This is a genomic window from Rhodococcus sp. IEGM 1305 (genome assembly GCF_030058635.1).
GTDB classification, from domain to species: Bacteria; Actinomycetota; Actinomycetes; order Mycobacteriales; family Mycobacteriaceae; genus Rhodococcus_F; species Rhodococcus_F opacus_D.
In genome coordinates, this window is record NZ_JASHKX010000005.1 from 1 (window position 1) to 229,979 (window position 229,979).

216 protein-coding genes and 4 pseudogenes (1 of these 220 running past the window's edge) are annotated in these 229,979 nt (G+C 67.8%); 84 read left to right on the forward strand and 136 right to left on the reverse strand.

What is annotated here, in order from left to right:
- The first annotated feature begins 44 nt into the window (after positions 1–44).
- The gene (locus tag QM693_RS11170) at positions 45–3,821 is read left to right on the forward strand and encodes a multifunctional oxoglutarate decarboxylase/oxoglutarate dehydrogenase thiamine pyrophosphate-binding subunit/dihydrolipoyllysine-residue succinyltransferase subunit (RefSeq protein WP_280783523.1); all 3,777 of its coding nucleotides are present in this window, start codon (positions 45–47) and stop codon (positions 3,819–3,821) included.
- 4 nt (positions 3,822–3,825) lie between these two features.
- Positions 3,826–4,542, forward strand: coding sequence for an AAA family ATPase (locus QM693_RS11175; protein ID WP_283352367.1), 717 nt, complete (start codon positions 3,826–3,828; stop codon positions 4,540–4,542).
- Between the two features lie 12 nt (positions 4,543–4,554).
- Here the strand turns inward: QM693_RS11175 and QM693_RS11180 are convergent, their stop codons facing one another.
- Together QM693_RS11180 and QM693_RS11185 are read right to left on the reverse strand one after the other, a co-directional pair.
- A complete protein-coding gene (locus QM693_RS11180) occupies positions 4,555–5,508 on the reverse strand; it encodes a hypothetical protein (RefSeq protein ID WP_283352368.1) in 954 nt (317 codons plus the stop codon).
- Positions 5,509–5,610: 102 nt separating this feature from the next.
- Positions 5,611–6,249: a TetR/AcrR family transcriptional regulator gene (locus QM693_RS11185; protein WP_283352369.1), complete on the reverse strand. Its 639-nt coding sequence runs from the start codon at positions 6,247–6,249 to the stop codon at positions 5,611–5,613.
- A 70-nt stretch (positions 6,250–6,319) separates the two neighbouring features.
- On the opposite strand from QM693_RS11185, the gene QM693_RS11190 reads away from it, so the two are divergent.
- The 3 genes from QM693_RS11190 to QM693_RS11200 are packed head-to-tail and all read left to right on the forward strand — an operon-like array spanning position 6,320 to position 9,676.
- Positions 6,320–7,921 (forward strand): flavin-containing monooxygenase, encoded by a 1,602-nt coding sequence (locus QM693_RS11190; RefSeq protein ID WP_280783519.1) that lies wholly within the window; start codon positions 6,320–6,322, stop codon positions 7,919–7,921.
- A complete protein-coding gene (locus QM693_RS11195; RefSeq protein ID WP_280783518.1) occupies positions 7,918–8,748 on the forward strand; it encodes an SDR family NAD(P)-dependent oxidoreductase in 831 nt (276 codons plus the stop codon). The genes QM693_RS11190 and QM693_RS11195 overlap by 4 nt, the downstream gene beginning before the upstream one ends.
- Before the next feature lie 7 nt (positions 8,749–8,755).
- Positions 8,756–9,676: an alpha/beta hydrolase gene (locus QM693_RS11200; protein ID WP_280783517.1), complete on the forward strand. Its 921-nt coding sequence runs from the start codon at positions 8,756–8,758 to the stop codon at positions 9,674–9,676.
- Here the strand turns inward: QM693_RS11200 and QM693_RS11205 are convergent.
- The gene (locus tag QM693_RS11205; protein ID WP_283352370.1) at positions 9,635–10,576 is read right to left on the reverse strand and encodes an ABC transporter substrate-binding protein; all 942 of its coding nucleotides are present in this window, start codon (positions 10,574–10,576) and stop codon (positions 9,635–9,637) included. The genes QM693_RS11200 and QM693_RS11205 overlap by 42 nt on opposite strands.
- Positions 10,577–10,719: 143 nt before the next feature.
- On the opposite strand from QM693_RS11205, the gene QM693_RS11210 reads away from it, so the two are divergent.
- From QM693_RS11210 to QM693_RS11225, 4 genes are read left to right on the forward strand one after another with little or no spacing between them, the layout of a single operon-like run.
- A complete protein-coding gene (locus QM693_RS11210; protein ID WP_283332899.1) occupies positions 10,720–11,694 on the forward strand; it encodes an ABC transporter substrate-binding protein in 975 nt (324 codons plus the stop codon).
- 10 nt (positions 11,695–11,704) lie between these two features.
- Positions 11,705–12,862: an ABC transporter ATP-binding protein gene (locus QM693_RS11215; RefSeq protein ID WP_283332898.1), complete on the forward strand. Its 1,158-nt coding sequence runs from the start codon at positions 11,705–11,707 to the stop codon at positions 12,860–12,862.
- A gap of 4 nt (positions 12,863–12,866) precedes the next feature.
- A complete protein-coding gene (locus tag QM693_RS11220; protein ID WP_005239327.1) occupies positions 12,867–13,565 on the forward strand; it encodes an ABC transporter permease in 699 nt (232 codons plus the stop codon).
- Positions 13,562–14,263, forward strand: a complete 702-nt coding sequence (locus tag QM693_RS11225; RefSeq protein ID WP_283332897.1) for an ABC transporter permease — start codon at positions 13,562–13,564, stop codon at positions 14,261–14,263. Before QM693_RS11220 ends, QM693_RS11225 begins: the two co-directional genes overlap by 4 nt.
- An 85-nt stretch (positions 14,264–14,348) precedes the next feature.
- On the opposite strand, the gene QM693_RS11230 is transcribed toward QM693_RS11225, so the two are convergent.
- The 3 genes from QM693_RS11230 to QM693_RS11240 form a co-directional block, all read right to left on the reverse strand.
- Entirely contained in the window at positions 14,349–15,542 is a 1,194-nt protein-coding gene (locus QM693_RS11230; RefSeq protein WP_283352371.1) for an NAD(P)-dependent malic enzyme, read from the reverse strand.
- Between the two features lie 376 nt (positions 15,543–15,918).
- Positions 15,919–16,278 (reverse strand): hypothetical protein, encoded by a 360-nt coding sequence (locus tag QM693_RS11235; RefSeq protein WP_283332895.1) that lies wholly within the window; start codon positions 16,276–16,278, stop codon positions 15,919–15,921.
- Positions 16,275–17,129 carry a PHP domain-containing protein gene (locus QM693_RS11240; RefSeq protein ID WP_105412761.1) on the reverse strand — a complete coding sequence of 285 codons (855 nt, stop codon included), beginning with the start codon at positions 17,127–17,129 and terminating at the stop codon, positions 16,275–16,277. Before QM693_RS11240 ends, QM693_RS11235 begins: the two co-directional genes overlap by 4 nt.
- A 147-nt stretch (positions 17,130–17,276) precedes the next feature.
- Between QM693_RS11240 and corA the strand changes: the two genes are divergently transcribed.
- A complete protein-coding gene (corA, locus tag QM693_RS11245; protein ID WP_280783512.1) occupies positions 17,277–18,368 on the forward strand; it encodes a magnesium/cobalt transporter CorA in 1,092 nt (363 codons plus the stop codon).
- Here the strand turns inward: corA and QM693_RS11250 are convergent.
- Positions 18,365–18,952 carry a suppressor of fused domain protein gene (locus tag QM693_RS11250; protein WP_283332894.1) on the reverse strand — a complete coding sequence of 196 codons (588 nt, stop codon included), beginning with the start codon at positions 18,950–18,952 and terminating at the stop codon, positions 18,365–18,367. The genes corA and QM693_RS11250 overlap by 4 nt on opposite strands.
- 65 nt (positions 18,953–19,017) lie before the next feature.
- Between QM693_RS11250 and QM693_RS11255 the strand changes: the two genes are divergently transcribed.
- Together QM693_RS11255 and QM693_RS11260 are read left to right on the forward strand one after the other, a co-directional pair.
- Complete coding sequence (locus QM693_RS11255; RefSeq protein ID WP_005264659.1) at positions 19,018–19,713, forward strand: metallophosphoesterase family protein; 696 nt, start codon at positions 19,018–19,020, stop codon at positions 19,711–19,713.
- Positions 19,703–20,569 (forward strand): hypothetical protein, encoded by an 867-nt coding sequence (locus tag QM693_RS11260; RefSeq protein WP_005264657.1) that lies wholly within the window; start codon positions 19,703–19,705, stop codon positions 20,567–20,569. Before QM693_RS11255 ends, QM693_RS11260 begins: the two co-directional genes overlap by 11 nt.
- On the opposite strand, the gene QM693_RS11265 is transcribed toward QM693_RS11260, so the two are convergent.
- Positions 20,559–21,665: a winged helix DNA-binding domain-containing protein gene (locus QM693_RS11265; protein ID WP_280783510.1), complete on the reverse strand. Its 1,107-nt coding sequence runs from the start codon at positions 21,663–21,665 to the stop codon at positions 20,559–20,561. The two genes, QM693_RS11260 and QM693_RS11265, sit on opposite strands and share 11 nt — an antisense overlap.
- Before the next feature lie 74 nt (positions 21,666–21,739).
- Between QM693_RS11265 and QM693_RS11270 the strand changes: the two genes are divergently transcribed.
- Positions 21,740–23,275 carry an MFS transporter gene (locus tag QM693_RS11270; protein WP_283332893.1) on the forward strand — a complete coding sequence of 512 codons (1,536 nt, stop codon included), beginning with the start codon at positions 21,740–21,742 and terminating at the stop codon, positions 23,273–23,275.
- Here QM693_RS11270 and QM693_RS11275 read toward each other — a convergent pair.
- The 6 genes from QM693_RS11275 to QM693_RS11300 form a co-directional block, all read right to left on the reverse strand.
- Positions 23,245–24,414: an ABC transporter ATP-binding protein gene (locus QM693_RS11275; protein ID WP_280783508.1), complete on the reverse strand. Its 1,170-nt coding sequence runs from the start codon at positions 24,412–24,414 to the stop codon at positions 23,245–23,247. The two genes, QM693_RS11270 and QM693_RS11275, sit on opposite strands and share 31 nt — an antisense overlap.
- A 37-nt stretch (positions 24,415–24,451) precedes the next feature.
- A complete protein-coding gene (locus QM693_RS11280; RefSeq protein ID WP_005239292.1) occupies positions 24,452–25,288 on the reverse strand; it encodes a carbohydrate ABC transporter permease in 837 nt (278 codons plus the stop codon).
- A 2-nt stretch (positions 25,289–25,290) separates the two neighbouring features.
- Positions 25,291–26,238: a carbohydrate ABC transporter permease gene (locus tag QM693_RS11285; protein WP_005573473.1), complete on the reverse strand. Its 948-nt coding sequence runs from the start codon at positions 26,236–26,238 to the stop codon at positions 25,291–25,293.
- Positions 26,235–27,599 (reverse strand): ABC transporter substrate-binding protein, encoded by a 1,365-nt coding sequence (locus QM693_RS11290; RefSeq protein ID WP_283352372.1) that lies wholly within the window; start codon positions 27,597–27,599, stop codon positions 26,235–26,237. The genes QM693_RS11285 and QM693_RS11290 overlap by 4 nt, the downstream gene beginning before the upstream one ends.
- 250 nt (positions 27,600–27,849) lie before the next feature.
- Entirely contained in the window at positions 27,850–28,341 is a 492-nt protein-coding gene (locus QM693_RS11295) for a general stress protein (protein WP_005239275.1), read from the reverse strand.
- A gap of 67 nt (positions 28,342–28,408) precedes the next feature.
- A complete protein-coding gene (locus QM693_RS11300) occupies positions 28,409–29,371 on the reverse strand; it encodes an HpcH/HpaI aldolase/citrate lyase family protein (protein WP_283332892.1) in 963 nt (320 codons plus the stop codon).
- 71 nt (positions 29,372–29,442) lie between these two features.
- Here QM693_RS11300 and QM693_RS11305 point away from each other — a divergent pair, with 71 nt between their 5' ends.
- From QM693_RS11305 to QM693_RS11325, 5 genes are all read left to right on the forward strand, one after another.
- On the forward strand, positions 29,443–30,714 hold the full coding sequence (locus tag QM693_RS11305) for a magnesium transporter MgtE N-terminal domain-containing protein (protein ID WP_105412769.1): 1,272 nt from the start codon (positions 29,443–29,445) through the stop codon (positions 30,712–30,714).
- Positions 30,711–31,232 carry a DUF1003 domain-containing protein gene (locus QM693_RS11310; protein ID WP_280783506.1) on the forward strand — a complete coding sequence of 174 codons (522 nt, stop codon included), beginning with the start codon at positions 30,711–30,713 and terminating at the stop codon, positions 31,230–31,232. Before QM693_RS11305 ends, QM693_RS11310 begins: the two co-directional genes overlap by 4 nt.
- Positions 31,233–31,348: 116 nt before the next feature.
- Entirely contained in the window at positions 31,349–32,518 is a 1,170-nt protein-coding gene (locus QM693_RS11315) for a lytic transglycosylase domain-containing protein (RefSeq protein ID WP_283332891.1), read from the forward strand.
- 292 nt (positions 32,519–32,810) lie between these two features.
- Complete coding sequence (locus QM693_RS11320; RefSeq protein WP_283332890.1) at positions 32,811–33,689, forward strand: lytic transglycosylase domain-containing protein; 879 nt, start codon at positions 32,811–32,813, stop codon at positions 33,687–33,689.
- A 23-nt stretch (positions 33,690–33,712) separates the two neighbouring features.
- Entirely contained in the window at positions 33,713–34,849 is a 1,137-nt protein-coding gene (locus QM693_RS11325) for an Mrp/NBP35 family ATP-binding protein (RefSeq protein ID WP_105412772.1), read from the forward strand.
- A gap of 66 nt (positions 34,850–34,915) precedes the next feature.
- On the opposite strand, the gene tatB is transcribed toward QM693_RS11325, so the two are convergent.
- The 4 genes from tatB to sigE form a co-directional block, all read right to left on the reverse strand.
- On the reverse strand, positions 34,916–35,341 hold the full coding sequence (gene tatB, locus QM693_RS11330; RefSeq protein ID WP_283352373.1) for a Sec-independent protein translocase protein TatB: 426 nt from the start codon (positions 35,339–35,341) through the stop codon (positions 34,916–34,918).
- Between the two features lie 69 nt (positions 35,342–35,410).
- Positions 35,411–36,934, reverse strand: a complete 1,524-nt coding sequence (locus QM693_RS11335; protein WP_105412773.1) for a S1C family serine protease — start codon at positions 36,932–36,934, stop codon at positions 35,411–35,413.
- Positions 36,935–37,028: 94 nt separating this feature from the next.
- Positions 37,029–37,391 (reverse strand): RNA polymerase subunit sigma-70, encoded by a 363-nt coding sequence (locus QM693_RS11340; RefSeq protein WP_283332888.1) that lies wholly within the window; start codon positions 37,389–37,391, stop codon positions 37,029–37,031.
- 16 nt (positions 37,392–37,407) lie between these two features.
- Complete coding sequence (sigE, locus tag QM693_RS11345; protein ID WP_005239257.1) at positions 37,408–38,040, reverse strand: RNA polymerase sigma factor SigE; 633 nt, start codon at positions 38,038–38,040, stop codon at positions 37,408–37,410.
- A gap of 283 nt (positions 38,041–38,323) precedes the next feature.
- Here sigE and QM693_RS11350 point away from each other — a divergent pair, with 283 nt between their 5' ends.
- A complete protein-coding gene (locus tag QM693_RS11350) occupies positions 38,324–38,962 on the forward strand; it encodes an O-methyltransferase (RefSeq protein WP_283352374.1) in 639 nt (212 codons plus the stop codon).
- A 28-nt stretch (positions 38,963–38,990) separates the two neighbouring features.
- On the opposite strand, the gene glgC is transcribed toward QM693_RS11350, so the two are convergent.
- Positions 38,991–40,205: a glucose-1-phosphate adenylyltransferase gene (glgC, locus tag QM693_RS11355; RefSeq protein ID WP_283332887.1), complete on the reverse strand. Its 1,215-nt coding sequence runs from the start codon at positions 40,203–40,205 to the stop codon at positions 38,991–38,993.
- Positions 40,206–40,326: 121 nt separating this feature from the next.
- On the opposite strand from glgC, the gene glgA reads away from it, so the two are divergent.
- A complete protein-coding gene (glgA, locus tag QM693_RS11360; RefSeq protein WP_283332886.1) occupies positions 40,327–41,496 on the forward strand; it encodes a glycogen synthase in 1,170 nt (389 codons plus the stop codon).
- Positions 41,497–41,505: 9 nt separating this feature from the next.
- On the opposite strand, the gene QM693_RS11365 is transcribed toward glgA, so the two are convergent.
- The 11 genes from QM693_RS11365 to QM693_RS11415 all read right to left on the reverse strand — a co-directional run bounded on the left by QM693_RS11365 (position 41,506) and on the right by QM693_RS11415 (position 50,969).
- Positions 41,506–42,348, reverse strand: coding sequence for a putative RNA methyltransferase (locus QM693_RS11365; RefSeq protein ID WP_283352375.1), 843 nt, complete (start codon positions 42,346–42,348; stop codon positions 41,506–41,508).
- 90 nt (positions 42,349–42,438) lie between these two features.
- Entirely contained in the window at positions 42,439–42,606 is a 168-nt protein-coding gene (locus QM693_RS11370) for a DUF3117 domain-containing protein (RefSeq protein ID WP_003936084.1), read from the reverse strand.
- Positions 42,607–42,756: 150 nt separating this feature from the next.
- Positions 42,757–43,332, reverse strand: coding sequence for a DNA-3-methyladenine glycosylase I (locus QM693_RS11375; RefSeq protein WP_283352376.1), 576 nt, complete (start codon positions 43,330–43,332; stop codon positions 42,757–42,759).
- Positions 43,329–43,640, reverse strand: coding sequence for a DivIVA domain-containing protein (locus tag QM693_RS11380; RefSeq protein ID WP_005239244.1), 312 nt, complete (start codon positions 43,638–43,640; stop codon positions 43,329–43,331). The genes QM693_RS11375 and QM693_RS11380 overlap by 4 nt, the downstream gene beginning before the upstream one ends.
- A gap of 51 nt (positions 43,641–43,691) precedes the next feature.
- The gene (locus QM693_RS11385) at positions 43,692–44,651 is read right to left on the reverse strand and encodes a glucosyl-3-phosphoglycerate synthase (protein ID WP_011598038.1); all 960 of its coding nucleotides are present in this window, start codon (positions 44,649–44,651) and stop codon (positions 43,692–43,694) included.
- Positions 44,648–45,547, reverse strand: a complete 900-nt coding sequence (gene folP, locus QM693_RS11390) for a dihydropteroate synthase (RefSeq protein ID WP_283352377.1) — start codon at positions 45,545–45,547, stop codon at positions 44,648–44,650. Before folP ends, QM693_RS11385 begins: the two co-directional genes overlap by 4 nt.
- A 93-nt stretch (positions 45,548–45,640) precedes the next feature.
- Positions 45,641–47,416, reverse strand: coding sequence for a long-chain-acyl-CoA synthetase (locus tag QM693_RS11395; protein WP_283332882.1), 1,776 nt, complete (start codon positions 47,414–47,416; stop codon positions 45,641–45,643).
- An 84-nt stretch (positions 47,417–47,500) separates the two neighbouring features.
- Positions 47,501–48,058 carry a cytokinin riboside 5'-monophosphate phosphoribohydrolase gene (log, locus tag QM693_RS11400; protein ID WP_283352378.1) on the reverse strand — a complete coding sequence of 186 codons (558 nt, stop codon included), beginning with the start codon at positions 48,056–48,058 and terminating at the stop codon, positions 47,501–47,503.
- Positions 48,058–48,858, reverse strand: a complete 801-nt coding sequence (locus tag QM693_RS11405) for an LOG family protein (protein ID WP_095867262.1) — start codon at positions 48,856–48,858, stop codon at positions 48,058–48,060. The genes log and QM693_RS11405 overlap by 1 nt, the downstream gene beginning before the upstream one ends.
- A 42-nt stretch (positions 48,859–48,900) precedes the next feature.
- The gene (gene dapE / locus QM693_RS11410; RefSeq protein ID WP_005239228.1) at positions 48,901–49,974 is read right to left on the reverse strand and encodes a succinyl-diaminopimelate desuccinylase; all 1,074 of its coding nucleotides are present in this window, start codon (positions 49,972–49,974) and stop codon (positions 48,901–48,903) included.
- Between the two features lie 41 nt (positions 49,975–50,015).
- Entirely contained in the window at positions 50,016–50,969 is a 954-nt protein-coding gene (locus QM693_RS11415) for an SMP-30/gluconolactonase/LRE family protein (protein WP_283352379.1), read from the reverse strand.
- Positions 50,970–51,110: 141 nt separating this feature from the next.
- Here QM693_RS11415 and dapD point away from each other — a divergent pair, with 141 nt between their 5' ends.
- Entirely contained in the window at positions 51,111–52,064 is a 954-nt protein-coding gene (gene dapD / locus QM693_RS11420) for a 2,3,4,5-tetrahydropyridine-2,6-dicarboxylate N-succinyltransferase (protein ID WP_283331737.1), read from the forward strand.
- 31 nt (positions 52,065–52,095) lie between these two features.
- Positions 52,096–53,460, forward strand: a complete 1,365-nt coding sequence (locus tag QM693_RS11425) for an amino acid permease (protein WP_280785119.1) — start codon at positions 52,096–52,098, stop codon at positions 53,458–53,460.
- 18 nt (positions 53,461–53,478) lie between these two features.
- On the opposite strand, the gene QM693_RS11430 is transcribed toward QM693_RS11425, so the two are convergent.
- From QM693_RS11430 to pruA, 10 genes are all read right to left on the reverse strand, one after another.
- Positions 53,479–53,892: a DUF1622 domain-containing protein gene (locus QM693_RS11430; protein ID WP_011598031.1), complete on the reverse strand. Its 414-nt coding sequence runs from the start codon at positions 53,890–53,892 to the stop codon at positions 53,479–53,481.
- Positions 53,893–54,001: 109 nt separating this feature from the next.
- Entirely contained in the window at positions 54,002–54,931 is a 930-nt protein-coding gene (locus QM693_RS11435; protein WP_283352380.1) for an HAD family hydrolase, read from the reverse strand.
- Between the two features lie 11 nt (positions 54,932–54,942).
- Complete coding sequence (locus QM693_RS11440; RefSeq protein WP_283352381.1) at positions 54,943–57,303, reverse strand: arylsulfatase; 2,361 nt, start codon at positions 57,301–57,303, stop codon at positions 54,943–54,945.
- Between the two features lie 87 nt (positions 57,304–57,390).
- Positions 57,391–59,043, reverse strand: coding sequence for a substrate-binding and VWA domain-containing protein (locus tag QM693_RS11445; RefSeq protein ID WP_283352382.1), 1,653 nt, complete (start codon positions 59,041–59,043; stop codon positions 57,391–57,393).
- Between the two features lie 134 nt (positions 59,044–59,177).
- Positions 59,178–60,416 carry a PucR family transcriptional regulator gene (locus QM693_RS11450; protein ID WP_283352383.1) on the reverse strand — a complete coding sequence of 413 codons (1,239 nt, stop codon included), beginning with the start codon at positions 60,414–60,416 and terminating at the stop codon, positions 59,178–59,180.
- A gap of 129 nt (positions 60,417–60,545) precedes the next feature.
- The gene (gene curA, locus QM693_RS11455) at positions 60,546–61,586 is read right to left on the reverse strand and encodes an NADPH-dependent curcumin/dihydrocurcumin reductase (RefSeq protein ID WP_283352384.1); all 1,041 of its coding nucleotides are present in this window, start codon (positions 61,584–61,586) and stop codon (positions 60,546–60,548) included.
- Between the two features lie 52 nt (positions 61,587–61,638).
- On the reverse strand, positions 61,639–63,039 hold the full coding sequence (locus QM693_RS11460) for an acyl-CoA synthetase (RefSeq protein ID WP_283352385.1): 1,401 nt from the start codon (positions 63,037–63,039) through the stop codon (positions 61,639–61,641).
- 12 nt (positions 63,040–63,051) lie between these two features.
- Positions 63,052–63,711: a rhomboid family intramembrane serine protease gene (locus tag QM693_RS11465; RefSeq protein WP_283352386.1), complete on the reverse strand. Its 660-nt coding sequence runs from the start codon at positions 63,709–63,711 to the stop codon at positions 63,052–63,054.
- A gap of 54 nt (positions 63,712–63,765) precedes the next feature.
- Positions 63,766–64,743, reverse strand: coding sequence for a proline dehydrogenase family protein (locus QM693_RS11470; RefSeq protein ID WP_283352387.1), 978 nt, complete (start codon positions 64,741–64,743; stop codon positions 63,766–63,768).
- Positions 64,740–66,380: an L-glutamate gamma-semialdehyde dehydrogenase gene (gene pruA / locus QM693_RS11475; RefSeq protein ID WP_283332876.1), complete on the reverse strand. Its 1,641-nt coding sequence runs from the start codon at positions 66,378–66,380 to the stop codon at positions 64,740–64,742. The genes QM693_RS11470 and pruA overlap by 4 nt, the downstream gene beginning before the upstream one ends.
- Positions 66,381–66,536: 156 nt before the next feature.
- Between pruA and QM693_RS11480 the strand changes: the two genes are divergently transcribed.
- Positions 66,537–67,127 carry a hypothetical protein gene (locus tag QM693_RS11480; RefSeq protein WP_283332875.1) on the forward strand — a complete coding sequence of 197 codons (591 nt, stop codon included), beginning with the start codon at positions 66,537–66,539 and terminating at the stop codon, positions 67,125–67,127.
- A gap of 433 nt (positions 67,128–67,560) precedes the next feature.
- On the opposite strand, the gene QM693_RS11485 is transcribed toward QM693_RS11480, so the two are convergent.
- Together QM693_RS11485 and QM693_RS11490 are read right to left on the reverse strand one after the other, a co-directional pair.
- A complete protein-coding gene (locus QM693_RS11485; RefSeq protein WP_283332874.1) occupies positions 67,561–68,688 on the reverse strand; it encodes a flavin-containing monooxygenase in 1,128 nt (375 codons plus the stop codon).
- Between the two features lie 27 nt (positions 68,689–68,715).
- A complete protein-coding gene (locus tag QM693_RS11490) occupies positions 68,716–69,735 on the reverse strand; it encodes a methyltransferase (protein ID WP_283352388.1) in 1,020 nt (339 codons plus the stop codon).
- 107 nt (positions 69,736–69,842) lie between these two features.
- Here QM693_RS11490 and QM693_RS11495 point away from each other — a divergent pair, with 107 nt between their 5' ends.
- Positions 69,843–70,967, forward strand: a complete 1,125-nt coding sequence (locus tag QM693_RS11495) for a helix-turn-helix transcriptional regulator (RefSeq protein WP_283352389.1) — start codon at positions 69,843–69,845, stop codon at positions 70,965–70,967.
- Positions 70,968–71,578: 611 nt separating this feature from the next.
- Positions 71,579–71,983: a WhiB family transcriptional regulator gene (locus QM693_RS11500; RefSeq protein WP_349307498.1), complete on the forward strand. Its 405-nt coding sequence runs from the start codon at positions 71,579–71,581 to the stop codon at positions 71,981–71,983.
- Positions 71,984–72,022: 39 nt separating this feature from the next.
- Here the strand turns inward: QM693_RS11500 and phoU are convergent.
- The 6 genes and pseudogenes from phoU to QM693_RS11530 form a co-directional block, all read right to left on the reverse strand.
- Positions 72,023–72,669, reverse strand: a pseudogene (gene phoU / locus QM693_RS11505) (phosphate signaling complex protein PhoU).
- Between the two features lie 106 nt (positions 72,670–72,775).
- Positions 72,776–73,246: a DUF7144 family membrane protein gene (locus QM693_RS11510; protein WP_502942630.1), complete on the reverse strand. Its 471-nt coding sequence runs from the start codon at positions 73,244–73,246 to the stop codon at positions 72,776–72,778.
- Positions 73,247–73,614: 368 nt separating this feature from the next.
- Entirely contained in the window at positions 73,615–73,956 is a 342-nt protein-coding gene (locus QM693_RS11515; RefSeq protein ID WP_283352390.1) for a three-helix bundle dimerization domain-containing protein, read from the reverse strand.
- 241 nt (positions 73,957–74,197) lie between these two features.
- A complete protein-coding gene (locus tag QM693_RS11520) occupies positions 74,198–74,686 on the reverse strand; it encodes a hypothetical protein (RefSeq protein WP_283352391.1) in 489 nt (162 codons plus the stop codon).
- Positions 74,687–74,858: 172 nt separating this feature from the next.
- Positions 74,859–75,263 carry a DUF7144 family membrane protein gene (locus QM693_RS11525; protein ID WP_283332867.1) on the reverse strand — a complete coding sequence of 135 codons (405 nt, stop codon included), beginning with the start codon at positions 75,261–75,263 and terminating at the stop codon, positions 74,859–74,861.
- 365 nt (positions 75,264–75,628) lie between these two features.
- A complete protein-coding gene (locus QM693_RS11530) occupies positions 75,629–77,119 on the reverse strand; it encodes a CYTH and CHAD domain-containing protein (protein ID WP_283352392.1) in 1,491 nt (496 codons plus the stop codon).
- Positions 77,120–77,563: 444 nt separating this feature from the next.
- Here QM693_RS11530 and QM693_RS37840 point away from each other — a divergent pair, with 444 nt between their 5' ends.
- The 4 genes from QM693_RS37840 to QM693_RS11550 all read left to right on the forward strand — a co-directional run bounded on the left by QM693_RS37840 (position 77,564) and on the right by QM693_RS11550 (position 80,917).
- Positions 77,564–77,944, forward strand: coding sequence for a YtxH domain-containing protein (locus QM693_RS37840; RefSeq protein WP_502942631.1), 381 nt, complete (start codon positions 77,564–77,566; stop codon positions 77,942–77,944).
- Between the two features lie 607 nt (positions 77,945–78,551).
- A complete protein-coding gene (locus QM693_RS11540) occupies positions 78,552–78,980 on the forward strand; it encodes a DUF7144 family membrane protein (protein ID WP_283352393.1) in 429 nt (142 codons plus the stop codon).
- A 115-nt stretch (positions 78,981–79,095) separates the two neighbouring features.
- A complete protein-coding gene (locus QM693_RS11545) occupies positions 79,096–80,346 on the forward strand; it encodes a cation:proton antiporter (RefSeq protein ID WP_283352394.1) in 1,251 nt (416 codons plus the stop codon).
- Between the two features lie 172 nt (positions 80,347–80,518).
- Complete coding sequence (locus tag QM693_RS11550) at positions 80,519–80,917, forward strand: DUF7144 family membrane protein (RefSeq protein ID WP_283352395.1); 399 nt, start codon at positions 80,519–80,521, stop codon at positions 80,915–80,917.
- Between the two features lie 312 nt (positions 80,918–81,229).
- Here the strand turns inward: QM693_RS11550 and QM693_RS11555 are convergent, their stop codons facing one another.
- The 4 genes from QM693_RS11555 to QM693_RS11570 form a co-directional block, all read right to left on the reverse strand.
- On the reverse strand, positions 81,230–81,619 hold the full coding sequence (locus QM693_RS11555) for an SHOCT domain-containing protein (protein WP_005249450.1): 390 nt from the start codon (positions 81,617–81,619) through the stop codon (positions 81,230–81,232).
- A gap of 31 nt (positions 81,620–81,650) precedes the next feature.
- Positions 81,651–81,938: an SHOCT domain-containing protein gene (locus QM693_RS11560; protein ID WP_283352396.1), complete on the reverse strand. Its 288-nt coding sequence runs from the start codon at positions 81,936–81,938 to the stop codon at positions 81,651–81,653.
- A 15-nt stretch (positions 81,939–81,953) separates the two neighbouring features.
- A complete protein-coding gene (locus QM693_RS11565) occupies positions 81,954–82,406 on the reverse strand; it encodes a DUF6325 family protein (protein WP_283352397.1) in 453 nt (150 codons plus the stop codon).
- Between the two features lie 539 nt (positions 82,407–82,945).
- Positions 82,946–83,149 carry a cold-shock protein gene (locus QM693_RS11570; protein WP_283332860.1) on the reverse strand — a complete coding sequence of 68 codons (204 nt, stop codon included), beginning with the start codon at positions 83,147–83,149 and terminating at the stop codon, positions 82,946–82,948.
- Between the two features lie 1,151 nt (positions 83,150–84,300).
- Here QM693_RS11570 and QM693_RS11575 point away from each other — a divergent pair.
- A complete protein-coding gene (locus tag QM693_RS11575; RefSeq protein WP_283352398.1) occupies positions 84,301–85,842 on the forward strand; it encodes an alpha/beta hydrolase in 1,542 nt (513 codons plus the stop codon).
- Positions 85,842–87,317, forward strand: a pseudogene (locus QM693_RS11580) (serine hydrolase domain-containing protein); the annotation flags it as partial. The gene QM693_RS11575 and the pseudogene QM693_RS11580, both read left to right, overlap by 1 nt.
- A gap of 430 nt (positions 87,318–87,747) precedes the next feature.
- Here the strand turns inward: QM693_RS11580 and QM693_RS11585 are convergent.
- Positions 87,748–88,140 carry a hypothetical protein gene (locus QM693_RS11585; RefSeq protein WP_283352400.1) on the reverse strand — a complete coding sequence of 131 codons (393 nt, stop codon included), beginning with the start codon at positions 88,138–88,140 and terminating at the stop codon, positions 87,748–87,750.
- A 106-nt stretch (positions 88,141–88,246) separates the two neighbouring features.
- Between QM693_RS11585 and QM693_RS11590 the strand changes: the two are divergent.
- Positions 88,247–88,569: pseudogene (locus QM693_RS11590) on the forward strand (histone-like nucleoid-structuring protein Lsr2).
- Positions 88,570–88,834: 265 nt separating this feature from the next.
- On the opposite strand, the gene QM693_RS11595 reads toward QM693_RS11590, so the two are convergent.
- Complete coding sequence (locus QM693_RS11595; RefSeq protein WP_283352401.1) at positions 88,835–89,932, reverse strand: tartrate dehydrogenase; 1,098 nt, start codon at positions 89,930–89,932, stop codon at positions 88,835–88,837.
- A gap of 108 nt (positions 89,933–90,040) precedes the next feature.
- Positions 90,041–90,742, reverse strand: a complete 702-nt coding sequence (locus QM693_RS11600; RefSeq protein ID WP_283352402.1) for a GntR family transcriptional regulator — start codon at positions 90,740–90,742, stop codon at positions 90,041–90,043.
- 147 nt (positions 90,743–90,889) lie between these two features.
- On the opposite strand from QM693_RS11600, the gene QM693_RS11605 reads away from it, so the two are divergent.
- From QM693_RS11605 to QM693_RS11625, 5 genes are all read left to right on the forward strand, one after another.
- Positions 90,890–92,056 (forward strand): mandelate racemase/muconate lactonizing enzyme family protein, encoded by a 1,167-nt coding sequence (locus tag QM693_RS11605; RefSeq protein ID WP_283352403.1) that lies wholly within the window; start codon positions 90,890–90,892, stop codon positions 92,054–92,056.
- A gap of 70 nt (positions 92,057–92,126) precedes the next feature.
- Complete coding sequence (locus QM693_RS11610; protein ID WP_283352404.1) at positions 92,127–93,446, forward strand: cation:dicarboxylate symporter family transporter; 1,320 nt, start codon at positions 92,127–92,129, stop codon at positions 93,444–93,446.
- Between the two features lie 104 nt (positions 93,447–93,550).
- Complete coding sequence (locus tag QM693_RS11615; RefSeq protein ID WP_283352405.1) at positions 93,551–94,501, forward strand: phosphoglycerate dehydrogenase; 951 nt, start codon at positions 93,551–93,553, stop codon at positions 94,499–94,501.
- A 2-nt stretch (positions 94,502–94,503) separates the two neighbouring features.
- Positions 94,504–95,349, forward strand: a complete 846-nt coding sequence (locus tag QM693_RS11620; RefSeq protein ID WP_283352406.1) for an HpcH/HpaI aldolase/citrate lyase family protein — start codon at positions 94,504–94,506, stop codon at positions 95,347–95,349.
- A gap of 188 nt (positions 95,350–95,537) precedes the next feature.
- Positions 95,538–95,822 (forward strand): YciI family protein, encoded by a 285-nt coding sequence (locus tag QM693_RS11625; protein ID WP_283352407.1) that lies wholly within the window; start codon positions 95,538–95,540, stop codon positions 95,820–95,822.
- A 1,816-nt stretch (positions 95,823–97,638) separates the two neighbouring features.
- Here QM693_RS11625 and QM693_RS11635 read toward each other — a convergent pair.
- From QM693_RS11635 to QM693_RS11665, 7 genes are all read right to left on the reverse strand, one after another.
- Positions 97,639–98,052 (reverse strand): PPOX class F420-dependent oxidoreductase, encoded by a 414-nt coding sequence (locus tag QM693_RS11635; RefSeq protein ID WP_283352408.1) that lies wholly within the window; start codon positions 98,050–98,052, stop codon positions 97,639–97,641.
- A 53-nt stretch (positions 98,053–98,105) separates the two neighbouring features.
- Entirely contained in the window at positions 98,106–98,999 is an 894-nt protein-coding gene (locus QM693_RS11640; RefSeq protein ID WP_283352409.1) for a hypothetical protein, read from the reverse strand.
- 45 nt (positions 99,000–99,044) lie between these two features.
- On the reverse strand, positions 99,045–100,145 hold the full coding sequence (gene dapC / locus QM693_RS11645; RefSeq protein WP_280785103.1) for a succinyldiaminopimelate transaminase: 1,101 nt from the start codon (positions 100,143–100,145) through the stop codon (positions 99,045–99,047).
- 2 nt (positions 100,146–100,147) lie between these two features.
- Positions 100,148–100,471, reverse strand: a complete 324-nt coding sequence (gene fdxA / locus QM693_RS11650) for a ferredoxin (protein WP_005263360.1) — start codon at positions 100,469–100,471, stop codon at positions 100,148–100,150.
- 108 nt (positions 100,472–100,579) lie between these two features.
- Entirely contained in the window at positions 100,580–101,341 is a 762-nt protein-coding gene (locus tag QM693_RS11655) for a hypothetical protein (protein ID WP_283352410.1), read from the reverse strand.
- On the reverse strand, positions 101,338–103,965 hold the full coding sequence (locus QM693_RS11660) for a bifunctional FO biosynthesis protein CofGH (protein ID WP_502942632.1): 2,628 nt from the start codon (positions 103,963–103,965) through the stop codon (positions 101,338–101,340). The genes QM693_RS11655 and QM693_RS11660 overlap by 4 nt, the downstream gene beginning before the upstream one ends.
- Before the next feature lie 46 nt (positions 103,966–104,011).
- Entirely contained in the window at positions 104,012–104,197 is a 186-nt protein-coding gene (locus tag QM693_RS11665; RefSeq protein WP_005566848.1) for an Rv3202a family protein, read from the reverse strand.
- Between the two features lie 83 nt (positions 104,198–104,280).
- Here QM693_RS11665 and QM693_RS11670 point away from each other — a divergent pair, with 83 nt between their 5' ends.
- The 3 genes from QM693_RS11670 to QM693_RS11680 are packed head-to-tail and all read left to right on the forward strand — an operon-like array spanning position 104,281 to position 107,017.
- Positions 104,281–104,781, forward strand: coding sequence for a PH domain-containing protein (locus QM693_RS11670; protein WP_280781606.1), 501 nt, complete (start codon positions 104,281–104,283; stop codon positions 104,779–104,781).
- The gene (locus QM693_RS11675) at positions 104,778–106,319 is read left to right on the forward strand and encodes a PH domain-containing protein (RefSeq protein ID WP_283352411.1); all 1,542 of its coding nucleotides are present in this window, start codon (positions 104,778–104,780) and stop codon (positions 106,317–106,319) included. The genes QM693_RS11670 and QM693_RS11675 overlap by 4 nt, the downstream gene beginning before the upstream one ends.
- Entirely contained in the window at positions 106,304–107,017 is a 714-nt protein-coding gene (locus tag QM693_RS11680) for a uracil-DNA glycosylase (protein ID WP_283331314.1), read from the forward strand. The genes QM693_RS11675 and QM693_RS11680 overlap by 16 nt, the downstream gene beginning before the upstream one ends.
- Before the next feature lie 66 nt (positions 107,018–107,083).
- Here the strand turns inward: QM693_RS11680 and QM693_RS11685 are convergent, their stop codons facing one another.
- A complete protein-coding gene (locus tag QM693_RS11685) occupies positions 107,084–107,917 on the reverse strand; it encodes a uroporphyrinogen-III synthase (RefSeq protein WP_283331315.1) in 834 nt (277 codons plus the stop codon).
- 39 nt (positions 107,918–107,956) lie between these two features.
- Here QM693_RS11685 and QM693_RS11690 point away from each other — a divergent pair, with 39 nt between their 5' ends.
- Positions 107,957–108,331, forward strand: coding sequence for a VOC family protein (locus QM693_RS11690; RefSeq protein WP_283352412.1), 375 nt, complete (start codon positions 107,957–107,959; stop codon positions 108,329–108,331).
- Here QM693_RS11690 and QM693_RS11695 read toward each other — a convergent pair.
- From QM693_RS11695 to typA, 6 genes are all read right to left on the reverse strand, one after another.
- Complete coding sequence (locus QM693_RS11695) at positions 108,328–109,845, reverse strand: catalase (protein WP_280781601.1); 1,518 nt, start codon at positions 109,843–109,845, stop codon at positions 108,328–108,330. The genes QM693_RS11690 and QM693_RS11695 overlap by 4 nt on opposite strands.
- A 30-nt stretch (positions 109,846–109,875) precedes the next feature.
- Positions 109,876–110,304: a hypothetical protein gene (locus QM693_RS11700; RefSeq protein WP_283331316.1), complete on the reverse strand. Its 429-nt coding sequence runs from the start codon at positions 110,302–110,304 to the stop codon at positions 109,876–109,878.
- Positions 110,305–110,318: 14 nt separating this feature from the next.
- Positions 110,319–110,477: a hypothetical protein gene (locus tag QM693_RS11705; RefSeq protein WP_005239161.1), complete on the reverse strand. Its 159-nt coding sequence runs from the start codon at positions 110,475–110,477 to the stop codon at positions 110,319–110,321.
- Positions 110,478–110,576: 99 nt separating this feature from the next.
- On the reverse strand, positions 110,577–111,455 hold the full coding sequence (mshB, locus tag QM693_RS11710; protein WP_283331317.1) for an N-acetyl-1-D-myo-inositol-2-amino-2-deoxy-alpha-D-glucopyranoside deacetylase: 879 nt from the start codon (positions 111,453–111,455) through the stop codon (positions 110,577–110,579).
- The gene (locus tag QM693_RS11715) at positions 111,452–113,272 is read right to left on the reverse strand and encodes an ABC transporter family substrate-binding protein (protein WP_283331318.1); all 1,821 of its coding nucleotides are present in this window, start codon (positions 113,270–113,272) and stop codon (positions 111,452–111,454) included. The genes mshB and QM693_RS11715 overlap by 4 nt, the downstream gene beginning before the upstream one ends.
- Before the next feature lie 122 nt (positions 113,273–113,394).
- Positions 113,395–115,302, reverse strand: coding sequence for a translational GTPase TypA (gene typA / locus QM693_RS11720; protein WP_009479182.1), 1,908 nt, complete (start codon positions 115,300–115,302; stop codon positions 113,395–113,397).
- 342 nt (positions 115,303–115,644) lie between these two features.
- Here typA and QM693_RS11725 point away from each other — a divergent pair, with 342 nt between their 5' ends.
- Complete coding sequence (locus QM693_RS11725) at positions 115,645–115,812, forward strand: hypothetical protein (protein ID WP_162130660.1); 168 nt, start codon at positions 115,645–115,647, stop codon at positions 115,810–115,812.
- A gap of 2 nt (positions 115,813–115,814) precedes the next feature.
- Here QM693_RS11725 and QM693_RS11730 read toward each other — a convergent pair whose 3' ends face one another.
- Positions 115,815–116,195: a (deoxy)nucleoside triphosphate pyrophosphohydrolase gene (locus QM693_RS11730; protein WP_280781620.1), complete on the reverse strand. Its 381-nt coding sequence runs from the start codon at positions 116,193–116,195 to the stop codon at positions 115,815–115,817.
- Between the two features lie 58 nt (positions 116,196–116,253).
- On the opposite strand from QM693_RS11730, the gene QM693_RS11735 reads away from it, so the two are divergent.
- Positions 116,254–116,538, forward strand: a complete 285-nt coding sequence (locus QM693_RS11735) for a 4a-hydroxytetrahydrobiopterin dehydratase (protein ID WP_005239148.1) — start codon at positions 116,254–116,256, stop codon at positions 116,536–116,538.
- Here the strand turns inward: QM693_RS11735 and QM693_RS11740 are convergent.
- On the reverse strand, positions 116,486–117,817 hold the full coding sequence (locus QM693_RS11740; protein WP_280781597.1) for a mannosyltransferase: 1,332 nt from the start codon (positions 117,815–117,817) through the stop codon (positions 116,486–116,488). The genes QM693_RS11735 and QM693_RS11740 overlap by 53 nt on opposite strands.
- A 318-nt stretch (positions 117,818–118,135) precedes the next feature.
- Here QM693_RS11740 and QM693_RS11745 point away from each other — a divergent pair, with 318 nt between their 5' ends.
- Positions 118,136–118,918 carry an Rv1157c family protein gene (locus QM693_RS11745; RefSeq protein ID WP_198602241.1) on the forward strand — a complete coding sequence of 261 codons (783 nt, stop codon included), beginning with the start codon at positions 118,136–118,138 and terminating at the stop codon, positions 118,916–118,918.
- A gap of 110 nt (positions 118,919–119,028) precedes the next feature.
- Positions 119,029–119,379, forward strand: a complete 351-nt coding sequence (locus QM693_RS11750) for a hypothetical protein (RefSeq protein WP_283352413.1) — start codon at positions 119,029–119,031, stop codon at positions 119,377–119,379.
- Positions 119,380–119,389: 10 nt separating this feature from the next.
- Here QM693_RS11750 and QM693_RS11755 read toward each other — a convergent pair whose 3' ends face one another.
- A complete protein-coding gene (locus QM693_RS11755; protein ID WP_280781595.1) occupies positions 119,390–119,860 on the reverse strand; it encodes a MarR family winged helix-turn-helix transcriptional regulator in 471 nt (156 codons plus the stop codon).
- Positions 119,861–120,185: 325 nt separating this feature from the next.
- Here QM693_RS11755 and QM693_RS11760 point away from each other — a divergent pair, with 325 nt between their 5' ends.
- Positions 120,186–120,689 (forward strand): nuclear transport factor 2 family protein, encoded by a 504-nt coding sequence (locus QM693_RS11760; RefSeq protein ID WP_283331319.1) that lies wholly within the window; start codon positions 120,186–120,188, stop codon positions 120,687–120,689.
- 3 nt (positions 120,690–120,692) lie between these two features.
- On the opposite strand, the gene QM693_RS11765 is transcribed toward QM693_RS11760, so the two are convergent.
- From QM693_RS11765 to QM693_RS11860, 20 genes are all read right to left on the reverse strand, one after another.
- Positions 120,693–121,427, reverse strand: coding sequence for a DUF1906 domain-containing protein (locus tag QM693_RS11765; RefSeq protein WP_280781593.1), 735 nt, complete (start codon positions 121,425–121,427; stop codon positions 120,693–120,695).
- A 165-nt stretch (positions 121,428–121,592) separates the two neighbouring features.
- Positions 121,593–123,215 carry an NADH-quinone oxidoreductase subunit NuoN gene (gene nuoN, locus QM693_RS11770; RefSeq protein WP_283331320.1) on the reverse strand — a complete coding sequence of 541 codons (1,623 nt, stop codon included), beginning with the start codon at positions 123,213–123,215 and terminating at the stop codon, positions 121,593–121,595.
- The gene (locus tag QM693_RS11775; protein ID WP_280781591.1) at positions 123,212–124,783 is read right to left on the reverse strand and encodes an NADH-quinone oxidoreductase subunit M; all 1,572 of its coding nucleotides are present in this window, start codon (positions 124,781–124,783) and stop codon (positions 123,212–123,214) included. Before QM693_RS11775 ends, nuoN begins: the two co-directional genes overlap by 4 nt.
- On the reverse strand, positions 124,780–126,702 hold the full coding sequence (gene nuoL / locus QM693_RS11780) for an NADH-quinone oxidoreductase subunit L (RefSeq protein ID WP_283352414.1): 1,923 nt from the start codon (positions 126,700–126,702) through the stop codon (positions 124,780–124,782). The genes QM693_RS11775 and nuoL overlap by 4 nt, the downstream gene beginning before the upstream one ends.
- A 72-nt stretch (positions 126,703–126,774) precedes the next feature.
- On the reverse strand, positions 126,775–127,074 hold the full coding sequence (gene nuoK / locus QM693_RS11785) for an NADH-quinone oxidoreductase subunit NuoK (RefSeq protein WP_005239116.1): 300 nt from the start codon (positions 127,072–127,074) through the stop codon (positions 126,775–126,777).
- On the reverse strand, positions 127,071–127,880 hold the full coding sequence (locus QM693_RS11790; RefSeq protein WP_198602243.1) for an NADH-quinone oxidoreductase subunit J: 810 nt from the start codon (positions 127,878–127,880) through the stop codon (positions 127,071–127,073). Before QM693_RS11790 ends, nuoK begins: the two co-directional genes overlap by 4 nt.
- Positions 127,881–127,911: 31 nt before the next feature.
- A complete protein-coding gene (gene nuoI / locus QM693_RS11795) occupies positions 127,912–128,478 on the reverse strand; it encodes an NADH-quinone oxidoreductase subunit NuoI (RefSeq protein ID WP_283352415.1) in 567 nt (188 codons plus the stop codon).
- Positions 128,471–129,823, reverse strand: a complete 1,353-nt coding sequence (gene nuoH / locus QM693_RS11800) for an NADH-quinone oxidoreductase subunit NuoH (RefSeq protein WP_164061113.1) — start codon at positions 129,821–129,823, stop codon at positions 128,471–128,473. Before nuoH ends, nuoI begins: the two co-directional genes overlap by 8 nt.
- Complete coding sequence (locus QM693_RS11805) at positions 129,820–132,297, reverse strand: NADH-quinone oxidoreductase subunit G (RefSeq protein ID WP_283352416.1); 2,478 nt, start codon at positions 132,295–132,297, stop codon at positions 129,820–129,822. The genes nuoH and QM693_RS11805 overlap by 4 nt, the downstream gene beginning before the upstream one ends.
- 76 nt (positions 132,298–132,373) lie before the next feature.
- The gene (nuoF, locus tag QM693_RS11810) at positions 132,374–133,672 is read right to left on the reverse strand and encodes an NADH-quinone oxidoreductase subunit NuoF (protein WP_283352417.1); all 1,299 of its coding nucleotides are present in this window, start codon (positions 133,670–133,672) and stop codon (positions 132,374–132,376) included.
- Position 133,673: 1 nt separating this feature from the next.
- The gene (gene nuoE, locus QM693_RS11815; RefSeq protein ID WP_418342157.1) at positions 133,674–134,633 is read right to left on the reverse strand and encodes an NADH-quinone oxidoreductase subunit NuoE; all 960 of its coding nucleotides are present in this window, start codon (positions 134,631–134,633) and stop codon (positions 133,674–133,676) included.
- Positions 134,634–134,700: 67 nt separating this feature from the next.
- Complete coding sequence (nuoD, locus tag QM693_RS11820) at positions 134,701–136,017, reverse strand: NADH dehydrogenase (quinone) subunit D (protein WP_283352418.1); 1,317 nt, start codon at positions 136,015–136,017, stop codon at positions 134,701–134,703.
- Entirely contained in the window at positions 136,017–136,739 is a 723-nt protein-coding gene (locus QM693_RS11825; protein ID WP_411194572.1) for an NADH-quinone oxidoreductase subunit C, read from the reverse strand. Before QM693_RS11825 ends, nuoD begins: the two co-directional genes overlap by 1 nt.
- A 132-nt stretch (positions 136,740–136,871) precedes the next feature.
- Entirely contained in the window at positions 136,872–137,426 is a 555-nt protein-coding gene (locus tag QM693_RS11830; RefSeq protein WP_005239105.1) for a NuoB/complex I 20 kDa subunit family protein, read from the reverse strand.
- A gap of 49 nt (positions 137,427–137,475) precedes the next feature.
- Entirely contained in the window at positions 137,476–137,835 is a 360-nt protein-coding gene (locus QM693_RS11835) for an NADH-quinone oxidoreductase subunit A (protein WP_005239104.1), read from the reverse strand.
- A gap of 218 nt (positions 137,836–138,053) precedes the next feature.
- The gene (locus QM693_RS11840) at positions 138,054–138,476 is read right to left on the reverse strand and encodes an Rv3143 family two-component system response regulator (RefSeq protein ID WP_283352419.1); all 423 of its coding nucleotides are present in this window, start codon (positions 138,474–138,476) and stop codon (positions 138,054–138,056) included.
- A 106-nt stretch (positions 138,477–138,582) separates the two neighbouring features.
- Positions 138,583–139,791: a serine hydrolase domain-containing protein gene (locus QM693_RS11845; RefSeq protein ID WP_280781583.1), complete on the reverse strand. Its 1,209-nt coding sequence runs from the start codon at positions 139,789–139,791 to the stop codon at positions 138,583–138,585.
- 166 nt (positions 139,792–139,957) lie between these two features.
- Positions 139,958–140,857, reverse strand: coding sequence for a restriction endonuclease (locus QM693_RS11850; protein ID WP_005253670.1), 900 nt, complete (start codon positions 140,855–140,857; stop codon positions 139,958–139,960).
- 42 nt (positions 140,858–140,899) lie between these two features.
- Complete coding sequence (locus QM693_RS11855) at positions 140,900–142,303, reverse strand: chloride channel protein (RefSeq protein WP_283352420.1); 1,404 nt, start codon at positions 142,301–142,303, stop codon at positions 140,900–140,902.
- The gene (locus tag QM693_RS11860; RefSeq protein ID WP_283352421.1) at positions 142,300–143,931 is read right to left on the reverse strand and encodes an amidohydrolase; all 1,632 of its coding nucleotides are present in this window, start codon (positions 143,929–143,931) and stop codon (positions 142,300–142,302) included. The genes QM693_RS11855 and QM693_RS11860 overlap by 4 nt, the downstream gene beginning before the upstream one ends.
- Before the next feature lie 138 nt (positions 143,932–144,069).
- Between QM693_RS11860 and QM693_RS11865 the strand changes: the two genes are divergently transcribed.
- Positions 144,070–145,200 carry an NADH:flavin oxidoreductase gene (locus QM693_RS11865; RefSeq protein WP_283352422.1) on the forward strand — a complete coding sequence of 377 codons (1,131 nt, stop codon included), beginning with the start codon at positions 144,070–144,072 and terminating at the stop codon, positions 145,198–145,200.
- Positions 145,201–145,209: 9 nt separating this feature from the next.
- On the opposite strand, the gene QM693_RS11870 is transcribed toward QM693_RS11865, so the two are convergent.
- Positions 145,210–145,728 carry an OmpA family protein gene (locus QM693_RS11870; RefSeq protein WP_280781579.1) on the reverse strand — a complete coding sequence of 173 codons (519 nt, stop codon included), beginning with the start codon at positions 145,726–145,728 and terminating at the stop codon, positions 145,210–145,212.
- A gap of 304 nt (positions 145,729–146,032) precedes the next feature.
- On the opposite strand from QM693_RS11870, the gene QM693_RS11875 reads away from it, so the two are divergent.
- Positions 146,033–146,170 carry a hypothetical protein gene (locus QM693_RS11875; RefSeq protein ID WP_280781578.1) on the forward strand — a complete coding sequence of 46 codons (138 nt, stop codon included), beginning with the start codon at positions 146,033–146,035 and terminating at the stop codon, positions 146,168–146,170.
- Positions 146,171–146,494: 324 nt separating this feature from the next.
- Positions 146,495–147,739 (forward strand): esterase/lipase family protein, encoded by a 1,245-nt coding sequence (locus QM693_RS11880; RefSeq protein WP_283352423.1) that lies wholly within the window; start codon positions 146,495–146,497, stop codon positions 147,737–147,739.
- Positions 147,740–147,748: 9 nt separating this feature from the next.
- Here QM693_RS11880 and QM693_RS11885 read toward each other — a convergent pair whose 3' ends face one another.
- Positions 147,749–148,519, reverse strand: coding sequence for a CPBP family intramembrane glutamic endopeptidase (locus QM693_RS11885; protein ID WP_283331326.1), 771 nt, complete (start codon positions 148,517–148,519; stop codon positions 147,749–147,751).
- A 177-nt stretch (positions 148,520–148,696) separates the two neighbouring features.
- Between QM693_RS11885 and QM693_RS11890 the strand changes: the two genes are divergently transcribed.
- Positions 148,697–150,394: a fumarate hydratase gene (locus tag QM693_RS11890; protein ID WP_005239073.1), complete on the forward strand. Its 1,698-nt coding sequence runs from the start codon at positions 148,697–148,699 to the stop codon at positions 150,392–150,394.
- A 60-nt stretch (positions 150,395–150,454) separates the two neighbouring features.
- Here the strand turns inward: QM693_RS11890 and QM693_RS11895 are convergent, their stop codons facing one another.
- Entirely contained in the window at positions 150,455–151,123 is a 669-nt protein-coding gene (locus tag QM693_RS11895) for a L,D-transpeptidase family protein (RefSeq protein ID WP_283352424.1), read from the reverse strand.
- A 53-nt stretch (positions 151,124–151,176) separates the two neighbouring features.
- A complete protein-coding gene (locus tag QM693_RS11900; RefSeq protein ID WP_283352425.1) occupies positions 151,177–151,986 on the reverse strand; it encodes a class I SAM-dependent methyltransferase in 810 nt (269 codons plus the stop codon).
- A 131-nt stretch (positions 151,987–152,117) separates the two neighbouring features.
- Here QM693_RS11900 and QM693_RS11905 point away from each other — a divergent pair, with 131 nt between their 5' ends.
- Positions 152,118–153,512 (forward strand): acyl-CoA dehydrogenase family protein, encoded by a 1,395-nt coding sequence (locus tag QM693_RS11905; protein WP_280781572.1) that lies wholly within the window; start codon positions 152,118–152,120, stop codon positions 153,510–153,512.
- A 13-nt stretch (positions 153,513–153,525) separates the two neighbouring features.
- On the opposite strand, the gene QM693_RS11910 is transcribed toward QM693_RS11905, so the two are convergent.
- From QM693_RS11910 to QM693_RS11940, 7 genes are all read right to left on the reverse strand, one after another.
- Positions 153,526–153,876: a hypothetical protein gene (locus tag QM693_RS11910; protein ID WP_283352426.1), complete on the reverse strand. Its 351-nt coding sequence runs from the start codon at positions 153,874–153,876 to the stop codon at positions 153,526–153,528.
- Between the two features lie 25 nt (positions 153,877–153,901).
- On the reverse strand, positions 153,902–154,471 hold the full coding sequence (locus tag QM693_RS11915; protein ID WP_280781570.1) for a mismatch-specific DNA-glycosylase: 570 nt from the start codon (positions 154,469–154,471) through the stop codon (positions 153,902–153,904).
- Positions 154,468–155,457 (reverse strand): SDR family NAD(P)-dependent oxidoreductase, encoded by a 990-nt coding sequence (locus tag QM693_RS11920; protein WP_283352427.1) that lies wholly within the window; start codon positions 155,455–155,457, stop codon positions 154,468–154,470. The genes QM693_RS11915 and QM693_RS11920 overlap by 4 nt, the downstream gene beginning before the upstream one ends.
- A 6-nt stretch (positions 155,458–155,463) precedes the next feature.
- Positions 155,464–157,392 carry a molecular chaperone HtpG gene (htpG, locus tag QM693_RS11925; protein ID WP_283331331.1) on the reverse strand — a complete coding sequence of 643 codons (1,929 nt, stop codon included), beginning with the start codon at positions 157,390–157,392 and terminating at the stop codon, positions 155,464–155,466.
- A 151-nt stretch (positions 157,393–157,543) separates the two neighbouring features.
- Positions 157,544–157,756, reverse strand: coding sequence for a DUF4287 domain-containing protein (locus tag QM693_RS11930; protein ID WP_283352428.1), 213 nt, complete (start codon positions 157,754–157,756; stop codon positions 157,544–157,546).
- Positions 157,757–157,822: 66 nt separating this feature from the next.
- Entirely contained in the window at positions 157,823–158,197 is a 375-nt protein-coding gene (locus QM693_RS11935) for a type II toxin-antitoxin system death-on-curing family toxin (RefSeq protein WP_283331332.1), read from the reverse strand.
- Positions 158,194–158,397 carry a CopG family transcriptional regulator gene (locus QM693_RS11940; RefSeq protein WP_095867225.1) on the reverse strand — a complete coding sequence of 68 codons (204 nt, stop codon included), beginning with the start codon at positions 158,395–158,397 and terminating at the stop codon, positions 158,194–158,196. Before QM693_RS11940 ends, QM693_RS11935 begins: the two co-directional genes overlap by 4 nt.
- 174 nt (positions 158,398–158,571) lie before the next feature.
- Here QM693_RS11940 and QM693_RS11945 point away from each other — a divergent pair, with 174 nt between their 5' ends.
- Complete coding sequence (locus tag QM693_RS11945) at positions 158,572–160,227, forward strand: alkaline phosphatase D family protein (protein WP_283352429.1); 1,656 nt, start codon at positions 158,572–158,574, stop codon at positions 160,225–160,227.
- Here the strand turns inward: QM693_RS11945 and QM693_RS11950 are convergent.
- A complete protein-coding gene (locus tag QM693_RS11950) occupies positions 160,221–160,691 on the reverse strand; it encodes an SRPBCC family protein (protein WP_280781565.1) in 471 nt (156 codons plus the stop codon). The two genes, QM693_RS11945 and QM693_RS11950, sit on opposite strands and share 7 nt — an antisense overlap.
- Positions 160,692–160,829: 138 nt before the next feature.
- On the opposite strand from QM693_RS11950, the gene QM693_RS11955 reads away from it, so the two are divergent.
- Positions 160,830–162,857, forward strand: a complete 2,028-nt coding sequence (locus QM693_RS11955; protein ID WP_283352430.1) for an elongation factor G — start codon at positions 160,830–160,832, stop codon at positions 162,855–162,857.
- Positions 162,858–162,894: 37 nt separating this feature from the next.
- On the opposite strand, the gene QM693_RS11960 is transcribed toward QM693_RS11955, so the two are convergent.
- A complete protein-coding gene (locus QM693_RS11960) occupies positions 162,895–163,938 on the reverse strand; it encodes a helix-turn-helix transcriptional regulator (RefSeq protein WP_283331335.1) in 1,044 nt (347 codons plus the stop codon).
- An 86-nt stretch (positions 163,939–164,024) separates the two neighbouring features.
- Here QM693_RS11960 and QM693_RS11965 point away from each other — a divergent pair, with 86 nt between their 5' ends.
- The 3 genes from QM693_RS11965 (at position 164,025) to QM693_RS11975 (ending at position 165,831) form a co-directional block, all read left to right on the forward strand.
- Positions 164,025–164,492 carry a cupin domain-containing protein gene (locus QM693_RS11965; RefSeq protein ID WP_283331336.1) on the forward strand — a complete coding sequence of 156 codons (468 nt, stop codon included), beginning with the start codon at positions 164,025–164,027 and terminating at the stop codon, positions 164,490–164,492.
- Complete coding sequence (locus QM693_RS11970) at positions 164,489–164,893, forward strand: DUF1304 domain-containing protein (RefSeq protein WP_283352431.1); 405 nt, start codon at positions 164,489–164,491, stop codon at positions 164,891–164,893. Before QM693_RS11965 ends, QM693_RS11970 begins: the two co-directional genes overlap by 4 nt.
- A 68-nt stretch (positions 164,894–164,961) precedes the next feature.
- Complete coding sequence (locus tag QM693_RS11975; RefSeq protein WP_280781560.1) at positions 164,962–165,831, forward strand: cutinase family protein; 870 nt, start codon at positions 164,962–164,964, stop codon at positions 165,829–165,831.
- Positions 165,832–165,843: 12 nt separating this feature from the next.
- On the opposite strand, the gene QM693_RS11980 is transcribed toward QM693_RS11975, so the two are convergent.
- Positions 165,844–166,380 carry a winged helix-turn-helix transcriptional regulator gene (locus QM693_RS11980; RefSeq protein ID WP_283331338.1) on the reverse strand — a complete coding sequence of 179 codons (537 nt, stop codon included), beginning with the start codon at positions 166,378–166,380 and terminating at the stop codon, positions 165,844–165,846.
- 55 nt (positions 166,381–166,435) lie between these two features.
- On the opposite strand from QM693_RS11980, the gene QM693_RS11985 reads away from it, so the two are divergent.
- A complete protein-coding gene (locus QM693_RS11985) occupies positions 166,436–167,836 on the forward strand; it encodes an MFS transporter (RefSeq protein WP_283331339.1) in 1,401 nt (466 codons plus the stop codon).
- Positions 167,837–168,478: 642 nt separating this feature from the next.
- Here the strand turns inward: QM693_RS11985 and QM693_RS11990 are convergent.
- Together QM693_RS11990 and QM693_RS11995 are read right to left on the reverse strand one after the other, a co-directional pair.
- On the reverse strand, positions 168,479–168,820 hold the full coding sequence (locus QM693_RS11990) for a hypothetical protein (RefSeq protein ID WP_283352432.1): 342 nt from the start codon (positions 168,818–168,820) through the stop codon (positions 168,479–168,481).
- Positions 168,821–169,063: 243 nt separating this feature from the next.
- On the reverse strand, positions 169,064–169,699 hold the full coding sequence (locus QM693_RS11995) for an aggregation-promoting factor C-terminal-like domain-containing protein (RefSeq protein WP_283352433.1): 636 nt from the start codon (positions 169,697–169,699) through the stop codon (positions 169,064–169,066).
- A gap of 5 nt (positions 169,700–169,704) precedes the next feature.
- On the opposite strand from QM693_RS11995, the gene QM693_RS12000 reads away from it, so the two are divergent.
- On the forward strand, positions 169,705–170,451 hold the full coding sequence (locus QM693_RS12000) for a tyrosine-type recombinase/integrase (RefSeq protein ID WP_283352434.1): 747 nt from the start codon (positions 169,705–169,707) through the stop codon (positions 170,449–170,451).
- On the opposite strand, the gene ychF is transcribed toward QM693_RS12000, so the two are convergent.
- Together ychF and QM693_RS12010 are read right to left on the reverse strand one after the other, a co-directional pair.
- On the reverse strand, positions 170,448–171,527 hold the full coding sequence (gene ychF / locus QM693_RS12005) for a redox-regulated ATPase YchF (RefSeq protein ID WP_105421424.1): 1,080 nt from the start codon (positions 171,525–171,527) through the stop codon (positions 170,448–170,450). The genes QM693_RS12000 and ychF overlap by 4 nt on opposite strands.
- Before the next feature lie 47 nt (positions 171,528–171,574).
- Positions 171,575–171,985, reverse strand: a complete 411-nt coding sequence (locus QM693_RS12010) for a CD225/dispanin family protein (RefSeq protein WP_280781556.1) — start codon at positions 171,983–171,985, stop codon at positions 171,575–171,577.
- Positions 171,986–172,104: 119 nt separating this feature from the next.
- Here QM693_RS12010 and QM693_RS12015 point away from each other — a divergent pair, with 119 nt between their 5' ends.
- From QM693_RS12015 to QM693_RS12030, 4 genes are all read left to right on the forward strand, one after another.
- A complete protein-coding gene (locus QM693_RS12015; protein WP_283352435.1) occupies positions 172,105–173,682 on the forward strand; it encodes an FMN-binding glutamate synthase family protein in 1,578 nt (525 codons plus the stop codon).
- A 126-nt stretch (positions 173,683–173,808) separates the two neighbouring features.
- On the forward strand, positions 173,809–176,112 hold the full coding sequence (locus QM693_RS12020) for a carbon starvation CstA family protein (protein WP_283352436.1): 2,304 nt from the start codon (positions 173,809–173,811) through the stop codon (positions 176,110–176,112).
- Positions 176,105–176,296: a YbdD/YjiX family protein gene (locus QM693_RS12025; protein WP_005239019.1), complete on the forward strand. Its 192-nt coding sequence runs from the start codon at positions 176,105–176,107 to the stop codon at positions 176,294–176,296. The genes QM693_RS12020 and QM693_RS12025 overlap by 8 nt, the downstream gene beginning before the upstream one ends.
- Before the next feature lie 77 nt (positions 176,297–176,373).
- Positions 176,374–177,585: an AI-2E family transporter gene (locus QM693_RS12030; RefSeq protein ID WP_009479123.1), complete on the forward strand. Its 1,212-nt coding sequence runs from the start codon at positions 176,374–176,376 to the stop codon at positions 177,583–177,585.
- 7 nt (positions 177,586–177,592) lie between these two features.
- Here QM693_RS12030 and QM693_RS12035 read toward each other — a convergent pair whose 3' ends face one another.
- On the reverse strand, positions 177,593–180,574 hold the full coding sequence (locus QM693_RS12035; RefSeq protein WP_283352437.1) for an AAA family ATPase: 2,982 nt from the start codon (positions 180,572–180,574) through the stop codon (positions 177,593–177,595).
- A complete protein-coding gene (locus QM693_RS12040) occupies positions 180,571–181,755 on the reverse strand; it encodes an exonuclease SbcCD subunit D (protein WP_283331347.1) in 1,185 nt (394 codons plus the stop codon). The genes QM693_RS12035 and QM693_RS12040 overlap by 4 nt, the downstream gene beginning before the upstream one ends.
- 101 nt (positions 181,756–181,856) lie before the next feature.
- On the opposite strand from QM693_RS12040, the gene QM693_RS12045 reads away from it, so the two are divergent.
- Both QM693_RS12045 and QM693_RS12050 read left to right on the forward strand, forming a co-directional pair.
- Positions 181,857–183,020, forward strand: coding sequence for a DNA recombination protein RmuC (locus tag QM693_RS12045; protein WP_283352438.1), 1,164 nt, complete (start codon positions 181,857–181,859; stop codon positions 183,018–183,020).
- Positions 183,021–183,043: 23 nt separating this feature from the next.
- Entirely contained in the window at positions 183,044–183,886 is an 843-nt protein-coding gene (locus QM693_RS12050; RefSeq protein ID WP_283331350.1) for a DUF6542 domain-containing protein, read from the forward strand.
- A 28-nt stretch (positions 183,887–183,914) separates the two neighbouring features.
- Here QM693_RS12050 and QM693_RS12055 read toward each other — a convergent pair whose 3' ends face one another.
- Entirely contained in the window at positions 183,915–184,925 is a 1,011-nt protein-coding gene (locus tag QM693_RS12055; protein WP_280781549.1) for a 4-hydroxy-3-methylbut-2-enyl diphosphate reductase, read from the reverse strand.
- Between the two features lie 142 nt (positions 184,926–185,067).
- Between QM693_RS12055 and QM693_RS12060 the strand changes: the two genes are divergently transcribed.
- From QM693_RS12060 to QM693_RS12070, 3 genes are read left to right on the forward strand one after another with little or no spacing between them, the layout of a single operon-like run.
- Positions 185,068–185,703, forward strand: a complete 636-nt coding sequence (locus QM693_RS12060) for a lipid droplet-associated protein (protein ID WP_280781548.1) — start codon at positions 185,068–185,070, stop codon at positions 185,701–185,703.
- On the forward strand, positions 185,700–186,956 hold the full coding sequence (gene xseA, locus QM693_RS12065) for an exodeoxyribonuclease VII large subunit (RefSeq protein ID WP_283331352.1): 1,257 nt from the start codon (positions 185,700–185,702) through the stop codon (positions 186,954–186,956). Before QM693_RS12060 ends, xseA begins: the two co-directional genes overlap by 4 nt.
- A gap of 3 nt (positions 186,957–186,959) precedes the next feature.
- Positions 186,960–187,190 (forward strand): exodeoxyribonuclease VII small subunit, encoded by a 231-nt coding sequence (locus QM693_RS12070; protein ID WP_280781546.1) that lies wholly within the window; start codon positions 186,960–186,962, stop codon positions 187,188–187,190.
- A gap of 14 nt (positions 187,191–187,204) precedes the next feature.
- Here the strand turns inward: QM693_RS12070 and QM693_RS12075 are convergent, their stop codons facing one another.
- Entirely contained in the window at positions 187,205–187,774 is a 570-nt protein-coding gene (locus QM693_RS12075) for a DUF4245 domain-containing protein (protein WP_283352439.1), read from the reverse strand.
- A gap of 190 nt (positions 187,775–187,964) precedes the next feature.
- Here QM693_RS12075 and glpX point away from each other — a divergent pair, with 190 nt between their 5' ends.
- Both glpX and QM693_RS12085 read left to right on the forward strand, forming a co-directional pair.
- A complete protein-coding gene (gene glpX, locus QM693_RS12080; RefSeq protein ID WP_280781545.1) occupies positions 187,965–189,005 on the forward strand; it encodes a class II fructose-bisphosphatase in 1,041 nt (346 codons plus the stop codon).
- 98 nt (positions 189,006–189,103) lie between these two features.
- The gene (locus QM693_RS12085) at positions 189,104–190,507 is read left to right on the forward strand and encodes a class II fumarate hydratase (RefSeq protein ID WP_283352440.1); all 1,404 of its coding nucleotides are present in this window, start codon (positions 189,104–189,106) and stop codon (positions 190,505–190,507) included.
- A 58-nt stretch (positions 190,508–190,565) separates the two neighbouring features.
- On the opposite strand, the gene QM693_RS12090 is transcribed toward QM693_RS12085, so the two are convergent.
- Positions 190,566–191,423, reverse strand: coding sequence for an acyl-ACP desaturase (locus QM693_RS12090; RefSeq protein ID WP_011597957.1), 858 nt, complete (start codon positions 191,421–191,423; stop codon positions 190,566–190,568).
- 156 nt (positions 191,424–191,579) lie between these two features.
- On the opposite strand from QM693_RS12090, the gene QM693_RS12095 reads away from it, so the two are divergent.
- Together QM693_RS12095 and QM693_RS12100 are read left to right on the forward strand one after the other, a co-directional pair.
- Positions 191,580–193,187 (forward strand): serine hydrolase, encoded by a 1,608-nt coding sequence (locus QM693_RS12095; RefSeq protein WP_283352441.1) that lies wholly within the window; start codon positions 191,580–191,582, stop codon positions 193,185–193,187.
- Positions 193,188–193,213: 26 nt separating this feature from the next.
- Entirely contained in the window at positions 193,214–193,645 is a 432-nt protein-coding gene (locus tag QM693_RS12100; protein WP_283352442.1) for a limonene-1,2-epoxide hydrolase family protein, read from the forward strand.
- Positions 193,646–193,708: 63 nt separating this feature from the next.
- On the opposite strand, the gene phoH2 is transcribed toward QM693_RS12100, so the two are convergent.
- The 3 genes from phoH2 to QM693_RS12115 all read right to left on the reverse strand — a co-directional run bounded on the left by phoH2 (position 193,709) and on the right by QM693_RS12115 (position 197,967).
- Complete coding sequence (gene phoH2 / locus QM693_RS12105; protein WP_283352443.1) at positions 193,709–195,076, reverse strand: RNA 5'-3' helicase PhoH2; 1,368 nt, start codon at positions 195,074–195,076, stop codon at positions 193,709–193,711.
- A 308-nt stretch (positions 195,077–195,384) separates the two neighbouring features.
- Positions 195,385–196,680, reverse strand: coding sequence for a serine hydroxymethyltransferase (gene glyA / locus QM693_RS12110; protein WP_005253714.1), 1,296 nt, complete (start codon positions 196,678–196,680; stop codon positions 195,385–195,387).
- A gap of 66 nt (positions 196,681–196,746) precedes the next feature.
- Positions 196,747–197,967, reverse strand: coding sequence for a DUF885 domain-containing protein (locus QM693_RS12115; RefSeq protein ID WP_280781539.1), 1,221 nt, complete (start codon positions 197,965–197,967; stop codon positions 196,747–196,749).
- A 169-nt stretch (positions 197,968–198,136) separates the two neighbouring features.
- Between QM693_RS12115 and coaA the strand changes: the two genes are divergently transcribed.
- Positions 198,137–199,069, forward strand: coding sequence for a type I pantothenate kinase (coaA, locus tag QM693_RS12120; protein ID WP_009479106.1), 933 nt, complete (start codon positions 198,137–198,139; stop codon positions 199,067–199,069).
- 41 nt (positions 199,070–199,110) lie between these two features.
- On the opposite strand, the gene QM693_RS12125 is transcribed toward coaA, so the two are convergent.
- Complete coding sequence (locus tag QM693_RS12125; RefSeq protein ID WP_247252984.1) at positions 199,111–199,878, reverse strand: isoprenyl transferase; 768 nt, start codon at positions 199,876–199,878, stop codon at positions 199,111–199,113.
- Positions 199,879–200,039: 161 nt separating this feature from the next.
- On the opposite strand from QM693_RS12125, the gene trhA reads away from it, so the two are divergent.
- On the forward strand, positions 200,040–200,708 hold the full coding sequence (trhA, locus tag QM693_RS12130; RefSeq protein ID WP_283331357.1) for a PAQR family membrane homeostasis protein TrhA: 669 nt from the start codon (positions 200,040–200,042) through the stop codon (positions 200,706–200,708).
- Positions 200,709–200,714: 6 nt separating this feature from the next.
- On the opposite strand, the gene QM693_RS12135 is transcribed toward trhA, so the two are convergent.
- From QM693_RS12135 to mca, 3 genes are read right to left on the reverse strand one after another with little or no spacing between them, the layout of a single operon-like run.
- The gene (locus QM693_RS12135) at positions 200,715–202,730 is read right to left on the reverse strand and encodes a thioredoxin domain-containing protein (protein ID WP_283352444.1); all 2,016 of its coding nucleotides are present in this window, start codon (positions 202,728–202,730) and stop codon (positions 200,715–200,717) included.
- A 17-nt stretch (positions 202,731–202,747) separates the two neighbouring features.
- Complete coding sequence (locus tag QM693_RS12140; RefSeq protein WP_009479102.1) at positions 202,748–203,068, reverse strand: hypothetical protein; 321 nt, start codon at positions 203,066–203,068, stop codon at positions 202,748–202,750.
- Entirely contained in the window at positions 203,065–203,943 is an 879-nt protein-coding gene (gene mca / locus QM693_RS12145; RefSeq protein WP_011597950.1) for a mycothiol conjugate amidase Mca, read from the reverse strand. Before mca ends, QM693_RS12140 begins: the two co-directional genes overlap by 4 nt.
- A 191-nt stretch (positions 203,944–204,134) precedes the next feature.
- Between mca and QM693_RS12150 the strand changes: the two genes are divergently transcribed.
- Together QM693_RS12150 and greA are read left to right on the forward strand one after the other, a co-directional pair.
- Positions 204,135–204,560, forward strand: coding sequence for a DUF4307 domain-containing protein (locus tag QM693_RS12150; RefSeq protein WP_283352445.1), 426 nt, complete (start codon positions 204,135–204,137; stop codon positions 204,558–204,560).
- A gap of 227 nt (positions 204,561–204,787) precedes the next feature.
- The gene (gene greA, locus QM693_RS12155; protein ID WP_005238978.1) at positions 204,788–205,282 is read left to right on the forward strand and encodes a transcription elongation factor GreA; all 495 of its coding nucleotides are present in this window, start codon (positions 204,788–204,790) and stop codon (positions 205,280–205,282) included.
- Positions 205,283–205,362: 80 nt separating this feature from the next.
- Here the strand turns inward: greA and QM693_RS12160 are convergent, their stop codons facing one another.
- The 3 genes and pseudogenes from QM693_RS12160 to QM693_RS37845 all read right to left on the reverse strand — a co-directional run.
- Entirely contained in the window at positions 205,363–206,712 is a 1,350-nt protein-coding gene (locus tag QM693_RS12160) for a C40 family peptidase (RefSeq protein WP_283352446.1), read from the reverse strand.
- A gap of 146 nt (positions 206,713–206,858) precedes the next feature.
- A complete protein-coding gene (locus QM693_RS12165) occupies positions 206,859–207,419 on the reverse strand; it encodes a hypothetical protein (RefSeq protein WP_283352447.1) in 561 nt (186 codons plus the stop codon).
- Between the two features lie 42 nt (positions 207,420–207,461).
- A pseudogene (locus tag QM693_RS37845) lies at positions 207,462–207,764 on the reverse strand (hypothetical protein); the annotation flags it as partial.
- A 294-nt stretch (positions 207,765–208,058) separates the two neighbouring features.
- Between QM693_RS37845 and QM693_RS12170 the strand changes: the two are divergent.
- Both QM693_RS12170 and QM693_RS12175 read left to right on the forward strand, forming a co-directional pair.
- A complete protein-coding gene (locus QM693_RS12170) occupies positions 208,059–208,250 on the forward strand; it encodes a hypothetical protein (RefSeq protein ID WP_164059019.1) in 192 nt (63 codons plus the stop codon).
- Between the two features lie 25 nt (positions 208,251–208,275).
- Positions 208,276–209,046, forward strand: coding sequence for an FAD:protein FMN transferase (locus QM693_RS12175; protein WP_280781532.1), 771 nt, complete (start codon positions 208,276–208,278; stop codon positions 209,044–209,046).
- A 6-nt stretch (positions 209,047–209,052) separates the two neighbouring features.
- Here the strand turns inward: QM693_RS12175 and ilvA are convergent, their stop codons facing one another.
- The 4 genes from ilvA to QM693_RS12195 all read right to left on the reverse strand — a co-directional run bounded on the left by ilvA (position 209,053) and on the right by QM693_RS12195 (position 213,542).
- Complete coding sequence (gene ilvA, locus QM693_RS12180; RefSeq protein ID WP_280781531.1) at positions 209,053–210,285, reverse strand: threonine ammonia-lyase; 1,233 nt, start codon at positions 210,283–210,285, stop codon at positions 209,053–209,055.
- Between the two features lie 72 nt (positions 210,286–210,357).
- The gene (locus tag QM693_RS12185) at positions 210,358–211,530 is read right to left on the reverse strand and encodes a cystathionine gamma-synthase (RefSeq protein WP_283352448.1); all 1,173 of its coding nucleotides are present in this window, start codon (positions 211,528–211,530) and stop codon (positions 210,358–210,360) included.
- A 21-nt stretch (positions 211,531–211,551) separates the two neighbouring features.
- Entirely contained in the window at positions 211,552–212,076 is a 525-nt protein-coding gene (locus tag QM693_RS12190) for a hypothetical protein (protein ID WP_283352449.1), read from the reverse strand.
- Between the two features lie 80 nt (positions 212,077–212,156).
- Positions 212,157–213,542: a cystathionine beta-synthase gene (locus QM693_RS12195; protein ID WP_280781528.1), complete on the reverse strand. Its 1,386-nt coding sequence runs from the start codon at positions 213,540–213,542 to the stop codon at positions 212,157–212,159.
- 136 nt (positions 213,543–213,678) lie between these two features.
- Here QM693_RS12195 and QM693_RS12200 point away from each other — a divergent pair, with 136 nt between their 5' ends.
- Together QM693_RS12200 and QM693_RS12205 are read left to right on the forward strand one after the other, a co-directional pair.
- Entirely contained in the window at positions 213,679–214,701 is a 1,023-nt protein-coding gene (locus tag QM693_RS12200) for an SGNH/GDSL hydrolase family protein (RefSeq protein ID WP_502942635.1), read from the forward strand.
- Positions 214,702–214,808: 107 nt separating this feature from the next.
- Entirely contained in the window at positions 214,809–216,026 is a 1,218-nt protein-coding gene (locus QM693_RS12205; RefSeq protein WP_283352450.1) for an acetyl-CoA C-acetyltransferase, read from the forward strand.
- A gap of 66 nt (positions 216,027–216,092) precedes the next feature.
- Here QM693_RS12205 and QM693_RS12210 read toward each other — a convergent pair whose 3' ends face one another.
- From QM693_RS12210 to QM693_RS12225, 4 genes are all read right to left on the reverse strand, one after another.
- Positions 216,093–216,413, reverse strand: coding sequence for a DUF1330 domain-containing protein (locus QM693_RS12210; RefSeq protein ID WP_280781525.1), 321 nt, complete (start codon positions 216,411–216,413; stop codon positions 216,093–216,095).
- A gap of 149 nt (positions 216,414–216,562) precedes the next feature.
- Entirely contained in the window at positions 216,563–217,417 is an 855-nt protein-coding gene (locus QM693_RS12215; protein WP_280781524.1) for a Bax inhibitor-1/YccA family protein, read from the reverse strand.
- 165 nt (positions 217,418–217,582) lie between these two features.
- Positions 217,583–218,725, reverse strand: coding sequence for a class I SAM-dependent methyltransferase (locus QM693_RS12220; RefSeq protein WP_283352451.1), 1,143 nt, complete (start codon positions 218,723–218,725; stop codon positions 217,583–217,585).
- Between the two features lies 1 nt (position 218,726).
- On the reverse strand, positions 218,727–219,434 hold the full coding sequence (locus QM693_RS12225; RefSeq protein WP_283352452.1) for a nitroreductase: 708 nt from the start codon (positions 219,432–219,434) through the stop codon (positions 218,727–218,729).
- Positions 219,435–219,537: 103 nt separating this feature from the next.
- Between QM693_RS12225 and QM693_RS12230 the strand changes: the two genes are divergently transcribed.
- The 4 genes from QM693_RS12230 (at position 219,538) to QM693_RS12245 (ending at position 226,438) form a co-directional block, all read left to right on the forward strand.
- On the forward strand, positions 219,538–223,035 hold the full coding sequence (locus tag QM693_RS12230; protein WP_283352499.1) for a serine/threonine-protein kinase: 3,498 nt from the start codon (positions 219,538–219,540) through the stop codon (positions 223,033–223,035).
- Positions 223,036–223,233: 198 nt separating this feature from the next.
- Positions 223,234–224,697 (forward strand): catalase, encoded by a 1,464-nt coding sequence (locus QM693_RS12235; RefSeq protein ID WP_283352453.1) that lies wholly within the window; start codon positions 223,234–223,236, stop codon positions 224,695–224,697.
- 115 nt (positions 224,698–224,812) lie between these two features.
- Positions 224,813–225,544, forward strand: coding sequence for a flavodoxin family protein (locus tag QM693_RS12240; RefSeq protein WP_283352454.1), 732 nt, complete (start codon positions 224,813–224,815; stop codon positions 225,542–225,544).
- Between the two features lie 24 nt (positions 225,545–225,568).
- Positions 225,569–226,438 carry a class II glutamine amidotransferase gene (locus QM693_RS12245; protein ID WP_280781519.1) on the forward strand — a complete coding sequence of 290 codons (870 nt, stop codon included), beginning with the start codon at positions 225,569–225,571 and terminating at the stop codon, positions 226,436–226,438.
- A 12-nt stretch (positions 226,439–226,450) separates the two neighbouring features.
- On the opposite strand, the gene QM693_RS12250 is transcribed toward QM693_RS12245, so the two are convergent.
- The gene (locus QM693_RS12250; RefSeq protein ID WP_283352455.1) at positions 226,451–227,503 is read right to left on the reverse strand and encodes a ferredoxin--NADP reductase; all 1,053 of its coding nucleotides are present in this window, start codon (positions 227,501–227,503) and stop codon (positions 226,451–226,453) included.
- 131 nt (positions 227,504–227,634) lie between these two features.
- Positions 227,635–228,396 carry an SDR family NAD(P)-dependent oxidoreductase gene (locus QM693_RS12255; RefSeq protein ID WP_283352456.1) on the reverse strand — a complete coding sequence of 254 codons (762 nt, stop codon included), beginning with the start codon at positions 228,394–228,396 and terminating at the stop codon, positions 227,635–227,637.
- A 120-nt stretch (positions 228,397–228,516) separates the two neighbouring features.
- On the opposite strand from QM693_RS12255, the gene QM693_RS12260 reads away from it, so the two are divergent.
- Entirely contained in the window at positions 228,517–229,290 is a 774-nt protein-coding gene (locus tag QM693_RS12260) for an SDR family oxidoreductase (RefSeq protein WP_283331368.1), read from the forward strand.
- A gap of 77 nt (positions 229,291–229,367) precedes the next feature.
- On the opposite strand, the gene QM693_RS12265 is transcribed toward QM693_RS12260, so the two are convergent.
- Positions 229,368–229,979, reverse strand: partial view of a MaoC/PaaZ C-terminal domain-containing protein gene (locus tag QM693_RS12265; protein ID WP_280781515.1) — the 3' portion only. It continues 201 nt past the right edge of the window; 612 of the gene's 813 nt are visible here — the last part of the coding sequence; its start codon lies off the right edge, out of view — the gene reads right to left on this strand; the stop codon is at positions 229,368–229,370.

Consider the following 229,979-nt stretch of genomic DNA (forward strand, 5'->3'; position numbering starts at 1 on the left):
CGCTCTGATCGGGTACCGAAATAGAAACGAGGCGAACACCTGCCGTGAGCAGCAGCTCTACATCCCAGTTCGGACAGAACCAGTGGTTGGTTGACGAGATGTACCAGCGTTTCCAGGACGATCCGTCGTCCGTGGACGCGAGTTGGCACGAATTCCTGACGGATTACTCTCCCGACGCCGCCGCCAAGGCAGGCGCAGCCAACGGACACGGCACGAACGGCACCACCACCGCCGCACCTGCTGCCGCTCCCTCCGCCAAGGCGTCGACTCCCCCGGTTCCCGAGTCCGAGACCGCACCCAAGCCTCAGACCAAGACGGCCAACGGCGCCGCGCCCAAGACTGCACCCAACGGTGCAGCTCCGAAGGCTGCTGCCCCGAAGACCGAGGCCCCCAAGAAGGCCGCACCCGCGAAGGAGACCGCGGCGAAGGACGCGAAGGCGTCCGCTCCCGCTCCTGCGGTAGAAGAGTCGAAGGTTCTCCGCGGCGCAGCTGCTGCCGTCGCCAAGAACATGTCGGCCTCGCTGGCCATTCCGACCGCCACCAGCGTTCGCGCCATCCCTGCGAAGCTGATGTTCGACAACCGGATCGTCATCAACAACCACCTCGCCCGTACCCGCGGCGGCAAGATCTCGTTCACGCACCTGCTGGGTTACGCGATCGTGCAGGCGGTCAAGGCGTTCCCGAACATGAACCGGCACTTCGCCGAGATCGACGGCAAGCCCAACGCGGTCACCCCCGCACACACCAACCTCGGTCTGGCCATCGACCTGCCGGGCAAGGACGGCAGCCGGTCCCTCGTCGTCGCCGCGATCAAGAACACCGACACCCACAACTTCACGCAGTTCTACAGCGCCTACGAGGACATCGTCCGGCGCGCGCGTGACGGCAAGCTCACCGCCGAGGACTTCTCGGGTGTCACGATCTCGCTGACCAACCCCGGCGGCATCGGCACCGTGCACTCCGTGCCGCGTCTGATGAACGGCCAGGGCGCCATCATCGGTGCCGGCGCGATGGAATACCCCGCCGAGTTCCAGGGCGCGAGCGACGAGCGTCTGGCCGAGATCGGCGTCGGCAAGCTCATGACGCTGACCTCGACGTACGACCACCGCATCATCCAGGGTGCCGAGTCCGGCGACTTCCTCCGGACCATCCACAACCTGCTGATCAGCGACGAGTTCTACGACGAGATCTTCCACGCGCTGCACATCCCGTACGAGCCGGTCCGCTGGCGCAAGGACGTGCCCGAAGGCGCCGTCGACAAGAACACCCGTGTTCTCGAGCTGATCGCCGCGTACCGCAACCGTGGCCACCTGATGGCCGATACGGATCCGCTGCAGTTCGTCAAGGACAAGTTCCGCAGCCACCCGGACCTGGACGTCCGCACGCACGACCTGACCCTCTGGGATCTCGACCGCGAGTTCAAGGTCGGCGGCTTCCACGGCCAGGAGAAGATGAAGCTGCGCGACGTGCTCAGCGTGCTGCGCGACGCGTACTGCCGCCACGTCGGTGTCGAGTACACGCACATCCTGGAGCCGGAGCAGCAGCAGTGGCTGCAGGACCGGGTCGAGGCGCACCACGTCAAGCCCACGGTCGCTCAGCAGAAGTACATCCTGAGCAAGCTCAACGCCGCCGAGGCGTTCGAGACGTTCCTGCAGACCAAGTACGTCGGGCAGAAGCGCTTCTCCCTCGAGGGCGCCGAGTCCGTCATCCCCATGATGGACGCCGTCATCGACCAGGCCGCCGAGCACCAGCTCGACGAGGTCGTCATCGGCATGCCGCACCGTGGTCGCCTCAACGTTCTCGCGAACATCGTCGGCAAGCCGTACTCGAAGATCTTCACGGAGTTCGAGGGCAACATGAACCCGGCGGCCGCGCACGGCTCCGGCGACGTGAAGTACCACCTCGGCGCCGAGGGCACGTACATCCAGATGTTCGGCGACAACGACATCACGGTGTCGCTGACGGCCAACCCGTCGCACCTCGAGGCGGTCGACCCGGTCCTCGAGGGCCTGGTCCGCGCGAAGCAGGACATCCTCGACAAGGGTGAGGACGGCTTCACCGTCCTGCCGCTCATGTTGCACGGCGACGCCGCGTTCGCCGGTCAGGGTGTCGTGGCCGAGACGTTGAACCTGGCACTGCTGCGCGGGTACCGCACCGGCGGCACCGTGCACATCGTGGTCAACAACCAGGTCGGTTTCACCACCGCCCCGGAGTACTCGCGTTCGTCCGAGTACTGCACCGATGTCGCGAAGATGATCGGCGCGCCGATCTTCCACGTGAACGGCGACGACCCCGAGGCCTGCGTCTGGGTCGCTCAGCTCGCTGTCGACTTCCGGGAGAAGTTCCAGAAGGACGTCGTCATCGACATGATCTGCTACCGCCGTCGCGGTCACAACGAGGGCGACGACCCGTCGATGACGCAGCCGGCGATGTACGACGTGATCGACACCAAGCGCAGCGTGCGTAAGAGCTACACCGAATCCCTGATCGGCCGCGGCGACATCTCGCTGAAGGAAGCCGAAGACGCACTCCGCGACTACCAGGGCCAGCTGGAACGGGTGTTCAACGAGGTTCGCGAACTCGAGAAGTACACGCCGGAGCCCAGTGAGTCGGTCGAGCTCGACCAGGTGCTGCCCACGAAGTTGAAGACGTCCGTCGACGAGTCGGTGCTCGAGCGGATCGGCGACGCGTTCGTCAACGTGCCCGAGGGCTTCACCGTGCACCCGCGCGTCAAGCCGGTCATCGAGAAGCGCCGCGAAATGTCCCGCGAGGGCAAGATCGACTGGGCGTTCGCCGAGCTGCTCGCATTCGGTTCGCTGGTCGACCAGGGCAAGATGGTTCGCCTGTCCGGCCAGGATTCCAAGCGCGGCACGTTCACGCAGCGTCACTCGGTCCTCATCGACCGCAAGACGGGCGCCGAGTACACCCCGCTGCAGAACCTGGGCAGCGAGAACCCCGGCAAGTTCCTCGTCTACGACTCCGCACTCAGCGAGTTCGCCGCCGTCGGCTTCGAGTACGGCTACTCCGTGGGCAACCCGGACGCGCTGGTGCTGTGGGAGGCGCAGTTCGGTGACTTCGTCAACGGCGCGCAGTCCATCATCGACGAGTTCATCTCGTCCGGTGAGGCCAAGTGGGGTCAGCTGTCCGACGTCGTGCTGCTGCTGCCGCACGGCCACGAAGGTCAGGGTCCCGACCACACGTCCGGTCGTATCGAGCGCTTCCTGCAGTTGTGCGCCGAGGGTTCGATGACCGTGGCGGTGCCGTCCACCCCGGCCAGCTACTTCCACCTGCTGCGTCGTCACTCGCTCGACGGAATCCGCCGCCCGCTGGTCGTCTTCACACCGAAGTCGATGCTGCGGAACAAGGCCGCGGTCTCCGACGTCGAGGACTTCACCACCGGCAAGTTCCGCTCGGTGTTCGAGGAGCCCACGTACGAGACGGGCGACGCCGAACGCGACAAGGTGCGTCGTGTCCTCCTCGTCAGCGGCAAGCTGTACTGGGAGCTGCTGGCGAAGAAGCAGAAGGACAACCGCGAGGACATCGCGATCGTCCGCATCGAGCAGCTGTACCCGGTTCCGAGTCGTCGTCTCCGCGAGACGCTGGACCGCTACCCGAACGCCACCGAGTTCCGGTGGGTTCAGGAGGAGCCGGCCAACCAGGGTGCGTGGCCGTTCTTCGGTCTCGCTCTGCCCGAGTTGCTGCCCGACAAGCTGTCCGGGATCAAGCGCATCTCGCGTCGTTCGATGTCGGCACCGTCCTCGGGTTCGAGCAAGGTGCACGCTGTGGAACAGCAGGAGATCATCGACGAAGCGTTCAGCTGAGCGTTTGACTGATCTGCCATTGAGCCGGGTCGAGTTCACTCCACGGAGCGGATTCGACCCGGCTTCGTGGTATCTGGACCTGCCCTCGGTGGCGGAACTGTGCGACAACGGGCTGGCATTCGAGCGGCCGGTCACGGTGATCGTGGGTGAGAACGGTGTCGGAAAGTCGACGTTGGTCGAGTCGATCGCCGCGGCCTGGCAGGGTGGGTTCCGCGGGGCGCAGGACCGGTTGTGGTCGGCGGGTTCCAGCCCCGAGGACGCGGATCTCGGCACTCACCTCACGTGTGTCGGCGCCCGGCCGCAGCCGTACGGCGGGTGTTTCCTGCGTGCCGAGTCGATGCATTCGCTGTTCGGTGCGGCCGACGAGTCACGTCCCCGCGAGGACGATCCGTCGTTCAATCAGCTCTCGCACGGTCAGTCGTTCCTGCGGTACGTCGCCGACCGTCCGATCGGGGTGGGCCTGTGGATTCTGGACGAGCCGGAGGCCGCGCTGTCGTTCCAGTCCTGCCTGGCGCTGCTCGGGGTCATCTCGGATCTCGCCGAGGAGGGCTCGCAGGTGATCATGGCGACGCACTCTCCCCTCCTCGCCGCCGCGCCCGGCGCCGAGGTCTGGGAACTCACCGACGAGGGCATCGACTACCCCGAGTGGAATCAGCTCGACCTCGTCCGCAACTGGCGGTCGTTCCTCGACGGACCCGACCGCTTCCTGCGGCATCTCTAGCCCGGCCGACCACTACCGCCCCGCCTCCGCCCGCGACCTCACGACCTGGACCGCGAGGGCGGTGGCGGCGAGGAGTCCGCCGAGGGCGGCGAGGGTGAGCGCGTCGGGGTGGATCAGCGGCTGACCGCGGAACGCCTGCCACGTGAGCAGGGCTAGTAGCCCGGCGTAGGCGAGCGCCAGCACGGCCGTCAGGGAGGCTCGGGTTCTCTCGCTGCGGAGCCACGGTATCCGCGACGCGAGGACGCTCAGGACGAGGGCGCCGAGCAGCATCGCCTGCAGGCCGTGCAGTCCGACGAAGTGCGGGATGCGGAGGTCGCCGCCGGACGTGCTCCAGTTGGTGACCGGCAGTCCCGGATTCTCGTCGGTGACGCCGACGCTGTGCCGTGCGGCGAGTTCGACGACGCGGCCGTTCGCGTCGGTCGTGGTCTGCCGGCCCTGAAATCCCATGAGGTACCCGAGTGCCATGCCGGCCACCGCCAGGAACAGGCCCGCATGGATGGCGCGGGTCAGGGGACGATCCCCCACGCGCTGGAACAGCAGTATCAGGGCGATCACGAGGTTCGCGACGAACAGTCCGGGGACACCGGTCATGAACACGTACTGGCCGATCGTGTTGACGGCGTCGTCGGACGTGTTGAAGTGGCTGAACGTTCCGCGCGCGGCCTGCACGGCGATGAATCCGACGTCGATGATGCCGGTCACGGCGAACACCGTCGCCATGGCCCGCGTCCATCGGCTGCCTCGGTGCGGGAGGGTCAGCATCCACGCCAGGGTGGCCCCGTAGAGCGCGAAGGAGACCGCGAACTTCAGCGGTTTGAGCCACACGGACACCCCGAGCACGGTCCGGTCGTCGACGAGGAGTCCGACGGCGCAGACGAGTGCGAGGGCGGTCATCGCGGCGACCATCACCGCCAGCGGCACCTGGCGGGACTCGACGATGCGGGAGCGGAGATCGAGGGTGGTCATGACGAGAACGCTAGGAACGTCGCATGCGTCGCCACGTCACGCCGGGGAATGAAACCGGTGTCACCCGCGGGTATTACGGGTGTACCCCGAGTACTAGGGGTGTCAGGTGGTGGTGGCCGACACCAGCGCGGCGGCGATCTCGGGTGCGGCGGCGATGGCGAGCGCGGGGAGGGCCTGGACGTTGAGTTCGATCAGTTCGTCGCGGGTCAGGTGTGGGTCGCGCAGCCAGGTGATCGTGACTTCCTCGACGTAGGCGATCCAGCCGCGGACGGCGAGTTCGACCGCCCGGGTGGGCTCGACACCGATCGCGGGCAGTTGTTCGAGGGTCCGTGCGGACATCACGGCCCGGGTCTCCTCGAAGACGGCGCGCATGTCCGGGTCGCCACTCGCCGTTCCCCGCAGGAGCGACACGTACGTGCCACGGTTCTCGCTGACGTAGTCGACGTACGACGCGAGCACCGAGCGCAGGATTTGCATCGGATCCCGCACTTCCCCGACGTACGGGTCGGGGGCGGTGCGGGCGAGCATCTCGCTGCTGGTGTGCCGGACGATCTCGAGGTGGAAGTCGTGCTTGGACGCGAAGTAGTGAAACAGGAGGCCGCGGGAGACACCCGCCTGATCGGCGATGTCCTCGACGGAGATCTGCTCGAGCGGGCGCTGCGCCAGCATCTTCGCACCGAGATCGATCAGTTGCGCGCGCCGTTGTTCGGGGCTGAGACGGGTCCGCTTCACGACGTCCATGAGACAAGACTACTGAATGAAGGTCAATAGGCTATTGACTGCCCCTCAATAGCGCCCTATGGTTTCTTACATGAGTCTCCCCGTCACAGATACTTCCGCCACCACCGCAGGTGTCCGGCACATCGACACGCTGATCATCGGCAGCGGGTTCGCCGGCCTCGGCGCGGCGATCAAGCTGACCCAGGCAGGCAAGACCGACTTCCTCGTGCTCGAACGCGGCACCGACGTCGGTGGTACCTGGCGAGACAACACGTACCCGGGTGCGGCGTGCGATGTTCCCTCACATCTGTACTCCTACTCGTTCGCGCTGAACCCGGAGTGGACCCGGTCGTTCTCGACGCAGCCCGAGATCCAGAAGTACATCCAGTCGGTGGCCGACAAGTACAAGGTGCGCGACAAGCACCTCTTCGGCTGTGACGTGCAGTCCGCCCACTGGAACGAGTCGACCACCCGCTGGGAGGTCACCACCACGAAGGGGAACTTCGTCGCGAAGGTCCTCGTCTCCGCGGTCGGCGCACTGTGCGAGCCGTCCCTCCCCGACATCAAGGGCATCGAAGGCTTCCAGGGCGAGATCTTCCACTCCGCCCGCTGGAACCACGACGCCGATCTGACGGGCAAGCGCGTCGCCGTCATCGGCACCGGCGCCTCGGCGATCCAGATCGTGCCCGCCATCGGCAAGAAGGTGTCGCACCTCGACGTGTACCAGCGCACGGCGCCGTGGATCCTGCCCCGCGCGGACCGCGAGTACACGAAGCTCGAGCACGCCGCGTTCAAGTACCTCCCCGGCTTCCAGAAGCTGTGCCGCACCGGTATCTACTGGATGCGCGAGAGCCAGGTCGTCGGACTCGCGAAGGCCCCGGTCTTCATGAAGCCGCTGCAGCTCGCGGCCGAGCGCCACCTGCGCCGCCAGATCAAGGACAAGGATCTGCGCAAGAAGGTCACGCCGAACTTTCAGATCGGCTGCAAGCGCATGCTGATCTCGAACAACTACTACCCCACCCTCGCGCAGGACAACGTCGACCTGGTGACCGACGGCATCGCCGAGGTCACGGCCGACTCGGTGGTCTCGAAGGACGGCACCGTCCGCGAAGTCGATGCCATCGTCGTCGCCACCGGCTTCCACGTCACCGACTCCCCCACGTTCGAGGGCATCTTCGGCAAGGACGGCCGCTCGCTCGCCGACGTCTTCGACGAGGGCGGCCAGCAGGGCTACAAGGGCGCGGCGATCGCGAACTTCCCCAACATGTTCTTCCTGGTGGGCCCGAACACGGGTCTGGGCCACACCTCGATGGTCTTCATGATCGAGTCGCAGCTCAACTACCTCGTCGACGCCCTTCAGACGCTCGACAAGTACGGCATCGGCAAGATCGAGGTCCGTCAGGACGCCCAGGACCGGTACAACGCCGAACTCCAGGAGAAGCTGTCGCACAGCGTCTGGAACAACGGTGGGTGCGCGAGCTGGTACCTCGACAAGCACGGCAACAACACCACGCTGTGGCCGGGCTTCACGTTCCAGTTCCGGAACGAGACGAAGCGCTTCGACCTCACCGCGTACGACAGCGTGGCCACCGCCGATCTGCCTGCACCCGTGCACGTGAACGGCAAGACCCCCGGCCCCGCCGCCATCCCCGCACAGATCGCCCTCGACGACGACAAGGTGACAGCACAGTGAGCGAGTTCGCAGGCAAGGTAATCGTGATCACCGGAGCCGGTTCCGGTATCGGCAGGGCGCTCGCCCTCAACCTGGCACGCCGGGGTGCCAGGTTGGCGATCTCGGACATGGACACGGTCGGGCTCGCCGAGACGGCACGCCAGGCCGAGGCGCTGGGCGCCGAGGTCAAGGCCGATCACCTGGACGTCACCCAGCGCGAAGCGGTGCTCGCGTACGCCGACGAGGTGCGGGCGCACTTCGGCAAGATCAACCAGGTGTACAACAACGCCGGCATCGCCTACCACGGTGAGTTCGAGAAGTCCGAGTTCAAGGACATCGAGAAGATCATGGACGTGGACTTCTGGGGAGTCGTCAACGGCACCAAGGCCTTCCTGCCGCATCTCATCGCGTCGGGCGACGGCCACGTCGTGAACGTCTCCAGCCTCTTCGGTCTGCTGTCCATGCCGGGTCAGAGCGCGTACAACTCGGCGAAGTTCGCGGTGCGCGGTTTCACCGAGTCGCTGCGCCAGGAGATGCTGATCGCCAAGCACCCCGTAAAGGTGACGTGTGTGCACCCCGGTGGCATCAAGACGGCCATTGCCCGCAACGCCACCGCGGGACCGGGTGAGGACCTCGACACGTTCGCGAAGTTCTTCGACCAGAAGCTTGCCCGCACCACGCCGGAGGCGGCTGCCGAGACCATCGTGAACGGAGTTCGCAAGAGCAAGCCGCGCGTCCTGATCGGCGCCGACGCCAAGTTCCTCGACGCCTGGGTGCGGCTCGTCGGACCGAGTTACCAGCGTGTGGTTGCCCTCGTCGCCGGACGAGTCCTCCCGAAGTCGAACTGAGGTACCGATGAGCTTCCACCTGCCGCTGCCGGTCGTCGCGACGGCCCTCCGGCCGTTCTACCGACTCAGCCTCAACGCCCGGCTTCCGTACACCGTGCAGCGGGCGCTCCTCGACCTCGGCGCTCCGTTGCAGCAGGTGCCCGCAGGTGCCGTCGTCCGCCCGACCTCGCTGGCCGGGCGGCCGGCGGAGCGAATCACGGTGGGACCCACCGAACGCCGGGGCGCGGTGCTCTACCTGCACGGCGGGGCGTACACGATCGGTTCGCTCGCCACGCACCGTTCGCTGGCCGCTCACATCGCCAGGGAATCAGGCAGCGTCGTCTACACCCTCGACTACCGGCTGGCCCCGGAGCATCCGTTCCCGGCCGGGCTCGAGGACGCGGTCGCGGCGTACATGGAGCTGAACACCGAACACGGTTACGAGACAGAGCAACTCGCCATCGCGGGCGATTCGGCGGGCGGTGGCCTCACGGTCGCCACGGCGCGCCGCCTGATCGACCGGCACGGTGTGACTCCGGCCGCGTTGGCGCTGATCGCTCCGTGGGTCGATCCCGGCAGGCGTGACACGTCCCGGGACCGGGATCTCGTGGTCAACACGGCGTGGTCGTTCGACGCCGCCGAGAAGTACCTGGGCAACGGGGACGCACACGATCCGGGTTACGCACCGCTGCACGGAAATCTGGCGGGACTGCCGCCGACGCTGATCCATGTCGGGGTGGACGAGGTGCTCTACCCGCAGATCATGGAATTCGTCGACAAGCTGAACGAGTCGGATGTGGACGTCACGCTCACCGAGTACGCCCGGCTGTGGCACGTCGCCCACCTACAGGCGTCCCTGGTCCGCGAGGCCGCGGATGCGGTCGCCGAACTCGGGGCGTTCCTGGGTTCACAGATGAGCGTCGAGCCACACCCGCGCCACGTCGGCTGAATCGGCACCACCGCGGACCTGGCCGATCATGTCGGCCAGGTCCGCGGTCGTCAGCTCACCCGCCACGACGTTCAGTGCCTTCAGCTGGGCTTCGGTGAGAGTTCCGATCCGGAACAGCGGCACCACGTTCTGTGCGGTGAACACGTGATCGTCGTCCGCCAGCAGCACCAGATCGGCGTCCGAGACGTCCGGTGACGCGGTGGTCACCCCGGCCACCCGCACGGCTCCGTCCGACGGTGCCGGAGCGGCGAGTTCGCCGACGGCGGCCGCGTCGTCGGCCACTGTCCGGGTCTGCGCGAACGTGCAGCCGGTGAGGTCGGGAAGCGCGTCGGCCTCGAACGCCGGGGCCAGCACGGCTGTACTGGTGGTGCACGAGGGAACGAGTTCGTCCAGGCTGGTGAGATCCAGCTGCCCGGACGTCTGCGAGGTCACGGCCAGCGCCGACCTGTCCTCGGCGGCCGCGAAGTCGGAGATCGAAAGCCCCTGTGGCAGAGCCTTGCTCAACGCCTCGAATACCTCGTCCTGTTCCGTCTGCGTCGATTCGGGGTCGTAGTAGCGCAGCAACCGGCCCGTGAACTCCGGCACCAGGTTGACGTTTCCGGCATCGAGCTGTCCGAGGTACGCGGTCCGGTCGCCGAGTCCCCCGTCGGTGATGACCGACGCCCCGGTCGAACGCAGGGCACCGGCATAGATTTCGGCCAGGATCCGGCTCTCCGCGCCGTCCCCCGCTCCCACCACGATCTCGCCCTGCCCTTGCCCCGCGGAACCGTCGAGGGTCGTGTCACCGCCTGCGCATCCCGACGCCACCCCCGCGACCAGCAGCAGCGCGGACCCGGCGATCAGGGCCCGGGACCATGCCGCCGGGCGCTCGGCCGATCCGTCTGTCCGTGTGTGTGCCACGTCGCGCCTTTCGTTTACCTCGAGCTGGTCGAAAACCGTGCTCTGTCCGCCCCTATCGTTACACTGGCCAACCGATGGCGCGGACACGCGTCCACCGGCTTCCGTCGGCAGGTCCGGCGCCGGTGACAACGGGAAGGACGCTCATGCGCACCTCACGAATTCTGTCGGGCTTCGCCCGCCGCTCCGTTGGCAGTATCGCTCTCGCGACGGTCGCCGTCGTGTCGCTCGCGGCGTGCGGTGGCGGCGGATCCGACCCCCTGTCCGCCGGCGGCGACGGATCGGGTGACGACCCCAACACGATCATCGTGGGATCCGCGAACTTCCCCGAATCGGAGACGGTCGCGAACATCTACACCGAGGTCCTCCGCGCCAACGGGTTCGACGTGACGACGAAGTTCAACATCGGCAGCCGTGAGGCCTACATCCCTGCGCTCGAGGACGGGTCGATCGACGTCATCCCCGACTACACGGGCAACCTGCTGCAGTATCTCGACCCCGATTCGACGGCCACGAGCGCCGCCGACGTGGACGCCGCGCTGCCTGCCGCGCTGGGTTCGGAACTGACGATCACCACACCGGCCCCGGCCGAGGACAAGGACGCCGTCGTCGTCACGAAGGAGACGGCGCAGCGCTGGAACCTCACCTCCATCGCGGATCTCGCGGCGCACTCGAACGAGGTGAAGTTCGGTGCTCCCGCCGAATTCCAGGAACGTCCCGGTGGCCTGCCCGGCCTGAAGGCCAAGTACGGCCTCGACATCACAGCAGACAACTTCGTCCCGATCGCCGACGGCGGCGGTCCCGCCACGGTGGACGCCCTCGCGGCGGGACAGATCACGGCCGCCGACATCTTCACGACGTCCCCGGCGATCGCGCAGAACGGTTTCGTGGTGCTCGCGGATCCGCAGAACAACTTCGCGGCGCAGAACGTCGTGCCGGTGGTACGCGCCACCAAGTCCTCGGACAAGCTGACCCGGGCGCTCGACGCACTGTCGGCGAAGCTGACCACCGAAGAGCTTGTCGCGCTCAACGATTCCGTGTCGGGTGACGCGAAAACCGAGCCGGCGGCGGCCGCGAAGCAGTGGGTGACGGACCAGGGGCTCGACAAGCCGGTCTCGTGAGGAGCCTGCCGTGATCACATTCTCGGGAGTCACCAAGCAGTACCCGGACGGCACGACGGCGGTCGACAACCTCGACCTCGAGATCGACGCCGAATCGTTCACGGTCTTCGTCGGGCCCTCCGGCTGCGGCAAGACCACGTCGATGCGGATGATCAACCGGATGATCACCCCGACCGCGGGAACGATCACGGTCGACGGCCGCGACATCGCCCAAACCGACGCGGTGAAGCTCCGACTCGGCATCGGCTACGTCATCCAGAGCGCGGGACTGCTGCCGCACCGCACGGTGGTCGACAACGTCGCGACCGTGCCGGTGCTGCGCGGCGACTCACGACGCAACGCCCGCAAGGCCGCGTTGGCGGTGCTCGAACGCGTCGGACTCGATCCGGCGCTGGCATCCCGCTATCCCGGGCAGCTGTCCGGCGGGCAGCAGCAACGCGTCGGGGTCGCGCGGGCGCTGGCCGCCGACCCGCCGATCCTGCTGATGGACGAGCCGTTCAGCGCCGTCGATCCCGTTGTCCGCGAAGACCTGCAGGCCGAGATGCAGCGCCTGCAGGCCGAGATGCGCAAGACGATCGTGTTCGTCACCCACGACATCGACGAGGCCGTCAAGCTCGGCGACCGGGTGGCCGTCTTCGGGCCGGGTGGCCGGTTGCAGCAGTACGACGCGCCCGACACGGTGCTGTCCGCGCCGGCCACCGATTTCGTCGCCTCGTTCGTCGGACGCGACCGCGGGTACCGCGGGCTGTCGTTCCGGACGGCAGATCAGGTTCCGCTGCACACCATCCGGACGGCGACCGAGAAGGAGTTGCCCGGGCTCCGGCTCGAACAAGGTGAATGGGTCCTGGTCGTCACGGATGCGGGCGTTCCGCGGGGCTGGATCGACGTCACCGGCGTCGAGGGGGCGCGGGCCGGACGGCCCGTCTCCGAATGCACTGCGGCGGGCGGATCCCTCTTCTCCCCCGGTGCCGACCTGCGGCAGGCCCTGGACGCGGCCATCTCCTCGCCGTCGGGCATCGGAGTGGCCGTCGACGCCGACGGCACGGTCACCGGCGGCATCCTCGGCTCCGAGGTGATCGCGAAGCTGGCCGAGCAGCGGGCAGCCGAGGATCGCGCGCGGGGTGAGCACTACTTCACTGCCCCACCGGCGACCCCGGACGGGCCGTGATCCCATGCGATGGCTCATCGACAACTTCTCGGTCGTCGTCGACCTGACGAAGACCCATCTCTATCTCGCACTGGTTCCACTGCTGATCGGGTTACTCATCGCGGTCCCGGTCGGGACCGCGATCCGGGGTGCGTCCTGGCTGCGGAAGATCACGCTGATCGTCGCGGGCATCGCGTTCACGATCCCGTCGCTGGCGTTGTTCGTGACGATCCCCTCCGTCGTCGGACTGCAGATCCTGGACCCGCTCAATGTGGTGATCGCGCTGACGATCTACTCCACCGCTTTGCTCATCCGTGCCGTGCCCGAGGCCCTCGACTCCGTTCCCGCCGACGTCGTCGACTCCGCCACCGCGATGGGTTTCACCCGGCTCCGCCGGGCCCTGACCGTCGAATTGCCCCTCGCGCTACCCGTTCTCGTCGCGAACGTGCGAGTGGTGGCGGTGACCAACATCTCTCTGGTGTCGGTGGGTTCGCTGATCGGGATCGGCGGTCTCGGCACGCTGTTCACCCAGGGCTACCAGCGAGACTATCCGGACCAGATCCTCGCCGGGATCATCGCGATCGTCGTTCTGGCCCTCGCGTTCGACCTGCTGCTGTTCCTGGTCGGGCGGGCACTGACACCGTGGACCCGGCAGCAGAAGGTCCGGCGCACGCCGCTGGTCGCGGGACAGTCGGCGGCCCCGGCCGCAGGGGAGGCTTCGTGAACATCTTCGGCGGCGCATGGGAGTACATCGTCGATCCGGGAAACTGGTCGGGCAGCACCGGAATCGGCGCCCGCATCCTCGAGCACCTCTGGTACAGCTTCCTGGCGGTCGCACTGTCCGCGGTGGTCGCGGTGCCGATCGGTCTGATCATCGGGCATCTGCGCAAGGGTGACGTGGTCGTGGTCGGTCTCGTCAACGCGCTCCGGTCGCTGCCGACACTGGGTCTGCTGACGTTTCTGGTGCTGCTGCTCGGACTGGGATTGATCCCGCCGATCCTCGCCCTGGTGATCCTCGGAATCCCGCCGGTGCTCGCGGGCACGTACGCGGGTGTTGCGAACGTCGACCGGACGGTCGTGGACGCCGCCCGCGCGATGGGGATGACCGAGTGGCAGGTCCTCACGCGTGTCGAGGCCCCGAATGCGCTGCCGCTCATGCTCGGCGGGCTGCGCAACGCCACCCTGCAGATCATCGCGACTGCTACGGTTGCTGCGTATGTCAATCTCGGCGGCCTGGGCCGCTACATCTTCGACGGATTGGCCCTGCGCCAGTACGACCGGGTGCTTGTCGGTGCGCTGCTCGTGACGATCCTCGCTCTGGTCGTGGACGGCCTGCTCGCGCTGGCGGTGTGGGCGTCCGTTCCCGGGACCGGCCGCCTGCGCCGCAACCCGAGCGCCCAACAGATCGCCGAACGCGCGTAATAGCGAACACGTCACCCAACGGCAAACACCCCGACACCGGAACCGTGGGTGCGGGTTCCGGATCGGGGTGCTCGACGGATTCTCGCTAGTCGGTGACGCCTTCTGCACGGGCAGCGGCGGCGACTGCCTCCGCGACAGCGGGGGCGACGCGAGGATCGAGCGGGCTGGGAACGATCTTGTCTACAGCCAGCTCGTCACCGACGACCGAGAGGATTGCCTCGGCGGCGGCGAGCTTCATACCTTCGGTGATCCGGCGGGCACCGGCATCGAGCGCACCCCGGAACACCCCGGGGAAGGCCAGCACATTGTTGATCTGGTTCGGGAAGTCACTGCGCCCGGTGGCCACGATCGCCGCATGCTTGCGGGCGATGTCCGGGTGGATCTCCGGGTCCGGGTTCGACAACGCGAACACGATCGAACCCTCCGCCATCGTCGCGATCAGCTCCTCCGGCACGGTGCCCGCGGACACCCCGAGGAACACATCCGCCCCGTCGAGGGCTTCGGCGGTGCCGCCGCGGCGGCCGGCCGGGTTGGTGCGCGCGGCCAGATCGACCTTGACCTCGTTCAGGTCCTTGCGGTCGGCGGAGACGATGCCCTTCGAATCGAGCACCGTGACATCGGCGATCCCGGCGGCGAGCAGGATGTTCGCGCAGGCGACACCGGCGGCGCCGGCACCGGAGATGACGACCCGCAGCTGGTGGATGTCGCGGTCCTGGACCTTGACCGCACCCTTGAGGGCGGCCAGGACGACGATGGCGGTGCCGTGCTGGTCGTCGTGCATGACCGGGCAGTCCAGGGCCTCGATGACGCGCTTTTCGATCTCGAAGCAGCGCGGTGCGGAGATGTCCTCCAGGTTGACGGCCCCGAAGCTCGGGCGCAGCCGGATCAGGGTTTCGACGATCTCGTCGGGGTCCTTGGTGTCGAGGACCAGCGGGATCGAGTTCAGGCCCGCGAAGTTCTTGAACAGGGCGGACTTGCCCTCCATCACGGGAAGCGAGGCCCGCGGGCCGATGTCCCCGAGGCCGAGTACCGCGGAGCCGTCGGAGACGACGACCACCAGGCGGCTGGTCCAGGTGTACCGGTCGGCGAGGGTTTCGTCGGCGGCGATGGCGCGGGAGACCTGCGCGACGCCGGGCGTGTAGGCGATGGACAGGGCGCGCTGCGTATCGAGGGCGGTCGTGGTCTCAACCGAGAGCTTCCCCCCGATGTGGCCGGCGAAGATCTCCTCGTCGGTCAGCTCGACCTTCTGCGGTGTGGTGGGTTCGGACACGATGGACACGATGACACTCCTGCTAAGTCCAGGCTCACTCGGGGCCGGGTTACTGAGAAGTAACCGTGAGGATCGGCGCTGATCCTCACAGTTGCTCCACGAACGACAACTGAGGGTGAAGCTTCCGGGGTGCGCGATCACGATGGCCGCAGAACGTCCGAAGCGTCATGGCACGGGCGGGTGAGCCCTGGCAACACTGCCATAAACCCCCGCCGAAGGGCGGTGGCGCCGACGTCGGAGTGGTGCTAAGTCTGGCACGAATATCGATGCACAATCAAATTGCCACGACAGTCAGATGTCTCACGTTTTCTGGCCTCTACCTGTGAGAACAAGTTACCGATGGGTCACTGTGAGAGCCGGTTTCACATAACGGGCCGAGCGTCCGTCAACCCCACCACTGGGTAGCCAGCAGAAGCGCCGCCGCCGCGAGGACGGCGACGGATGCGACCATGGCGACGAGACCGTCGCGGCGGTCCGCAATCCGCTGCGCCACGATCACGAACACGGACGCGACCACGTGCGCGGTGATGGAGATCGTCCCCGGGCCGGGAAAGCCCCGGCCGCCGCCCACGTAGGCGGAGCCGATCACGACGAGGCAGAGGATCACCACGCCGGCGGCGACGGCCCCGCTGAGGGCGCGCAGCGCGCGGACGACGAGAGGGCTGCGTCGCGGTTCGGTGGCCGTCACCGTCCTCGGAAGGGTGGGACCGTAGGGGTCGTACCGCTCGAACTCGTGCGTGTTCATGCCGAGACCACCTGTACGCCGGATGCTTTCGAGACGAGGGTGTCGAATTCGTCGGCGTCCGTCGTGAACTCGCCGAGCCGGATGGCCTTGTTCGTGCCGTGATAGTCGGAGGAGCCGGTGACGACCAGACCGAGCTCGTCGGCCAGTTCCTGCAGAACCCGAGTGTCGTCCGACGAGTGGTCGGGGTGGTGCACCTCGAGCCCGTGCAAACCGGCTCCCGCCAGGTCGCGGACGTGATCGAGCGACAGCAGCCGTCCCCTCGTGCGGGCCCGTCCGTGGGCGAGGACGCTCACTCCCCCGGCCTCCGCCACCAGTTGCACGGCGTCGTCGAGGGGGGTATCGGACTTGTCGACGAAGTACCGGCCGCGCGGGGCCAGCAGATCCACGAACGCCTCACCGACGCTGCCGACCACACCGGCGCGCATCAGAGCCCTGGCCAGGTGTGGGCGTCCCGCCGCGGGTCCCGCTTCCGCGAGCACCTCGTCGGCGTCGATGGGCAGACCGTCCTCCATCATCAACTCCGCCATCGCGCGGATTCGCACGATCCGCTCGTTCCGCAACCGTTCCCGCTCGCGTGCGAACGCCGCGTGCGCGGGATCGAACAGGTAGGCGAGGAGATGCACCGCAACCGGGCGTCCGTCCTCACCGCGGCCCTCGCAGGACATCTCCATGCCCCGCACCAGCGCGAGCCCCGCAGGCAACGCCGCGACCGCCTCGGCCCACCCCGCGGTCGTGTCGTGATCGGTGATCGCCACGATGTCGAGTCCTGCTGCCCCCGCGGCGCGCACCAGGTCCGCCGGGCTGTCGGTTCCGTCGGAGGCCGTCGAATGGGTGTGGAGATCGATGAGCACCAGACCAGTCTGTCAGGTGTCGCGGCACGGGGTCCGAGCGTGCGGCCCGGAAGCCTGGCGTGTCGTGCGACGCCGCCGGTCCGGAGCGGGTGCTGACGTACGATTCACCAGCAGCGTTTCCGACTCGCCGGTGAAAGGGAGGGCCCCGTGCCGTCTGTGCCCTCGCTCCCCAAGCGTGGCAGCGACAAGGATCAGCGCAGCGGTGACAAGGACCCGGGCCCCAGGATCCGCATCCCGACCGCGCGCGCCATCGTCGACTGCGGTGTGTACGTCGACGGCACGAGGCTCCCCGGAAAATACACGCACCAGGCCGCGATGGCCGAGGTCCGCAAGCGGGGCCGAGGGTTCGTGTGGGTCGGGTTGCTCGCCCCCGACGAGGGGCAGATGGAAAGCGTGGCCGAGACGTTCGGGCTGCACGAGTTGATGGTCGAGGACGCCGTCCACGCCCACCAGCGGCCGAAGCTGGAACGCTACGACGACGTGCTGTTCCTGGTGTTGCGGACGGTCAACTACGTGCCTCACGAGTCGGTGGCGACGGCCAGCGAGATCGTGGAGACCGGCGAGATCATGGTGTTCGTGGGCGCCGACTTCGTCATCACCGTCCGGCACGGCGACCATTCCCCGCTCGCGAACGTCCGCCACGCGCTGGAGGCGAACCAGGAGCGCCTCGCCCTGGGCCCGTACGCGGTGCTGCACGCGGTCGCGGACCACGTGGTGGACACCTACCTCGAAGTCACCCAGGCCATCGAAGAGGACGTCGACGGCATGGAGGAGGCGGTGTTCAGCCCGCGCAGCAGCGTCGCGGTCGAACACATCTACCTCCTCAAGCGCGAGATCGTCGAACTCCGCAAATCGGTGAACCCGCTGTCCAACCCGCTGCTGCGGCTGACGCGGGCACCGGGCAATCCGGTGCCGAAGGAGATTCGCCGCTACTTCCGCGACGTCCTCGACCACCACACCACCGTCGCCGAGCGGATCGCCGAATACGACGAGGTCCTCAGCTCACTCGTCGACGCCGCCCTCGCCAAGATCGCCGTGCAGCAGAACACCGACATGCGCAAGATCTCGGCGTGGGTGGCCATCGCGGCCGTGCCGACGATGATCGCGGGCATCTACGGCATGAACTTCGACAACATGCCCGAATTGCATTGGCAGTACGGCTATCACGGCGTGGTATTCGTGATCGCATCGGTGACGGTGGCCCTGTTCGTCACGTTCCGCCGGAACCACTGGCTCTAGAGGGACGCGGCACCGCGGTACGGATCGCGGACGTCGATGCCCGCCTCCGTCCAGGCGTCGCGCAGTGCCCCGGCGCCGCGCAGCCGGACCCACGCCGCTTCGGTGCCGGTGAGCGGCACGACAGCGAGGAACCGCACGGCCTCCGCGGGTTCGGGCAGCGGGAGGTCCGGGACGGTCGATTCACCGAGCAGCACGGCGGTGAACGGTGCGTCCTTCCACAGCGGCTCCCCCAGGTCGAGCAGCGCGTCCTCGACGAGAACCACCCCTTCCACCGACGGCGCCGCCGCCAGGACCGCGAGGGTCCGCGCAACTCCCGATGCCACCCCGGCCCCACCGCGCAGGGTGAGGATCAGTTCGGCGCGGGGGCCACGGAGCGGGTCGGCCACCAGTTCGCCGGGGTCGCCCATCGGGTGCCGGGAGCACCCCAGGGTCACGTAGCGCACCAGCCCCTCTTCGTCGGGTGCGAACCGCAGCACGTCCAGCGGCTCGACGCCCAGGAACGTCACCGATGCCGCAGTCGGCTCCGGTCCCCCGATCTGCCCCAGCAGGTGCGCGCGAACGGAGGCCACAACGCTGTCAGTCACCCCGCAATCAAACCACCGAAGCCGCTCACCCGTCCTCCGGCCTCGCGAGCCGGTAGCGTCGGAGCATGGTCTCGGTACTCGCAGTGTCCGACGAGACGATCGAGTCGCTGTGGAGTTCGCAGGTGCGTGCCATGGACGTCGACCTGATCCTCGGTGCGGGCGATCTCCCGTTCGACTACCTGGAATATCTGATCGATGCGCTCGACGCGCCGTGCGTCTTCGTGCCGGGCAACCACGACGCCGACCTGTCCGGCTACTCCGCGGGACGTGTCGGATGGATGCGGGCGGGTCTGCCCTCGGCGTGGCCGGGGCCCTGCGGCGCGGTCAACGCGGACGGCCGGATCGTGCGGATCGCGGGCCTGCGCATCGCCGGTCTGGGTGGATCGATCCGCTACAACGACGGCCCCAACCAGTGGACCGAGCGGCAGCAGCGGCGGCGGGCGCGCAACCTGGCGCTGACGAGTGCGTGGCACGCGCGCCGCTCGGGTGTGTCCGGCGTCGACGTGCTGCTCACGCACAGCCCGCCGCGCGGAGTGGGCGACCAGGAGGATCCACCGCACCGGGGTTTCGAGTGCTTCGAGACCCTGGCGGGCAGGTTGCAGGCCCGCGTCATGATCCACGGGCACGTCCACCCGTACGGCCGGGCGGCCGAGGACCGCACACTCGGCGCGACGACGGTGATCAACACCGTGGGATTCACCCTGATGGAGTTGGCCCCGGGCGCCGACCCCACCATCGTCAGGCGCCGGCATGGCACGTGACACCGGATTCCCCGCCGCCGACGCGGAAAACGACTTCACCCGCCAGCGCCGCCGCGCCGAGTTGTCGCGGCTGGTCAGCTGGCTGCGCCGCGAACCGGACGACGTCAACGAGATCCTGCCGTTCGACGAGGTGGTCGCTGCCGTCGGCCGGGTCGGGGAACGGTCGCTCGGCCTGCAGGTGATCCCGGTCAACTCCATCGTCGGGAGCGTCGACCGAACCCGCGACTTCGACCGGTTCTTCCGGCCCACGTCCACCCGGGTGCGCGAGCGCTGGCAACGGCTGGCGGCCGCGCAGCGCCGGGGGGAGTCGGTGCCGCCGATCCAGGTGTATCGGATCGGGTCCATGCACTTCGTCAGCGACGGCCACCACCGCGTCTCCATCGCGTACGCGATGCACTGGAGCACGATCGACGCCTACGTCACCGAGATCCAGACCAAGATCTCCCCCGACGGGATCGCGCAGCGCGGCGACCTGGTCATCAAGGACCACCGCCGCCTGTTCCTCACCCGGGTGCCGCTCAGCGGGCCCCAGCGGGCGGCCGTGGTCGTCACCGATCCCTGGGAGTACGCCGAGATCAGCCAGAGCGTCGAGGCCTGGGGTTTCCGGCTCATGCAGGAGGTGGGCGAATTCCTCAGCCGTGAAACCGTGGCCCGGCGCTGGTTCGGTGAGGAGTTCCTGCCGGTGGTCCGGATGCTGCGGGCCGCGGAGATGCTGCCCGACCACACCGACGCCGAGGCCTACCTGTGGGTGGCGCGGGAGCGGTACCGCCTTGTGCGCCAGCATGTCTGGAACGACGAGATCATCGCCGAGCTCAGCCACCTCGCACCGCGCAGGCACAAACCGGCTAGCCCGTGAACCGCACGACACGCTCGGGCGCCTCGGGGTGCGCGAACTTCAACAGTCGCCTGCCCTCCGCCTCGATCGCGGTGCGATGTGTCTTCGCGATGGTCGCCAACGGCTCCACGTCGAGTACCGCACGGGACTTCTCGACCACCGTCGTGGTGAACGCCGCGACCCTGCCGTTCACCAGGACGGCAGGTTTGATGATGCCGTTCTGGGTGAAGACCTTCTTCCGCACGTCGTCGTCGAGGAGGCGTCCGCGGTCCGCGTGCGAGAGCAGCACGTTGTCGAACGGCGCGAGGATGCGGACGGGGGCGGGGGTGCCCGGGTCCGGCCGGGGTGCGTCGGGAAGGTCGAAGAGTTCCGGTCCCGCTTCGCCCTGGAACACCCGGAGTTCCGGCCGCAGCCGGTCGAAGACCTCCCCGAGCCGGGTCAGCCCCGACCAGGCCTGGGCGTCCCGCGCGCTCGCCGGGCCGAACGCGGCGAGGTAGCGCAACAGCATCGTGTCGATGGACGGCGCGGCGGACAGTGGACGACCCACCCACGACTCCAGCGTCGACAGCGCCGGTTGCCCGGACCTGCCCCAGAGCCCGCGCGGTGGAACCTGGACCATCGGGACCAGTCCCCGCACCCCGTGGGCGAGCGCGGCCCCGTCACGGCCGGGGAACCGCTCCTCGAGCAGGGGCCGCATCTGCGACTGCGTGCGGGGTTCGTCGCGCACCAATTCACGTCCCGCGGCGGCGAGGGCGCCGAGGTCGATCCCGTCGAGACCGGACCGGTGCTGCGTGTTGGTGTGTAGGTCGCGGTCGAGCAGCGGTTGCGTGAGCGGACGGAACGAGAGCGCGTCCGTGGCCGACAGGGCGAAGACCGTGCCGCGCATCGCGACAATCCGCACCACCGCGCGGTTCTCGATGAGGTCCGACAGCGACTCGGCGCGGAATCGTGTCAACCGCGTCCACAGTGCGAAATACGGCGGGGCCGGAGCCTGGGCTTGCAGTCCGCAGAGGTGCTCGATCATGTCGAGGGCGGACGCGTCCGAACGGCTCAGCAGCGATTGCCGGGCCAGTGTGGCCCGGCCCAACGCTCGATTCGACATGCGTTGAGACCCCACCGTGAACCCCTTCGTTAGTTAGCCCCAGTACCGTATTTGATTACGCCGTTCACCGACCCCTACAGGAGGACCCCATGGCCGCCGGATCGACAACCGCAGCCAGGGCTCTCCTGCCCGTCATGTGCTTCGTCGTGATGATTGTCGCCGTTCTGCAAACGTTGGTGGTGCCGATCGTCGGGACCATCGGCTCGCAACTCGACGTCGGCCCCACCGCCGTCGGCTGGCTCCTCACCGCGAACCTCCTCGCGGCCGCCACCGCGACGCCCGTCCTCGGCCGCCTGGCCGATCTCCGCGGCAAACGGCCCGTCCTGCTCGGGGTGCTCGTGGTCGTGCTGCTCGGTTCCCTCATCGGTGCGTTGTCGACGTCGGTAGGAGTGCTGATCTTCGCCCGCGTGCTCCAGGGCGTGTCGTTCGCGCTGTTCCCGATCGGCATCGCGGTCCTGCGTGACGAACTTCCCGCCGAGAAGCTGACCGGGGCGATGGGGATCTTCTCCGGCACCCTCGGATTCGGCGGATGCTTCGGCATCGTCCTCACCGGTGTGCTGGTCTCCGACGGCGCCGACTTCCACCGCATCTTCTGGCTGTCCTCGGCCATCACCGCCGCCGGACTCGTCCTCGCCTGGATCGCCATCCCCCGCCGCCCGCGCACCGGAACCGGATCCATCGACTGGATCGGCGCGGCCGCTCTGGCCGCCGGCCTGGTCCTCGTCCTGCTGCCGCTCGCCGAGGGCGGCACCTGGGGCTGGACGTCCCCCGTCACCATCGTCAGCGGAATCGCCGGAATCCTGGTCCTGATCGGCTGGTTCCTCTTCGAACGCAGGATCACCGACCCACTCGTCGCGCCCCGGCTGCTGACCAACCCGCCCGTCCTCGTCACCCACCTGTCCGCGCTCGTGGTCGGCATGTCGATGTTCGTGATGTTCCTGGGCAGCTCGTACTTCGTCCAGACCCCGCGCGCGGTGGCCGGATACGGCTTCGGGGCCACCGTCCTCGAGGCCAGCACCGTATACCTGCTGCCGGGCGCGATCAGCGGCGTCCTCGCCTCGATCCTCAGCGGAAAACTGATCCACCGCTTCGGATCCCGCGCCGTCCTCATTGCCGCGAGCGTCGTCGGCGTCAGCGGTTTCGTCGTGTTCGTCTTCGCCCACGACCGCACGTGGGAAGTCATCGCGGCCATCCTGCTGGTCAACACGTACATCAGCCTCGCGTACGCGTCGCTGCCGTCACTGCTCGTGGCCGAGGTCCGGCAGGACGAGACCGGCGTCGCGAACAGCATCAATTCCATCGCCCGGTCCGTGGGCAGTTCCGTCGCCAGCGCGCTGCTCGCGACCCTGCTCGCCGGCATCACCATCGACGGAACGGACGTCCCGACCGAATCGGCGTACGTGATCGCGTTCGTCGTCGGCGCGACCGCCGCCGCCCTCGCCGGGCTGCTGCCGTTCTTCGGGATCACGCGCACCACCCGCACCCCCTCCGACGAGGAGGAGGACGAGGTCCACGCGACCGCCCTCGCGGCCGAGTGGGGCACCGTCGGTGGCCTCGGCGGAGCGAACACCCGCGGTTCGGGTGAGCGCCCCGCTCAACGGGTGAGGTTCGCTCCCGAATCCTGATCGAACAGGGCGATCTTCGCCCGGTCGAACCACAGTTCCACCGGCCTGCCGTGCGCCGCGGACGATTCGGTCGACAACCGGGCGACCAGCTGCCCGCCGCCCGCGACCGCGGTACCCGAGTCTGCGGCGAGCTCCTCGAGTTCCCGGGAGGTCACCTGCGGCCCCTCCGCCGTGAAATAGGCGTACTTGTCCGAACCCATCGACTCGAGCACCTCGATGTTGGCCGTGAAGGTGCCACCGGCCGCTCTCTGCCCCTCGTCGACGAGCCCCACGTCCTCGAAGTGCTCGGGACGGATCCCGACGACGACGTCCTTCGCCGTGTTCGACGACCCGATCTTGTCGCGTGTCTCCGGGGGCAGCGTGAACTCGCCGAGCGGCGTCGACACCCCGTCGGCGGTGAGCTGCCCCGGGAAGAAGTTCATCGACGGCGAGCCGATGAACCCGGCGACGAACAGGTTGTTCGGGTGGTCGTACAGATCCTGCGGCGCCCCGATCTGCTGAACCACACCGCCCCGCAGCACCACCACCCGATCGCCGAGGGTCATCGCCTCGGTCTGGTCGTGCGTGACGTACACCGTGGTGGTGCCGAGTCGCTGTTGCAGCCGGGCGATCTCGGTGCGCATCTGGACGCGGAGTTTGGCGTCGAGGTTCGACAGCGGCTCGTCCATCAGGAACGCCTTGGGGCTGCGGACGATCGCCCGGCCCATCGCGACCCGCTGCCGCTGTCCGCCCGACAGATTGGCCGGTTTGCGATCGAGGTGCTGGGTGAGGTCGAGGATCTTGGCGGCGTTGTCCACCTTCGCCGCGATGTCCGACTTCGACATCTTCGCCAGGGTCAGCGGGAACGCGATGTTCTGCCGCACCGTCATGTGCGGGTACAGCGCGTACGACTGGAACACCATCGCGATGTCGCGGTCCTTCGGCGCCTTCTCGTTGACCCGCTCCCCCGCAATGCGCAGTTCACCGGACGAGATGTCCTCCAGGCCGGCGATCATGTTGAGAGTGGTCGACTTTCCGCACCCGGACGGTCCGACCAGAATGATGAATTCGCCGTCGGCGATCGTGATGTCGACGTCGCTCACCGCCTTGGCGCCGTCCGGGTACAGCTTCGTCACCTTGTCGAGCACGATTTCGGCCACAGAAACTCCTTCATAGTTTCGACCCTGCAAGCAGGTCTCAGCCCTTCACCGCGCCGGAGGTCAGACCGGCCACGATGCGTCGTTGGAAGAACAGCACGAAGATGATGATCGGGATCGTGATCACCATCGCGGCTGCGGCGATCGAGCCCGTCGGCTCCTCGAACTGGGAGGCGCCGGTGAAGTTCGCGATCGCGGCCGGCGCGGTGATGGACCGTTCCGTCGAGGTCAGCGAGATCGCGAACAGCAGGTCGTTCCAGCAGAAGATGAAGACCAGGATCGCGGCGGTGACGATGCCCGGCGCCGCCAGCGGGGCCACGACCTTCCGGAACGCCTGAGCCGGTGTGGCGCCGTCCATCTTGGCCGCCTTCTCGAGCTCCCAGGGGATCTCCTTGAAGAAGGCGGACAACGTGTAGATGGCCAGCGGCAGCGCGAACGTGATGTACGGGAGGATCAGACCCGCCCAGGTGTCGAACAGCCCGAGCCTGCGCTCGATGTCGAACAGCGGGCTCACGAGAGAGATCTGCGGGAACATCGCGATCAGCAGGGCTACGCCGACCAGCAGCTTCTTGCCCGGGAAGTCCAGCCGGGCAATGGCGTAGGCGGCCATGGTGCCGATGACGACGGCGATCACCGTGGAGATGAGCCCGATGCCGATGGAGTTGATCAGCGCACTGGTGAACGCGTTGGTCTGGAAGATTCCGCGGTAGTTGTCGAGTGTCCACTTCTGCGGAATGAACTTGCCGTCCTTGATCGTTCCCGCGGGCTTGAACGACAGGCTGGCGATCCACAGCACCGGGACCAGTGCGTAGAGCAGGACGAGCAGGTTGACCACGGACCAGCTGATCTTGCGGCGAGGTGTGTCGACGACGGCCATGGCTATCGGTTTCCTTCCGTGTCGGACCCGGGAGCCGAGGCGCCGAACAGCTTGATGAACACGAACGCGAGCAGCGCGACGCAGAGGAAGATGAGGACGCTGATCGCGGAGCCGATTCCGAGGTTGAATGCCTTGAACAGGTTGTCGTAGCCGAGGATCGACAGTGATCCGGTGTCGTTGGCGCCCTTGGTGAGGACGTAGATGTTGTCGAAGATCCGGAACGCGTCGAGCGTGCGGAACAGCAGCGCCACCAGGATTGCCGGTTTCATCAGCGGCAGGATGATCCGCACCAGCCGCGTCCACGCCCCGGCGCCGTCGACCTGAGCGGCCTTGAGGAGGTCGTCGGGGACGAGGGCCAGTCCGGCGAGCAGCAGCAGCGCCATGAACGGCGTCGTCTTCCACACCTCGGCGAGCACGATGATCGCCAGCGACGGAATCTGCTGCGTCAGCGGGGCGCTGCCGTCGGGCAGCAGGTTGGCGAGATACCCGGTGCCCGGCGTCCACGCGTAGTACCAGCTGTACGCGGCGGCCACGGTGACGATGCCGTACGGGATCAGCACCACCGTCCGCACGATGCCCTTCCCGACCAGCGTCCGGTGCATCACGAGCGCCAGGATCAGGCCCAGGACGAACTCGATCACCACCGACACGACCGTGATGCCCACCGTCACCGCGAAGGCCTGCCACCAGTACGCGTCCGACAGCACCGACACGTAGTTCGCGAGGCCCACGAATTTGCGGTCGTCGGGGAAGCGGAGGTCGTAGCGCTGCAGGCTCAGCCACACCGCGTAGACGACGGGGTAGGCCGTCACCGCGACCATGAGGATCGCGGCGGGAGCCACCAACCACAACCCCAGTCTGCGTTCGGCCTTCTTCCCTTCCGAGATCTGCTTCTTCGACGCGACTTTCGGCTCTTCGGCCCGGTCCGCCTGCACGGTTTCGGTCGTCACGGGATCAGCCCTTCCGAGTTGACCGCCTTGCGTACCTGTTCGGCGAGTTCGTCGACGGTGCGCGGCGGGTCGATGTCACCGACCGGATTCAGCGTGTCGGTGATCAGGGTCGAAATGCTCTGGTACGCCGGTGACACCGGGCGGACGGATGCCGTCTCGAGGCTCTCCCGCACCTCACGCCACGCCGGGTACGCCTCCTGGAACGCCGGGTCGTCGTACAGGCTCGCCAACGTCGGCGGCACACCACCGTTGACGGCGTTGTTGCGCTGGTTCTCCTCGTTCCGCAGGCACGACACCGCCTCGAACGCCAGGTCCGGATGCTGGCTGGTCTTCGCGACCGCGATGTTGAATCCGCCGATCGTCACCTCGGCCGGACGCCCGGGGATCACCGACGGGTACGGCGCCGGGAGGAAGTTCTGCTGACCGTCGACGGTGAGCACCGTGTTACCTGTGTCCACGGACGTCGGGTTGCCCTTCTCGTCGATGAACGGCAGGTCCCCCTTCTCCGCGTTCTCGATCATGCCCGGCAGCACGAACGGCCAATTGACCTCGAACGCAGCCTTTCCGCTCTCCATCCCCAGCCGGGACGACGCCTCGTCGCCCTGGGACACCGACGGGTCGGCACCCTCTGCGGTGGCCACCCGCTTCATGACCTCGAGCGCCTTCAGCGCGGCGTCACCGTCCGCGACCGTCACGGTGGTCCCGTCCTCGGCGACGACGGACCCGCCCGCGCTCGCGAGCAGGGTGTTGAACCACACCATCAGGCCCTCGTACTGCTTGCCCTGCACCCCGATCCAACTGGGCCGCCCCTCCGCGGCGAGGCCCTCCGCGATGTCGATCATCTGATCCCACGTCTGCGGCGGCTGCCCGTCCGGCATGAGGTCCTTGCGGTACCACAGCAACTGGGTGTTGGTGTTCAGCGGCGCGGCGTACAGCTGGTCCTGCCACTTCGCGGATTCGAGGGGGCCTTCGAGCGTGCCCTCGCTGACCTCCGCCGCGATGCCGGGCGGGAGCGGCACCGCCCAGCCGGCCTCGGCGAACTCGGCGGTCCACACCACGTCGAGTGTCATGATGTCGAGTGACGTGTCGTTTCCGGTGAGCCGGCGGGCCAACTGGAGCCGCTGATCGTCCGCGCCCTTCGGCAGCGTGCGCTGCTCCACGGTGTACCGGCCGCCGGCCGCCGCCGTGCAGTTGGCCGCGGCCTCCGCATACTGTTCGGCGCCGTCGGCAGCCGTGTAGAAGCTGAGGACGATGCCCTCTTCGGACGACCCGCACGCAGGCAGCAGGGGAACGGTGAGGACGGCGGCGGCACCGATCAGTCCCCACTTCAGCGAGCGTCCGGGCTTGGTGCGATACAGCACAGCCGCCTCCTCGAGCGGCCCCTCACGGATCCAGTCGCGGTACGGCTGGGCACGCGGGCCCGCACATTTGTTCCTGCCGGAACGCGCACTCCACCGACAGGTCACGGTTTCGGCGCGGGCCTGGGCCCACGCATTGCGCCGTAAACCTATCCGACATCGTCGGCGAACTGGGTGAAATCGCCGCGAACGTCGCGAATGGGACGCAATCCGTGACCCGACCGCAACCCGCAGGTCGAGGCGGGAGCGCCGATCAGAGCGCCAGTTTGGCCAGCATGTCCCGGGCCTTCTCCGCCGACTTCGGCTCGCACAGCACGTCGTACCGCCCGGCGACCAGCTGCATGGTCGACGCGAAGTCCCGGGTTCCCCGCGTCGCCGCGTACGGGATCGTCGTGGAGATCAGCCCGAAGATGATGCCGCCGACGATGCCGACGACGAGCGGCGCCAGGAAACCGCCCGTGACGATGCCCAGCAGCAACCCGAAGAACACGCCGAGCCAGGCCCCCGAAACAATGCCCCCGCCAATCACTTTCGCCCAGGTGAGGCGGCCCAGCACCCGCTCGACCTGCATGAGGTTGACACCCACGATGGTGACGTCCTCCACCGAGAATTCCTGATCGGAGAGGTAGTCGACGGCGCGCTGCGCCTCCGCGTACGTGGGATACGAACCGATGGGCCAGCCCGTGGGGGGTTCCGGCAGAGCCCCACGCCGCGCCCCATTGGACTGTCCGAGTGGATTCGTCATCGTCAGCTGGTCTCCTCGTGTGGTTCTCTCAGGATCGGTCCTGTGAGAACCATTCTGCCTGCTGAGGCTATTTCGCGTCGGGTCGCACGAACTCGGTGGTCCGTTTCATACCCGCGGCGCGACCCTTCGCGGAGATCACCAGCGCCATCTTGCGACTCGCCTCGTCGATCATCTCGTCGCCGAGCATGACGGCACCGCGACCGCCGCCGGCCGCGGAGGTGTGGAACTCGTAGGCGTCCAGGATCAGTTCGGCCCGGTCGTAATCGTCCTGACGGGGGCTGAACACATCGTTCGCCGCCTCGATCTGGGTGGGATGCAGCACCCATTTGCCGTCGAAGCCGAGCGCGGCCGTGCGCTGCGCCGACCGACGGAACGCCTCCACGTCGCGGATCTGGAGATAGGGACCGTCGATGGCCTGCACCCCGTGCGCGCGGGCGGCCATCAGGATGGTCATCAGGATGTGGTGGTAGGCGTCGCCACGGTCGTAGCCGTCCGGCTGCTCCCCGACGACCAGCGTGCGCATGTTGATGCTCGCCATGAAGTCGGCGGGACCGAACACCAGGGTCTGCACGCGGGGGCTGGCCGTCGCGATGGCGTCGATGTTGGTGAGCCCGATCGCATTCTCGATCTGCGGCTCGATACCGATCCGGCCCACCTCGAGCCCGTTGGCCTTCTCTATCTGGGTCAGCAGCAGGTCGAGGGCCTGAACATGACTGGCGTCCGGCACTTTCGGCAGCAGGATCGCGTCGAGGTGGGCGCCCGCGCGTCCCACGACCTCGACGACGTCGGCGTACGTCCACTCGGTGGTCCAGTCGTTGACCCGCACCACCTTGATCTGGTCGCCCCACCCGTCCTCGGCGAGCGCCTCGGCGATGGTGCCGCGCGCTTCCTGCTTGGCGAGCGGCGCCACCGCGTCCTCGAGGTCGAGGAAGATCTCGTCCGCGGGCAGCCCCTTCGCCTTGTCGATCATCTTGCGGCTGCTGCCCGGAACGGCGAGCACCGATCGCCGTGGCCTGTAGACGGAACTCATGACGGACGATCCTCCACTTTCGCAGGTGTTCGATTCCCTGTATTTCTGTACAAGGATCTAGCCTGGCAATCATGGCAGCTGCGAACAAGGTTTTTGCAGCCAGGCTGGCCGGCCTGGTGGTGCTCGGCCCCGACGGGGAGTCGATCGGCCGCGTCCGGGACGTGGTGATCACCGCGCGCGTCGGCCGGCAGCAGCCGCGCGTCCTCGGACTGGTCATCGAATTGTTCACGCGCAAACGCATCTTCGTCCCGATGCTCCGCGTCACCGCCATCGAACCGAGCTCGGTGACACTCACCACCGGCAACGTCAGTCTGCGCCGATTCCAGCAGCGGCCCGGCGAGGTGCTCGCCCTCGCCCAGGTGGCGGATTCCCACGTGCGCGTGGACGACCCGGAACTCGAGGAGCTGCGGGACGCCGACATCATCGTCGTCGATCTGGGAATCGAGCAGACCCGCACCCGGGACTGGGTGGTGTCGAAGGTCGCGGTGCGCGGGCACCGCGGCCGACTCGGTCGCCGCGCCGCCATGCACGTCGTCGAGTGGCAGCACGTCCAGGGCCTCACACAGACCGACCTGGCGATGCCCGGCCAGGGCGTCTCGGCACTGCTCACGCAGTTCGAGGGCATGCGCGCGGCCGACGTCGCGAACGCGATGCGGCTCCTGCCGGAGAAACGCCGCCACGAACTCGCCCTCGCACTCGACGACGAACGTCTCGCCGACGTCGTCCAGGAACTGCCCTCCGACGACCAGACGGACCTGCTCATGCACCTCGAGGTCGAGCGCGCCGCGGACGTCCTCGAGGCCATGGACCCCGACGACGCCGCCGACCTCCTCGGTGAACTTCCCGAGACCGAGGCCGAATCGCTGCTGCAGCTGATGGACCCCCAGGACTCCGAGCCGGTCCGCCGGCTGCTCGAGCACTCCCCCGACACCGCGGGTGGTCTGATGACTCCGGAGCCGGTGGTCCTCACCGCCTCGACGACGGTCGCCGAGGCGCTGGCCCGTGCCCGGATCTCGGACGTCACCCCCGCTCTCGCGAGCATGGTGTTCGTCGTCCGCCCACCGACCGCGACGCCGACGGGCCGCTACCTCGGTTGCGTGCACCTGCAGAAACTGCTGCGGGAACCGCCCGCGAGCCTGGTCGGCGGACTGCTCGACACCGACATGCCGCGGCTGGCACCCGAGGATTCCCTGACGTCTGTGACCCGCTACTTCGCCACTTACAACCTGGTGTGCGGGCCGGTGGTCGACGCCGAGGACCACCTGATCGGGGCGGTCACCGTCGACGATGTCCTGGACCACCTCCTCCCCGAGGACTGGCGTGAAGAGGAGATCGACGGATGAGCGAGAAGTCAGCCAGCGCGGCCGCCCGGAGCCTGTCCGACCGGCAGCGCCTCGACACCCCGCGGGGTACCCGCCGCTTCCGGGTCACGTACGACGTGGAGGCCGTCGGCCGGGCCAGCGAGAACTTCGCCCGGTTCCTCGGCACGGGCCGCTACCTGATGATCCAGACGGTGGTGGTGATCGTCTGGATCATCATCAACGTCTTCGCCGTCCGTTTGCAGTGGGACCCGTACCCGTTCATCCTGCTCAACCTGGCGTTCTCCACCCAGGCCGCGTACGCGGCTCCGCTGATCCTGCTGGCGCAGAACCGCCAGGAGAACCGCGACCGCGTCTCTCTCGAGGAGGACCGCTCGCGCGCCGAGCAGACGAAGGCGGACACCGAGTTCCTCGCCCGGGAACTGGCCGCGCTGCGCATCGCGATCGGCGAGGTCGCCACCCGCGACTACCTGCGGCGCGAGCTCGACGAGATCAAGTCGCTGCTGGGCGACGACGAAGACACCCGCACCCGGCGCAAATGAGGGTCGGCAAATCCCCGCAAACTCCGGCAGGGTCGATCACGTATATGTAACGTCAGTCACATCTTCTCGGATGTATGCGGTGTGCGAAAGCGAAGAGCACCGCAGGGGGTGATCGAGTGCGGATACGTGGACTGTTGACGGTGACTGCCCTGACAGTGGGCGCAGTTGCCACCCTCGGGTCCTCGACCGGCGGTTCTGCTGTGAGTGGAGCGTCCGTGGGCACTTCCGCGTTCGGTTCCACGACGGGAGCGACGACACTCACGGCGGCGTCGATCACGCCGGGAACCACGCCCCAGGCCGCGTACTTCCCGCCGTCGGGAATCGTGGCGCCGACACCGCGGGTCGCCCGGTCGCAGCGGGCCGCTCCCCCGCCGCCCGCGCCCGCACCGCTGCCCGCCGTGACAAATCCCACATCCCCGACGTCGCCGTCCGGCACCGGGCTCATCGCCGCACCGGTGATCCTGAGCGCTCTGGGCATCCCGGAGATCGTGCTCAACGCGTACCGATCCGCGGAACTCGAGATGATGGCGGAGTCCCCGAAGTGCGGTCTGCCGTGGCATCTGCTGGCCGGTATCGGCCGCATCGAATCGGGTCACGCCGGCGGCGGCCGGACCGACTCGGTCGGCACCACGATCACCCCGATCCTGGGTCCCGTTCTCGACGGCAGACTGGCCGGCAACGAGGTCATCCGAGACACCGACCGCGGCGCCACGGACGGCGACCCCGGGCACGATCGCGCCGTTGGACCGATGCAGTTCATTCCCTCCACGTGGGCCAAGTACGCCTCCGACGGCAACGCGGACGGTGTGGCCGATCCGAACAACGTGTTCGACGCGACGCTGGCGGCCGCCCGGTACCTCTGCTCGGGTGGTCTCGACCTCCGCGATCCGCTCCAGGAGACCCGCGCGGTCCTGCGGTACAACAACTCTGCCGCGTACGCCGCCAACGTCATCACCTGGTCGAACGCCTACCGGAACGGGGGAACTCCGACGCCGAGCCAGTTGTCGGAGTCGGCGTCGCCGTCGCCCGGACGTCTCGCCGACGCCGCCGCGGCCGAATCGGACCTTCCACGCGATCTCGCGACCACCCCGCAGCCGTCCACGGACGGCGCGGCCACTCCCGCGACGCCCGCTCCGGCCCCGCCGATTCCCGGACTCCCGCCGCTGCCGCAACTGCCCTGTCTGATCTTCTGCCCGCCCGCCGACCCCGGCGTCCCGGCATCCGTCACGCCCGGCCCGGTCGAGCCCGCCCCGGGCGCCCCTCCGGCCGACGTCGTTCCCCGGTAGTCACCTCCGCCTCCGCCGCGCGCTCTGCTTGCAGGGCGCGCGGCGGAGTGTTCCGGTGTCCGGATCGTGACGCACCGACCGGCCCGATCCGTGCCGGACCCCCGGCACCTCCACGTCCTGGCGTGACCTTGCCGTGTTCGTTACCCTCGCTCACATGCCTTCGGAGTAACGGAATCGTGCGATACAAGTCCGTTTGATCACGGTTGGATAACGGAAACGTATCGAATCAGGTAGCCTCGATCCGGTCAGTTGAACGGAACACCCCAAGACGGGGGTCGCAGGAGGCAATCGAGTGGGTCGGCACAACAAGAAGACGGACTCCCATATCCGCCGCAATTCGGTCATCGCGCTTACCGGACTCGTCCCCATCGGACTGATCACCGCAGCCAACACGGCCGGCGCCGCACCCAAGGTCCCTTTCCTCTCCACTAACTCCTCGTCGGAGGTCGCCGACGTCGCCCAGGAGGCGACCGACACCGCACCCGAGGCCGCGGAAGCCGTCACCCCCGTGGCCGAGACCGCCGCCGAGGCCGCACCGGCAGCCGAAGCGGCGCCCGCTGCGCCGGCACTCGCACCCGTCCAGGCCACCCCGCCCCTCCCGGCGAGCATCGCCCAGGGCGCGCTCGGCATCCCGGCCATCAGCGTCACGGCGTACCAGAACGCCGAGCGCATGCTCGCCGTCGAACAGCCGGGGTGCGGCATGTACTGGACGCTCATCGCCGGAATCGGCCGCGTCGAGTCCACCCACGCCTACGACGGCAAGGCGGATGACAAGGGCAACATGCTCAAGCCCGTCCTCGGCCCCGTCCTCGACGGCACCCTTGGCGGCAACGCGGTGATCCGCGACACCGACGGCGGCAAGCTGGACGGCGACGCCAACTACGACCGCGCAGTCGGCCCCACCCAGTTCCTCCCCGAGACGTGGAACCGCTACGCGGGCGACGGCAACGGCGACGGCGTCGCCGATCCGCAGAACCTCTTCGACTCCGCGCTGACCACCGGAAAGTACCTGTGCGACGGCGGATTGAACGTCAAGGATCCGATTCAGGCCGCCAAGGCCGTGCACCGTTACAACAACTCCGCCGCCTACGTAGCCAACGTGCTCGCCTGGTCCGCCGGCTACTCCAGCGGAATCATCCCGGCAGCCGCGGACCTGCCGCGCATCCACTGAGCGCACATCCTTACCATTGAGTCATGCCAGTCCTGAGCGAGTCCGCTGTACGTAGCGCCCTGGCGCGCGTCCAGGATCCCGAGATCCGGAAACCGATCACCGAACTCGGGATGGTCAAGAGCATCGACATCGCGTCCGACGACAGCGTCGACATCGCGATCTACCTGACCACCGCGGGCTGCCCGATGCGGACCGAGATCAGCGACCGTGTCACCAAGGCCGTGGCGGACGTCCCCGGTGTCGGTGCGATCCGCGTCGAACTCGACGTGATGAGCGACGAGCAGCGCACCGAACTCCGCAAGTCACTGCGCGGAGACTCGGCCGAGCCCGTCATCCCGTTCGCCCAGCCGGGTTCCCTGACCCGCGTCTACGCGGTCGCGTCCGGTAAGGGCGGCGTCGGCAAGTCCAGTGTCACCGTCAACCTGGCCGCCGCACTCGCCGCCCGCGGACTGTCGGTGGGCGTTCTCGACGCCGACATCTACGGACACTCCGTTCCCCGCATGCTCGGCACCGACGCCAAGCCCACGCAGGTGGAGCGCATGATCATGCCGCCCGTCGCGCACGACGTGAAGATGATCTCCATCGCCCAGTTCACCCAGGGCAACACCCCGGTCGTCTGGCGTGGACCGATGCTGCACCGCGCGCTGCAGCAGTTCCTCGCCGACGTCTTCTGGGGCGACCTGGACGTACTGCTGCTCGATCTGCCGCCCGGCACCGGCGACGTCGCCATCTCCGTCGCGCAGCTGATCCCCGGTGCGGAGATCCTCGTCGTCACCACTCCGCAGCAGGCTGCCGCCGAGGTGGCCGAGCGCGCGGGCGCCATCGCATTGCAGACCCGTCAGCGCATCGTCGGAGTCGTCGAGAACATGTCCTGGATGGACATGCCCGACGGCAGCCGGATGGACATCTTCGGGTCCGGCGGCGGACAGGCGGTCGCCGACCGTCTCACGAAGGCTGTGGGCGCGAAGGTGCCGCTGCTGGGACAGATCCCGCTCGAGCAGGCGGTCCGTGAAGGCGGCGACGGCGGCGTTCCCATCGTCCTCGGCCACCCGGATTCGCCGGCCGCGACGGCACTCCGCGACATCGCGGACAAGCTGGCCGTCCGCAAGCGGGGACTCGCCGGAATGTCGCTGGGGATCGACACCACCCGCCACCTCTAGGCGCTACGGGCCTGTGCGCCTTTCCGGTTGCCGGAGCAACCGGAAAGGCGCACGAGCCCGGAGGGCCTATGTTGCGTCGAGGTCGATCGGGGGGCGCTCGCCTGCCGCGAGGGGCTTGTTCTGCGGCGGAGTGGGCGTCGACGGATCGACGCTCACGGCCTTCGTCCCGGACTTGTCGAACGACACCGAACTCGGCTTGTCGAAGTTGCCGGTGAGAATCGAATCGTCACCGTCGAGCAGATGCTTGGTGATGACCGCGCGCGGTGTCATGCCGCGCAGCTGATTGAGGTCCGACAGCGGCTTGCGCAGATCCTCGAATTCCGGACCGAGCTCGTCCTTGAGCTGCTGGCTGGCGCCGCTCGCATACTCACGGACCTGCCTCAGTGATTTCGTTACCCAGCTGACCGCACCCGGAAGCCGCTCGGGTCCCAAAATGACCAGAGCTGCGACGAGGAGGACCATGAACTCGCCCCAACCAATGTTGCCGAACACGTGGTCAGCCTACTGTGCGGTGAGGGTGTGTGCCCAGGTGACGGAGCGATCTCACAGCAACCTCTCGAGTCAGTCGGAGGCCGGGGTCACGTCGACATCGACGAGTCGGCCCTCGCGAATCAGCTGAACCCGGACGGGTTCGCCGATCTTCTGCAGGTTGACGGCCACGACCAGTTCGTCGGCGCTGGTGACCGTGCGGTCACCGACCTTGACGATCACATCGTTCTCGACGACCCCTGCGCGCGCGGCCGGGCTGTCCGAACGGACATTGGCCACCTGGGCGCCGCTGGTGTTGTCGTTGACGACGGTGCGGGCATTGACGCCGATGTCCGGGTGGTGCATCTTGCCGTCCCGGATGAGGGTCTGAGCGACCGTCGTGACGTCGTCGATGGGAATTGCGAAGCCGAGACCCACCGAACCGCCGGACTCGCTGAGCATGGCGGTGTTGATGCCGATGACCCGGCCGGTGTCGTCGACGAGCGCGCCACCCGAGTTGCCGTGGTTGATGGCGGCGTCGGTCTGGACGGCGTCGATGACGGCGTTCGTGTCGGAGCCCTCGCCGGACAGTCGCATCGGACGATGCAGGGCGCTGACGATTCCGCGGGTGACGGTCTTGCTGAGCCCGAGGGGCGATCCGACGGCGACGACGTCCTCACCGACCTGCACGTCGCCGGACTTGCCGAGTTCCGCGACCGTCAGGTTGTCGGCGGACACCTTGAGCACGGCCAGGTCGGTCTTGATGTCGCGACCGACGATCTGGGCGTCGGCCTTGGTTCCGTCCGAGAAGATCACCTGGATCTTGCCGCCGTCGGGGGCGGTGGCCGCGGCGGAGATGACGTGATTGTTGGTGACGATGTAGCCGGCGCCGTCGATGACGACACCCGAACCGGTACTGCCCTGGTCGCCGACCGCCACCTGGATGGACACGACGGCGGGCAGCACGGCGTCCGCGACCTGCGCGACGGGCGACTGGCCGAGGTCGTCCTCGCCGCCGCCCTGGACGAGGGTGACGCTCTGGCTGGTGAGCGAGCTGCGATCGGCGGTGATCACGGCGGCCAGGAGGCCGCCGACCAGACCGATTGCGAGTGCGATTCCGCCGAGCGCGACGAGCGCCTTCGGCGCCACCTTGCCGCCGAACAGGACTTCGCGGGCGCTGAGCGCGGGGGCGGGCGGGCGGGAACGTTCTTCGGCGTGCAACGCCGGGGAGCCCAGCTCGACGCCCGCGTCGGGATCACGCCAGGGGTCGGCGGGCGGCGCCTCGGCTGCCGGGGTCGCGGGCTTCTCGTTGGGATCACGCTGAATGGTGTCGACCTCGCCGTCCGGCCGGCCGAACGCCTCCGCCAGCACGGGGTCGGGGGCACCGACCTTCACCGAGGGTTCGCTCTCACCCCGGGCGTCCGACGGGGCGAAGGAACCGGTGACGCCACCGGGCCGGCCGAATGCGCGGCTGGACGCTGCGTCGATCTGCGGCCGGTAGACGGGCCTCGGATCGAGCCGTGGGGCGTCCGCCGGGCGGAGCGTGCCCGACTCGTCCGCCACGGGACCGTCGGGTGCCGTCGTATCGGAACCCGGAGTCTTGTAATCCGCCGTCACGCTGTCGTGTCCCCCTCGTGTGCGTCAGTCACGCGCCCCAGTATCACCGATGCCTCGCTGAGCGCGGACACCGCCGTCGTCGGTCCGGATGCGCTCAACGGCGCCGACGCCGGGACCAGATCCGGCTCGTGATCGAGTACGCGCTCGTGAGCGGCGAATCCGGGGTGTGGGAGTCGAACGGGGTTTTGTCGGCGGGATCGCCCTGGTTGCAACTGGGGATCTGGCTCAGCAGACCGAGGAGGCCGGACGGCATGGCGACGTCGCCGCTGCGGCGCAGGGCACGCCTGGCCTGTTGCTGGGAGTCCACCTCGAACGCACACTCGGCGCAGATCGACAGGTGGTGGGCGGCGCGCAGATAGGCGGACATGCGGAGTTCACCGTCGACGAAGGCGGCGATCGCCTCACTCGCCAGGTGTTCGGTGGAGCCAAACTGGCGAGGTACACGCCCCTGCGTCATTCGTCCCTCCTGGTAACTACCCGACGCCGATCTGATCGGAGTCAACCTTTCCGTTCACAGCCAGATGCTCGCGCAGAGCCTGCCTGCCGCGGTGGATGCGGCTGCGCACGGTTCCGAGCTTGACACCCAGTGTGGCACCGATCTCCTCGTAGGACAGTCCTTCGATGTCACACAGCACGACCGCGGCGCGAAACTCCGGGGCCAACGAATCGAGCGCTGCCTGCAGATCCGCGTCCAGGCGGGCGTCGTGGTAGATCTCCTCGGGGTTCGGCCCGTCGGCCGGGACACGATCGTAGTCCTCCGGGAGCGCTTCCATGCGGATGCGGTTACGACGGCGGACCATATCGAGGAAGAGGTTGGTGGTGATGCGGTGCAGCCAGCCCTCGAACGTGCCGGGCTGGTAGTCGGACAGGGAACGGAACACGCGGATGAACGTGTCCTGAGTGAGGTCCTCGGCGTCCTGTGCGTCGCCCGACAGCCGGTAGGCCAGTCGGTAGACTCGGTCGCCGTGCTCGCGGACGAGTTCGTCCCAGGACGGCATGGCGGACTTCTCGCCTGTGGCATCGAACACAGCAGTGCCCGTCAGCTCGGCGTCCGACAGCTGCTCGTCGGTGTTTCTCTCGTCAGGAGCCATCGTGTGGTTGCTCATCGAGTTAAGTGGATCCTCCTACTCAGGACCGCAGATCACTGGACGTGGTATAGGCGTCAACTCCCGAGGGCCGGGATTTGTTCCCCGATTCTCGGACTTTCCTCCGTCGTCGTGATCTCCCCGCCGGGCGGTCTTCGGATCTGGCGTTGGACATACTCTTTCCCACCGCGATATGTGTGCGGTGTGAGCAAGCTGAGGTATTCCTGAGAATCGCGGCCGGGCAGGTCGCGGCATTGTTGTCGAGCGCGCCTCGCAGCGGCGATGACGAGACCCCGATAGCCTCATGAGCGTGCAGACAAACGCCGAACGGATACTCACCCACGCAGAAGGGGCTGTCCGTGAAGACGAGGCCCTCGGTGCGGCCAGGGAGCGGGCGGACGACCTCGGTGCCGGTCCGGTACCTCCCGCGGTCGGTGCTGCTCTAGCCCTGTTTGCCCGCATGCTGGACGCCAAGACGGTCGTCGAGGTCGGAACCGGCGCGGGTGTGAGCAGTTTGTGGCTGCTCCGGGGCATGCGCGAGGACGGCGTCCTCACCACGATCGACAGTGAACCCGAGCACCAGCGGGCCGCCAAGCTGTCGTTCCGCACCAACGACATCGCACCCGCCCGGACGCGGCTCATCAACGGCCGGGCGCTGGACGTTCTGCCGCGGCTCGCCGACGGGGCGTATGACCTGGTGTTCGTCGACAGCGCACCGGTCGATCACCCGCATTACGTCCGTGAAGGGGTTCGCCTGCTGCGTCCGGGCGGCGCGATCGTGCTGCACAACGCCCTGCACGGCGGGCGGGTCGTCGACCCGAGCCAGCGTGACGCGGCGACCGTCGCCGTCCGCGAGGCCGCGAAGGCGCTCGCGGAGGACGACCAGCTGATCCGCGTGTTCCTGCCGATCGGCGACGGTCTGCTCTGCGCGTCCAAGCTCTGAGAGCCCGGTTCGTTCCGGGGCCCTCCCGCTAGATCCAGACGCCCTTGCCGATGGCGACGACGCCGCCGTTGCTGACGGCGAAGCGTTGCTTGTCGCGCTCGAGGTCGACGCCGATGATCTCGCCGTCGCCGACGACCACGTTCTTGTCGAGGATCGCGCGGCGCACGACGGCCCCCTTGCCGATGCGCACACCGGGCATGAGGACGCTGCCCTCGACCGTCGCGCCGCTGTCGATCATCACGTTGGAGCTGAGCACGGAGTTGCGCACGGTGGCCGCGGACAGGATGCACCCGGCCCCGACCACGGACTCCTGCGCGAGGCCGCCCTGCACGAACTTGGCCGGCGCCAGGTTCTCCGTCTCACCGCGGATCGGCCACCGACGGTTGTAGAGGTTGAAGATCGGGTGGACCGACACGAGATCCATGTGGGCGTCGTAGAACGCGTCGAGCGTTCCCACGTCGCGCCAGTAACCCCGGTCGCGGTCGGTGGCGCCGGGAACGATGTTGTCCTTGAAGTCGTACACGGACGCCTCGCCCGCCTCGACCAGCGCGGGGATGATGTCGCCGCCCATGTCGTGGTCGGAGTCGGAGTTCTCGGAGTCGGCCCGGATGGCGTCGACGAGCACCTTGGTGGTGAACACGTAGTTACCCATCGACGCGAACGTCATGTTGGGGTCGTCCGGGGTTCCCGGCGGATGCGCCGGCTTCTCGAGGAACTGGACGATGCGGCCCGACTCGTCGCTGTCGATACAGCCGAACGCGAACGCCTCGCTGCGCGGCACCCGGATTCCGGCCACCGTCACTCCCGCACCCGACTCGATGTGGTGCTGCACCATCTGCTCCGGGTCCATCCGGTACACGTGGTCGGCACCGAACACCACGATGTACTCGGGATCCTCGTCGTAGACGAGGTTCAGCGACTGCAGGATCGCGTCCGCACTACCGGTGTACCAGCGCGGGCCCAGACGTTGCTGCGCGGGAACGGGAGTGATGTATTCACCCGCGAACCCGGACAGTCGCCACGTCTGAGAGATGTGGCGGTCCAACGAGTGCGACTTGTACTGCGTCAGAACACACAGGCGGAGGTATCCCGCATTGACCAAATTGCTGAGCACGAAATCGATCAACCGGTAGGCGCCTCCGAAAGGCACAGCGGGCTTCGCCCGATCCGCGGTGAGCGGATAGAGACGTTTGCCCTCGCCGCCGGCGAGCACGATTCCAAGCACATGTGGCTGGCTCCTCACCCTGTCAACCTATCGGGCGGCCACTCCCCCCGCCAGCGAAGCGCCGAGTCACGGTTTCTCCGATACCTGAATGTGTCCGAGAGCGGTGGCCCGAAGCGGCCCGGACGGTTACGTTAGGCCGGTGCGGGTGGCGATGATGACCAAGGAATACCCACCGGAGATCTATGGCGGTGCGGGTGTACACGTCACCGAACTGGTTGCTCAGTTGAAGCAGCTGTGTGAGGTGGACGTGCACTGTATGGGCGCTCCGCGCATCGGAGCGGTCGTACATACCCCCGATCCCGCCCTGGCCGGGGCCAATCCGGCACTCGCGACGCTGTCCGCCGAACTGCGCATGGCGGACGCCGCGACCGGTGCCGACGTCGTGCATTCCCACACCTGGTACACCGGCCTGGCGGGCCATCTGGCGTCCGCGTTGTACGACGTGCCCCACATCCTCACCGCCCATTCCCTCGAGCCGCGGAGGCCGTGGAAGGCGGAGCAGCTGGGCGGCGGCTACCGCATCTCCTCGTGGTCCGAGCGCAACGCCGTGGAGCACGCCGACGCGGTGATCGCCGTGAGCGCCGGGATGCGACTCGACGTCCTCGACGCGTATCCGTTCGTCGACCCGCACCGGGTCCACGTGGTGCGCAACGGGATCGACACGTCCGTCTGGCACGCGGGGCCCGCAGGTCCGAGAGACTCCGCCCTCGCGAAGATCGGCGTCGACCCGGACCAGCCGATGGTGGCGTTCGTCGGCCGCATCACCCGGCAGAAGGGCGTCGGTCACCTGATCGCCGCGGCACACCACTTCGCGCCAGAAATCCAGTTGGTGCTGTGCGCGGGAGCCCCCGACACCCCGGAGATCGCCGCCGAGACCGAGCAGGCCGTCGCCGCGCTCGCGGCACATCGGGGCAACGTGTTCTGGGTGCGGGAAATGCTCCCCACCGACCAGGTGCGGGAGATCCTGTCGGCCGCAACCGTCTTCGTGTGCCCGTCCGTGTACGAGCCGCTGGGGATCGTGAACCTCGAGGCCATGGCCTGCGAGACCGCGGTCGTCGCGTCCGATGTCGGCGGTATCCCCGAGGTGGTGGAGGACGGGGTCACCGGCCGTCTGGTGCACTACAACTCGTACGAGCCCGAGGCGTTCGAACAGGCGCTGGCCGAGGCGGTCAACACAATCGCGGCCGACGTCGGCACCGCCCAGGCGATGGGCAAGGCGGGACGGGCGCGGGCGATCGCCGAGTTCTCCTGGGCTGCCATCGCGCAGCAGACCCTCGACGTCTACCAGGACGCGCTGTCCCGGCGCTGAGCGACGAGCTCAGAGCCGGGTGTAGGTGGACACCGTCACCGACGCCGTCACCGGATAGTCCTGCGGCAGCGCCGCGATCGAGGACGCCAGCCGGTCGGCGGTGAGGTGCCGTGCCGACGGCCCCATCCCGACGAGCCGGGCCACGTCGAGGTGCGACAGAGACATCGGGTACTCCACGGCCACGTGGTCGGTGCGCTCGAATCGCCCGGACATCGCTGCCCCGAGACGTTCGACCTTCCGGTCGTCCACCCGGACCATGCCGAGCAGGTCCACGAGCTCCCCCAGGTGCCGCTCCGTGGGGGTGAGGACCACCAGAGACCCGCGCTCGGCGAGCACCCGGTGCGCCTCGTCGGCGTTGCGCGGCGCGAATACGCACAGGACGTGGCTGAGCACGTGGTCCCGCACCGGAAGGTGTTGCCACACGTCGGCAACCACTGCTCCGGCGCGTGGGTGTGCCTTGGCGATGCGCCGGGCCGCGTACTTGGATACGTCGAGGCCGATTCCCCGGCCGGTCGGGACGGCGTCGAGGACGCGCGCCAGGTAGTGGCCTGTGCCCGCGCCGATCTCGAGGATCCGGGGATCGTCGCCGGGTCCGGTGCCTGCCACCACGGCGTCGGCGACGGCATCCATCAGCGGGTCGAAGCTGCCGCCGCCGAGGAAGTCGGCACGTGCGGCGATCATTTCGGGGCTGTCGCCGTCGAACTTGCCGCCGGCCCCGGTCATCAGGCTCACGTAGCCCTGCCGCGCCACATCGAAGGCGTGCCCCTGGTCGCACAGGATCGTACCTTCGGCGAGTTCCACGCGAGACCGGCACTGCGGGCACGCCAGCAGGTCGGTCACATCGGCCAGCACGAACGTTCGCCTCCCGGTTCCGGACACGGAACAGGCCCCGCACCGAGAACGGCGACGGGGCCTGCCCTGTGAGGTTCTCTCCGCACTCGACTAACTGGTGACGCCCTTGAGCTCTTCACCGAGTGCGGCAGCTTCCTCCGGGGTGAGCTCGACAACCAGACGTCCACCACCCTCGAGCGGAACCCGCATGACGATTCCTCGTCCCTCTTTGGTTGCTTCGAGGGGACCGTCCCCGGTCCGGGGCTTCATGGCCGCCATCCTCTGCTCCCTCCAGATCTGCGCTGCCTGCTTGCGCCTCGACAAATTTTGGCACCCCGCCAACACTCGGCGAGGCTTGTGACATCCATTCTTCCCTATGGACACGAGTACCGGGAACCTGAGTCACGAATAGGCAGGTCCACCGGCAGTTCAGGCGGTGATCGGGACCCAGCAGGCGGCGACGTGGTCGTCCACCATCCCGGTGGCCTGCATGAGTGCATAAGCAGTGGTAGGGCCCACAAATTTGAACCCGCGGCGCTTCAATTCCTTCGCCATCGCGGTGGACTCCGGAGTGACCGCCGGGACGTCGTTCACGGTGGCCAGGCGGCTCGGGCGCGGCGGCGGGGCGAACGACCACAGCAGGGTGTCGAGGTCGGTGTCCGACAACTCCAGGAGGGCCCGCGCATTGCTCACCGACGCCTCGATCTTGGCCCGGTTCCGCACGATCGACGCGTCCTCGAGCAGGCGTGCCACGTCCCGTTCGGTGTAGCGGGCCACCGCCTCCGGATCGAACTCGGCGAACGCGGCCCGGAAGGCCTCGCGTTTACGGAGAATCGTGATCCACGACAATCCCGACTGGAACGCTTCGAGGCACAGCCTCTCGTACAACTCGTCGCGGCCGTGCAGCGGACGACCCCACTCGAGGTCGTGGTAGTCGCGGTACAGCCGGGACCCGTCCGTGTCGACCGCCCACGCGCACCGCACCCGGTCGTCGGGGGCTGTCACGAGGCATCACCCGGCCGTTCGGACGCGGCTTCGACCGCCGCCAACTGCTCACGCAGCGAATCGATTTCACGGCCCAGCCGGGACAGCGCCCAGTCGACCTCGCTGGCTTTGTACCCCCGCAACGTCTGCTGGAAACGCAACGCCTCCACGTCGGCACCCGTCACACCCTCGGCGGGCAGGGCCGTGAGTGTGGTGCCGGGCGGCAGGGGCGCGAGTTCCTCGGAACGGCCGAACACCGCACTGGCGGCGAGGAACAGCATCGCGCCGACGAACGCCATGACGAGCAGATAGAGCAGGGCTGTCACCATGCCCCGATCCTGTCACGGACGTCCGACAGCAACCTTCCTCAGGGCGCGCGGTCAGGGGCACACCGTGTTCATCGGCGGGCGATCGGCCAGCGCGACGTCCGTCGTCGTCGGGACGAAGGAGTCGCCGTCCACCAGGAACTGGGTCAGACCCGCCCCGGAGTCGGGCACCCCGCAGCGCCGCATCATCGTGCCGATGATCTGCCTGCTCATCACCCCGAGTTCGGACAGCGGGCGGTTACGGTGCTTGCGCACCCCCAGATTGACCTGGCCGATCGCCCCGAGTCCGAGACGGTCGTACGTGTCGAGCAGCAGGCCGATCTCGACGCCGTAGCCGGGGGCGAACGGGACCGCCGACAGCAACTCCCGGGTGCCCGCGTACTCGCCGCCCAGTGGCTGCAGCACGCACGTCAGCTCCGGCCGGAGCGAGGCCAGCATGGGGCGCGCCACCAGCTCGGTCACCCGGCCCCCTCCGTTGGCGTCCTCCGTGCCGCTCAGGCGGAGCGGCCGGCGGTAGTAGCCCTTCACGAGATGGATGCCGTCGGCCGTCAGCAGCGGTCCCAGCAGCTTCGGGACGAAGGCCGGATCCGGGTTGATGAGATCCGAGTCGACGAAGGCGATGAGGTCACCGGTGCTCGCGGCGACGGAACGCCACAGCACCTCGCCCTTGCCCGCCACGGGCGGGAACGCGGGCACCGCCTCCTCCCGGCTGATGACGGTGGCGCCCGCCGCGCGTGCGCGTTCCGCCGTGAGGTCCGTCGATCCGGAATCGAGCACGATCAACTCGTCCACCAGACCACCGAGCAACGGGTGGATCGTGTCCACCACCGCGGCGACGGTCTCCTCCTCGTTGAGCGCAGGCAGGACCACCGAGACGGTGCGCCCAGCCTTGGCCCGTTCGAGTTCGGCGATGCTCCACGACGGCTGGTCCCAGCTGTTCGCCTCGGCCCAGCTGCGAGGGGTTCGCTCCTCCGCCACCATCGTGCGGGCCGCCCGGGCCCCCACGGCACTCATGCCAGCCCCCGCACGGTGCGGGACGGTGCGCGCCGGCCTTGAATCGCGGCCACCATGTCCACCACTCGACGCGTGGGGGCAACTTCGTGGACACGGAAGACACGGGCGCCTCCTGCGGCGGCCATCGCTGTCGCTGCCAATGTTCCCTCCAACCGCTCGACGAGATCTACCCCTAGAGTCTCCCCGACGAAGTCCTTGTTGCTCAGCGCCATGAGCACTGGCCATCCCGTATTTACAAGATCTTCCACTCGCCGCAACAACTCGAGCCCGTGATAGGTGTTTTTCCCGAAATCGTGGGTCGGATCGATGAGGATCGAGTCGGCGGGCACACCCAGCCGGGCCGCGTTCTCGGCGGCCGACACCACTTCCCCCAGGACGTCGGCGACGACGTCGGCGTAGCGGACGCGGAACGGGCGGGTCCGAGGAACCGCTCCCCCGGTGTGCGAACAGACGATGCCCGCGCCCGTCTGCGCGGCCACCTCGACGAGTGCAGGGTCGGCGCCTGCCCACGTGTCGTTGATGAGATCGGCGCCCTCCGCGACGGCCAGCCGGGCCACGTCGCTGCGCCAGGTGTCGACGCTGATGAGCAACTCCGGGTAGCGCTCACGGATCGCGGCCACGAACGGCACCACCCGCCGGGTCTCCTCCGCCGCGTCGACGACGTCACCCGGTCCGGCCTTCACACCACCGATGTCGACGAGGTCGGCACCCTCGTCGACAGCCCGGTCGACCGCCGACATGGCGGCGGAATCGGTGAACGTGGCACCGCGGTCGTAGAACGAATCGGGTGTCCGGTTCACGATGGCCATCACGAGCGCACGATCGACCGCCACGGGGCGCCCGCACAGCGTGGGCGACGGGTGGTCGGGCGCGGGCGGTACGTCTGTCTCGGCCATGTCACCAATATTGCACGCAGCGAAATCGACACCACCCGTGAGTACTTGTTAACGGCGGGCGGTTAAGAAGTACTCACGGGCGGCGTAGCCGCATTACCCCTTGGGGAGCGAACCCTTCGCCACTTCGTCGACGTACCCGTCGTACGAGGGCTTGTACCCGTCGCTGCGCCCGGACAGCACGTGCAACGTGTCGGTGTCCTCGACGTCGTAGCCCTCCTTGCGGAGTTCCACCTTGCGGCTCTTGAACGTCGACGTCTGTTCCAACGAGTCGACGACGCGGACGAACAGCGGCACCGCGTACGACGGCAGCCGCTGGAACAGCAACTCCGCGACGTCGGAACCGTCGAACTTCTCGTTCTCGTGCAACGTCACCGCAGCCATCCCGGCGCGACCGTCGGTCCCGGGGATCTCGACGCCGTAGACGACGGCGTGCTCGACCGCGGGATGCGCGAGGAGCGCGCCTTCCACCTCGGTGGTCGCGACATTCTCCCCCTTCCACCGGAACGTGTCGCCGAGCCGGTCGACGAACGCGACGTGCGACCAGCCCTGCCGGCGCACCAGGTCGCCGGTGTCGAACCAGCAGTCGCCGTCGTCGAAGCCGTCGCGGACGAGCTTCTTGTCGGTGGCCTCCTCGTCGGTGTATCCGTCGAACGGCGCCCGGTCCGTCACCTTCGACAACAGCAGTCCGACGTCGCCGGTGCGTACCTTCCGCAGCCTGCCGTCGGAGTGCCGCCGGGGGGATCCGCTGTCCTCGTCGTACTCGACGACGGCGTGCGGCAGGGGGCAGATGCCTGCCGTCCGGTCGACGTTGAGGGCGTTGACGAACGCGATGTTGCACTCGCTGGCGCCGTAGAACTCGGCCACCCGGGAGATCCCGAACCGGGTGGTGAACTCGGACCAGATCTCCGGGCGGAGACCGTTCCCGACCATCAGCCGGATGGAGTTGTCGCGGTCGCCGGGCTTCTCGGGCTGGTTCAGCAGGTACCGGCACAGCTCACCGATGTAGGTGAACGCGGTGGCCCGGTTCAGTTCGACGTCGGCCCAGAACTTGGACGCCGAGAACTGCTTGCCCAGTGCGAGCGTCGCACCCGACCCGAGCACCGAGGACAGCGACACCGTCAGCGCGTTGTTGTGATAGAGCGGCAGGCAGCAGTACAGGACGTCGCTGCCGCGCAGCCGGACGCCCATGTTGCCGAGCCCGGACATGCTCTTGAGCCAGCGGAAGTGGCTCATCAGGCTGGCCTTCGGCAGTCCCGTGGTGCCGGAGGTGAAGATGTAGAAGGCCTTCTCCCGGGCCTGGATCTGCTCGCACACCTCGGGGTTGTCGTCTTCGGCCTTCTCGGCGAGCCGGTCGAGGTCGTCGAAGTAGAGCACCGAGGGCACGGCGGGCGGTTCGTCGAGCGAGTCCATGGCCTCGCCGCACGCCTCGGACACCACCAGGACCTGGCTGTCGAGCAGCGAGATGCTGTGGGCAAGTACATCTCCGCGCTGGTTGTGGTTCAGCATCCCGGCGGCGGCGCCGAGCTTGACCGCGGCGAGTGCGATGAGCAGCGTCTCGGGCGAGTTCTTGCCCAGGATCCCGACGACGTCCCCGCGTGCCACTCCGAGGTCGGCCAGCACGTGGGCGTAGCGGTTCACGCGGATGTTGGCGTTCCGGTAGCTCAGCGATTCGCCCTCGAACCGCAGGAACGTGCGGCGCGGGTGCGCGGCGGCGGCACGCTGGAAGACGAGGCCGATCGATTCCCTCGCGTCGGGGGTCCGGATCAGGCCGAGGACCCCCTTCGCCATGATCGGCAGCTCCGGAATCATGGCCGGCAGCCGCCTCGCGAGGTCGACCACCCCGATCGTCGAACGAGCTTCAGAACGCATGACATCCCCTCAGGCCTGCAGTATGAGTCAGGTCACCTTACTGCACAGTAACAACGTGCGCCACGACGCGGACCGGACGGCAGCTCAGGACACGCAGGCGTCCAGCGCCTCCCCGACATCGGCCCGGACGAGCAGCCTGTCGAGGGCGCGCTGCGCCACGAAACCGCCGCCCCGCAGCCCGTCGAGCCAGTCGAGCAGCCCCGTGTAGTGACCGTGCGGATCGAGCAGGACCACCGGTTTCTCGTGCATGCCGAGATAGCCCGCGGTCCACGTTTCGAACAGCTCCTCGAGCGTGCCGATACCGCCGGGCAGCGTGACGAACGCGTCGGCCCGGTCCTCCATGATCTGCTTGCGCTGGCGCATGGTGTCGGTGACCACCAGCTCGTCGGCGTCGACGTCGGCGACTTCCCTGTGCACCAGAGCTTTCGGGATGACACCGACGGTCGTGGCCCCGGCGGCGCGGGCGGCCTCGGCCACCGCGCCCATCATCGAGACGTTGCCGCCGCCGGACACGAGTTGCCAACCGCGCTTGCCGATTTCGGTGCCGACCCGGGCGGCGAGTTCCAGGAAATGGTCGTCGACGGGTCCGGACGCGCAGTAGACGCACACCGAGAACGGTTGCGTCGAAACAGTTTTCGGCATCACCACTGATCCTCCGTTCCGAGCAGGGCGGCTTCGTCGACACCCTGCTGCGACCGTATGACGATCTGCACCGCTTCCTCCACACTGTCCGTGACGTGCAAGAGATTGACGTCACCTTCCGAGATCTTGCCGCTGCGCTGGAGAGTTCCCCGTAACCAGTCCACGAGCCCGGACCAGTACTCGGTGCCGAACAGGACGATCGGGAACCTCGTGACCTTGCGCGTCTGCACCAGAGTCAGCGCCTCGAACAGCTCGTCGAGCGTCCCGAACCCGCCGGGCAGGCAGATGAACGCCTGCGAGTACTTCACGAACATCGTCTTGCGCGCGAAGAAGTAGCGGAAGTTGATGCCGAGGTCGACCCACTCGTTGAGGCCCTCCTCGAACGGTAGCTCGATACCGAGGCCGATGGAGTAACCACCCGATTCGCTGGCACCGCGGTTGGCCGCCTCCATGACGCCGGGGCCGCCGCCGGTCATGACGGCGTAACCCGCCTCGGCTAGGCGCGCACCCAGCGCCCGAGCCGCTTCGTACTCCGGGTGGCCGTCCGGTGTGCGTGCGGAACCGAAGACGGTGACCGCGCGCGGCACCTCGGCAAGGGCACCGAACCCCTCGATGAACTCGCTCTGGATCCGCAGTACCCGCCAGGGGTCGGTGTGCACCCAGTCGGTCGATCCCCGCTCGTCGAGCAACCGCTCGTCGGTGGTGGTGGTGTCGTCCTTGCGGGCGCGCCTCAACTGCACCGGACCCCGGTGCTTCACGGACGAGGACTTCCGGCCGTGAGTGTTCTTCTCGGGTGCCATGCGCCCCAGGCTAGCGGGTGGCCCGTTCGGGGCACCGGGCAGTCACGGGGCGCTCAGATAGGCGCGCAGCACCGTCGTCACGTCGGTGATCTGCTGCACGGGCACGTGCTCGTCCCGCTTGTGGGCGAAGTTCGGGTCGCCGGGGCCGTAGTTCACGGCCGGGATGCCGAGCGCGGAGAACCGCGAGACGTCGGTCCACCCGTACTTGGCGCGGAACTCGCCACCCGCCGCCTCGATCAGGGCCGCAGCCGCCGGGTCGCTCAACCCGGGCAGGGCTCCCGGCGACAGGTCGGTGACCTCGAAACCCAGCTCGATCCCGTCGAAGACCTCCCGCACGTGGTCGATCGCCTGCTCGGCGCTGCGGTCGGGGGCGAAGCGGAAGTTGACGTCCATCTCCGCCGCGTCGGGAACCACGTTGCCTGCGACGCCGCCTGCGATCCGCACGGCGGACAACCCCTCCCGGTACACGCAGCCGTCGATGTCCACCGACCGCGCGGTGTAGTCCGACAGCCGCTGCAGGACCGGGGCGAAGCGGTGGATCGCGTTGTCGCCCAGCCACGATCTCGCGGAGTGCGCGCGGGTGCCGCGGGTGGTCAGCGTCACCCGCAACGTGCCCTGACACCCCGCCTCGATGAGGCCTCCGGTCGGCTCGCCGAGGATCGCGACGTCCGCGCGCAGCCACTCGGGGATCTCGCGTTCGATCCGTCCGAGCCCGTTGTGGACGGCCGCGATCTCTTCGCAGTCGTAGAACACCAGGGTCAGATCGTGCGCGAGATTCTCGATCGTGGCAGCGAGGTGCAGGAACACCGCGTCGCCCGACTTCATGTCGACCGTTCCGCATCCGTGCAGGAGATCGCCCTCACGCCGCGAGGGCACGTTGTCCGCGATCGGCACCGTGTCCAGGTGACCGGCGAGCATCACCCGGCTCGGCAGTCCCCGATCGGTCCGGGCGAGCACGGCGTTGCCGTTGCGGATGATCTCGAAGCCGGTGGTCTGCTCCCGCAGCGCCGACTCGACGGCGGCGGCGATCGCCGACTCGTCGTGCGAGACGCTCGGGATGTCCACCAGGGCGGCGGTGAGGTCGATGGGATCGGCGTGGAGGTCGAGTGGGCTCACCCGTCCACCCTAAGCCGACCCGTCCGCCCGCTCGGGCGTTGCTACCCGTCGACGCCGCCCGGGATCTCGTAGATCGCACCGTCGAAACCGATGCGGAACAGCCGTCCCGCCGAGAAGCCGCCGGACCCCTGCCCGTAGACGACCATGCTCGACGTCGGCAGACCGGACGCCAGCACGCAGTACTGCCCCGGCGAGTCGAGGCGCCAGATCTCGCCGCGCACGTTGGCCGGGACCACCGGACGGCCTCGCGAGTCCAGGGCCAGGCCGTCGGGCGCGGCGAACGTGTCGAGACCGGACAGGTCGAGAATGCTCTCGGGCGCTCGCGGGTTCGCCAACGGGATCCGGCTCACACCCGGATTCACGAACGTCCGCGACACGTAGAGGTACCGATCGTCCGCGCCGAGCACCGCCCCGTTGGCGCTGGGCAGCGTCGCCCAGTTGGGTTCCACCCGCCCGTCGGGGAACACCCGCCCGATCTGGGTTCCGAAGTCGTTGGTGGCGTATGCCGTTCCGTCGGCGGCGACATCGAGTCCGTTGGCCGCGCTCAGTCCCGATACGAACGGGGTGAGCACGTTGGTCGCGGTGTTCAGCTTCGCGATCGCGCCCGGACGCAGGATGTCGCCGAGGAACACGCGGGCGTCCGCGCCGTATCCCACCAGCAGCGAGCCGTCCGACGCCCAGGCCAGCGCCCCGGCCCCGCCGTCCGGCACCGTCGCGACCGGGACCGCGGGGGCTCCCGGGGCGTCGAGGCGGAACACGCGCCCGCTCACGAGGTCCGTCGTGTAGAGGCGACCCCCGCCGTCCACGGCGACTCCCTCGAGCGCCGCACCCGGCACCCGCCCCACGAGAACCGGTGCCTGACCGGCGCCCGGGCACACCGGGGCGGCGGACGCGGTCTGCGGCGCCACCACCGACACGATGCCCGCGAGCAGTGCGCCCGCTGCCGCCGCCCGCAGGCCGCCTCCGACGAATCGACCCAACCTCGAAATGCGCATTGCCACGACCTTTCCCGGTGTGTCCCACGTGCCCCGTGCATACTCCCCCACCCGCCCGGAACCCGCTCGGTTTCGATTCGATCACGCCCCGATAACGACCGCTGGGAATGCCCGAGTAATGAGGCAGTAACCTCTACTGCCGTGAGCACACAGGGAGCATCAGCAGTAGGCATCGCCAACGTGACCGTCGGCGGCACGGTCCTCGACACCTGGTTCCCGGCGCCCGAGCTGGGAAACTTCGACAGCGCGGGCACCGTGCGGATCGAGGGTGGCGACATCCCCTCCGATCTGGCACTCCTCGCCGGACCCGACGAGGCGCGTGAGGTCGACCAGGTCGTGGTGCGCACCACCATCGCCGACCTGTCCGCGCCGCCGGCCGACGCGCACGACGCCTACCTGCGCCTTCACCTCCTCTCGCATCGCCTCGTGACCCCGCACGGCGTCAACCTCGACGGCCTGTTCGGCTTGCTGTCCAACGTGGTGTGGACCAACTTCGGCCCCTGCGCGGTCGAGGGCTTCGAGAAGGTGCGGTCGCGCCTGCGCATCCGCGGTGTGGTCACCGTGTTCGGTGTCGACAAGTTCCCGCGCATGGTCGACTACGTCGTCCCGTCCGGCGTCCGCATCGCCGACGCCGACCGCGTGCGCCTCGGCGCCCACCTGGCCAGCGGCACCACCGTGATGCACGAGGGCTTCGTCAACTTCAACGCCGGCACGCTCGGCAACTCCATGGTCGAAGGCCGTATCTCCGCGGGCGTGATCGTCGATGACGGATCCGACGTGGGCGGCGGCGCCTCGATCATGGGCACCCTGTCCGGTGGCGGCAAGGAGACCATCTCCGTCGGCAAGCGCTGCCTGCTCGGCGCGAACGCCGGTCTGGGCATCTCGCTCGGTGACGACTGCGTCCTCGAGGCCGGCCTGTACGTGACCGCGGGCACCAAGGTCACCGGGCCGGACGGCACCGTCGTGAAGGCCAAGGAACTCAACGGCCAGTCCAACCTGCTGTTCCGTCGCAACTCCGTGTCGGGAGCCGTCGAGGTCGTGCCGTGGAAGGGCACCGGCGTGGAACTGAACGCCGCTCTGCACGCAAACGACTGACCCGGTGAGCGGTTCGCGAACACCCGACACCATGACCGACTCGACCAGCACCCTGGGCCGGGGCCTGAAGGTCCGTCACCTCACGATGATGGGCCTCGGTTCCGCGATCGGTGCCGGACTGTTCCTCGGCACCGGTGTCGGTATCGCGACCGCCGGTCCCGCCGTCCTCGTCTCCTACCTGCTCGCCGGCATCATCGTCGTCTTCGTGATGCGCATGCTCGGCGAGATGGGAGCGGCGATCCCCGCCAGCGGATCCTTCTCGCACTACGCACGGATCGGCATCGGCGAATGGGCCGGATTCGTGATGGGCTGGCTCTACTGGTTCATGCTGATCATGGTGCTCGGCGCCGAGATCACCGGCGCCTCCGGCATCGTGAGCGGCTGGCTACCGGGTGTTCCGCAGTGGGTCGTCGCCCTCGTGTTCGTGATCTTCTTCGCGGCGGTCAACCTCGCGAAGGTCAGCAACTTCGGTGAGTTCGAGTTCTGGTTCGCGGCCATCAAGGTGACCGTCATCATCGCGTTCCTGGTGATCGGCGTGCTGCTGGTGTTCGGCCTGCTGCCGGACACCGAACCGGTGGGCACCACCAACCTCTTCGGCCACGGCGGCTTCATGCCCGAGGGCTTCGCCGGGGTCGCCGCGGGACTGCTGGTCGTGGCGTTCGCGTTCGGCGGCATCGAGATCGTGACCATCGCCGCCGCCGAATCCGAGGACCCCGAACGCTCCATCGCCGTGGCGGTGCGCAGCGTCGTCTGGCGTATCAGCGTCTTCTACCTCGGCTCGATCTCGATCATGGTCCTCGTCCTTCCCTGGGATTCCTCGGACCTCAAGAGCGGACCGTTCGTGGCCGTCCTCAACCAGGCGCACATCCCGTACGTGGCCGGGTTCATGGAACTGGTGGTCGTGGTCGCGTTGTTGTCGGCGTTCAATGCCAACATCTACGGCACGTCGCGGATGGCGTACTCACTGTCCCGGCGCGGCGACGGTCCCGCGTTCATGGCCCGGATCTCGAATTCCGGGGTGCCCCTCAACGCGGTGCTGCTGTCGGTGTTCTTCGGTTTCGTCAGCGTCCTGCTCAACTGGTGGCTGCCCGACGACCTCCTGGGACTTCTCCTGAACGCCGTCGGCTCGGCGCTCCTGGTCATCTGGATCTTCATCGTCGTCTCGCATCTGCGGCTGCGCCCGCGGCTCGAACGCGAGGGCAAGCTGACCGTGCGGATGTGGTTGTTCCCGTGGCTCAGCTACCTCACGCTCGCAATGCTCGGCGGTTTCGTCGTGCTCATGCTCTTCGACTCCGATGCCCGCACCCAGCTGATCTCGACGTGCGTCCTGTTCCTCGTCATCGCGGCGCTCGGTGTGCTCAACACCCGGCTGCGCAAGCGGTCGCAGACGGTGTGACCGGTTCGGGCCGGCGACTCACCGGCCCGAACTCGGCTCCTGTCCCGCGGACGAGCGCGCCGCATGGGCGAGCACCTGCGGTCCGGTCACGAACGCCTTCCGCCACGGTGCGACACCGTCGATTTCGATCTCGATGGACAGGCTCAGCACGGTGCGGATCAGCACGATCACTCCCAGGACGGCGGCGTCGGTCAGCGACGGTGTCGAGGTGACCGTCTTGACGATGTCTGCCGCGACGAGCAATTCCAGGCCGAGCAGGATCGCGCCTCCCAGCGACTCCCGCAGGGTCTTGAACGCCTGAGCACCGTCCCCGGTCCGCCTCCACGCGCGGACCGCGAGGAAGAAGGCGAAGAGGAACCCGACAACCATCGCGAGGACACCGAGCACTTCGAACACTTCCGTTGCGAGTTCGAAGAACCTGACAGTGTCCATGGGAGTGTTCCTCTTCGGGAGGGTGTTCGCAGTCGAGGCCCGGTCGTTCCATGCAACACGCTAGGCGCCGATTCCCCGATTCGCGGCGAACCGACGAGGATTCCTCGGACTATTCGAGTTGCGGCGGGAACACCGTTGCCCAGTCGTTTTCGATACTGACGACGGTCCAGTCGTGGGTGCCGGCCAGTTCGAGCGCCTCCTCGGCGCCCGTGACGTAGTCGAACTCGCGGGCGGCGTCGTCGTGGCGCAGCAGTAACCGCAGCGACGGCCGGTCCGGTGCCTCCGCGAATTGCAGCATCGGGATGTCGCCGTTGCTGTTTCCCGCCGCCAGCAGGGGTCGCCTGCCGATCCGGTTCCAGATCTGCACCGGCTTCTCGGGGCCGTCGTCGAGGACGTCCGCCTCGGCTCTGCGGACGATCGCGCCGCTGCTGCCGTCGTGCTGCCAGGCCAATGACACCCCGCTGCCGATGACCCGCTGCCGCGGAATGCCGTACACGTCTTGACTGATCGGCCGCATGAAATCGCGGCCACCGCCGGACACGATGTAGTTGCGGAACCCGTTGACGGCCAGGTAGTCGAGCAACTCCACCATCGGTGCGTAACTGCACGCCAGGTAGTTCCGGTCGAGGGTCGGATGCCGGGCGGTGCGCAGGAACTGGTCCGCCCCGGCCTCGAACTCCTCCACGGTCACGTCGGCGAAACCGGTCAGCACACCGGCGGCGAGTTCTCTCACGCCGCTGTCGTCGCCGTTGTAGTGCCGCGTGATGACGTCGTTCAACCAGCCGTAGTCCTGCGTGTAGGCGGCCTGCCAGGGCTGGCGGGTGCGAAGATCCTCATCGTGCTCGGCCATGACGACGAGACGGCGCAGGATGAAGTCGAGCTGAATGGGCATCGGCTTCTCACACCACAGTGTGCCGTCGTTGTCGAAGACCGCGATCCGATCCTCCACCGGGACGTCCTGCGCGGTCACCCGCCCGACGAATCCCAGGATCGCGGTCTTGCCGTCACCCTCACGCCAGCTCGGAAGAGGTTCTGTCACGGCGCTTCCGCTCACTCGCGAGAGAGCATGGCCGCGGCTTCGCGTTCGAGGTCGACGAACGGTTCGCCGCTGACGTCGATCGCGATTCGGTTCAACGTCCCACCGGTGAAGGCCCACGGCGACGAACCCGGGTAGTCGTCGGTGACGGGTTCGCCACTGTCCCGGCCGGCATTGAGACCCTCACCACCGCCGATGCTGAATTTGCCGGGCTGCGTTCGGATTCGGCCCTCGCCGACCTTGCGGTCGCCGTAGTACAGGCTCAGGACCCCGTGGGCGGTCCCGGGCGGGTCCTCACCGTCCTTCTCGAACGACGCGGCCAGGATGAGGTTCTCCCCGGTTGGCAAATCCTCCGTCGCATCGATCTTCTGCTGATCGCTGCCGAGGAAGTTGTACACGTAGTGCAGCCGGTTGTCCTTGACGTACAGCGCGTGCCCACCGAACCGGCCGCCGTGCGAGAACAGCACCCCCGTGGCACCGGGTTCGGGGAGGTCGACGAGTGCCCCGATCGAGTAGGAGCGGTTACGGAGGTTGACCGCCACCGCCTCCGGTACCTCCGCGCCGCCGGGCCGGTAGACGTAGCGGTTGCGCGGGGGCGCGAGCTGCGGGCGTGGGGTGGTGAGGAGTTCGACGGGCGAGCGATCGTCGAGCGGCAACGCCTGGTTCGCGCCGGCCTCGTGGAACCACAGCCCGACGAGCTCGGCGAGTCGGCCGGGTTCCTCGGCGGCGAGGTCGTGGAGTTCGGCGCGGTCCACCTGGGTGTGGTACAGCTCCCAGGTGTCCTCCGGGAAACGGCTCCACCCGCTCAGTGTCGGGTGGGTGGTGACGGCCTTCCAGCCGTCGTGCCAGATGCCCCGCCCGCCGAGCATCGAATAGAACTGGGTGTGCTTGGCGGTGGGGATGGTCGCGGCGTCGAAGCTGTAGCGCATACTCACGCCCTGGATCGGGTGCTGGGTGTACCCCTTCACCGTCTCGGGGAGTTCGACACCGAGGCAGTCGAGCAGAGTCGGCACGATGTCGATGGCGTGGTGGTACTGGTCGCGGGTCTCGCCGCGGGCCTCGATCCCGGCCGGCCACGACAAAATGCACGGATCGCTGGTGCCGCCGTTGAACGAGTAGCGTTTCCACATCTTGAACGGGGTGTTGAAGGCCATCGCCCACCCGTTCGGGTAGTGGTTGTAGGTCTCGGTGCCGCCGAGCTGGTCCAGCTTGGCCAGATTCTCGGCGAGATCGTCCGGCACGCTGTTGGCGATCTTGTTCTCGTTGACCGACCCGTTCGGGCCGCCCTCGCCGCTGGCACCGTTGTCCGAGACCACCACGATGATGGTGTTGTCGAGCTGCTCCATCTCCTCGAGGTAGGCCAGCAGCCGGCCGATCTGGTCATCGCAATGAGAGAGGAAACCGGCGTACACCTCCGCCATCCGCGCGAAAAGCCGTTTTTCGTCGTCGGACAGGGTGTCCCAGGGGCGGGTGAAGTCCAGCGGTGGGAACGGCTTGCCGTCGGGTCCGGTGCGGGTGTCGGGGGTGCCGATCGGGTTGAGCGGCGGCAATTCGGTGTCCGGAGGTACGAGGCCCATCTCCTTCTGCCGGGTCAGGGTCCGCTCGCGCATCGCTTCGTATCCGTCGTCGAACCTGCCGCGGTAGCGGTCGGCCCACTCCTGGGGCACGTGGTGCGGGGCATGCGCGCAGCCGGGTGCGTAGTACAGGAACACCGGCCGGTCCGGGGCAATCGCCTTGACATCGCCGAGGTAGTCGAGCGCGTGGTCGGTGATGTCGACGCTGAAGTGGTAGCCCTGCTCCGGGGTGGCGGGCTGCTCGACGGGATGGTTGTCGTGCACGAGATCCGGATACCACTGGTTCGTCTCCGCGCCGAGGAAGCCGTAGAACCGTTCGAAGCCGCGGCCGACCGGCCAGTTCCGTTTCGTCGACGCCAGGTTCATCTCGTCCTCGGCGCACAGGTGCCACTTGCCGACCATCGCGGTGGAAAAGCCCTGCTCGACCAGGATCTCGGCGAGGGTGGCGCACTCGGGAGGGATGTGCCCGTTCCCACCGGGGAATCCGACAGCACACTCACTGATGCAGGCCATCCCGTTGGTGGTGTGGTTACGCCCCGTCAGCAGGCAGGATCGCGTCGGGGAACACAGGGCGGTGGTGTGCCACTGCCCGTACCGCAGACCGTTTGCGGCGATCCGGTCGATGTTCGGGGTCTCGATCGGCCCGCCGTAGCAGCCCATCGCTCCGAAACCGACGTCGTCGAGCACGATGTAGAGGATGTTCGGCGAACCGGGCGGCGCCTTCGGCTGCTCGTAGGGACCCCAATCCGGGATCGAGTCCCGAATATCGAGATTGACGACACCTCTGAACGGCTTGGCCATGACGAGCTCCTCGAATGGGTCCGACTCCCCCCTTTCACCCAAGCACTGTCGACCGATGGATGGCTAGTGCGCCGAAACAGTATTCCGCTAGCTGCGACCGCGCGCCGCCAGCGCGTTGACGAACACGTTGGCGATGTCGGCGGGATCCTTCGCGACGTAGCTCGACCCTCCGGAGACCCGCGAGATCTCGGCGAGTGTGGCCGCATCGGCGTCGCCGGTGATGCCGATCGTCACGATGATGACGGGCCGGGCGGGATCCATCTCGCGCTGCAGGATGCTCAGAAGCTGTTCCTTCGTGATGGAGTCCGGATCCTCGTTGGCACCGTCGGTCAGGATGATCACACTGTTCACGGCGCGCGGGTCGTACGTCTCCTGCACCGTCCGGAACGCGGCGAGCGTCGTGTCGTACAGGCCGGTACCGCCGCCGATCAGCCCGTCGACCTTCCCCGCCTGCTGCGCCATCAGCTGGCGCTGTGTGAGGCCGTCGACCACCGTGTCGTAGCGGCGGATCGGGACCATCTCCTTGTAGTCCTGCGGTCCCCCACCGAGCCCCTGCGAGAACGCCCACAGGCCGGCGGACACGCTGTCCGGGAACATCGCATTGCCGGCGAGCGCCGCATCGACTGTGAGGTCCATGCGCGACCGGCTGCCTGCGGGTGTCTCCATCGACCCTGACACGTCGATCGCGACGAGTGTGCGGATGGGCAACGCCATCAACGCCCACCCGCCGAGGGCGTCCTGTAGCGCCGACTCGTCCTCGAGCCCGAGCTTGGTGATCCTCCCGACGCCGCGGCCGTCGGCCGGCGGGCTTCCGTCGGGTCCGCGGAATCCGTTCTCCGCGAGTACCGCACGGGCATCCTCACCGCCCAGAACAGCGGCGACGGCACGTGCGACCTGGGTGGCCCTGTAGTGCCGGTCGGGGGCGGGCGAGGTGACCACGAGCGGGAAGTTCATGAAATTGCTGCCCGTCGGGGGCACCGTCGCGGTGAGCGTGCGCGCGCCGTCGCCGTCGCCATCGGAGAATTCGAGCACGGACTGTTCGGTGGCCACGGCGACTCCGCCGTTGTCGACGACTCCCTGCAGCATCTCCTCGCCGATGGGCTCGTCCGCGGTACGTGCACTCTCCTCCTGCGCGAGCGGGACCAGCGCGGCCCGCACCGTCCCCGCGGACACGGGGTCGGCCTGACCCTCGGCGAGTGCCGCGTTGATCGGAGCCTGCGCGACCCCGGTCACGAGGGGGTTGCCCAGCTGGATGTCCTTGATCTGGAGGGCGGCGAGCCACGTCGGCGACGTGGGGACGTCCTCCTCGCGGGAGGCCAGGACAACGGGCGAGGATGCGATCGACCCCGTCATCACCTCGACCGGACCGGCCGCGGTGAGCGCCGCCTTGCCCACCCAGGCGCCGGTCTCGGGGATCCAGAGGTCCGGGGCGTCGGTTCCCTTGCCGAGTCGTCCCGCGACGTCGCCGGACGTCGCGGCGCTGACGGCGACGTTCGCGCAGCCCAGGTCGGTGTCCTTCGCTTCGCCGAGAATGCTGCTCAGGGCGGGCACGATGCTCGGGTCGGCGGCGAGGGTGTAGTCGGTGACCTGATCGCAGTCGTCGGCCCAGGAGCGCACCGCGTGAACGACGACGACCACGGAGGCCACGAGCCCGAGCACGACAGCGGCGCACACCGCGTAGAACCCGGGCGAGCGACCACCGCGTTCCTGCCCCGCGCTCGAATGACGCCCTCCGGCCATCGCCTGCCTCCCTAACATTTCGGTCACGAGACGACCACCGACACACCCGGACCGAATATGATCCGGCCCACATCGTAGCGAACGGTGCAGCGTACGACGCTGCGCCAGTGGCGGGCGGCCGAATCAGGGTGACGTCAGCGATCGGGTTGCGCGACCTCGAGCCGGCGGGCGACGAGCGCGGCCTGGATCTGCCGCAGCCCGGACGGGCGGGTCGGATCGCAGCCCGTCAGCTGCGCCACCCGCTTGAGACGGTAGTCCACCGTATTGGTGTGAAGGTGCATCTGTTTCGCGGTGCGCTGCCGGTTGAGATCGTGGCCGATGTGCACCTCGAGCGTCTCGATCAGTTCGGGTGAGCCCTGTAACGGTTCGAGAAGCCGCGCCAGGTGGGTCCGGCCGGGCCCGGGCCTGGTGAGCTGGTATTCGAGCGCCAGATCGTCCATCTCGTAGAGGCCCGGTTCCAGCGCCAGCTGGTGGGCGAGGTCGAGGAGTTCGTGGACCTGGTCCGCGGCGGCGGGGATACCGGCGGTGCGGACCCGCGTCGCTGTCGCGGTGAGGGGAACGCCGGCGGCGGCTCCGATGCGGTCGAGCAGCGACACCATCCAGGCCCGCTCGGGCGAGCCCGGCAGCAACAGTGTTCCGCCGTCCGGGCTCAGCGAACAGAGGGCGGCACCACCCGCAGCGTCCGCCAGCTCGATCTGCAACCGGCGGAGTTTCTGCCGGGCGACGACGGCTTTGCGCCGGTGGGTCACGGCCTCCGTGGGATGCGACGGAATCGACAGCCCCAGCACCACGTACTCGTCGGCCAGCTCCACACCCGCGTGCCGCGCGGCGGTCGCCGCCTTTCGGCCGCTGAGCAGCGCCGTGACGAGGTTGACCGCGGCACCGTCGCGTTCGCTGTTGACGGCTTCGAGTTCTTCCACGTAGCTGGTCGTCGCGGCGACGGTCACGCATTCGAGGAGCGTGAACATCACCTTCTGGATGACCAGGAGTTCGGGCAGGTCTTCCGTGCGGGCGTTCGAGGCGACGAGGTCGCCGGCCTCGTGGATGCCTTCGTGGAGGATCCGGAGCACGAGCTTCAACGGGAACCCCTCGCGGGCCCAGCGCGCGGAACTGTTGCGCACCTCCGCGAGGTCCTCGTCCGTCGGGCTGATGCCCTCGTCGAGCATCTGGATACCGAGACCGAGGCAGACGATCGTGAAATCCATGACGTCGCTCTGCAGTTGTTCGCCGGGCAGCGAACCGCAGGGGGTCACGTTGTCGGCGAAATGGCGGACCAGCTTCTGCGCGACCGTCAGCGTGTCGCGCAGCGGGGCGGAGGCGGGCCTGCCATCGACGAGGATTTGCGAACCGGCCCCCGAACTATGATTCGTCATAGATCTGATCACTCCCCTATGTGGATGACACCGAACTCCCGCACCATCGACATCACGCAAACATAACGAGGGTTCGCTTCTGTCACCGTTGTATCACGACAGCGCCCTGTCCAGGGCGAATACGGTCGGTCAATTCTCCTCGGCGACCCGGACCACCAGCTTGCCGAAGTTGCTGCCCCGGAGCAGACCGATGAACGCCGCGGGTGCATTCTCGAGCCCGTCGACGATGTCCTCGCGGTAGGCGAATCGGCCCTCCCGGATCCACCCGGACACATCACGCTGGAAGTCCGCGTACATCTCGGAGACGAACTCGCGCTGGATGAATCCGCGGATCGTGAGGCTCTTGACCAGAACCCGGGTGAAGAAGCCGGGCAGCCGATCCGGCCCCTCGGGCGTCTCGGTGTCGTTGTACTGCGCGATCAGGCCGCACACGGGAACTCGCGCATACAGGTTGAGCAGCGGCAGCACGGCTGCGGCCACCGCACCGCCGACGTTCTCGAAGTAGACGTCGATGCCGTCGGGGCATGAGGCGCGCAGTTCCTCGGCGAAGTTCGGGGACCGGTGGTCGACGGCGGCGTCGAATCCGAGTTCGTCCAGCAGGTAGGCACACTTCTCCGGTCCGCCCGCGATCCCGACGGCCCGGGCGCCCTTCAGTTTCGCGATCTGCCCCACCGCCGAGCCGACCGGACCGCTGGCCGCCGCGACGACTACCGTCTCGCCTGCCTTCGGTTGCCCGATCTTCAACAGGCCGGAGTACGCGGTGAAGCCGGGCATGCCGAGAACTCCGACGGCGGTCGACAACGGCGCAGCGTCGCGGTCGAGTGCGCGGAGTTGGTTGCCGTCGACCACGGCGTGCGACTGCCAGCCCGCGTATCCGAGAACGTAGTCACCGGTTGCGAAATCCGGGTGCCGGGAATCGACCACCTGCCCGACGGTGCCACCGACCATGACCTCGTCGATCTCGACCGGGTCGGCGTAGGACTCCGCCGCACTCATCCGGCCGCGCATGTACGGGTCGAGGGACAGGTAGATGACGCGGACCAGCACCTGACCGTCGGCGGGTTCGGGCAGGTTTACCGCCTCGAGCCGGAAGTTGTCGGCGGTCGGCGCACCGTCCGGCCGTGACGCGAGGACGATTCGGGTGCTCTGAACGATGCTCTCCACACTCACTGTGCGCCTGCCAATCCGTGTCGGGCCGGTATCGTTCGCCAGCCTACCGATTTCAGAACAGTTGCTTCTTCTGCACCTTCCCCATCGCGTTCCGCGGAAGCGACTCGACGACGCGGATCTCGCGGGGCCGCTTGTGCACCGACAGTTCGGTGGCCACATGCTCGATCAGCTCGGTTTCGGAGACGTCGTCCCCCACCACGAAGGCCACGAGCCGCTGGCCGAGGTCCGGGTCGGGAAGGCCGACCACCGCGGCTTCCCGCACACTCGGGTGGCCGAGGAGAGACGTCTCCACCTCCCCCGCCCCGACCCGGAATCCGCCCGACTTGATGAGGTCTGTGGATTCGCGGCCGACGATGCGGTGGAACCCGTCCGGGTCGATGACGGCGACGTCGCCGGTCTTGAAGAAGCCGTCGTCCGTGAAGGATTCGGCCGTCGCGTCGGGCTTACCGAGATAGCCGTCGAAGAGCATCGGGCCGCGCACCTGCAGTCCGCCGATGGATTCGCCGTCGTGGGGGACGTCGCCGCCGCGCTCGTCGCGCAGCCGGGTTTCGACGCCGCGGACCGGCACACCGACCCACCCCGGGCGACGCTCGCCGTCGGCCCTGGTGCTGAGCGTGAGCATCGTCTCGCTCATGCCGTACCGCTCGATCGGTGCGAGCCCGGTCAGCTCGTGCAACTTCTCGAACACCGGCACGGGCAGCGGGGCGCTGCCCGACACCAGCAGTCGCGCACCCGACAGCGCGCGCGCCGACTCCGGGTCGTCGGCGATGCGACCCCACACCGTGGGGACACCGAAATACATCGTTCCGTGTGCGGCGGCGTAGGCCGCCGGGGTGGGCTTGACCGTGTGGACGAGACGGCTGCCGATACGCAACGGTCCCAGCACACCGAGGATGAGACCGTGGACGTGGAACAGCGGAAGTCCCTGCACCAGTGTGTCGTTGCCGGTCCACTGCCAGGCGTCGGCGAGGGCGTCGAGGCCGGCGGCGATGGCCTTCCTGCTGATCAGGACTCCCTTGGGCGGTCCCGTGGTGCCGGACGTGTAGAGCACGAACGCGATGCCCGACTCGGGCGGTTCCGGGTAGCTGTGCCACGACCGGGCGTGGACGCGGACCGGAACGACGGGCAGCCCCGCCGTGTCCGCGGGCGCCTCGCCGAGCCACGCCTGCGCACCGGAATCGCGCAGGATGTGCTCGAGTTCGGCGGGGCCGGAATCGGGCGGCACCGGCACCGCGGTCACCCCGGCGATGAGGCAGCCCACGACCGCGAGGACGGTGGTGACGGTGGGGGTGGCGAGGATCGCGACCCGATCCGCGCGTGCCACACGCTCGGCCACGGACGTCGCCGCACCGAGCACGTCGCCGCGCGACAGGGTGGCGTCGCCGATCCGGATGGCGTCGGAAATGTCGTCGCCCTGGGCGACGGCCAGAGGATTCAGAGATCGCAGCAGCACATCGACAGCTTCTCACAGGGTCCGGACGTGGTCCGGTGGGTCTCCCGGTGGCGGACTGACGGTGGCCAGTGCCGCACCCAGCAGCGCCCCGGTGAGAACAGCCAGTCCGTGGGCGTCGTCGACGACCAGCAGCAGGACACCGGCGACGACGATGCCGCCGCTCGCGGCGAGTGCTCGCCACTCCTTGGACTGCATCACCACCAGACCGGCGAGGGACGCGGCCAGCGCGAGTGTGGCACCCGAGTTGCCCGCCCCGGGCGACGGGAACAGGAACGCGGTGAACAGGCCGAAGATGATCTGGCTCGCCACTAACAGCAGGACGGCCCGCACTCCTCCCCAGACCCGGACCGCGAGCGGGGCCACCCACGCGAGAACGAGCAGATTTACCGCGGTTCCGGCCAGTCCCCCGTCTTGCACCGCAACCGACGTGACGATCCGCCACCACTGGTGGTCCCGGATCTGGGTGGGGTCACGCTCGAGGGCGTCGAGGATGGCGGGGACGACGATCTGCAGCAGCGACGGCACGGCGATCAGCAACCACAGCACCACCGCGGTGCGCGGCGGACGGGTGAGTCGGACCTCGCCGATGCGCGTCGAACCGAGCAGCGTCGCGAGGACGAGAACGACGGCGAAGAGGACCGCGCTGGTCCATCCCCCGCCTGAAGTCGTCACCGCGAAACTCTACAACGACGCACCCCCACGGGAACCGATCCGCGACCGCGCCGGTCAGTCCCGGGTGACCACCGAGCGCAGGAAGAACCGCAGGTTCGAGGGACGCTCGGCCAGTCGCCGCATGAAGTACGCGTACCACTGACTTCCGTACGGCACGTACACCCGAACCTGCTTGTCCTCGTTCGCGAGCCGACGCTGCTCGACGTCCCGGATCCCGAACAGCATCTGATGCTCGTAGGCGTCCGCGGCGCGGCCGGTGCGCCCGACCAGCGGGGCGACCGCGTCGATGACGGCCGGATCGTGCGAGGCCACCATCGGGTACCCGGACCCGTCCATGAGGATCCCCAGGCAACGCAGATATGACGCGTCCACGGCAGCGCGGTCCTGGAAGGCCTCGGACTCGGGTTCCCGGTACGCCCCCTTGCAGAGCCGGACCCTCGACCCGGGGCCGGCGAGGGCGCGGCAGTCGTCCTCGGTGCGTCGCAGATACGACTGCACCACCGCACCGAGCCAGGGGTAGTCGTTGCGGAGTTCACGCACGATCGCCAGCGTCGAATCGGTGGTCGTGTGATCTTCGGCGTCCACGGTCACCCACACCCCGGCCGCCTCCGCGGCGGCGCAGATCGTGCGGGCGTTGTCGGTGGCGATCCTGCGACCGTCGCCGGCCAGTGCCAGCCCGAGCGCCGACAGTTTCATCGACACCTCGAGGCGGCGAACACCCGAAGTCCCGTCCGCCGCTTCCGGTAGCGCTCCGAGATCGGCTACGAGCGCCAGATATTCGTCGACCGTCGCCTGGGCTCCCGCCGCATCACGCGTGTCCTCACCGAGGAAGTCGATCGACACGGACCGGCCCGAATCGAGGATCTCCCGGACGGATGCGAGCGCCGACTCCCGGTTCTCCCCGGCGACGAAGCGGTCGACGAGTTTCCGTGTGACGGGGGCGCCGGTGACCGCCCGTTTGACGCGGGACGACCGGGCGGCCGCGAGGATCGCCGGGCGCAGCGGATTCGCCAGAACGGTGGGCGCTTTCATTCCGACCCCATGTGCGGATATCGGTAGTCGGTGGCCGGGACGAACGTCTCCTTGATGGTGCGGGCCGACACCCACCGCAGCAGGTTGAGCTTGGACCCGGCCTTGTCGTTCGTGCCCGAGGCGCGGGCCCCGCCGAACGGCTGCTGCCCGACGACGGCACCGGTCGGCTTGTCGTTGACGTAGAAGTTGCCGGCGGTGAACCGGAGAGCAGACGTTGCCTGCTCGACGGCCTGGCGGTCGTCGGCGATCACCGCGCCGGTCAGCGCGTACGGGGCCGCCGAGTCGACCTTGCCGAGCACGTCGGCGAACGCGTTCGGCGCCGAGTCGTCGTACACGTGCACCGTCAGGATCGGACCGAAGTACTCGGTGGTCATCGCCTCGTCGGCCGGGTCGTCGGCGAGGAGCACGGTGGGGCGGACGAAGTAGCCGACGCTGTCGTCGTACTTGCCGCCGACGGCGATCTCGAGACCGGTGGCGCTGCGGGCGCGTTCGATGGCCGCGACGTTCTTGTCGTATGCGCGGCGGTCGATGAGGGCCCCGCCGAAGTTCTCCAGATCCGTCACGTCACCGTAGGTGAGGGCGTCGACTTCCGCGGTGAACGTGTCCCGCATCCGCCGCCACAGCGACTTCGGGACGTAGGCGCGGGAGGCGGCCGAACACTTCTGGCCCTGGTATTCGAACGCGCCGCGGATCAGCGCCGTCCGCAGCACGTCCTCGTCGGCCGAGGCGTGCGCGACCACGAAGTCCTTGCCGCCGGTCTCCCCCACCAGTCGGGGGTAGCCGGCGTACTTCCCGATGTTCGCGCCCACCTCGCTCCACAGATGCTGGAACGTCCGGGTCGAACCGGTGAAGTGGATGCCCGCGAGGCGGGGGTCGCTCAGCAGCACTTCCGAGACCGCCTGCCCGCTGCCGGTGAGCAGATTGATCACACCCGGCGGCATTCCCGCCGCCTCGAGCAGTTTGATGGTCCAGTACGCGGCGACGGTCTGCGTCGACGACGGCTTCCAGATCACCGTGTTGCCCATCAACGCGGGCGCGGTCGGCAGGTTCCCCGCGATCGCGCTGAAGTTGAACGGCGTGATGGCGTAGACGAACCCCTCGAGCGGACGGTATTCGAGCCGGTTCCACACACCGGGTGAGGAGATCGGCTGGTCGGCGAGGATCTGGCGTGCGAAGTGAACGTTGAAGCGCCAGAAGTCGATCAGCTCGCACGGCGCGTCGATCTCCGCCTGCTGGACCGACTTCGACTGGCCGAGCATCGTCGCCGCGGCGAGCGTTTCGCGCCACGGCCCGGACAGCAGGTCGGCGGCGCGCAGGATGACCGCGGCCCGGTCGTCGAACGAGAGCGCCCGCCAGTCCGGTGCCGCGGCCGTGGCCGCCTCGACCGCCGCCGACGCGTCGTCGTGGGTGGCGCTGCGCAGCGTGCCGAGCACGGCGGCGTGCCGGTGGGGTTGCACGACGTCGACGCGCTCGCCGTTGCCGTGCCGGTGTTTGCCACCGATCACGTGCGGGATGTCGACGGGATTGGTGGCGATGTCGGTGAGTGCCGATTGCACTCGGGAACGTTCGGGATTGCCCGGCGCGTACGTGTGGACCGGCTCGTTGGTGGGCACCGGAACCTGGGTGATGGCGTCCATGCTGCCTGCCTCCTGCCCTCAGATCGTGAGGAACTGTGACCGGGACCGCGGGCGGACGGGGACACCCGTCCGAGCGGAACCCTTGAGCCCAGGTTAGCGCCGGACGGGGGTACTCATCCGGTTTTGACGCGCGGGTCGGCTGGCTACCATCGGCACATGGCCGAACGGAATCGCGTGTCACCCCGATCCGAGATCGTCGCGATTCCACTCCGCGGCCGGTTCATGGGAAACCGGGGCTGCCTGCACCGGGGGCACACCGTCGTGCGCAACCATGCGGGCAAGCGGTGGATCATCTGCGTCACCGACTACCCGGCCCGCACCGTCGCCCAGTGGAGCGACGGCCACTACACCGTCCTCTTCTTCCACGACGAGGCGGTGGCCCTCGCGGCCGGGCACCGGCCGTGCGCCCTCTGCCGACGCGAGCGGTACAACGACTTTCGTCTCGCGTGGCAGTCGGCCCACGGGGGTGGGCTGCCGGGCGCGGACCAGATGGACGCCCGGCTGCACGGAGAACGGCTGGCCGGTTCCCACCAGCGCATGCACGAGGCCGCGTGGTCGTCGTTGCCCGACGGGGCCTTCGCGCTGTTCGACGGCGGACCCGCGGTCGTGCTGGGTGACACGGTCGTCCCCTGGTCGGCCGAGGGATACGGGACTCCGGCGAACCGGCCGACCGGCACCGCCACCGTCCTGACACCGCCGTCCACCGTCGCCGCCCTCGCAGCCGGCTACCGACCGGACGTCGCGTAGGACTGTAGACGCTAAGAACGCCGCTCAGGCCCCTGCCCCCGGCCCCGCAAATTCTGCACCCGGTGATCTACCTGCTGAGATCCCGATCCTCCGGCGGATCCCGCGGCGGCGGCTCCTGCGGTGCCCATACCGGCCCCGGTGACAGCACCCGTCCCAGTGCCCTCGGCCACCGAACCGGGCCATGACGGGACGGCACCCGCGCCGCTCGCCCAGCCAGTTCCCGCACCCCCGGTCGAGTGCGGCCAGGGTGCCGTTCAGGATTGCGCGGTTCCCCCCAGCGCCACACGGCTGCGCACGTCGCACAGCACCGGGGAGGCTGGCGAGGTTTGCCGCCGCAGGTGGTATTCGGTGCGGTGGTCAGGGTTCTGGTCTGCGCTGGAGACCCGTGCGTAGCCAGCGCCGGGGCAGGGCGGGAGAATCCTACCGCCGACGCTCACCGCAGTTCCCGCGCGATCGCTCGGGCCGCGCGGCGAGCCTGCTTCGCCGCGAACCCGATCTGCGACGGCCTGGGCACGAACCCGATGAAACGCAACCTCTCGGCGGCCGGCTTTTCACCGGTGGCGTGCGGCCAACCTCGCTCGTCCAGTACGCCGAGGTGCCCGACCAGCTTTTCGAGTTCCTGGCGGAACCCCGTCGCGCAGACCATCGCCTCCGGGTCGATTCGCACACCGTCCACCAGCCACACGCTGTCCGCGTCCAGTGACTCGACTCCGCGAACGACCTCGATGGACCTGTCTCGGATCGCGGCGACGAGCTCCTTGTCGACGATCGCCGGTGCCACGCCGAGGCGCGCGCTGCGGGCGAAGATCCCCTCGTCGGGGATCGGCAATCCGAACTCGCGCAGGTCGCCGATGCTCCTCTCCCGGCCGAACCGAGCGATTGCGTCCGCGATAGGGACCGGGGCATGGTAGAGCGGCGTCGCGATGAAGTCTCCCGGCATGCCACCAGGTCCCTGGCGGAGCATGATGTTCGGCGGCGTGCGAGCCGAAAGCCAGACCTTTGCCGCGCCTCCGGTGGCGAGGTCGTAGGCAATTTCCATGCCCGAGCAGCCCGCTCCCACCACGAGGACCCGTTTCCCGTTGTACTGCGAGGGATTCCGGTACTGCGAGGAATGAACCAGTGCACCCCGCCAGTCCCCGCGTCCGGGCCAGTCCGGGACGAAGGGCTCATGATCGAAGCCGGTCGCGACCACCACCTCGGCAGCGTCGACCGAACCGGCAGCGGTGGTCAACCGCCAGTGCCCGTCCGTTAGGTCGAGCCGTTCCACCGGGCAGCCCAGGCGCAGCTCGATCCCGTCCGCACGTGCGTGCCGCTCGAGATGCTCGATCACCTGTTCCCGCGTGGGAAAGGTCGGTGTGCCCTTGGGGTAGGGGCGGTTCGGCAGGTGGGAGAACTGCCTGCCGGTGTTCAGTCGCAGCCGGTCATAACGAGAGTGCCACGACGAACCGACTTGGTCGGCTCGGTCGATCAGCAACGGGTTGATGCCACGGTCGGCGAGGGCCACCGCCGCCGAGACCCCGGAGGTGCCGGCACCGACGATTGCGACTGGATGCTCACTCATCGTGTGCTCCTTGGGTGTTGTCTTGTTTCATGCGGTTTCGGCGACAATGACGCTCATCGGGCCGGTGAGCGAGCGGTGGTCGCGGTAGCGCCAGCCAGTGTCCTGCAGCCAGGCGATGCCTTCTCCGACGCTGTAGACGTCGCCGTGTTCGAGGTGGACCGCGAATTCGCCCGCCATCAGGGCGGCCGCGACCGGCTGGGTGTGGGTGGGGTCGGTCCAGAAGTCGGCAATCAGCAGCGTGGCGCCGGGTGCGGCGACGTCGCGAATGCGTTGTAGCAGAGCATAATTCTGCTCCGGCGACCAGTAATGCACCAGGTTCGCGACCAGGAAGGCGTCGTACCCGGCGGGCAGCGGGTCGGCCATCGCGTCGCCGGCGCATACGTCGATTCGCCCCTCCAGCCCGACCGACGTGATGCGGTCCTGCGCGGTCTGGGCAACCGCCGGCAGCTCGAACACGGTCGCGCTCAGTTGCGGGCAGTGGCGCGCCACCGCGATGGACCAGGAGCCGGTGCCGCCTCCGATGTCGAGGAGTCGATGACTACCGGACAGATCGACCGTGTCCGGCAGGGCGAGCGAGGGGCCGGCCGAAAACGCCTCGATACCGATCGAGGCGATGGGTTGCAGGGCGGCGTCGAGGTCGAAGATCTGGCGTTTCGGCCCGCGGGCGAGTGCGTCGGCCAGGTCTTCCCACGCCGGGAAGCTGATCTTGTCCCAGAACCGCAGCAGCGGACGCAGGTCGGCGGGCGATCCGCCGGCGAGGAACGCGGCCGCCGTCTCGGTATTGACATACTGTTCGCCTCGGCGTTCGAGCATACCCAGCGCGACCATGGCGTCGGCGCTGATCCGGGTGGCTCGGGCAGTAAGCCCGGTGCGGGCGGCAAGGCCATGCAGGTCGGTGGGGCCCTCGCCCAACGCCTCGAACAAACCGAGTTCGCTGGCGGCGAAGAGGTGTTTGGCGGCCATGAACCCGGACGCCAGCTGCATGATCGGCTCCGGGTCAGGCAGGTCGTGGTCGGTTTCGGCGGAGGTATGGGCTGTCATCGTCATGAAACCAGCGTCGTCGTTGTCGGTTCTGCGTCATATCCCTGAATCCTGGGCAATTCACCCAGATTTCTGGGGTAGGCAGCCCTGACCTGCTGCGATACACTTCGGACATGGCGCAGAGCTCGCTGCCACGCGTCCGCGATCAAATCTGGCGTGCCGCCGCCGACCAGCTGGACTGGGTGGGGTACAGCGCGCGAATGAGCGAGGCCCTGCGCACGGTGATCCCACATGACCGCTGCTGCTGGCACACCGTCGACCCGGGCACCATCCTGTTCACCGGCAGCGTCAACCGGAACGTTGGGTGCTCCGGATCCTGGTTGGCGCACTACGAATACGAGGTCGAGGACGTCGACAAGTGGGCGTTTCTTGCGCACAGTGGCCGCCTGGCGGGTGCACTTAGTCTGGATACTCACGGAGATTTGTCCCGCAGTGCACGGCACCGTTCGCACGAGGCGTACGGAATCGGCGACGAGCTGCGGGTCTCCCTCGTGTCGGACGGGGTCTATTGGGGTGCAGCGGCATTCCTGCGCGATGCGGGCGCGCCGTGGTACACCGCCGAGCACGTCCGCGCAATCGCCGCGCTGGCGCCCGCGCTCGCGACCGGTCTGCGACGTTCGATGCTCCACGAGGTCGAGGCCGCCGTGACGACCGTGGACTACGGCCCCGGCGTGGTGGTCTTCGACGCCGCGGGCAACCCGGAATCGGTCTCACCCGCCGCGGAACGCTGGATCGACGAAATTGTCGAGGTCCCGGCGCCGTCGACGCCGTTCGAATCGAAGGTCGTGCAGGCCATCGCGGCCCGGGCGCGGGCGATCGAACCGGGCACCGATCCGCTGGAACTTGCCGCGCGCTCGCGGGTACGCACGCGATCCGGCGCCTGGCTGTTGCTGTACGGGACCAGGCTTTCCGGCGTCGAAGACGGACGCACCGCCGTCATCATCCAACCCGCGACGCCGCATGAGATCGCGCCCGTCATTGCCATGGCCTACGGACTGTCCCAACGCGAATGCCATCTCACTACGCTGTGCATCCAAGGGCGATCGACAAGGGAGATGGCGCACGCAATGTCGTTATCCGTCTACACAATTCAAGACCACATGAAGTCGATCTTCGACAAGACCGGGGTGCGCAGCCGCGGGGAACTGGTCGGGCAGATATTCCTCGAGCACTACGCGCCACGCTGGGAGCTTGCGGCATCCCCGCCATCCGGATGGTGGGCGAAGGGCATCAACTGAATTCGCCGAACTCTCAGCTGTGCGTATCTGCTTCACGACCAATGGCGCGCCAACCAAGAAGGTTCACCGCCCGAACCATCTCTCCTTCCACGACGCCGGCGCTCACTGACAGTGTGCCGTCGACCAGGAAGGTGCCCCTCGCACATTCTGTCGCCGCCGCAGCGAACGGAGGTGGCCCCGATTCCCTCCGTTCGTCCTGCAAGCCCAATCCCAATTCACACGACTAACGGCGGCTCCGCGAGTCCGGCAGGCAGCGCCATATAAAGCCGCGAAATCAATGCCACCTATCGCCGTGAGTCACAGCCATCAGATTGTCGAAAAGTGCAGTGGGCTAGGGTTTTCGACACAGTTTCTCGACACAGGTTTTCGCGCCTCCGACGTGCCGAATCCGCCGGTCAGAGGCGGTGTCGAAAATGGATCGTTTTCCGGACGCGTTTGGCGCCCCACTTTCAGTTCATCTGGCGCTGTCAGGGGCGATGTGCCATCGATGACTGTCCCTCTCTGGCGACTCACTGGCCCTTCGCGCGCCGGAGACGGCAGAACGGAGTGCGGGCACGGCGAGGTCGGGTAGTGCCCTGGTAATTCTTCGCCCCGGCGGAACGAGTCCAGGTTTGATCGCCACACGTCACCCTGCGACGGTTCCCCGGGATGTCCGTCCGGAGGCCCCCTTCCCATGGCATCGCTACCGTGCCCTGTTCCACCGCCAGTGCACCCCGATGGTCGCGATCCGCGGCACACCGACCCCCATGGTCCGCTCGTCGCCGAGTGGGGTGCCCCGGGCAGCGTGCCGGGGCGTCGACGCGGCGATCTTCTTTTCTCCCGACAAGGAACGCGGACTCGACCGCGCCCGCCGGGAAGCCGAAGCGAAGCGGCTCTGCGCGAGCTGCCCGGCGCTCGCTCCCTGCCGCGACTACGCCCTGTCCGCTCCCGAACCGTATGGCACCTGGGGCGGGATGAGCGAGACCGAGCGACGCCGATACGCTCGCCAGCAGCGCCGCGCCGCGAGCATTCAGTAGGCCCGTCGCGGTCCACGCTGGCGACCCGAGTGCGCCGGTCTACGGGCTCAGGGGTTCGCCGGTGACGAGGAAGATCACCCGGCGCCCGACCACGACGGTGTGGTCACCGAAACGTTCGTAGAAACGCCCCAACAAGGTGACATCGACCGCGGCCGGGATGCTGCCGGACCAGGCCGGATCCTCGATCAGGGTCAGTAGTCTCGGTGCAGGTCGTCGAGCTCGTCGTCGCGTCTGCCGAGCTCGGCGGCCAGCTCGGGATCATGGGTGCGCAGGACCTGTTCGGCGAGACCGGCAAGCGCGGTCGCCGCTCGCCCCATCCGGTTCAGGATTTCTTCCGTCTCCCCCGAGGTGACGTGGTTCGGGTGCCGGCGGCGCACACTCTCGGCCACATGCTGCGCCAGCCCGCCCATCCGGCTCAGATCCGACACCAAATGCACCCCGGTGACGACCTGGCGCAGATCCCGGGCGACCGGGGCCTGCAACGCCAGCAACGCCATCGCCTGCTCCTCACACGGACCGTGTAACCGCTCGATCTGCTCGGTGAGGTCGAAGACCCGCTCGGCCCGCGGAAGATCAGCCCGGACCAGGGCGTCGGTGGCCGACTCAATGGCCTCACCGGCCAGGTGGCACATCAGCGCCAGCCGGTTGGTCAGGTCGTCGAGCTGTTCGTGAAACTTGATCCGCATCGGCATCATCCTGGGGTATCCGCAGCGGCTATCGACCTGCTGGGCGATCCGCACGGAAGATCGCTCGTCGATGACGGGTCCGGTCCGACCGTGATGCCGACCGGAATTACCTTGTGGGAGTGCCGGTGCTGCGGAAGGTCCCGTCTCGCAGATCCTGGTCGGGGTTCCACGTCGAGACAGCCCAGATGACGACGACGTCGAGGGCGATGATCAGCAGTGACCACGCCGGGTAGTAGGGCAGCCACAGGAAGTTCGCCAGAATCGAGATCGCGGCGACGATGATGGCTGACACCCGGGCCCATCCGGCGCCGGTGAACAGGGCGAGGCCGACGATCGCGACGAGGGCGCCGAGGACGAGGTGGATCCAGCCCCAGGTGGTGAGGTCGAACTTGTAGACGTAGTCGATCCCGCGGACGAACACTTCGTCGTCGGCGACCGCGGCGATGCCCTGGCAGAACTGGATGAAGCCAACGGTGACCATGATGATGGCCGCGAACATCGACGTGCCGGCCGCGAAACTCTGTTTGGTCGAGGGGTACTCGGACGCTGGGCCCACCCCCACGCTGCGATCGGACATGTCTGGTCCTCCTCGAAGCTTCGATGTGTCGGTACGACGATTGTCCGCCGCCGCGTGCTCCGTTCGCGGGAGAACCCGGATTCCGGCTGGAGGGGCTGGATGACCATCTTCGCCGGATGACTGGGAACGGGCCAGCTGGGTCGGTTGGTCGGTCTTGTATTTGTTTGTTTGTGCGGACTGGGATGTGTTTGTGCGGGTCACCGGCACTGTGGCTTCACAGTAGAGCGCGAGAAATCCCCGGCGACAGATCACCGCTGCTGCGTGATGGTGGCGGTGAGCTCTGGGGTGAGCTTCTCGGCGTCCGACCCCAGATGGCGCGCGGGGCTTCGCATTCCCGCTCCTGGGCCTCGCCCCCTCATGGAACATGATTAGGACAGGCGGGGTGAGCGACGGGCGAAGGCACCCCGCACACCGCGCACTCTCCCGCTGCTGATCACTGCCGGTGCCGCCGGTTCGGCGTGTGCGGTGGCGGGAAGTTCCGAGGTTCGGATCGGTTCCGGGGGCGCCGGTGTCCGGCTGTACGTGGCGTCGAGTGTGCGGGTGGTGGCCCGCTCGATCAGCAGGGGAACGAAGTCCCGGACGCGGCAGCCGTCGAACCGGTCAAGCGTTGCCGCGATCAGATCCTCGACTATCTCGGGTTCGAGATCGGGGTAGCGCTGGAACAGCCGGGCGCGGACGACATCGAGGGCGTGTTTTTCGTTGTCGTCCATGAGAAGAATTGTCCTGCCCGGACGCTCGGGCGGGGACACTTTTCGATATCACTTTTCACTGGGTTCGGCGTGGTGAAACGGATCCTCGATGCAAGTCTGATATTGGCGACCGCGTCGCGGCCTGGTTCCGGTACCGCCTGTCGAACACCGGCAGTGTCTCGAATGCGGCTGGTGTTGGGCCTAAACACCCGCGGCCATCGTTGCGCCGGGTGAGGCGGCGGAGGGTGTGCGTCGGTGGCTGTTACCGTCCCGCACCGGATTCGGACGCGGTAGAAAAGGGGCTGGGGCCGAGAGCGACGATGATCGAGGTCCGGTGGAGTCCGATCTCGGTCCAGCTGGTGGTGACGGTCAGCTTCCCGGTCCGAGGGTAGGCGCCGATCCAGTATGACGGCGTCGCCCGGTAGGGCCCGGATTCCCCGGTGGGCGGTTCGCTTCGGTGGAGGGCGTCGGCAGGCCCGTCGAGATCGTCGGCGCGGACCTGCACGCTCAGATCGGACCACCGCGCCGACCAGTCGTTCGGGTCGGTCAGGGGACGGGTTTCGTAGCGGGCGAAGTCGGCGCGGATCCCGGTGACCCGCATCGCTAGTTGCAGCAGCAGCCCCGACGTGAACGCGGTGACCGCGGACAGTTCCAGGTCCAGGTCCTTCTCGGCAACGATCGGCGTCGGGGGGTGCACACGAAGGCCCCGATCTGCCGGTGGCGCGAGAGCCGGCCAACGATGGCGGCGCATACCCTCATCATCGCACCACGCACCGTTCCTCGGTGGTGGATCAGCCAGGGGACAAGAGGTTTCCGATCGCCGTACCCCACATCTTCGCGTGCGGTCTGGGCGCGCATCTCACCCTGCCCCCACCGCGTTCACGACCGAAGATCGTCGAGAGTACCGGCGTCGATCGCGTGTGTCAGTGCCGGGCCGAGCGAGGGATCGCAGTCATGACCGCCCAGATCATCGCCGTGTCGATCGCGATGATCGCGATCGCCCACGCCGGGTAGTGGGGCAGCCAGAGGAAGTTGACGACGATCGATGCTGCCGCGAGGGTGACTGCCAACGTTCGCGCCCACAGGCCACCGCGGAACAGGGCGGCGCCGACCAGCGCGATCACAATTCCGAGCACGAGATGGACCCACCCCCATACGGTCAGGTCGAATTCGTAGGTGTAGTCGGTGATGACGACGAAGACCTGGTCGTTGCCGATCGCGGCGATCCCCTGCAGGATATGCAGCACACCGCTGGTGACCAGCAAGATCGCGGCACCGATCATCGTGTCGGCGGCGATCTCTTGACGGACGGTCGACTTGTCGGTCACGACGATTCACCTCTCGGGACGCCGATGTTGTATGCCCGTTCTCAGTGTGCACCGCTCACCAGGCGTTTGATCCGCGATTGCGCGCATTTCGATCAGACAGAGGTTCTGGAGTCGGGTCCCTAGGAGGTGAATGAACTCGAAATGGCGCAGCGGGGTGCGGTGTCGGTTCCGTTGCCGGTCGCCAGGACTTGGTCACCGCCCAGGCGGCGGTGTAGTCGTCGAGCTCCTCGAGTTCCCGCCGGGACGTGGGTGAGCAGACGTGCGAGCAGCCCGCCCGCCGGGAGACGCCGGGCACGTCGATGCCGTGTCCACCCGTGGATCGGGGTGTCATGAGCCCGTCGGCGGTGCGCGCGGTGCTCGAAGGGTCAGGTGGTGAGCCGGGCGGCATCGTCGCGGGCACGCCGGGCGGCCTGCAGCTCGAGCCCGTAGAGCAACCCGAAGGTGAATCCGTTCTCGCCGCCGGTGCTCCCGGCGCGGGCACCGAGGTCGCGGAGGGTCCCGAGCGCGACCACGCTGTCCTGGTGCTCCCCGAGAACCTTCTGGATCTTCTTGTATTCGGCGATCCTCTTCTTGCTCGTCTTCTTCCCGACCAGTCCACGGGTGAGTTCGCCGGCGTAGCGGGCCCGCTTCGCGGCCTTCCGGGCGCGGTGCAGGGCCACGTCGCCGCCGTCGTCGAGGGCGGCCGCCAACCTTCTGTCGGCCTTGCGGCGGGCCTTCCGGGCGGCCTTCTTCAGCGCCCGGGTCCCGGAGGTCGCGTTCTCGGTCATGGGCGGGTCGGTGCGCCACCGCGCCAGTTCGGCGAGCAGGTTCCGGTACCGGTCACCGTCGACGGTTTCCATGACCTCGGCGCGGTACCGGAGTTGCTCGGCGAGCAGATCATTCTCGATCCGGGCGGCGACCGGACCGAGTACCAGCTCCTCGGGCAGGTCGGTGACCGCGGCGGCGAACCGGGCACGCTGAACCTGCCGGTCCCGGACCTCACCGAGCACCCCCGCGTACCAGGACAGTTCCACGTCGAGCCGCGTCCGGGCGGCGGGATCCAGCACCTTCTTGAACACCCGCAGGGTGCTGCGGAACCGCCGGATCCCGACCCGGGTGGCATGGACCGGGTCCAACCCGCGGCGCAGCCACACATCCCCGCCGACGATCGCCTGGACCTGGGTGTCGAGGTAGGCGGTCAACAGCTCCCGAACCACCTCCGCCCCGGAGTCGTCGGCAGCGGGGTCGTCGTCGACGGTGCCCGGACCGTTCGGGTTCAGTGCCCGGGACAGTTTCGACGGATACCAGGACGGGCGGGCGTCTTCCCGGGTCAACCGTTCACCGACCGCCTCGAGCAGCTTCCCGTCACCGGCATCGCCCAGTTCGACCTCCACCTCGCGCCACTCGCTGGCGACCGCGCCGTCCCCGGCCGAGGCGGCGGTCGCGGTGGCGCGGACCGTGTCGTCGGCGACCTCGGTGAGTAGGTTCCCGTCCGGGTCGAGCATCCGGAGCCGGAGCCGGACCGTCGAGATCGACGCCACCGGGTGCACCGGTTTGCCCAGGGCCACCCCCGAGACCAGGGCGGCCAGCTCGCCGGGCACCGTGTCGTCCGCGGTGAGCGGCACCCGGATTTCGGTGCGCGCCTTGCGGTCGGGCACCTTCAGCTGCCACCCTGCGTCGGTGTTCCCGGATCGGCGCCGCAACGTGACGTGGTGGCGGAGCAGGTCCCGGTCCGTGGTGTCGAAGTATTCGCTGTCGAGGGTGACGGTGTCTTCGTCGAGCCGACCTCCCGGCGGGACCAGGTCGTCCAGGTCCGGAACCGCGAAGTCGGCGCCGACGTCGTACTTGTCTTCCCGCTCCTGCTGCGCCTTGCTCATGGATCCAGACTGCCCGTCCCGCCCGGCGGGTAATCGTGATCTCGTGAAACCCGTGCAGTGCGCCGTTGTGCACCCACAACCACTGCCCATGCCGGAACGGAGTGATCGCACCATTCGTCACCCACCTGGGTGCGATCGGATCAGCGAGAATCGCCGTTTAGGGTGCGGACGTCTCTGTCCCGCAAAATATCCGGAGTGTCATTTCGGGAGGGTGCGTGCCGCATCGTCCTCGACACCATCGGACGCATGACCGGGGAGAGCACTGCATCGTCTTCCGGGCCGTGACGTTGCGGCAGGCGTCTGACCCGTCCACCACGAGGTGTCGGACGCCGGCGCTGGGGTACGACTGTGCACTCCCCCCGCGTTCGGGGCTAGGTCAGCTGTAAAGCAGGGCGTTCCGACGATGATTCGGCTGATCGCCGGTGCTACACGTCAGGAGATTTCATGGAGAAAGCGTGGTTCTTCGCAGCGGGGGCGGCCGTGTGCTTCGTCCTGGGAACCCGGTATGGCCGACAAACCTACGAGAAGATGAGGGATCAGTCCCTCGAAGCCTGGCACAACCTCACCGTGCAGGAGAAGGTGGGCGGCGCGACGGAGACCCTAAAAGACATGGCCCCGAAGGTGCAGCAGAAGGCCGGCGCACTGGCGAAGAAGATTACCCCCCACGGCACCGACACGAGCGTAACGACCGCCCCCACCACCGGAGTGCCGCTGGAGACGTGTCGACGACGAGCACGAACATCGCCATTGCCAGCAGGATCGCGAGCGTCCGCCGAGGGCCCGTTGCCCGCTCGGAACCACCGTTGTTCGGTTCTTCGGTCATAGGAGGCCCACCGTCCGTCCATTCCGCTGCACCGAGTGTCCCATGGTGCGGGGCGACCTGGTTGAAGCGCACGATCCCCGGCCGGGCGTCGGGCAACGAGTCTTTCCCCCTCCTTTCTCGCGCCCCCGGTTTGTGTCGTTCATCGAGATCTTGCTGTTGCCGGCATGCCTGGTTGTGGATCCGCATCGAAGGCGAAACGCGGAACCGGTGACCTGCTACCGCTATCCGGCCCGTGCGTGGGAAGTGCTCGGTCCATTGGCAGTTCGCCGTCCCCGGCATCCGTATCAGACGAGCTCGGGGGCTGGGCGGAAGGCGCTGCACGACTCGGTCGGCGACGGCACGGAGGCACGGGCCCCGTCTCCCGCACGGCGCCGATTCGGCTCCCATCGGTCGGGCTGTCGCAGCCGGGCATCACAGATATATCAGGCCGACGGCTGCGGGACGGGGTTCGCCGCTTCTGAGTGGGCGGGGCGACGTGCGGTCCTGGTCCTGGTCCTGGAGACCAGTCTGCGGGCCCACACCTGCCGCGAAGTGCCGCCAGCACGGCCCGACAAGAGGACAATCAAACCTGCCGGAACACTTCATGCGTTGCCCGGGAAGGGAACGGTCATGTCCGAGGAATCTGTGGTCAAACGCGATGTGGTGCAAGGGTCCGCGAGGGGTGGGGCGGTTCTGCTCGTCACCGTCGGTATCCTCGAAGTACTCCAGGGCCTGTCCGCGATCGCCAAGGACGAGGTAATCGTCACCGGAATCGACTACACCTACCAATTCGACCTCACCGCATGGGGATGGACCCACCTGGTTCTCGGCGCGATCGTCACTGCCGCCGGAATCGCCCTGTTCACTGGTGCCGCCTGGGCGCGAGTGACCGCCATGGTGATCTGCGCGGTCTCGATCCTCGTCAACTTCCTCTGGTTGCCCTACTACCCCATGTGGGCGATCACGATCATCGCCCTCAACGCCGTGGTGATCTGGGCCGTCTCGACATGGCACCCCGACAAGGACCGAGTCGCACAGCCCAATCCACCGGCGAGATAAACAGCCAAGCGAACACGGGACAACGAACAGTGCGACATGCACGCACGGAGCACAGGCGGCCGTCGACACGACCTCGTGCCGCGGTGATGTCGACCGGCGGTGAGGCGTGGCCGGCATGACGTGGGCGTTGCCGGCGATCGCGGTGGTCCTGCTCGGCTTCGTGGCGATTTCGGGGCGCGTTGCGGGCACGCCGATCACCGCCCCGATCGTCTTCACCGTCAGCGGGTTCCTGCTCGGCGGGGAGGCGGTCGGCGTGGTCGATGTGCACGCCACCGCCGAGATCGTCAAACTGCTCGCCGAGGTGACCCTGGCATTGGTGTTGTTCTCCGACGCTGCACACGTCGACCTGGCCGAACTCCGTACCGAGATCTCCCTGCCTGCGCGACTTCTCGGTATCGGTCTGCCGCTGACCATCGCGGCCGGATTCGGTGCCGCCGCGATCGTGCTCGGCGACCTTGCCTGGCCCGAGGCGTTGTTGCTCGCGGTGATCCTCGCCCCCACCGACGCCGCGCTTGGTCAGGCCGTGGTCACCCTCCCCGTGCTGCCGATGCGGATTCGGCAGGGCTTGAACGTCGAGAGCGGGCTCAACGACGGGATCTGTGTGCCGTTGTTCCTGACCGTGCTCGCGATCGCGCATGCCGAGGCGGGCACGATCGGCGGCGGTGCGGCTGCCCGTCTGGTCACCGAGCAGATCGGATACGGGATCGTCGCGGGGGTGGGCGCAGGGGTACTCGCGGCCGCGGTCCTGGTGACCTCCAGTCGGCGCCGCGCCCTCGATCCGCTGTGGGCGCACACCGTGCCGGTGACCGCAGCCCTGCTCGCCTACACCGCCGCCGTGCCGCTGGGCGGTTCCGGATTCATTGCCGCGTTTGTCGGCGGACTGACCTTCGGTGCACTCTGGCGCCGCGCCGACGTCGATGTCGGCAACGCCGGGCACATGATCGACGAGGCCGGCGATTTGTTCAGTGCCGTGACCTTCATCGTTTTCGGGGCCGTGCTGCTCGGTCCCGCACTCGGTCGTCTCTCCTGGGCTGTGCTGGGGTACGCCGTCGTGAGCCTGACCGTCGTCCGGATGTTGCCCGTTGCGCTGTCCTTGGTCGGCACGCACCCTCGCGCCCCGACCGTGGCCTTCCTCGGCTGGTTCGGGCCCCGGGGCCTGGCCACCATCGTCTTCGCCATCCTCATCGTCGAAGAACCGGGCGAGCTACCCCACGAAGAACTACTACTGACCACCGCGGTGATCACGATCGCGCTCTCCGTCCTGGCGCACGGGCTCACCGCCAGCCCCCTCGCCGACCGCTACGCCGCCTGGTCCCGGGACCACCCACACCCGGAGACCCGACCCGCCCCGGACACTCGACGGTGATCCCCGCACCCGCACCTGTGGCCACGCGCATCGTGGTCATCGACCGGCGGGCGGGTCCGCCGCCGATGGAGTCCTTCATAGTCCAGCCCACATTCCGCGGCGGACCCGATGGACTGAGGCGGACAATGAGCAGATACGGCGTGCGGGCAGCCCCGCCGGAAGGGGGTACATCATGACCGAGGAGTCGTCGACCGAACAGCGCGTGGTGACCGCCACATCGCTCGGGGCGGCCAGTCTGGTGCTGACCGTCGGTCTCCTCCAGTTCGCCCAGGGCATCGCCGGTGTCGCCGAGAGCGAAGGGTTCTCGGTGGATTACGAGTACACCTACCGGTTCGACCTCATCGTCTGGGGCTGGTTTCACATCGCCTTCGGGGTGCTGCTCTGCGTGGTCGGTCTCGCGTTGGCCGCCGGCGCGCGTTGGGCGCGGGTAGCGGCGATCGTCCTTGCGGCCATTTCGATCCTCGCCAACTTCCTGTGGCTGCCGTACTACCCGTCCTGGTCGATGGTGATCATCGCACTTGATGTCGCGGCGATCTGGGCGGTGTCGACCTGGAAGCCACCACAGTTGTGAATGAACGGAACCGTCGGGTTGTCCGCTTTCGCCGCCGACAGGGTCACCGTGCGCTCCGCAGCAACCCCGCCGTCGACCGGATAGAGCAGCAGGTGAACAGATGCCATCACCTGAGCGCCAGGCTCTGGTGCGTGCCGCGGCCTCGGCGGGAGGCTGGTCGACAGGCCCGTCCACCGTGCTCATGACCCCCACCCCCGCCCGCGCCGACGGATCCTGACGGGAGTGTCCGTGCGATCGATCATGGCCGTTGCCTCTCCTTCGATGGCGGCAGTGCGGGGTGTGAGAAAGGGTGTGCCTCGGCGCCTTTCGGTGCTAGGTCAGCGCTTTGCTCTTGAGGGTCTCGAACTCCTGCGGGGTGATCGCCCCTGAATCGAGCAGTGCCTTGGCGTCGGCGATCAGCTGGGCCGGGGACTCGCTCGTGCCCGTGCCCGCGACGTCCCGGATGTGGGTGTCCTGGGCCTGTTTGACCTGCGCGAAGGCCGCCGCGGACCGCTCGGTCATGCCCTCGTTACGCACGATCAGGTAGATCAGCGCCGACAGGAACGGAATCAGGAACAAGAACAACAACCACAGCGCCTTGAGCCACCCGGACATCCGGTGGTCACGGAACAGGTCGGTGATGATCTGAAACAGCACCATCAGGTAGGACACGAACAGGAAAGAGACGATGACGATCCAGAAGAAATCCCAGAAACCGTCCATTGTCAGTGCTCCGTCCACTCGGTGATTCCGGTCAGGAGGCCAGGATCCTGGCCTTCTCGGCGTTGAACTCGTCGTCGGTGAGAACCCCCTGTGCGCGCAGTTCACCGAGTTGTTTCAACGCGGTGAGACGATCGGCACCACCTGCGGGCGGTGGCGGCGTTGCCGGTGGGGTGGGCGGCGGTGGTGCAGCCTGCTGCGTCGGTGGCGGCTGTTGGGCGGCCCAGCGTTGGCCTTGCCGCCGCGAGACCCGGTTGGAGACGGTGGTCGCGGTTCCCGCGATCACGGCGGTGCGGGCGATTCCGCGGAGAAGTCCGGGCACGGTGCGCTCCTCGGGTTATCGGGTGGAGCCGTCGAGAGAATCGAGCGCCGCGAGGATGCCTTGGACGGGTACCCGTCCCGACGCGACGAGTTGGGCGCCTTCCCGGCGTAGAGCGGACGCGAACGGTGCCGCCCAGCGGTTCTCGTACACGAGGATCGCTCCGGCGCAACCCGGTTCGAGGACAGCCGCCGCCTGCTCGAGATCCCCCCGGTCGATCAGGCCCGACGCTGCCTCGGCGAACAGCGTCACATCGACGGTCCCGGTGAAGCCCACATCCTCGACCGCGATCCCGGCGAGCGATCCGTCGGCGCCTTTCCGGACGAAAACCAGATCGAGGACCCGGATGATGTTCCCCTCGACCAGGTCAAGCAACAGGGGAAGAGCCGAGCCGTCGGGCGGGTGCTCGGCAGGAAACTCCACGACCAGATAGTCGATGGGCCCCACTTCGTCGAAATCAATGCCGGTCACTGCTTCGACCTCGCTTCTGACGACCGCACCGATACAACATCAGGCGCATATCTGCGCCTCCAGGCATGCGAAATGCCTCGTCCCAGCACGCACAGTTTCCCATCCACGCCCCAGGATGCGTCGGAAAACGACAACAAGTGCCGCGCCCACAAATGCCACGGCCAGAGGACCCAGGTCGTGTCGGCTGAGCAGTATGGCGGCTCGAATGCTTTCCTGCTGGCGACGAAGGGATGTGTTGACGCCCAACAGCCGGTAGTCCTTCTCGGCGTAGGCCCACTTCAGGTCTCCGGCAGTGAGCACATGTTGGTACAGTCCGCGAAACACTCCACCGCGTCGACCCGCACGCCCAGGAGCGTCCAGCGATGAATCGGTCCTCGGCGTCTTCCGGCATTGGGCTCATCCCGTCAGACGCTCCGTGGCACGCACCAGAGACGGTGGTCCGCCTGGGGCGATCCTCACTACCTCAGGCAATGGTGGGCCCGGCGACGCGCGGACCGTCCCGCTCGAGGACGCCGGCCCGCTGCACGGCGCCGATCGGCTCAGACGGGGCGCACATTCTGGGCGTAAACCCCTTTCGGTTCCCGGCCGACCTCGAACTCCACCCGCTGATTCTCCTCGAGCGACTTGTACCCGCTGACCTGAATCTCGGAGAACTGGACGAAGAGGTAGGCGCTGCCGTCGTCGGGGCGGATGAATCCGAAGCCCTTCTCGCCGTTGAACCAGTGCACTGTGCCCTGCGCCATGGTCATTCACTCCCTGCAGCCGACGAGACGGCGCCTCCCACCGAGGGCCGATCTCGACACCCTGACCGTCCCCGCACCCCGGATGGCCGGAGGGCCGAACAACTGGTGTCCTCGATCGGAGGATGCCAGAACGAGCACCCTGTGTGTAGGGGCGAAGGTCCTACAACATCGGTCTCGGCACGCGAGCGCGATTCGTACCCCCGGCGACATCGACACCATCGAACTGAACGAAGCCTTCGCCGCACAGGCCGTCGCCCGGTCACCCCGTCGGCGACGTTTAGATCCGGGCGGCTCCCACGGGTTCCTGCATGAAGCCGATGATGCATCTGATGAAATACGGAGCAATCCAGTTTACATAATATTCGCTATCGGTACTCCGAAAAGGATCCTGTACCAGCATATTTGGCGCACAACACTGACAAGGCGATTGCTGCGGAGCGCGGGCTGATCGCTCGATTAGGCGAGCCGCAGACCGGGCAGGGCGGAGTGAAGTCCTGCCGAACCTGATCGCAGTCCCTGCATCGGAAGGCAGGGGGTTGCTCGACTGGCGGCTGCGCCTTCGGCCCGCTGCGGTCTTGCGTTGGCCGTCGTGATCGGCACAACTACCAGATCTCTTCGGGCTGATCAGCTAATTGGATCCGCACAGTGTGCGTCGCCTCGTCTTGGCACTTGTCCATCTCGCACGGGACAAGTTCTGCGGTCATAGGGACCATTATCGCCCGTGGATGCGGCCCGATCGGGGAGCCGCGTCAGATTCCAAGTTGGTGGCCGTTCGAGTGAGGGAGCGTTTTGAGTGTCCTGTAAGAGGATCGCGAGCGGGACGCTGGGCGCGCGTATGGACAATCGACTGGACGGGCTGCCTTTCATCATGACCACAGCGGGCAACTGGCCCGTCCCTGACGCCAATCGGGGAATCTATCGCACCGACTATCTCGTTTTGCGGCGGTGATCACGCGCCGCCTATGGAATGCCTTCCCAACCGAGCTGGCCGACCGCACGATTCGATTCATCACCGAGCGTCCGCATGAGGATCGCCGGATTTCATCGGTTCTCAAACTTCCGGTATATGGGGTGTGCCAGGATTTATCTGGGTAAATACTCGGGCCGAGCCGAACACAAGGTTCGGGCGGTCGCCATTCAGGGTGGTCGACATGCGGTTTGTGAACCAGATAACGGCGATTGCGTTTGTCTCGATTCTCGTCAGCTCAGCGTGTAGCAACAATTCCGATCCGTCCAGTTCGCCACCGACGACTGTGGCTCATCCGCCGGCGGAGTTTGTCGAGGGTCCGTGCGCGAAGACGCCGAATCCGGTCCCCCTGCTGGAGAATGCTCGCTGCGGGGACTTGGTGGTACCGGTGAACCGCACCAAAGAAGACAGCGGAACCTTGCGCTTGGCAGTAGCGATCGTTCCGTCGGAAACTCAGCCGCCGACCAAGGCTCCGATCGTCTTTCTCATGGGCGGGCCCGGTCAGGATGGGGTCACGGATCCCCCGATCAACCCGGACGTCCCGCTGAACCGTGATCGCGATCTGATCCTGATGGGACAGCGCGGCAACGCGACGTCCAGCTCGCCGTTGCCCTGCCCGGAGATTTTCGAGTTCTTCGCCCAAAGGATCGGAATGGCGTGGAACGCTGAGTCCACACGGGATGCGTACGTAGAAGCGGTGAAGGAGTGCCACGACCGCCTGGCCCCCACCGTTGACCTCTCGGCGTTCAATTCGACCGAGAGCACCTATGACCTGATTGATTTACGCAAGGCACTCGGCCTCGAGAAGTGGAATGTGTTCTCCCACTCGTACGGTACCGACCTTGCGCTGATCTACATGCGTCAAGACGCCGACGCTATCGAGTCGATCGTGTTCGACGGAGTGACGCCTCCATCGGTTGGTGCCCTGGGGTGGACCTGGGCCAGCGCTCGCCAAGCATTCGACAACATGGTCAAGGCGTGCGAGGACCAGCCAGCATGCAAAGAGCGCTATCCCGACCTGGGGGCAACGTTCATCCGGCTGGTCAATGAGCTTGAAGCGAAGCCCATCACCACGACGGTCAACGTTGAGGGTGTAGGAGAGACGAAGGTTGTCGTCGACGGCGGAATGCTGCTGAACTGGTTTGTCCCCGTGGCTACCCATCTACCGAAAGAGTTCCCATCAACGGTCGATGAGCTCGCACACGGGAATGCGCAGCCCCTTGCGTCGCGTTGGGCCGAGGTGTGGGGGCACCCGGAGAGGGGCGTCCTCCATTGGGGCCTCACCCTGAGCATTTGGTGCCGTGAATGGATCCCGTTCGAGACCGTCGAGCAGTCAATGCAACAGGCGGAAAAGGAATTCCCTGAACTGCCGGAGTCCGTTCGGGCCCAAGCGCCGCAGTTGCCGTTCCTGCGCGACGCCTGCGAAGTGTGGGACGTGCCGAAGGCTCCTGACTCGATCCGAGACATCACCGTGAGTGACATCCCTTCGCTTGTGCTGTCGGGAACCTACGACGGGCAGACCGGAGCGGTGTGGGGCGACTACATCGCGAAGGATCTCTCGCAATCCATAGTCGCGGTAGTGCCCGGAGCTGCACACGGTGTGTATGCAGAGCCACCGTGCGGAGCCGAGATAATCGCGTCATTTTTCGACGATCCGGAAAAGCCGGACACATCCTGCACGGACACGACGCAACTGCCGGCATACGACATTCTCCCGCCACGCTGATGACGACCGAGGTGTTCGCCGTCGGTGGCCCTGAGTTGTCGCGCCGGGCGGTGCTTGGCGGGGCGGTCGCCGGGTTGGCGGTGTTCGTATTGCCGGCATGTTCGTCGAAGGAGTCGACCACCACAGCTACGAGCGTCCCGGCGCACGCGAAGGAAGCGTTCAACGAGCTCGACGCCAAGATCGACAAGGCGATGAAGGACTACGCGATCCCCGGGGTTGCGGTTGGCGTCATTGCCGACGGTGAGGAGTACATCAAGGGGTATGGGGTCACCAATGTCGACCACCCGACACCGGTGGACGGCGACACCCTGTTCCGGATCGGCTCCACGACGAAGACGTTCACCGGAACGACCGTGATGCGCCTCGTCGACGAGGGCAAGGTCGATCTGGAGGCACCGATACGCCAGTATCTGCCCGATTTCGCGGTCGCCGATCCAGAAGCCAGCGCCACGGCGACGGTGCGACAACTGCTCAACCACACGTCGGGTTGGCTCGGTGACGATCTCCAGGACTTCGGTCGAGGCGACGACGCGATAACCAAGTTTGTGGCGTCGATGACCCGGCTCCCACAAAAGACCCCGCCGGGCACGGTCTTCGCCTACAACAATGCGGGGCTGGTTGTGGCGGGGCGGATTGTCGAGGTCGTGACCGGATCGGTCTACGAGGACGCCGTCCAGAAGATGCTGCTGGACCCGCTCGAGTTAAGTCACACCCACTTCTTCTCGGACCAGATAATCGGCCGGAATATCGCCGCCTCCCACAACGTCGACGACGGAAAAGCCGTTGTGGACCCGGGTTTCTGGTTCTTCTCGCGCAGTTGCAACCCGACCGGATCATTGATTTCCAGCGTGCGGGATCAGGTGCGCTACGCGCGCTTCCACCTCGGCGACGGCACGACACCCAAGGGAGATCGGTTGATGAGCAAAGACTCGCTCATCGCCATGCGTTCCAATCCAGGCGTCGGCGGCACGCTTCAGGTCGAACTCACCGGCATGGGAGTGTCGTGGATGCTGCGGCCCTCCGCGGAGAACGAGACGATCGTCCAACATGGCGGGACCTGGGCGGGTCAACGATCCGGGTTCTTCATGGTGCCCAGCCGTAACTTCGCCATGACCGTGCTCACCAATTCCGAGGGTGGAGGGAAACTGCTCAACGAACTGTTCGCCGAGGACTGGTCGCTTCGCCGCTTCGCCGGAATCAGTAACCTGCCCGCGACGCCCCAGAAGTTGAGCACGGCCGAGTTGGCGCCCTACGAGGGGGCGTATGCCACTGACGACATCGATCAATCGGGCACCCTGGGGACCGTCGTGATCAACTTCCGCGGCAAAGACGGCCAGCTCGTCGGCAACATGAGCGACGCCCCGGATGGCACCTACCTGCCGGATGAGCAGACAGTCCCGAATCTCGGCCTTGCGCTTTACAAGACCGACTATGGGCTCGACCTTGGCCCCGACCTCAAACCCACCGGCACCCGATTGCTGTGGTTCTCGCCAGCGGGGCATGTTCGAATTCGCCGTCCAGCTCGCCGCCGACCACCGTGGACCATCCGCCGGCGCAGTTTGTCGAGGGGCCCTGCGCGAAGACTCCGGAACCGGTGCCGCTGCTGGCCAACGCTCGCTGCGGAGAGCTGGCCGTGCCGGTAAACCGCACAAAGGCAGATGGTCCGACTATGCGGTTGGCCATCGCAATCAGTCCCTCGGAAACGCAGCCACCCACCAAGGAACCAATCGTGGGGGCCGGATCGGTCATCTGATGCAGTGCCGGGGCGGTATAGTTGGCATAAGGTAAATTATCGGATACTTGGAAATACCTGCCTGCCAGCGTATTTGGAAGACGACGATGCCGAAAATGGTGGTGATCGCTGCGGGCGCCGCATCAAGGACTTCGCGGAGATCTTCTGCGCTTCTATCGTTCTGCAGCCACGAATGCGCTCGCGACACGCGGTGTGCACGATCGATCGACGGGAACCGCCCACAGACCCGAGCCGGATCGTCGGTCGGTGTCGGGGATCAGCGCCCAGAGCTGGGCGTCGTCGTCGCTCAGTGCCCTCTGCAGGTGGGGTCGGACGTCCTCGGCGTCGTCCGGTGGTAGCGGGCAGCCGTGGTGGACGAGGTCGGCGGTGTTCTCGATGAGCCGCGCCGCTCGCATGAGGAGCGGCTCCGGCACCCAGACAGTGGGGAGGTCACCCTCGTGGTCTCTGGTCAGGACGCCGAGAGTGGAGATAAGTGCCATCGCTGCTGCCGGCTCGTCGGGATCCTTGTCGGCCTCGGCGAGTGCGGCAACCTCGACGAGGGCCACCCCTAGGCACCCGGGGCTCGCGAAGTTTTCTGATTCTGCCAGTACTGTCATCCGGTCTGTACCGGAGACGAGGAGTGGAATCTGTGCACGCAGGGTCGTAGTAGAGATGGTCGACGACATCGACGGCTCCGCCTTCGGTGAGGACGGCGAGAGCATCCACTATGCAGTCGACGGCGTCGAGTACGTGATCGACCTGAAGGACGAGCACGCGAAGGAACTCCGCGAGACCTTCGAGTACTACATCGCGCACTTCACTCGGGTCGGCGGCCGCATGCACAGCGCGGACCGGCCGGGTAATCCCACTGCCGGGAAGTGGCCACGGGGCGAACGAAGAAGATCCGCGCCTGGGCGCGCGAGCAGGGCTACGAGCTCTCCTCCCGAGGACGTATCCCAACCGAGATCGAGCAGGCCTTCCACGCCGCCCACTGACGGCCTCGCCCGACCACCTGTCTCAGAACAGGAGCATGTACCGCCACGTCCCCGTGAAATCTGTTTGCAGGATCGTTAGCCCACGCCAGGCAGCGGCGCTGACCCGTGGGAGACAATGAAAATCTGTGTTATGCAATGGGTTAGGCGCGTTAGGCCGGGTCGTGAATAGCCATCCGGCGAGAATCCATCAACGGCGAGGCGACCCGCTCAGGCACCCGGACCTACCTGGTCGAGACCCAGGCCTCGAACTCGGATTTCAGCCGGTCTAGGAGGTAGCGCGCGTGGTGTTGGTTTCGAGCTGTCGTCGGATCGCGTCGCCGAGGGTTCGGGTGGTGGCGGTGCCACCGATGTCGGGGGTGAGGGTGTCGCTGCCGGCGGCGAGGACGTCTTCGACTGCGGTCATGACGGCGGTGGCGGCCTCGGTCTCGCCGAGGTGGTCGAGCATCATGCTCGCGCTCCAGATCTGCCCGATCGGGTTGGCGATTCCCTTGCCGGCAATGTCGGGGGCCGATCCGTGGACCGGTTCGAACAGGCTCGGGAACTTGCGCTCGGGGTTGATGTTTCCGCTGGGGGCCACGCCGATGGTGCCGGTGCAGGCCGGGCCGAGGTCGGAGAGGATGTCACCGAAGAGGTTGCTGGCGACGACGACGTCGAACCAGTCGGGGTGCAGAACGAAGTTCGCGGTGAGGATGTCGATGTGATACTTGTCCACTGCGACATCGGCGAAGTTCTGGGCCATCGCTTCGACGCGCTGATCCCAGTACGGCATCGTGATGGAGATGCCGTTGCTCTTCGTCGCGGAGGTGAGGTGTTTCTTGGGCCGGGACTGGGCGAGATCGAAGGCGTACTTCAGGATTCGGTCCACACCGGTTCGCGTCATCACCGCTTCCTGGATGACGGTTTCGCGGTCGGTGCCCTCGAAGATCTTGCCGCCGATGCTCGAGTATTCGCCCTCGGTGTTCTCCCGCACCACGAAGAAGTCGACGTCACCGGGTTCGCGCCCGGTCAACGGGCTGGTGATGCCGGGCAGGAGTTTGACCGGCCGCAGGCTGACGTACTGGTCGAAGTGGCGGCGGAACTGCAGCAGGCTTCCCCACAGGCTGATGTGGTCGGGGACCACATCGGGCCAGCCGACGGCGCCGAAGAAGATGGCGTCGAACTGGTTGAGCTGGTCGAACCAGCCGTCGGGCAGCATCGTGCCGGTCTTGGTGTAGTACTCGGCGCTGGCGTAGTCGTACTGCTCGTAGTCGAGTCGGAAGTCGAATGCCGACGCCGCGGCCTCGAGGACCCGTAGTCCCTCCGGGACGACCTCTGTCCCGATCCCGTCGCCGGGGATGACTGCGATCCGATGTGTTGCGCCCATGGTGTGGTGACTCCCTTCAGGGTCCAGAAATTCTGGCGTACAGCACTTCGGCGCTGCCGCTTGGATAATTCGGGTGTTTGGTTATGGAAGCCGGGTGAGGCGGCCAGGTCAGGCCAGCTCGCGTGAGGTCACACCCTCGCGTTCCTCGAGGGCGCGGATGGCGGTGGCGGTGAGACTTTCGGTGATGTGTCGGCGCATCAGCTCGCCGGTGCCGGCCGCATTGCCCGCGACGACCAGGTCGAACAGCTGGCGGTGCTCGTCGAGGTCGCGGATGCGGGGTTCGTCTCCCGGGGGAAGTTCGAGTCCGACGCGGCGATACCGGTCGGACTTGTCCCAGACGTCGTCGAGTAACCGGATCAGCACGTCGTTGTGGGAGGCGACGTAGAGGGCACGGTGGAATTCGCGGTGGGCTTGCAGGCCCTCTTCGCCCCATTGACGGGTGACCGGCACCAGTCGGCTCAGGGCGGAGCGCATGAACAGGATGTCCTGATCGGTGCGCCGTGCGGCGGCCAGTTCGGCGGCGGTGGGGTCGAGGGAGAGGCGGACCTCGAAGAGCTGGCGGGCCTCCTGTGCGCTCATCTGCGCCACTCGCACGTCGCGGTGCGAGTCCATCTCCACGAGCCCTTCGCTGCTCAGGCGGCGGATCGCCTCCCGCAGCGGGGTGATGCTCATCTTGAGGCTGTCGGCGAGTTCGTACTGCGCCAGGCGTGATCCCGGGGTGAGCTCGCCGCTCAAGATCAGCCGACGGAGCTCGCCGTACGCAACGTCGCCCTTGCTCGAATAGACGTTCATGACGTTCGTCGGCTGCATGTGCCCTCTCTCACCTAAATCCTCGGTCTGTGCTCCCGGCCACAAATTGGCCCTTGTGTCCGGCGCCACGATCAGTCTAACATCGCTCTTGCATCTTATAAGTCTTATAAGCGTTATAAGACCAGTGAAAGTGAGGAGAGGAAGCACATGAAGATCATTTCCGTACACGAGGGCATCGTCCCGATCAGCTCGTCCATCCGGAACGCCTGGATCGACTTCAGCAAGATGGACTGCTCGATCGTCGCGATCGTCAGCGACGTCATGCGCGACGGCGAGCCGATCGTCGGCTACGGCTTCAACTCCAACGGCCGCTACAGCGCCGGAGAGATCCTGCGCCGCCGCGCCATTCCCCGGCTCCTCGACGCCGACCCCGAAGCATTGCTCGACCAGGCCGGCGACCTGGACCCGACCCGGGCCTGGGACATCATGATGCGCAACGAGAAGCCGGGCGGTCACGGCGAGCGCTCGGTCGCGATCGGTGTCATGGACATGGCCCTGTTCGACCTCGCGGCGAAGATCGCCGACAAGCCGCTCTACCGCTACCTCTCCGACAAGTACGGTGACGGCCGGCCCGACGACTCGGTCTTCGTCTACGCCGCCGGCGGCTACTACGCGCCCGGCAAGACCCTGAAAGACCTGCAGGACGAGATGCGCGGCTTCCTCGACATGGGCTACAACGTCGTCAAGATGAAGATCGGTGGCGCAGACCTGGCCGAGGACCTCGAGCGTATCGACGCTGTCCTCGAGGTCCTCGGCGGTGACGGCTCGCGCCTCGCGGTCGACGTCAACGGCCGCTTCGACCTGGCGACCGCCCTCGAATACGGCAAGGCCATCGAGCCCTACAACCTGTTCTGGTACGAAGAGGTCGGCGACCCGCTCGACTACCGCCTCAACGCCGTGCTCTCCGAGAACTACTCCGGCCGCATCGCCACCGGCGAGAACCTCTTCTCGCTGCAGGACGCCCGGAACCTGATCCGCTACGGCGGCATGCGCCCGGACCGTGACATCATCCAGGTCGACCCCGCCCTGAGCTACGGCCTCACCGAATACCTGCGGGTGCAGCAGATGCTGAAGGACCACGGGTGGTCCTCGCGCCAGTGCATCCCGCACGGCGGACACCAATTCTCCCTGCACATCGCCGCCGCACTGAAGCTGGGCGGCAACGAGTCCTACCCGGGCGAATTCCAGCCGACCGGCGGCTTCGCCGACGGTGCGGTCGTCGAGAACAGCCGGGTCGGGCTCACCGAGATCCCCGGCATCGGTTTCGAAGGCAAGGCCGCCTTCTACAAGGTGCTCCGCGCACTGCACCACTGACCCCCACCCTCCATGGTTCCGGCTGACGCGGGGACCGCCACCTGGTCCGATGTGCGAAGGAGCACTCGCGATGACTACTACCACCATGTCCCCGAGCCACACAGAACCTGAACGCTCGCGGCTCAGCCGGCTGATGCGCGAGTTGTGGTTCCAAGTGCTGCTGGGGGCGGTCCTCGGAATCACGGTCGGCGTCCTGCTCCCGGACGTCGGCGCCGCGCTCAGCCCGTTGAACGACTGGTTCATCAGCATCGTCAAGATGATCGTCGTCCCGGTCGTGTTCTGTGTGGTCACACAGAGCATTTCGTCGATGGACAGCCTCCGGAAAGCCGGCCGGATCGGTGCCAAGGCGCTCGGCTACTTCATGGTCCTGTCGCTGCTGTCGATGCTCATCGGGCTGGTCGTGGCCAACGTCTTCAAACCGGGCGCGGGCATGAACATCAACCTCGCCGAGCTCGACACCGAGAGCATCCCCGGCGCCGGCCAGGCCCACGGCGCGGTCGACTTCATCGACCGCATCATCCCGACCAACCTGTTCGGTGCAGTCACCGGCAACGAAATCCTTGCCGCACTGCTGGTCTCGATCGTGTTCGGCTGCGCCCTCAACGTCTCCGGCGAGAAGGCCGCACCGATCAACGACGGCATCTCGGCGCTGACCTCCGTGGTGTTCAAGATCGTCGGCTGGGTCATGCGGCTGGCCCCGATCGGCACCTTCGGCGCCCTGGCCTCGGTCGTCGCCAAATACGGCGCCGAGAGCCTGCAGCAGCTCGGCTACCTGATCCTGCTGTTCACCGGCACCTGCGTCGTGTACGTCATCGTGGTCCTGGGGGTCATCAGCCGAGCCTGCGGTGTCGGCCTGTTCTCGCTGATGCGCTACCTCAAGGCCGAACTCCTGGTCGCCCTGAGCACCTGCTCGAGCGAGGCGGTGCTGCCGCAGCTGGTCCGCAAACTCGAGGACCTCGGTGTCGGCAAGCCGGTCGTCGGCATCGTGATCCCGTCCGGGTTCTCGTTCAACCTCGACGGATCCGCGGTCTACCTCACGATGGCCTCACTGTTCCTCGCCCAGGCAGTCGGAATCGACCTGTCCTGGCAGCAACAGCTGATCATGGTCGGAGTCATGATGCTGACCAGCAAGGGAACCGCCGGCATCGCAGGCGGAGCGTTCATCGTCCTCGCCAGCACGATCACCGCCGTCGGCCACGTCCCCCTCGCCGCACTCGCCCTGATCGTCGGTGTCGACCGCATCCTCAACGAGGGCAGGGTCTTCATCAACGTTCTCGGCAACGCGATGGCCACCATCGTGATCGGCAAGTGGGAGAACGACTTCGACGCAGAGAAGGCACGAGCAGCGCTCGGTGCCGGGCCCGGCAAGCACGAAGAAGCCGGAAAGTAACCCACAGTGCTGACATGACAGGGCGAGGTGGCCGCGGCGACGCGGCCACCTCGCCCTGCCGCATTCGGCCGCAACACACACGAACTCGAGAGGAAATGACCTGTATGTCACGCGTTCTGGTAACCACCGACTACCTCGGTCCCGGTGACGACATCGACGACCTTCTGCGCCGGCACGGACACGAGGTGACCTACGCACCCGCCCGCGGTACCCGCAACCGCGCGGAAGCGTTGGCCTTGTTCGACGGAATCGACGGAGCCGTCATCGCGAGCGAACCGGTCACCGCCGACATGCTCGAAACCGCCACGTCCCTGAAAGTCATCGCCCGCAGCGGCGTCGGCTACGACTCCGTCGATTTGGCGGCGGCCGCCCGCCACGGCATCCGGGTGTGCAACACCCCCGGCGTCAACCACGACGCGGTCGCCGAAATGACGGTCGCCCTGATCCTGACGACCGCCCGCAAACTTCCCGCCGTCCTCGGCGGAGTCCGCGAGGGCCGCTGGCCCCGCGGCGCCGGCCGCGAATTGCGCGGCTCGACCCTCGGCATCATCGGCTACGGACCCAGCGGCCGAGCCGTGGCCCAACTCGGTCTGGCGTTCGGAATGTCGGTTGCCGTGCACACCGCACACCGCACCGACGACCCGGGCATCGAGTTCGTCGACCTCGACACCGTCACCGCCACCGCGGACTACCTGTCGCTGCACACCCGCGCCGCCGCCCAGGCCGAGCATCTCATCGACCGCAAGCGCCTGCAGGCGATGAAGAACACCGCGATCCTGATCAACACCGCCCGCGGCAGCCTCGTCGACGAGGACGCCCTCGCCGACGCCCTCGAAGCCGGAGACATCGCCGGCGCCGCACTCGACGTCGTCGCCCGAGAACCCCTCCCCGCCGACAGCCGACTCCGCAGCCTCGACAACGTGCTCATCACCTCACACCTGGCCGGTCAAACCGTCGAGGCCCGCAACCGAGCCGGTCTCGCCGCCGCCCACGCCGTGATCGACGTCCTCGCCGGCAGCGAACCCGCTCATCCGGTCGATAAGGAAACGGTATGACCATGACCGAGAAAATCTCGATAGCACCCCGCGCGGTCGACGCCGAAATCTCCCGTACCTGGCTGCTGGTCAACGCAACTCGGACAGACACCTTCGACCAAGCCGACCAGTCCCGGGCCGACCAGATCGTGCTCGACATCGAAGACGCCGTCGACCCCACCGCGAAACCCACCGCCCGCGCCGACGTCGCCCGATGGCTGGAAGAACGTTCGGCGTGGGTCCGGATCAACGACCGCTCGACCCCGTTCTGGCCCGACGACGTCGACACCTTGAAGGGCCTTCCCGGCCTGGCCGGGGTGATGCTCGCCAAGGCCGAGTCCGCCGAGCACGTGACCGAAACCTTCGACCGACTCGGCGGCGCGACCCCGGTGCTCGCACTGATCGAGTCCGCCCTGGGCATCGAGGAAGCCCCACAGATCGCACGGGCTCGAGGTGCCTTCCGCCTGGCCTTCGGCAGCGGCGACTACCGGCGCGACACCGGCACCGCCGCCGACGACCTCGCCATGGCCTACCCGCGCTCACGCCTGGTCATCGCCAGCCGACTCGGGAACCTCCCCGGCCCGATCGACGGCCCCACCGTCAGCAACGACCACACCGTTCTGCACGAGAAATGCACGCTTGCGGTCACCCTCGGGCTGACCGGCAAGCTGTGCCTGGAAATCGACCACCTGCCCGTCATCAACGCCGCCATCAGCCCCACCACCGACGACGCCACCTGGGCCCGGGACTTCCTCGCCGACTTCGAAGGCCGGGGCCGCATCCTCCGCGACGGCAGCGACCTGCCCCGTCTGAGCCGCGCCCAAAAGATCGCCCGGCTGGCCGCGGCGTTCGGAGTTCTCTCGCCATGAACGCTGCCCACCCTGCAGTGCCCAGCGTCTGTGCAGCCACTGCTGACCCTCATGATGCGAGGTAGCGCCACATATCGTCCACTACCATTTCGACCCACCTGTATGCACCACGGACCTGAACTGCAGTACACGGATCCACAATCGCCACGCGACCCCTAACGACACCCACTCACCGAGAAAGCGAGAACATGCCCCTCTTCGTCGTCGAGTACACCTACTCCGCCGTCACCGCTGCAGGCCGCGATGAACACCGCACCGCACATCGAGACTGGCTCGCCGACCTCGTCGAACAGGAGACCGTGATCGTCTCCGGCCCCTACACCGACGACTCCGGCGCATTCGTCGTCGTCGACGCCGACACCGCCGAGACCGTCGAACAGCTCTTCACCCAAGACCCCTTCGTCACTCACGGACTCGTTCCCACCCACAGGATCATCGAATGGACACCGGTACTCGGCACGCTCAGCCACTAGGACTGGGCACCGCCGTCAGCGCGTAGGCGACCGGATCCAGCAGTGACGCGTCTCGGACACGCCGAGCGGGCCGCCTACCGCCGGCAACGGAATACGCCTCGCCAGCTCCGATCTGTTCGAAGGAGTGACCAAAGCGTGAGAGGCAGGCCGGCCGCTTCCGCGCACCTGATCCGTTCCTCGATCTTCTCAGGGGCTTCGCCGCGGGCGAGGCCCGTGCGAATCGTGGTGGCGATGGCGGGGCGCGTCCGGCGGGGCCGCGGACGTCCGACAGTGGGCTGGCGAGGTTGCGGCGCCGCAGGCGCTATTCGGTACGGTTGACGGCGTTGGTCCCGAACCGCATGTGTGTGGGGTTGGTGCAGCCGGCGAAGTTGCACTGGTGACACAGCACCGCGTCATCGGCACCGGACCACCCCAGCCGAGGAATGACCCCGTACTCGCGCTGATAGGCGAACAGGTGGGCGGGAACCGTGCCGCGGCGGGATGGACCGGGGAGGCTCGCTGCGTACCAGTTGCGGTTGGCACCTGAGCGGGGACCGCACACCCGCCCACACTCGGCGAGGACGCCGAGGAGTGGGCGCCGCTTTCCGCAACGGGCACACGGCGAGGGGGTACGCCGCAGGTGCCGGTAGCAGGCACCGCCGATTCGGCCGAGCGGCAGGGTGGTCTGAATCGCCCGGGCCTTTCCGCACTGTGAGCAGGGGTGGGTGGGGCGTTGCCGCGCGCGGCAGGTGGCGCAGATTGGTTGCCCCTCCGTGGTGTGGCGCGCGCAGGGCTTCTCCTTCCCGCAGCTGCAGCATGTTTCGGTCGGTGGTGTCCAGCAGCGGTCGCAGATCCAGGTGCCGGCGGCGGTCGTCGACACGAATGTTGTTGGTGGTGCGGCCGCAGCGCCCGCAGTCGCGTACCCGAGCCCGGCGGTGACAGCGCGGACAGAGTGGCCCGTCGTCAGTGATCGCGTGAGCGATCTGATTGGTGCGGCCACAGCCGCTGCAGGTGTGCCGCTTGCGCGGGCCGCAGCTCTGACAGAACGGTGCGCCGTCGATCCGGTAGGCGACAGGAGTGGTCTTGCCGCATCGGGCACACGATTCGTGTCGCGCCGGATCCGTTCTGGTGCAACGGATGCAGACGGTGCCGCCGCCGGGGTCGCGGACCGCGGGGTGTCCTTGCCGGCCGCATCGCGCGCACACGATCAGGTGAGTACGGCCGTAGCAGCGTCCGCAGATCTTCGCCTCGTCGCGTCGGTACGGCAATGCCCGCACGGCGCCGCAGTCGGCACACCGCATCCGATGAACCTGGGGATACCGTTCGGCGAGTGCGGCGAGGAGCCGCTCCAGCCCGGCTGGCCCGTCCGAGCTACCGGAGGTTAGACCGTCTGGATGCGCGCGCAGATGGTCGAGCACCGCCCACGCCTGCGGTGTGGTCAGGACGACAGCTGGCGATGAACTCCTCGAGATCTGGGCACTGCCAGTTCCACGGATAGTCGTTGGTGAACTCGGCAAGCCGTCGCAACAAGGCGCGCCGCTGCTCGATCGTCGCGGGCTGGAGGAAACGGGCGCACTGCTGCGCCGCCCACCCGTCCAACATCGCACCGAATACCGCCGTCTCCGGGACCAAGTGGGCGACACCGGGGCGATCCGCCGTGTCGGCCACGATGCATCGAATGCATCATTGCGGCATGTAAGACAAAACCCACAATGCTGGTGGAATGGGCGCCGCGTGACGGCGTTCCTGGGAGTCGGGCCTCGGACTACGCTGTGACTGCGTCTTACTTCGAAAGCGTCGAATGCGTCATCGGATGCAACTCCGCCTAGTTTGCGCCTTACACGTCGCGGGCGTTCGACACGAGTTGATGGACGTCCTGATCGGTGGCGCCGAGCCCGAAGCTGATGATCCGTTCGGGGTGGATGCGAATGGTCGGTCCGCCGAGATCGTTCGCCTGGGCGGCATCGGCGTCGAGGGCCTCGGCGCGTCCGCGGATTTCGACGCAGCGCACCCGCCACGGATCGACCGACGGCACGTCGTCCACGACGAACGCCACCTTCCCGTTGTCGGCGACGTTGCGGAACTTGCGGCTCGCCGCCATGTTGTAGCCCTGGATGTCGATCGTGGACGTGCCGGCGTTGTAGTGAAAGCCGACGGGACTGACCTGCAAGGTTCCATTCGGCTGGACCGTCGCGAGCCGGCCCAGGCGTTGTGACGCCAGATACTCGAGTTCCTGCGCAGTGAAGGACATGAATTCACGCTAGAACCTGAACGGGGCTCGAGGTCAAGGATCCGGGACGTTCCTCAGCCGAGATCGTCGACTGCGCGCCGCGCTTCCTCGACGCGCCGCTCCGCCGCGTCGAGGTCTCGTTCCCCCCGGTGCACCGCCTCCGCCGAAGCCTTCTCCGCGTTCCGCGTGAACTGCCGCTCCTGCTCGGCGTGTTCGAGTTCGGCGCGCAGTTCCTCGATCCGGTGGTCGATCTCCGTCAGCGTCGACCGCGCCTTTTCCAGTTCCGTTCTCGCGTCGGTCAGTTCACCGCGGACCTCCTCGGCCCGGGACGTGACTTCCGCCAGTTCGGCCTCGGCCGCCGCGCGTTCGGCGTCGCGGTCCCGCTCCACCGGCTTCTTCTTCGACTTCTTCCCCGGCTTGTCGGCCGGGGGCGCGGTGGCGGGTTCGGACGTCGAGGTCTTCTTCGCGGTCTTTCCCTGGACGACGGAGAGTCCGGCCGGACCGAAACCGCTGTAGCTCGCCGCCGTCACGACCCGGCCACGCCGCACCTGTTCGGCGGTCTCGGCGTCGGCGAGTGCCGCGTGCAGCGTCTGACCGACATCCCGCAGGGCGTCCTCCCCGACCGTCCGGCCTCGCTCGGCGGCGAGTTCACCGGCCTTGCGCGCCAACGCCCGCACCACCTGCTGCCGCTGCGTGTTCAGCCGCCGAAGGTCCGGGCCGGACAGGTGTCGCTGCGCGTCGCGGAGGGCTTCACCGAGAGTGAGGAGCGCGTCGACCTCGTCGGGGAGCTCGCGGGCGAGCAGATTGACGAGCCAGCCGACGACCGTCGGCTTCCGCAGCTTCCCGATCTCGGTCGCCAGCGCGCGGTCCTTGTTCTCCCGCGCCGCAGTCACCTGCGCGGTGCGCGCCTCGACGAACTCACCGGGGTCGAGGCCGTACAGTTCGTCGGCGACGTCGTCGAGGGTCACGGCCCAATACTTGCACCGTGACCGCTCCGTTCGTGCCGACTCGGGTCAGACCAGTCGTTCGGCCGCGGCCGCGATTCGTTCGTCGCTGGCCGTGAGCGCGATGCGCACGTGGGTGCCGCCGCCGGGACCGTAGAACTCCCCCGGCGCCACGAGAATGCCCCGCTCGGCGAACCACTCGACGGTGTCCCGGCAGGCTTCGCCGCGCGTCGCCCACAGGTACAGCCCGGCTTCGGAGTTGTCGACGGTGAATCCGGCGCCGCGCACCGCTGCGAGAAGGATCTCGCGGCGACGGCGGTACCGCTCACGCTGCTCGTTCTCGTGGTCGTCGTCGCTGAGCGCGGCGGTCATCGCCGACTGGATCGGCAACGGCACCATCATGCCCGCGTGCTTGCGGACCTCGAGAAGTTCGGCCACCAACGCCGGGTCACCGGTGACGAACCCCGCGCGGTAACTCGCGAGGTTGGACGTCTTCGACAACGAGTGCACCGCGAGGAGCCCGGTGAGATCGCCGTCGTTCACCCGCTCGTCGAGGATCGAGAGGGCTTCACCTTCCCAGGTCAACCCCAGGTAGCACTCGTCGGACGCCACGATGGCGCCGCGGCGACGCGCCCAGTCGACCACCTTGCGCAGATGCTCGAGACCGAGCACCTTGCCGGTGGGGTTGGACGGCGAGTTCACGAAGATCAGCGACGCACCCTCCGGACCGAGCCGGTTGAGACCGTCGGCCCGGATCACCCGCGCACCCGCGAGGAGCGCACCGACCTCATAGGTCGGGTACGCCAGCTCCGGGATGACCACCAGGTCGTCGGCGCCGAGCCCGAGAAGGCGTGGCAGCCAGGCGATGAGCTCCTTCGTGCCGATCGCGGGCAGCACCGCAGCCGGATCGATGCCGGTGATTCCGTAGCGGCGGCGCAGCGCCTCCACCGCGGCGTTACGCAGCTCCTCGGTGCCGTGCGTCGTCGGATATCCCGGAACCGCGGCGACCGAGGTCAGCGCGTCCTGGATGATCGGGGCGACCGCATCGACGGGGGTCCCCACCGACAGGTTGACGATGCCACCCGGGTGGGCGAAGGCTTTCGCCTTCGCCGACTCGAGCGAGTCCCACGGAAAGTCGGGAAGTGCTGTGGCTACCGGGATACGAGGCACACCTAGTCCTCGCCCATGGGGGGCAGAGCCTTGACGAACGGCGGGTCGTAGTCGACCTTGCCCAGCTTCGCCGCGCCGCCGGGAGAACCGAGGTCGTCGAAGAAGTCGACGTTCGCGGCGATGTAGCCGTTCCACTGGTCCGGGACGTCGTCTTCGTAGAAGATGGCTTCGACGGGGCAGACGGGTTCACAGGCGCCGCAGTCCACGCATTCGTCCGGATGGATGTAGAGCATCCGCCCGCCCTCGTAGATGCAGTCGACAGGGCATTCCTCGATACACGCCTTGTCCAACACATCCACGCACGGTTCAGCAATCGTGTAGGGCACTGCCGCTCTCCCTGCCTTTCTGACACGAGTAGGCACGAGGTACGGGCTGCTTGTACCCCGCGGAAGAAACTATTATCGCCTGCCCGGCGGACCTCTCTGCGGTGAGGGTTACCTGACCCGGCGTACCGCCGCGGGCAGCGGCGCGTGGGACGCGATCCACTGCTCGCCCTGTTTCGCCGCTCTCACCAGCGCGCCCCGTTCGCCGAGATACCCGGCCACCACACCGACCACCGGGATGTTGCCCAGCAGCGAGTAGGTCGAGCCCGGCCCGGGACGCTTGTCGAGTTCGTCACTGAGCGCGCGCACCGTGCGGGCAGTGCGCCACAGCGCGCCGATCAGCCCGAACGGGCGCCACACGGACGCGCCGTCCGCCGAATCGGATCGCGTCGTGTCGGCGAGCACCGCGTCCGTCTCACGCCGGCAGAGCACGGACGCCAGCAGGTCCACCTGGTCGGACCGATTCGTCACGCCGTGCTCCCGGGCGACGGCGACGAGAACGACCGCCTGATTCGCGAACCCGAGCACGTCCTTAATCGGGAGCCGATTGAGAAGCACCCCGAACATGCCCGGGAATGCGACCGCGATCGTGTTCAGCGCGCCGATCCGCGTCACCCACCACCGTGCCCGCTCGTCGTCGCTCGCCTTCTCCCACGACGCCGTCCCCGGGAACTGCACGGCGTCGAGAACCCAGGCGATCCCGTCGAGCAGCGCCTCCGCGGCGCCCCGGTCCTCCGCTGTCGGGGTGAACGTCCGGCTCTTGATACCGAACGGATCCGTGAGGGCCAGATCGAGCACGGGATTGATGCCCCGGGCAGCGCGATCCAGGATGCCGACGACCGTGTCGTCGCCCAGCCGATCCGTCTCGCTCATGCCGCCGGTGTCCTTCCCTCGCGTCGGGCGTGTGTGGTGGTGCGTTCGCGTGCCGGGCGGCCGATTCCCTCGGCGATGGCCCGCAGTTCCTCGACGGTCTTCTCGGATCCGTGCTCCGAACCCGCCATCCGGGAGATGGTCTCCTCCATCAACGTGCCGCCGAGGTCGTTGGCGCCGCCCTGCAACATCACCTGGGTACCCGTGACCCCCAGCTTGACCCAGCTGGTCTGGATGTTCGGGATCCGCCCGTGCAGCATGATCCGGGCCAGGGCGTGGACGGCCCGGTTGTCCCGGTTGGTCGGCCCCGGACGGGACGCGCCCGCCAGATACAGCGGCGCACTCTGATGCACGAACGGCAGCGGGACGAACTCGGTGAATCCGCCTGTCCGGTCCTGGATTCCGCGCAGCACCCGCAGATGTCCCACCCAGTGCTTCGGGTTGTCGACGTGCCCGTACATCATCGTCGAACTCGACCGCAGACCCAGCTCGTGCGCCGTGGTCACCACCTCGATCCAGGTGGCGGTGGGCAGCTTCCCCTTGGTGAGCACCCAGCGCACCTCGTCGTCGAGGATTTCCGCGGCCGTGCCCGGAATGGTGTCCAGACCCGCCTCGCGCAGTTCCGTCAGCCAGTCCCGGATGCTCTGCCCACCGCGGGAGGCGCCGTTGACGATCTCCATCGGGCTGAACGCGTGCACATGCATCGACGGCACCCGCGCCTTCACCGCGCGCACCAGATCGGCGTACCCGGTGACCGGGAGCTCCGGGTCGATGCCACCCTGCATGCAGACCTCCGTCGCGCCCGCGACGTGGGCCTCCCAGGCACGGTCCGCGACCTCGTCGGTGGACAGGGTGAACGCGTCCGCGTCGCCCTTGCGCTGCGCGAACGCGCAGAAGCGGCAGCCGGTGTAGCAGATGTTGGTGAAGTTGATGTTCCGGTTCACCACATAGGTCACCTCGTCGCCGACGGCGTCCTTGCGGAGCGCATCCGCCAACGCCACCATCGCCTCGAGCCCCGGACCCTCCGCCGTCGCCAACGCCAGGTACTCGTCATCCGACAGCCCCGCCGGATCGCGTTCGGCGCTGCGCAGCGCCGCGACGACGTCCGTGTCCACCCGCACCGGGCCGCTCAACTCCAGCACCTGCTCGCGGACGGTCTCCCAGTCCCCGAACGCGCTGCCGAGGTCGCTGCGCGTCTCGGTGTTGCGGCCGTCGGTGTCGATCTCGGTGTTCAGATCCACCCGGCCCGTCGACTCCCAGGACTCGTCCGGCTCCTGCCACGGCAACCCGACCGGCTTCGTGTCGAGCTTGGCCAGCCCGGTGTGCGGGTCCGCGAGGGCCTGCACGTGCCCGGTGATCCGCGGGTCGATCCAGGGCGAGCCGGCCAGCACGAACTGCGGCTGCGCCGCCGTGCGCTCGGTGAGCTCGAACCCGGCCTCCGCGGTGATCTCGGCCAGGGTGTCCAGGTTCGGCCACGGCCGCTCCGGGTTCACGTGGTCCGGGGTCAGCGGAGACACACCACCCCAGTCGTCGACACCCGCACCCAGCAACGCCAGGCATTCGGTGTTCGACACCAGGTTGGGCGGCGACTGGATGCGCATCCCCGGGCCGAGCAGCAGCCGGGACACGGCGATGGCCGCGAGGAACTCCTCGAGACCCGCGTCCGGGGCATCGCGCATCGCGGTGTCGGGCTTGGCGAGGAAGTTCTGGACGATCACTTCCTGGACGTGCCCGAACGCCTTGTGCGACTTGCGGATCGCCATGATCGACTCCGCCCGTTCCCGGACGGTCTCGCCGATACCCACCAGAATGCCCGTCGTGAACGGCACACTCAGCCGTCCGGCGTCGGTGAGCGTGCGCAACCGCACCGCCGGATCCTTGTCGGGGCTGCCGTAGTGGCACTCGCCCTTGTCGGTGAACAACCGGGTGGACGTCGTCTCGAGCATCATGCCCATCGACGGGGCCACCGGCTTGAGGCGGGAGATCTCCTCCCAGCTCATCACACCCGGGTTCAGGTGCGGCAGCAGCCCGGTCTCCTCGAGCACCCGGATCGACATCGCACGCAGGTAGTCCAGCGTCGAATCGTAGCCCCGCTCGTCCAGCCACTGCTTGGCCTCCGGCCACCGCTCCTCGGGGCGGTCACCGAGGGTGAAGAGGGCTTCCTTGCAGCCCAATTCGGCGCCCTGCCGGGCGATCTCCAGCACCTCGTCCGGTTCCAGATACGCGCCGCGCCCCTCGGCCCGCAACTTGCCGGGCACGGTGACGAACGTGCAGTAGTGGCACTTGTCCCGGCACAACCGCGTCAGCGGAATGAACACCTTACGCGAGTACGTGACAGCCTTGGGTCTGCCCGCCGCCAGCAACCCGGCATCCCGGACCTTCGCCGCCGACGAACACAGATCGGCCAAGTCGTCGCCGCGGGCCTGCAGCAGGGTCGTCGCCTCGTCCACGTTCAGAGTGGCGCCGTCGCGGGCACGTCGCAGCACCCGCCGCATGGCGGAGGCGGAGGGGGCCACTTCCTGCGCAGAGGCGCCGGACGGAGCTGGTGCCGGAACACCGGGCATGGGAAGCATCGTGGGCCGGCCGGATTCTTCACCTGAATGGGTCACCCAGCGATCATGCGCCATCGACGACGGCTACTGCCACCCAGACTCCCGCGAACCGTGCGGATCGCTATTCGCGGGGGTAGTCCTCGTCGACCGGAACCGCCCGGCTCTGTTCGGCCACGTCCGCCTCGTTCACCTCCAGTGACGACACTTCTTCGACCTCGTCGGAACTGTCGTCGTCCACGGCGAGTTCCTGCTCGAGCCGGTCTGCCTCGGGAACCTCCGGAGAATCGGCCGCATCGAATGACGTCATGTCTGCGCTCCTTTGACTTCGGGGGGTTCTCCCACGATAGGTCGGTTCTCGACAGAATGCCGGGGCACGGCCAAAGTAGGGGCATGAGTGTGCCCACCACCGTCACGATGGCGGACCCGCTGTGGCGGCCCAGCCCCAAGGCCAAGCAACTGTGGGCGATCAACGCCGCCCTGCTCTGGCTTCCGCTGTTCGTCGTGCAAGTCGTCGCTCTCGTCTTCCACTGGTGGCCCGTGTGGGTGCACGTCACGGTCCTCGCGGTCACCGTCGTGCTCGCGGTCCTCCACGTCGCCGTCGTCCCGCTCTGGCGGTACCGGGTGCACCGCTGGGAGATCAGCGATACCGCGGTCTACACCCGCAGCGGTTGGTTCACCCAGGAACGACGCATCGCGCCCATCTCCCGCATCCAGACCGTCGACACCGAACGCGGACCCATCGACCGCATGCTCGGGCTGGCGACCGTCACCGTCACGACGGCGTCGTCCGCCGGTGCCGTCAAGATCTCCGCCCTCGATCAGGACACCGCCGACCGCACCGTCGCGCGGCTCACCGAGATCGCGGGCACCAATGTCGGTGACGCCACATGAGTGCGGCACCGGAACCGGGAATCGCTCCCCCCATCGCGCACGGCGAGGCTGCGGTCGCCGCCGAGGAGGAACAGCCCTGGTTGCGCCTGGACCGCCGGATGCTGCTCGTCCACCCCGTCAACGAGATCGTCAAACTGCTGCCCGTATTGCTGATTTCGCTGGTGATCGGCACCCAGAGCGGCAACCACGTGTGGAGTCTCGTCGCCATCGTCGTGTTCGTGGTGTTCGGCATCTCGCGCTGGTTCACGACGAGCTACCGCATCGGCCCGGTCCACGTGCAACTGCGGCAGGGCCTGTTCCGCACACGCCTGCTGTCGGTACCACGCAACCGCATCCGGTCCGTCGACGTGGAGGCGGGGGTCCTGCATCGCCTGCTCGGGCTGTCGATCGTGCGCATCGGCACCGGCCAGCAGGTGGGTTCCAAACCCGACGCGGCGAAGTTCGAACTCAACGCCCTCTCCACCGGGCTGGTTCCCGACCTGCGGGCCGCGCTCCTCGCCCGGCAGCCCTCCCCCGACGTCGAGCCGACCGCGGTCGCGCGGGAGCCCGCGGTCACCGAGATCGGCCACTGGACACCGGCCTGGGTCCGCTACGCCCCGTTCTCGGTGACGGGCGTGGTGACCATCGCGGCGATCGTCGGTCTCGCGTTCCAGTACGGGATCGGCGCGAAGATCGCCCGCTCGTCGACGGTGGCCGAAGGCATCGAATCCGCTGAGCGCGTCGGGATCGCGATCGCCGTCGTCGTCGGGATCGTCGTCCTCCTGATCGCCGCCAGCGCCCTGGCGTGCATCCGGTACCTCCTGACGTACGGCAACATGACGCTGACGGACAACGGCCGCACCCTGCACGTCAGCCACGGCCTGCTGAAGACCCGCCAGACCACCCTGGACCGCGCCCGCCTGCGTGGGACGACCCTCAAGGAACCGCTCCTCCTCCGGCTCGCCGGCGGCGCCCGACTGGATGCCGTCATGACCGGCGTCAGCGCCGAGAGACGGGAGTCGTCGCTCCTGCTCCCCCAGGCCCCGCGTGCGGAAGCGGAGCGGGTGATGGCCACCGTCATCAACGACCACCGTCAGGCCGCGGTCCCGCTCACCCAGCACGGCCCGGTCGCCCATCGGCGGCGCTACACGCGGGCCCTGATTCCCGCCGAGATCGCGCTCGCCGTCGCCCTGGTCTTCGTGATCCTCGACCGGCCGGTGTTCTGGGCAGCGTGGGCCGCGATCGTCGCGCTCGCCGTCGGCGGTGTGCTGCTGGCGTGGGACCGGTACCGCGGCCTCGGCCATGCGGTGCTTCCCGGGTGGCTGATCACCCGCAGCGGCTCCCTCGACCGCGCCCGGGACAGCCTCGAAGCCGACGGGATCATCGGGTGGACCGTCCGGCAGACATTCTTCCAGCGGAGGGCCGGTGTGGCGACCATCATCGCCGCCACACCCGCAGGCACCGGGAAATACCTGGTGATCGATCTGCCTGCCGACCAGGCGTGGTCGCTCGTCGAGTCGGTGACACCCGGCGGAGGTGACGTGTGGGCGCGGCGCTGACCGACATCGCCGGTCTCGATGCCCAGCTGATCGAATGCCGAGCCTGCCCCCGCCTCGTCGAATGGCGGGAGAAGGTCGCACGCGAGAAGCGCGCGTCGTTCCGCGACGAAACCTATTGGGGACGTCCGGTTCCCGGATTCGGTCCACCCGACGCGTCCCTGCTGATCGTCGGTCTCGCCCCCGCCGCCCACGGCGCGAACCGCACCGGGCGCATGTTCACCGGCGACCGCAGCGGCGACTTCCTCTACGCCGCACTCCACGCCGTGGGACTCGCAAGCCAGCCCACCGCCACCCACATCGGCGACGGCCTCGAACTGTTCGGCGTCCGCATCACGTCCCCGGTGCACTGCGCGCCGCCCGCGAACAAGCCCACCCCGGACGAACGCGACAACTGCCGCCACTGGCTCGACGCCGAACTGCGCATCCTGCAACCCCACCTGCGGTCGGTGATCGTGCTCGGCGGATTCGGCTGGCAGTCGCTGCTCCCCGTCCTCGACGACGCCGGCTGGGCCGTCCCCCGGCCGCGACCCAAGTTCGGGCACGGCGCGCACGTCGAACTCCCCGGCGCCGAACGTCCCCTGCACCTGTTCGGCTGCTACCACGTCAGCCAGCAGAACACCTTCACCGGCCGCCTCACGCCCGCCATGCTCGAGTCGGTGCTGTCCGAGGCCGCCCGCGTCGCCGGCTTGATCGGGTGACCACACCTCGGGGGGCGAACGGTACATCCGACCTGCCTGAAGCGCCGAAGGTGCCGTTCACCCCAGCTACCGCCGGTTCGGGAGTTCCTCGATGATGTATTTGGCCATGCTGCCGAGCCGGGGGCGGGCGGGTTGCATGGTGTCGACGCCGAGGGCGGTGAGGGGCGAGGCGGTCACCGAGCCGACGCAGACGGGTGCGACCGGACCTGCGAATGCGTGCAGGAGGGGCTCGACGCGGTCGGTGTCCTTCGCGGTGCTGAGGAGCGACGACACGGCGGGTGCGCTGGTGAAGGTGACGGCGTCGACCTCGGCTCGGATGATCTGGTCGAGCAGTGTGAGCAGCGGCTGCTGGTTCTCGGGTCTGATCCACCGGTACACCGACACGGCCGTCGTCTCGGCCCCGGCGCCGGCGAGGGAGACGCTCAGGTCGGTCATCGGTTCCCATTCGGTGATGGTGCCGTGCAACTGGACCGCGACTCGTAGACCGCGCACACCCTCGGCGACGAGGTGTTGGTGCACCTCTTCGGACGATTCGGTTTCCGGCGACCACTCCTCGCGCAGGCCGACGCCGCGGACGGCGCCCTTCGCCTTGGGACCGCGGGTGATGATCCGCGCCGATTGCAGGGCGGCGAGCAGTGCGTCCTCCTCGTGCCAGGCCCGCGCCGCGTCCAGCCATCCGCGGAATCCGACGGCGGTGCTGACGACGAGTAGGTCCGGCGGCGACGCGATGATGTCGGCGGTCCGGGACCGCAGATCGGTGTCATCGACGAGCGGCAGCACGTGGATGGCCGGTGTGTGGACGATGGCGGCCCCGTGCCGTTCGAGGAGCGTGATGAACTCGGCGGCCCGGCGTTCGGCGGTGACGGCGATGGTCAGTCCGGAAAGTTCGTCGTTCGACATTCTCCCAGTGTGACGGACGAATCGCACTAAGCTGCCCACATGATCACTGCTGTGCACACATTGGTCTACGCCGACGACGCCGAGGCGGCCCGCGACTTCTTCGACGTGCTCGGCTGGTCACACGTCGACGCCGGCGGCGGTTGGCTGATTTTCCGCACCGGACCGTCCGAGATGGGTGTGCACCCCACCTCGGACGATCGGGGCGGTGAGCCGTGGTCGACGCGGCCGCACCACGAGATCTCCCTGATGTGCGACGACATCGAGTCGACCGTCGCGGAACTCGAGGCCAAGGGTGCCGAGTTCACCCGCGGAATCCGCGACGACGGGTACGGCCTCACCACGTCCGTGAAGATTCCCGGTGCGGGCGAGATGATGCTGTACCAGCCTCGGCACCCGGTGGCGTTCGAGCGTTAGGCCTTCGCCTGCGCGCTGCTGCGCGCCGCATTGGCCTGTTCGCCCGCCTTCGGGTCGGTCTCCGATTGTTTCTTCCCGACACCGTCGGCGATCCGATCGCCGAGGGTCTTGTCGACGTTGCGCCAGTACTCGAACGCCTTCGCCAGAACCGGTTCGCTGACACCGTTCAGCAGGTGCCCGACGATGTTGTCCACCAAGCGGTCCCGGGCGGCGTCGTCGAGCACTTCACGGACCATCGTCCCGGCCTGCCCCCAGTCGTCGTCCTCCCTGTGGAGCGCGTACGGCGAGCGGACCATGTCGCCGGCGCTGTACCAGGTGGCGGTCTCCCCCACCTGCGACGGGTCGGCGTGCGGGCCGCCCTTGGAATTCGGCACGTAGACCGGATCCCCGGGGTTGTGGTGCCGCATGTTGCCGTCCTTGGAGTACGAGCGGACGGGCACGTGCGGCCTGTTGACGGGCAGCTCCTTGTAGTTGGCGCCGATCCGGTAGCGGTGGGCGTCCGGGTAGGAGAACAGCCGGCCGATGAGCATCTTGTCCGGGCTCGGGCCGATGCCGGGGACCAGGTTGCTGGGCTCGAACGCGGCCTGTTCGATCTCACAGTGGTAGTCCGTGGGGTTGCGGTCGAGCGTCATCCGGCCGACGGGGATCAGCGGGTAGTCGCTGTGCGGCCACACCTTGGTGAGGTCGAACGGGTTGAACCGGTAGTCGTCGGCATCCGCGAACGGCATGATCTGCATGTTCAAGGTCCAGCTCGGGTACTCGCCACCTTCGATGTGCTCCCACAGGTCTCGCGTGTGGTAATCGGTGTCCATGGACGCCATCTGGTCGCCCTCGTGCTGCGTGAAGAACTCGATGCCCTGGTCGGTCTTGAAGTGGTACTTCACCCAGAACTTGTCGCCGGCGGCGTTCACCCACATGTACGTGTGGCTGGAGTACCCGTTCATGTGCCGCCAGGTGCGCGGGATGCCGCGGTCGCCCATGAGCCACGTGACCTGGTGCGCCGACTCCGGGGACAACGTCCAGAAGTCCCACTGCATGTCGTGGTCGCGGAGGTTGTTGTCGGCACGTCGCTTCTGCGAGCGGATGAAGTCCTGGAACTTCATCGGGTCGCGCACGAAGAAAACAGGTGTGTTGTTCCCGACCATGTCGTAGTTGCCCTGGTCGGTGTAGAACTTCACGGCGAATCCACGTGGGTCGCGCCACGTGTCCGGGCTGCCGCGCTCGCCGGCCACGGACGAGAACCTGATCAGCAGGTCCGTCTTCTTGCCGGGTTGGAATAGATCGGCTTTCGTGTAGGCGGAGACATCTTCGGTAACTTCGAACCGTCCGAACGCCCCGCCTCCCTTGGCGTGCGGTTGGCGCTCCGCAACGCGTTCGCGGTTGAACTGGGCCATCTTCTCGATCAGATAGTGATCCTGGAGCAGGATCGGCCCGTCCGTCCCGATCGTGAGCGAGTGCTCGTCACTCGGTACCGGGATGCCGGCGTCGTCGGTCGTGAAGTTCTGATCTGTCATCGCGGTGCTCCTTCAGCAGACTGCTGGTCGCTACCGCGTACCCTCGCCCACCGTCGGTGAAACAGATCCGAACGCCGCCTTCGCGCTGACTTTCCACAGGTAGACCGCCGCCGGGACCAGTGAACCGATCAGGAGCAGGAGCGTCCAGACGGACGCGAGCATGAGCACGTCGCCGCCCGGACCGCCGAACATGCAGAGCAGGAAACCGAACCCCCACCCCGTGAGCGGCAGCACGCCCGTGCCCACCCGGCCGGTCGTCGACTTGGCTGCGATCACCAGCGCCAGGTTGGCGACCGCGGCGGCGAGGATGCTGATCGGGAACGGCGTGGCGCCGAGGTAGGTAGGCAGGAAGAGCACCGAGAGGACGGCGCACAGAAAACCGTCGAACACCAGCAGCGCGAGGGTGACCCTCCCCAGAACATCGAGGTGCCCGGGTTTCGCTGCGGTGCCGACGGTCATGTGTCAATAGTGGATCAGGCGACGGGCGGGTAGCCCAGCAGGGTCAGCAAATGGCTCTGCATGTCGGCGAATCCGTACAGCACGCTGTAGTACAGGTCGTGCTGGGCCGGCCACGACGGCCGGAGCGTATCGACGAACGCGACGATGGCGTTCTGAACATCCCAGTTGTACATCTATCGCCTCTCCTGACGGGTGTCACACGGACTCGACCGGGGCCGCTGCGTGACGTGGGCCACAGTGTAATACGTAAGGCTCGTCACAGATACCTGCGGTCAGTGACCGATGCCACCGAAGAGGTCCCGTTCCCTGCCGTCGGCGTCCCGCTCCCCGGCGGCGCCGCGGACCAGCACGAAGTGTTCCTCCGCCAGAATCGGCTGTGCGATGTCGTTGGAGAGCGCGTACTCGGTGCCGCTCGGCGCCACCGTCACCTGGGTGGCGTGCGCCGACAACGCTTCCCTCTTCGCGTCGAGCACGCCCCGCACGTCGATCACCGTCGTCACGTCCGCGTCCGGGACGCTCGGCAATTCGCCGGGCTCCGGCAACCGCCAGCCGTCGGGGATGTCTCCGATACGGCAGATTCCCGACTCGAGCGCGCTCGCCTCGGTCACCGTCCAGTACAGCTTTGCGACCTCCCACGGTTCGCCGCAGTCCGGGTACTGCGCCGAACCCGCCGCCTCGACGGCCGCGGTGGTGACCGTGTGCACCTGGATGTGGTCGGGGTGCCCGTACCCGCCGTCCGGGTCGTAGGTGACCACGACGTGCGGCCGCAGTTCCCGGATGACGGCCACCATCGCGGCGGTCACGGAGTCGCGGTCGGCGTTGACGAAGGCGCGCGGGTTGGCTGCCGACGCCGTGCCCGCCATGCCGGAATCACGGAAGTGCCCCGCCCCCGACAGGAACCGCGGCCTTCCCGCACCGAGACACGACAGCGCGGACGTCAGTTCGCCGATCCGGAAACCGCCGAGCTGATCGGCGGCGTCGGCGACCAGCTGCGCCCACTCGTCGCCGATCACCTCGCCTTCCTCGCCGAGCGTGCACGTCAGGACGTGAACGTCGGCGCCCTCGGCGGCGTAGCGGGCGATGGTGCCGCCGGTGGTGAGGGTCTCGTCGTCGGGATGGGCATGAACCAGCAGAAGTCGCCGCTCACTCATTCCTTGATCCTGCTCCAGTCCGCTGCGTCACTGAATATTCCGACCGGCACGGCCCCCGACAGCGACACCCCGTCGACGCCGGGTCCCGCCGCGACGAGTGTGCGGTCCTGCATGATCGGTAGCACCGCGGCCAGATCCCACAGTTTGCGGTCGGCGTCGGCGAGAGCTTGCGGCACATCACCGACCCCCCGCAGCGCGGCGTCGATGGACGGCTGAAGGGTGGGGTCGCAGACTCCCGACAGATTCGACGGGGCCTCGGCGTCCGCAACCGAATCACGTTCGGGGTCGGCGGTTTCGGTGTTCGGCTGCGTTGCCGCGACCACTGCGGGCGGGCAACTGTGACGGGAGGCCAGCGCCGTCGCCGGGTCGGATCCGGCGCGCGACCAACCCACGACCGCCCCGATCTCACCCTTGCTCAGCGACTCCCCGTACAACTCCTCAGCGGGCAGCGACGTCACGGTGGCGTCGACACCGGCGCCGCGCAACTGGTCGGCGGCCGTGTTGGCGACTGCACTGGCGGTGTCGTCACCCTCGGGTGTCCCGATGGCGAGCGTCAGCGGGACGCCGTCGCGGACGAGCCGGGTCGACGGCGCCACGCCTGTGGGAACGACGGTGCCCGTGGAAGTTTCGGCGACGTATCCGTACTCGGCCAGCTGCGCGAGCACCTGTTCGCGGCCCGGCCGTGCGGGTGCGGTCGCGGTGTAACCGGGATCGGAGGGGGCGTAGACCTGCGAGCGCGCCGGGACCGCCGCCGCCTCACTGCCGGCCCCGACGACGGCGAGCAGGTCGGTGTCCAGCAGCTCCAGAAGACTCTTCCGCACCCGGACGTCCGCGAGTTCGGGAACCCGGCCGTTCAGCGTGAGGTCGAGTCCGCGCGGTTGGAAAGACGAACCCGTCCGCACCGTCGGGATCGCCGCCAGCTGGGCGGAAGTGGCTGTGCCCCCGTGAATCTGGACGATATGCGTGTCGTTGTTGCGCATCGAGTCGGCGAGCTGCGACGGGGTGCCGTCGCGGCGCATCAGGATCTGGTCGGGCGTCGCCGGTTTGTCCCAGAACCGGTCGTTGCGCTCGAGCAGGATCTCGTCGCGTCCGCGGTCGATCGACTTGATGTGGAAGTGCCCGCCCGACACCGGGATGTTCTCGGACAGTCCGGTCGCGAAGCCGCCGGGGGAATCCTTGATGAGATGCGACGGCAGCAGGTCGGTGAAGAGTTCACGCCACGCCGGGTAGGCGGCCTTCATGACGACGCTGACCGTCTTGCCGCCACCGGACGACCTGACGTCCTCGATCAGCTCGTAGCCTGCGGGGTCGACCACGCCGGGGGCACTGATCATCTGCTGCCACAGGTAGCGGAAGTCCTCGGCGGCGATGGGCGCGCCGTCGGACCACTGCGCCTCGTTCCGCAGCTGGTACGTGACGGTGAACGGTTCCTGCGACGTGACGTCCGCGGAGATCACCAGCGAGGAGTCGGGAATCCAGGTGCTGCCGCCTGGGCGGGCAGTATCGGGCACCGGCCGGAACGGGCTCGGCAGCACGAGGGCGCTGACCGCGGAATTCGCCGGCGACTGGTCCGACAGGAGGTGCGGGTTGAATCCGCTGCCCACGTCGTCGATGGCGACGACGACGGGCTGCTTCTCGGTCGGCGACACCGTCGGCTTGGGGCTGTCGGTGCTCTCGACCGGCGGGGGCGGATCGGCGGTGCACGACGTGAGCATCGCCGTCGACACTGCCAGCAGGAGCGCGGTCACCGCCGCACCGTTCCCGCGCCTTCGGCCCCGTACTCCTCGAACTCTCGCGAGTCGACCCCCAGCAACCACCGCGCCGCCTTTCCTCAGAGATACCGGAAGGCTCCGGAAACCCACGAGCGAATGTACCTTCGGCCGGCGATCGACCGAAGGTACATTCGCCCGGTTGTGTATGACGTGGTCGGACGTGCCGACTACAGAGCAGCCTTGTCGCGGGCCTTGGAGCGTGAACGCTCACGGGCACGGTCGGTGGCCGACAGGTGCACCTTGCGCACGCGCACGACCTCCGGGGTGACCTCCACGCACTCGTCGCCGGCGCAGAACTCCATCGCGCCTTCGAGCTCGAGCTTGATGGGCTTGGCGAGGGTCTCCATCACGTCGGCGGAGGACTGACGCATGTTGGTCAGCTTCTTCTCGCGGGTGACGTTGATGTCGAGGTCCTCCTGGCGCGGGTTGATGCCCACGACCATGCCCTCGTAGGTGTCGGCGCCGGGTTCGACGAAGAACGTTCCGCGATCGGCGAGCTGGATCATCGCGAACGGGGTGACCGAACCGGTGCGGTCCGAGACGAGCGAGCCGGTGTGGCGGGCGCGGATCTCGCCGGCCCACGGCGCGTAGCCGTGGAACACGGCGTTCGCGATGCCGGTGCCGCGGGTCTCGGTGAGGAAGTCGGTGCGGAAACCGATCAGGCCGCGCGACGGGACGATGAACTCCATCCGGACCCAGCCCGCGCCGTGGTTGGCCATCTGCACCATCTTGCCCTTGCGGTTGGCGAGGAGCTGGGTGATGGCGCCGAGGTACTCCTCGGGACTGTCGATGGTGAGCTCTTCGAAGGGCTCGTGCACCTTGCCGTCGACCTGACGGGTGACCACCTGCGGCTTGCCGACGGTCAGCTCGAAGCCCTCGCGGCGCATCTGCTCGACCAGGATGGCGAGCGCGAGCTCACCACGGCCCTGAACCTCCCAGGCGTCGGGGCGACCGATGTCGAGGACCTTGAGCGAGACGTTGCCGACGAGTTCCTGGTCGAGACGCGACTTCACCATGCGGGCGGTCAGCTTGTGTCCGCTGACCCGGCCGACGAGCGGTGAGGTGTTGGTGCCGATGGTCACCGAGATGGCGGGCTGGTCGACGGTGATCCGCGGCAGCGGGACCGGGTTCTCCAGGTCGGCGAGGGTGTCGCCGATCATGATGTCGGGGAAACCGGCGACGGCGACGATGTCACCGGCGACGGCCTTCTCGGCGGGCTGACGCTCGACGCCCTTGGTGGCGAGCAGTTCGGTGATCTTGGCCTTGGTGACGACGGGCTCGCCGTCCACCTCGCGACACCAGGAGACGGTCTGGCCCTTGGTCAGCTCGCCGTTGTGGATACGGACCAGGGCGAGGCGGCCGAGGAACGCGGAGGCGTCGAGGTTGGTGACGTGGGCCTGCAGCGGCGCGTCGACGTTGCCCTTGGGTGCGGGCACGTAGTTGAGGAGCACCTCGAACAGGGCGTCGAGGTTCTCGGCGTCCGGTGCGTGACCGTTCTCGGGCTGAACCTTGGACGCCTTGCCCTCGCGGCCCGAGGCGTACAGAACGGGAAGGTCGAGGGCGAGCTCGGCGGCTTCCGCGGCCTCGTCGTCGAGGTCGGACGCCAGGTCGAGCAGCAGGTCGTGGCTCTCGGAGACGACCTCTTCGATGCGGGCGTCGGGACGGTCGGTCTTGTTGACCACGAGGATGACGGGCAGCGACGCGGCGAGCGCCTTGCGCAGCACGAAGCGGGTCTGGGGCAGCGGGCCCTCGGATGCGTCGACGAGCAGGACGACACCGTCGACCATGGACAGGCCGCGCTCGACCTCGCCACCGAAGTCGGCGTGACCGGGGGTGTCGATGACGTTGATGACCGTGACACTGCCGTCGGCGTGATGCTTGTGGACGGCGGTGTTCTTCGCGAGGATGGTGATGCCCTTCTCGCGTTCGAGGTCGCCGGAGTCCATGACGCGATCGACCAGTTCGGCGCGCTCCTCGAATGCCCCCGACTGACGCAACATGGCGTCGACGAGAGTGGTCTTGCCGTGGTCGACGTGTGCGACGATGGCAACGTTACGGAAGCTGGTGATGGTCACGCGGTGGCTCTCCTGGCTGAGTTGATTCGGCCACGCGAAAGTTCCCTCGCACGGCTTTCTGGCGGCCGCCTTGTCATCTCGATTCAGAATCCTCGTCGAGGCGATGGTAAATCGCCCAGTGCAGGCATCGCGGCCACGTGAATACTACCCGCCCGAGCGGCTACTTCGCGCATCGCCGGCTGCCCGAGCCCTGCCCGACCAGCGTAAAGTGATCTGCGCCACGTCGAATTCGGCCCGAATCGCGCGTGAGTCGGGGCCGAAAGCTGAGGGGACGCTAACCTGGGTGGAGCCGGCGATACCGGTGTTCCCCGTAGTAGGAAGGCCGAGCCGAGTATGGGCAAGGTGAAGGCCAGCAAGGTCTCGGGTCTCAAGCCGAAGAAGAAGTGCTGCCGCAGCAAGACGCGCTGCATCAAGTGCCCGGTGGTCATCATGCGCATGAAGAAGCTCGAGAACGAGGGCGCGTCCAAGAAGGAACTGAAGAAGGGGCTCAAGAAGGCCCGCGCGGCCTGAGGTCAGCCCCACCCGTTCAGGTGCAGCCGCAGGTCCGGCACCCACCCGCGGTCGTTGCCGACGAGGTCGATCTCCCCCAGTTCCCGTCCGTCCACCCACCGCAGGTCCGCGTGGTCGAGCGCGACGGGTGTTCCCGACACCAGTTCCACCCGGTACGCGCGGAGCACCCGGCCGTCGGGCAGCGGCACGTCGTCGCCGATCCGGTCGCCGCCCGACACCTCGATCCCGAGTTCTTCCCGCAGTTCGCGGCGCAGCGCGTCCTCGGCGGTCTCCCCCGCCTCCGCCTTGCCGCCGGGCAGCTCCCACAGTCCCGCGAGTTCCGGTGGCCGCGTCCGCTGCGCGAGCAACAGCCGGCCGTCGACGATGATCGCGGCCGCCACCACCTCGCCGGCGTGGTCGACAGGCCTTGCACGTTCCACTGGCACCGCACCATCATGGGGTATGGCCGAGTTGCTGTCAGACGGAGAGATCGACACCGCGCTCGCAGAACTGCCCGGGTGGCGGCGGGCGGGTGATTCCCTCGTCCGCACCGTCGAGTCGCCGAGTTTCCCCGAAGCCGTCGAGCTGGTCCGGAAGGTCGCGGAGGCGGCGGAGGCCGCGAACCACCATCCGGACATCGACATCAGGTGGCGCAAGGTCACCTACACGCTGTCGACGCATTCCGCGGGCGGGCTCACGCAGCTGGATCTGGATCTTGCTGCGCAGATCGACTCACTGGCGGGCTGACCGGGGCGGCGGCCACGGCACGCTTCGGGCGGCGCCCGGCGTAGGCCACCCAGGCGTAGACACCGAACGCGCCGACCACGTCGACCGTGCCCAGCCACGCGAGTACCGCGGGCCGGGAGATCAGCCAGATCGAGTCCTGGAAGAAGCTGAGCACCCACGGCACGCCGATGAGGGTGGTGACGAGCCAGTATCCGGCGAGGATCCGGGTTCCCAGCATCGATCCGTAGGGGCCGTGCAGCAGCCAGATCAGCATCGGAATGACCCACACCCAGTGGTGTGACCACGAGATCGGTGAGACGAGCAGCCCCAGGAGCTCGACGATGACGAGGGTGCCGAGCCGATCGTCCCGGGCGATCGCCCGCCAGGCCAGGACGGCGAGGACCACCGTGACCGCCACGGCCAGCAGCCAGAGGGCGCCCGTCTCGACGTCGTACCCGAGCAGCCGCGACAACGCGCCGCGCAGGGACTGATTCCACACCGAGCCGACCGGCCCGATGCGGTCGGCGTCGCCGAGCAGGTGGGTGAAGTACTCCCGCGCCTCCGAGCCGATCAGGAGATAGCTGACTCCGACGGTCGCGGCGAACGCGACACCCGAGAAGACCGCGGCCTTCCATCGGCGCTGCATCAGGAAGTAGAGGCCGGTGATCGCGGGGGTCAGCTTGATCCCGGCGGCGAAACCGACGAGCGCACCGGACAGCCACCACCGGGAGCTGCGGACCGCGGTCATCACGAGCAGCGCGAGGAACACGTTGATCTGGCCGTAGTCCAGCGTGGTGCGCACCGGTTCCACCCACACCCCCACCGTGGTCCACAGCACCGCGACCGCCCGCCAGTGCGGGCTGCGCGCGGCGTCACCGAGCACGAGCCCGAGGCTCATGCGCGCCAGCGCGTACAGGGCGAGGATGGTGAGCAGTTGCCAGCCGACCCCGACCAGCGGGAACGGCAGGTAGTGCAGGGGAAAGAAGACCAGCGCGGCGAACGGCGGGTAGGTGAACGGCAGCGGAAAGTCCGGTGTCACTTCCGAATAGGTGAAGTCGTAGAGACTGCCACCGCGGAGCGCCTCGGAACCGTCGACGTAGACGTGCAGGTCGACGAGGTTCATCCCGTTGGGACTCAACAGCGTCCACGCCATTCGCCCGAGCACCGACAGCACGAGAAGTACAGGCGCGCACCGTAACAGGCCGTGCAGGGCGGACGCTCCCCGGGACGACGTGGGAGAACGCTCGGATGACGGGTCGTCGGAGGCTGCTCCGTCGTCGGACGCTGCATGGTCGGACACAGTGTGGTGCTCTCCCCGTGAGGTGTGTAGATGTCTCAGCCGATCCCGAAACGGTCCCGCACAGCGTAGACGGCGCCCGCCGCGGACCCCGAGGTGTCCGTAGCCGCGCGTAACAGTTGCATCACCAATCACACGAACCACACGTGCCACAAGCTATGGTCACCGGAAGATCACCGTCGGGGTCTGTATGCCATACACTCCCACCGGGATGCCGCAGCTATCGGTGAACGAACTCGTGAGCTGTACAACCCGGGGGCGCTGTACATAGAGTGACCCCCCGAGCCGTCAGACGTGGATTGAGTTGTCGTCCACGCTGTTATGACTAAGGATGGGGAGACTGTGCTTCGAACCCGAGGTATGCGCAGAGCAGTAACTGCTCTCGCTGTTGCCGCAGCAGCCGCAATGGCAGTGCCGGCCCAGGCGAATGCGCAGCCGACGCCGCCGCCCGTGCCCGAAGGCATCCCCGTGGAGATGCTCGCATCGTTCGCACCCGCGATCATCGGCGCAGCCGCTGGTACCGAAGACATCGCCGCAGGACCTCAGGACGCGATCCTGGACCAGGCCCGCATCCTCCTCGAGTCCCCCGGCATCCCGCCGGAGCTCAAGTCCACTCTCGAGCGCGTCATCACGTTCCTCGACGGCAGCGGCGGCGGCGGCCCCGAGATCCCGCAGGAGAACGCACCCGTCATCGCGCAGTTCCTCTACCCGACGATCGGCAAGGGCTGCATCGGAGAGGGCGCCGACTCCGTGGGCACCGCACTCGCGGTCCCCGGTCCGGCCCAGCTGCCCCCGCCCGGACCCAAGGCAGGTCAGGCCGGTTTCGTGTTCACCGCCCTCGGAACCAGTTCCGTTGCCGCCGAACAGCCCGAGCCGCTGACCGTGACGTGGATCAACCTGGACAACCAGCGCCGCGCCACCCAGAACCTCACCAACGAGGCCAAGATCAACCCCGACGGACCGGCAACCCTGTCGGCGATCGCGGACACCGGCCCCGGCCGCGTCCTCGCGGTCGTGTCGGGTGGACTGACCACGCAGAAAGAGGGCGCCGCGCCGATCACGTGCAGCTTCCTCCCCACCGTCGGCATGTTCCAGGTCGCGTAACTCCTCACAGCTGACGAGTGAAGGGCCCTCCGGAAAATTCGGAAGGGCCCTTCACTCACGTCTGCACCGGTTCACTGTTTGCCGACGGCACCACCGTGGTAGACCGAGGAATGCCCTCGACGCATCACTCACCCGACCACTCACTGCGATCGCGACACGCCCGGCGTTCGATACTGTCGATCCGTTCGGAGGGGTCGATTCTCTCGATCGGCTCCGCCTACTCCATCCTGTCCATCGGGAGTGTCGGCTCAGTGCTCTCGATCGGGTCGGTCGGGTCGGCCGGCTCGGCACTGAGCACCGCCTCGTTCGCCAGCCTCGGGTCTGCGCTGTCGGGGCTGTCGCGGTGGTCCCTGATGTCCTGGAGGGGGTGGCACCACTCGCCGCCGGAACACCCTCACCTCACGGTCATCGCCGAGGAACCGGACCTCGCCCGGGACGCGACCGCGCACGTCCAGTCCTGACTCGGTCCGGTCAGGACGTCCGCCCGGTGCGCGGCCAGGAGTTGCCGTCGTACTTCTCGATTTCGCCGTTGAACTTCGTCAGCAGCCGGCGCAGCTCGCCCCGGTCGTGGTCGCTCCACTCGGCGATGATGCGCTCGACGCCTTTTCGGCCCAGCGCCCGGTCGGCGTGAAGCTGTTCGAGTCCCAGCGCGGTGGCCTCGACCTTGCGGGCCATTCCCCCGTCCGGGTCGGGGACGCGTTCGACGAGGCCGCGCTTCAGCAAGGCGCCGATCTGCCGGTTGATCGTCGAGATGTCGAGCCTGAAGGCCTCGGCGAGCTGTTTCAGGCTGAGCGGATGTTCCAGTTCCAGTCGTCCGAGGAGGAGGTAGGCGGAACGGTCGAGTTGGAATCCCGCCCGTTGCGCATGGGCGTGATAGCGCGACAGCAATGTCAATTCGTTCTCGACAGCAGCCGCCACCTCGTCGCGTTCGGACACCGACACCTCCCGTAGTTACCGTCATTCTGCCCGAGGCATTATTGTGCACCATACACAAGATGTGTAGCGTGCACATCCCGATCAGGACCCGTTGACGAACAGCGCGGTGTAGAGGACCGAGGCGACGGTGTACACGAAATTGACGAGCAGCTCCATGGGAGAACCTCCGGGTTCCAGAGTGAAAAGAGTGACAACAGGTAATCGGAGTTGCGCCGAGGAGCGTTTCACGCCGTCCCATCCACCGGAAAATGCCCCACCCACGAACTGAAACGTGTTCTTATTTCCGGAGGCGCTCGCGCTCGGGTGCCGGACGAGAGAAGGGGATGCACACATGCCGTGGAGTCGTGCCGAGCTCGAAGAGGCCTTCGCGCACTACCAGCGAACCGTCAGCCGCTGCGTCGAACTCGGAGACTGGAACGGCTTCGCCGACCTCTTCACGGAGGACGCCGTGTACGTCGAGCACGCCTTCGGACACTTCGACGGACGCGAGGCCATTCGGAAATGGGTCACGCGCACCATGTCGGCCTTCCCCGGTAGCCGGATGACCGCGTTCCCGGCGAACTGGTACGTGCTCGACGAGGACCGCGGATGGGTCATCTGCGAGATCGACAACCCCATGGAGGATCCCGGCGACGGTTCGGAGCACGCCGCAGCGAACATCACGATCCTGCACTACGCCGGCGACAACCTGTGGTCGCGTGAGGAAGACGCGTACAACCCGATGAATTTCCTCGCCGCGGCCAAGAAGTGGTGTCGCGCAGCGGAAGCCGCCGGCACGCTACCCGACGACGCCCGGGAGTGGCTCACGAGGATGGGCGGGCAACCGGCGGCCTAGCGGTCACCACTGGCCGTAGTCGGGCTTGAGGATGTCGTTGAGATCGATACCGATCCCGTCGACGTTGCTCGCGTCGATCTCGTACTGGTGCAGGTGCGCCGACGGGTGGACGTACCCCTCGGGTGTGCCCCAGTCGTGCTGCCAGTACCACGACCCGAGGCCGGCGAGCACCGCCAGATCCAGCGTCGTGGAGTTGGCGTAGATGCCGGTGTTCGCCTTGCCGACCACTGACTCCCACCCGGCGAGGTACGGGGCGATCATGGTGAGGAAATCGGCGGGCGTGGGATTGTCGTCGATGGACGCGTAGATGGGTCGATCCTCGGAACCTCCTGCGGCGAGATGCAATTCGAGCCCACGCTCCGCGTGCCGCTTGCCCGCCTCGAGACCGCCGCGCCAATCGGCCGTCGGACCCTTGCCGAACTGATAGCACGAGACGACCGACAGTCCGGCGTCGAGCAACGCCTGCGCCTCGTCGGCGAGCATCGGCTTGCCTTCCATCCATTCGGCGCCGGGACGGCGGTCGGACACGTAGCGGATGGCGCCGGCATAACCGGCCTCGAGGATGGCGTCCGCCGACGGCACCCCACCGGCGTAGTCGATCAGGATGCCGAGACTGTCCGCCTTCGCGACGGCGACCGAGGACGTGGTGGACGTGAGCGCCGCGATCCCGGCCACGGCGGATCCCGCTGCCGCGTACCGGAACAGGTCTCTCCGAGAAATCTGCACTGTGGCCCCCATATCCGATCGGTCGCGCTCCGGCGTGTCTCCGACATTCACTCTCGCTCAGTCGGTATGTTGTCCGGTTTGCATTCCACCACACTCACACGGGTCCCGCCAGCCACTTGGACTACATCCGTCACATCGGACACTCGCGACCCGCGCCGAACCGGGCGGCGCAACGCGTCAGCGGAAGAACACCGCAGCCTGGTCGGCCAGATCGAGTGCCCCCTGCGGCAGGATTCCGAGCACCACCGTCACCACCACTCCGACCGCGATGGCCGCGGCGGTGAACATGCTGGGCACCACGATCGTCGGGGCGTCGCTCTGCGGCTCCGAGAAGAACATCAGGACGATGACGCGGACGTAGAAGAACGCCGCGATCGCGCTGCTGACGACACCGACGAGGACGAGCGGAACGGCACCGCCCTCGATGGCGGCCTGGAAGACCGCGAACTTGCTGACGAACCCACTCGTCAGCGGGATTCCGGCGAATGCGAGCAGGAACAGTGCGAAGACCCCGCCGACCAGTGGCGAACGCCGACCCAGCCCCGCCCACCGCGACAGGTCCGTCGCCTCGCCCCGGCTGTCCCGCACCAGGGTGACGACGGCGAACGCGCCGAGTGTGCTGAATCCGTATGCCAGAAGGTAGAACATCGTGGACGACAGACCCGCCCGGTTGGCCGCGATCAGACCGGTGAGGATGAAGCCGGCGTGCGCGACCGACGAGTACGCGAGCATCCGCTTGACGTCGTTCTGCGTGACGGCCATGACCGCACCGACCACCATGGTGAGGATGGCGACGCCCCACATCACGGGCCGCCAGTCTGCGCGCAGGTCGGGCAGAGCCACGTAGAAGATGCGCAGCATCGCGCCGACGGCCGCGACCTTGGTGGCCGCCGCCATGAAGGCGGTGATCGGAGTCGGCGCACCCTGATAGACGTCGGGAATCCACGAGTGGAACGGGACGGCGCCGATCTTGAACAGCAGGCCCACCGACAGGAGCGCGGTACCGATCAGCGCCAAAGTCTTGTCGTCGGTGCCCCGGGCGAGCGCGTCCGCGATCCGCGGCAACTCGACGGTGCCAGCGTAGCCGTACAGCAACGCCACACCGAACAGGAAGAACGCCGACGAGAACGCCCCGAGCAGAAAGTATTTGAGGGCCGCCTCCTGCGACAGGAGACGGCGACGCCGCGCCAGCCCGCACAGCAGATACAGGGGCAGCGAGAGCACCTCGAGCGCGACGAACATGGTGAGGAGGTCGTTGGACGCCGGGAACAGGAGCATCCCGCCGACCGCGAACAGGGTGAGGGGAAAGACCTCGGTATGCCCCGGGGCGTTCTTGGTGGCCTCCCGTTCGGCGACACTGCCGGGGACGGCGAACGCCTGCGGGGTGAAGGCGTCGGTTCCGCCTTCCGGCTCGGCTCCGCTCGCGGCCGTGACCTCCGCGGTCGCCACTCGGACCCCACTGTCGACGCTCCGCTCGGCGATCAGCAGGATCGCGGGTATCGAGATCAGCAGGATCGTCCCCTGGAGGAACAGCGTCGGACCGTCGACGGCCACCGCGCCCCCGACTGCGGAGTCGCGGGTCCCGGCGAGCATGACGACGGCCACGAACGCGGCGGTCAGTCCCCCGAGCGCGAGGACGAGATGGCTCGAGTAGCGGCCGCGCCGGGGCAGGAACGCCTCGACGAGCACACCGGCGACGGCCACGCCGAACACGATCAACATGGGTGCCAGCTGACCGTATTCGATGTCCGGCGCGCGCAGCGTCGTGGACTGGGCGAGTACGAGTTCGGAGGTACTCATCGGTGTGTGCCTCCCTCTGGGTCCTGCCCGGCGACGGTGGGTGCAGGATCGTGCTGACCGACGGTGACGAGGACGTGGCCGACCGCGGGGGTGATGACGTCCAGCACGGGCTTAGGGTAGACGCCGAGGACGAGCAGCAGTGCGATCAGCGGTGCCACCACCGCGATCTCACGGCGCACGAGATCGCGGACGGTCTCGTTGCCCTCCTTCAGCGGCCCGGTCATCATCCGCTGATAGAGCCACAGCACGTAGATCGCGGCGAGGACGAGCGCGAAAGTCGCGACCACGGCAGCGATCTGGTAGCGCGAGAACGTGCCGACCAGGACGAGGAACTCGCTGATGAACGGTGCCAGCCCCGGCAGCGACAGCGTTGCGAGGCCCGCCACGAGGAACGTCCCGGCCATCACCGGCGCGACCTTCTGCACGCCGCCGTAGTCGGCGATGAGGCGGGTGCCGCGCCGCGACACCAGGAACCCCGCGATCAGGAACAGCGCCGCGGTCGAGATGCCGTGGTTGACCATGTACAGCGTCGAACCGGCCTGTCCCTGGCTCGTCATGGCGAAGATGCCGAGAATGATGAACCCGAAGTGCGAGATCGACGTGTAGGCGATCAGTCGCATCACGTCGGTCTGACCGATGGCCAGTACCGCGCCGTAGATGATTCCGATTACCGCCAGCACCGTGACGAACGGAGCGAAGTATGCGGACGCCTCCGGGAACATCTGCAGGCAGTACCGCAGCATGCCGAACGTCCCGACCTTGTCCACCACGGCCATCATGAGCACCGCACTCGCAGGGGTGGCTTCCACCGCGGCGCCCGGCAGCCACGTGTGGAACGGCCACAACGGCGCCTTGACCGCGAACGCGAACATGAAACCGAGGAACAGTGCCTTCAGCACGCCGGGGTCGGCGTCCAGCCCTTCGGCGACGATCACCCGGAAGTCGAAGGTGCCGCCGCCGAAGACGTCCTGACGCGCCGTCACCACGTACACCCCGATGACCGCGGCGAGCATGATCAGGCCGCCGAACAGGTTGTAGAGCAGGAACTTCACCGCGGCGTACGACCTCCCCACCCCGCCGAATCCTCCGATCAGGAAGTACATCGGGATGAGCATGGCCTCGAAGAAGATGTAGAAGAGCAGGACGTCGAGGGCGGTGAACGACACGATCACCATCGCCTCGACCATCAGCGTCAGCGCCACGTACGTGTGGGCCATCCGCCGCTGCCCGTAGTCGGGCGCGGTGTCACCGTCGTTCCACCCCGCCAGCAACAGCAGCGGCACCAGAACGGTGGTGAGGAGCACCAGGACGAGCGCGATGCCGTCCAGGCCCAGGATGTACCGGGTGCCGAACGCCGGGATCCAGGCGTGGGATTCCACGAACTGGTACTGCTCGCCGGTCGGATCGAACCGGATCGCCAGCACGACCGCCAGGCACAGCACCACCACGGACACGCCCACGGCGACGGATTTCGCGAGGGCGCGCTTGTGGACGGGCAGAGCCAGGACCACACCGGCGCCGACGAGTGGCAGCACCCAGAGGGCGGTCAGCCACGGGAAGCCGCTCACCACAGCCTCACCAGCATCGTGGCGACCAGGAGGGCCGCACCCGCGAACATGAACAGCGCGTACGACCGGACGAACCCGGTCTGCAGGCGCCGCACCCGCATCGACGTTCCGCCGACGAGCGCGGCGAACCCGTTGACGGCACCGTCGACGCCGCTGCCGTCGACGGTCACGAGTGTTCGCGTCAGTTCCTGCCCGGGACGCATCAGCGCCGCCTCGTTGAACGCGTCGCCGTACAGGTCCTTCCGGGCCGCAACAGTGAACGCGGTGACGTCGGCAGGCGCGACCTCGGGGATCGGCTGCCGGGCGTACTGCCGGTAGGCCACCGCGACTCCCGCGAGCACCACCACCAGCGTGAGTGCGGTGATCGCCCACACGGGCAGGGCGGGCTCGCCGTGGTGGGCACCGACCACCGGTTCCAGCCAGTGCTGCAGGGAGGAGCCGACGGCGAGTAGGGCGCCGGCGGCGACCGAGCCCACCGCGAGCAGGATCATCGGCACCGTCATCACCCCTGGCGATTCGTGTGGGTCGGCGACGGGAACATCCCCCTTTCCGTCGCCCGCCCCGGAAGCCCACCGCGGTTGTCCGAAGAAGGTCATCAGCATCACCCTGGTCATGTAGAAGGCGGTGAGTCCCGCGCCGAGCAACGTGACCGTTCCGAGGACGACGCCCTGGACGCCCTCGGCGGCGAACGCCGCTTCGATGATCTTGTCCTTGGAGAAGAAGCCAGAGAACGGCGGAATCCCGATGATGGCCAGGTATCCCAGCCCGAACGTGACGAACGTGATCGGCATGACGGTGCGCAGACCGCCGTAGCGGCGCATGTTCACCTCGTCGTTCATGCCGTGCATCACCGAGCCGGCGCCGAGGAACAGGCCGGCTTTGAAGAAGCCGTGGGTGAGCAGCAGCATGATCGCGAACGCGTACCCGGCCGGTCCCAGACCGGCGGCCAGCACCATGTACCCGATCTGGCTCATCGTGGACGCCGCCAGCGCCTTCTTGATGTCGTCCTTCGCGCAGCCGATGATCGCGCCGAACAGCAGGGTCACCGCCCCGACGATCACCACGGCGAGCTGGGCATTCGGGGCCAGGTCGAAGATCGCGTTGGACCGGACGATCAGATACACACCCGCCGTGACCATGGTCGCGGCGTGGATGAGCGCCGACACCGGTGTCGGGCCCTCCATCGCGTCACCGAGCCAGGACTGCAACGGGACCTGCGCCGATTTGCCGCAGGCGGCGAGCAGCAGCGCGAGCCCGATCGCGGTGAGCACCCCCTCCCTCGCGGCGTCGGCACGCGTGAACACGTCGGCGAATTCGATCGAGCCGAAAGTCGAGAACATGATCATGATCGCGAGGACCAGGCCCATGTCGCCGACGCGGTTGATCACGAACGCCTTCTTCGCGGCCGCCGCCGCGGACGGCTTGTACTGCCAGAACCCGATGAGCAGGTACGAGGCGAGACCGACGCCCTCCCAGCCGACGTACAGGCCCAGGAAGTTGTCGGCCAGCACCAGCAGCAGCATCGCCGCGAGGAACAGGTTGAGGTAGGCGAAGAATCGCCTGCGCTCCGGATCGTGCGCCATGTAGCCGACCGAGTAGATGTGGATCAGCGAACCCACCCCGGTGATCAGCAGAACGAAGCACACGGACAGCTGGTCGAGTTGGAGACCGAAATCCACCTGGAGTTCGCCGACCGGCACCCAGCTGAACAGGGTCTGGTGCACGACCCGCTCGGCGGCGTCCCTGCCCAGCATGTCGACGAAGAAGACGACGCCGAGCGCGAAGGAGACCAATGCCGTCGCGCAGCCGAGGAGATGGCCCCACGCATCGCTGCGGCGGCCCGCCAGCAGGAGCACGGCGGCGCCGAGTAGGGGCAGAACCGGCAGCAGCCACACGGCCGACGAGAGCGTTCCGCTCATGCCGCACCGCCGATCGGGGCGTCGTCGTCGGGCAAAGTCACCTTCTCGAGGATGTGCGTCATCGGGGACCCGTCAGTTCTTGAGGAGGTTGGCGTCGTCGACGGAAGCCGAACGGCGGGAACGGAATATGGTCATGATGATCGCCAGACCGACCACGACCTCGGCGGCCGCGACGACCATCGTGAAGAACGCGAAGACCTGACCGTCGAGGTTGCCGTGCATCCGGGCGAACGTCACGAACGCTAGATTCGAGGCGTTGAGCATCAGTTCGATGCACATGAACACGATGATCGCGTTGCGCCGGATCAGCACCCCGGCCGCACCGATCGTGAACAGCAGCGCCGACAGGTAGAGATAGTTCTCGGGGTTCATCGCCGACCCTCCTCGTCTGTCGCACCGGGTTCGGGAGTCGCGACGTCCGCGGTGCCCAGCGCCCGCGCGGGCAGGCTCGGCCGCCGTTCGAGCGACCGGCTGACGGACAGCTCGGAGAATGTGCCGTCGGGCAGCAACGCCGGTATGTCGACCGCGTTGTGCCGCGCGTACACACCCGGACTGGGCAGCGGTGTGACCCGGGCCCCCTCGCGGACGCGGTCCTGGGACAGCTCGCGCTGGTCCTTCCGCCGCTCGAAACGCTCCCGGTGGGCCAGCACCATCGCACCGATGGTCGCGGTGATCAGCAACGCGCCGGTGAGTTCGAAAGCCCACACGTACCGGACGAACACGAGTTCGGCCAGCCCCTCGACGTTGCCTCCCGCGTTGGCCTGATCGAGACCGGTGAACGCGGAGACGGACGCACTGCCGATGCCGCCGATCAGCAGGAGTCCGAATCCCAGCCCCGCCGCGATCGCGGCCACCCGCTGACCGCGGAGGTTCTCGACGAGGGATTCGGAGGAATCGACACCGATGAGCATGAGCACGAACAGGAACAGCATCATGACCGCGCCGGTATACACCACGATCTGTACGACACCGAGGAAGAGCGCGCCCTGGGCGATGTAGAACACGGCCAGGATGATCATGGTCGTCGCGAGGAAGATCGCCGAGTAGACGGCCTTGGTTGCGCTGACCACCCCGAGCGCGCCGATCACCGCCACGGTCGCGAGGACCCAGAACTGCACACCCTCGCCCGTCGAGGTCTGGGTGAAGGGTTCAGCGACCAGTTGGACCGCGGACGGCATCGTGTTCACCACGTCGGCTCTCCTCCCTCGATCACGGCCTGTCCCCCGCCGTGTCCTCGATCTCGGACTCGTCCTGAGCCGCAGCCGCCGCTCCCCCGGTCACCGTGCCGCGGTAATAGTCCTCGGCGGTGGTGCCCGGGGCCATCGGGTGCGGCGACTCGACCATGCCGGGCTCGAGCGGGGCCAGCAGCCGGTCCTTCTCGTAGATCAGGCCGGCCCGGTTGTCGTCGGCCATCTCGTACTCGTTGGTCATGGTCAGCGCCCGCGTCGGGCACGCCTCGATGCACAGCCCGCACCCGATGCAGCGCAGGTAGTTGATCTGATACACCTGGCCGTACCGCTCGCCGGGCGAGAAGCGTTCCTCGTCCGTGTTGTCGGCGCCCTCCACGTAGATGGCGTCGGCGGGGCACGCCCAGGCACACAGTTCGCACCCGATGCACTTCTCCAACCCGTCCGCGTAACGGTTGAGCTGGTGCCTGCCGTGGTAGCGGGCCGCCGTCGGCACCTTCTCCTCCGGGTAGAACTCGGTGTTCGATTTCTTGAACATCGTCGAGAAGGTCACGCCGAAACCCGCTATGGGGCCGAGGAATTTAGTCATCGCTGTTCTCCTGGGTCGATCCGGTGGAGTGCGCGCCGGCGACGGAGACGGGCGTGCGCCGGAACGCAGGCAGCGTCTGACCCGGCATCGGAGGAACCGGGTATCCACCGGCCATGGGATCGAACGGTTCGAGTGTCTCCGGGGACAGTTCGGCGCGTCCGCGCGGCTCGACCGGCTTCTCGGCTGCGCGAACGCGACCCGGGCGCAGCCGCTTCCACAACAGCACCACCACGACGAGGGCCACGACGAGGCCCGCGACGACGAGCGCGATCGTCCGGGCGTCGTACCCCTCGTTGCGGAAGGCCCGGACGGTGGCGACGATCATTACCCACACCAGCGAGATCGGGATGAGGATCTTCCAGCCGAGACCCATGAATTGGTCGTACCGCAGCCTGGGCAGCGTGGCGCGCAGCCAGACGAACACGAACAGGAAGCCCCAGACCTTCAGCGTGAACCACAGCACCGGCCACCACCCGGAATTCGCGCCGTCCCACAGGCTCAGCGGAAACGGGGCGTGCCAGCCGCCGAGGAACAGCGTGGTGGCGAGCGCCGAAACCGTCACCATGTTCACGTACTCGGCGAGCATGAACATCGCGAAGCTCAGCGAGGAGTACTCGGTGTGGAACCCGCCGACCAGTTCGCCTTCGGCCTCGGGCAGGTCGAACGGCGCCCGGTTGGTCTCGCCGACCATCGACGTGACGTAGATGAGGAACGACGGCAGCAGCAGGAAGACGTACCAGGTGTGTTCCTGGGCGGCGACGATGCCCGACGTTGACATCGTTCCGGCGTCCAGGAAGACGGCCGCGAACGACAACGCCATCGCGATCTCGTACGAGATCACCTGCGCCGTCGAGCGCAGCCCTCCCAGCAACGGGTACGTGGAGCCGGACGCCCAGCCGGCGAGGACGATGCCGTAGACGCCGATCGACGTGGCCGCGAGGACGTAGAGGACGGCCACCGGGAGGTCCGTCAGCTGTAGTGGCGTGTAGTGCCCGAAGATCGACACCGCCGGGCCGAACGGGATCACGGCGAACGCCATGAACGCAGGTACCGCGGCGATGACCGGCGCCAGGATGTAGATCGGCTTGTCCACACCCTTCGGGACGATCCCCTCCTTCAGCGCGAGCTTGATGCCGTCGGCGAGACTCTGCAACATTCCCCGCGGGCCCACCCGGTTCGGGCCGACGCGCATCTGCATCCACGCCATGACCTTGCGTTCGGCCAGGATCGTCAGAAGCGGGGTGAGGACGAGGAACACGAAGATGGCCAGGGCCTTGCCGAGCACCAGCCACCACGGGTCGTGCCCGAACAGCGCCGGGTCGGGGTAGACGCCCTCGATCGTCACAGCGGACCTCCCGGAACCATCCCGTTGGTGCCGGCCGCCCGGCGGACGTTCACGACGTCCCCCGCCCGGGCAGCCAGTTGCGGGTAGACAGCGGATCCGGGCGAGTTGAGCGGCAGCCACACCACTCGATCCGGCATGTCGGTGATCACCAACGGCAGGGTGACGGCGCCCCGTTCCGTCGTCACGGTGACCGGATCTCCGTCACCGGCACCCGACTCGGCCGCCGAGGCCGCGGACACCCGCACGACCGGCGTCCGGGCAGTGCCCGCCAGGTGCGGTTCCCCGTCCTGCAGTCGTCCCGAGTCGAGCAGCATCCGCCAGGTGGCGAGCACCGCCTCCCCCGGCCCGGGTTCCCGCCGCGGCGGGTGCGGGTGGCCGGGCGGATCCGGGAAGTCACCGTCCCAGGCGCCGAGCCTCTCCAGTTCGCGCCGTGCGGTCGCGGCGTCCGGAAGACCCAGCGGAACACCCATTTCGCCGGCGATCGCGTGGAGGACTCGCTGATCGGGCATCGACCCGGTGGCGCGGAGGGCGGCGTCGAAATCGCGTGCGCGCCCTTCCCAGTCGAGGAAGGTGCCCGGCTTCTCCATGACCGGTGCGATGGGGAACACCACGTCCGCGCGCTCGCTGATCGCACTGTGCCGCAGTTCCAGGCTCACCACGAAACCTGCCGCCTCGACGGCGGCCAACGCGGCCTGCGGGTCGGGGAGATCGTCGGCCTCGACACCGCCGATCAGGAGCGCCCCCAGCGTCTTCGCCTCGGCCGCGGCGAGGATGCCCGCGGTATCCCGGCCTGCCGTCTCCGGCAGATCTGCGACGTTCCACACCGACGCGACCTGGCGCCGCGCCTCCGGATCGTCCACCGGTCTGCCACCCGGGAGCAGTCCGGGCAGCGCGCCCGCCTCGAGCGCACCGCGTTCGCCGGCCCGTCGCGGCACCCAGGCCAGCCGGGCCCCGGTCTCGTCGGCCAGCCGGACCGCTGCAGACAGGGCCCCCGGCACCCCGGCGAGTCGTTCCCCGACCACGATGACCGCACCCGGCCTGCGCAGCAGCTCGGTGACACCGGAGTCCAGATCACCCGTGCGGAGTCCGTCGAGGACCTCCGCCTCCGCATTCGGCGCGGACCGGAGCAGCCGGCCGGACGTCTTCTCCAGGCCACGGGATGTGTACGGCGCGATCGAGTAGACCGGAACGGCCTTCGCCCGCGCGGCCTTGCGCAGGCGGAGGAAGACGATCGGTGATTCCTCCTCCGGCTCGAACGCGGCGAGAAGGACGACCGGAGCGGCGTCGAGATCGTCGTATGTGACCGCGAGTCGCTGCCCCGCCACCCGGGCGGCCAGGAACTCGGCCTCCTCGCCGGAGTGCGCGCGACTGCGGAAGTCGATGTCGTTGGTGCCGAGCGCTGTTCGCGCGAACTTCGCGTAGGCGTAGGCGTCCTCCCATGTCGACCGACCCCCGACCAGAACACCCGCGTTGCCCCGCGCGGCGGCCAATCCCCGCGCCGCGACGGCCAGGGCCTCGGACCAGGAGGCGGGTGCCAGCGTGCCGTCGTCGCCGCGGACCAACGGGGCGGTGATCCGGTCGCGCTCGGTGGCGTAGGCGAACGCCCACCGCCCCTTGTCGCAATTCCACTCCTCGTTGACCTCGGGATCGTCGCCCGCCAACCGGCGCAGCACCTTCCCCCGCCGGTGATCGGTGCGCTGGGCGCACCCGCTCGCGCAGTGCTCGCAGACGCTGGGGCTGGAGACCAGGTCGAACGGGCGGGCCCGGAACCGGTACGCCGAACCCGTCAGCGCACCCACCGGGCAGATCTGGACGGTGTTGCCGGAGAAGTACGACTCGAACGGTTCCTTCGCGTAGATCCCGACCTGCTGCAGCGCGCCCCGTTCCATGAGTTCGATGAACGGGTCGCCGGCGACCTGCTGCGAGAACCGGGTACACCGCGCGCACAACACACACCGCTCGCGGTCCAGCAGGACCTCCGTGGACAGCGGAATCGGTTTGGGAAACGTGCGTTTGACCTCCCCGAAGCGCGACTCCGCGCGCCCGTTGGACATCGCCTGATTCTGCAGCGGGCATTCGCCGCCCTTGTCGCACACCGGGCAGTCCAGGGGATGGTTGATCAGCAGCAACTCCATCACACCCTTCTGCGCCTTGTCGGCGACGGGCGACGTGAGCTGGGTGTGGACGACCATGCCGTCGGTGACGGTCGTGGTGCAGGAAGCGAGCGGCTTACGCTGCCCCTCCACGTCGACGAGGCACTGACGGCAGGCGCCGACCGGATCGAGCAGCGGGTGGTCGCAAAACCGCGGGATCTGAATGCCGATCATCTCCGCGGCACGAATCACTAACGTGCCCTTGGGAACACTGACCTCGACACCGTCGATGACAACGCTCACTGCGTCAGGGCTCGTATCATGGCTCGCTACGCTCGCCGGCGCGGAGCCCTTCACGCGCGCCCTTCCCTCGTCGCTCATTCGCTGCGCTCCCTCGCTCCTCGGTCCAGAACGCGCGGCCTCCGCGCCGTAACATCGCTCGCTACGCTCGCTGGCTTCATGCATGTACTCCCGCCATGAGCGTGGACTGATGCGGGTCGAACGGGCAGCCGCCCTGCTCGAAGTGTGCGAGGTACTCGTCGCGGAAGTACTTGATGGAAGACATGATCGGGCTGGCCGCACCGTCACCGAGAGCGCAGAACGACTTGCCGAGAATGTTGTCGGCGATGTCGAGCAGCTTCTCCAGATCGGCGTCGGTCCCCTCCCCTCGCTCGAGCCGCTCCAGGATCTGCACCAGCCAATAGGTGCCTTCCCGGCAGGGCGTGCACTTGCCACAAGACTCGTGCGCATAAAACTCGGTCCAGCGCAGCACGGCACGTACCACGCACGTGGTCTCGTCGAAGATCTGCAAAGCCTTGGTGCCCAACATCGACCCGGCGGCCCCCACACCCTCGTAGTCGAGGGCGACGTCGAGGTGCTCGTCGGTGAAGATCGGTGTCGAGGAACCGCCCGGAGTCCAGAACTTCAACCGGTGCCCGGCGCGGACTCCACCCGCGTACTCGAGCAACTCCCGCAGGGTGATTCCGAGCGGGGCCTCGTACTGTCCGGGCTTCGCCACGTGCCCGGACAGGGAATACAGGGTGAAGCCGGGCGACTTCTCGCTGCCCATCGACCGGAACCACTCGATGCCGTTCACGATGATCGGCGGGACGCTCGCAATCGACTCGACGTTGTTGACGACGGTCGGTGACGCGTAGAGACCGGCCACCGCAGGAAACGGCGGACGCAACCGAGGCTGACCGCGGCGACCCTCCAGCGAATCGAGCAGCGCCGTCTCCTCCCCGCAGATGTACGCCCCCGCACCCGCGTGCACGACCAGTTCGAGGTCGAAACCGCTGCCCAGAATGTTCGTGCCGAGGTAGCCCGCCGCATACGCCTCCGCAACCGCGGCCTGCAGCCGGCGCAGCACCGGCACCACCTCACCGCGCACATAGATGAAGGCATGCCCTGCGCGGATCGCGTACGCCGCGATGATGACGCCCTCGACGAGCGCGTGCGGCGTCGCCAGCATGAGCGGCATGTCCTTGCAGGTGCCGGGTTCCGACTCGTCGGCGTTGACCACGAGGTAGTGCGGCTTGTCGTCGCCCTGCGGGATGAACGACCATTTCATCCCGGTCGGGAACCCGGCACCACCACGACCCCGCAGTCCGGCCTCCTTGACGGTCGAGATGACCTCGTCCGGGTCCATGCGCAGCGCCTTCTGCAGGCCCTCGTACCCGTCGTGGCGACGGTACGTGTCGAGGGTCCACGACTCGGGCTCGTCCCAGTAGCGGCTCAGGACAGGGGTCAGCGGCATGTCAGTCTCCCTTTCGACCCGGGTCGGTGGCCGCCGGATCCGTCTCCGAGGTGGACCGCTCCGCAGGCACCGTCGCGGACGGGGCAGGCGCCGGCTGGTCCTTCGCCGATTCCGCCGCCACCGGCTCGGTGTTCCGCGACGACGGCTCCGGGATCAGCGACGTCTCCGCCGGATCCGGCGCCGTCATGCCCCGTTCGTGCGCCACACGCAGGCCGGCCAGTGTGGCGTCGCCCGCGGTGCCGCCCTCTGCCGACGCGCCGGGACGCTCGTCGGGGAACCCGGCGAGAATGCGGGCCGTCTCCCGGAACGTGCACAGCGCCGCACCGCGGCTCGGCGACACCCGCTCCCCCGAACGCAGGGAATCGACGAGTGATCGAGCCGACTCCGGGGTCTGATTGTCGAAGAACTCCCAGTTGACCATCACCACCGGGGCGTAATCGCACGCCGCATTGCACTCGATGTGCTCCAGCGTCACCTTGCCGTCCTCGGACGTGCCACCGTGCGGCAGGTCGAGATGCTCCTCCAGCGCGGCGAGGATCGCGTCGCCGCCCATGATCGCGCACAACGTGTTGGTGCACACTCCGACGTAGTAGTCGCCCGTCGGGTCGCGCCGGTACATCGAATAGAAGGTCGCCACCGCAGCCACCTCCGCGCCGGTCAACCCGAGCCGGCCGGCACAGAACTCGATCCCCGCCGGTGTGATGCACCCGTCCTCCGCCTGCACCAGATGCAGCAGCGGCAGCAGCGCGGACCGCGAATTCGGGTAACGCCCGATGACGACGTCGGCATCGGCGTCCAGCCGCGCACCGACCTCCGGCGGATACTCCTCACGCGCACCCGGCCGCACCAACAGCCCGTTCTCCTCCGGCCGGGGTCCGAACTCGATGAAGACTTGTGCGCTTCGGCTCGCTACGCTCGCGGGTCCCTGGGCTTGGTCGTGCGCTCTTCCCTCGATACTCACTCGCTGCGCTCCCTCGCTCCTCGATCCAGACCACACGGCCCACCCACCGAGCTCCTTGGCAGGGGCCTCATCGGTCCACGCCCCCCATCACCGGATCGATGCTCGCAACCGCCGCAATGACATCCGCAACCATGCCGCCCTCACACGTAGCCGCCACCGACTGCAAGTTCGTGAACGACGGATCCCGGAAATGCACCCGGAACGGGCGGGTGCCGCCGTCGCTCACCATGTGCACACCGAGCTCACCCCGTGGCGACTCCACCGCCACATACACCTGCCCCGGCGGCACCCGGAAACCCTCCGTCACCAACTTGAAGTGATGAATCAGCGACTCCATCGAAGAGTCCATGATCTCGCGGACGTGCCCGGGCGAATTACCCAGACCGTCGGGACCCAACGTCAGATCCGCCGGCCACGCGATCTTCTTGTCCTCCGCCATGATCGGGCCCGGTCGCAACTTGTCGAGGCACTGCTCGACGATCTTCAGCGACTCCTTCATCTCGTCGACCCGGATCAAATAGCGGCCGTACGCGTCACACCCCGTATCGGTACTGACGTCGAACTCGTAATTCTCGTAACCGCAATACGGCTGCGACTTCCGCAGATCGTGCGGCAGACCCGTCGCCCGCAGCATCGGACCCGTGATACCGAGCGCCATGCACCCCGTGAGATCGAGATACCCGATATCCTGCGTACGCCCCTTCCAGATGCGGTTGTCGTTGAGCAGATTCTCCATGTCCCGCAGCCGTTCCGGCATCAACGCGAGCAACTCGCGCACCTTCTCCACCGCACCCTCCGGCAGATCCTGCGACAACCCGCCCGGCCGGATATACGCATGATTCATGCGGAGACCCGTGATCATCTCGAACACGTCCAGAACCAGCTCACGTTCCCGGAAACCGAACAACATCGCCGTGACCGCCCCCAACTCCATACCACCCGTGGCCAACGCCACCAGATGCGAGGAGATGCGGTTGAGCTCCATCAACATCACCCGGATGACACTCGCCCGCTCCGGCACCTCATCCGTGATGTCCAGCAACTTCTCCACACCGAGGCAATACGCCGTCTCGTTGAAGAACGGCGACAGGTAATCCATCCGCGTCACGAACGTCACGCCCTGCGTCCACGTCCGATACTCGAGGTTCTTCTCGATCCCCGTATGCAGATAACCGATACCGCACCGGGCCTCCGTGACCGTCTCACCCTCGATCTCCAAGATGAGCCGCAACACCCCGTGCGTCGACGGATGCTGCGGACCCATATTGACGACGATCCGCTCCTCGGCGCCCTCCGAACCCGCATCACCCGACGACGCCTTCACCGCATCGACGACCTCGTCCCAGTCCTGACCGGCGACAGTGAAAACCGTGTCCTCGCTCATCAGTTGTACCCCCGCCGCTCGTCCGGCGGCGCGATCTCCGCGCCCTTGTACTCGACGGGAATGCCGCCGAGCGGATAGTCCTTCCGCTGCGGATGACCCGGCCAGTCATCCGGCATCTCGATCCGGGTCAACGACGGATGACCATCGAACACGATCCCGAAGAAGTCGTACGTCTCCCGCTCGTGCCAATCATTCGTCGGATACACCTCATACAACGACGGGATGTGCGGATCCGCATCCGGTGCCGCCACCTCCAAACGAATCCGACGATTGTGCGTGATCGACAACAACGGATACACCGCATGCAACTCCCGGCCCGCATCCTGCGGGAAATGCACACCATTCACACCCAGACACATCTCGAACCGCAGATCCGGCTCATCACGCAATGCCCGCGCCACCAACGGCAAAAACTCCCGCCGCACACCGAACGTCACCTCACCCCGAAACACCACAACCGACTCGATCGCCACCTCGAAACCCACACCCGAGTCCGCCAACGCCGCCCCCAGCCCATCCGCGACCTCGTCGAAATACCCGCCATACGGCCGCGGCGTACTCCCCGGCAACAACACCGGACGCACCAACCGCCCATACCCCGACGTATCCCCACTACCCCGCACCCCGAACAGTCCCTTGCGCACACCGATCTGTTCTGGGACATGGCTCGCTTTGCTCGCGGGTGCCGGGGCTTGGTCGTGCGGTCTTCCTTCGTCACTCACTCGCTACGCTCCCTCGCTCCTCAGTCCAGACCGCACGGCCCCGGCACCAACCGCTCGGTTCGCTTCGCTCCCTCGAACCACGGCCCGGCTCCAACCTGCCCGGTTCGCTTCGCTCCCTCGTTTCCGCGCCGGTCATCTCAGGAGGCCCTTCATCTGGATGGTGGGGGTGGCGGCCAGCGCCGCCTGCTCCGCCGCCCGCGCCACTTCCTCGCGGTGAACGCCGAGCGGCATCTGCTGGATCTTCTCGTGCAAGGTGAGGATCGCGTTCAGCAGCATCTCGGGCCTCGGCGGGCACCCCGGCAGATAGATGTCCACCGGCACGATGTGGTCGACGCCTTGCACGATCGCGTAGTTGTTGAACATGCCGCCCGACGACGCGCAGACGCCCATCGCCAGCACCCACTTCGGCTCCACCATCTGGTCGTAGATCTGCCGAAGCACCGGCGCCATCTTCTGACTCACCCGGCCCGCCACGATCATCAGGTCCGCCTGCCGCGGCGACGCCCGGAACGCCTCCATGCCGAAACGGGCGATGTCGAAGCGTCCGCCTGCGGTGGCCATCATCTCGATCGCGCAGCAGGCGAGCCCGAAACTCGCCGGCCACAGCGAGCCCTTGCGGACATAGCCCGCGAGCCCTTCGACCGTGGTCAGCAGGAAGCCGCTCGGCAGCTTCTCCTCGATGCCCATATCCGACTCTTCTCTTCCGACTTAGCTTTTGGATCGCTGACGGGACCGATCAGTCCCAACTGAGACCGCCACGCCGCCACTCGTACGCGTAGGCGACGGAGACGTTGAAGATGAACAGGGCCATGGCCCCGAGACCGAAGAAGCCGAGAGCATCGAAGTGAACTGCCCACGGATAGAGGAACACGATCTCGATGTCGAAAATGATGAAGAGCATGGCCGTCAGGTAATACTTCACCGGGATGCGGCCGGCACCCAGAGGCGAGAGTGTCGGCTCGATGCCGCACTCGTAGGCGTCGAGCTTGGCACGGTTGTAGCGCCTCGGACCGACGATCCTCGCCACGATCACGGAGAAGACCGCGAACGCGACCGCAATCGCCCCGAGCACGAGGATCGGCACATAGACATTCACGCCGTCTCAGCTCCCCTCTTCCCGAGCCTGTCCGCCCGATTCCCGGACGGTCGTTTCCGAAGCTACGCTCTTGTGAGTTATGCCACAGCGTACAAGGGAAGTCGTCGAGCCCGGTCGATTTGACCGTGCGAGTTCCAGGCGATCTCGAAGCACGGAAAACCCCTGCGGCACAGGCGCTCGATGCACCTTCACGCGGCGGGAAACGGAGTCAGGCGAGCCTAAGCTGAGAGGCGGGTGCGCAGCAGCGCTATGACCGCTTCGGACAACCGGATCGGGTCGAGCGGGTGCGGCACCGCGGCCTCGGCCCGCGACCAGGTGGCCAGCCAGGCGTCGTCCGGGCGGCCGGTCAGGACCAGGATCGGGGGGCAGTCGTCGATCTCGTCCTTCAACTGCTTCGCGATCCCCATCCCGCCCGCGGGCACCGCTTCCCCATCGAGGACGGCAAGGTCGATACCGCCGGCATCCATCTGCCGGATCACCACGGCTGCGGTCGCCACCTCGACGTACTCCAACTCCGGAAGGTCGGGGTGCGGACGCGTCCCCAGCGCCAGAACGACCTTCTGGCGGGTGTTCGCATCGTCGCTGTAGACGAGGACACGCAACCGATCAGGACGGCTGGTGTGGGCGGTCGCGTCGGTCACGGACCCGATGCTACCGGTACCCCGCCCTCCAGACCGGCGGCTCGCGTCGATCGAAAAACGGCGCGTCGACATCGAATTGGTTCCACCGGCGGCGCGAGCCGCCCGGCTACAGCTTCTCGGCGATGGCGAGCGCCGTCGAGCCGAGCTTCGGCAGGCGGAGATCTGCGATGGGGGTCAGCATGTTGCCGAGCCGGTTGGTGACGAAGGCGATCGACAGCCCGGAGTCGGCGTCGGCGAACGCACCCGACCCACCCAACCCGTAGTGCCCGAAAGTATTCGACGGCTGCCTGCGGCGTGCCACCATCCCCGCGTGGTAGCCGAGCCGCCAGTTCATCGGAATGCCCAGGACGTAGTCGCGGGCCGTCGTCTGCACCTGACTCAGCTGCGCCACGACGTCCGGCGGGAGGAACTCCCCACCGCCGACGGTTCCGCCGTTCGCCAGCGCCCCGTACATCCGCGCCAGCGCGCGGGCGCTGAACACGCCGTTCCACCCGGGCATCACGCTGTCGTGGATCGCGGGGTTGCGGACGAGGGCATCGAATCCGGCGGGCATGCCGGCGTCGGCCACGTTGCGCAGACCGGGCAGCCGCGACATCGCGAACGACGTGGCACCCCACGGAACGCCGAACGGGTTGATGTGCGGGAAGGTCCTCGCGATCCGGGCACGCTCGGCCGGCGGCACCTCGTACCAGAACTCCTTCACCCCGAGCGGTTCGGCGACCTCGGTGCGGACCAGTTCCGTGAAGGGTTTCCCGGCCGCGCGGGACGTCAGTTCGGCGACGAGCGAACCGAACGTCACCGCGTGATAGCCGGGGACCTTCAGCCGCCGCTGATCCGGGGTCGCCGCGGCCAGTGCGGCGCTGACCAGGGAATGGTCCATCAGACTCAGCGGTCCGGGCACGAGCCCGCGTACCCGGTGCAGCCCGGCGCGATGCGACAGCAGTTCGCGCACCGTGATCTCGTCCTTGCCCTCGGCGGCGAACTCGGGCCAGTACTGCGCCACCGGCGTGTCGTAGTCGACGATCCCACGTCCCGCGAGACGGTGCAGCACGGTGGACGCGACACCCTTGCCGGTGGAGAACGTGAGGGTGACGGTGTCGTCCTGCCAGAACGTGTCGCGGCTGGCCCATCCTGCCCACACGTCGACGACCGGTTCACCGTGGAGATAGACGGCCAGCGCGCCGCCGCCCTGGCTGCTGTCGTGGAAAAGTCGGAAGAACTGGTCGACGAGCATCCCGAAGCGACGGTCCGCGAGCATCCCGGCGGGCGGCCGTGCCCTGTGGCCCTTCAACGGCCACGGCGCCGTGGTCGTCATTACGACTTCCCTCGATCGTCTTTCACGTCAGCGACATGTGTATTTAACCTCCTCTTTACACACGAGAAGACGCTGTCGGCACCGCTTCAGGGCCTGCGTGATCGCTTCGTGGCCATACCGCAACGGGAAAGAGTGTCCGGGCGCCGGGTAGGTGACCCGGCGCTCGTCATTTCGGCTCCAGCGAGTGGAAATAATCGGACCTGACCTCGACGTCCTCGACGAGACGCGTGGTGGTCTGGACACCCAGTGAATGCTCCTTCAACAGGTCGCACAGCCGGTCGCCGTCGATGAGGTCGATCGGCGGCGCACCGTCCCTCTTGGACTCCGTGCGGGCGTCACCGGTGAAGGTTCCGGTGGTGATGAGCAGGCCCTTCTCGCCGCGGCCCGCCATCGCGCCGCGGAAATCGCGCACCGCACCCGCCCCGACGCTGCCGCTGTAGCGCTTGCACTGGAAGAACACGGGGAAACTGAGCAGCGACAACTGGTACACGCCGAGTCCCTCGATGTCCCCGTCGCCGCCGCGACCGGTGACGGATGCGCTCGAGAACCCGGCCTCCCGCAGCAACCGCTGGGTCAGCCGCTCGAACGCGGGCGGCGACATCTTCAGGACCGTGTCGAGCAGGAGGTCCTTCCAGTCGGCGTCGTTCTCGGCCTCGGCGATGTTGGCATCCGGTTCGTCGTTGCGTCGGGACGCCGCCTTCGCCGATTTGCGGGCAGCATTCTTCTTGCGGTTCTCGGCGGAGAACTCGGCGTGCAGGGGGCGGATCTCGCTCTCGGCGACCTCGCGGCCCTTCTCCGTCACGCTCCACACCCCGCGCCGGCTGTTCGTGAGCAGACCCATCCCCTTGAGGTAGGTGCGTGCCCACGCCAAGCGGTACTCGATCTCGGTGCTCGGACCGTCACCGTGCAGCACCCCCTGCACGTCGGACGAAAGTCCTTCTCGCTCAACGACGGCGCTGTCGAGTTCCTCATTGGACGCCGAACCACCGAGAGCAATGGCAGCCTGAAGCGCTGGCCAGAGGAGGTCGACGTACTGAGGAACGTGAACAGTCATGGCCACAAGCATGCCGGAATCCACCCGGCCCTCCACACACGGACCCCGATCCGATCATCCCGGGGCGAGCCGAGCCTCCGCGCGGTTCTCGAGCTGCGCCCGGTAGATCGTCTTCCCCGATCGGCGCACGATGAGATAGGCGAGGCCGACGGCGATCATCCCCGGCACCAGCACACCGACGCTTCCCGTCATCTCCGCGACCATCAGCATCACCGCGAGCGGCGCGCGGGCGATGCTCCCGAAGCAGGCCATCATTCCGACGATGACGAAGGGCGCCGGATTGTCGGGGACGCCCGGGGCGATCGGTTCCAGCAGTCGCCACACCGCGGCGCCGGTGAACGCCCCGATCACCATTCCCGGGCCGAAGATGCCGCCCGATCCCCCCGAGCCGATGGACAGCGACGTCGCGAGAATCTTCGCGAACGGCAACAGCAGCACCACCCACAGCGGGATGGCCGTGAGGTCGCCGCGGGCCATCGACTGCTGGATCCAGCCGTAACCGCTGCCCAGCACCTCCGGCAACACGAGCGCCATCAGCCCGACGAGCAGTCCGCCGACCGCCGGTTTGACGATCCGGCTGCCGGGCAGCCGGTGGGTGAGATCGACGGCCGTGTAGAACGTCCCGCTGTACAGCAATCCGATCAGGCCGCCGAGCACACCGATGAGCGCGAACCACACCAGCTGGACCGGGGTGTCGAAGACGTAGTCCTGAGCGGCATACCCGAACAGTGGACCGAAACCGAGGAAGCTGCCGAACACGGTGTAGCTGACGATCGACGTGACCAGCGCCGGCACGAGCACCTCGAAATCGAAGTCTTCCTTGTAGGGAATCGTGCAGCACAACACCGCGCCGCCGAGCGGGGCCCCGAAGATCGCGCCGATGCCGGAGCCGATCCCGATCGCCACGGCGATCCGACCGTCCCGTGCGGACAGGTCCAGCCTGCGGGCGAGAAGCGATCCGAAACCCGCCGAGATCTGCGCGGTGGGTCCCTCGCGACCGCCGGACCCGCCGGACCCGATTGTGATCGCGGACGCGACCAGCTTCACGAGGACGACGCGGACGCGGATCATCCGAGGGTCCCGGTGAACGGCGTCGATCGCCGCGTCGGTGCCGTGCCCCTCGGCCTCCGGCGCCAGCGTGAACACGATGATGCCCGACACCAGACCACCCAGGCACACCACGAGCGGGATCGCCCACGGTCTCGTGAACTCCCGGCTGCCGACCGCCCCACCATCGCCCGCCGCAGTGGGCGGGGTGTAGCCCCCGATGCCGACGATCAGCAGTTGCGTCGCCTCCCTCAGCGCGACGTAGAACACGACCGCTCCGAGCCCGGCGACGATCCCGATCACGACGCCGAGAACCAGCCATTTGCGGGTGTAACCCGAAGTCCGGATCCACTTTCCGGCTGACGTCCCGATCGACCGCAGAGCCCTCGACCCGGGCGCCACCCGGATCACTCCAGCTTCCCGAAGACCGTCCGACCCTCCAGGATCGTGGCGAGCACCTCGAGGTCCGCGATGTCGTCGGGATCCACCAGCAGTGGATTGGCCGACAACACGACGAGATCGGCGTGCATACCGGGGACGATCGCCCCGATGGCGTCCTCACTCCGGAGGTGCCACGCCGAGTTGATCGTCTCGGCCCGCAGGGCGTCCGGGACGGAGATCCGTTCCTCGGGAGCGAGCACACGTCCCGACCGGGTGCGGCGGGTGACGGCGTCGGCGATGTTGCGCAGCGGGTTTGTCGGGGTGACCGGGCCGTCGTTGTGGAACGAGATCCGCTGCCCCGCCTTGATCGCGGAACCTGCAGCCGCCCAACGTGCTCCGCGCTCGAGACCGAACAGATCGTCGACGAGGACGTCGCCCCAGTAGTAGAGGTGGTCGACGAAAATGCTGCACGTGACGCCGAGTTCGGTCGCTCGGCGGAACTGGTCCGGGGTCATCGCACCGACGTGCTCGAGCCGGAGCCGGTGATCTTCACGTGGGGAGTCGGCCAGCATCCGCTCCCATGCGTCGAGTACCAGGGTGACCGCGGCGTCGCCGTTGGCGTGACAGGAGATCTGCCAGCCTTTCTCGAAGTACGGCTTGCTGATCTCGAGAATCTCGTCCGTCGTGTAATTGGCCTCACCACGCGTTCCGGCGAGGCCGAGCGACCGGGTGACGTCCGTGTCGAGGTACGGAAAGCTGGTGGCGGCGTTGCCCACCCACGGCGAGCCGTCCGACCAGATCTTGATGCCCACCTGGCGCAGCAGGTCGTTTCCGACTCCGGGTGACACGTCCGTGGCGCGCTCCGGGTTCGACATCTCGTACAGCCGCAGCCGGGTGGTGAGAGCGCCGGACCGCGCGAACGCGGTCAGGGCGCTACGGAAGCGTGGGTCGAACGCCATCTCACTGGCGGTGGTGATCCCTGCCGCGTTCATCCGCGCGCATTCCGCGGCGAGGAGCTCCGGGAGCCGGGTGCTGGCGCCGGCGAGGATCGTGGCGGCCACCGCCATCACCGCGGGCGCCTCGAACGCCGAACCGTCCAGTTCACCCGACTCGTCGCGGCCGAAACTACCGCCCTCGGGGTCCGGCGTGTCCTTGGTCAATCCGGAATCCCGCGCGGCGACGTCGTTGAAGTAGGCCACGTGGCCGGTGTTGTGCAGGATCACCAGGGACGTGTCGGGAGCGATCGAATTGAGCCATTCACGGGTCGGTTCGGGCAGTCCCTTCTGGAGCAGGGGATCCCAGCCGTTGAGGACGGCGCCGTCGGGGTGTTCGTCGACGGCGCGGCGCACGGCGTCGACCACCTCCCCCGCATCGGCGATGGTCACCGGCCTGATGTCCACCACCGGTTCGCCGAGCAACACCGCGGAGTTCAGCGGGTGGCCGTGCGCCTCGATGAAGCCCGGGAGTATGCATGCGCGGTGCAGGTCGACCGTGATCGTTGCCGGTCCGATCAGCGGGAACACCGCGGAATCGTTGCCGACGGCGGCGATCCGCCCGTCGCGCACCGCGACTGCCCGAGCGCGTGGCGCGGCGTCGTTCATGGTGACCACGTCACCGAACAGCACCAGATCGGCAGGTTTTCCGTCGTTCGTGCCCATCAGTGCACCCTCCCGTCAGACCGGGCGTGGGCGAGAGCCCACGCGCCGGCAGCGAGTGTCGACTGTGACTTCAGATTACAACTACACAGCAGGCCGTACGCAGGAATAGTGCGTAACCAAGATCAGTTGCAGACAGGCATGACCGAAACACCGCTACCCGTGGACGGGCTCTTCGAGTCGTTCGCCGTCAAATCTCTCCGGCTACGGAACCGCTTCGCGATGGCACCCATGACCAGAGCTTTCTCCCCCGGCGGCGTTCCCGGGGACGATGTGGCGGCGTACTACCGCCGACGCGCGGCGGGCGGGGTCGGACTCGTCATCACAGAGGGCACGTACATTCCCGACCCGGCCGCCGGATCGCACACCCGGGTGCCGGTCCTCTACGGGCGGGACAGCCTTGCGGGCTGGAAATCGGTGGTGGACGCGGTCCACGACGAGGGCGGGCAGATCATCCCGCAGCTGTGGCATCTGGGCGTCGAACGCGGCCCGCAGCCCCGCATGAATCCGGACGTGATCACCGCCAGCCCGTCCGGACTCGCCCTGGACGGGACCCGCCTGGGACGCGAATTCACCGCGTCCGATCTCGACGCGCTGCGCGAGGCCTGGGTGGCGGCCGCCGTCAACGCGCGCGACGTGGGCTTCGACGGCATCGAACTGCACGGGGCGCACGGCTACCTCCTCGACCAGTTCCTGTGGGATCGGACGAACGTCCGCTCCGACGGCTACGGCGGATCCCTCGAGGCCCGCACCCGATTCCCCGTCGAGGTGGTTGCAGCGATTCGCGAGGCCGTCGGCGAGGACTTCGCGATGGTCTACCGCTTCAGCCAGTGGAAGTCGAACCACTACGACTCGCGGATCGCGCAGTCCCCCGACGAACTCGCGGCCGTGCTCGCACCCCTCGTCGACGCCGGTGTCGACGTGCTGCACCCCTCCACCCGCAGGCACTGGGAACCTGCCTTCCCCGAGCTGGCCGGTGACGACGGGGAACTCGGTCTGGCGGGTTGGACCAAACGGCTGACCGGACTACCCACCATCACGGTCGGTTCGGTGGGTCTCGACGACGTGTTCACGACGGCCTTCACCTCGGACGGCGCGTCGAACACCGCCGGTATCGACCGCCTGCTCGCGCAGTACGAGAACGGCGAGTTCGATCTCGTGGCCGTCGGCCGCGCACTGCTGTCCGATCCCGAGTGGGTGCTCAAACTCCGCGACGGCAGAACCGCCGAGCACATCCCGTACAGCAACGAGCACCGGGCGGTCCTGCACTGACCGGGCCGGTCAGCTGTCCTCGACGGTGATCTTCGCCTGATCGACGTTGACACCTTCGGGCGGGTTGGCCGTTCCGTCGACCGAGATGCGGCCCTTGTCGACGCCCTGCGCTTCGAGCGCGTTGGCGACGGCCTGGGCGCGCTGATCGGCGAGTAGTTCGGCGGCCGCTTCGTCCGAGTTGGTGGCGTACGCCTCGATCTCGATCTTGCTGTCGCCGGCCTTCATCGCGGCGGCCACCGCCTTGATCGTCACGTCCGAGACGGCGTTGAGCTCGGCGGTTCCCGACTCGAATCCGATCGGGACCGCCGCGATGGCCGAGTTGATCGCGTTCTGGGTGGCCTCGCGCGCGGTGTTGACGGCGGACGACGCCGTGGCTTGCACGCTGCTGATCGCGCCCTCCACCCGTTCGGACGCCGACGAGGTCGTCGTGGTCGCGATCGGGGCCTCGTTCGAGTCGTCGGAACAGCCGGCGGCGCCGAGCAGCGCGATGGCCGCGACCGCGATACCGGTGACGATTGTCTTGCGCATGATGGATTCCCCTATACGTCGGTATGTCCGGAAGGCGCTACACGTCGTGGGACGAGGATAGCCCCGCCGACGCTCGTCGACGGCGGTATTCGGGCAGTGTCCCGGCTCCCACATCGTGGGATCCGAGTCGTCGGATGTGAATCCGGACACGGGCTTCTCACCTGGTCGGAACCCGGTAATTCAGCCCGCGTTTCATTTCGGTTAAACCTTCGGATTGCGATCTCATTTCAATAACGGTAGGAATGAATCCGGCGCCCGCTCAGCGCCGACATAAATGCCCACAACCGAGCAAGGAGTTAAAAGCATGGATCTCGCCTTCCTGTCCGAATTCTTCTCCGCCTTCTCCGACCTCGCCGGTGCCCTGGACTTCTTCTCGGGTTCCGCCGATGCATTGGGCGGTGGCGCAGACGCCGCAACCGCGGCCTCGGCCACGATTGGCTAGCATTTCCGCTGGCACAAGACTTGAACACCCGAGACGGGGTTCGCACGCTCCAGGCGCGCGAACCCCGTCACGGCGTTGCGGGCGCCCTTCGATCGACTCAATCACGTATCTATCACGACGAGTAATCCCAGGGTGAACATGTTCATTATCCGCGTCACCAGCATTTTCGCCGGAATTGGTCGGGCGACCAATTGAGCCGAGCGTTGAAGATCAGGTTTTCCGCTTCACGGTTGATTTATTCTCGAAATAATCGACTGCACTGCATATTCTCGACACTTCCGTAACACGCGCACATCTCAGTGCACATGCGTACACTCAAATTTCGTGACCGATGCGCAGATCAGACGCCGCTCCGAGGTACGGGCCCTCGCCCGGCTGGCCCTCGAGGAAATCGGAGGCGCCGCCACCGGCATCGGCAGCATCCACCGCGCGATCTCGGATCGCGTCTTCGCCGGCGTCCGGCTCGGCGTCGGCTCCCACGCCCTTCCTGCCAAGCTGCTCCACGACGAGATCTCGGGCGCCGTGTACGCACTTGTCGCCGACACCGCGCGTCTCGGCGGCTCCCTCGCAGGTCGGTTCTTCGACCTCCCGTCGTCGGAGAACCTCGCCCCGTCCCAGACACGCCGCGGAGCCCAGGCCATCGCCGCGATCCAGGGGCTGATCGGTGACGTACTGGAAGCCGAGGGATCGCCGCTCGCCGAACCCCTGGCGATACGGGTGAACGGTGTCGCGCTCGCGCCGGACAGATCCGCGCTCGCCGACGCCTTCCCGCACGCCGGCGGCCGCATCGTCGTCTTCCTGCACGGACTCGTCGAGACCGAGGACGCGTGGGCGCTGGGCCGCCGTCCCACCTACGGTGAACGGCTCGGAACCGACCTGGGGTACACGGCGCTGCAGATCCGGTACAACTCCGGCAGGCACATCTCGGACAACGGCAGGAGCCTGTCCGAACTTCTGGACGCGGTCACCGAGAACTGGCCGGTCGAGGTCGAGTCGATCGCACTCGTCGGGCATTCCATGGGAGGCCTCGTGGCCCGCAGCGCCTGCCGGATCGCCTTCCTCGACGACCGGCCGTGGGTGGACCGGGTTCGGCACGTCGTGAGTCTCGGCTCACCCCACCTCGGCGCCCCGTTGGAGCAGGCCGTCCACTATGCGAGTGCCGGCCTGGCCGCACTGCCGGAGACGCGTGCGATCTCCGGGCTGCTGCGCAGAAGGAGCGCCGGCATCCGGGATCTGAACCAGGGTTCACTCGTCGACGAGGACTGGCGCGATCGCGATCCGGACGCACTCCGCGCCGCGGCGTGCAGCGAGGTCCCACTCCTCGACGGCGTGACGTACTACTTCGTCTCCGCGACCATCACGCGCAGCCCGAGGCATCCGCTGGGTCGCCTGCTCGGCGACGGCATGGTGCTCGTGCCGAGCGCGTCCGGCCGGAACAGGACGCGGATGATCGGCTTCCGCGCCGAGCACGGCATGCACCTCGCGCCCGCGAACCATTTCACGATGCTCAACCACGAGTCGGTGTACGAGAAGCTGCTCGAATGGCTGGGCACGCCGCAAGCCGGCTGACGTCCGGACTCAGGCCATGGTCGTGTGCCACACGATGGCGGCGGCGAGCGCGCCCGCACCGTTCAGTGACCAGTGCAGCGCGATGGGCGCGATCAGACTGCCGCTGCGGCGGCGGAGCCAGGTGAACACGACGCCCGCGGCGGCGGTGGCGACGACCGCCCCCAGGATGCCCAGCACCTGACCGGCAACCCCGCCTCCGAGGAACCCGGATAGCCCCTTGTTACCCGACGTCAGTCCCAGCGACGACGCGATGTGCCAGAGACCGAACATCAGCGATCCGGCCGCGAACACGCCACGTGCGCCGTAGACCCGGCCGAGGGTGCCCTGCAGCACGCCGCGGAACGCGAGCTCCTCGGGGATGACGGTCTGCAACGGGATGACGATCATCGACGCGACGAGCGCACCGGACAGGGTGGCGTACCGGTCGGCCATGAAGAAGGGGCGGGTGATCGGCAGGGCCGCGCCGATCGCCACGACGCCGATCACGAGTCCCATCGCCGCCAGCGCGTACAACGAACCCTTTCGCCAGTGCCGGGGCGAGAGCCCCAGTTCGACCCAGCCGAGTCCGCGGCGGCGGGTGAGCACGAGCAGCACGACAGCGGCGATGGGAACGGTGGCGATGCTCGCCCACGCGGTGGTGAAGTGTGCGATCAGATTCGTGGCCACGAGGACGACCACCACGATCGCGATGTCGAGGTAGGCATGCAGCACGGGCCGCTTCGCGCGTGCACCGGACGTCTCGCCGTCGACAGCTCCGGCGTACTGGACTTCAAGGGTCATTCGGCCGGCCGATCTGGTTCGTGAACACGCATCAAGTCAAGTGTACGGATTCGTCTGTGAAACCTCTGTGAGCCACGCCACTGCGCAGGTCGAAGCATGCCCCCGCGTCACAGGGCCGCCGGAGCCCGCGTCTAGCCTGGATACGAACTTCACACAACCCGCTGTCCAGGAGATAGAATGGCCGACTTCCTCTACGAGGACTTGCTGCCCATCGGTGAGGACCCCACCGAATATCGGCTGCTGACCACCGAGGGGGTGTCGACCGTCGAAGGACCCGACGGCCGCACCTTCCTGTCCGTCGAGCCCGAGGCGCTGCGCCTGCTCACCGAGACCGCACTCCACGACATCTCGCACTACCTGCGCAGCGACCATCTGACGCAGCTCGCGAGCATCCTCGACGACCCCGAGGCATCGGGCAACGACAAGTTCGTGGCACTGGATCTGCTCAAGAACGCCAACATCTCCGCGGCCGGCGTGCTGCCGATGTGCCAGGACACCGGCACCGCGATCGTCATGGGCAAGCGCGGCCAGCACGTCCTCACCCCCGGCGACGACGAGAAGGCCATCGCCCGGGGCGTCTACGATGCCTACACCCGGCTCAACCTGCGGTACTCGCAGAACGCGCCGATCACGATGTGGGACGAGAAGAACACCGGAAGCAACCTCCCCGCCCAGATCGAGCTCTACGCCGACACGGCGACCGGCCACGAGAACGCCTACAAATTCCTGTACATGGCCAAGGGCGGCGGCAGCGCCAACAAGTCCTACCTGTTCCAGGAGACCAAGGCGATCCTGAACCCGGACGGCATGATGCGGTTCCTCGAGGAGAAGATCCGCGCCCTCGGCACCGCAGCCTGCCCGCCGTACCACCTCGCGATCGTCGTCGGCGGCACGTCCGCGGAGTTCGCGCTCAAGACGGCCAAGTACGCGTCCGCGCACTACCTCGACGAACTCCCCAACGAGGGAGCGATCACGGGCCGCGGCTTCCGCGACCTGGAACTCGAGGAGAAGGTGCTCGAGCTGACCCGTCAGATCGGCATCGGCGCACAGTTCGGCGGCAAGTACTTCTGCCACGACGTCCGCGTCATCCGCCTGCCCCGCCACGGCGCGTCACTGCCCGTCGCTCTCGCCGTGTCCTGCTCGGCGGACCGCCAGGCCAAGGCGAAGATCACCCCCGAGGGCGTCTTCCTCGAGCAGCTCGAATTCAACCCCGGCCGGTTCCTCCCCGAGGTCACCGACGCCCAACTCGACGCCGAGACCGACGGCGTCTCCGGCACCGGCAAGGGCGCCGCCGTGAAGATCGACCTCACCAAGCCGATGCCGGAGATCCTCGCCGAGCTGTCCAAGCACCCGGTGAAGACACGGCTGTCACTGACCGGCCCGCTCGTCGTCGCACGCGACATCGCCCACGCCAAGATCAAGGAACGACTCGACGCCGGCGAGGACATGCCGCAGTACCTCAAGGACCACCCGGTGTACTACGCCGGTCCGGCCAAGACCCCCGACGGCATGGCGTCCGGTTCCTTCGGACCCACCACCGCCGGTCGCATGGACTCCTACGTGGAGCAGTTCCAGGCCGCGGGCGGCTCGATGGTGATGCTCGCGAAGGGCAACCGCTCCAAGCAGGTCACCGACGCGTGCAAGTCGTACGGCGGCTTCTACCTCGGGTCCATCGGCGGTCCCGCGGCGCGTCTCGCCCTCGACTGCATCAAGAAGGTCGAGATCGTCGAGTACGAAGAACTCGGCATGGAAGCGGTCTGGAAGATCGAGGTCGAGGACTTCCCCGCGTTCATCGTGGTCGACGACAAGGGCGAGGACTTCTTCGCCGGTGTCTCCACCCCCACCCTCACCATCGGCAAGCGTCCCGGCCTGTAGGCGGCTCCGCCGCCCGTGCGCCTTTTTGGTAGCTGGAGCAACCAGAAAGGCGCACGGGCGCTACGCGCCTACGGCGATCTCGATGACCGGATTCTTCGCGGGGTCGAGCCGGCCGAGGAGTGAGGTCAGCGTGTCGCGGTCGATGGCGACGCACCCTTCGGTGGTGGTGCCGTCCGTGACGTGCAGGAACATCGCCGAACCCAGGCCGGGAATGCGGGCGGCGTTGTAGCCGATCGCGACCGCGTAGTCGTACAGCGGTCCAGCCGCGTAGAGGTTCTCGCTGTTCCCACCGGGGCTCGCGTCCTGACGGACGTGCGTGTTGTAGGTCGGCGAGAGCGGATTCGCATCCCACCAGTCACGTCGATCGGACTGGAAGTACGGCATCGCCGTCTCAGGTGCGGGCTGCCGGCCGAATGCCTGCGACAGCGGGAAGACACCGGCAGGCGTGCGGGTGGAGAATTCGTTCGCCGCGCCGATTCCTTCCGCGCCGACGTCGGCGGGGACGGGGCCCGCGAACACCTGCCACGTGCCGTCCGCATTCCGTTCCCAGGCGGTCAGTTCGGCGACCACTGCCCCCGCGGACGTGGCGTAGACGGTGATCACCTGGTCCGATGCGCCGGAGAAGACTGCTCGGTCCGGTGCCGCGGAGGCGCCGGGTACGAGCACCAGCCCGATCAGAGCCACCATCAGTCCCGCCAACCACAGTCGACCCACCCGTAACGTCGTCATGGGGCGAGTGTTCCATCCTCGGGCACTCGTCGCGAGATTTTCCCCCCGCGCTACTACACGCGGCAGAGGATCTCGCTGTGCAGGAGCGCGAACCAGCCGTCGTCCTCCCGCACCCACGAACGCCAGCCCGCAGCGATGAGTTCCAGGTCCGCCCCGCTGGCGAGCCCCAGTTCGAGCGCCCGGTCCGCGTAGTTCGACTGCACCGAGCGATCGGCCCAGGATCCTCCCCACCATTCGCGATCCTCGTCGGAGGAGAAACACCACGTGCTCGCGGTGTTCACGACGTCGCCGAGACCCGCCCCATGTGCCCAGGCCCGCAGGCGTCGACCGGCGTCCGGTTCACCACCGTTCGCCCGAGCGATCTTCTTGTAGAGCGTCAGCCATTCGTCGAGTTCCGGTGTCGCCGGAAACCACGTGAAGGTGCCGTAGTCCGCATCGCGGGCGGCGACGATCCCACCGGGCTTGCACACTCGCTTCATCTCGCGCAGTGCCTGCACCGGGTCACCGACGTGTTGCAGGACCTGATGCGCGTGCACGATGTCGAAGCTGTCGTCGGGAAAGTCGAGGGCATGGACATCCGACACCACGGTCAAGACGTTCGGGACTCCCCGCTTCGCGAACTCGTTCCGGGCGAGGGACAGCGCCTCGTCGTTCATCTCGACGGCGGTGACGACTCCGGGTGCGACGAGTCCGGCGAGGTCGGCGGTGATCGTGCCCGGCCCACACCCGACGTCGAGCAAGGTCATGCCTGCGCGCAGGTGCGGGAGCAGATAACCGGCGGAGTTCTCGGCGGTGCGCCACCGATGGTTCCGCAGCACCGATTCGTCGTGACCGTGGGTGTAGACCGTCTCGTCGCCGTTCATGTCTTCGACGCTAGCAATGTCGACCAGATAATGGGATAGTCCTCTCACCCTTCAAGATATCGTGAATTCCGGTAGCGGCGGGTCGTGAGTGTTACGTTGTTGCACACCAACGCGGCAACCGAGGGACTGCCATGACTTTCAGCCTCGCTCTCACACCGGCGCAGAAAGACCTCGTCGAGCGGACGCACGCCTTCGCGGAGAATGTCATCCGGCCGGTGGCGGCCGAGCACGACCGCGCGCAGGAGTTCCCCTGGGACGTTCTCGAGAAGGCCGCGCAAGAGGGCTTCTACAGTCCGCTGTTCTACCGCGACCTCATCGGCGACCCGACCGGGCTGTCCCTCCCGCTGTTCATGGAGGAGTTGTTCTGGGGTTGCGCCGGAATCGGGCTGGCCGTCGTGATGCCCGCGCTGGCGCTGTCGTCGATCGGGCAGGCCGCCACGCCGGAGCAGATGCTGCGGTGGGCACCGGAATGCTTCGGCGAGCCCGGCAACCTGAAACTCGCCGCACTGTGTATCTCGGAACCCGAGGGCGGCAGCGACGTCCGCAATCTGCGGACCACCGCGACGCGCGACGGCGACGAGTGGGTGATCGAGGGCCACAAGATGTGGATCGGCAATGGGGGCATCGCCGACGTGCACGTCGTGAACGCGACCGTCGATCCGGATCTGGGCCATCGCGGGCAGGCGCTCTTCGTGATCCCCGGAGGAAGCCCGGGTATCGAACTCGTCCGCAAGCTCGACAAGCTGGGCTGCCGCGCGTCGCACACGGCGGAGCTGAAATTCCATCAGGTGCGGGTCCCCTCCGACCATCTGCTCGGCGGCGACGACAAGCTCCAAAACCGCATGCGGAAGGCCCGTGAGGTGCAGGAGGAGGTGGCCACCGGCGCGCCCCGGCGGAAGTCGGCCACCCTCGGCACGTTCGAGCAGACACGCCCCATGGTCGCCGCTCAGGCGCTGGGCATCGCCCGCGCCGCGCTCGAATACGCCACCGAGTACGCGAACCGCCGCGAGGCGTTCGGCGGCCCGATCATCGACAACCAGGGCATCGCGTTTCCGCTGGCCGACCTCGCAACCCAGATCGACGCCGCGCGACTGCTCACGTGGCGGGCGTCGTGGATGGCGGCGGCGGGCGTGGAGTTCCGCCACGGCGAGGGCTCGATGGCGAAACTCGCGGCGTCGGAGGTCGCGGTGAAGACCACGGAACGCGCACTGCAGACGATGGGCGGGTGGGGATACATCAGCGACCACCCCGTCGAGAAGTGGTACCGGGACGCCAAGCTGTACACCATCTTCGAGGGCACCAGCGAGATTCAGCGGATGGTGATCGGGCGCGCACTCGGCGCCGCGGACGGGGCCCCGCCCCTCCACTTCGATCAGCCGACCGAGGGATCCGCCTTCAACCGGCGGTTCGGCAGGGGCACGTCCGTGCGCACGAAGGCGGGCGAGTTCGCGATGTCGATGAAAGACCGGATGCCCGAGTCCGCGCAGCGACTGGCGATGAAAATACTTGCCCCACCGAAGAAGTGATACACGCCCGAGATCAGGTCCAGAGGGCGGCCACCAAGACGGTGACGATGCCGAGCCCACCGGTCACGTGGACCAGGTTCGGGTTCTCCTGCCCCTTCTTCTGCTTGCCCCGGACGATCTCGGCGAGCGCGACCACCACCAGTGAGAGCAGAAGCTTCACGCCGATCTTGACGTGGTTGTAGTCCTTGTCCAGCACCGCCTCGCCGAGCCCGACCAGGATCAGTCCCGTCACGAACTGGAGCCGCGCACCCCACACCATCACCTCGGAGATCCGCGGCGCTTTGAGCACCGCGAAATAACCGCCGACGAGGGCAGCCATGCCGAGCAGGTGGCAGACGAGGAAGAGGTTGTAGACGACGGTCATCTCCGCAGCCTAGCGATCTGCCCGGTCAACCGGAGACGATTCCCGCCTCGATGGCCGCCTCCCGGTACGACGCGGCCAGCGTGGCGACTGTTTCGTGAGCGTTGAGCCCGCTGGGATTGGGCACCAGCCACAACTCCACGCCCTCGAGATCGCGGGGTTGCCTACCCTTCTTCGCGGCACGCTCCCCGAAAGCCGTGCGATAGGCGGTGATTCCGGCGACGGCGACCACCCGGGGAGCGGTGTCGCGGACCACCGCGCGCAGGCGCTCGGCGCCGACGGCCAGTTCCTCACCGGACAACTCGTCCGCCTTCGCCGTGGCCCGCGGGGCCAGGTTGGTGATGCCGACGCCCCGCCCGATCAGGTGATCGCGATCCGCGTCCGACATCCCGGCCGTCGGATCGATCGGACGCTCGATGATTCCGGCGGCCAGCAGGGCCGGATAGAAGCGGTTGCCCGGGCGTGCGAAATGCGCCCCGGTCGCGGCCGTCCACAGTCCCGGGTTGATGCCGACGAACAGCAGACGGCAGCCCGGTCCGATGAGGTCCGGAACCTCGGCGTCGCGGAACGACTCCAACTCCGCACGCGTAAAGCTCACAGTCGGCCCGCCTCCGCTAATCCCGCGACGGTGTCGGCCAGGGTTTCCGCCGAATCGCGGTACTTCACACCCAGTTCGCTCTCGCTCGGCCGGTCGTCGGTGTCCGGCATCCGCGTGTAGTACTCCATCGCGGCCTCCGAGATCGGGGTGTCGATGGGGACGAACCGGTCGACGGCGTCGACCAGCCTGCCCACCAGGCGCAGCGCGGCGTCCGGAACCGGGAACACTCCCATCCACTTGCCGGTGATCACGCCCAGCATCTCGGCGATCCCCGCGATCGGAATCCGGGGACCACCGAGCATGTACCGGCGGGCCACACGTCCCGGCTCGAGGAGGGCGGCGTGCGCGCTCGCCACCTCCCGGACGTCGACCATCGTCCACGCGGCGCCCCGCCCGGGCAGACCCCGCAGGTGGACGGCGGCCTCGACCGCCTGGGCGGCCTCACCGAACTGGGTCCCCGCCGGCGGGCCGACGATCATGCCCGGATAGGTGATCGCGATCGGTCCGCCGTCGGCCTGAAGGTCGCGGGCGTACTGCTCCACACGTGCCTTGCTCCGGCCGTACGCGTCGGGTGGCCCGCACACCGGCAGGTCTGGAGTGAGCAGCCGGGCCCCCGGCTGGAACAGCGCGGCGATACTCGAGACGTAGACGATCGGATCGAGGCCCAGCTCGACCGCGGTTCCCAGCACGTTCTGCGCACCTGCCAGGTTGGTCTGCAGCATCTCCTCCGCCCGTCGCGGGTCGACCGCGACCACGGCCGCGGCGTGGATGACGGCGTCGCAGCCGTCGAGCGCGCGGCGCACGGACTCGGCGTCCGTGATATCACCGACCACGTGATCGGACGTGTCGAGTCCGAGTGCCGCGGCACTGGTCACGAGGCGAGCAGGATCCCGCACGAGGAAGCGCACCCGGTGACCGGCGTCCACCGCCGCCTTCGCGCTCCACGCCCCGACGAACCCTGTTCCCCCCGTGACCAATACCAGCAAGGTGAACTACACCGTCCTGGCGAGACGGTTGGCGAGCATGGTGGTGAACCGGGCCGGATCCTCGAGTTCGCCGCCTTCGGCCAGCAACGCCATCCCGTAGAGGAGCTCCGCGGTCTCCCCCAGCGCCGGATCCTCGTTGCGTTCGCCGTGCGCCTCCCGCAGCCCGGTGACGAGCGGGTGGGTCGGGTTCAGCTCGAGGATGCGCTTCGTGACGGGGACGGGCTGCCCGGATGCCCGGTACATCCGCTCCAGTGCCGGCGACATACTGAACGCATCGCCGACGATGCAGGCCGGGGACGTGGTCAGCCGCGTCGACAGTCGCACCTCCTTGACCTGCTCGCTCAGGGCGTCGGCCATCCAGGAGAGCAGGCCGGCGAAGTCCTTCTCCTGCTCCTCCCGCTCCGACTCGTGCGCCTTCTTGTCTTCCTCGGTGTCGAGATCGACCTCGCCCTTGGCGATCGACTGGAACGACTTGCCGTCGAATTCCGGCACGGCGCCGACCCACATCTCGTCCACGGGATCGGTGAGCAGCAGCACCTCGAAGCCCTTCGCGCGGAAGGCCTCCATGTGCGGTGAGCTCTCGAGCAGTTGCCGGGATTCGCCGGTCGCGTAGAAGATCTGCTCCTGACCGTCCTTCATCCGTGCCACGTAGTCTTCGAGCGAGGTCAGCTCCTCCTCGCTGTGGGTGGACGCGAACGACGAGATTCCCAGCAGCACATCCCGATTGTCGGTGTCCGACATCAGGCCTTCCTTGACCGCGCGGCCGAACTCCGCCCAGAACGTGCGGTAGTCGTCGGGCCGCCCGGCCTTGAGGTCCTTGATCGTGGTGAGGACCTTCTTGGTGAGCCTGCGCCGGATGGCACGAATCTGGCGGTCCTGCTGAAGGATCTCACGAGACACGTTGAGGGACAGGTCCTGAGCGTCGACCACACCCTTGACGAAGCGGAGGTACTCCGGCATCAGCTGGTCGCAGTCGTCCATGATGAAGACGCGCTTGACGTACAGCTGCACACCCGTCTTCCCGTCCCGCATGAACAGGTCGAACGGGGCGTGGGACGGGATGAACAGCAGTGCCTGGAACTCGAACGTGCCCTCCGCCTTCATCGGGATGACCTCGAGCGGATCGTCCCAGGCGTGGGCGATGTGCTTGTAGAACTCCTTGTACTCGTCCTCGGAGACGTCGTCCTTCGAGCGCGCCCACAGCGCCTTCATCGAGTTGATCGTCTCGGACGTCGTGGTGACCTCGTCCTCGCCGTCACCCTCCGCGGGAACCGTGCGCTCGATGTTCATCCGGATCGGCCACGCGATGAAGTCGGAGTAGCGCTTGACGAGTTCCTTGATCTTCCGTTCCGACGTGTAGTCGTGCAGGTGATCCTCGGCGTCCTCGGGCTTGAGGTGCAGGGTGACGGAACTGCCTTGCGGGGCGTCGTCGACCGCCTCGATCGTGTAGGTGGCCTCGCCGCTCGACTCCCAGCGCGTGGCCTCGCTCTCGCCGGCCTTCCGCGTCAGCAGCGTCACTTTGTCGGCGACCATGAACGTCGAGTAGAAGCCGATGCCGAACTGTCCGATCAGTTCCTCGGAGGCGGCGGCGTCCTTCGCTTCCTTCAACTTGCGGCGCAGGTCTGCGGTGCCGGACTTGGCCAGCGTGCCGATGAGGTCGACGACCTCGTCGTGCGACATGCCGATGCCGTTGTCGCGGACGGTCAGCGTGCGCTGCTCCGCGTCCACCTCGATCTCGATGTGCAGATCCGACGTGTCGACGTGGAGCTCCTTGTTGCGGAAGGCTTCGAGCCGCAACTTGTCCAGCGCATCCGACGCGTTGGAGATGAGCTCCCGCAGGAACGAGTCCTTGTTGGAGTACACCGAGTGGATCATGAGGTCCAGGAGCTGGCGGGTCTCCGCCTGGAACTCCAGTTGTTCGATTTTCGTGCTCACTTCGATTCCCTTCGACAGCAGAACCCTCGACACCAGATTCGTCGTCGGAATGATAGCCCGCGGCCGAATACCGGATTCATCGCGGCGAGAGGTCCGGATATAGCTGCGCCAGGGCGGCGAGGACCTCCGGCGCCGACCTGGACCGAGACCGTCAGCCGGCGGCGTCCTCCTTCAGGGTGTGCGCGACCACCGCGTTGGCGTGGCCGTGACCGAGGCCGTGCTCGGACTTCAGCCAGCTCACCAACTCCATGTGCTTGGTCAGCTCGGACGACCGGATGAGCGTCTGCCATTCACTGATCGGCCGACCGTACTTCTCCTCGATCGACGGGAAATAGGACGCGGGGCCCTTCACTGGTTCAGCCATGCGCGACAGGCTAGCCGAACCCTCCGACACATACTGTCCGACAAGCATCTTCGGATGTAGCGACACTCAGACGGGACGCGCCCAATCGGCGAGCTGCCGCGACACCTCCCGGTACCCCCGCTCCCCGCTCGACACAGCGATGACCAAGTCGTACGCCGGATCTTCGGGAGCATCCAGGTCGTAACCGTTCAGTCCATAGAACACGTGAACCGCCAGCCAGGACAGCCTCTTGTTCCCGTCGACTAGCGCATGGTTCCTGGTCAGGGACTCGAGCAGAACGGCAGCCTTGTCGTGAATCGACGGGTACGCCTCCTCGCCGAGCAATGACGCCTGCGGACGATGAGCCGCCGAGTCGAGCAGTCCGAGGTCCCGGACGGACGCAACGCCGAGATCCTCAGCCAGCGCGAGCAAGTCCTCGAGAGTCAGGTAGTCGATCGTCACTGAGCGAGGCGGTCCAGCAAAGTGGCATACCGGTCGCGGCCGCGACGGGACAGCGCGCGAACCCGCTCGTCATGGGTGTGTCGGGCAGCAGCCTCCACGATCGCGCGGACGGTCGCCTCTTGTTTGCTGACACCTTGAGCGTCGGCGAGAAGCGTGAGCGCGCGCTCCTGCTCCTCGGTCAGTCGCAATGTCATGGCCATGTACCAATGATACCAAAGTGGTACCAGCTGACGGCACCTCCCGGCGAATCACCACGAGCCGCCGCGAACCGCACGACTCTTTCGCGACGGAAGCCTTCTCGGGTTTGCTCGGGGATCCGTAGGCTGAGCGTATGTATCCGTCACGCGCGAAGAGAATTCCGGCAAGGTGACGCCGTGGCGGAGCTGATTCTGGGGCCACTGCTGAGACATGTCGGCACGTGCGACGCGACGGTGTGGGTCGAGACGTCGGAGGCGTGCACCGTCCGGGTCCTCGGCCACGAGGAACGCACGTGGAACGTGTCGGGTCACCACTATGCGCTCGTCGTCGTGGAGGGTCTGGAGCCCGGGTCGACCACCCCGTACGAGGTGACGCTCGACGGCCGCCCGGTGTGGCCGTTGCCGAGTGCCGTCCCGTCGATGATCCGCACGCTCCGGAAGGACGACGACACGCTGGTTCTCACGTTCGGGTCGTGCCGGTTCGCCACGATGTCCACGACGGAGGGCAACCGGCACCTCGGCGCCGACGCCCTGGACGCGTATGCGGTGCGGATGGCCGAACAGTCCCCGGACCAGTGGCCCGACGCCCTGCTGCTGCTCGGGGATCAGGTGTACGCCGACGAACTCTCCCCCGAGACCGAGGCCCGGGTCGCCGAGATCCACGACGTGAACGAGCCACCGGGGCCGCAGGTGCGCAATTTCGAGGAGTACACCTGGCTCTACGCCGAATCGTGGACGGACCCTCAGGTGCGCTGGCTGATGTCCACCGTGCCGACGTCGATGATCTTCGACGATCATGACGTCCGGGACGACTGGAACACCTCGGAATCCTGGCGCGACGAACTCGAGGCCACGTCGTGGTGGGAGGAGCGCATCGTCGGCGCGTTGTCCTCGTACTGGGTGTACCAGCACCTCGGGAACCTGGCGCCGAGCCACCTAGCCGAAAACGAACTGTATCAACGGGTTCGGAAGCACGGTGGCGACGTCGAGCCGATGCTCCGCGAATTCGCGTCTGCCGCCGACGAGGAAGCGGACGGGGCCAAGGGCACGCAATGGTCGTATCGCCGGGACCTCGGGGTCGCGCGGCTGCTCGTCATCGACTCGCGGTGCGGGCGTGTCCTCTCCGGCGGTCGCCGCGAGATGGTGTCCGACCCCGAATTCTCCTGGATCGAACGTCAGACCGAGGGCGACTACGACCACCTGCTCGTCGGGACGTCTCTGCCGTGGTTGCTGCCCCGCGCCCTTCACGACCTGGAGTCCTGGGACGAACGGCTCGCCGCCGGGTCCCGCGGCCCGCGGGTGGCGGCCGTGGCGGAGAAGATCCGGCGGGGGGCGGACCTCGAGCACTGGGCGGCGTTCCGTGACTCGTTCGACCGGTTGGCCCGCCTCTTCGCCGAGGTCGGCGCGGGCCGCAAGGCCGGGCCGGCCGGGCGGGCGCCGTCCACCATCTCGGTGCTGTCCGGGGACGTCCACCACGCCTACGTCGCGCAGGCGCACTACGCCGAGAAGCTGCAGTCACTGGTGTATCAGCTGACGTGCTCTCCCCTGCACAACTACGTTCCGGCCGCCATGAAAGTGGCATTCCGGATCTCGTGGCGGCGCGCCACCGAGCGGACCGTGCGTTTCATCCTCGGCCGGGTGTCGCGAGTGCCACCCGTACCCATCCACTGGTCGAAGGTCGCCGGACCGTTCTTCGGCGATCAGGTCGCGACGCTCCACCTGAACGGACGGACCGCCCGCCTCGTGATGGAACAGGCACGCAACGACCGCGACGGCACGCCGCGGTTCAAGACCATGACCGACCTCGAGTTGACGACGGGAAACGACTACTGACGCTGCTCGGCCGCCGCCTTCAGCTGGGCGAGCCCCTTCTCGAAGTCCTTGCCCACCATCTTGTCCATCGGGAAGAGGACGCCCACGATCTTGAAGAAGCGGTTGGTCTTGCCGGTCATCTGCCAGCGGACGGTGGTCCCGGCGCTGTTCGGTTCGAGGAGGAACGTCGTGACGTTGTCCGCCTTGAACGGTTTGAGGAACTTCAGGTCGAGCACGACCTTCGAACCGGGCACCGACTCGGTGATCACCATCGACCCCGCCCCCGCCTTGCGATTGCCCTCCCAGGCGTAGGCAGCGCCGACACCCGAGGCCGGGCCGGAGTACGTGCGCTTCAGGTCGGGATCGACGTTCTCCCACGGCGACCACGACTGCCACAGCCGGAAGTTGTCGAGGAGCGGCTGAACGGCGTCGGGGCTCGCATCGATGACGGTGGAACGCTCGACGAGGAAGTCGTCCGAAGCCATGCCGGTCTCCATTCGGTGTCGGGTGTGGTGGAACGGGGTCGCGCCCACCTGTCCAGGTGGAAGATAACGCCTCACCGGCGGTCGCTCGCGCGGTATCGTCGGGAGCGACCCAACGACAGTGCTGTGGTGGGGGTAGCAGTGACGACCGAGACGGATCTGATCCGCAATATCGCTCTGATGGGACATCAGGGTAACGGGAAGACGACGCTCGCGGAGGCGATGCTCTTCCGCGCCGGTGTCGTCACCCGGCCCGGACGCGTCGAGAGCGGTAACACCGTGCTCGACACCCAACCGGAAGAACACGACCGCACGCAGTCGCTGGCGCTCGGCCTGGCCTCCTTCTCGTGGGGCGACTACCGGATCAACCTGCTCGACCCGCCGGGCTACGCCGATTTCGTCGGCGACGCGATGACCGCGCTCCGGGTCGCGGACGTCGCCGTGTTCGTGATCGACGGCGTCAGCGGCCTGCAGGTGAACGACGAATTGCTGTGGCAGGCGGCCGGTGAGCGTTCCATTCCGCGCATCCTGTTCGTGAACAAGATGGACAAGGAGCGGGCGTCGTTCGACGTCGTCCTGGCCGGGATCCGCGACCATTTCGGGTCCGGGGTCGAGCCGGTCGACCTGCCCGTCGGCGAGGCGTCGGCGTTCACCGGGGTCGCGGATCTCCTCACCGAGCACGTCATCCTCTACGACAGCGGGTCCGCGAACACGAGCGACGAACTGCCCGTCGACATCGCCGACCGCGAGCACGAACAGCACGAGCATCTCGTGGAGGACGTGGTCGAGATCGAGGACGACCTGCTCTCGAAGTATCTCGACGGGGAGGACATCTCCGTGGCCGAACTCGAGCACGCGCTCCGCGCGGGTTTCGCGGCGGGCTCGCTGTGGCCGGTGCTGTGCGGGTCGGCTGTCGATGCGATCGCCGTCGACCGGTTGCTCGACTTCGTGTGCCGGATCGCGCCCGCACCGTCGGAGGTCCCGGGCATCGAGGTTCACGGCGACGGGGTCGCCGAGGTGCGGTGCGATCCGTCCGGCGACCCGCTCGCGTACGTCTTCAAGACGCAAACCGACGAATACGTCGGGCAGGTGGCGTTGGTGAAGATCCTGTCCGGCACCGTGCACGCCGACGACATTCTCGTCAACCAGCGCACCGGCGCGAAGGAGCGCCTGCACAACCTCCTTCGCGTCCTCGGTAGCAAACACACGGCGATCGACACCGCGGAAGCAGGCGACATCGTCGGCGCCATCAAGCTGACCGACGTCTCGACAGGCGACACCCTCGCCCCGATCGGCTCGTCCCTCACCGTGCCTCCGATCGTGCACCGGCGTCCCGTCTACGGGATCGCCGTGGCCGCCGAGAGCGCGGGCGACGAGGACAAACTGGCGACGGCCCTCGCCGAGCTCGTCAGCGACGACCCGACGCTGGAGGTGACCCGCGACAGCGAAACCCACCAGACGGTGGTCCGGGGCGCCGGCGACGTGCACGTGCAGGTCGCGCTGACCCGGCTGAAGCGGCGGTACGGCATCACCCTCCAGACCGAACCTGTCAAGATCGCGTACCGCGAGACGCTGCTCGGCGCCGTGGAGACGGAGGGCCGCCACAAGAAGCAGAGCGGCGGCCACGGCCAGTTCGGGGTGGCGACGGTCCGCTTCGAGCCGCTCCCCCGCAACGAGGGCTACGAGTTCGTCGACGAGACCCGCGGTGGCGTGATACCCAAATCCCTCATCCCCGCGGTCGGCAAGGGGATCGCCGAATCGATGGGACGCGGAGGCCGGCACGGGTTTCCGCTCGTCGACCTGCGGGCCACCGTTCTCGACGGCAAGCATCACTCGGTCGACTCCGACGATTTCAGTTTCCGGATGGCGGGGGCACTCGCCCTCCGTGCGGCCATCGACAAGGTGGGCACCCTCGTCCTCGAACCCGTCGACCACGTCGAAGTCACGGTGCCGTCGGCGCTTCAGGGTGACGTGATGGCGGATCTCGGACGGCGCCGCGGCCAGATCGAGGGCACCGAACCGGCAGGCGACGGCGAGGTCACCGTGATCGCGTCGGTGCCGACGAGCGAGGTCACCGACTATCCGGTCGCCCTGCGCTCGATGACACACGGGCGTGGCCGTCTCGCACTGAGTTTCAAGTGTTACCAGGAGCGGCCCGAACCGCGCTGAGTCGCCGTGGAGGGCGGGGCCGGTTCGTGAGCCGCCGCTAGTGCTCTCGACCGGTCCGCAGCCGAGCGGCGAGTTCCGCGCGACTGCGGACCCCGGCCTTCGCGTACACCGATTTCAGGTGGTCCTGGACGGTGTTCACCGTGATGCCGCGGCGGTCCGCGATCTCGGATGTCGCGTAGCCGGCCATCACATCGGCGCACACGTCACGCTCGCGTGCGGTCACCGCATACGCCGCGAGCAGCAGTCCCGTCAGCTCGCCGTCGACGGCGGGTTCGAGGGTGACCACCGTCTGCGGTTCGTCGCCGCCGATCAAGGCCGTGGCGCGCACCAGAATCCAGCCACCTTCCGCGTCGCGCACCCGCGCCTTGAAGATCCCCGACCCGCTCGACCGCGCCCCGAACGTCGCGGCCCGCAACACCACGGTCAGCCTGCCCGGGGCGACCTCGTCGAAGCGGTCCTGCCAGCCGCGGGCAGCGGCCGTGAGCGCAATCGGATCGCCGGCGGCGTCGGTGACCACTACCGCGGGACCCTGGTCGCCGCGACCGGAGACCGCCGGGGGGTGTACGGACGCGGCCCGCGTCGCGACCGCCAAGCCGGGAGCCACGAGTGTGAGGAACTCGAGCTCACGGTCGGTGAAATCCGGCCCGGACCGCACGAATCCGGCTGCACCCCAGCACACGCCATTGACGCGAAACACGATTCGGACCTCGCTGCCCAGCCCCAGCGGCGCCCACACCGCGCCGTGGCGGAGGCTGTGCGCGACCTCGTCCGCGGGTAGGTCCGAGGCCCGCGCGACGGTTCGGCCACTGCGGGCGAGTTCGGCGAACGTGCCCGGATCGTCGCCGTTGTACTCGGATTCGGCGAGCAGCGGTTCGTACTGCTGCGGTATCCGGCTGCGCCCACTGGTCATCGAACTGATCGCGAGTGTCTCCGGGTCGAGCATCGCCCAGCACGTCAGGTCGCTGCGCACCGTCTCACCGACCAGTTCGATGGCGCGCTCGTGCAGCTGCGTGACACCGGCGCCCGATCCCGCGACCGCGAGCACCTCCCGGCGCAGCTTTTCCGCCCGGACCTCCAGCATGAACACAGTATGCGCTGGTCACAGGCACACCACCATCCCAGATTCCGGGGATGGGCAGCGGGGTGCACCGGTCCTACCGTCGCAGTATGTCCACCCACGTTCACGTAAACAGAGCAGGCGACGGCAGGCGCCTCACCGCGCCGGACGCCGACATCACGCTCCTGGTCGGCGGCGATCACACCGGCGGGGCGTACGAAGTCTTCCTCGTCGAAGCGTCCCGGACCGCACCGGACGGCCCACTGCACGCCGAGCCGTGGTCGAAGTCCTACCACGTGCTGCGCGGCCGGATACTGGTCCAGGCCGGAGACACCGGGTACGAACTCGCGGCGGGGGAAACCCTCGCCATCGAGGCGGGAACGATGAATACGTTCACGGTCCTCTCCGAGTCCGCCGGCTTCCTCCTCGTCTCCGCCGGGGCATCCCACAGCCGCTTCTTCGGTGATCTCGACGCAGTCGGCCGTGACAGGCACGCGCCGGGGGAAATGGACCGGCTGCTGCACGAGGTCTCCGAGCGGTACGGCGTCGAACTCACGGCCGGGTCGGGTGCGCCGTGACCATCGTCGCGCAGATCGCCACACTGGTCGCCGCGGGCGTGCACCTGCTGGCGTTCGTGTGGGAATCGGTCCTGTTCCGCAGGCCGTCGGTGCACGAGGGCATCTTCCGCATCCCCGGCAGCGATGTGCCCGCCGCCCATCTGTGGGCGTTCAACGTCGGCTTCTACAACCTGTTCCTCGGTTCCGGCGCCATCGCCGGCGTCGTCCTGTGGTGGGCGGGTCACGACACTCCGGGTCGCACCCTCGTCGTCTACACCTGCCTCTTCATGTTCCTGGCCGGCATCGCCCTGGCCGTGTCGGACCGGATGGCGCTCAGCCGACAGCGCGGGGACGGCGTCGTCGGCGCACTGTCGCAGAGTGTGCCCCCGCTGGTGGCCTTGATCGCGCTGGCGATCGGGTGACAACCCACGGCGTCCGATTGCCAGGAACTTCTCAGGGTCGACCGAACGGATCCTTACTCGCGGTCGGCATGATGGGAGCCATGTTCCAGGTGACCGTTCTCGCCGTCGGTGGCACCGGAGAGTCCCACCCCGATGACCACCGACGCCACGTCTCCGGACTGTTGCGTGACGTCACCGATGCCCTCGACGACCGGTTCGTGTCGCGGTGGGTCGGCTATCCGGCGTCGTACGGGCCGGTCGCCGCGGGTGGGCTCAGCTACCGGCAGAGCACCGAGGTCGGCGTCCGCCGCTTGATCGACGCCATGGAGGACGCTCCGGGACCGGTCATGCTGATCGGCTACTCGCAGGGATGCACCGTGATCCGTGAGGTGCTCGGGCAGATCGCCACCGGCGCCCTGCGCGCCGACAACCTCTCCGCGGTGGGTCTCGTCTCCGACCCCGAGCAACCCGCGGGGGTGGTGCCGGGCTGCCGCGGGCGCGGTGTCGCGGGCGACGGCGCCCCGATCCCCGACTCCGTTCCGGTCCAGTGGATCGCGCACCCGGACGACATGATTTGCAATGCCAGCGAAGACAGCTACGTCCGCGACATCGCGGACCTCACCCGGTGGATGTCGTTTCGCGCGCTGCGGACGTGGCTCGCCCAAACGTGGGAACTGATCCGCAACAACAGCTTCCAGAACGCGACCAAGACCCGCGTCAGCCCTCGGCAGTGGCGCACCGACCTGCGTCGACTGCGGACCGCGGCGATCGAGGTGCTCGGCTACCTACCGCCGCGCCTCGCCTGGCGCGGTGTGCGCGTCGTCAATGCGCGGGGCGGGCGGCACGTCGCGTACGCCAGCGAACCCCTCGATGCGAGCGGGCTCACCGGATGCCAGATCCTCGCCCAATGGCTGCAGGTGCGGGCGACGTTCGAACCGGCCCTGCCCGTCGCGGCGTAAGGGTCGCGCCGATCAGGCGTCGCTGCGCGGACGCAGCGGAGTGAGCATCCGGCGGGGTGCACGCAGGGCCACGGCGACGGCGTCGCTGCGGGGACGGACGGCCTCCCCCGGCCCGGGCGCGACCACCAGGTCCTCGGGGCCCGGGATCGTGCCGCAGTCGGGGCATCGCCCGAAACGATCGAGTTGCGTTCCGCACTCCGCGTGCGAGAACACGCGGCCCGGGTAACTGCCGGGCGACACGTACTGCTCACCCCATTGCGACAGCGCATAGATGCTCGGCCACAGCGCCTTTCCGGCCTCGGTGAGCTCGTACTCGGGATGACCGCCGTCGGCGACACGGACGAGGACACGGGCCTCGACGAGAGCGGTCAGCCGATCCGTCAGGACGGCGCGCGAGATGTCGAGATGGGCGAGCAGATCACTGAAGCGGCGGACCCCGTAGAAACAGTCGCGCAGCACGAGCATCGTCCACCGCTCACCCACCACTTCGAGGGCGCGAGCGAGGTTGCAGTTCTGCTGCGAGTACCCGGTTCCCAGTGCCACGCCCACATGCTATCGCAATTCAGTCTTGTCACCAGACCAAATTGGTTCTAAGTTCAGTCTTGTGAACAGACCAACTGCGGTTGCCCCACCGATCCGCGCACGCACACCCCGCCCGAGGACCACGCTGGCCGTCGCGTCGCTCGGGACGTTCGTCGCCCTGGTCGCGTTCTGCGCCCCGCTCGGCAACATGCCCACCGTTGCCGCGGCACTGTCGGCAGGGCCGGCAGCGCAGACGTGGATTCTCAGTTCGATGAGCGTCGGCCTCGCCGCGGTCCTACTGACTGCGGGCGCACTCGCCGACGACTACGGCAGGCGCCGGGTGTTCCACTGGGGTGCCTGGCTTCTCGCCCTGGGCGCGGTGGTCGGCGCGGTCAGTCAGGAACCCGTCCTGTTCATCGTCGGACGACTGATCCAGGGAGTGGCGGGCGCGGCACTGATCGCGGCCAGCCTCGGCGCCGTCGCACACGCCTTCACCACGCCGGCGGCAAGGGCGACGGCTAGTGGAATCTGGGGCGCGAGCGTCGGCGCCGGCATCACCGTCGGTCCGGTCCTCGCCGGCCTCCTCGACCTCGCCGGGTGGTGGCGCGGCCTGTACTGGGCACTCGCCGTCGCATCGCTCGTGATCGGACAGGTCGCGACGCGTGCGCTCGCGGAGTCACGCTCCGCCGTCCCGAAGCGGATCGACGTCCCGGGAGCGGTCACGCTGTGCGCCGCGATGGTCCTGGTGCTCGTCGCACTCGTCGAGGGCAGGCAGGGCAACCTCGCCGCCACCGTGCTCTGCGGCGTCGGCGCTGCCGTGTTCACCCTCGCCTTCGTCGCGGTCGAGCGGCGACGACCGTTCCCGATGCTCGACCTCGCGTTGTTCCGCCGACGCGACTTCCTGGCCGCCACCCTCGCGGCCCTCGCGACCGGGGCGGGCATCATCGGTCTGATGTCGTTCGCGTGCACGTTCCTGGTCAAGACGATGCACGTCAGCACGCTGGCCGCAGCCGGGGTGATCGCGCTGTGGTCGGGCACCAGCGTCGTGGCATCGCTGCTGGCGCGGACACTGCCGGCTCGGCTCGCCGGGTCACCGCAACTCGTCCTCGGACTCGCCGGTGTCGGCCTCGCGATGCTCACGATGACGGGCCTCACCCCCGACTCGTCCCTGCTGCGCCTCGTCCCGGGACTGCTGCTCGCCGGCGTCGCCAGCGGGCTCCTCAACGCCGGCCTCGGCCGCCAAGCAGTCGCCAGCGTGCCCGCCGATCAGGGCGGACTCGGCAGCGGCGCCAACAACACCGCCCGCTACCTCGGCTCGTCCATCGGCGTCACCGTCGTCAGCATCATCGCTCTCGACCCGGTAGGCACCGTCGACGGCATGGTGTCGGGCTGGAACTACGCCGCCGTCACCACGGGGCTGATCTCACTCGTCGGCGCAGGGGTGGTCGGCGTGCTCGTGCGAGGAACCGCCGTCAGACGTTGAAGCGGAACTCAGCGCTGGGCGTTTGCTGGAGTTGGCGATTGTTGGCAAATCGCACCTACCTGCGACTTCGACCGTTGATAGCGTTGGCGAGCACCGACAGGCCTCGGGAGTGCTGCGTACCCGCTGCGTACCGAGCGGTGCCACACCACTGCACTCCGATCACCCGGCGATGATCCCCATCCTCCACAGTTGATCCACTACGTCGACCAGCCAAGAAGTGACCACCGGTGGAAACGGCGACCACATGCTCCAGCTATCCCCGACCAGGTGAGTGAAGGCATCCATCTCGATCTCCCTTTCGTTCGGCACCTACCCGATCCCCATCCACTCCCGGAAGCCGGGGATCGGGATGTACCAAACGTGGTCGCCGAGCTGCTGCCAGATCCACATCTGCAGTTGCATGGTTCCTCCTTCGTTGCTGTCACCGAGAAGGGCTGGTCAGTGCCAGGAGTTCCACCACAGCACGAGCGGCACAAGGAACGGGAACCAGTAACTCCAGTCCGGGCCGAATCCGATCATCGGAATACCACCTATCTCGCGGTCACCCCGACCTGTTTCGATTATCGACCTGTCGGCGTCCGTGTGGCGACGAATGCTCGACAGCACGCCCCCGTCCATCGTGCGGACGAGGGCCTTTGCCGCCTACGGCCCTTTGACCAGGAGCTGACTGTTGTTGTAGACCGTCCAGGTGTTGCCGCCAGTGGCGAGCTTGCGGTGCCGCAGGAGCACGCTGTGTACGCCGGGCGTGAGCCCGGTCAGCACCCAGGTCTTCCGGGGCAGCATCCGCGTGGCGCTGGTCGACTGGACTGCCAGGTTCGGGCTCTGCGCGACGCTGTCGAGGTAGAGGGTCGCGACGTACACCGTGACGCCGCCGGGGGTCTCCAGGTCCATCTCGGCCGCGACCTCGTAGGTCGTGCCGTCGACCGGCACGGTGAACGTAAACCCCATACCGGCGATGTCCGCGGCCGTCGTGCTGTCGGGCATGGTGCCCGTCGACGTCGCGCCCGCCTTGCGGAGCCTGGCCGTACTGGGGATGGGGGTCGCCGATCTTCCCGTGGTTGCCCGTGTTCAGCCCGTAGAAGTCGGTGCCTTCGATCCGCTCGACGTTCTTCACAGGACACCCCCGTCGGACGCGGTGACGACGTGCGGCTTTTTCATCCACGTCTGCTTCGTGTAGGCCATCCTTCATTCCTCCTGTGTGTGGCTGTGCTGCTGGGGATGTCGCCGTTATCGCCTGGAGAACGACGCGACTTGCTGCGCCTGCATGAGTTGGAGCTGACGACGCATTTCCTCGAGGCTCATCGTCTGGACCTGACCGATGTTGATCGAGTTGTCGATCTTCTGCGGTGCGCCCTGCTCGACTTGGGCCTTGTCCATCTCGGCGCGCTTGTCCGCGAATCCCTTCGCGACGTCGCGTGCGGCCTGCCAGTACCGGTGCCCCGGATCGAGCAGGGTGCCCTCCATGCCGAAGATGTCCGTCGCGGCCGAGGGCACGATGTCGCCGACCTTCTCGATGAACTTCGGTCCGACCTCGGCGAGCGTTTTGTTGAACGCTGCGAAAAGGTTCCACTGGTCGTTCGTGAGAACGGCCTCTGGCTTGCCGGACTGATTGATGCCGATCGAGTTGTTCGAGAAGATCCCGCCGTTGTCGTACCAGTTGTGGTTCTCCCAGAACGCCTTTGCTGCGGTCGGGAGGCCGTACCGGTCGCGGATGTAGCGGGCGCCGGCCGCGCCCTGAATCCCTGGGTTGGGGTTCTCGTCAGGTAGGTAGGCGTCCTTCGTCGAGCCGAGGAACTGGAAGAGGCCGAACGCTCCCGAGCTTGGGTTGCGCGCGAGGGGGTTCCAGCTCGACTCCTGTCCCACGCTCGGTGCTGCGCGCAGCGCGCCGAGACAAGGTCCTCGCCGAAGACCCGTCCGAGAAGATCGCGCTCCCCCGCCGGCGCCGCGCCGATTCCGCGATGATCATCCCCACCGCAGAACAGGTCGGCGCGCTCGTCCAGGCCGCCGACGTGGACTTCGACGCGTTCGTCGGGCTCTGCGCCTCCGCTGGCCTTCGACTGGGTGAAGCCGCGGCGCTACAGGTCGGCGACGTCGACTTCCTGCGTCGCGAGGTCAACGTTCGGCGTCAGGTGCAGCGAGCCAACGGCGGGGCCGTCGAGCTCCGGGCACCGAAGTACGGCTCCGAGCGCGTGATCCCCGCACCCAACGGGCTACTCGAGTTGCTGTCGCTCCACATCGCCCACTGGCGCGCTGGCACCGACCCTGCCGGTTGGATGTTCCCCGGCGAGGGCGAGCACCCCTGGCACCAGAACTCGGTCGGCTACAGATGGCGCAAGACGCGCAAAGCCGTCGGAGTCGACGATCTGCATCTCCATCACTTTCGGCACTTCTACGCGTCCGGCCTCATCGCGGCGGGCTGCGACGTCGTGACGGTGCAGAAGGCGCTGGGGCACAGCTCCCCCACCGTCACGCTGAACACCTACGCCCACCTGTGGCCGGACGCGAGCGACCGTACTCGCAACGCGGCCGAGGCACTCTTCCGGTCGTCGCTGCAGTCCGCTGCGTACCCACTGCGTACCGAGGACCCAAAACAGGGTGGTGACCAGGGGTTCTAAACGTTGAAGCGGAACTCCACCACGTCGCCGTCCGCCATGATGTAGTCCTTGCCCTCCATACGGACCTTGCCTGCGGCCTTGGCGGCAGCCATGGATCCGGCGGCGACGAGGTCGTCGAAGGAGACGATCTCGGCCTTGATGAAGCCGCGCTCGAAATCGGTGTGGATGACGCCGGCGGCCTGCGGGGCGGTGTCGCCCTTGTGGATGGTCCAGGCGCGGGATTCCTTCGGACCTGCGGTGAGGTAGGTCTGCAGGCCGAGGGTGTGGAAGCCGGTGCGGGCGAGTGCGTGCAGGCCGGGCTCGGACTGTCCGATGGAGTCGAGCATCTCCTGCCGGTCCTCTTCGTCCAGCTCGAGCAGCTCCTGCTCGACCTTGGCGTCGAGGAACACGGCGTCCGCGGGGGCGACGGAGGCGCGCAGTTCGGCGACCTTCGCGTCGTCGGTGAGCACAGCCTCGTCGGCGTTGAACACGTAGAGGAACGGCTTGGTGGTGAGCAGGCTCAGCTCGCGCAGCAGCGCGAAGTCCAGCTTGTCCTTCGCGCTGAACAGGGTCTTGCCCTCGTCGAGGACTTCCTGCGCCTTCAGCGCCTCCTCGTGGATGGGCTTGAGTTCCTTGTTCTTCTTCGCTTCCTTCTCCAGGCGCGGCAGGGCCTTCTCCAGCGTCTGCATGTCGGCGATGACGAGCTCGGTCTCGATCACCTCGATGTCGGATGCCGGGTCGACGCGGCCGTCGACATGCACGACGTCGTCGTCGTTGAACACGCGAACCACCTGGCAGATGGCGTCGGCCTCGCGGATGTTGGCGAGGAACTTGTTGCCGAGGCCGGCGCCCTCGGAGGCGCCCTTGACGATGCCGGCGATGTCGACGAACGACACCGTGGCGGGCAGGATGCGCTCGGAACCGAAGATCCGGGCGAGCTCGGACAGCCGCGGATCGGGCAGTTCGACCAGGCCGACGTTGGGTTCGATGGTCGCGAACGGGTAGTTCGCGGCCAGCACGTCGTTGTTGGTCAGCGCGTTGAACAAGGTGGACTTGCCGACGTTGGGCAGTCCGACGATTCCGAGGGTAAGGCTCACGGTCGTTGGATTCTACGGCGTCGGCGTCCGATCAACGACCATCGGCCTCACCAGCTGGAGGTATTGCTGTTCGCGACGAGGGCGATGATCAGGATGGCGTACCCGATGACGAAGACGACGATCAGCGCCACCCAGATCCACAGGGCGATCTTGCCGAGCGTCTTGGCGCGGTCGGACGCGTACTGGGCGCCCTGGTAGTCGCCCATCGCCCACTTCGGGTACACGTCGTGGACGTGGTTGAACGCGGCGAATGCGAGCGGCCAGAAGAAGAGGACGGCGGCCACCGCCCACCCGGCGTTCGAGGGCGGCAGCGGCGGTGGGCCGTACTGGCCCGGGTACGCCTGCGACTGCGTCGGCTGCTGTTGCGTGGGGTACTGGTAGCCGTACGCACCCGTGTCGCCGGGCTTCGGCGGCACCGGATTGCTCGACGATTCCGGATTGCTCGGTGACTCCGACATGACATCCCCCTGTCGTGGCAGCTGACCTCGTGCGTCCACTATCCCACCTGTCTCCCCCGTGAGTGGGAAAGTGCGCCGGAGTACGCGTCGGCACTCACGTGAGGTTCTAGTCTCAGCGAGTGACCCGCTGGTTGATCGTCCTCGCGATATGGATCCTCGGACTGGGCGCGCTCGCCGTGACCCTCGGCGTAGCCACCGGGTGGTGGTTCGCCGCGGTCGTCCTCCTCGCACTCGCAGCCCTCGGGACATGGGATCTGCTGCAACGGCGGCACAGCATTCTGCGGAACTACCCGGTGCTGGGGCACGCACGGTTCCTGCTCGAGAAGATCCGCCCCGAGATCCAGCAGTACTTCATTGAATCATCCACGGATGGAACGCCCTTCGACCGCGACACCCGCGACCTCGTCTACGAGCGGGCCAAGGGGACCCTCGCCGAGGAGCCGTTCGGCACCGAGCGGGACGTGCACGCCGTCGGCTACGAGTTCATGGCCCATTCGCTGCGCGCCCGGATGGCACCGCCCGAGCCGCCGACCGTCCGCGTCGGCGGCCCCGACTGCGAACGGCCCTACGACATCGCGCTTCTCAACGTGTCGGCGATGAGCTTCGGCTCGCTCTCCGCGAACGCCATCGAAGCCCTCAACGCCGGGGCCGCGCGCGGCGGGTTCGCGCACGACACCGGCGAGGGCGCGATCAGCCCGTACCACCGCAAGCACGGCGGCGACCTGATCTGGGAGATCGCGTCCGGCTACTTCGGCTGCCGGACGAACGACGGCCACTTCGATCCCGGCAAGTTCGCCGAACATGCAGCCTCAGAGCAGGTGAAGGCGATTTCGATCAAGTTGTCGCAGGGCGCGAAACCCGGGCTCGGCGGTGTGCTGCCCGGGGCGAAGGTGTCGCGGGAGATTGCCGAGACGCGCGGCGTGCCGGTCGGGAAGACGGTGATCTCCCCGCCCTCGCACACCGCGTTCTCCACCCCGAACGAGCTGATCGACTTCATCGTTACCCTGCGAAAGCTCTCCGGCGGCAAACCCGTCGGGTTCAAATTGTGCGTCGGATCGCGCACCGAGTTCCTCGGCATCTGCAAGGCGATGCTCGAACGCGACGTCACCCCGGACTTCGTCATCGTCGACGGCTCCGAGGGCGGAACCGGTGCAGGTCCAGTGGAATTCGAGGACAACATGGGCATGCCCCTCACCGAGGGGCTGATGCTCGTGCACAACGCGCTCACCGGCGCCGGACTGCGGAACCGCATCAAGATCGGCGCGTCCGGGAAGGTCGCCAGCGCATCCGACATCGTCAAACGGATCATCCAGGGCGCCGACTTCACCCTGGCCGCCCGCGCGATGATGTTCGCCGTCGGATGCATCCAAGCGCAGATGTGCCACACCAACCGCTGCCCCGTCGGGGTGACGACGCAGGACCCGGCGCGGACCCGCGCGCTCGACGTCCCCGACAAGGCGGCCAGGGTGTTCCGGTTCCAGAAGTCGACGGTGGCCGGCGCCCAGCAGATGGTGGCATCGATGGGTCTCGACAGCTTCGACCAACTGACACCGTCGATGCTCAACCGCCGGATCGACGGCGTCACCACGCGCACCTACGCGGAACTGTACGAGTGGCTGATGCCCGGCGAACTGCTCGAGGATCCGCCGTCGGATTGGCTCACCGACTGGATCGACGCCGATTCGTCTCGCTTCTGACGTCGTTTTTTCGTCGAACCGAACGTCGGCACAATAGGGTGACGGGGGCCACAAAAGATGTGGCATCTGTCGACGGCGTCACCCCTGGCACACAATGACGACGGGGGCGCTGGGAAGGAGTTCGCGATGGCCCTGAGAGCCGCCCCCGAATCCGAGATCGAGTACCTGAAAACGGATCCGGATCTGCCAGCGGTCGGCGTCGTGGACCGCACCCCCATCTCACCGGCGGCACGGATCACGTTCGCCGTCCTCGGCCTCCTCGGTGGCATCGCCTGGGTGATGATCGCGTTCATCCGCGGCGAGAACATCAACGCCGTCTGGTTCGTGGTGGCCGCCGTCTGCACGTACCTCATCGCCTACCGCTTCTACGCGCGGCTGATCGAACGCAAACTCGTCCAGCCCCGTGACGACCGGGCCACCCCCGCCGAGATCCTGGAGAACGGCAAGGACTACATGCCGACGGACCGGCGGGTGCTGTTCGGGCACCACTTCGCCGCCATCGCCGGCGCAGGTCCCCTCGTCGGTCCCGTCCTCGCCGCGCAGATGGGCTACCTGCCCGGCACGCTGTGGATCATCATCGGAGTCGTCTTCGCCGGAGCGGTCCAGGACTTCCTCGTCCTGTGGATCTCGACGAAACGCCGCGGACGCAGCCTCGGTCAGATGGCCCGCGACGAACTCGGCCTCGTCGGCGGTGTGGCCGCCATGATCGGCGTCTTCGTCATCATGATCATCCTCATCGCAGTGCTCGCCCTCGTCGTCGTCAACGCGCTCGCGGAAAGCCCGTGGGGCGTCTTCTCGATCGCCATGACCATCCCGATCGCCCTGTTTATGGGCGTCTACCTGCGGTACCTGCGCCCGGGCAAGGTCGCGGAGGTGTCGCTGATCGGCGTCGTGCTGCTGCTCCTCGCCATCGTGTCCGGCGGCTGGGTCGCCGACACCGGTTGGGGCGCCGACTGGTTCACGCTCTCCAAGGTGACCATCGCCTGGCTGATGATCGCCTACGGTTTCGCCGCATCCGTCCTGCCCGTGTGGCTGCTGCTGGCCCCGCGCGACTACCTGTCGACGTTCATGAAGATCGGCACGATCATCCTGCTGGCCATCGGCATCCTGGTCGCGCAGCCCACCATCAAGATGCCCGACGTCACGACGTTCGCCATCCAGGGCAACGGCCCCGCGTTCGCGGGCTCCCTGTTCCCGTTCCTGTTCATCACGATCGCGTGCGGCGCGCTGTCCGGCTTCCACGCCCTCATCTCCTCCGGCACCACGCCCAAGCTGCTGGCGAAGGAAAAGCAGATGCGGCTGATCGGATACGGGGGCATGCTCACCGAGTCGTTCGTCGCGATCATGGCGCTCGTCACCGCGTGCATCATCGACCAGCACCTATACTTCGCGCTCAACGCGCCGGCCACCCTCACCGGCGGGACCCCCGACACGGCCGCCGCATACGTGAACGGCCTCGGACTGTCCAGCCCGAACATCAACCCCGACACCCTCTCGCAGGCCGCGGAGAACGTGGGCGAGGAGTCGATCATCTCCCGCACCGGCGGTGCCCCGACGCTCGCGTTCGGCATGTCGGAAGTGCTCAGCCAGTTCCTCGGCGGCGCCGCCCTCAAGTCGTTCTGGTATCACTTCGCGATCATGTTCGAGGCGCTGTTCATCCTCACCACCGTCGACGCAGGCACCCGTGTCGCCCGGTTCATGCTGTCGGACTCGCTCGGCAACTTCGGTGGACCCGCCCGCAAGTTCAAGGATCCGTCGTGGCGCGTCGGAGCCTGGGTGTGCTCGCTGGCCGTCGTCGGACTGTGGGGCGCCATCCTGCTCATGGGCGTCACCGACCCGCTCGGCGGCATCAACACCCTGTTCCCGCTCTTCGGCATCGCGAACCAGCTGCTCGCCGCGATCGCCCTGACGGTGGTCCTCGCCATCGTCATGAAGAGGGGTCTCTTCAAATGGGCATGGATTCCCGGCGTTCCCCTCGTCTGGGACCTGATCGTCACCATGACGGCGTCCTGGCAGAAGATCTTCTCCGGCAACACCGCCGTCGGCTACTGGTCCCAGCACGCCGCGTTCAAGGAGGCGAAGGAAGCCGGCAAGACCAGCTTCGGTTCCGCCAAGACCCCCGAGGCCATCGACGCCGTCATCCGCAACACCTTCATCCAGGGCACCCTGTCGATCGTGTTCGCCGCACTCGTCCTCGTCGTCGTGGTGGCCGGAGCGCTCGTCTGCATCAAGGCATTCCGGGCAGGTGGACTGCCGACCACCGAGTCACCCGAGCAGCCGTCGAAAATCTTCGCTCCCGCCGGGTTCGTCCCCACCGCCGCCGAGAAGGAACTCGACAAGGAATGGAACGAACTCATCGCGTCGGGCGTCGTGCGCGCACCCGGTGCTGCACACACTCACACGGACAGGGCACATCACCATGATGAATAGGGTTGTGGGGGCCGTCCGGACCGCCTGGTGGTGGACGGGGTCGCTGATGGGCGACCACGACTACAGCAGGTATGTCGAACACCTTCGCCGGAACCATCCGGACGCCGAGGTGCCGACCGAGCGCGAGTACTGGAAGGCGCGCTACGCGGACGCCGACGCGAACCCGGGCGCCCGCTGCTGCTGACCTCACCGGGCCGTCCCGGCGTCCCCCAGTACTGTCAGTACTGATCGGCTGAGCAGACACGGCAGGGAGGACCATCTGTGACGGAGAAGGAAGCCCCGGCGCCGTCCGGGACCGCAATCACGAAACCGGACCGCGGGCATCTCATCGGGGTGGGTGCGATGTGGGTGGCCAAGTGGTCGCTGGTCCTCGTGGCCATCTCGCTGGGCGCGTTGTTGTTCGGGTGGATCATCGAAAAGCTGTGGGTGATCGTCCTCCCCGTGCTGCTGGCCGTCGTGGTGTGCACGGTGCTGTGGCCGCCGACGCGGGCGATGACGAGACGGCGTATCCCCCCGGCGGCGGCCGCCGCGACGTCGCTCGTCGTGTTCATCGCCGTCGTCGCCGGAATCATCGCGGGCATCGTGCCGTCCGTCGTCAACCAGGCACCCGAGCTGGCCAACAAGGCCACCCAGGGCATCAACCAGGTGCAGGACTGGTTGAAGGGTCCGCCGATCAACCTGCAGGACGATCAGATCGACCAGGGCATCCACACGATCGTCGTGAAGGTGCAGGAAAGTGGGACGGTCATCGCGTCCGGTGTGTTCACCGGGGTCAGCACCGCCAGCTCCCTGCTGCTCACGCTCGGCCTCGTGCTGGTGCTGTCGTTCTTCTTCATCAAGGACGGCCCGCGGTTCATCCCGTGGCTGCACTCCGTCGGCGGCGGCCGCGCGGGCCGTCACCTCGAAGTGGTGCTGGGCCGCATGTGGGACACGCTCGGAGGGTTCATCCGGACGCAGGCACTGGTCAGCCTCATCGACGCCGTCTTCATCGGCGCCGGACTGCTCATTCTCGGTGTGCCGCTTGCACCGGTCCTCGCGATCCTGACGTTCATCGGTGGCTTCGTCCCGATCGTCGGTGCGTTCGTCGCCGGTGCTCTCGCCGTGCTCGTCGCGTTGGTGGCCAACGGTCTCACCACCGCCGTGATCGTGCTGATCATCATCCTCGTGGTGCAGCAGATCGAGGGCAACGTGCTGCAGCCCGTACTCCAGAGCAAGAGCATGAAACTTCACGCCGTCGTGGTTCTGCTCGCCGTGACCGCCGGTGGCTCCGTGTTCGGGATCGTCGGCGCCTTCCTCGCGGTGCCCACCGCCGCCGTCGCCGCGGTGGTGGTGCGCTACATCGGTGAGCAGATCGACGAGCACAGCGCCGAAAGCAACATCGCCGACGCCGTCGCCGCGAACGACGACCTCGACGACGCCGAACGGGAGGGCGTCACCGTCGACGAGGCCGCCGTCGCGCCCAAGGCGGACTGACCGGCACTCAGCCGGCGACGACCTCCACCGTGGAGCCGGTGCGTCCGCGAATCACGTGCAGCCGGCTCGGGATTCGCTGACGCATCTCGTCGACGTGACTGACGATCCCGACCACCCGGCCACCGTCACGAAGCTCGTCGAGGACGCCCATCACCGAGTCGAGGGTGTCCGCGTCGAGGGTGCCGAATCCCTCGTCGATGAACATCGTGTCGAGGACAACGCCTCCCGACTCCGCCGCGACGACATCGGCGAGACCGAGCGCCAGCGACAGCGACGCCAGGAACGACTCACCGCCGGACAGGGTCTTGGCCGAACGCACCACTCCGGTGTAGTCGTCGCGGATGTCCAGCCCCAGGCCACCGCGGCGGCCTCGCGGACCGGCCTCGTCGCTGTGGACGAACTCGTACCGTCCCGCCGACATCCGGCCGAGCCGCGCGGATGCCGAGACGGCCACCTCTTCCAGCCGGGCCGCCAGCACATACGACCGCAGCGACATCTTCCTGGCGTTCTGGCCACGGCCCGCGATCACCTCGGCGAGGGCGGCCAACTCCTCGTGCGCGGCCTGCATCGGCGCGATCGCCTCGGCGGCCTTGTCGAGTTGACCGACGAACCGTTCCAGATCGAGCAGTCGGCGCTCGGCGTCGGATGCCGCCGCGACGGCGACGTTCACGACCTCCGCGGCCACGTCGTGCGCGTGCTGGACGGACGCCAGTTCCACGGGATCTGCCTCGGCGACGGCAACGACCTCGGGGTCGTCGAGCACGCTGCGCGCCCCGACCTCGGCGTCCCGCGCCGCCGTGAGGACGGCCTCGATCTCACCCTGACGGGCGGCCGTCCGGACCGCGGCCACGGCGTCGGCAGAGCTGTCGAAACCGGCATCCCCGGCCAGTGTTTCGGCCTTGGCCGCGAGTTCACGGGCCGCCGACTCGGCTCCGGCACCGGCGTCCCGCGCGTCGAGCAGTTCGGATGCGGACTCCGCAAGCGCGTCGAGTCGTGCGCGGCGTGCCGCCACGCTCGGGTCGTCGCCCGCCGCCTCGCTCACCCGGGCCCGGATCTCCCCGAGCTGTGTCGTGTTCGCCGTGATCCTCTCGGCCACGGTGGCGGCGTCGACGCCCAGGTCCCGGGACCGTTCCTGCAGGTGACTCTCGCGGTCCCGCAGTTCGGTGAGTGATGCGGACCGACGCTCGACCTCGTCGCCGAGCGCAGTCGCCTCCCCCACCGCCGCCTCCGCGGTCGTGAGTGCCTGCGCGAGTTCGTCCGCGTCACCGTCGCCGCCGCGCTGGACGAGCACGTCGATCGCGCGCTCCACCGCGCCCAGCTTCTCGGTCGCGGTCGTCAGCGCCGCCGCGGCCTTCTGCTCCGCCGCGAGGGCCTTGTCCTCGTCGGCCTTCGTGACCGACAGCTCGGACGGTTCGGCAGGCTGCGGGTGCTCGGGCGAACCGCACACCTGGCACGGGACACCGTCCTCGAGCGTGCCCGCCAATTCGGCGGCCATGCCTGCGATCCGACGTTGCAGCAGGTCGAGCCAGTGCTCGCGCGCGTCCTGGTGCTGTTGCCGGGCATCGAGCACGCCGCGCTCGAGCCGATCACGCTCGGCCCGGCGGGTGCGGAGATCCGCCGCCGCCGAGGCAGCGTCGGCCGCCCGGTCCCGGGCATCGACGAGCGCGGGCACTGCGTCGCGGGCCTTCTGCGCCGAGTCGAGCGCCTTCTCCGCTTCCCTCAGAGCGAGCGGCAATTGTTCCCGCTCCCGGGACAGCGCGTCGCCGGCCTCGGCGAGTTCGACCTGCCGGGCACGTAGCCGCTTCAGTTCGACAGCGAGCCGGTCGGCGGCGACGGATTCGGCGAGTGCCCCGTCGAGGCGCACGATCTCGTCACGCCAGGCCCGGATACTCGACCGGATGTGCTCCCGTTCGTCGGCGGTCGGAGGCCACGGCAACTCCGCCACGAGATCGGCGCCGCCCACCGTCGAACGCAATCCGTCCGTGATCGCCTCGACGTTCCGCGCGGCGGCTGCGGCCTTGGCCCGGGCGGCGTCGGCGTCGCGTGCCACGGTCGCGACCGGTGCGGCCCGGCGCGCATCCGCCAATTCGGCGACGAGGACCGCCCGCCGGTCCGCCTCCGCTGCGTGGGCCTCGAGTTCCGCCTCGGCTCGCCGCCTGCGGTTCTGCAGTTCGAGGACACGGCGCGCCTCCGCGAGCGCATCTTGGGTCACCTTCGCCTGGCTCTTGGCCTTCTGCAGGTCGTCCGCGGCCAGGTCGCGGGTCTCGCGCGCCTCGGCCTCGAGCTTGTGGGCCCAGGTCACCGGATCGGCGTCGGCGCCCCCCTCGATGCCTGCGGCCGTCCCGACCCGCGCCAGCAGGACGTCGACGGCCCGTTGATGCTCGTCCAGGTCGTGGGCGCTGGTACGCCTGCGGGCGAGGAACCACTCCTCCACCGTCCCGAATCGGGTGGTGTCGAACAGCCTCTCCAGAAGCTGACCGCGTTCCTCGTTGTCGGCTCGCAGGAACTTCGCGAACTCTCCCTGCGGCAGCAGGACGACCTGGAAGAACTGGTCGGCGCTCATGCCCATCAGCCGCCCGACCTCGTCGGCGATGTCGGGGATCCGTGACAGGTTCTCCCCGCGGCCGTCGAGCCAGGTGAGCGTGGCCTTCGCGTTCTCCTTGATGGTCCCCGACCCACGGCGCTTGGGACGCTCGAACTCCGGGCTGCGGACGAGTCGCAGATGCCGGCCCGCGATCGTCGCCTCGAGCGTCACCGTCGGAACGGAACCGGCGGGCGCGTGGTCGGACAGGAGGCGCTTGCCGTCCTTCCGTGCCCCGGGCACCGTGCCGTACAGCGCGAACGCCACCGCGTCGAGGACTGTCGTCTTACCGGCGCCGGTATGACCGTGCAGCAGAAAGAGCCCGTCCGCGCCGAGCCGATCGAAGTCGACTTCCACGGATCCTGCGAACGGCCCGAAGGCTTCGACCTCGAGTCGATGCAGCCTCATGCCGTCTGTTCCAGCGCGACGACCTCGGCGGTGTCTTCGCCGGACCGGCCGGCGAAGCCGAGTGCGGCCTCCACCAATCGGATCTCGCCGGTCGACGGTTCGCTGCGCACGTCGGTGAGGAAGCTGCGCGTGATCTGCAGATCGCTGCGCCCGTGCACCTTGTCGCGGTAGCGCAGATCGTCGCCGCCCTCGGGGCGTTGCCACTCGAGGTGCACGGCGAACGGGAATCGGGTCTGGAGTGAGCGCATGGCGTCGACCGGGCGTTCCGGGTCGGTGAGCACCGCCGAGACGTAGCAGTCCTCGGCGTCGCGGAACGCGTCGTCCTCGAGCAACGCCTGCACCGTCCCGGTCAGTTGCCGCAGACCACGGACCACCGGCAGGTCGACCCGCTCGACGGCCCGCAGTCCGTCGGCGTCGAGATCCACGAGGTAGACCGCCTTGCTGTGGGTGCGCTCGCCGAAGGAGTACGGCAGCGGCGAACCCGAGTACCGGATGTTCTCGGTGAGAGTCTGCGGCGAGTGCAGGTGGCCGAGCGCGACGTAGTCGACCCCGCCGAAGGCCGACGCCGACACCGTCTCGACGCCGCCGACGGAGATGGACCTCTCCGATCCGGTGGCCTCCGCGCCCACGACGAACGCGTGCGCCAGGACGACGGACCTGGTGCGCGGACCGGTGTCGTTCCGCCCGTCGAGGTCGGCACGGACACGGTCCATCGCGGCGTCGAGGATCTCGGCGTGCGAGCGGGCGGTCGGCACGTCCAGTTGCGCGCGGGTGATCTCGGGCTCGAGATAGGGAATGCCGTAGAACGAGACGGGACCGTGCGCGTCCTCGAGCACGACGGGCGAGCCGATCCCGGCGACCGTCGTCATGAGGTGCAGCCCGCCCGCGCGGGAGAACGCGGCACCCGCCCCGAGCCGCGCCGCGGAGTCGTGGTTCCCGGACGTGGCGACGATGACCGCACCGGCGTCCCGGATCGCTTCGAATCCGCGGTTGCACACGGTGACGGCGTCGGCGCTGGGGATCGACCGGTCGTACACGTCACCGGGAACGACGACGACGTCCACGCCGTGCTCGGCGACGAGGGCGGCGATCGCGTCGAGCACACGGGCCTGGTCGGTGAGCAGGTCCACCCCGTGGAACGTGCGTCCGATGTGCCAGTCCGAAGTGTGCAGGATCCTCATGTCCCGAGACCGTAGAGCACCGTGCCGACAACCTCGAACACCTCGGCCGCGTGGCGTCCGAGCGATTCGACATGTCGGTGGGGCGGTGCACCATGAGCCACATGAATGCACTCGCTGCACTCGGAATGCTCCTGGCGCTGGCCGCGGGCACCGCCCTCGGGTGGCTGCTGCACGCGGCGCGGAGCGGTGATCGGGCGGCGCGTGCGGAGGCACAGCTCGTCGCGCTGCGCGAGAACGAGGCGCTGCTGCGGCAGTCGCTCGGCGCGGTCAGCGAGGATTCTGCCCGCCGCCACTCGGGTGCGATCGGCGAGCAGATCTCGCGACTGGTCGGGCCACTGCACGAGGCCGTCGGCGCCCTGGCGGAACAGGTGGACCACGTCGAACGCAACCGCCTGCACGCGTATGCGGGGCTCAGCGAGCAGGTCGAAGGCATGCACCGCACCTCTCAGATGCTGTCCACGCAGACGAGCCGGCTGGTCACGGCGCTGCGGGCGCCGCAGATCCGGGGCCGGTGGGGCGAGATCCAGCTGGAGCGGGTGGTCGAACTGGCCGGGATGGTCCGGCACTGCGACTTCGACACTCAGGTGTCGAAGGAGGGTGTCCGTCCCGACCTGCTCGTGTACCTCGCGGGCGGCAAGCAGATCGTGGTCGACGCCAAGGTCCCGTTCGCGGCGTACCTGGACGCCGCGCAGACGGAAGACCCGGCCGCCCGGGAACAGCACCTCTCCAGACACGCCCGGCAGCTGCGGACGCACGTCGACCAGTTGGCCGACAAGACGTACTGGGAGTCGTTCGACCCGACGCCGGAGTTCGTGGTGCTGTTCGTGCCCGGTGATCCGTTCCTGGACGCGGCGCTGACCGCCGACTCCGGGCTGCTCGAGCACGCGTTCTCGCGGAACGTGATCCTCGCCACCCCCACCACTCTAATCGCCTTGCTGCGGACCATCGCGCACACCTGGCGCCAGGAGGCGCTGTCGCAGGACGCCGCGAAGATCCACCAACTCGGCCGGGAGCTGTATTCGCGGCTGGGCACGGTCGGTGCACATCTCGACCGCCTCGGCTCACAACTCGGCAAGGCCGTCGACTCGTTCAATCTCACCGTCGCGTCGATGGAGTCCCGGGTCACAGTCACCGCCCGCAAGCTCCACGACCTCGATGTGTTCGACGGCGATGTCACCGAGGTCAGCGCCGTCGATTCGTGGCCGCGACGCACAAATCTCGAGGATCTCTCAGGCTCTACCGGTCACGCCAACGAGGCTAGTTAACAAGTTGCCGCTACTGTCGTTGTGTGTCTGCAACCCAACGTGCTCGCTCTGGGGTGCCGCTCGACAGGCGGTCGATTGTCCCTACGGTCCCCGGTCTCCCCTGGTGGGGTGTCATTCTCCTGGCCGTCGGAGTCACCTTTGTCGGATTCGCTGTCGATGCGGCTCGTGGCACGGAACTCACGGCTGCGTTCTCCACGTTCTATTTCCTCGGCTGCGTTCTCGCCGTGGCTGCTGCCGGCAATCGGGCGCTGTTCACCGCGATCGTCCAGCCGCCGCTGATCCTGTTCGTCGCGGTGCCGCTCGGGCAGAGTCTCATCGCGGAGGAGAACAGCACCGCACTGAAAGACCTGGCGATCAACGTCGCATATCCGCTGGTCAACCGTTTCCCGGTGATGCTCGCCGCCACCGTGGTGACCCTGCTGATCGGTGGCCTCCGCCTCTTCCTGCTGCAGCAACGCAAGACCGGTCCCGCCCGCACGTCCGAGCGGCGACGCGCGCAGCGGGCGCCACGCGCCGCCCGCCCTCGGCGCGCAGCCGAGGAGTCCGAGCAGTCTCCGCCGTCGCGCCGGGCGCGTGACAGGGACGCTGCGCGGGAACACCCCCGCTCGGGGCGACGGGCAGCCACCCCACCGCCTCGCCGATCGTCGTCGTCGGGGGGACGCACCACGCCCCCACCACCGATGGTCGACCGGGCAGCGCAGGCACCCCGCTCGGCGCCTCCGCGCACCAGTCAGGCGCCGCGTTCGGTCCCGCCGCGGACGACGCCGCGACCCCGGCCGAACCCCGACGTGCCGGCCCACCCCATTCCGCAGGTGCGTTACCGCGACCGGTACGAGCCGCCGTTCGAGACGGAGCAGCCCCGCTAGAGCAGGGACGCGGCAGGTAGCGGGCCGATCAGGTCCGCGCGGCGCGCAGCTCGCGCGGCAGTGCGAAGACCAGCGTCTCGTTGGCCGTGGTGACCGGCTGGACGTCGTGGAATCCGTGCTCGTCGAGCAGATCGATCACACCGCGCACCAGGATCTCCGGCACGGACGCACCGGACGTGATCCCGACCGTCCGGACGCCGTCGAGCCAGGCCGGATCCACTTCGCGCGCGTAGTCGACCAGGTACGACGCCTTCGCGCCCGCGTTCAGTGCGACCTCGACGAGACGAACGGAGTTCGAGGAGTTGCGGGATCCGACGACGATGACGAGGTCGCATTCGGGTGCCATCGCCTTGACCGCCACCTGACGGTTCTGGGTGGCGTAGCAGATGTCGTCGCTCGGCGGGTCCTGCAGATTGGGGAAACGCTCCCGCAGCCGGGCGACCGTCTGCATCGTCTCGTCGACGCTCAACGTGGTCTGCGACAACCAGATGACCTTCGATTCGTCGCGGACCGTCACGGCGTCGACGGAGTCGGGTCCGTCGACCAGTTGCACGTGATCGGGGGCCTCACCGGCGGTGCCCTCCACTTCCTCGTGGCCCTCGTGGCCGATCAGGAGGATGTCGAAGTCGTCGCGGGCGAAGCGCTTGGCTTCCTGGTGGACCTTCGTGACCAGCGGGCACGTGGCGTCGATGGTGCGCAGGTTGCGCGCCGCGGCCGATTCGTGGACCGCGGGAGACACGCCGTGGGCGGAGAACACCAGCAGCGCGCCCTCCGGAACCTCGTCGGTCTCGTCGACGAAGACGACACCCTGATCGGTGAGCGTCTCGACGACGTGCCGGTTGTGGACGATCTCCTTGCGGACGTAGATCGGGGCGCCGTGCTTCTCGAGCGCCTTCTCCACCGTCTCGACGGCGCGGTCCACGCCGGCGCAGTAGCCGCGGGGCTCCGCGAGCAGTACCCGCTTCTCGCCGTCGGCACGCGACGCCCCCGAATCTGCCGAACGTGTGATACCCACATTGAGTGGAACAGCCGAAGACATGGTTCCAGACTACGGGTCACCCCGAACGGACGACACTTTCGCTGGGTCTCGGCCGGGTAGTGTGCGCATCGTCGCACCGAAGTCGTCGGCGCTGTGGGCACGTCGGCTACCCAAACGTGCCGTTGTCAGGCAGGCTGTGGGAATGATTCGTCCCCCCTTCATGGCGCGTGTCGCCGCTGGAATCGCCGTGACGGCCGTCGAAGAGGCCAGGAAGCTGCCGACCACCGCAGCGACCCTGCCCATGACCGCGGTCAGTCAGGTGCTGCAGACCACGATGCGTGTTCAGCAGTCCATGACGGCGCTGGCCATCAAGGGCGACCAGGCTTTCGCACTGATCAACTGGACCCACGACGACGAGCAGCCGGCCTGGGCCGTCTTCGACGACGACACCGATCCGGAACCCGTTGTCGACGGCGTGACCGACGAGCGGCCGGCCGGACCGGGCCGGTTCGCCCTGTACTCGCTGAGCCCGCAGGAAGAGAGCACTCCCGAGAAGGTCTCGACGCCGAAGGCTGCTCCCGCCGCCACGACCAACGGCTCGGCCCCCGTGACGTCGGCGAGCAAGAAGGCCGCGACCTCCGCGCCGACGGTGGCCGAACCCGAGATCGCCGTCGTACTCGACTACGGCACGCTGACGCTCGCCCAGCTGCGGGCGCGCCTGCGCAGCCTGTCCGTCGAGGACCTCACGACGCTGCTGGACTACGAGAACGCGACCCTGGCACGCGCGCCGTTCCAGACCATGCTGACCAACCGCATCACCTCCGCCAAGGCCAAGTGACCTCCGCACAGCCCCGCGCAGCCAGTACCGGACCGAGTACCGCCGAGCAGCCCTGGCCGGTCCGCACCGTGTCGGCCAAGGTCGCACAGTGGATCGACCGGCTCGGGAGTGTCTGGGTCGAGGGGCAGATCACCCAGATCAACGCGCGTCCGGGAACCCGGACCGCGTTTCTTGTACTGCGGGATCCGTCCGTCGACATGTCGTTGTCGGTGACCTGTTCCCCGCAGCTGTTGCAGAACTCCCCCGTCCCGCTCACCGAGGGCAGCCGGGTGGTGATGTTCGGCAAGTTGTCGTTCTACACGGGCCGAGGGTCGGTCTCGCTGCGGGTGACGGAGATCCGCGCGATCGGGATCGGTGAACTCCTCGCCCGAATCGAGCGGTTGCGCGCGCTGCTGGCCGCGGAGGGTCTGTTCGACCCTCGGCTGAAGCGTCCGCTGCCGTTCCTGCCGGGCACCATAGGGCTGATCACCGGTCGCGCGAGCGCCGCCGAGCACGACGTCCTCAGTGTGGCGCAGCGCCGCTGGCCCGCCGTGCGCTTCGAGGTGCGCAACACCCCGGTGCAGGGCGCGACCGCCGTTCCGCAGATCCTCGACGCATTGAAGGAACTGGACGCCGACCCGCACGTCGACGTGATCATCCTCGCGCGCGGCGGCGGCAGTGTGGAGGATCTGCTGCCGTTCTCCGACGAGACGCTGTGCCGCGCGATCGTTGCCTGCCGAACACCGGTGGTCAGCGCCATCGGCCACGAGCCGGACAGTCCGCTCAGCGATCACGTCGCCGACCTGCGGGCCGCAACACCGACGGATGCCGCCAAGCGGGTGGTGCCGGACGCGGTCGCCGAGCAGGCACTCGTCGGCGAATTGCGGTCGCGGAGCGCGGCTGCGCTGCGCAACTGGGTGCAGCGCGAGTCGCACCTGATCTCCCAGCTGCGGAGCCGGCCGGTACTCGCCGACCCGCTGCGCGCACTCGACCACCGGTCGGACGAGGTCGAGCGACTGCGGGAGGCCGGGCGACGCGATGTCAGCCGGGCGATCGCCGCGGAGAGCACCACGATCGAGCACCTTCGTGCACGGCTGACGACCCTCGGGCCCGCCGCGACCCTGGCCCGCGGCTACTCCGTGGTTCAGCGGATCGTGCCCGACGGCGATCCCGAGGTACTGCGTTCGGTCGACGACGCCCCACCGGGCACCCAGATTCGCGTTCGAGTCGCCGACGGCGCAATCCGTGCCGCGGTGATGGGAAAGGACAAGTAGGACATGAGTAAGCCCACCGGAAACGACACCGACATCGCGGAGCTCGGTTACGAGGCGGCGCGCGACGAACTCGTCGACGTGGTCAAGGTGCTCGAACAGGGCGGCCTCGACCTCGACGCGTCACTCGCACTGTGGGAGCGGGGCGAGGCCCTGGCCAAACGCTGCGAGGAACACCTCGCCGGGGCGCGCAAGCGCGTCGAGACGGCCCTCGCCCACGCCGAGGACGAGGGCTGACCCTCCCTCGATCGTCAGGCGGCGAGGATCGGGGCGTCGGCCGCGGCGGTGGTGAGCTGCTCGAACGCCTCGGGTGACGCACTGCCCGTCACGAGGAGCCGGACGTCGCCGAAGTCGGAGACCCAGATCGGCTCGACACCCTCCTCGCCGTACACGATCCAGCTGTGACCTGCGACGTCCTCGGTTCCCGTCGCCGTACGCGGACCACCGGCGACGAACGGCACGAGCACCGTCTCGACGGCATTGCTCTGCGTCAGCTGGACGTAGCGGCCGGCCTCGGTGATGAATCCGACGGTGCTCGAATCGCCGCCGCCGTCGCCGCTGACGATGCTGCGGCTGCCCGAGTTGGGCGTCCAGCCCTCCGGCGTCTCCGGCTTGCGCACCGGGAACGGCAGGTCCTGGGCGTCGTACTTCAGCGCCGCGTCGACGTCGAAGCTGGGGATCGGGCCACTGGTGGGCCCGCCCGGGCTGAACGTGCACTGGCTGGCGATACCCGCGATCAGTACGCAGAACAGGACAAGGGGTACGAGCGACCACACCATGTCGCGGTTGTTGTGCAGGATGCGGGGTTTATCGGATGCCACGCCCACCAGTATCCAGGGTCGGTCCCGGAACAACGATTCTCGGTCCCGTGATTCGCGCCCCAGCAGCGCACGTCACACTTCTTTCTGGGAGAATCAGCAGGCGAGATCCACCCGACACTCGGCGGCCGACGGCCACCGACACAGCGTCGACGTACAACGTCGACCGTGACTGCACCAGGAGGCACTGCCCATGACGGCTAGCACCACTTCGAGTCGCCGCGAGGCCCCGGACCGAAATCTTGCTCTGGAATTGGTCCGAGTCACCGAGGCTGGTGCGATGGCTGCCGGTCGCTGGGTCGGCCGTGGCGACAAGGAGGGTGGCGACGGCGCCGCCGTCGACGCCATGCGCCAGCTCGTGAGCTCGGTCTCGATGCGCGGCGTCGTCGTCATCGGCGAGGGCGAGAAGGACGAAGCCCCGATGCTGTTCAACGGCGAAGAGGTCGGCAACGGCGACGGACCCGAATGCGATTTCGCCGTCGACCCGGTCGACGGAACCACCCTGATGGCGAAGGGCATGCCCAACGCGATCGCCGTCCTCGCGGTCGCCGAGCGCGGCGCGATGTTCGACCCGTCTGCCGTGTTCTACATGGAGAAGATCGCCGTCGGCCCCGACGCCGCCGATGTCATCGACATCACAGCGCCCGTCGCCGAGAACATCAAACGCGTCGCGAAGGTCCGCAAGGCGTCCCCCTCCGACGTGACGGTCTGCATCCTCGACCGTCCGCGGCACGCCCGGCTCATCCAGGAGGTCCGGGACACCGGCGCCCGGATCCGTCTCATCTCCGACGGCGACGTCGCGGGTGCGATCGCCGCCGCGCGTCCGGAGTCGGGCACCGACATCCTGATCGGCACCGGTGGCACGCCCGAGGGCATCATCGCCGCCGCCGCCATGCGCTGTATGGGTGGTTCGCTGCAGGGCCGGCTGGCCCCGACCGACGACGCCGAGCGTCAGAAGGCCATCGACGCAGGCCACGACCTGGACCGTGTGCTCACCACCGAAGATCTCGTGTCGGGTGAGAACGTCTTCTTCTGCGCCACCGGCGTCACGGACGGCGACCTGCTCCGCGGCGTCCGCTACTACGGCGGCGGCGCCTCGACCCAGTCGATCGTGATGCGGTCGAAGTCGGGCACCGTCCGCATGATCGACGCGTACCACCGTCTCGAGAAGCTGCGCGAGTACTCGTCCGTGGACTTCACGGGCGAAGACGGCGCCGTTCCGCCGACGTTCTAGGCAGCTCCGCTGCCCGTGCGCCTTTCCGGTAGCTCCGGCTACCGGAAAGGCGCACGGGGAGCGCCCCACGACGCGCTCGGAAGTGGCATGTTTGACGCATGACCGAGAGCAACGAGCAGCAGTACCGGATCGAACACGACACCATGGGCGAGGTGCGGGTGCCCGTGGATGCCCTGTGGCGCGCGCAAACTCAGCGCGCCGTCGAGAACTTCCCGATCAGCGGTCGAGGTCTCGAGCGCACCCAGATACGTGCGATGGGTCTGCTGAAGGCAGCCTGTGCGCAGGTCAACAAGGATCTCGGCCTCCTCGACGCCGAGAAGGCGGATGCCATCATCGCGGCGGCGGGCGAGATCGCCGAGGGCAAGCACGACGATCAGTTCCCCATCGACGTCTTCCAAACGGGCTCGGGCACCAGTTCCAACATGAACGCCAACGAGGTGATCGCGTCGATCGCCGCGGCGAACGGTGTGGTCGTCCACCCCAACGACGATGTCAACATGTCGCAGTCGTCCAACGATACGTTTCCCACCGCGACGCACGTCGCGGCCACCGAGTCCGCGGTGAAGGACCTCCTCCCCGCCCTCGACCACCTGCGCCTGGCCCTGCTCGACAAGTCCACCGAGTGGAAGACCGTCGTGAAGTCGGGCCGCACCCACCTCATGGACGCCGTCCCGGTGACCCTCGGCCAGGAGTTCGGCGGTTACGCCCGTCAGATGGAGGCGGGGATGGAGCGGGTCGTGGCCTGCCTTCCCCGGCTCGGTGAGCTGCCCATCGGCGGCACCGCGGTCGGAACGGGGCTCAATGCCCCCGACGGGTTCGGCCCGAAGGTCGTCGCCGAACTGGTCAAGGCGACGGGAGTCGACGCCCTCACACCGGCGAAGAACAGTTTCGAGGCGCAGGCGGCGCGGGACGGGCTGGTGGAGGCGTCCGGCGCGCTGCGCACGATCGCGGTGTCCCTGACCAAGATCGCCAACGACATCCGCTGGATGGGATCGGGGCCGCTCACCGGTCTCGGCGAGATCCGTCTCCCCGACCTGCAGCCCGGCAGTTCGATCATGCCCGGCAAGGTCAATCCGGTGCTCCCGGAGGCGGCCACCCAGGTCGCCGCTCAGGTGGTCGGCAACGATGCCGCGGTCGCGTGGGGCGGTGCCGCGGGCGCGTTCGAGCTCAACGTCTACATCCCGATGATGGCGCGGAACCTGCTCGAATCGTTGAAATTGCTGGCCAACGTCACGCGGCTGTTCGCCGACCGGTGCGTCGTGGGGCTCGTCGCGAACACCGAGCACCTCAAGACCCTCGCGGAATCGTCGCCGTCCATCGTGACGCCACTGAACTCCGCGATCGGGTACGAGGAGGCCGCGGCTGTCGCCAAGCAGGCGCTGAAGGAGAAGAAGACCATCCGCGAGACCGTCGTCGCCCGCGGTCTGATCGGCGACAAGCTGAGCGAGGAGGAACTCGACAAGCGTCTCGACGTGCTGGCGATGGCGAAGGTCAAGGACTGACCCTGCCGACGGAGAGGGCCCGCACTCGATCGAGTGCGGGCCCTCTCGCGCAGAAGTGCTACAGCAGCGCGGACAGCTCGTCGCGGGCCTTCTCGCCCTCCGGGCCGAGATCGGAGCGCCCGGCGATGTTCCAGGAGCGGAGCAGCGGCGCGAACACCTTCTCCCCCTGCTGGGCGGGGTCGTAGATGCCGGCCTCGGCGAGCACGGCGGTGCTGTCGGTTCCGCCGGGCAGGGCCACGCTCGGCACGTCGAAGGCCTCGATCCGCGATGCGATGGCCCGCATCGTCTGGTCGGGTACCAGCTCGAACGCGGCCTCGACGATGTTCCGGTAGAACAGCGACTGCAGTTCGTCGTCCGTGGCCAGCCGCTCGGCGATCACGGCCACCAGCGGGTCCTCGCCGAGTGCTGCCGTGTTGTGATGACGCACCGCCGCGGCCTTCTCCTCGAACGCGGAGTTCGCGAGCATCTCGAGCAGGTGCATCGGCGGCATCGCGTAGCCGCGGACCATCTCGTCCATCCGGGCGCGCTCGAGGGCGACGGGGTCGACGGCGCGCGTCACCATCAGGTAGTTCCGGAGCACGATGGAGTGCCGGTTCTCCTCCGCAGTCCAGCGGCCCACCCAGCGCCACCACGGGCCCACCTGGGCGAGGTGCTTGGCGATCTCCCGGTGGTACGCGGGGACGTTGTCCGCCACCAGCACACCCACCGTCAGTGCGAGCGCCTCGACGTCGCTCAGGGTCGACTGATCTGCCGACCAATCCGTTCCACCCATGAACGCGAAGTTCTTGCCCTGGTCCCACGGGACCAGATCGTGCGGCTGCCAGCCGTCCGCCTCGGCGATGTGACGTGTGAGGTTTTCGTCCACCACCGGGGCCAGCTCACTGAGCAGCTGCGAGTCATTCTTTTCAATCGGCATCCGCACACCGTAGCGTCCGCGCCGGGGCACCGGGTCGACCACCGGTGAATTCGACGGGAACAACGGCGGCGTTGTGACGAAAACAGCCTGGTCATGGGCTTGCAGTCGTTACGCTGGCAGTTCACGGTTACCCCGGGCCCGAGCAGAGGATCACCCATGCGCAGACAGCGGAACCTGACGATACTTCTGTCGGCTCTCGCGCTCGGCGGGTCACTGGTGACGGGTTGCGGCTCCGACGCAGACGACGCCGGTTCCGCCTCGACGTCCGGCGCGAACCCCACCTCGGAGTCGTCGCAACCGAACCCGGGGACGGTCGCGGGCGTCGATATCCCGGACGGTCAGATCGACGACGCCGTGGGCCGTCTCGACGACCTGGCGAACGAGCTGATGGAGAGTTCCGGACTGCCGGGCATGGCGGTCGCCGTCGTCCACGGTGGGCAGACCGTGTACGCGAAGGGATTCGGCGTGCGCGAGGCCGGCACCGATCAGAAGGTGGACGCCGACACCGTGTTCCAGCTGGCGTCGATGTCGAAATCGGTGGGGTCCACGGTGGTGGCCCACCAGGTCGATGCCGGTGTCGTCGGCTGGGACACTCCCGTGGTGTCCAAGTCGCCCGGTTTCGCCCTCGCGGACCCGTGGGTCACCGAGCACGTCACGGTGGGCGATCTGTACTCGCACCGGTCCGGGTTGCCCGACCATGCCGGCGATCTGCTCGAGGACCTGGGTTACAACCAGCAGCAGGTGCTCGACAAGCTCCGGCTCGAACCGCTGAACCCGTTCCGGATCACCTACGAGTACACCAACTTCGGCCTCACCGCGGCGGCGGAGGCCGTCGCGGCGGCGTCCGGGACGGACTGGGCCACGCTGTCCGAGCAGACGATCTACCAGCCGCTGGGGATGTCGTCCACGAGTTCGCGATTCGCCGACTATCAGGCCCGCAGCGACCGCGCTGTCGCGCACCAACTCGTCGACGGCAAGTACGTCGCCGACGCGGTACGCGACCCCGACGCCCAGTCCCCCGCAGGCGGGGTGAGCTCCTCCGTCAACGACATGGGCAAATGGCTGGCGATGCTGCTGGCCGACGGAACGTTCGAGGGCAAGGAGATCGTGTCACCCGAGGCACTGCTCCCCGCGGTCAGTCCTCAGATGGTGTCCAGCCCACCGCGGTCGATGGACAGCCGTCCGGGGTCGTACGGGTACGGGTTCAACGTCTCGACCACCCCGGCAGGGCGGGTTTCCCTCAGCCATTCGGGCGGGTTCCAGCTCGGGGTGGCGACGAATTTCGTCGCGATACCGTCCGCCGACGTCGCCATCGTCGCGCTGACCAACGGGTCGCCCATCGGCATCCCCGAATCCCTCACCGCCGAGTTCGCCGACCTCGTGCAGTTCGGGGAGATCCGCGAGGACTGGAGGTCGTTGTACCGGCAGGCCATCGCGCCGATGGACGAGCCCGAGGGCAGTCTCGTCGGCCAGACGGCCCCCACGAACCCGGCACCGCCGCAGCCCCTCCCGACCTACGCAGGCACCTACGGCAACCCGTACTGGGGTCCCGCCGTCGTCACCGAGAGCAACGGTGCGCTGACGCTCCAACTCGGACCCGCCGGGCAGACCTTCCCACTCACCCACTGGGACGGCGACACCTTCACTTTCACACCCCGCGGTGAGAACGCCCCACCCGGAACCATCTCGAAGGCCACGTTCGCCGGCAACAACGTCACACTCGAGTTCTACGACACGGAAGGCCGGGGGACATTCGTCCGCTGAGCCGACACATCGACCGGGAGAAGATCATGAGCACGAACTCGCACGCACCCACGGGAACCGCTCGAACGGACACGGCAGATGTCCAGGTGGTCCGGGCATTCCTGGACGCACTCGTCGCCGGCGACCCGGACGCCGCGCAGCAGTATCTGCACCAGGACATCGTGTGGCACAACGTGTCCCTGCCCAAGATCCGCGGCCTCGGCTCCGTCATGCGGATACTCCGCGGAATGAGCCGCCCCGGTGTCGGATTCGACGTGCGCCTGCACCACATCGCCGGCGACGGTACGGCCGTGCTGACCGAACGCACGGACGTCCTAATCTACAAGCGGCTGCGCAGCGAATTCTGGGTGTGCGGCACGTTCGAGATGAAGGACGGCAAGATCGCCGTCTGGCGCGACTACTTCAGCAGCCGAGACTTCCTGTGGGGCACGCTCAAAGGTATCGTGCGCGCCTTCTGACGTTTCCGCCCGATGCCGCACGGACCGTGCGACATCGGGCGGATCACGCTGCGGGGCAGGCGCCTACGGCGTCGGCCCGAACTCCTCCAGCATCTCCGTCACGAGCGCCGCGATCGGCGAACGCTCACTGCGCGTCAACGTGATGTGCGCGAACAGCGGATGCCCCTTGAGCTTCTCGATCACCGCGGCCACACCGTCGTGACGTCCGACCCTCAGGTTGTCGCGCTGTGCGACGTCGTGAGTGAGGATCACCCGGGAGCCGGTGCCGAGCCGGGACAGCACCGTGAGCAGCACGTTGCGTTCCAGCGACTGCGCCTCGTCCACGATCACGAACGAATCGTGCAGTGACCGTCCGCGAATATGCGTGAGTGGCAACACTTCCAGCATGCCGCGGCTGATCACCTCGTCCATCACCTCGGTGCTGGCGAGGCCGTCGAGAGTGTCGAAGACCGCCTGGGCCCACGGGCCCATCTTCTCGCTCTCACTACCCGGCAGGTAGCCGAGTTCCTGCCCACCCACCGCGTAGAGCGGCCGGAAGACAACGACTTTCCGCTGGGTACGGCGCTCGAGCACCGCCTCCAGCCCCGCCGTCAACGCCAGCGCCGACTTGCCGGTGCCCGCCTTGCCGCCCAGCGACACGATGCCCACACTCTCGTCCAGCAGGATGTCCAGGGCGATCCGCTGCTCGGCCGAACGTCCGTGCAGACCGAATGCCTCACGCTCCCCCCGCACCAACTGCACCCGCTTGTCGGCGTTCACCCGGCCCAGTGCGCTCGACGAACCGCCCAGCAGCCGAATACCCGTGTGGCACGGAAGTTCCCGAGCCTCCTCCAGATCGACGACACCCTCGGAGAACAGTTCGTCGATCGATGAGGACGCCACGTCCAGTTCGGTCATACCCGTCCAACCGGACGGAACGACGTCGTGGGCGTGGTACTCGTCGGCGGGAAGACCCACCGCACCGGCCTTCACACGCAGCGGGATGTCCTTGCTGACCAGGACGACGTCACCGCCCTCGGCCTCGAGGTTCAGGGCGCAGGCCAGGATCCTCGAATCGTTGCTGTCCGTGCGGAATCCGACCGGGAGAACCGACGGGTCGGTGTGGTTCAGCTCGACCTGCAGGGTGCCGCCCTCGGTGCCGATCGGCACGGGCTGGTCGAGACGACCGTACTCCAGACGGAGGTCGTCGAGCATGCGCAGCGATTCTCTTGCGAACCATCCCAACTCGTGGTGGTGCCGCTTCCCTTCGAGCTCGCTGATCACGACGAGGGGAAGCACCACACGGTGCTCGGCGAACCTGGTGACGGCCCAGGGGTCGGACAGCAGTACGGAGGTGTCGAGTACGAATGTACGAACTGCAGAATCCGACGATTTCCTGGGGGCGGCGGACGAACGTCCGACGCGGGCTGAGACGGAGCGTGAAGCAGTCACGTTGGCTCCTAGGTCTGCGTGGCACCCACGCAAACTCGGTTCGCTGGACCGGTCCGTCCCTGGTGTGTCACCACACGAGGGCCGGGCGCCGGCCCCCTCGCACTGAGTGTGTCAGCCACGATCAGGACCTCCCGTACAAGCAACTTCCCCGCTGCCTGTTACCCCCGACGGTACTGCCAAACACGCCGGACGGCCGTGCGAGCGGCGGGCGTGTCGGTGAACATCAAGTTACGCGGAGGCGCCTGCGGCGCCCGTGCGTGGTTAACGAGTCCTTGCACTCGCAGGCCACGCACGGGCGGTGGAGCCGCCTAGATCAGGCGCCAGTCCTCGAGTCCCTCGTACAGCGGGAAGTCGGCGGCGAGCTTGGACACGCGAGACTTCAGCGTCTCGACGTCGGACGATCCGGCGAGTGCGGTGCCGATGATGTCGGCGACCTCGGTGAACTGCTCGTCCCCGAATCCACGCGATGCGAGCGCCGCGGTGCCGATCCGGAGGCCGGACGTGACCATCGGCGGGCGCGGGTCGAACGGCACCGCGTTGCGGTTGACGGTGATGCCGACCTCGTGGAGAAGGTCCTCACCTTGCTGGCCGTCGAGCTGCGAGTTGCGCAGGTCGACGAGCACGAGGTGCACGTCGGTGCCGCCGGTGAGGACGCTGACACCCTTGTCGACGACATCGGCGCCGGTCAGACGCTCGGCGAGGATCTTGGCGCCGGTCAGGGTGCGCTGCTGACGGTCCTTGAACTCCTCGGTGCCCGCGATCTTCAGGGAGACTGCCTTGGCGGCGATGGCGTGCATCAGCGGCCCGCCCTGCTGGCCGGGGAAGACGGCGGAGTTGAGCTTCTTCGCCCATTCCTGCTTGGCGAGGATCAGGCCGGAGCGCGGCCCGCCGAGCGTCTTGTGGACGGTGCTGGACACGACGTCGGCGTAGGGCACGGGCGACGGGTGCAGCCCGGCAGCGACCAAGCCCGCGAAGTGCGCCATGTCGACCCACAGGTACGCGCCGACCTCGTCGGCGATGGAACGGAACGCGGCGAAGTCCTCGTGACGCGGGTATGCGGACCAGCCGGCGACGATGACCTTCGGCTGCGCGGCGACGGCGATCTTGCGGACCTCGTCCATGTCGATGCGGTGGTCTTCCTTGCTGACCCCGTACGACTCGACGTCGTAGAGCTTGCCGGAGAAGTTCAGCTTCATGCCGTGCGTGAGGTGGCCGCCGTGCGCCAGGTCGAGGCCGAGGAGCTTCTCACCCGGGTTCATCAGGGCCATCAGGACCGCCGCGTTGGCCTGTGCGCCGGAGTGCGGCTGGACGTTCGCGAAGTCGGCGCCGAACAGTTCCTTGGCGCGGGTGCGGGCGAGATCCTCGATGACGTCGACGTGCTCGCAGCCGCCGTAGTAGCGGCGTCCCGGGTATCCCTCGGCGTACTTGTTGGTGAGGACGCTGCCCTGAGCCTGGAGGACCGCGCGGGGAACGAAGTTCTCCGACGCGATCATCTCCAGCGTGTCGCGCTGACGGGCCAGCTCACCTGCCATGGCCTGGGCGACTTCGGGGTCGAGTTCGGCGAGGGGGGCCGTGTTGACGTCGGTACCGGGCACAGCGGTCATCGAGGGATCTCCAAGCTGGATGCGGAAACGAATGCTCCCAGTCTACGAAGTATCCGTGAGGACTTCCTAACCGCCCGCGGTGAGGTACCCCTCACCGGCGCGCAGGACGCTGGGAACGAGCGGCTCGTCGAGCAGTCGACGGAACCGCTCCGACCGCTCCGCGCCGACGGGCACCTCGGCCAGCCAGCCGCCGAGCAGGCGGTATCCCTCCACGTAGGTGCTGGTGTACGCCCGCCACAGCGGCGAGGACAGGAACCGCAGCGACTGCCGGGCCCGCTCGGGGGTCGACAGACTCCACCGCTGCAGGAACGCCGCGACGTCGTCGTGGCTGCGACCCTCGTCGTGCAGCATCATCGCCGCGTCCTGCCGCACACCGAGCAGCTGCCCGGACGCCCCGGACAAACGTTGCGCCTGCTCACCGTCGAATCGCAGGCCGAGGTCGGCGTAGATTTCCTGCGCCCACAGCCCCCAGTCGGACCCGACGATCGATTCGAGCGCGAGGTCCGCGAGGCCCTCGGCCATCAGGCACTGCGGGGTGTTGACGACGAACAACGTCTGCTCGAGCTGTCCCGACCCGACGAGTCCGGCTTCCTTGCGGCAGTGCTCGGTGTGGTGGCCGGGGTACGACTCGTGCGCGATCAGCCGCGGCAGGTTCGACATGTGCTGCTCGAGGTCGGAGTTGATCGCGACCCGGGACCGGTAGTCGCCGAGGTAGTAGTTGAACCCCGACCACGGCTTGTCGCCCACCACCTCGTACTCCACGACCTCCGAGTCGGGCAGTGCGTAATGCTCCCGCACGAGGTCGCGCAGGGCACTCGAGAAGGCGTCGACACATTCCTGCAACCGGTCCGCGGGGATCTCGTCCTTCGCGCGGTGGGCCTGGATGCGTTCGGCGAGCGGCCCCGTTCCGGGCAGCACGGCGTCCATCTTGCGGTGCGCCTCCCGGTACTGCTCCTCGTCGCCGCGTTCGATGCGGACGTCGAAGTACGCCTCGACCTCGTCGACGAAACCGACGTCGTCGCCCGCGAACTTTCGCCCCGAGCATTCGAGGGCACGGAGATGGACGTCGAGGAACCGGGTCCGCTCCTCGGACAATCCGGCCGACGGCAATTCCGCGCGGAGGTTCGCCGCCGTGCGCGCGAGGTCGCGCGGATCGGGCTTCGGCGCGTTCTCCACCTGCCTGCGCAGCGCGGGATCGCCGGTATACGCGTCGACGAATCCTTCCTCCAGCCGGTCGAAACCCAGCCCGAGCAGCAAGTATTCGCGTACGAACGAAACGGATTCCATGCCGTCCGACCTTAGTCGCAGACGCGTGTTCCCGACCCGCCGACAGCGCAGCCTGTGGCACCAAGCACAATCCGACTATGCAACCGCTACTCGCCAGCGCAACGACGACGGCAGAGATTCTGGGCATGGACCGCTCACTCCCCCGTGTACCCGAGTGTGAGCGGAACTGATGGCGCGGACGAGCGAGTCCAGTCCGTACGTCGAATTCGACCGGAAGCAGTGGCGCACACTGCGTAAGTCGACGCCACTCGTCCTGACCGAGGAAGAGCTGTACGGACTGCGGGGCCTCGGCGAGCAGATCGACCTCGAAGAGGTCGCGGAGGTGTACCTGCCGCTGTCGCGTCTCATCCACCTGCAGGTCGCGGCCAGGCAGCGACTGTTCGCCGCGACCGCGACGTTCCTCGGCGAGAAGCACCCCGACCAGCAGGTGCCGTTCGTGATCGGCGTCGCCGGCAGTGTGGCGGTCGGCAAATCCACCACGGCCCGTGTCCTCCAGGCCCTCCTCGCGCGGTGGGAGCACCACCCGCGCGTCGACCTGGTGACGACGGACGGCTTCCTGTATCCGACGGCCGAACTGAACCGCCGTGGGATCATGCACCGCAAGGGCTTTCCCGAGAGTTACGACCGCCGGAAGTTGCTGCGGTTCGTCACCGAGGTGAAGTCGGGGGCAGAGGAAGTGGCCGCACCGGTCTATTCACACATCTCGTACGACATCATCCCGGGCCAGTACCACCTGATCCGGCAGCCCGACATCCTCATCATCGAGGGTCTCAACGTGCTGCAGACCGGACCACGGCTGATGGTGTCGGATCTGTTCGACTTCTCGATCTACGTCGACGCCCGCATCGAGGACATCGAGAACTGGTACATCCAGCGTTTTCTCGCGCTGCGGAAGACGTCGTTCTCCGACCCCGACGCGCACTTCCACCACTATGCGGGATTGTCCGACCGGGACGCGACGGCTGCCGCTCAGGAGATCTGGCACAACATCAACCGGCCGAACCTCGTGGAGAACATCCTGCCGACGCGTCCGCGTGCCACGCTCGTGCTGCGCAAGGACGCCAATCATTCGATCAACCGGCTGCGGCTGCGGAAGCTGTAGGTGAGTGGCGAAGTGTGTTCCGGCACGCTTCGCCACTCACGTCAGACGCCGAAGCGGCGGTGCCGGGCGGCGTAGTCGCGGAGCGCGCGGAGGAAGTCGACCCGGCGGAACTCGGGCCAGTACGCCTCCGTGAACCAGATCTCGGAATAGGCGCTCTGCCACAGCAGGAACCCCGACAGCCGCTGCTCCCCCGACGTGCGGATCACGAGGTCGGGGTCGGGCTGGCCGGACGTGTAGAGGTGACCGTCGATGCCGTCGACTGTGATCGATTTCACCAGTTCGTCCCCCGACAGTCCCGCGAGGAGTTTCTCGCTCAGCAGCGACTGCACGGCGTCGGCGATCTCCTGGCGGCCGCCGTAGCCGATCGCGACGTTGACGTGGGTGCCGGTGCGCCCCTCGGTCCCGGCAGCCGCGTCACGCAGACGGCGGGACTGTTCGGAGGGCAGGAGGTCGAGGGCGCCGACGATCTTGACGCTCCAGTTCTTGTCGGGGCCGGAGATCTCCTCGACGACATCCGTGATGATCTCGAGCAGGGTGTCGAGTTCCCCGGGGTCGCGGCGCAGGTTCTCGGTGGACAGCAGGTAGATGGTGGCCATCTCGATGCCCGCGGCGTCGCACCACCCGAGCATCTCGGAGATCTTCAGGGCACCCATGCGGTGGCCGTGACTGACGTCCTCGAAGCCGTTTTCCCGGGCCCACCGCCGGTTGCCGTCGCACATCACGGCAATGTGCCGAGGGTGCTGTAGACCGTCGAGCCGCTTCAGTAGCCGACGCTCGTAGATGCTGTACAGCAGTCCTCGCGCACTCACCTGGAGATCACCATGACACGCAAGAGTACGCCGCACCCGAAGGTGATTCGCGACGGCCGTCACACAGCACACGGCTTGCCGCTACCGACGGGTACGCTCTCACCACAAGCTAACCTACGGTTGCGTAGGTTAGCGCCACGCACAGCGAGAAGAGGTGTTCAGTGACCGCTTTCGGCCTCGACGAACTGCCCGTCAAACCCCGACTGCGAGGGTGGATCCACCTGTGGGCGTTCGGCGTCTCCGTGATCGCCGGCATCGTCCTCGTCACACTGTCGGGCACCCAGGTGTCCGGGAAAGCGGCGCTCGCCACCGCCGTCTACAGCCTCACGGTGTGCGGTGTGTTCGGGGTCAGCGCCACCTACCACCGCATCCACTGGAACACCGTCAAGGCCCGCACGTGGATGAAACGCGCGGACCACTCGATGATCTTCCTGTTCATCGCCGGCAGCTACACCCCGTTCGCGGTGCTGGGGCTTCCGCCCGACACGGGCCGGACGCTGCTGATCGTCGTGTGGGCGGGGGCGCTCGCCGGGGTCGCACTGAAAATGCTGTGGCCGACGGCACCGCGCTGGGTCGGGGTGCCGCTCTACCTGCTGCTCGGCTGGGCCATCGTGCCGGTCGCACCCGAACTGACGCACGAGGTCGGTGTCGTACCGATGGTGCTGCTGCTGATCGGCGGCATCCTGTACTCGGTGGGCGCGATCCTCTACGCCACCAAGTGGCCCAACCCCTGGCCGACCACGTTCGGTCATCACGAGTTCTTCCACGCCGCCACCGTCATCGCGGCCCTGTGCCACTACATCGCCGTGTGGCTGGTGGTGTTCCGCTAGGCCGGACTACCGGCTCAACGCGACACCCAGGTCCTCGATCGTCGTCACCGGGCGGTCGCACACGAACCCGCGGCACACGTACGCCGCGGACGCGCCGCCGACCAGCGGCCGGTCGGCGAGCAGCGGTGACGAGTCCGGTGCGCCGCCTACCACGACGGCACCACCGGGAGCGAGTCTGCGCGCCTCCCGGAGCAGGGCGGAATCGCCGTCGGTTGCGACGGCCACCTGGATCGGGCCGCGCACCGACGCCTCCGCCACTGCGAGCCAGTGCCCGGCCGATCGCGGTGCGCGCTCCAGAAGCAGTGCCACCCGGTCGAGCGATTCGGCGGCCGCGGTCGCGTACCGTCCCGACGCCTCCGCGTCGGCCACCGCAGCCGCGGTGAGCAGCGCCTCGACCAGACACGACGCCCCGGACGGCGTCGCACCGTCGACCGGGTCGCGGGGACGGGTCACCAGGGACTCGGCGTCGTCGGCGGTGTCGAACCAGCTTCCCGGCCGCTCGTCGTCGGCGAAATGGATCAGGGCGCGGTCCAGCAGCGCCTGCGCGTGCGTCAGCCACTCACTGTCGCCGGTCGCCTGATACAACGCGAGGAGGCCCGTCGCCAGGCAGGCGTAGTCCTCGAGTACCCCCGCCGATTCGCCCACCGACGTTCCCAGGGACGCCCTCCGCAGGCGCCCGTCGACGACGTGCAATCCCAGCACCGCACGCGCGCAGTCGGCGGCCGCGGCCACCCACTCCGGCCTGCCGAGCCCGGCACCGGCCTCGGCGAGCGCGGTGATCGTGAGTCCGTTCCAGGCGGTGACCACCTTGTCGTCGCGTCCCGGCTGCGGCCGCATCGCACGCCGGGCGAGCAGCGTGCCCCGGATCCGGCGCCAGCGGTCCCAGTCGTCCGGATCGTGCGGAAGCTGCAGGACGGACGTGCCCGCCTCGAACGTCCCGTCCGCAGTCACCGCGAACACCCGGGCCGCCCACTCCCCGTCCTCGGTCCCGAGGATCTCGACGAGCTGCCCAGGGGTCCACACGTACGTGAGTCCCTCGACACCCTCCGTGTCGGCGTCGAGGGCGGACGCGAACGACCCGTTGTCGGTGCGCAGATCGCGCAGCAGGAACTCGACGGTCTCCTCGGTGACCCGGACGGCCAGGTCCGAGCCCGTGCGCCGGCCCAGGTGCGCGTACGCGCGCAGCAGCTGGGCGTTGTCGTAGAGCATCTTCTCGAAGTGCGGCACCACCCACGCGGCGTCGACCGAATAGCGGGCGAAACCGCCGCCGAGCTGGTCGTAGATGCCGCCGCGCGCCATCGCCGACGCCGTCCGCGCCACGACGCCGAGCACCTCCTCGGCACCGGACCGCTCGTACGTGCGCAGCAGGCCTTCCATCAGCGCGGACGGCGGAAACTTGGGGGCTCCGCCGAACCCGCCGCGGTCGGCGTCCTCGTCCCGCAGCACGGCTCCGGCGGCCGCATCCAGCAGGGCCGCGTCCACTCGGACATCACCCTCGGGGATGCCGCCGGCTCCCCGCCGCAGTTCGGCGACCACCGAGGCGGCCGCGTCGTCGACGTCACCGCGGCGGTCCCGCCACGTGTCGGCGATGGCGCTCAGCAGCTGGGTGAACGACGGCATGCCGCCGCGCGGCTCGGCCGGGTAGTAGGTGCCGCAGTAGAACGGGGCGCCGTCGGGAGTGAGGAAGCACGTCATCGGCCAGCCACCCTGACCGGTCATCGCGACGGTGGCGTTCATGTACACGGCATCGAGGTCGGGACGCTCCTCACGGTCGACCTTGACGCACACGAAATGCTCGTTCATCAGCGACGCCACCGCCTCGTCCTCGAAGGACTCGTGGGCCATCACGTGGCACCAGTGGCACGCCGAGTATCCGATCGACAACAGGATCGGGACGTCCCGCTCGCGCGCCCACTCGGTCGCCTCCGGACCCCACTGCTGCCAGTGCACGGGGTTGGCGGCGTGCTGTCGCAGATAGGGGCTGGTGGACCCACCGAGTGTGTTCTGTGCGCGTGGGTCCATCTCCAGCTCCTGTTCGACTATTTCTGCAGGTTGGGTGGGGTGTCTGTGGGCTTCGGCGGTTCGGTGCTGCTCGCCCCGCCACCGTGGATCGCGCCGCGGTCGGTGCCCTCGTCCACTTCCTGGTCCGGTTCGGGATGCTCCGGCTCGAACGTCTCGGGCAGATTCTTGAGCTTCTTGTTCATCGAACGCACCAGCAGCACCACACCCGCGAGCAGCGCGAGAATGACGACGAGGCCGATGGGCGACGCCTTGCCGAACTCGGGGCCCGACGGGGTGCTCGGCGTCTGCGCCAGGACGTCCGCCGTGCCGGCCAACAGGTTCACGGTCAACGCATTCACGGCTGTCCGTCCTCGGTGATGCCCGCGAACAGGTCGTTCTCCGGGATGGAGGTGGTGACCCGGGTCTTGGCGAGTTCGAATTCCTCGGTCGGCCAGATCTTCTGCTGGATTTCCAGCGGAACCGCGAAGAACGAGCCGTTCGGGTCGATCTGCGTCGCGTGGGCCCGCAACGCATCGTCACGCTGCGGGAAGTAGTCGCCGCACGTGATCTGGGTGGTGACGCGTGCCATCAGGTCGCCCTGCTCGGTCTTCCACTTCTTGAGCCACTCGGCCATCGGGAACTCTTCGCCCCGGCGGTCGTACTCCTCCTGGAACTGCAGCAGACGCTTCCGGATGAAGCCGTGCGAGTAGTAGACCTTCTGCACCTTCCACGGTTCCCCGGCGTCGGGGAACCGCTCCGGGTCGGCAGCGGCCTCGTACGCGGCCATCGACACCTCGTGGCAGCGGATGTGATCGGGGTGCGGGTAGCCGCCGTTCTCGTCGTACGTGGTCATGACGTGCGGACGGAACTCGCGGATCACCCGCACGAGGGCCTCGGTCGACTCCTCGAGCGGAACGAGCGCGAAGCAGCCCTCCGGCAGCGGCGGCTTCGGGTCGCCCTCGGGCAGACCGGAGTCGACGAATCCCAGCCACTGGTGCTGGACTCCGAGGATGCGCGCGGCCTCCGCCATCTCCTCGATGCGGACCTCGTGGATGCGGTCACGCACCCCGGGCACGTCCATCGCGGGGTTGAGGATGTCGCCACGTTCACCCCCGGTCAACGTCACGACCTTCACTTCGTTGCCCTCTGCGGCGTAACGGGCCGTTGTCGCGGCACCCTTGCTCGACTCGTCGTCGGGATGGGCATGGACGGCCATGAGCCGGAATCCGCTCACGTATTCGTTCACCTCAACTTCGCCAGTAGCCGTTGCCGGCTTGTCCGTGTCGCGCGCTCTCGCCCTCCGCCATCACTGACGGCGCACTGACGCACGTCCTCTATAGTTCCACCCGAGAGTTCCGCTTGCAGCCGTGCCCCCGCTCGAGTGCTGTGAGTTACGTGGAACCGGAGCTGTACGAGAGTTGAGAGATGACGAGAACGCTTCCCCCGGGCCGATACACAGCCGCAGCAAAGCCTGCGCGCCCGAAGCGCTGGCTCGTGTGGGCGCTGTCCGCGGCGGTCGTGGTCGTCGGTGTGATCGTGGCGTTCGTCGCCTACGACAAGTTCGCCGTCTCCGAGATCGACAGTGAGGCCACGTCGTTCGATCTGGTGAGTGATTCGCAGCTGGACATCACGTTCACCGTCACCCGCGAGGATCCGTCACGGGCGGCGGTCTGCATCGTCCGCTCCCGGTCCAAGGACGGTTCCGAGACCGGTCGGCGCGAGGTCTACATCGCCGGCGGCGAGGACCAGACGGTGAAAGTCACCGCACCCGTCTACACGTCCCGCCCGCCCGCGATGGGCGACATCTACGGCTGCAGCCTGGACGTTCCCGCCTATCTGACCCGCGGCTGACACCGGCGCACCCGAGCGACCGTTCGGGTTATTCGGGGTTTGCGCTCCCCGATCGTGCTAGAATCGCCTGGTACACGGTTCCGGTTTGGAACCGTGTATTGCTGCATTGGCGGCAAGGCGGAAATCGAACGGCCCCGGCCGTCGAATTCTGCCGAGCCGTTGATCACTGCTGTTGCAGTGGTCTGTCGAGGGAGCCCGGCGGCTCCAACTACGAGGGAGTGATCGAGATGACCGAGACCCAGGTGACCTGGCTGACCCAGGAGTCACATGACAGGCTCAAGAGCGAACTCGACCAGCTCATTGCCAATCGTCCGGTCATCGCCGCCGAGATCAACGAGCGTCGCGAAGAGGGCGATCTGAAGGAGAACGGTGGCTACCACGCGGCCCGCGAAGAGCAGGGCCAGCAGGAGGCACGCATCCGCCAGCTTCAGGAACTCCTGAACAGCGCGAAGGTCGGCGAAGCGCCCACCCAGTCCGGTGTCGCACTGCCCGGCTCCGTGGTGAAGGTGTACTACGACGGCGACGAGAAGGACACCGAAACGTTCCTGATCGCCACCCGCGAAGAGGGTGCACGCGACAACAAACTCGAGGTCTACTCCCCCAACTCCCCGCTGGGTGGGGCACTGCTCGAGGCGAAGGTCGGCGAAACCCGCGAATACACACTGCCCAACGGCAGCAGCATGAAGGTGACGCTCGTCAGCGCGGAGCCGTACCACAGCTGATCTCGGATCCACCGCCGAAAACTCCGGTCCGGGCCCAGTGCCCGGGCCGGAGTTTTCTGCTGTGACACCCGGGATCGGGATCAGAAGACCCTGCGGGCCTTCATGTCGGCGAACACGGGGCCGATGCGCACCACGTCACCCGTCGTCGGGGCGTGCAGCATCTGGCCGTTCCCGACATAGATCGCCACGTGTCCCGGACCACCCGATTGCCAGTTACCGAACAGCAGGTCACCGGGCCTGGCCTGCGACAGCGGCACCTCCACACCCACATGCCACTGCGTTTCCGACGTGCGGGGCAGTTTGACGCCGGTTGCGGCGTACACGGCGAACGAGGTCAGTCCGGAGCAGTCGAAACCGCCGCCGGACGGTCCGTTGATGTTGCCGCCGCCCCACACGTACGGCAGCCCGATGAACCGCATGGCCGCCTCGACGACGCGGCTCGTGTCACCGGCGGCCGCACCGTAGAAGAACGGCGACAGCATCCGCGCGAACGACTCCTCCAGCGATCGGATCCGTGCGACGTACGGCTGCGTTTCGTGCTCGTAGTCGAACTTGCCCGCGGGCATGCCACCGGCGGTCCGGACCGCACCCGCCCCGGCGTTGTAGGCGGCGATCGTGAGGTCGAGGGTGTCACCCTTGACCACACCTTCCTTCTTCCAGCCCTCGATCTGCCCGAACAGGTCGCACAGCATCTGACCGGACGCCATCATCGGGTCGGCGACGCCGTTGATGTCGACCTTGCCGTCGCCGTCCGCGTCCTTGCCGTACTTGGCCCAGGCCGGGGGCATGAACTGGCCGGGTCCGCGGGCGCCCGCCCGGGACACCGGTGAGTTCGCGCCGTAGCGGAAACCGTTCTCGACGGAGTACAGGGCCGCCAGGGTCGGCGGCTTGATGCCCTCGCACAACGACCCGGCCTTGCGGATCCACGGCGCGAAGACGGCGATGGCGCCGACCGGCGCGAGCGAGACACCGGGGAAGCCGGCGGGGACGGACGGGATCAGCGATCCGAGTCCGCTGATCAGGGCCGGGACCCCGGGCAGAGCGGCGAGGCCCCCGATCGCCGTGCCGACGTCGGGGGCGCTCATCGCGGGCGGCTGGTCGAGTGGAGTGTCCGGGAGTGCCAGTGGGGGAACCGGGGCGGGCGGCGGCGCCGCCTCGACGGCGGGCGGCGGTGGAATGTAGGGGTCGGTTGCCTGCTTCACCACATCCGAGGCCTGGGCCACCATCTGCTCGGCCTGCACGCGGGCCGGTTCCGGGAGGGTCGATATCGCGTTGGTTACTTGTTTCTGAACGTCGGGTGAGGCCTGCTCGACCACCTGAATTGCTTCGGCTGCTTGATCTTTCACCGGCTGCGGTATGTCCGCTCCCTGAACGATTGCCCCCGCTGCGGTGGTGATCGCCACGATGATCGCCGCTGCATCAACTGACATACGTGCGCTCCTCCTCCTCGGTGCACCTAACCGAGTGAGTTCACGTTACGACGGGGCACAGCAGGTGCGAGGCGATTCTGCGGGATTGATCCGTTTCCTACCGTGACCTGCGGGAGCGCGGCACCTGGCGAATCACGTCGCCTCGGTCACCCACGCACCGGCACGAAACGTTCGCTGAGGATCACGACCAGGTCGGCCGGATCCGTGGTCTCGTCGTCCAACATCTCGAGGAGTGTCGTGCGCTGAGCCGGCGCGATCGGTTCGATTCCTCCGAAGATCTGCCATGTGTCACCCGCAGGGACGACGCGGGCGCAGATCAGATTCCCGACGTGCAATTGCCGGCTCGCGGTACGTTCCCTGATCGCGTGCAGGTCACCTGTGCGCAGGTCCCGCAGTGTCAGACCCACACCCGGCCGGACCTCCTCCACCTCGTGCACCGACCGTTCGATCTCCTGCCACTGCCGTGCGAGTGCTAAATCGTCCGGGGGCAGCAAGTCGCCACGGCTGTCGACGAAGTCGGTGAACGCACCGCCTTCGAACAGCGCGACGTCGGCAACCAGCGGGTCGTCCAACGCCTCGAACAGCGCTTCCTCACCCACCCAGTACTCGGACCGAATTTCGGCGAACTCCAAGATCCGATCCCGCCAGCCGAGCTCCTCCGCGTGCAGCTTCGACTTCTGGTACAGCCACGCGGCCCGCTCGGACAACGGATGGTCGCCCTTTCCGAGGTGACATATCTTGTACTTCTTCCCCGACCCGCACCAGCAGGGATGGTTTCGGCCCAGTCCCGGCCTGGGAGTCGGCTGACTGTCTCGTCCGCGAACCTGTCCGCGCCCTCGTCCGCGACCGAGAACTCGAATCCATCGACGTCGGGCTCCCCGGATGCGAGGTGCAGGATCGGCTCGAAATCCTCCACCTCCACGACGTCGGCCGAGATCTCCCGCGCGGTGAGGCGGTGTGTGAGGACGCGGCCCGCGAGCAGAACGTCGAGTGCGACCTTTCGGTCGTCGGGGAGAATCCCGAGAAGCCGCGCGTCGAAGTCCTCGACGAATTCGATCAGCTCGTCGATGTCTCCCCTACCCGAATCCGCAAGCGCGACCGTCAGCTCCCGGTCGGAAAGGGGGCCGCGCTCCCGCAGCAAACCCATAGCGGCATCGAGCAGTTCGTCATGGTCTGCGATCACGGATCCGATCGTAGTGACGACTCCGTCACGCCGACGGCTGTCCGGCACGACTGCGCACAACTGCATGTGACACGCCGGGCGTGCGCTGCACTAGTGCGCACTCGGCGAGGAGAGACAGATTCTTCCCAGGTTGTTCTAAGGTTCTTCGGGGAAGCTGGTCGGCATGAGTGAAGACCGACGGATTTCCCGCCTGCTTCCCGTTCGCCGCGTCCTGGCGGCAGCCGGAATCGCCGGACTGGTCGCCGGTGGTGGTATGGCGGCGGCAGCGGACCCCGCGACCCCCGATTCGACGGTGGCCGCGCCCCTCGTCTCGGCCGGATTCGGCACTCCGGACGCCGTGTCCAGCGGTTCCTGACATCGCGCGACCGGAGAACTACCACATGACCAGCGCACGCAGCGCAACCGAATGGTCCACCTGGGGTGTGCACGCACGCATCGTCGTCACCGACCCCGACGCCCTGAGCTCGGCGTCGAACCTGATCCGCGGTTACCTCGCGGCCGCCGATGCCGCCGTCAACCGGGACCGCGCGGACGCCGAGATCCGCTCGCTCGACGAGGGCCCGAACACGGTCACCCCGATGTTCGCCCGGTTCCTCACCGACGCCCTCGCCGCAGCGCGGACCACGGAGGGCGCACTCGACCCCACGGCGTCGGCCCCCGCACCCCAGTCGTGGCGGTCGATCACCGTCGACGGCACCGAGGTCACGCTCCCCGCCGGGGTGGAACTCGACCTGACGGCCACCGCGCGGGCGAGTTCCGCCGACCACTGCGCATCGACGACGGCGGAACTTCTCGGGTGTGGCGTCCTGGTGGCGCTCGGCGGAGACATCGCCACCGCCGGGACCACACCACCGGGCGGCTGGCAGGTCCAGGTCCAGGACCTGCCGGGCGACCCCACCTGCCAGGTGTCGATCCCGTCGGGTGCGGCCGTGGCGACCGCCAGCACCGTCAAGCCGCTGCACCCCGACTCGATCTCGTTGTGGCGGACCGTGTCCGTGGTGGCCGGGTCGTGCACCACCGCGCACGCGTCCAGCACGGCCGCGGTCGGGATGGGCGGCGGTGCGATCGACTGGCTCACCAACCTCGAGCTGCCTGCCCGGCTGGTGGATCAGGAGTTCCGGGTGACCACCCTGGGCGGGTGGCCGAGCTAGGTCCGCCTACTCCTGCAGGCGAACCGCGTACTGGGCGTCGCGCAGGGCGTCGAGGAGATCCTGCCGGTGGCCGGGACCACGGGTCTCGACGGTGAGGAACACCTCCACCTCGTCGAGCGCGAGCGCACCGCCGGTGCGAGAGTGGACGACGTCCACCACACTGGCGCCGTTGCCGCTGATCACGCCGAGGAGACTGACCAGACCACCCGGTCGGTCCGGAATGGTCACGTGCACACCGAGATACCGTCCGGCCGCCCGGAGACCGTGATTGACGACGTGGGTGAGCAGCAACGGGTCGATGTTGCCGCCGGACAGCACCGCGCACACCTTCCCGGTGAGTCCCAGCTCGTCCGTCGAGCAGCTGATCAACGCGGCCACCGCCGCCGCGCCCGCAGGCTCCACGATGAGCTTCGCGCGTTCGAGGCACAGCAGCAGCGCCCGGGACAGGGCGTCCTCGCTGACCGTGACGATGGCGTCGACCTGCGAGCCGACGTGGGCGAAGGGCACGTCGCCGGGCCGGCCGACCGCGATGCCGTCGGCCATGGTCGACATGGTCTCCAGCGGTATCGGGCGGCCCTCCGCCAGCGAACGCGGCCAGGCGGCCGCCTGCTCGGCCTGGACGCCGACGATCCGCACGTCCGGCCGGGTGGCTTTGACCGCCGCGGCGATGCCCGCGATCAGCCCACCGCCGCCGGTCGGGACGACGAGGGTGCCGACGTCGGGTTCCTGCTCGAGGATCTCGAGCCCGACGGTCCCCTGCCCGGCGACGATGTCGACGTGATCGAAGGGATGGATGAGGACGGCGCCGGTCTCGTCCGCGAACTCTTTCGCGGCGACGAGCGCGTCGTCCACGGTGTCGCCGGTCAAGTGGACGGTGGCGCCGTACGCCTTGGTGGCGACGAGTTTCGGCAGGGGTGCGCCGGTGGGCATGAACACGGTGGACGGGATGCCCAGTTCCGTGGCAGCCCAGGCCACGCCCTGCGCGTGATTGCCGGCGCTGGCCGCCACGACCCCGCAAGCCCGTTCCGCGACCGACAGATTCGCGATCCGGTTGTACGCACCGCGCGGTTTGAAAGACCCTGTGCGCTGCAAGTTCTCGCACTTCAACGACACGACGTGCCCGCAGCGTTCCGACAGCGCCCGGGACGCGATCACCGGCGTCCGGCGCATTACGGGGTCCAGCAGCTTACGAGCTGCTCTGATCTGATCCAGCGTGACAGGCTCCACGCGGGCCAGCATAAGGCCTTCGGCCCGTGCGCCTTTTTGGTAGCGGCGGCAACCAAAAAGGCGCACGGGCGGCGAAGCCGCCTACTACTTCAGTGCCTGCTCGATGTCGCCCACGAGGTCGGCGGCATCCTCGATGCCGACGGACAGACGCACCAGGTCGTCCGGAACCTCGAGCAGCGAACCGGCGGTGGAGGCGTGGGTCATGGCACCCGGGTGCTCGATCAGCGACTCGACGCCGCCGAGCGACTCGGCCAGCGTGAAGATCTCGGTGCGCGAGCAGAAGTCCAGCGCGGCCTGCTTGCCGCCGGCGAGGCGGACCGAGATCATGCCGCCGTAGCGGCGCATCTGCTTCTCCGCGACCTTGTGGCCGGGGTGCGACTCGAGTCCGGGGTAGATGACCTGCGACACCGCGGAGTGCCCGGTGAGCAGTTCGACAACCTTCTCGGCGTTGTCGCTGTGCCGCTCCATGCGCAGGGAGAGGGTCTTGATGCCGCGGAGCGTGAGGAACGCGTCGAAGGGTCCGGGGACCGCGCCTGCACCGTTCTGCAGGAACGCGAACGCCGTGTCGAGTTCCTCGTCGTTGGTGACGAGTGCGCCGCCGACGACGTCGGAGTGTCCGCCGATGTACTTGGTGGTCGAGTGCAGCGCGACGTCGGCGCCCAGCTGCAGCGGCTGCTGCAGGTACGGCGAGGCGAACGTGTTGTCGACGACGATCTTCGCGCCGGCCTCGTGCGCGATGTCGGACAGTGCCTCGATGTCACCGATGTTGAGGAGCGGGTTGGTGGGCGTCTCCACCCATACGAGCTTGGTGTTGGGCCGGATGGCTGCCCGGACCGCGTCCACGTCGGACACCGCGGCGGGCGTGTACTCGATGCCCCACTGGGTGAAGACCTTGTCGATCAGGCGGAACGTTCCGCCGTAGGCGTCGTTCGGGATGACGAGGTGGTCGCCGGGGCGGAGCGCGGCACGGAGCAGGCAGTCGGTGGCGGCCATGCCCGAGCCGAACGCGCGACCGTAGGTGCCCGACTCGAGGGCGGCGAGGTTGGCCTCGAGCGGTCGTCGGGTGGGGTTGCCGGTGCGGGCGTATTCGAATCCGTTACGCATGCCGCCGACGCCGTCCTGGGCGAACGTCGAACTGGCGTAGATCGGGACGTTGACGGCGCCCGTCTGCGGGTCCGGGTCGAATCCTGCGTGCACGGCCTTGGTGGAGAACCCCTGCCAGCTGATGTTGTCCGCTTTGCTGCGCTGCTCACTCATGGCCCCCAGCCTAGTGGGGACCTAATTCTCCAGATACTCCGCGATCGCGAACGCGACGTCGAGCTTGGTCGCGTCGCTGACGGAGGGGTCGAGCGCGTTGACGATGATGCTGTGTTCCGGGGTGAGCAGCGCCATGGCCACGACGTCCAGGACCACCCCGCCGAACTCGGCGGAACGGGGGTCGGGGACGACGTTGGTTCCGTTCCGCATCTCGACGAGGATGGCGGGATCTGTCACCTGCGGCTTGACCGACGCGGTGATGGTGCTCATGACGTTGGTCGGCCCCTTGGACCACGAGCACGTCGGATCGGTCGATCCGGGCAGTACGGCCTCGGTGAGATGCGGCCGGTCCGACACCAGGCGGCCGAGTGCCTTCGTCAGCGCGGTGCAGTCTGCGGATGCCTCCGAAGGCGACGTACCCGAAGAGACCGAGTCGATGTCCGACTGCGCGACCGCGGCACCCTCGATGCTGTTCCCGCATCCGGCGGCGGCGAACCCGAGCAGGACGGCCGGGACCACCAGAACACGACGCAGACGAGCACCCACTGTGATTCCCCCTCACGGACACCGCACCGGCGCCCCCGCTGTGCACCGTACGTTCCGTGCGCAGCGGGGACCAGTGTCGTCTAGGAACCGGCGCTGAGGAAACCGAGAAGGTCGTGGCGGGTGATGACCCCGGCGGGCTTGCCGTCGTCGACGACCATCAGCGCGTCGGTGTCGCCGAGCGCCTTGGTGGCGGCCGACACGGGCTCGCCGGAACCGATGAGCGGGAACGGCTTGCTCATGTGCTTCTCCACCGGGTCGGCGAGGTGCGCGCGGCCCTCGAACACGGCACTGAGCAGGTCGCGCTCGGTGACGCTGCCCGCCACTTCACCGGCCATGACGGGCGGCTCCGCGCCGACGACGGGCATCTGGGACACCCCGTACTCGCGGAGGATCTCGATGGCGTCGCGCAGCGTCTCGGACGGGTGGGTGTGGACGAGGTCCGGGAGTTCGCCGGACTTGCCGCGCAGCACGTCGCCGACGGTCTTCTCGTCGGGTTTGCCGTCGAGCGGGGTGCGGAGGAATCCGTAGGACGCCATCCACTTGTCGTTGAAGATCTTCGAGAGGTATCCGCGACCACCGTCGGGCAGCAGGACGACGATGACGGCGTCCGGGCCCTCGCGCTTGGCGACCTCGAGTGCGGCGACGACGGCCATGCCGCAGGAGCCGCCGACCAGCAGGCCCTCTTCGCGGGCGAGACGTCGGGTCATCTCGAAGGAGTCGGCGTCGGACACGGCGATGATCTCGTCGGGGATGGACGGGTCGTAGGCGCTCGGCCAGAAGTCCTCGCCCACGCCCTCGACCAGGTACGGACGGCCGGTGCCACCCGAGTACACGGAACCCTCGGGGTCGGCGCCGATGACCTTGACCTTGCCGTCGGACACCTCCTTGAGGTAGCGGCCGGTGCCGGTGATGGTGCCGCCGGTGCCGACGCCCGCGACGAAGTGGGTGATCTTGCCGTCGGTGTCGGCCCAGATCTCGGGGCCGGTGGTCTCGTAGTGGCTCTGCGGGCCGCCCGGGTTGGAGTACTGGTTGGGCTTCCAGCCGCCGGGGAGCTCGCGTGCGAGCCGGTCGGAGACGCTGTAGTAGCTGTCGGGGTGCTCGGGCGCGACCGCGGTGGGGCACACCACGACCTCGGCGCCGTAGGCCTTGAGGACGTTCCGCTTGTCTTCGCTGACCTTGTCGGGGCAGACGAACACACACTTGTATCCGCGCTTCTGGGCCACCAGGGCGAGGCCGATGCCGGTGTTGCCGGACGTGGGCTCGACGATGGTCCCACCCGGCTTCAGCTCACCGGACGCCTCCGCGGCGTCGATCATCTTGACCGCGATGCGGTCCTTCGAGCTTCCACCCGGGTTGAGGTATTCGATCTTGGCTGCAACGGTCCCGTGGTTCTCCCCGATGACAGAAGAGAGCTTGACGAGAGGGGTGTTGCCGATCAGGTCGACGACGTGTTCCGCGATGCGCATGCCTCCATGCTCCCAGATGCCCTGATCCGATGCTCACAGACGTCCGGCACGGGGGGCCCTGATCCGACTAGATTGGTGCGGACGCAGTCCGCTGGAACCCGTGAGATGAGCACCAGGTGGCGGAAAGGTGAGACCAGTGCCCAAGAGGACCTGGCAGAGCGGAGTGAAAGCCGGCGCCGCGGCTGTCGTGGCAGGTTCGAGCGCAGGCACGCTGTCGTGGGCGGCGTACTCCTATCTGATGTCCCAGGCGACGGCGGCCCGCGGTGTGATCGGGCGCAACGTCGCCAAGCCGCCGGAGGCCGACGGCGTCTACTCCCCCGGCGCCGCGGTCCCCGAACGCTGGCTACGGACCGTCTCGTACGACGTCCATCTGATGATTTTCGGCGACTCGACGGCCGCCGGAGTGGGATGCCTGTCCGCGGACGAAGTTCCCGGTGTGCAGATCGCGAGGCGCCTCGCCGACGAGACCGGCAAGCGGATCCGGCTGAGCACCAAGGCCATCGGCGGCGCCACGTCCCGCGGACTCAGCGGGCAGGTGGACGCGATGTTCGTGGCCGGACCGCCGCCGGACGCCGCGGTGATCCTGGTCGGCGCCAACGACGTCACATCGAAGAACTCGATTCGGGCGTCGGCGCGCAGACTCGGGGAAGCGGTGGAACGGCTCCGCGCCCGCGACTGCGCAGTCGTCGTCGGAACGTGCCCCGACCTCGGGGTGGTGACCGCGATCCCCCAACCCCTGCGGACCGTCGTCCGGACGTGGGGGTTGCGCCTGGCCCGGGCGCAGGCGGCCGCGACCAGCGCGGCGGGTGGCCACCCGGTGGCGTTGGCCGACCTGCTGGCGCCGGAGTTCCTGGCGGCCCCCGACCGGATGTTCTCCTCCGACCACTTCCACCCGTCCGCGGCGGGGTACGAACTGGCGGCGATGCAGATCGTGCCCGTTCTCGCGACCGCTCTGGGCATGTGGCACGGCGGACCGCTGCCCGACCTGCCCGAGGTGTCGGAGGCCGCGGAATCACGCAAGCTGTCGACCCGAATGACCGCCTCGCTCAACCGTTTCCTGTGGCGACTCAGTGCCCGGCGACGCACACCTGCCCGCCTCGACGAACTCCTCGCGATCGAGGAGGCGTCCGCGTCCAGGACGCGACGGGTCGCTGAGTGAGATGGCGATGCCCCCGGTGCCGCCCGGCAACGTAAGTTGTCGGGAAGGCCACAGAACGGGTGGTCTGCAACACAGTGCAGACCCCCGCAGTTGACAAAGGAGTTTTCATGCCCGAGGCAGTCATCGTCTCCGCAGTACGCTCACCGATCGGCCGAGCCATGAAGGGCTCACTCAAGACCATCCGCCCGGATGATCTGACGACGCAGATGGTGGCCGCGGCTCTGGCGAAGATCCCCGAACTCGATCCCACCGAGATCGACGACCTGCTCCTCGGCTGCGGCCAGCCCGCCGGCCAGTCGGGCTTCAACATCGCCCGCGTCGTCGCGGTGGAACTGGGCTACGACTTCCTGCCCGGCGTCACCGTCAACCGCTACTGTTCCTCCTCGCTGCAGACCACCCGCATGGCACTGCACGCGATCAAGGCCGGCGAGGGCGACGTGTTCGTCTCCGCCGGCGTCGAATCGGTGTCCAGCTTCGTCACCGGCAACGCCGACGGCCTGCCGAACACCAAGAACCCGAGGTTCGCCGACGCCGAGGCGCGGACCGCGAAGCTCGCCGAGGGCGGCGTCGCCTGGACCGACCCGCGCGGGGACGAGCAGATTCCCGACGTCTACATCGCGATGGGCCAGACCGCCGAGAACGTCGCCTCGGCCACCGGCATCACCCGCGAGGAGCAGGACCGCTGGGGCGTCCGCTCCCAGAACCGCGCGGAGGAAGCCATCAAGAACGGCTTCTTCGAGCGGGAGATCACCCCGGTCACCCTCCCCGACGGCACCGTCGTCTCCGCCGACGACGGCCCGCGCGCCGGCACCACCTACGAGGGCATCAGCCAGCTCAAGCCGGTGTTCCGGCCCGACGGCACCGTCACCGCCGGCAACGCGTGCCCCCTCAACGACGGCGCCGCCGCACTCGTCATCATGTCCGACACCAAGGCCAAGGCCCTCGGCCTGACGCCGCTGGCCCGCATCGTGTCCACCGGGGTGTCCGGACTGTCCCCCGAGATCATGGGTCTCGGCCCGATCGAGGCCGTCAAGAAGGCCCTCGCCATCGCGGGCAAGTCCATCTCCGACATCGACCTGTTCGAGATCAACGAGGCCTTCGCGGTCCAGGTTCTCGGATCGGCTCGCGAACTGAAGATCGACGAGGACAAGCTGAACATCTCCGGCGGCGCCATCGCCCTCGGTCACCCGTTCGGCATGACCGGTGCCCGCATCACCAACACCCTGCTCAACAACCTCCGCGAACAGGACAAGACGTTCGGCGTCGAGACCATGTGCGTCGGCGGCGGGCAGGGCATGGCCATGGTCCTCGAGCGCCTGAGCTAGGCCCTCCGGGCCCGTGCGCCTTTTTGGTAGCGGTAGCGACCAGAAAGGCGCACGGGCGCGAAGCGCCTACCCGAGGATGTCGGTGGCCTTGTGGTCGGCGTCGACGCCGTCGGCCATGACCACCAGTCCGTCGGAATGCTCGGCGCGGAGCGGGAGGATCTCCCGGTACGCGTCGGACGTGTACCAGCCTTCGAGGTGCTCGCGGTCGGGGAACTCGATGACGATGAACGCGCCGTCGGACGTTCCCTCGACCACGTCCTGGCGTCCGCCGTGGACGATGAACTTGCCGGAGAACGGGCGGAGGGTGCCGTCGATGCGTTCGAGGTATTCGACGATCTGCGGACCCATGTCGACGTTCTCGAGGTGGGCCATTCCGTACGCGCTCATGTCGTGCTCCTTCGGGTGGGGCTGGTTGCTGCACACGACATTCCTCCGCCGGGGTACGCGCGTCGATTACCTCCGAGGTAATCGAACCGGGCCCGCACAACAGAGAAGGCCCCCGAGAGCATGCTCTCGGGGGCCTTCTCGTGGAACTGCTAGTCGCTGTTGAAGTAGCTCAGGAGTCGCAGGATCTCGACGTACAGCCACACGAGGGTGACGGTCAGTCCGAATGCGACGCCCCATGCGGCCTTCTCCGGCGCCTGGGCGCGGATCAGCTGGTCGGCGGCGTCGAAGTCCAGCAGGAAGCTGAATGCGGCGATGCCGATGCAGACGAGGCTGAAGATGATCGCCACGGGACCGCCGTCGCGGAGGCCGAGGCCGCCTTCGGTGAAGAAGCTGGCGATCACATTGCCGAGGGCGAGGACGACGACACCGATGAGGGCGCCGATGATCATCCGTGTCAGGCGGGGTGTGACTCGGATCGCGCCCGTCTTGTAGACGACGAGCATGCCGAAGAACACGCCGAACGTGCCGAGTACGGCCTGGGCGATGAGCGCCGCTCCGCCGACTCCACCGAACGTGATGTCGGTGAACATGAACGACAGGGCGCCGAGGAACAGACCCTCCGCCACCGCGTAGGCGAGAACGATGCCCGGGTTGTCCATCTTGCGGCCGAACGTGGCCACGAGGACCAGCACGAGACCGACGAGGCCACCACCGATGACCAGCGGGGTCGCGAGGTTCGCGTCGTTGCTCACCAGGAAGTAGGAGATGATCGCCGATACCGTGAGCACGCCGAGCGTGACACCCGTCTTGGTGACGACGTCGTCGATGGTCATCGAACGGTAGTCGGGGCCCGTCCGGTAGGGCTCGGCCTGCGTGTACTGGGGCTGGCCGAACTGCTGCGTGACCTGCGCTGCGCCGGCCGTCGTAGATCCGAACGAGGCGTATCCGCCGCTGCCCTCTTGTTTGGGCAGGTTGCGGAACACCGGGTTACTGGTGGTGCGCACCGTGCACATCCCTTCTCGTGGCTCGCCGGGTGGATCCGGGTTTCTTGTACGTTGAACGTCCCGCACCCACCGCAAGTTCCCGTTCGTCGCTTTCGGGTCGGACAATTCGGACTCTACCGGTGCCGTGGGGACACCCGCCAGACGAGGCACGGGTCGGCGCGGCGGTCAGGCCACCGATCGGGTGACGGTGAATTTGGGATTCCGGCCGACGACGTCCGTTGGACCGACGAGCCGCTGCAACCGGCCCCGGTACCCGAGATGCGAGTTGTACACGGTCCACAGCTCTCCGCCGGGCCGGAGCACCCGCCCGGCTTCGGTGAACATCTTCGACGCGCCGCCGGTGTGGACGGCCGCGCCGACGTGGAACGGCGGGTTGCACAGGACGACGTCCTGGCTGTCGGTGGCGAGGGTGGACATGGCGTCGTCGCGCAGCGTGCTGACCCGTCCGTCGAGTCCGTTGGCGCGGGCGGTGGCGGCCGCCGACGCCACCGCGGCCGACGACTGGTCGGTGGCGATTACCGACACTTCCGGGAGGAGCCGGGCGAGGCTGACGGCGAGAATGCCCGTTCCGCAGCCGAGGTCGACCGCGGCCCGCGCGCCGGGGTTCACGCGGGGAAGGAAGTCGAGGAGGTACCGGGTCCCGATGTCCAGCTTGGGGCCGGCGAACGCGGCCCCGTACGAGACGACGTCCAGCCCGATCTCGGCGAGATGATCGGTGACGGGGTATGTCTGCTGCGCAACCTCCACCGGGCCACTCGCGATCAGCACCCGCGACTTCTGCCTGCCGAGGGTCGCGCGGACGTCGGAGAACGAACGCCCGAGCACGTCGTTCATGGCGGTCGAGATGTGCTTGTTGCGTCCGCCCGCGTAGACGACGACGGACGGGTCGGCGTGGCGGGCGATCGCCTCGGCGACCTCGGTGAGTTCGGCGAGGCTCCGCGGCAGCTGCATCAGCACGACCGTTGCGCCCGCGAGCAGCTCCTCACCGAGCGCACACGCCCGGTAGCGGTCGGCGAGCCCGACCGTCGCGGCGTTGGCGGCGAGCGCCAGTTCGCCGGTCAGCGGGTCCTGGTGCACGCGGATCCCGGTGGAGCCGTGCGTCGCCGCGGCGCCGAGGGTGAGCGCACCGTAGTGGTCGCCGATCACGGCGAGCGCACCGGCAGGTGCCGCCGACAGGGCCGCCGCGGCCTCGTCGAGGATCAGCCGGTCGGCGGCGTCGACGGCCGTCAGGTTGGGGGCCTCGACGTCGGGACGGCGGCGGAGGCGGGCGAACAGTGCGTCCCGGTCGAACACTTCGGAGTCGAGCACGTTACTGCGACACCCACTGCGCGACGTTGGCGACGGGTTCCCGGTGGGTGCGGAATCCGTTGACGGGGTTCTCGGTGTCGGGGTAGCCGAACGAGATCGCGCAGACGACCCTGCGGTCCTCGTCGAGCGAGAAGAAGTCGTGGATGAACCGCGAACTTCCCGCGACGGCGGCCTGCGGGATGGTCGCGACCCCGAGGCTCTGCGCGGCGAGGAGGAACGTCTCGACGTACAGGCCGCAGTCCACGGCGCCGTACGTGCCGAGTGCCTCGTGGGTGGTGACGATCGCGACGTGTGGCGCGCCGAACAGGTCGAAGTTCTTCATCGTCTGCTCGGCCGACGCGGCCCGGTCGCCGGGCGCGATGCCGACGCTGGAGTACAGCTGCATGGCGCACTCCCGGCGGCGTTGCTTGTGCTCGCCGACGTATTCGCGGGGCCACTCGAAGTCGGACTCCTGCGGGTGGGTGCGGACGTACTCCGCCAGCCCGGAACGGAACCGCTCGGTCCCCTCCCCCTCGGTGATCGCGACCTGCCACGGCTGCGTGTTGCACCACGACGGCGTCTGCTGCGCGAGCTCGAGGATCCTCTCGATCACGTCGCGCGGCACCTGCGTCGGTAGGTAAGCCCTGCAACTGATCCGCGCGTCGAGGAGCTGGGCGAGGGTCCGCTCGGCCAGGCTCGTGTCCGCTGCCGCAATACCGGTATCCGTCACCGTCGAATTCTCCTCGGGTCTACTCGTTCTCGAACACCGCTCTCTGTGTCGTGCGACCGCGATATGCTGGCGTCAGTGCACCGAGAAGGTGATTTCATTGAGTGTGCCACGACACCCGGAAAGCAGTTCCGGGCCGACCGACTCGGATCCGCAGGCTACCAAGCGGATCGTCGTGACCGACATCGTCGCGGAATTGTCGTCGGAAGGATTCGACGACGCCCGCGAGATCGGCCGAGGAGGGTTCGGGGTCGTCTACCGCTGCCTCCAGACCGCGCTCGATCGCACGGTCGCGATCAAGGTGCTGTCCTCCGATCTGGACGGCGAGGACCGCGAACGCTTCCTGCGGGAACAGCGTGCGATGGGAAAATTGTCGGGGCATCCCCACGTGGTCGACATCCTGCAGTCCGGGGTGACGCGCAGCGGCAGGCCGTACATCGTGATGCCGTACCACTCGCGCAATTCGCTGGACGCCTGGATTCGCCGCGAAGGGCCGCTGCCGTGGAGTGAAACGCTGCGCGTCGGCGTGAAGCTGGCGGGCGCTCTGGAGACGGCGCACCGGCTCGGCACCCTGCACCGCGACGTGAAACCCGCCAACATCCTGCTCACCGGATACGGCGAACCGCAGCTCACGGACTTCGGCATCGCGCGGGTCACGGGCGGATTCGAGACCACGTCGAGCATGATCACCGGTTCGCCCGCGTTCACGGCGCCGGAGGTCCTCCGGGGTGACGCACCGTCCGCGGCCTCCGACGTGTACAGCTTGGGCGCCGCCCTGTTCTGCCTGCTCACCGGGCATGCCGCGTTCGAGCGGCGGAGCGGGGAGCGGCTCGTCGCGCAGTTCCTCCGTATCGCCACGCAACCCGTTCCGGACCTGCGGGGCGAGGACATTCCCGACGACGTGTGCTCGGCCGTCGAGCGCGCCATGGCCGAGGAACCGACCGACCGCCCGGCTTCGGCCGCGGAATTCGGCCAGGAACTCCGCGACATCGAGCGCAGGCACGGGCTCGATGTCGACGAGATGGCGCTCCCCGCCGCGGCCGACGAGTTTCCGCGCACCGAGCACACGTCGACTCCGACCACGCAGTCCTCGACGTCCGGGCACAGTCGCAGCTACCGCCGGCGGTCGGGTGCCACCCCGCCGAGCGCCGCGGCCCGCTTCCGGCCGCCGACCCCGATGCGGTCCCTGGTGGAGCGCACCCGCCTCCTGGATCTGCTCCGAATGGGTCAGAGGAGGCGGTTGACGCTCATCCACGCGCCCGCCGGCTTCGGGAAGAGCACGGTGGCGGCCCAGTGGCGCGACGTGCTGATCGAGGACGGCGCCGCCGTCGCCTGGCTGACGGTGGACAACGACGACAACAACGTCGTGTGGTTCCTGTCCCATCTCGTCGAGGCGATCCGCCGGGCCGAGCCGACCCTGGCGGACGAGCTGGGGCAGGCGCTCGACGAGAACGGCGCCGAAGCGGAACGGTATGTGCTGACCTCGCTGGTGAATCAGGTCCACGACAGCAGGCGTCACGTGGTGGTGATGATCGACGACTGGCATCGCGTGACGTCGCCGGACACGATCGCCGCGATGGACTTCATCCTGGAGAACGGCTGCCACCACTTGCAGATGGTGGTGAGCAGCCGAAGCCAGGCAGGGCTTCCGCTGGCCAAGATGCGGGTGCGTGACGAGCTCGTCGAAATCGATTCCGTTGCTTTGCGCTTCGACATCACCGAGTCACAGCGGTTCCTGGTCGACCTCGGTGGACTGCACCTGGAGGACTCCGATGTGGAAGCGCTGGAGGAGACCACGGACGGGTGGGTGGCGGCGCTGCAACTGGCGTCGCTGTCGCTGCGTGATCGCACCGATCCCGGCGACCTCATCCGGCACATGTCGGGCCGGCACCACGCGATCGGCGAGTACCTGGCGGAGAACGTGCTCAGCACGCTCGAGCCTGCGCTGCTCGACTTCATGCTGGCCACGTCCGTCACCGAGCGGGTGTGCGGCGACCTCGCCTGCGTGCTGGCGAACGTGACCCACGGTCAGGCCCTGCTCGAGCAGGTCGAATCGCGCGACCTGTTCCTGCGCAGCCTCGACGAGGACCGGGAGTGGTTCGAGTACCACCATCTGTTCGCCGAGTACCTCCGCCGACGCCTCGAACGCGATCATCCGTCGCGCATCGCGGACCTGCACCGTGCGGCCGCGCACTGGTTCGCCGACCACCACTACGTCAGCGACGCAGTGGATCACGCGTTGGCGGCGGGCGATCGCGACGTGGCCGTCGCGGTTGTCGAGGAGCAGGGCATGTATCTGGTGGAGCACTCGCGGATGGTTGCGCTGCTCGGCCTCGTCGACAAGTTGCCGCGGCCGCTGGTCGAGTCCAGTCCCCGCATCCAGATCGCGGTCGCGTGGGCGAACATCCTCCTGCAACGGGTGGCGCCGACGCTGCGGTCGCTGTCGCTGGTCGCGTCGGCCCTCGAGACCTCGACGCTGAGCGACACCGAGCAGGCGGACATCCGAGTCGAGGCCGACATCGTCCGTGCCGTGATCGCGGTGTCGTCCGATCGCATCGCCGGAGTCCCCGACCTCATCGCCGAATGCCTGGCCCGCCCGGAAACCCTGCGCGCGTGGGTGGTTTCGGCGGGGTCGAATCTCGCATCCGCCGTCGCGATCGCCCAATTCGATTTCGTGGAGGCACGCCGCCTGCAGGAGTGGGCGACCGGGTACCACCAGCGGACCGTCGGACCGTTCAGCACGATGTACGGGTACAGCTTCGCCGGCATCGCCGCGATGGAACAACTCGACATCGCCGCGGCCGAGGACAACTTCCGGCTGGCTGTGCAGACCGCGACGAAGTCGGCAGGTACCCATTCGCATGCCGCACGACTCGCAGGCGCACTCCTCGGCGAGCTGATGTACGAACTGGGCCATCTCGACGAGGCCGAACAACTCCTCGACGAGAGTTACGAGCTCGGACCCGAGGGCGGCATCGTCGATTTCATGATCGCCCGCTTCGTCACGGGCGCGCGGCTGAAGGCGGGTCGTGGCGATCTTGCGTCCGCTGCCCGCCACCTCGACGAGGGTGCGTCCGCGGCGGCGTCGCTGGGACTCCCGCGGCTGCGGGCCCGGGTCGAGAACGAGCGGGTCCGGCTCGGTCTGCCCGCGTCACCCCAGCCGGCGGCCGGTGACGGGAAGGCGACCCGGGTACCCGATTTCGGTTTCGCCGAGATCGTCGCGCAGCTCGACGACGCCACCGAGATCCGGAAGCAGTCGGCCGTCGAGCCCGACGTCGCGTGTCGCCGCGCCGAGGAATGGGTGCGCCGGGTCGAACGGGAGAGCCGGCCGAGGGCGGCCATGCAGGCCAGTCGCCTGCTCGTCGCATGCCTGGTCGCGGCGGGCCGGGTCGACGAGGCCAAGCCGGTGCTGGCGTCCGTCGCCGCGACGTGTGCACGAATCGGCTTCGTGCGCTATCTGATCGACGGCGGTCCGCGCATGGTGCCCGCGCTGACGGCTCTCCTCGAGGACAGGCGGGCCGGCCGCTGGCAGTCCGACTGGCCGAATGTTCCGGAAGAGTTCCTGGTTGCGGCGCTGGAGACGGCGACCCCGATCGAAAGTTAGCCCGCGCTTTCTTGACTAATTCAAGAAACGGTGGTGCAGTGTGACCGTGAACACACGAGGGCGGGAGGCGACCACCACCACGTCGCACGCCGTGAGTGTGGTTCGATCCGCCACGTCGACTGCCCGTCGGCGAAGCCTCTTGCTCGACAGTCAGTTCCAGAAAACCCAGAGCGACAGCCAGCAACGAAGGGATCCACTGTGAGCCGAGAGACCACTGCGAACACCAGCGACAAGCTCACCACGGCCGTAGGCGCACCCGTGCCCGACAACCAGAACGTCGTGACCGCCGGGCCACGCGGGCCGCAGTTGCTGCAGGACGTCTGGTTCCTCGAGAAGCTCGCACATTTCGACCGCGAGGTCATTCCGGAACGTCGCATGCACGCCAAGGGTTCCGGGGCGTACGGAACGTTCACCGTCACGAACGACATCACCCGGTACACCAGCGCGAACATCTTCTCCGAGGTCGGCAAGAAGACCGAGCTGTTCGCCCGCTTCTCCACCGTCGCCGGTGAACGCGGCGCCGCCGACGCCGAGCGCGACATCCGCGGCTTCGCGGTCAAGTTCTATACCGAAGAAGGCAACTGGGACCTCGTCGGCAACAACACCCCGGTCTTCTTCTTCCGCGACCCGCTGAAGTTCCCCGACCTCAACCACGCCGTCAAGCGTGACCCCCGCACGAATCTGCGCAGCCCCGACAACAATTGGGACTTCTGGACGTCGCTGCCCGAGTCGCTGCACCAGGTCACCATCGTGATGAGTGACCGCGGCATCCCCTCGTCGTACCGGCACATGCACGGATTCGGTTCGCACACCTTCAGTTTCATCAACGCCGAGGGCGAACGCTTCTGGGTGAAGTTCCACCACCGCGTGCAGCAGGGTGTCGAGAACCTCACCGACGCCGAGGCCGAGGCCCTGGTCGGCGCCGACCGCGAGAGCCACCAGCGGGACCTCTTCGACGCCATCGAGGCCGGCAATTTCCCGAAGTGGAAGCTGTGCGTGCAGATCATGCCCGAGGCCGACGCCGACACGGTCCCCTACCACCCGTTCGACCTGACGAAGGTGTGGCCGAAGGCCGACTACCCGCTCATCGAGGTCGGCGAATGGGAACTCAACCGCAACCCCGACAACTACTTCGCCGAGGTCGAACAGGCAGCGTTCAACCCTGCGCACGTCGTGCCCGGCATCAGCTTCTCCCCGGACAAGATGCTCCAGGGCCGGTTGTTCTCCTACGGTGACGCGCAGCGCTACCGCCTCGGTGTGAACAACTACCAGATCCCGGTCAACGCGGCCCGTTGCCCGGTGAGCAACTTCCACCGCGACGGTGCCATGCGGGTCGACGGCAACAACGGTGGCACCCTGCACTACGAGCCGAACAGCTACGGCAAGTGGCAGGAGCAGAGCCGGTACCGCGATCCCGCGCAGGGCGTGGGCGCGTTCGCCGACCGGTTCAACTTCCGCGAGGACGACGACGATTACTTCTCGCAGCCGCGCGTGTTGTTCAACAACATGAGCGACGAGCAGAAGCAGGTGTTGTTCGAGAACACCGCGCGGGCCATCAACGGCGCGTCGCAGCAGGTCGTGCAGCGGCACATCGACAACTGCACCCAGTGCGACCCGGCCTACGGCGAGGGCGTCGCGAAGGCTATCTCCGCGCTGGGCTGAGAACACCCGGGTCCGCCCGGTCCGGGATCGCCCCGGACCGGGCGGACTCTTCTGCCACGAACAGGGTCCGCCGCGGCATATCGTGGACTTCCGGACTCTTTCCGTGGGAGGACTGATGACCGATCCGTCGCCGCAGGACGGGACCCCCCGTTTCAGCGGTCTGCGTGCCCTGTTCGTCAACTGCACCCTGAAGCGGTCTCCCGAAGTGAGCAACACCCAGGGGCTGATCGACCGCAGTGTCGGCCTGATGGAGCAGGAGGGGGTCTCGGTCGACCAGATCCGGGCGGTGGACCACGACATCGCGACCGGCGTGTACCCGGACATGACCGAGCACGGATGGCCGAGCGACGAATGGCCCCGACTGTTTCAGCGGGTGCTGGACGCCGACATCCTGGTCCTGGCCGGTCCGATCTGGCTCGGCGACAACGGTTCCGTCACGAAGCAGGTGATCGAGCGACTGTACGGTTGCTCGTCGATTCTCAACGACCACGGCCAGTACGCCTACTACGGGCGCGCCGGGGGTTGCCTGATCACCGGCAACGAGGACGGTGTCAAGCATTGCGCGATGAACGTCCTCTACAGCCTCCAGCATCTCGGATACGTGATCCCACCGCAGGCAGACGCCGGATGGATCGGTGAGGCCGGCCCGGGCCCCTCGTATCTCGACGAAGGGTCGGGCGGCCCGGAGAACGATTTCACCAACCGCAACACCACGTTCATGACGTACAACCTGATGCACGTCGCCGCGATGTTGAAGAAGGCCGGCGGGTTCCCCGCGTACGGAAATCAACGTTCGGAGTGGGACGCGGGTTGCCGCCCCGACTTCGCCAACCCGGATTACCGCTGATCCGCCCCATCCGAGAGGGAAATCATGTGCCGATTGTTCGGGTTGTCCGCCGCCCCTCATCGCGTCCGCGCATCGTTCTGGCTGCTGGACGCCCCGGACAGCCTGGCGCAGCAGAGTCACCGCGAGCCGGACGGCACCGGACTCGGCACGTTCGCGGAGGACGGAACTCCGATGGTGGAGAAGCAACCGCTCGCCGCATACGAGGACACGGAGTTCGCGCAGGAGGCGAAGCATCGGTATTCGGCCACGTTCGTCGCGCACATCCGTTTCGCGACCACGGGTGACCTGCTTCCCCAGAACACCCATCCGTTCGCCCAGGACGGTCGCGTCTTCGCCCACAACGGCGTGGTCGAGGACCTGCCGAAACTCGAGGCGGAACTGGGCCCCGACCTCGCGCTCGTTCACGGCGACACCGACTCCGAACGCGTCTTCGCCCTCGTGACCAGTCACATCGGCAGGAACGGCGGCGACGTCACCGCCGGCATCACCTCGGCCGCCCGATGGCTGGCCGACAACGTGCCGATCTACGCGCTCAACATCCTGCTGACCACACCCGGCGAACTGTGGGCGCTACGGTACCCGGACACCCACGACCTGCTTTTCCTCGAGCGGCGCGCGGGCGGTCCGAGCGGTGGTCGCCACCTCCAGCACGCGAGCACCCCCGGCCGGATCCGTGCCAGGTCCGAGCATCTCGCCGAGCATCCGGCGGTGGTCGTCGCCAGCGAGCAGATGGACGAGGACCCCGGCTGGACGCCGCTGCAGTCGGGCGAACTGCTCCACGTCGACCGCGACCTCACCGTCACCCGGGAGGTGATCGTCGATCGCCCACCCCGTTACCCGATCCGCCTCGCCGACCTCAATGCCCGCGCCGCGGCCGCGCAGACGGAGAAGTAATACCGGCGTCGATCAGAACTCGATCCGCACGTGCTCGCTGACGGGGCGGGCCTGGCACGCGAGGATGTAGCCGCTCGCGATGTCCTCGGGATCGAGGATCGACGCGTTGTCCATGTCCACCTCTCCCTGGACCACCGTGCATGCGCAGGAACCGCATTCGCCCTCGCGGCACGAGTAGGGGACGTCGAGGCCCTTCGACAGCATGACGTCGACCAGTGTCGCCTGGCGCGGCCAGCTCAGGCTGTGAGCTTCGCCGTCGAGTTGCAACTCGACGGTCGACGTTCCCGCTTCCGTGTCCGGCAGTTCCTCGACCACAACCTCTGCAAACGGATCCCCGGACAGGGAGGTGAACACCTCGGCGTGCACCCGGTCGCGCGGGACGCCGGCGAGTGCGAGCGACTCGTGGATCGCGTCCATGAAGGGACGCGGTCCGCACAGGTAGGCGCGGTGATCCCGGAACCGGTCCGACAGATTCGCCAGCTGGCGCGGTGTCGGCAGGCCCTGCACGCTCTCGAGCCAGTGGACTACGGTCAGCCGGTGTTCGTGGCGGGCCGCGAGCTCCCGCAACTCGTCGGCGAAAATGACCGACTTCTCGTCCCGGTTCGCGTACACCAGAACGACTTTCCCGTTGCCTTCGCTGAGCGCCGACTTGAGGATCGACATCACCGGAGTGATTCCGCTGCCCGCGGCGAACAGGATCAGGTCTTCGTCCAGGCTGGCCGGAGTGAACACGCCCGCGGGAGGCAGGACCTCGATGCGGTCGCCGACGCCGACGTTGTCGCACAACCAGTGCGAACCGTAGCCGCCTGCGGTGCGTTTGATCGTCACCTTCGGCAGGTCGTCGGTGAATGGCGAACTGGCCAGCGAGTAGCACCGGGCGACGGATCCCGTCCGGTCGCTCGGGATGCGCAACGTCAGGAACTGCCCGGGCTTGTAGGCGAATTCGTGCCGACGCTCGTCGGGGACGTCGAACACCAGCGACCGGGCGTCGGACGTCTCCTCCACGACAGCGGCCACGGTGACCATTACTGATCGCGAACTGCGTGGTGTTTCAACGGTCGTCATCGCGACGGTGCCCTCTCGCTACGGTAATTCGATCCTGCCGAAACTAGTGCACATCGACGGCGGCGGCCGCAGCTCTTCCCGCTGTGCGGGACCCGGATCATCGCCGTCACCCCCAACTGGACTGCCCGCCGTCAGCCCCAACGGGACTGCCCGCCGTCCAGGGGGATGGTGGCCCCGGTGAGGTACCCGGCGTCGTCGCTCACCAGGAACACGACGGCGCGCCCGATGTCGGTTTCGGCGTCGCCGACGCGTCCGAGCGGGATGCCCGCCACGAACTCCGCCGCCTCGTCCGGGTTCCGCTCCATCCACCGCGCGAGGGCCGGACTCTTGGCGTGCGGGGCCACGGACAGCACCCGGATGCCGTCCCGGCCCCACTCGCACGCCGCCGACCTGGTCAGCGAACGCATCCCCTCCTTGATCGAGCCGTAGGCGCCGTAGTTGCTCGCGTCCCAGCGCACGGCCGCCGACGTGACGAGGTTGACGATCACTCCGCCACCGCGCGCCTTCATGTGCGGGTGGCACGACTGCATCATGCGCAGCGTCGCGAGTGGTCCCGTCGCGAAGGACCGCTCGTACTCCTCGTCGATCACCGACAGGATCGGTCCTGGTGTGCAGTCGTTGGCGTTGTTGACCAGGATGTCGACGCCGCCGAACACGTCCACGGTCCGCTCGACGGCGGACGCGATGTCCGCGCGCCTGCTGACGTCGCACACCACCGGTTCGCCGCGGGCGCCGAGTTCGGCGAGTCGCTCGCACGTGCCGTGCAGTTTCGATTCGGTCCGGCCGGCGACGGCGATCGCCGCGCCCTCCCGGGCGAGGGCCAGGGCGATTCCCTGCCCGATCCCCTGACCCGCACCCGTGATCAGCGCGACCTTGCCGTCGAGTTTGCCCATGTCCACTCCCGTTCCCCTACTATCGAACCAAGCATTTGCTTGTTCTCGGCTTCGTGCCGATTCACCCGATCTCGTTCGAGCGCCAGTTCTCCTCGCGCTCCCTCACTCCGAAGGTTTCCCGTGACAATCCCCCCTCCTCTCGATTTCAGTGGCCGCACCGTCGTCGTGACCGGCGGAACCAAGGGCATCGGTTTCGTCGTCGCCGAATCGTTTCTTGCCGCGGGTGCGAACGTGCTCGTGTGCGGCCGGACCGCACCGGACACGCTGCCCGCGCGCGGTGAGCGCACCGCCGCGTTCCGCGCGACCGACGTCCGCGACCATGCCGACGCCGCCGCTCTGATCGACGAGGCCGTCGCGCGGTTCGGCCGCCTCGACGTCCTCGTCAACAATGCGGGTGGTTCGCCCGACGCCGACGCGGCCACCGTCTCGCCGCGGTTCGTCGAGAAGATCGTCGCGCTGAATCTGCTGGCGCCCTTCACCGTTGCCCAGGCCGCCAACGCGGTGATGCAACAGCAGTCCGACGGCGGTGCCATCGTCAACATCGGCAGCGTCTCCGCCCACGATCCGCAACCCGGCACCGCCGCGTACAGCGCCGCGAAGGCCGGCCTGCTGGTTCTGACGAAAGCGCTTGCGCTCGAGTGGGCTCCGAAGGTCCGCATCAACCACATCACCACGGGTCTCATCCGCACCGAGAGCGCGGCGTCCGTCTACGGTGACGACGGCGGCGCCGCCGTCACCCGGACCCTGCCGATGGGGCGGATGGCGGTGCCGTCCGACATCGCGGACGCCTGCCTGTTCCTGGCGAGCGCGCAGGCGTCGTACGTGAGCGGCGCGGATCTCGCCGTCCACGGCGGCGGCGAGTATCCCGCGCGGTATCTCGCCACCCACTCCTGACCTCCTCGCCGAATGTCACATCGGTTCAGTTGAACTGCGCCGATGTGACATTCGGCGACGAAGGGACGAACGTGCGGTCAGCCGAATGCGGCGCGAGCGCCGGCGATGAGCGGCCGGTCGTCCCGGACGAGTTCGAACGACGCATCACCCGCATCACCCCACGCCCGCAACGACGGCGCGTCGCCCGGGTAGACCGGTGCGGCGAACCGTCCCTCCAGCCGGACGAGGTCGGCCGGGTGGACGTCCAGCGCCCGCGCGAGTTCCAGCGTGCTCGCGGCGAGGGTGCACAGCCCGTGCATGATCGGCCGGGGCTGCCCGATCCGCTCGGCCGCCGCCGGGTCGATGTGGATGTGGTGCCGGTCGCCGGTCAGCCGGTACAGCGCCGCCTGGTTCGCCGCGGTCTGCAGCACAGTCGTCGAGACCGGTTCCCCCTCGGGCCGAGCCGGTTTCGCGGGACCGCGATCGCCACCGAAACCGCCGGCACCGGGCGCGAACAACGACCAGGTGGCGACGAAGAACTCGGACTCGACGCGCACCTCGAACACGGCCGCCGAACCCTTGTCCCACACCTCGCCGACCGACGCCGACAACGCGATCTCACCGCGACGCGGAAGCGGCGCGAGCACCGCCAGTTCCTGCGATCCGTGCAGCGCCGTCTTCGTGTCGAAGGCGCCCCGCGACCCCAGTTC

What these genes read in the sequence shown, in the direction of transcription:
- QM693_RS12245 (WP_280781519.1), top strand. Translation starts at nt 225,569, where the DNA reads ATGTGCCGATTGTTCGGGTTGTCCGCCGCCCCTCATCGCGTCCGCGCA.
- QM693_RS11260 (WP_005264657.1), top strand. Translation starts at nt 19,703, where the DNA reads ATGGCACGTGACACCGGATTCCCCGCCGCCGACGCGGAAAACGACTTC.
- QM693_RS12195 (WP_280781528.1), bottom strand. Translation starts at nt 213,542, where the DNA reads ATGCGCATCGCGGAACACGTCGTCGACCTGATCGGCAACACCCCTCTC.
- QM693_RS11690 (WP_283352412.1), top strand. Translation starts at nt 107,957, where the DNA reads ATGATCACTGCTGTGCACACATTGGTCTACGCCGACGACGCCGAGGCG.
- QM693_RS11830 (WP_005239105.1), bottom strand. Translation starts at nt 137,426, where the DNA reads ATGGGCATCGAGGAGAAGCTGCCGAGCGGCTTCCTGCTGACCACGGTC.
- QM693_RS11370 (WP_003936084.1), bottom strand. Translation starts at nt 42,606, where the DNA reads ATGGCGGCCATGAAGCCCCGGACCGGGGACGGTCCCCTCGAAGCAACC.
- QM693_RS11340 (WP_283332888.1), bottom strand. Translation starts at nt 37,391, where the DNA reads ATGACGCAGGGGCGTGTACCTCGCCAGTTTGGCTCCACCGAACACCTG.
- QM693_RS11575 (WP_283352398.1), top strand. Translation starts at nt 84,301, where the DNA reads ATGCGGTTTGTGAACCAGATAACGGCGATTGCGTTTGTCTCGATTCTC.
- QM693_RS11495 (WP_283352389.1), top strand. Translation starts at nt 69,843, where the DNA reads ATGGCGCAGAGCTCGCTGCCACGCGTCCGCGATCAAATCTGGCGTGCC.
- QM693_RS11490 (WP_283352388.1), bottom strand. Translation starts at nt 69,735, where the DNA reads ATGACGATGACAGCCCATACCTCCGCCGAAACCGACCACGACCTGCCT.
- QM693_RS11325 (WP_105412772.1), top strand. Translation starts at nt 33,713, where the DNA reads ATGCCAGTCCTGAGCGAGTCCGCTGTACGTAGCGCCCTGGCGCGCGTC.
- QM693_RS11735 (WP_005239148.1), top strand. Translation starts at nt 116,254, where the DNA reads ATGGCCGAGTTGCTGTCAGACGGAGAGATCGACACCGCGCTCGCAGAA.
- QM693_RS11845 (WP_280781583.1), bottom strand. Translation starts at nt 139,791, where the DNA reads ATGACGACCACGGCGCCGTGGCCGTTGAAGGGCCACAGGGCACGGCCG.
- nuoF (WP_283352417.1), bottom strand. Translation starts at nt 133,672, where the DNA reads ATGCCGCTGACCCCTGTCCTGAGCCGCTACTGGGACGAGCCCGAGTCG.
- QM693_RS12045 (WP_283352438.1), top strand. Translation starts at nt 181,857, where the DNA reads ATGAATGCACTCGCTGCACTCGGAATGCTCCTGGCGCTGGCCGCGGGC.
- QM693_RS11445 (WP_283352382.1), bottom strand. Translation starts at nt 59,043, where the DNA reads ATGGCCGGAGGGCGTCATTCGAGCGCGGGGCAGGAACGCGGTGGTCGC.
- QM693_RS11965 (WP_283331336.1), top strand. Translation starts at nt 164,025, where the DNA reads ATGTCCACCCACGTTCACGTAAACAGAGCAGGCGACGGCAGGCGCCTC.
- QM693_RS11550 (WP_283352395.1), top strand. Translation starts at nt 80,519, where the DNA reads ATGACCGAGGAGTCGTCGACCGAACAGCGCGTGGTGACCGCCACATCG.
- QM693_RS11625 (WP_283352407.1), top strand. Translation starts at nt 95,538, where the DNA reads ATGCCCCTCTTCGTCGTCGAGTACACCTACTCCGCCGTCACCGCTGCA.
- QM693_RS11930 (WP_283352428.1), bottom strand. Translation starts at nt 157,756, where the DNA reads ATGGCTGAACCAGTGAAGGGCCCCGCGTCCTATTTCCCGTCGATCGAG.
- QM693_RS11895 (WP_283352424.1), bottom strand. Translation starts at nt 151,123, where the DNA reads ATGACGACGTTACGGGTGGGTCGACTGTGGTTGGCGGGACTGATGGTG.
- QM693_RS11805 (WP_283352416.1), bottom strand. Translation starts at nt 132,297, where the DNA reads ATGAGCGACGAGGGAAGGGCGCGCGTGAAGGGCTCCGCGCCGGCGAGC.
- QM693_RS11570 (WP_283332860.1), bottom strand. Translation starts at nt 83,149, where the DNA reads ATGGCGCAGGGCACAGTGCACTGGTTCAACGGCGAGAAGGGCTTCGGA.
- QM693_RS11380 (WP_005239244.1), bottom strand. Translation starts at nt 43,640, where the DNA reads ATGGTGACAGCCCTGCTCTATCTGCTCGTCATGGCGTTCGTCGGCGCG.
- QM693_RS11210 (WP_283332899.1), top strand. Translation starts at nt 10,720, where the DNA reads ATGCGCACCTCACGAATTCTGTCGGGCTTCGCCCGCCGCTCCGTTGGC.
- QM693_RS11190 (WP_280783519.1), top strand. Translation starts at nt 6,320, where the DNA reads ATGAGTCTCCCCGTCACAGATACTTCCGCCACCACCGCAGGTGTCCGG.
- QM693_RS11705 (WP_005239161.1), bottom strand. Translation starts at nt 110,477, where the DNA reads ATGTACAACTGGGATGTTCAGAACGCCATCGTCGCGTTCGTCGATACG.
- QM693_RS11940 (WP_095867225.1), bottom strand. Translation starts at nt 158,397, where the DNA reads ATGGCCATGACATTGCGACTGACCGAGGAGCAGGAGCGCGCGCTCACG.
- QM693_RS11405 (WP_095867262.1), bottom strand. Translation starts at nt 48,858, where the DNA reads ATGGCACCCGAGAAGAACACTCACGGCCGGAAGTCCTCGTCCGTGAAG.
- QM693_RS11280 (WP_005239292.1), bottom strand. Translation starts at nt 25,288, where the DNA reads ATGGCCGTCGTCGACACACCTCGCCGCAAGATCAGCTGGTCCGTGGTC.
- QM693_RS12135 (WP_283352444.1), bottom strand. Translation starts at nt 202,730, where the DNA reads ATGGACCCACGCGCACAGAACACACTCGGTGGGTCCACCAGCCCCTAT.
- QM693_RS12210 (WP_280781525.1), bottom strand. Translation starts at nt 216,413, where the DNA reads ATGAGCGCGTACGGAATGGCCCACCTCGAGAACGTCGACATGGGTCCG.
- QM693_RS12205 (WP_283352450.1), top strand. Translation starts at nt 214,809, where the DNA reads ATGCCCGAGGCAGTCATCGTCTCCGCAGTACGCTCACCGATCGGCCGA.
- QM693_RS11480 (WP_283332875.1), top strand. Translation starts at nt 66,537, where the DNA reads ATGGCCGAACGGAATCGCGTGTCACCCCGATCCGAGATCGTCGCGATT.
- QM693_RS11300 (WP_283332892.1), bottom strand. Translation starts at nt 29,371, where the DNA reads ATGAGTTCCGTCTACAGGCCACGGCGATCGGTGCTCGCCGTTCCGGGC.
- mshB (WP_283331317.1), bottom strand. Translation starts at nt 111,455, where the DNA reads ATGAGTGAGCGGCGACTTCTGCTGGTTCATGCCCATCCCGACGACGAG.
- QM693_RS11750 (WP_283352413.1), top strand. Translation starts at nt 119,029, where the DNA reads ATGCCCTCGACGCATCACTCACCCGACCACTCACTGCGATCGCGACAC.
- QM693_RS11540 (WP_283352393.1), top strand. Translation starts at nt 78,552, where the DNA reads ATGTCCGAGGAATCTGTGGTCAAACGCGATGTGGTGCAAGGGTCCGCG.
- QM693_RS11425 (WP_280785119.1), top strand. Translation starts at nt 52,096, where the DNA reads ATGACCGACTCGACCAGCACCCTGGGCCGGGGCCTGAAGGTCCGTCAC.
- QM693_RS12175 (WP_280781532.1), top strand. Translation starts at nt 208,276, where the DNA reads ATGACCAGCGCACGCAGCGCAACCGAATGGTCCACCTGGGGTGTGCAC.
- log (WP_283352378.1), bottom strand. Translation starts at nt 48,058, where the DNA reads ATGCCGAAAACTGTTTCGACGCAACCGTTCTCGGTGTGCGTCTACTGC.
- QM693_RS11695 (WP_280781601.1), bottom strand. Translation starts at nt 109,845, where the DNA reads ATGACAGATCAGAACTTCACGACCGACGACGCCGGCATCCCGGTACCG.
- QM693_RS11875 (WP_280781578.1), top strand. Translation starts at nt 146,033, where the DNA reads ATGGATCTCGCCTTCCTGTCCGAATTCTTCTCCGCCTTCTCCGACCTC.
- QM693_RS11470 (WP_283352387.1), bottom strand. Translation starts at nt 64,743, where the DNA reads ATGAAAGCGCCCACCGTTCTGGCGAATCCGCTGCGCCCGGCGATCCTC.
- QM693_RS11910 (WP_283352426.1), bottom strand. Translation starts at nt 153,876, where the DNA reads ATGACCGTCGTCTACAACCTCTTCCTCGTCTGCCACCTGCTCGGCATG.
- QM693_RS12070 (WP_280781546.1), top strand. Translation starts at nt 186,960, where the DNA reads ATGAGTAAGCCCACCGGAAACGACACCGACATCGCGGAGCTCGGTTAC.
- QM693_RS12090 (WP_011597957.1), bottom strand. Translation starts at nt 191,423, where the DNA reads ATGCCGATTGAAAAGAATGACTCGCAGCTGCTCAGTGAGCTGGCCCCG.
- QM693_RS12240 (WP_283352454.1), top strand. Translation starts at nt 224,813, where the DNA reads ATGACCGATCCGTCGCCGCAGGACGGGACCCCCCGTTTCAGCGGTCTG.
- QM693_RS11885 (WP_283331326.1), bottom strand. Translation starts at nt 148,519, where the DNA reads ATGACCCTTGAAGTCCAGTACGCCGGAGCTGTCGACGGCGAGACGTCC.
- QM693_RS12025 (WP_005239019.1), top strand. Translation starts at nt 176,105, where the DNA reads ATGAATAGGGTTGTGGGGGCCGTCCGGACCGCCTGGTGGTGGACGGGG.
- QM693_RS11610 (WP_283352404.1), top strand. Translation starts at nt 92,127, where the DNA reads ATGACTACTACCACCATGTCCCCGAGCCACACAGAACCTGAACGCTCG.
- QM693_RS11255 (WP_005264659.1), top strand. Translation starts at nt 19,018, where the DNA reads ATGGTCTCGGTACTCGCAGTGTCCGACGAGACGATCGAGTCGCTGTGG.
- QM693_RS11685 (WP_283331315.1), bottom strand. Translation starts at nt 107,917, where the DNA reads ATGTCGAACGACGAACTTTCCGGACTGACCATCGCCGTCACCGCCGAA.
- QM693_RS12250 (WP_283352455.1), bottom strand. Translation starts at nt 227,503, where the DNA reads ATGACGACCGTTGAAACACCACGCAGTTCGCGATCAGTAATGGTCACC.
- QM693_RS37840 (WP_502942631.1), top strand. Translation starts at nt 77,564, where the DNA reads ATGGAGAAAGCGTGGTTCTTCGCAGCGGGGGCGGCCGTGTGCTTCGTC.
- QM693_RS12010 (WP_280781556.1), bottom strand. Translation starts at nt 171,985, where the DNA reads ATGTCGGAGTCACCGAGCAATCCGGAATCGTCGAGCAATCCGGTGCCG.
- QM693_RS11675 (WP_283352411.1), top strand. Translation starts at nt 104,778, where the DNA reads ATGAGTGCGGCACCGGAACCGGGAATCGCTCCCCCCATCGCGCACGGC.
- QM693_RS11790 (WP_198602243.1), bottom strand. Translation starts at nt 127,880, where the DNA reads ATGCCGTCCGCGGTCCAACTGGTCGCTGAACCCTTCACCCAGACCTCG.
- glpX (WP_280781545.1), top strand. Translation starts at nt 187,965, where the DNA reads ATGACGGCTAGCACCACTTCGAGTCGCCGCGAGGCCCCGGACCGAAAT.
- QM693_RS11430 (WP_011598031.1), bottom strand. Translation starts at nt 53,892, where the DNA reads ATGGACACTGTCAGGTTCTTCGAACTCGCAACGGAAGTGTTCGAAGTG.
- QM693_RS11890 (WP_005239073.1), top strand. Translation starts at nt 148,697, where the DNA reads ATGGCCGACTTCCTCTACGAGGACTTGCTGCCCATCGGTGAGGACCCC.
- QM693_RS11395 (WP_283332882.1), bottom strand. Translation starts at nt 47,416, where the DNA reads ATGCGTTCTGAAGCTCGTTCGACGATCGGGGTGGTCGACCTCGCGAGG.
- QM693_RS12170 (WP_164059019.1), top strand. Translation starts at nt 208,059, where the DNA reads ATGAGTGAAGACCGACGGATTTCCCGCCTGCTTCCCGTTCGCCGCGTC.
- QM693_RS12255 (WP_283352456.1), bottom strand. Translation starts at nt 228,396, where the DNA reads ATGGGCAAACTCGACGGCAAGGTCGCGCTGATCACGGGTGCGGGTCAG.
- QM693_RS11545 (WP_283352394.1), top strand. Translation starts at nt 79,096, where the DNA reads ATGACGTGGGCGTTGCCGGCGATCGCGGTGGTCCTGCTCGGCTTCGTG.
- coaA (WP_009479106.1), top strand. Translation starts at nt 198,137, where the DNA reads ATGGCGCGGACGAGCGAGTCCAGTCCGTACGTCGAATTCGACCGGAAG.
- QM693_RS11905 (WP_280781572.1), top strand. Translation starts at nt 152,118, where the DNA reads ATGACTTTCAGCCTCGCTCTCACACCGGCGCAGAAAGACCTCGTCGAG.
- QM693_RS12085 (WP_283352440.1), top strand. Translation starts at nt 189,104, where the DNA reads ATGACCGAGAGCAACGAGCAGCAGTACCGGATCGAACACGACACCATG.
- QM693_RS11665 (WP_005566848.1), bottom strand. Translation starts at nt 104,197, where the DNA reads ATGACGTCATTCGATGCGGCCGATTCTCCGGAGGTTCCCGAGGCAGAC.
- QM693_RS11415 (WP_283352379.1), bottom strand. Translation starts at nt 50,969, where the DNA reads ATGCGCATTTCGAGGTTGGGTCGATTCGTCGGAGGCGGCCTGCGGGCG.
- QM693_RS11440 (WP_283352381.1), bottom strand. Translation starts at nt 57,303, where the DNA reads ATGGCCAAGCCGTTCAGAGGTGTCGTCAATCTCGATATTCGGGACTCG.
- QM693_RS11555 (WP_005249450.1), bottom strand. Translation starts at nt 81,619, where the DNA reads ATGGACGGTTTCTGGGATTTCTTCTGGATCGTCATCGTCTCTTTCCTG.
- QM693_RS11595 (WP_283352401.1), bottom strand. Translation starts at nt 89,932, where the DNA reads ATGGGCGCAACACATCGGATCGCAGTCATCCCCGGCGACGGGATCGGG.
- folP (WP_283352377.1), bottom strand. Translation starts at nt 45,547, where the DNA reads ATGGCCGAGACAGACGTACCGCCCGCGCCCGACCACCCGTCGCCCACG.
- QM693_RS11700 (WP_283331316.1), bottom strand. Translation starts at nt 110,304, where the DNA reads ATGACCGTCGGCACCGCAGCGAAACCCGGGCACCTCGATGTTCTGGGG.
- QM693_RS11620 (WP_283352406.1), top strand. Translation starts at nt 94,504, where the DNA reads ATGACCGAGAAAATCTCGATAGCACCCCGCGCGGTCGACGCCGAAATC.
- QM693_RS11870 (WP_280781579.1), bottom strand. Translation starts at nt 145,728, where the DNA reads ATGCGCAAGACAATCGTCACCGGTATCGCGGTCGCGGCCATCGCGCTG.
- QM693_RS11990 (WP_283352432.1), bottom strand. Translation starts at nt 168,820, where the DNA reads ATGCCCGACAGCACGACGGCCGCGGACATCGCCGGTATGGGGTTTACG.
- QM693_RS11515 (WP_283352390.1), bottom strand. Translation starts at nt 73,956, where the DNA reads ATGGACGACAACGAAAAACACGCCCTCGATGTCGTCCGCGCCCGGCTG.
- QM693_RS11385 (WP_011598038.1), bottom strand. Translation starts at nt 44,651, where the DNA reads ATGAGTGCCGTGGGGGCCCGGGCGGCCCGCACGATGGTGGCGGAGGAG.
- QM693_RS11310 (WP_280783506.1), top strand. Translation starts at nt 30,711, where the DNA reads ATGAGCGAGAAGTCAGCCAGCGCGGCCGCCCGGAGCCTGTCCGACCGG.
- QM693_RS11180 (WP_283352368.1), bottom strand. Translation starts at nt 5,508, where the DNA reads ATGACCACCCTCGATCTCCGCTCCCGCATCGTCGAGTCCCGCCAGGTG.
- QM693_RS11860 (WP_283352421.1), bottom strand. Translation starts at nt 143,931, where the DNA reads ATGGGCACGAACGACGGAAAACCTGCCGATCTGGTGCTGTTCGGTGAC.
- QM693_RS11660 (WP_502942632.1), bottom strand. Translation starts at nt 103,965, where the DNA reads ATGGCGCATGATCGCTGGGTGACCCATTCAGGTGAAGAATCCGGCCGG.
- QM693_RS11960 (WP_283331335.1), bottom strand. Translation starts at nt 163,938, where the DNA reads ATGCTGGAGGTCCGGGCGGAAAAGCTGCGCCGGGAGGTGCTCGCGGTC.
- pruA (WP_283332876.1), bottom strand. Translation starts at nt 66,380, where the DNA reads ATGGACGCCATCACCCAGGTTCCGGTGCCCACCAACGAGCCGGTCCAC.
- QM693_RS11220 (WP_005239327.1), top strand. Translation starts at nt 12,867, where the DNA reads ATGCGATGGCTCATCGACAACTTCTCGGTCGTCGTCGACCTGACGAAG.
- QM693_RS11975 (WP_280781560.1), top strand. Translation starts at nt 164,962, where the DNA reads ATGATGGGAGCCATGTTCCAGGTGACCGTTCTCGCCGTCGGTGGCACC.
- QM693_RS11305 (WP_105412769.1), top strand. Translation starts at nt 29,443, where the DNA reads ATGGCAGCTGCGAACAAGGTTTTTGCAGCCAGGCTGGCCGGCCTGGTG.
- QM693_RS11760 (WP_283331319.1), top strand. Translation starts at nt 120,186, where the DNA reads ATGCCGTGGAGTCGTGCCGAGCTCGAAGAGGCCTTCGCGCACTACCAG.
- QM693_RS11520 (WP_283352391.1), bottom strand. Translation starts at nt 74,686, where the DNA reads ATGCGCCGCCATCGTTGGCCGGCTCTCGCGCCACCGGCAGATCGGGGC.
- QM693_RS12035 (WP_283352437.1), bottom strand. Translation starts at nt 180,574, where the DNA reads ATGAGGCTGCATCGACTCGAGGTCGAAGCCTTCGGGCCGTTCGCAGGA.
- QM693_RS11485 (WP_283332874.1), bottom strand. Translation starts at nt 68,688, where the DNA reads ATGAGTGAGCATCCAGTCGCAATCGTCGGTGCCGGCACCTCCGGGGTC.
- QM693_RS12060 (WP_280781548.1), top strand. Translation starts at nt 185,068, where the DNA reads ATGATTCGTCCCCCCTTCATGGCGCGTGTCGCCGCTGGAATCGCCGTG.
- QM693_RS11950 (WP_280781565.1), bottom strand. Translation starts at nt 160,691, where the DNA reads ATGGCTTCGGACGACTTCCTCGTCGAGCGTTCCACCGTCATCGATGCG.
- QM693_RS12150 (WP_283352445.1), top strand. Translation starts at nt 204,135, where the DNA reads ATGACGAGAACGCTTCCCCCGGGCCGATACACAGCCGCAGCAAAGCCT.
- QM693_RS11745 (WP_198602241.1), top strand. Translation starts at nt 118,136, where the DNA reads ATGACTAAGGATGGGGAGACTGTGCTTCGAACCCGAGGTATGCGCAGA.
- greA (WP_005238978.1), top strand. Translation starts at nt 204,788, where the DNA reads ATGACCGAGACCCAGGTGACCTGGCTGACCCAGGAGTCACATGACAGG.
- nuoN (WP_283331320.1), bottom strand. Translation starts at nt 123,215, where the DNA reads ATGAGTACCTCCGAACTCGTACTCGCCCAGTCCACGACGCTGCGCGCG.
- QM693_RS11450 (WP_283352383.1), bottom strand. Translation starts at nt 60,416, where the DNA reads ATGACGAATCATAGTTCGGGGGCCGGTTCGCAAATCCTCGTCGATGGC.
- QM693_RS11900 (WP_283352425.1), bottom strand. Translation starts at nt 151,986, where the DNA reads ATGAACGGCGACGAGACGGTCTACACCCACGGTCACGACGAATCGGTG.
- QM693_RS11655 (WP_283352410.1), bottom strand. Translation starts at nt 101,341, where the DNA reads ATGAGCGAGACGGATCGGCTGGGCGACGACACGGTCGTCGGCATCCTG.
- QM693_RS12040 (WP_283331347.1), bottom strand. Translation starts at nt 181,755, where the DNA reads ATGAGGATCCTGCACACTTCGGACTGGCACATCGGACGCACGTTCCAC.
- QM693_RS11185 (WP_283352369.1), bottom strand. Translation starts at nt 6,249, where the DNA reads ATGGACGTCGTGAAGCGGACCCGTCTCAGCCCCGAACAACGGCGCGCG.
- QM693_RS11850 (WP_005253670.1), bottom strand. Translation starts at nt 140,857, where the DNA reads ATGCTTGTGGCCATGACTGTTCACGTTCCTCAGTACGTCGACCTCCTC.
- nuoD (WP_283352418.1), bottom strand. Translation starts at nt 136,017, where the DNA reads ATGAGCGAGGACACGGTTTTCACTGTCGCCGGTCAGGACTGGGACGAG.
- QM693_RS12055 (WP_280781549.1), bottom strand. Translation starts at nt 184,925, where the DNA reads ATGTCTTCGGCTGTTCCACTCAATGTGGGTATCACACGTTCGGCAGAT.
- QM693_RS11350 (WP_283352374.1), top strand. Translation starts at nt 38,324, where the DNA reads ATGAGCGTGCAGACAAACGCCGAACGGATACTCACCCACGCAGAAGGG.
- QM693_RS12095 (WP_283352441.1), top strand. Translation starts at nt 191,580, where the DNA reads ATGCGCAGACAGCGGAACCTGACGATACTTCTGTCGGCTCTCGCGCTC.
- QM693_RS11270 (WP_283332893.1), top strand. Translation starts at nt 21,740, where the DNA reads ATGGCCGCCGGATCGACAACCGCAGCCAGGGCTCTCCTGCCCGTCATG.
- QM693_RS11235 (WP_283332895.1), bottom strand. Translation starts at nt 16,278, where the DNA reads ATGAACACGCACGAGTTCGAGCGGTACGACCCCTACGGTCCCACCCTT.
- QM693_RS12185 (WP_283352448.1), bottom strand. Translation starts at nt 211,530, where the DNA reads ATGAGTGAGCAGCGCAGCAAAGCGGACAACATCAGCTGGCAGGGGTTC.
- QM693_RS11765 (WP_280781593.1), bottom strand. Translation starts at nt 121,427, where the DNA reads ATGGGGGCCACAGTGCAGATTTCTCGGAGAGACCTGTTCCGGTACGCG.
- sigE (WP_005239257.1), bottom strand. Translation starts at nt 38,040, where the DNA reads ATGAGCAACCACACGATGGCTCCTGACGAGAGAAACACCGACGAGCAG.
- QM693_RS12160 (WP_283352446.1), bottom strand. Translation starts at nt 206,712, where the DNA reads ATGTCAGTTGATGCAGCGGCGATCATCGTGGCGATCACCACCGCAGCG.
- QM693_RS11200 (WP_280783517.1), top strand. Translation starts at nt 8,756, where the DNA reads ATGAGCTTCCACCTGCCGCTGCCGGTCGTCGCGACGGCCCTCCGGCCG.
- QM693_RS11510 (WP_502942630.1), bottom strand. Translation starts at nt 73,246, where the DNA reads ATGTCCGATCGCAGCGTGGGGGTGGGCCCAGCGTCCGAGTACCCCTCG.
- QM693_RS11865 (WP_283352422.1), top strand. Translation starts at nt 144,070, where the DNA reads ATGACCGAAACACCGCTACCCGTGGACGGGCTCTTCGAGTCGTTCGCC.
- QM693_RS11530 (WP_283352392.1), bottom strand. Translation starts at nt 77,119, where the DNA reads ATGAGCAAGGCGCAGCAGGAGCGGGAAGACAAGTACGACGTCGGCGCC.
- nuoI (WP_283352415.1), bottom strand. Translation starts at nt 128,478, where the DNA reads ATGACTAAATTCCTCGGCCCCATAGCGGGTTTCGGCGTGACCTTCTCG.
- QM693_RS11295 (WP_005239275.1), bottom strand. Translation starts at nt 28,341, where the DNA reads ATGACGAATCCACTCGGACAGTCCAATGGGGCGCGGCGTGGGGCTCTG.
- ilvA (WP_280781531.1), bottom strand. Translation starts at nt 210,285, where the DNA reads ATGCTGGCCCGCGTGGAGCCTGTCACGCTGGATCAGATCAGAGCAGCT.
- QM693_RS12020 (WP_283352436.1), top strand. Translation starts at nt 173,809, where the DNA reads ATGGCCCTGAGAGCCGCCCCCGAATCCGAGATCGAGTACCTGAAAACG.
- nuoL (WP_283352414.1), bottom strand. Translation starts at nt 126,702, where the DNA reads ATGAGCGGAACGCTCTCGTCGGCCGTGTGGCTGCTGCCGGTTCTGCCC.
- QM693_RS11670 (WP_280781606.1), top strand. Translation starts at nt 104,281, where the DNA reads ATGAGTGTGCCCACCACCGTCACGATGGCGGACCCGCTGTGGCGGCCC.
- QM693_RS11635 (WP_283352408.1), bottom strand. Translation starts at nt 98,052, where the DNA reads ATGTCCTTCACTGCGCAGGAACTCGAGTATCTGGCGTCACAACGCCTG.
- QM693_RS12115 (WP_280781539.1), bottom strand. Translation starts at nt 197,967, where the DNA reads ATGGAATCCGTTTCGTTCGTACGCGAATACTTGCTGCTCGGGCTGGGT.
- nuoK (WP_005239116.1), bottom strand. Translation starts at nt 127,074, where the DNA reads ATGAACCCCGAGAACTATCTCTACCTGTCGGCGCTGCTGTTCACGATC.
- QM693_RS11600 (WP_283352402.1), bottom strand. Translation starts at nt 90,742, where the DNA reads ATGCAGCCGACGAACGTCATGAACGTCTATTCGAGCAAGGGCGACGTT.
- QM693_RS12100 (WP_283352442.1), top strand. Translation starts at nt 193,214, where the DNA reads ATGAGCACGAACTCGCACGCACCCACGGGAACCGCTCGAACGGACACG.
- QM693_RS11615 (WP_283352405.1), top strand. Translation starts at nt 93,551, where the DNA reads ATGTCACGCGTTCTGGTAACCACCGACTACCTCGGTCCCGGTGACGAC.
- QM693_RS11605 (WP_283352403.1), top strand. Translation starts at nt 90,890, where the DNA reads ATGAAGATCATTTCCGTACACGAGGGCATCGTCCCGATCAGCTCGTCC.
- glyA (WP_005253714.1), bottom strand. Translation starts at nt 196,680, where the DNA reads ATGACCGCTGTGCCCGGTACCGACGTCAACACGGCCCCCCTCGCCGAA.